Source organism: Enterococcus sp. AZ171, assembly GCF_051714005.1.
GTDB classification, from domain to species: Bacteria; Bacillota; Bacilli; order Lactobacillales; family Enterococcaceae; genus Enterococcus_B; species Enterococcus_B pernyi.
In genome coordinates, this window is sequence record NZ_JBIORA010000001.1 from 535,172 (window position 1) to 725,000 (window position 189,829).

Sequence of the window (189,829 nt, forward strand, 5' to 3'; positions counted from 1 at the left end):
GGTTCCTCTCCTTATGATGCGCCAGCGGTTTTAAATATGATGAGTTACATGCAGCATGAGCAAGGAATTTGGTATGTTCCGGGCGGGATGCATAAAATTGCTGAAGGAATCGTCAATCTTGGGAAAGAGCTCGGCGTAGCGTTCCATACTGGCTGTCAGGTTGAAAAACTAAATGTAGTGGATGAACAGATCCGTTCGGCACGACTAGCGGATGGGACGGTGATCGAAGCAGATTATTTTGTTTCGAATATGGAAGTCATCCCAGCTTATGAACAATTATTAGATGAAAAACCAGCGTTTACAGAGAAATTAGAAAAGAAATTTGAACCCGCAAGTTCTGGTTTTGTCTTGCATCTAGGTGTTAATAAAGAATACCCACAATTAGCCCATCATAATTTTTTCTTTTCGAATGCTTCTAAAGAAAACTTTGATCAAAACTTCCATCAGCATCAGTTGCCAGACGACCCAACGATCTATCTTGTGAATGTCAATAAGACTGATCCTTCTCAAACCATCGAAGGACATGAGAACATCAAGATTTTACCGCACATCCCTTATTTACAAGATCAACCATTTACAGAGGCAGAATACGATGCCTTTCGGGAGCGTATCTTGATCAAATTAGAAACGATGGGATTAACGGATTTGAGAAAACATATTGTCTATGAAAATCGTTGGACCCCGGAAGATATCCAAAAAAATTATTTATCCCATCGTGGAGCAATCTATGGGACTGTCTCTGATCGTAAGAAAAATCATGGGTTCAAACATGCAAAACATAGTGAGCGCTATGACAACTTATACTTTGTAGGTGGGACAGTCAATCCAGGTGCAGGTATGCCAATGGTCACTTTGAGTGGGCAACAAGTGAGTGACAAGATTGCTCGAAGAGAAGCGGATGTATAGGAAGGAAGGCTTATTTTGTTACTAATAATGATCGTCCTTTTTGTTGCTTGGCTTTCAGGTTGGTGTATCTTTTATCGACTGCCATTCATCACAAACCTAACCTCTGCAAAACGTTTTGACACAAATGTTTCAATCATTATTCCTGTACGTAACGAAGCAAATACGCTCCCCAAATTGCTACAATCGATCCAAAGGCAAACGATCCAACCACGAGAAATCATCGTCGTGGATGATGATTCCACTGACGGTACAGCAGAAATCGCCAAGAACTTAGATGCAACAGTTTTCTCAAATGATCGTGAGCAGCATGGCAAGGCGGCTGCCTGTTGGTTAGGTGCAACAAAGGCCCAAAGTGAGCATTTCTTATTTTTAGATGCAGATACATTTTTTCAGACAGACAATAGTTTGGAAAGACTGTTGAATGAATACGAAAAAAGAGGGAATAGTGGCTTGCTGTCGCTTCAACCGTTTCATCAAACTGTTCGCTTTTATGAACAGCTCTCGTTTGTTTTCAATGTGGTCATTCTAGTAGGGTTGAATACTTTTTCTGTGCTAGGTGAAAAATTAAAAGCAGCGGGGGCGTTTGGGCCGTGTATCTTATGCTCGAAAACCGATTATTTCCAAGTCGATGGGCATAAAGATATGCCTCGTGGGATCTTAGATGATATGGCTTTAGCCAATCGTTTTCAAAAGGCAGGATTTCCCATCCATTTATATGGTGGGAAAGAGTTGATTGCTTTTCGCATGTATCCTGAAGGTTTCAAGCAATTGATCCAAGGATGGACAAAGGATTTTGCCACAGCTTCTAGAGCAACCAATCCCTTTATTTTGTTAGGAGTCATCCTCTGGATAAGTGATGGTGTTGGCTCAGTGTTGGCTTTTGGTATGGAACAATGGCCGCTCGCACTGGTCATTTATTGCCTGTATGTGCTTCAATGTATTGTATTTGCCAAACGTGTAGGAAATTTCAAGCCGATTTTCTTGTTCGTTTTTCCGTTCTTTTTTATCTTCTTTCTTTTCTTGTTTTTGTGGTCATTGATCCAAACCTATCTTTTGAAATCAGTGACTTGGAAAGGAAGAAAAATCAAACTTTAGGAGGTTTTTATGCCACTGATCCATTTGACCACTGGAGTATTAGTGATGCTCGACATTCTTGCCTGGTTTATTTTTCATTTGGGTATATCCTTTGGTGTACGTCAAATTTCTGACTCTTTTTTTAAAAGAAAGCGTCGTTGGTTTCGTTCTTTTTCTTTTGAAAAGCAAGGAGTTATTTGGGAGAAAAAATTTCGAATCAAAAAATGGAAAGACAAGCTGCCAGATGGTACTGTGATTGCCAAGAGTGGATTCGATAAATCAAGACTTGGTAAGACTGATTCTGCCGCACTGAAGAAATTCATCATTGAAACACAAAGAGCAGAGCTGACACATTGGCTATTGATTGCGCCAGCGTTCCTTTTCTTTTTGTGGAATCCCAAATGGGCGGGGTGGGTCATGGTTTTTTATGCGCTTCTTGTCAATATCCCATTTATTATGATCCAACGCTATAATCGGCCACGATTGGAACGAGCGTTCATTAGAAGAATGAGGAATAAGTAGGTTCTTAAAACGGATTTATGTTTCTTTTATGTTGTTTATATGTTGAAAAATAGCAGAGGTGATGACATGGAAACGACAAAAAAGAAACCAATCCATATCTCAATTGATGAGGATTTGAAAAAGGATGCTGAGCAATTATTTGCTGAGTTGGGTATGAATATGATAACCGCAATTACAGTTTTTTAAAAACAGTCTGTAATTAAACTGGTACTTCCTTTTAAAATTGAAAGGGAAAATTCGGCTACTTTGCAAGCGAGAAAAGATGCTAAAGATGGCAATATTCATGGTGGATTCAGCTCTGTTGATGAGTTGCTGGAGGACTTAGATGCTTGATATTTTTTATACCTCACAATTCAAGCGAGACTATAAAAAAGCAGGGGAAAGATTTAGCCAAATTAAAAAAGGTGCTATCTCTTTTGCAATGCCAACATAAATTGCCCAAAGTGTATCGTGATCATCATTTGACCGGCAATTATGTGGGATTTAGAGAATGTCATATCAGTCCTGATTGGCTATTAGTATATAAGATTGATAATGATCAATTAATATTGATACTTGCTAGGCTGGGATCTCACAGTGAATTCTTTTAAAGAAGTTGTGAAATAAATGGACAACTCAGAAAAATAAACGAGAAAATCTAAAACTTGTTTTAAAAGTGTTTGGATTCTCTCGTTTATTTTGTTCTAGGAGTTACTAGAGAAAAAGTGTAATCGTTTTTTTAGGAAGAAAAAACAAATTTTAGGAGCTTTTTATGCTACTGATTCATTTGATCACTGGAGTGTTAGTGATGCTTGATATTCTTGCCTGGTTTATTTTCCACTTGGGTCTATCCTTTGGAGTACGTCAAATCGCTGACTCTTTTTTTTAAAGATATCATCGTTGGTTTCGTGCCTTTTGAAAAGTGAGGAGTTATTTGGGAGAAAAAATTTCGGATAAAAAATGGAAAGATAAGCTGCCAGATGGTACTGTGATTGCTAAAAACGAATAAATGGTTTTCTAGAAGTGAATACTACATAAACAAGCACCAAAATCCATCGATGAATAATTGTGGGGATTTGGTGCTTTTTAGCGGAGCTTAACACTTTTATCAGAATCTCACAAACTGTCTTTTGTGCAAAGTTAGTGATTCAAAATAAAGTTGATTTTTTTGAAACTTTTCTTAGAAAACGATCGTCTAATTAAGTATAAAAAAAGAAAGCGGAGTGAGCGTATGAAACATGAAAAAAACTATTCATTTTTAACGATAGAACTAATTTTCCTAGTCTTATTGTTCCTGTTTACCAGCCTTTTTTTATGGATGTATTCAATGGATACATTTTCGATCATAGAAGAAAAGCCACAAGAGATAGGGACAAGCGAGTCGACTAGAACGAAAGATACACAACCACGTAAGGAAGCAAACAAGGATTTTATGCGAGAACTGGGTGAAATTTATTATTTGAGATAGGGAGGGATCTAATATTTTTAATCGGATAGCAAAAAAGCAGCGAGTCAGACATTATGAATCTCAGTTAGAACAGCTGATTGAGACACAATATCAAAAAATGTATCGAATCGCTTATAGTTATACACACTGTTCGGAAGATGCACTAGATGTTATCCAAGATAGCTTTCAAAAAGCGCTGATGGATTTCTCAAAGGTAAAGAAGATCGATCATTTTCAAGCTTGGTTTTATAAAATCTTAGTCCGCACAGCAATTGATTATTGGCGCAAGAATAAACGAATGCCTTTGAATTTTGAATTGGAAGACTGTCCAGGACTTGAATTCATCGATTGTCAAAATGATGTTTCTTACATGGAATTACGTGAATTATTGAGCCAAACGCCTAGCCCAGAACGCGAGATTATTATCTTGAAATTTTTTGAAGGATTTACATTGAAAGAAATTGCTCAGATTTTAAATTTAAATGAGAATACAGTGAAAACAAAAATGTATCGCTCACTAGATAATTACAAAGAAATTTTAAAATAAAGGAGAGTGGATAGCGAAATGGGAGGAACAAAGAAAAAAATAAGTATGATGAATCAGGCGTATCGAGCGGGGGAAATTCCTGAACAGCTAGAAGATGAGCTATTCAAGCGTTTTACGATTGCCAAGAAAAAAGTGAAGGTGAAACGACAAGTAAAACATGCTGTTCATATCGGTTTGGGGATCGTCTGCTCTGTACTTATTTTGTTCGCAGGTGTTCAAAATAGAGACTTTCGCGTATGGGCGACAGAAATCCCTGTTCTCGGAGAATTGGTTTCGATCATTACTGGGAAAACCTATTCATTCCAAGAAGAGGAATCGGGTATCAGGATTGCTGTTCCAAAAATAATTGGAAAAGAAGAAATCCATGACCAGTTGAATCGAAAATATCTCGCAGAGGGACAACAAGCTTATGAGGAAGGAGTGAAAGAAATCAAGAAAAACGGGCAACAGATTGATACAACAGGTGGATATCGCATATTGGTCAATGATGAGCGATTTTTAGTGATTGATCGTTCAATCGAACAGACAATTGCAAGTACGCAAACGAACAATCAATTTGACACGTTAGATAAACAAAATGAGGTACTTGTGTCTTTGCCTTTATTATTTAAAAATGATGATTATCTCATTGCTCTTTCAAAGGAAATTGAAGAACAGATGAAAAATCGTATGGAAAAAAATCCAGAATCAACTTATTTTGCTCTAGAGGATAATGGCTCATTTTTATTAAAAAAAGATCCTAGTTTTTATATCAATAAAGAACACCAGCTGGTTATCTTCTTTGATAAATACGAGGTAGCACCTGGTGCTATGGGGACACAAGAATTCGTTATTGATACAAATAAAATCCAATCTTTATTGGCTGACCCAAACTATTTGAACTAAAGCTTTCAGACTTTACGAATAGAATCGTTCTTTGCTGAGAATAGTAGCATCAACCGGTAGAATCTTTTTTACATGTTTACCGGTTGATGCTTTTTAGGTTGAGAGAAATAGCATTCAATAATGGCCGAAGAATCCAATGCTTATCTGAATTACTAAATCGCTTGCTTGACGATTTCTTGCCAAAAATGAAAATATTCCTCTTCTAAATCGATCGAATCAAGTTCATCCCAAGCAATAAAGCCCTCGTTTACATAAAAGCCATCTTCTGTCATCTTTTTTTGAATCTTTCCTCTATAGTTTTCTCCCTTTTTTGTTTGGATCGTAATTTCTTGTTTGGCAATATAAGCAGTGATTATGACAGTTTCGAAATGATTCTTTACCATTGTCATCGGCAACGCCTCCCTTTTAGTCATTTTCCTCTTCAAAAGCTTGATAAAATTCATCTTTGATCAATTGCAACTCAGCTTGTTGGTTTGGCTTGTTCCAATCGATTGATCGGGAAACTTGTTCGTCATATGTCTTGTTGGTACTAAACTCAAACCATTTCATTTCTTGTTTCAAACCAACGTGACGAATGTTCTCCCAGAGAATCTGGTACTGGTCAATCGTCAGATATTCTTCATCACATTCGCCTAAGAAAACGCCCTCGATATTTTCTCTATATCGACCAAATTCATCTTTTGTGTTTAATTGGATGGTCACTTTTTGTCGGTAGAGAAAGGACTGTAATAGTACTTGGTCGATTTCCTCTCTCGTCATTTGCAATTGGGGAGGGAGGTCTTTTAAGGCGACTGCTGCATTTTCTTCGATCCCTTTAACTAGCTCATCCATGGCAAAAGCGGTTCCCCATTTCAAGCCAAAGGGGCGATCACGGTATTCATTGTAATCGAGAAATTCTTTTTTCGTGCGTCGCATGTCCCTCACCTTCAATACCAGCCATTCCGCCAGCATGACCGCCTACAAGCGAACTGCGGGCGATTGCTCGACCACCTTCTAGTAAACTATGTGCATGGACGATTGCTTTAAATCCATATTTTTGTCGAATCTTATCCACGACAAAGTCAATCTTTGCCGCATTGACTTGCTCTTTAGGATCATCGAATAGATTCAATTGCAAGCCAGTCGCATAAACTAAGCGAGAACAGTTGACGCCGATACTTCGGATATCTTGCCATTGATAATGTCGATCAAAAATCATCAATAGTGCTTCTGCTAAAACATGACTGGCATTGGTCGGCTCGATTTTCATCTGTTGGTGAAACCCAGTTTTTCCTGAAACATCTGTGTAGCCCAAAGAAAAGCCGACCCACAGACTAACTACTTGTGCTTTTGCTTCTTCTCGACGTAAGCGTGTGCCTACTTGATCTGCCATTTCCTTGATCACGATTTCAATCTCTTCTCGGCGGGTATAGTCCTTATTGAGGATTTGACTATTTCCGATGCTTTTTGATTTAGGGGTGTAGACTTCACCAAGAAAGCTCCGATCGATTCCCCAGGCATGGGCATAAAGTTGTGTACCAATTACCCCCATTGCACTTTTTAAACGATAGTAATCCGCATGTGCAAGCTCATAGATGCTATGGATGTTCATTTTATTTAAACGAATCGCTGTTTTTCGACCGATCCCCCAAAAATCTGTCAGCTGAGGAATCCGCCAAAGTTTTTCAGGGACGTCTTCATAACGCCATTCGGCGATCATGTCTCGGGTATCCTTCGCTTCATTATCCAGAGCTAATTTTGCCAATAGTGGATTATCACCGATACCGATCGTGGTATAGATCCCTGTCTGGTCATAAACGTCTTGACGAATTTTTTTTGCAAGTGTCCGGGCATCAGGAGCATCGAACAAATTCAAACTATTTGTGATATCCAAAAAACTTTCGTCGACCGAATAGACATGATGGTTACTCTCGTCTGCATAGGTTTTATAAATCGCATTGATTTCTTTGTTCTTCTCCATATAATAAGCCATTCGTGGTGGGGCAATATATAGATCACTGGGATAAGGAAAGGGCAAATCACGCGCACGACTGATATTCGTGATCCCGTAGGCTTTTTTTGCAGCTGGACTAGAGGCAAGGATCAACCCGCTACCACGTTCTTCCCATGAATTTCCGGGGTACGACATAACAACTAGTTTGGTTGTTAAAGGGTCTAAACCAAGTGAGACACATTCAACAGAAGCATAGAACGACTTACAATCAATACATAAAATATCTCTAGAAGGTTCTTTATGATAGTCAAATACAGGATTTTGATTTTTAAACATAACAGTCACCTCTTCTACATGATTAGAACACACGTTCGCGTTTTTTGTCAACGAAAAAATCAATAGGAACTTTAAAAAAACATCGGTCTTCTAAAGGATCATTAGCATAAAGAGAAAAAGATTTGAAAAAGTAGTTGACTTATTTCAGAAAGAAATCTATACTTAAACCAATCTTAAATCAGTTTGGAGCGATTTCTTATGAAAATCACATTGAATTCACAACTGAATACGTATTACTTTAGCTATTTTAGATAGGTTTGTATTCATGACATTCATGGGTGCAAACACAACGTTTGTATCTATGATGGCTAAGGATGTTTGAGATGACTTGTCCGCCACATAGATGAAAATCTATAGTGGCTTTTTTGTTAGAATTGGTGAAGGCCCACTGTAGATTTGTCTACGGCGGGCTTTTTTTATACCTAACGAAAGGAGAACCACATCAGTTCATTTTCCAACGAGTTATTTTAAGTAAACAATGAACGATTTTCCATTGTCGATCAAGTGTTCAAACAGTGATAAAAAAATAAAAATAAAAAAGGATGTTATCTTATGATTTTAATTATTAAACCAGGAATTGAAGTAAACCAACTAGAACCAGTACTTTCACGTATCAAGGAAGAGGGCTTGGACGTTCAGATCAACCATGGCAAAGATCGTCTTGTTTTAGGATTGATCGGTGATCCAAAAATTATCCAAGGTGTACCATTTGAAAGATACGACACGGTGGAGCGTGCAGTAAAAATCTCTAATACGTACAAACTGACTTCTCGAGAATTTCATCCGCAAGATACAGTCGTTGATGTGGATGGTTTGAAAATCGGTGATGGTAGTTTTGTGACGATGGCTGGTCCTTGTTCAGTAGAAGGCGAAGAACAAATCATGGAAACTGCTCGTATGGCAAAAGCTGGTGGGGCAACAGTCCTACGTGGAGGAGCCTACAAACCTAGAACGTCACCCTACGCTTTCCAAGGATTAGGAGAAGAAGGACTGAAAATGATGCGTAAAGCAGCGGATCATTACGGCTTAAAAGTCATTACCGAAGTCATGGATGAAGCCCATATCGATGTCGTTTGCGAATACACAGATATCATTCAGATCGGCGCCAGAAATATGCAAAACTTTCGTCTATTAGAAGCTGTTGGGAAAACAGGAAAACCAATTGGCTTGAAACGCGGGATTTCAGGAACGATCGAAGAATGGTTGAACGCGGCGGAATACATTGCGGTACAAAACAATCCAAACATCATCTTTATCGAACGTGGTATTCGTACTTACGAAACAGCGACACGCAATACCTTCGATCTAAGTGCTGTACCGATCATTAAAAAATTAAGTCATTTCCCGATCATCGTTGATCCAAGTCATGGTACAGGGGTTTGGGATCTCGTATCACCAATGGCAAGAGCCGGTGTTGCTAGTGGCGCAGATGGGATGATCGTAGAGATCCACCCTGATCCAATCCACGCATGGTCAGATGGACAGCAATCATTGAATGAAAAGAACTACCTACGAATGATGGAAGAAGTCGAGATTTTAGTTGAAGCAATGAATAAAATCAAAGCCTTATAGAAAAGAGGAGCATCATGTTAGAAGTTGTCTTACCAGAAAAAAGCTATGAGATCATCATTGAACGAAATGCACTCGATCATGTGTCTGAGTGGATCGAAGGAATCTGGAAAAATAAAAAAATCGCGATTATCAGTGATACGAATGTTTTTCCGATATACGGCGAAAAAATTTGTCAACAGTTGCGGGCAAGCTACGAAGTCGTCCATTATGTTGTTTCAGCTGGGGAGAGCAGCAAATCATTCGACATGGCAGCTCACCTCTATGCGTTTTTAGCAGAAGAACAATTTACGCGTAGTGATGCGGTGATTGCGCTTGGAGGGGGAGTGATCGGCGATTTAGCCAGCTTCGTTGCTTCCACCTATATGCGAGGGATTTCATTTGTCCAGATCCCGACTTCCCTACTGGCACAGGTCGATTCAAGCATTGGAGGAAAAACAGCAATCAATGCACCCATGGCGAAAAATATGATTGGGACATTTGCACAACCAGACGGGGTATTGATCGATCCAGAGACGTTAATGACGTTATCAGAGCGTAGAATCCAAGAAGGGATCGCTGAGATCATCAAGTGTGGCGCAATCAGTGATGAAACGCTATGGCAAGATTTGGCAAAATTAACAGGAGTTGCTGACTTACTGGCTAATAGTGAAAAAATCATTGAAAAGGCGTTGCGTGTGAAGAAACAAGTTGTTGAAGAAGATCAATTCGATAACGGGCATCGTTTGTTACTGAACTTTGGCCATACGATCGGACATGCCATCGAAAATACTGCTGGTTATGGTCAGATCAGTCATGGTGAAGCCGTAGCGATCGGTATGGTGCAAATCACCAAACAAGCCGAAAAGCTGGGACAATCACCAGTGGGTATCACTGCGCAATTGATCCACATGATCGAAAAGTATCAGTTACCGATCAAGTACCAACCTTGGGAGGAGCAATCCCTTTATGATGCGATCACCCACGATAAAAAGGCACGTGGAAAGACATTGAAAATTATTTTATTAGATAAAATCGGACAAGCAAGAATCCAAGAAATCCCGCTTGAGTCCGTGAAAGACTATTTAAAGGAGGGGAACTAAATGCGTTTTTTAACAGCAGGAGAATCTCATGGTCCACAGTTAACTGCCATTATTGAAGGTATCCCGGCAGGTTTAGAAGTTTCACTTGAAAAAATCAATGAAGATCTTGCGAGGCGACAAGGGGGTTACGGTCGTGGTGGCAGAATGAAGATCGAGAAAGATCGTGTCCAAATCACCTCAGGTATTCGACATGGTAAAACGCTTGGTTCGCCAATCACAATGATCGTGGAGAATAAAGACTGGAAGAATTGGCAGACGGTGATGTCAGTCGAGCCAATCGAAGAAAAACATGTCACACGTCGTCGAGTAGCCAAACCTCGTCCAGGACATGCGGATCTAGTTGGTGGAATGAAATACCAACATCAAGATCTTAGGAATGTGTTAGAACGGTCTTCAGCTAGAGAAACGACCATGCGTGTAGCAATCGGCTCTTTAGCAAAACAGATCCTAGCAGCACTAGATATTGAAATTGCCAGTCACGTAGCAGTTCTTGGAGGGGTCAAAGCAACGATTCCTGAAGTGCTACCTGTGGCGGTGATCAAGGAAAAAACAACGATCTCCGAAGTCAATATGGTAGACCTTGAGATCGAAGAACAAGTCAAAACATTGATCGATGAGACGAAAAAAGCAGGTGATACCTTAGGTGGTGTCGTCGAAGTCCGGGTTGAAAATGTACCGGCTGGTTTGGGTAGTTATGTCCAATGGGATAAAAAATTAGATGGAAAATTAGCACAAGCCATGCTGAGTATCAATGCCTTCAAAGGGGTAGAATTTGGGATCGGTTTTGATGCAGCGACTTTACCAGGTTCTAAAGTTATGGATGAAATCACCTGGGATCAAGAACAAGGCTACCGCCGGACAACCAATCATTTAGGTGGATTTGAAGGTGGGATGACAAATGGGGAACAAATCATCGTTCGTGGTGTGATGAAACCGATCCCTACACTTTACAAGCCGTTGATGAGTGTGGATATCGACACGAAAGAAGTCTATAAAGCAAGTGTCGAACGTTCCGACAGTACCGCTGTACCAGCAGCTTCTGTGGTGGCTGAACACGTCATTGCAACAGCACTTGCCGTGGAGATCCTTGAACATTTCCCAGCGGATAACATGAGTGAGCTGAAAAAATCTGTTGCCAGTCATCGGCAGATGATCCAAGACTTTTAGTGAGGAGACTGATATGAAGAAAAAGGTATTTGTCTTAGGTTTAGGTCTGATTGGTGCTTCGCTTTGCCGAGCCATCAAAGGATCGAATGTGACTCTTTATGGATGGGATCATTCAGCAGAAACAAGAAAAATTGCAGAAGAAGTCCAATTAGTGGATCATCTGGTGTCTGGGATCGAAGAAGCAAGTCAAATGGATGTTATTTTATTAGCGGTTCCTGTACAAGTTAGTTTGGACTATTTGCAACAATTAGCGACACTTCCGCTAAAGGAAACTGTATTGGTCAGTGATACTGGCAGTACGAAAGCAGCAATCATGACAGCGGCTAAGGAATTACCTTTTACTTTTATTGGTGGACACCCAATGGCAGGCTCGCATAAATCTGGAGTAAAAGCCGGCAATCCCAATTTGTTCGAGGAAGCTTATTATATATTGACCAATGATCATGAGAGTGATCGTGTAGCTGAACTGATGGAACTATTAGAACCGACTCGAGCAAAATTTGTATTGATGGAAGCCAAAAATCATGACGAGATCGTCGGCGTTTTAAGCCATTTGCCTCATATCGTGGCTGCTGGTTTAGTGCAAACCAGTGATGAACTCAATCAAAAACATCCAAGAGCCTCCCAACTTGCAGCCGGAGGGTTTCGAGATATTACGCGTATTGCTTCTTCTGATCCAAAAATGTGGACAGATATCTTATTAACGAATCAAGAAATCATGCTGTCTTTACTAGAGGAATGGCAATCCTCCATGGAAACATTGAAAACACAACTTGCGAGAAATGATGAAGAGGCCATTTATCGATTTTTTGCACAAGCGAAGCAAACAAGGGATCAGTTGCCGAAGAAACGACAAGGAACGATTCCAGCGTTCTATGATCTATACGTTGATATTCCGGATATTTCCGGTGCAGTTGCTAAGGTGACAACGGCTTTGAGCCAAGCAGATATTTCAATCATCAATCTAAAAATACAAGAAACTAGAGAAGATATTTTCGGAGTCCTTGAATTGTCCTTCAAAAATCAAACCGATTTAGAAAAAGGACAAGCATTGATTCAAGCGGAAAATTTTCACTGTTGGATCAGGAGTTGAGACAATGAAATTACTTAATGCTACACATGGGATCAAAGGTGAGCTAACGGTTCCAGCAGATAAGTCGATTTCTCATCGCAGCATCATGTTTGGTGCAATCAGTCATGGAAAAACGACGATAACGAACTTTTTAAAAGCAGAAGATTGCTTGAGTACGATGTCCATATTTAGACAATTAGGTGTGAGAATAGAAGAGGAAGAAGAGAAAATCCATGTTTATGGTCATGGCGTAGAGGGATTACAAACACCAACAGAACGTTTAGATGCAGGTAATTCTGGTACAACGATCCGTTTACTTTTAGGGGTTTTAGCTGGAAGTAAGATTTCGGCAGAAGTGTCTGGAGATGACTCGTTGAATCGTCGCCCGATGGGGAGAGTGATGAATCCTTTACGTGAAATGGGTGCGGATCTTAAAGGGATCGAACATCCAGATCTACCACCTTTACGAGTGACTGGTGGGCCTTTGAAACCAATCGAATATGAGATGCCGATTGCCAGTGCGCAAGTCAAATCAGCGATTTTATTCGCGGCACTTCAAGCAGATGGTGAGACAACGATCATCGAAAAAGAACGCTCACGGAATCATACAGAAGAAATGATCAAACAATTTGGTGGAGAAATCAGAGTAGAAGATAAAGTGATCACACTTGCTGGCGGACAACGGTTAGTTGGACAAAACGTGGCGGTACCTGGGGATATTTCGTCAGCAGCCTTTTATCTAGTCGCAGCAAGTATTTTGCCAGATAGTGAAGTCTTATTGAAACAAGTAGGAATCAATCCAACACGAACAGGGATTTTAGATGTATTGATCGAAATGGGGGCTTCGATCCAAGAAATGCAAATCGATCAACAAAATCAAGCGGCTGACTTAATGGTACGTTCTGCCAACTTGCAGGCATGTACGATCGAAGGAGAAATCATTCCTCGCTTGATCGATGAATTACCGATTTTGGCATTAGCTGCAACACAAGCACAAGGCACGACGATCATTCGGGACGCACAAGAATTAAAAGTGAAAGAAACAAATCGCATCGATGCGACAGCGGAAGAATTGATAAAAATGGGCGCAAACATCGAAACAACAGATGATGGGCTGATCATTCATGGTCCGACACCTTTGCATGGGGCAATTGTTGACAGTCATGGGGATCATCGCATTGGCATGATGTTACAGATTGCCGCATTATTGACCGATGAGCCAGTTGAATTGAACCATCCAGAAGCGGTAAATATTTCTTATCCTGACTTCTTCACCGATCTAGCTGGTCTGATCAAGGAGAAAAACTAATGGCTGCAATTGTGCTGATTGGTTTTATGGGCGCCGGTAAAACAACGATCAGTCGCAAGCTTTCTATGCAGTTAAAGAAACCATTGATCGATATGGATACAAAACTAGTCGAGGAGTTTGGCTGTTCGATCAGTCAGTATTTTGAATTACATGGCGAAGCTGCCTTTCGACAGAAAGAAACGAAGCTACTGAAAAACTCATTGCAAGAAGAAGCGATCATTGCGACAGGTGGGGGAGTTATCCTACAAGAAGAAAATCAACGACTGCTGACAGATCATCTGGTGGTTTACTTAAAAGCTGATCCCGATCTTTTGATCAAACGTATCCGCCAAGATCACAAACAAGCCCGTCCGTTGGCACTCGATAAAGATGATACAGAGTTAAAAGAATTATTTTTTTCGCGGAAAAAACACTATGAAACATTAGCAGATCTTACGATAGAAACAACTGGTAAATCACCAGCAGAAGTTGTCTCAGAAATCATAAAGCAGGTGATGGATCGATGAAAATTGGTTATCTAGGCCCAAAAGGTTCCTTCACATATAGTGCAGTAAAGAATTATTTCAACGAAGGCGATTGGTCTCCATATCAAGCTTTAACAAATTTGATTGATGCCCAGATCAACGATGCGATCGATTATGCGATGGTACCGATCGAGAATTCCATCGAAGGTTCTGTATTGCCCACATTAGACCATGTCTATGAAACCTTACCAACGATCCAAGGAGAAATCGTTTTACCAATCAAGCAACAATTGATGGTACATCCTAAGCATCAACAGATGTGGCAAGAGGTAACAAAAATCTGTAGTCATCCGCAAGCGTTGGCACAATCGCAAGTATTTTTGAAGCAACAGTTCCCTGACGTGGAAATCGAGCAAATGGGTTCGACTGCCCAAGGTGCCCAACAAGTTGCCGAGCATCCTGAACAAAAAATCGCGGCAATCGGACCTAAAGAAGCTGCGGAACAGTTTGGTTTGACCATCGTTCAGCAAGATATCCAATCGATCCGCAACAATGAAACCCGTTTTTGGCTACTAGGTTCCTCACCGATGTCATCTCAATTACCAGTCAGTACTTACAAAGCAACGCTATTTGTAGACTTGCCAGAAAATCGCCCAGGTGCGTTATATCAAGTACTTGCGGTGTTTGCAGAACAAAAACTTAATTTGACCAAAATCGAGTCTAGACCGCAAAAAACCTCGTTAGGTGAATACTTTTTCGTGATCGAAGTAGAGATTGAACAAGCAGATACAAAATTGAACGAAGCAATCAAACTACTGGAACAGCGAGCATTTCCGGTCCAATTGATTGGAGAATATCCAGTGTACCGTAGCCGTGAGGATAAAAAAGCGACATACAGAAAATAAATCAAAGCAGCTGAACCTAGATAGCTGCCTTGGTTTTTTTTGAATAATTTTTCTATATTTGCTTTTACACGTATAGCACGTGTTTTTTATTTTTTTCACGTGTTACACGTGTTAGTATAGATATGTCAGGAGGTATTGTAACAATGCCAATGACATAACAGGAAATGGTCAAACTCTTGATTTCCATAAGTGGGTTAAAAGTGGAAAAGGTTCTCATATAAAAGTGAAACTACCAGGAGTAAATCGACCAATTATTGTTCCTTCCAAGCTACCTAAAGGGACAGAACATGCGATACTGAGGCAGGGTTAAAATAGCTTTGTTCCTGCTTCTTGAGAGAGGAGGAGGATCATGCTTATTTCATATCCGGCATTATTCTATTCAGAAACAAGTGAAGGCTATGACTCGGGATTTTCTGTTTTCTTTCCAGATTTTCCGGAGATGGCTGGTACAAGCGGATCTGACATTCCTGAAGCGCTCGAAAATGCCTCTGATTACTTAGGTATTCTTTTGGCGGCTGAGATAGAAGAAGACCGAACATTACCTGAACCATCTCTTATCAGTTCATTGTCACTTATAGAAAATAACCCTTTTAAAAGTGACTCTGAGTTCATATTAGAATATGATGCTGAAAAATCATTTATTTCAATGGTCTCTGTAGATCTAACAGAATATTTAGGCACAGAGGAACCTGTAAAAAAGACGTTAACGATCCCAAAATGGGCAGATAAGTTAGGTAAAGAAATGCATCTAAATTTTTCAAAGACATTGACTGAAGCCATTGTTCGTGAAAAACTAGGTGCTTAACTTTAAAAGAGAAACTATCATTTTTCTTTTAAATAAAATAGGTTATAAATCATAAACAGATGATTTGCACACTTTTCTGAAATCCTTTAGGCTAGAATCAAGCGATAAGAAAGGAAGAGGAAAAATGGCAAAAAAAATTGCAGCAATCGTAACTGATTTAGTCGAAGATATTGAGTTGACTTCACCAAAAGAAGCATTGGAAAATGCGGGGAATGAAGTGACAACGATTGGTTTTGAAGCAAACCAAACGATCAAAGGCAAAAAAGGTGGCGAGTTCACGATCGATCGCAGCATTGATGAAGTTTCTCCTGAAGATTTCGATGCGCTCTTGATCCCTGGAGGATTCTCACCGGATCAATTACGTAAGGATCAACGTTTTGTTGATTTCGTTACTTACTTCTTGAAAAATGACCAACCGTTATTTGCTATCTGTCATGGCCCACAATTGTTTATCCAAACCGGTCTAACAGAAGGTAGAACAATGACTGCTTACGATACTGTTCGTCCAGATGTGGCTTACGCTGGCGCCAATGTCAAAGATGAAGCAGTGGTGATCGATAATCAATTAGTTACTAGCCGTACACCAGATGACTTGCCTGAATTCAACAAAGCAATTGTTGAGATCTTGGGTTAAACGACTGAACACTTTGTAGCGTTGCAAGTCAAAATAGTGATACGAGGAATAAAGAATTTTAGAATGATTTGGGACAGAAAGAATGCAAATACATTCTTTCTGTCTTTTTAACTGAAAAAGAAATTTATAATTAAAATAAGATGCAACTAATCAACAGCTGATTTTTAAATTTTTTCAAAATTATTTAACCTAGATTCAAAATCATGATTCAATAAAATATGCGCCTGAGTTTGGTTGTTTGCCAAGCCCAGACGCATGTTTCTGTTTTTAACTAAATTTTCGTCGTACCGCTTCCGATATGTGCTACATAAAATTCTGGCTCATATCCTACAACCTCTAAATAACGTGCATGGACATTTTCTTTAAAGGCGGGGATTTCCTCTTCTTTGACTAGAGCGATGGCACAGCCACCAAATCCTGCGCCTGTCATTCGTGCGCCTAATACACCAGGTTGCGCTTGTGCGGCATCTACAAGTGTATCTAATTCGATGCCTGTGACTTCGTAATCATGACGGAGTGAGTAATGAGAATCATTCAATAATAGACCGAAAGCTTCTAAGTTTCCTTGCTCTAATTCAGCTTTTGCTTTTAATGTTCGTTGATTTTCAGTGACGGCGTGACGTGCGCGACGGATCAAGGTATCATCGCCAATCAAGTCCGTATTCGCTTCGAAAGTCGCTTCATCTAATTCGCCTAAAGCTTTGATGTCCAGCTTCGTTTGTAGACGTTTCAAGGCTTCTTCACATTCGCTGCGACGTTCATTATATTTTGATTCCGCTAATTCACGTCGTTTATTCGTGTTCATGATAACCACGGCGTAGCCATCTAATTTAACTGGGACCATTTCATAGTGTAATGTATTCGTATCTAGCAAGATGGCATGGTCGATTTCTCCAAAACCGATCGCAAATTGATCCATGATCCCTGAATTGACACCAATGAATTCATTTTCTACTTTTTTTCCAGTTTGAACGAGTGTCAAGCGATCGATCGCTAAATCAAACAAATCTTCCAGAACAACCCCCACTAATAATTCTAACGAAGCACTGCTAGAAAGTCCGGCACCATTAGGGATCGTTCCTTCAATCACCAATTCAAAACCGCTCTCGATGGTATAGCCAGCTTCTTTTAGTTTCAAGATCATTCCTTTGACATAATTTGCCCAGTTGTCTTTTTTATCAAATGTCAGGTCATCAAGCGTGAATTTGATCACGCCGATTTCCTCAAAGTTTGTTGAGTAAACTAATACTTTGTTGTCTTCTCGACGTGCAGCAACGCCGTAAGTGCCATAAGTGATCGATGCAGGAAAAACGTGTCCACCGTTGTAGTCCGTGTGTTCACCGATCAAGTTGATTCGCCCAGGTGAAAAATAGTTTGTTGTTGGTTTTTCACCAAATAATTCATTGAATTTCGTTGTTAAATGTGCTGTTTTATTCATCTGTCTTGTTCCTCTCTTGCTTCAAGTTTGAATTCTGTAATCGTCTCAAATGGTGTTTCCGGTACCAAAGATATGTCGCCGAAAGAAGGGTAACGTTCTGCTCCTGGAGCGATTTGTGTTTCAAAAGTGATGCCGCCATGGTTCGCTAAACGTTGCCCGCGCATTTCAGGTGTATCTTCCCCAAAGTTGGCAGTGAAAATGACGATACTCGATGCATCCGTCCTGACACTGACTTTGATTGTTTCATCTGGACTTAAAAGAGAAGCGGCCGTTTTATCTAAGCCTGTGTCCTTTAAGAAGAACGGATGATCGATTCCATCAAATAATTCTTTTTGTGGAAAGTCACTGGTGAAAACAGTCGTTAGTTTTGTTGGTGTTTGAAAATCAAACGGTGTTCCAGTCACTTCTATTTGTTCACCTGTCGGAATGCTATCTGGTCGTAAAGCAGCAAAGGCTTGACTGTTGACCCACAAAGTATGGTCATCGATTGGTTGCGTCACATCACCACTCAAGTTGAAATAAACATGATTAGTTGGGTTGAATAGTGTCAATTGATCACTGACTGCTTTCGTTGTGACACGCCAAATATTATCTTCTGTAAGAGTATAGCGAACTTCTACGGATAAATTCCCTGGAAAACCACGCTCTTTGTCGGGACTAGTCGTGGTAAAGACCACAGTGGCTTCTTGTTCGCCATCAATGATTTCGTATTGCCAGATTTTTTCTTCAAAACTTGGCGTACTGCCATGTAAGGAGTGACCAGTTGCAGGATCGACAGGTAGTTGATACGTCTGGCCGTCGAGGGTGAATTTGCCTGCATCGATCCGCCCAGCAGTTCGTCCGATCGTTGCTCCGATAAAGGCATCTTTTTCGAGATACTCTTCTGCTGAATCAAAACCTAGAATCAACTCTCTACCCATGAATGTCAAACTGACGATCCGTGCGCCTAAATCGGTAACAGCGAGGGTCGTACCCTGTTGATTGGTTAAAGTAATCAAATGTGCAGATTGTCCAAATGTTTTTTTAGTAATGTCCATTTAAGTAGTCCTTTCTTGGTGCTGGATTAGTAGTTGGTGTAGGCGCAGTTTACGCCTAATCAAATTAACTATACCATTAAATGAAGCGTTTACAATGGGGCGTTTACTGTTTTTACCATTCAATCATATCAAAGAAGAGCACTTGCTTGAATGTATTTCTGTGAGCAGTATTTAACTTTTTGTTGCATCTATAGTAGAATAAAGAAAATACGAAAGAGGGTACGTCAATGGAAAAAGCGATTTTTTTGAAAAAAGAACATCAATCCATCTCACAAGAACTATACTTTGACTTTTGCGGTTTTTCTAAAACATTGCCCTTTCATTCATTTGGACCAGCTATTCGTCAAGATTATATTTTGCATATCGTGATGGAAGGAAAAGGAGTCTATCGCGTAAAAGATCAGCAATATCAATTAAAAAAAGGTGATCTTTTTTTGATTAGACCGGGTGATTCTACTTTTTATTTGGCGGATGGTGAAGATCCTTGGGTCTACTGTTGGATTTCCTTCGGTGGGGCAGTAGCCGATAAAATCATTCAACATTCTTTATTCAAAGATGATCAATACACGATGGTTTCTTCAGAAATTGCTAGATATGTGGAGATTATCTTGGCATGTATGAATTACTCGACAAAAAATCTAGTCGATGAGCTGCAATTAAATGCGTTGACGTATCAATTGCTCGCGCTCTTATTAGAAGATGGTGGCTATGTTCATTTAGGAGAACAAAAAAGTTATTCAGCCCTCGCTGTTGATGCGGTACAGTATATCGAAGAACATTACAGCGAGCGTTTGACTGTTGAGGAGATCGCAAAAAAATTATCCGTTAACCGAAGTCATCTCTCTCGTGTGTTCAAAAATCATATGGGGATCAGTATCAAAGAATATATGATTGGTGTTCGCATCAATCGGGCAGCGTTTCTCTTATCTCTGACGGAAGAATCCGTTGAAGCAATCGCTTATCAAGTCGGCTTCAATAGTTTGGTCGTATTTAGCCGCATGTTCAAGAAATTCACTGGTGAGACGGCGACAAACTATCGTAGACGAATGAATAACGAAAAGATCAAAGGAGTTTCCGCAGAACAATTAAAAAAGCAATTAGAAGAACAAGCCATCATTTCTTGGGCGACCTAAGACATAAAGGCATTGTTGACTGGGTTTTTCTTGGGATATGCTAGACTAGAAAACGGGAGGAAAAAGCTATGAAAACATTGATTATTGTCAGCCATCCGATAATTGACACATCGTTGAACCAACAGTTTTTTAAAGAAGCATCCAGCCAGCTATCGACTACTTGGCATCATCTAGAAGCTTGTTATCCAGATGGGGAAATTGATCTTCAAGCAGAACTTGCTTTATTGAAAGAGCATGACCGGATCATCTTCCAATTTCCTTTCTATTGGTATAGCGCGCCAGCCCATTTGAAAATGTGGCAAGACCAAGTGTTAGAAGCGGCAACAGCAGTCTTATCAGGTAAAGAATTAGGGATCGTCTTAACAACCGGCGTGAGTGAAAAAGAATACCAAGCAGGTGGGAAAGAAGAGTATACGATCTCGGAGTATTTGCGTCCGTATCAACGAATTGCCCATAAATTCCAGATGACCTTTTTGCCTCCGTTTGTTTTAGCACAGTTCATGTACTTAACTCAAGAACAACGGTTTGAACGCCTGATCAGTTATCAGCAATATCTCACATTAGTCGAAAAACCTTCACTGATCAATCGGATCGATTGGTTTATCGAACGATTTGCACAAAATGAACGCATCAAGGAAAAAGCACCGATGAAGCAGCAGATGATCGAAACGATGTTAGAAGAAGCCAAAGAAAATATTGAAGATCTGACATTTATACTACAAGAGATGAAAGGAAAGACCTTATAATGGATCAATGGTTGACAGAACAATTAGCCGAATTGAGTACGCAAGCGGATTATGAGGGCAAAGCCTTACTTCATGAAATGTCACGCTTATTTGTCGAAATCAATGAACGGATCGAGCAGTTGCAAGGAGAAATCGATGGAGAATCTTGGAATCATCAAAAATGGTGATTTTTCTTCAGTAATAACATAATAAAAAATGTTCATAACGCTTATTATTTGCTACAATGGAACTACAAGAAAGTTGGTAACGCTATTTTTTTACAGAAATAACAGGTGGTGAATGAAATGAATGAAGAAAATGAACAGCGTGGCAATGTTCGATCAGCTCGAAGACAACAACAGAAACAAGCATCACGCATGCGTATGATGAAAATCGGTGCCGCTGTTGCAGTAGTCTTACTACTGGTTGGTGCAGGTACTGGATTATATCTCCATAGTAGAAACAATGCCAGTGAAAACTCGGTAGCAAAGACGAGTGAAACGACGCAATCGTCCACAGCTTCAACTACTGCTTCATCTGAAACTGAAGCAACACAAGAAAGCAGCGAAGCAACAGAACCTTCAGGAGCTATTTCTGAACAACTACAAGCAGTCGTTGCAGATTATTCGAAGAAAATCGAAGATAAAACCCCAGTGTTGATCGAAGAATACCAAGCAGAGATCCAAAACAATCAAGACGGTGTCAATGGTCTTTCGGTCATTGCCAACCGAAAAGCAAGAGAACTTCAAGCCTTGTCGGATGAAGGAATCAGTAAATTAAGAGGGATGTACCAAGATGCTTCCAACAAGGAGGATATCGACCTAGATACCATGATCAATCAGCTATCTGCAAGTTATACGGCGCAGGTCGCTCGGATCTCCGACATTTATCTGCGAACAAGTGCGGAACTTCAAGCAGCGACACCTAGTAGCGAATCTTCTTCGGAAGAGACGACACCTTCGACGGAAGCGACACCAGAAACAACAGAAACGTCGGAGTCACAAGCCGATCAGTACACGGCACAGTCCACAGAAGATACGAGCAATCAAGCCAATCAAGCAGCTACAACCGTTGTACGTGAAGGCGAAGGTCCAAATCAAATTGCGCAACGGACGGGTGTGCCAGTTGAGACGATCTTGTCCTTGAATGGCATGACGATGGATGATTTCTTCTTTAACCCTGGTCAAGAATTACGTTTGAATTAGGAAGATCAAGAAGAAAGATTCAACTTCAATTGATTAGATGAAGTCACAAAAATGGTTCTTTTTGCCAATTTTTGTGGCTTTTTTGTTCTAAATACGTTTCGTTCTCCACTGGCTCATCATGAGTGGGTTGTGATTGGTTGTTTTTTTGTTAAGATAAAGAAGTGAATGTAACCCGTAAAGGAGAAGATCATGAAAAAACGAGAATTCATCGTCCAAGATTTATTGAGTAAGATCTATCAAGAAGAATTTAAAGATGGAAAATTACCGAATCAACGAAAACTAGCGGAAATCTATCATGTTTCTCGCTTTACGATCCAACAAGCGATCAAAAACCTGGAAGAAATCGGTATTGTCCGTGTCGTTCAAGGATCAGGTATCTTTATCCATGAAAAATGGGTCAAAAATCCCTTGATCTTCAATTCTTTGACACGTACCCCTTATGATCGGATCCATTCAAAAATGATCAGTTTAAACAAAGCACCAGCAACGGCGGATGAGCAAAAAATCTTTCAACTTGATGACGGCGCCGAAGTTTGGACATTTGAACGTATTCGAATCGTTGATTATAAAATCGAGCAGTTAGAAATGTCAAAAATGCCGGTAGCAATGTTTCCCGACTTATCCCAAGAAGTCATCGAACATTCCATCCAAAAGTACGTGGAACAAAAAGGCTATCGAATTTCTCACTATATCACGAGTTATGACCCAATCACGACTTCCAAAGAACAATCAAAAATATTGCTATGTAAACGCGGTACACCAGCCATGCAAATCACGAACCGAGCTATATTAGAAGATGGACAAGTCTATGAATACAGCAGTATCATTGCCATCGACTACTCTGTGACTTACATCCGCCCCTTTGACCGTGAGATCCATCGTTCGAGGATTGATTGAGGATTTGAGTAGTCTCAAAATAGCTTAAGGAAAAAACTTCTGTAAAAATGTAGCTTTTTTGAAAGTTAAGGAAGAAAACATTAAAGCGAATTAGTTGATAGTGATTGTGAAGGAAGCACTGATGAAGCGTAAAACGCAATCATCAGTGCTTTCTTACAAATGCTTGATAAGTGAAGTAAGTTATATTATTTATAATAGAAAATATAAAACACAAAAAAATAACTTACAATAAGTATGAACCAAATAAGTCTTTCAACTATTTGAGCTATTGTTGATTGATTGTATGTAAAAATGATACCAAATTTATAGTTCCTGTTACTGCGTATAAAAATACTCTGTAAACCTAGAGAGAGCATGATAAGTAACTTCATGATCAGATTCGATAGCTGATAGGATTGATCGTTAGTTGTTAGGAAAAAAGTATACAAAGTTAAAAGTTGTAACAACCAAATAACTTGAACAAGTTTTCTCGCAGCTTGGGTTTTATTCGACATAGATGTTTATCCTCCTTAAAATTATTATTGTGATTTAAGTTGATTATATGCCTTTTTTAAGTCAATATTCAATAAGTGTTTAATGAGAATGTGGCATTAAATAAAAGATTAAGAAGGTCTGAGAAACTCTATTGATTTATTTTTGTATTAGTATCTTTTACGTTATAAAATTAAATTTTACATAATAAAATTTGCTGTGTGAGGAGTGATAAATGATGATTAATGTAAAAGCTCGTAAAGTAGGGAATTCTATCTCTATTTCAATTCCTAAACAGTATCAGGTTAAAGCTGGATCAAAATATGTCGTATATAAATCTAAGAATGGAGGATTAATATTCACACCAAAAATAGAAAATCCATTTTTATTGGATGAACCATTTCAAAAGGATGAAGATGAGGGATGGCAAACAATAGCAAAAGAGGAGATTGGGAAAAATGTATGAACCTCAACAAGGTGATTTGATCTGACTTAATTCTACGCCTTCTTTTAGCAGGGAAATAAGAGGGAAGCAGCCAGCTTTAGTTGTTTCCTCAAATGCTTACAATAAAAAAACGAACTATATTATTGTCTGTCCGGTAATGACTGGGGGAACAACTTTTCTGGGTATGTTTCTTTGAATGATTACAAGATACGTGGAAGAGTGAACGCTACACAAATTCATAGTTTTGATACTGACCGGATTATTAGTAAAGAATTTATTGATCGTCTAAGAGGAGACGATTTTCTTCAAGTCAAACAGATTTTAGATTATTCTTTAGAAACTGATTTTTGAAAACTATGTTTTACATAAAAAGCTACTAAGGTTTACACGTGTATTCATTATTATAATAATAGGAATACAGCGGAACCAAAAAAAGCTATCCTTACATATTTCGTGTAAGGATAGCTTTTTTTTGGAATTACGGTGTCACGATCGTGCCGTCTGGTGTACGGCTTTGTGTCCATTCGTGTGGACGATAGACAACTGGAAATTCTGCCGCCTGTTCTTCATTGAATGTGACACCGATCCCACTTTGTTCGATCGGATAGAAAAAGCCTTTTTTTGGTGTGGGGATATTTCCGAAAAGTTGTTTCGTATTTTCAGGAACATCGATGTTTTCTTGGATCGCCGCATTGTGTAAATGGATGTTCAAATGCGTATTCACTGCTAAGCCGATCGGTGTGATATCAGATGGCGTATGCCAAGCGATTCGTATCCCCATCGCTTCGCAAAAGTGTGCCAATTTCAAGGCAGGCGTGATCCCGCCGATTTGTGAGACATGGGCACGCATATAGTCGATTTGACGATTGCGAACTAATTCTTTCCATTCCATTGGATTATTGAACAATTCTCCAGTAGCAATCGGGGTCGTTGATTGACTTCGCAATTGAGCCAACCATTCATTTTGGTTTGGCGGTAGAATATCTTCTAAAAAGAAAAGATTGTACTTTTCTGTTTTTTTTGCAAAACGGATCGCTTGGTTAGGATGCAAGCGTTCGTGAACATCGTGTAACATTTGGAAACGATCGCCATATTTGTTTTGGATATGTTCAAACATGGATAGCGTAGTGGACATGTATTCTTCTTGATCGAAATAAGAGCCAGCAAGTGGTTGTTCAGGTGTTGCTAAATTCGTTGGATTTCCCCCATAAAAACCTAATTGACAACGAATATAACGATACCCTTGTGCGAGAAATGTTTCGATTTCACGATCGAGGTCCTCTAGATTAGCTGCGACAGCATGCGTATACGCAGGAATTGCTGTTCGAGCTTTTCCGCCGAATAACTGATACAATGGCATATCAGCGATTTTCCCTTTGATATCCCAGAGCGCCATATCGACACCTGAAATGGCGTTATTTGTGATTGGCCCATTCCGCCAGTAAGAATTGACATTCATGACTTGCCAAAGGTCTTCGATTTGATTCGCATCGCGTCCAATCAGTAAAGGTTTTAAGTATTCTTCAACTACGGTCTGGACAGCCAAAGGACGAAATTGGAAAGTGCCGCAACCGAAGCCGGTCACGCCTTTATCTGTTTCAACTTTTACGACTAACAAGTTGTGACGATCTGGTTTGATTGCGTAACTTTTTATATTTGTAATGATCGTTGGTGTCATTTTTTTCACTCCAATATACATAAATATGAATCATGTGCATCCTCATTGAAACATGGGGAAGAACATCCTGTCAATTTGGTCTAATAAAAACATCTAAACCGACTAAAAATCAGTCCAATTTTACGTTAGTATTTTTATAAACGTTGATATTAAAGCTTTTTCGTTGGTTATTTACTAAAAAGGACTGGTTTTACAAGTGGCGTTCCACATGCTACTATTTGGGTGAAAGCGGAAACAAGAATCATTGTTTGATGAGAATAAGGGGGAGAACATGTGAAGCATGAAGAAATAGCAAAACAAATCATACAACATGTGGGTGGAGCAAGTAATATCAACAACGCTTGGCATTGTATGACAAGATTACGGTTTGATTTAAAAGATGAGAAAAAAGTGGATTATGCTGCGTTGGAAAAAACACCGAAAGTGGTGGGGACAAAATATCAAAGTGAACAACTGCAAGTCGTGATCGGTACAGAAGTCGCTGACTATTTTGCACCAATTGCGAAAGAATTAGGGTTAGATGAAACAAGTGAACGAAGTGAAGGAGAGAAAAAAGGCGTCGTATCCTTATTTATGGATACTGTTTCCGGTGTATTTGGTCCGATCGTACCAGCAATTGCTGGGGCAGGAATGATCAAGGGTTTGATGGCCGGTTTAGTGGCATTGAATGTCATTTCGAACCAGACGGATACGTATTTGATCATTGATATGATTGCGAGTGGCGTATTTACTTTCTTGCCATTTTTCGTTGCTGCTTCTGCCGCTCGGATCTTCAAAACGAATCCATATTTAGCGATTGCGATCGCTGCAACTTTACAATTTCCCACCATGACGACAGCGGTTGCTGAAGGTTCGATCTCTGCTTTCCAACTGTTTGGTCTCATTCCAGTTCCTGTCTTTAATTATGCAGGAACAGTTATCCCGATCATTTTTGCGGTATTGGCACTCAGCTACATTTATCGTTGGGTGGATAAGTTGTTGCCACAAGTGTTACGAACGGTTTTCACACCAACCATTTCCCTGTTTGTTGCAGGATTGTTGACACTCACAGTGATCGGCCCGATCAGTATTCATTTAGGTAACCTCTTAGCAGCTGGTGTGGCATGGTTATTCTCAATCTCACCAGTGTTAGCTGGTATCGTGGTCGGTGCGATCCGTCCAATTGCAATCTTTACTGGGTTGCACCATGCGATGACCCCAATTGCCTTACAAAATTTTGCGAATCAAGGCTATGACATGTTGATGCCGATGATGTTCATGGCGAACATGGCGATCACTGGTGCGACAGCGGCAATTTATCTCAAGGTAAAATCAAAAGAAGAAAAGTCATTGGTACTATCTTCTGCTGTTTCTGGTCTATTAGGAATCACTGAACCAGCGCTATTTGGGATCTTATCAAAATACAAGAAGGCGTTTATGGCGGCTACAATCGGTAGCTCGATCGCTTCAGCGTTTATCAGTTTCTTCGGTGTTCGGATCTACGGCTATATTTTATCAAGTATTTTTAGCTTACCAGCTTATATCGGTCAGTATTTTGTTTTTGCGGTACTTGGGATAGTGATCGCTTTGGTTTCCTCATTCGCCATCACTTATTTCTTAGTACCAAACGAACAAGCTGAAGATACTGAGTACACGAACGAAGTGAATCTACACGCTGTAGCTAAAGGAGAATATATTCCTTTAGAAGATGTGCCTGATGAAGTTTTTTCAACGAAAATGATGGGGGATGGTTTTGCAATCGAGTCAATCGATGGCGCCATCTTTGCACCGGTCAGCGGAAAAGTCACTACGATTTTCCCTTCCAAACATGCGTTAGGAATTAAAACTAGTAATGGCGTCGAAGTATTAGTCCATATGGGAATTGATACTGTCAACTTGAATGGGGCAGGATTCGATGTACTTGTAAAGGTCGGTGATCAGGTAACCGTTGACACTAAAATTGCTCAAATGGATTTGCCTTATATCCATAGTCAAGGGAAAAAGAGCATGGTCATCGTTGTGATCACGAACATGGATCGTGTGTCGAAATTCTCCGGGGAACGAAACCTAGAAGGGCAGCACCAAGCTGGAGCGCTCTTGGAACGTGCCTTGTTGAATGGGTAAAATGAAAATAGCATGATCAAGAGAACATACGCCATCTTCAAAGATTGGCGTATGTTTTTTTGTTGGTAACCTTATTTTTTTGTTTATTTAGTTATCTATATTTTTGTTTAAAGTTATTTAATTTATCGAGTGAAACATGAATAGATTTTATGCGATTCCATGATTTGCTAGGTGTTAGGGGACTTTGATAATACTGGTTTATCAGCTGGTTTTCATTGTTTTATGAGGGCTAGTGGTTTTTAATGCAGTGGGGAATGGTATGGTGGATAGGCGAAAGAGGGGAAATATAAAAAAGATTCATTCAGTGTGTGGAATTCTTCGGGTTGTTTTATTTGATGTTTTTTTTAAAAATAAATTATCCTTATTTTAAGAAGCGGTAAGCGCTTTCGATGTAAGCTTAGTAGGCGATAGATATGACTGATTTAGCTGGAGGAATCACTATTCCAGACGCACCAACGATTACTGATGAACACAAGAAGCTGGTAGAAGAAGCACGCAAAACGTTAGATGACAGTAGTGAGGCTATACCATTTGCGCTATTAGGAACACAAGTAGTTGCTGGGACAAACTATTGGATCTTGTGCAAAGTCAACATGTTTGGCCCCACACAGAGCAAAAAATTAGTGACTTACAAAATCAACAAAAATCCACAAGATGAAGTGACGCTTTTGGAAGCGGAAACATTCGAGTTTTTGATTGACCCAACTTTTTAAAATACTTCCCCACTTTCCCATACGGTCGATAAGAGAAGATGTTCATTCTACTATCAACTATATGGGATTTTTATTATCTCAAGAACTGTCTTTACTGTGATAGAAAAACCATCTTTCCATCATTTACAGAATCAATCCGCTATATCCGTTGAAAGATCAGCAACGACTTCATAATAATGATCGCCCCAATCGCAGATATGTTGGACGATCGTTGAGAGTTCGCGCCCGATCTCGGTCAATTGATACTCTACTTTTGGCGGGACTACGGGATAGACTTTACGTGTGAGTAAATGATCGCTTTCTAATTCTCTTAATTGGAGAATCAACATTCGCTGGTTGATGTCTGGTAACATTTTTTCAATCTCACTTAATCGTAAAATCGGTTGTTGTAAAAAACATCAAATCAAGACGATCTTGTATTTTCCACTCAGGACGTGCATGGCTAAATCTTTCGTATTGGTAAACTCTTTTTCATGGTATTGATACATAAAGAACCTCACTTTGATTTATTTATTCGACAGCAATAGTTGCTATTATACAAATCTTACCAATGGAAGTAAAGAAATTGAGGATACTGACAAGTTTGTCAGTTTTGTTTCTCAACACAGCCTATGATACGATGAAGTGGAAAGATTGCGGATTCGCTCGCTAACTAAGAACCAGACGAGCGGAATAAGAAAGAAGGAAGAAAAATGAAAAGTAGAGCTGCCGTAGCATTTGAACCAGGAAAACCGTTAGAAATCGTTGAAATCGATGTTGCTGATCCGAAACCGACGGAAGTCATGGTAAAAATTTTGTACACTTCTGTCTGTCATACAGATGCGTTTACCTTATCAGGGGAAGATCCAGAAGGAGTTTTTCCTGCGGTCTTAGGTCATGAAGGCGCCGGTATCGTTGTCAAAGTTGGTGATGACGTGTCATCTGTTGAAGTGGGGGACCATGTGATTCCGTTGTATACCCCAGAATGTGGGAAGTGTGAGTTTTGCTTGTCAGGAAAAACCAATCTATGCTCTGCTGTCCGTGAAACGCAGGGAAAAGGTCTAATGCCAGATGGTACGACACGTTTTTCTTACAAAGGCGAGCCGATTTATCACTATATGGGTACGAGTACGTTTAGTGAGTATACTGTCGTCAATGAAATCAATTTGGTGAAAATCACAGAGGATGCTCCTCTAGATACCGTTCCACTATTAGGGTGTGGCGTAACGACAGGGTTAGGTGCTGTTGAAAACACGGCAAAAGTTGAAGAAGGTGCTGCCACAGCTGTTTTTGGACTAGGAGCGATTGGTTTAGCAGTAATCCAAGGCTTGAAAAAAGCTAATGCTAAACGAATCATTGCAATCGATATGAACCCTGAAAAATGGCCGTTAGCTAAAAAAATGGGCGCAACGGATTTTGTTGATCCTAAAACACACGATCGTCCAATCCAAGAAGTCATCGTAGAAATGACCCAAGGTGGCGTAGATTATAGTTTTGAGTGTATTGGCAATGTGGAAGTGATGCGTTCCGCGCTTGAAGCATGTCACAAAGGCTGGGGCGAAAGCATCATTATCGGTGTAGCCGGAGCTGGAAAAGAAATCCACACGCGTCCGTTCCAACTAGTGACTGGTCGTGTCTGGCGTGGTTCGGCTTTTGGCGGTGTCAAAGGGCGAAGCCAATTGCCATGTATGGTGGAAGATTACTTGAACGGTGGAATTGATTTAGATTCATTCATCACCCATCGTTTAGATTTTACACAAATCAATGAATCACTTGAGCTGTTGCATCGTGGAGAATCCATTCGTACTATGCTCACTTATGGAGGTGATACTGATGGAACTACAGAAAATTGAAACACATCGGTCGTTTGGCGGGCAACAAATCAAATATCGTCACCTGTCAGAAACGCTACATTGTGAGATGACATTCAGCGTGTATCTACCAGAAACCACTGTTGAAAATCAAGAAATCCCACTCATTTGGTGGTTAGCTGGTTTAACAAGTACAGATGATAATTTTAGTATCAAAGGTGGATTCCAACGCTATGCAGCAGAACAGCAAATCGCCTTCGTCATGCCGGACACATCGCCTCGGGGGGATGTTGCTGACAGTGAAGATTGGGATCTCGGTCAAGGGGCTGGCTTTTACTTGAATGCAACACAAGAACCTTGGAAGAAAGACTTCCAAATGTACGACTATCTTACGAAAGAGCTGACTGAGATCATCTACTCCTTGATCCCAAATCTTTCTGGAAAAGAAAGTATCATGGGTCATTCCATGGGTGGGCATGGTTCGTTAGTGATCGGTCTGAAAAATCCAGCACGCTTTGCTTCGATCTCTGCTTTTGCACCAATTTCGAACCCCTCAAACGTACCATGGGGACAAAAAGCATTCACCGCTTATCTAGGTCCTGACCAAGCGACATGGAGTGAATGGGATGCCACTGAGCTGATCAAAAAAGAAACAACCAGTCAACCGCCTATCCTGATCACACAAGGGACGGCTGATCTATTCTACGAAGTCCAGCTCACTGAAGAAGCTTTTTTATCAGCAGCAGAATCAGTGAAACACGAAGTTTTCTACCGAAAAGAAGAAGGCTATGATCATAGCTACTTCACCATTGCTACATTTGTAGAACAACATATTGCTTTTCATGCGAGCTATTTGAAACAGTGAAAAGACCATTGTAAGAGATGGAATGTGAGTCAGACAAACGAGCAACTAACTGGAAAATCAGAAGAAGACAGAACGATGCAACTATAAGTAATAAGCAGTGAAACCTGAAATTTTTTTTGAGAGATACCTCTTTAGTTTGACTAGATCATGCACAGAGCCACGAAAGCCAATTAGTGAAAGGAGTTCTGCCGGATACTAGTTTCAATTGTTTATAGCGGTGTAATTCTGTGAGTCAAAATTAAAAAATAAAATTAACAGGTTTACTTTTTAGAATAGATGTGTTAACTTAATTAAAGTTTCGGAGGATCCAAAGGGATTAGATAAGAATATTCTTATCTAATCCCTTTTTGTGTTCTTGCATTAAAAAATATTAGGAGGCGCATATGAAAAATCTATTCAAATATTTAACGATTACTTTGGGGCTGTGGATACTATCAATTAGTATCAATATGTTTTTTGGCCCACATTATATTGCTGCTGGAGGAACGAGTGGTCTAGGAATATTACTTGAATACCTTGTTCAAGTAAATCGTTCACTCGTCGTGCTAGCATTAAATTCAGTTATGTTGCTATTAGCAATCATTTATTTAGGTAAACAAGTATTTATGAAAGTTTTATATGGCAGCTTAGTTCTACCGTTATTGTTAACTTATGTACCTAAAATAATGTTTACTGAAAATAAAATTTTATCGATCGTTTTGGGGAGTCTAATTTTTTCTGTAGGTATGTCCATTGTTTATTCACAAAATTCTTCTAGTGGAGGAACGTCCATTCCACCGATAATTTTAAAAAAATATTTCAATATAAAACTCTCTACAGGCTTGTTTTTCATAGATGGTATAGTCATACTGCTAAATTGGAGTATTTTTGGTTTTGACCAATTTTTACTTGCCTTGACTTCAAATATTCTAGTTTTTCTAACGATGAACCTATTCTCTAAGATATCCTATAAATCTATTGAGAATAGACAAACTTCTTAGAGGTGAATAATTTAGTTATTATTGGAGTTTAGGAGATACTGTAACGCTCTTTGATAATTTCTAGTGGATCACCGAAGCGTTCAGCGATTTCCGGAAGGCTCAATCCTTGCGCATATAGACGATTGAAGACACCTTGAATGCTTTCTGAAACTTCAACGATATGTTTATCGTAGTCGTAAAAACGAAACACTTTTTGTCCCCAGTCATAGGTCAATGTATCGTGGATCACTTCGATTTCTGAATCAGAAGTTGTAAGTAAAAAGCCTTTCCACTTGATTTTATTCATGATTTCATCTCCCTGAACTTGATCGAGCAACTATAGCATGAGAATTTTAGACTGTATTGTAAATACACGACATCTCACTTTGCTCACGACGTATCATCTAATCCAAAGGTTGTGCTTTGAACTCTTTACAAAGCTGGACAAATTCGAGTGGTGTAAAGCCGATATGTTTTTTTTAATCTTTGATCAAGTGAGACTGATCGTAGTAATGCAACGCAATTAACTTTTTTCACTAGCGTGAGGATCGGTTAGTATTTTCAAGCAGTACTGAAAACGCAATGTAAGCAACATCAGTTGCGGTGAAATGCCATAATACTTCTTAAATAACTGTTGGCATTGCCGTGTGCCTACAACTAAATCCTGACACAAATCTTGAATTGTAGAAGCAGGGATTTGGCTAAATCGATCAATCAATTTGATAAACTGGTTTGGTGTATGTCCTTCAATCAATTGATGGAGGTAATCAATAAAATATTCTTTTTGTTGAGAATAGGATAGGGAGAAGAAATAGTCGAGGTTGAAAGGCATCTTAAACTCACTAATTGCTATAGAAATCATACTCTGTTTTACTGATACCTGAAAATTCGATGATTGCTTTTTGAAATCAATGAAAAGATCGATACACCCATCTGGAATGATCAAATCATTCACTTCGTAGGAATCCTGAGTCAAGGATTGGTGTTCCCATAGACAAATCACAAAGTCTTGTAATGAGGGAATGACAATTGCTGGATACTTGAAATATTTCTGATAGATTGGGTTGACGATATAGGGTACTTGAATTGGAGAATACATGGATCACCTACTTGTTTATGGTTCTGTTCCTTTCTATCAATTATAGCATGTTGATGAGATGTATCTGTCTATATCACTAAAGTAAGTACGCAATTGGGATTGTCGGTGATAGTGTCAGCGTATCTAGGCGAAATGAAAAAAGGCGTTGGATTGCTATTTGTCGCTAAATAGGATGCTGGTGTGAAAAAATCAAAGAGATAAGCAGAGATCTGTTAATTGGTAGAGGGGTAAATGAGTGGATTGGCTAAGGGAAAAAATATGTATGCTCAAGCTAGACAGTAAAAACCTAGGATAGATACCACAGTGATCGCTGGTTCTTATCCTAGGTTTTTGACTATTCTGACTGGTTATAAGGTTACGCATTTACCGTTCTGATTTCTCATCTTCTATTCCATAGGTAAGTGATTGTTAAAGTGAATAAAATAGTCGTTGTTAATGTTAACAGTATTGGTGAAAGAGAAAACTCTCCACGTTGATCCCAATAAATTATTTAATTGGATATGAACAAAATATTCAACATGTATTTCTTCTACGTATTATCTGACGAAGGAGAAAGACATGTTTTTTTATTTATTGGATTTGTTTTGTAGGATACTAGAGCAAGGAAGACAAAAAACGATAATAGCAAATGGATTTTAAGGGAGATCAAGAACTTGAGTTTATGGATAATAAGCAAGAATACATGAACAAATTGTTATAAATAAGTTGGTTCTATGTAAGGTGTATCAGCTTTTTTTGATCATACATGGTTAATAACTAATAAGAGTGGTCAGTTAGCAAAAATAGTCCTTTTTATTTAAAGAATGACTTTGTTGGTAATGCTGTTTATAACAGTAGGATTCATTTGGAATCCTGAAAAAAATATAAAAATGGGTACAAATGATCATTTAGAAAGCGTTGTGTAACTATTGAATAAATCATAACTACCATAAGGTTAAGAAGCAAAATAGAACGTTAAAATCTGTCACTTTTACGTTCGTTTTTTCTTTCAAGGAGAAACAATATAGTTTATCATTCCGATTGGTTGTGTTATTTATATGTAAGTATAAAGAAAAGTGTTCATTTAAAAAATGAGGTGGAAAATTGAAAGACTTACAATTGGCATTTATCAGTAATCGAACGACGAGTCGTTTGTTTCGAATATTGAGTATGATTGAACGAAGACGATTGTTTACGATTGGAGAATTGGCCGAAAAACTGCAAGTGACAGAACGAACGATTGCCAATGATATCAAGTACATCAAAGACTATTTTGATGATTGTATCAGTTTAGATTCAGGAAATAGTGGAATCTTTTTTGAAGAAAAAAAAGCTTCGATGTATCAAGAAAAAAAGCAGAAATTACTTGAGAATGAGTGTCTATTTGAAATCATCGGGAATATTTTTTTAGGAGAATTATCAACAATCGATGAACTTGCCCATCACTATCATTTTTCAGAGAGTACCTTTCGCCGGCTATTGAATCGAACAACCACAGTATTGAAGAGCTATGGACTGCAGTGGGCATCCAACCCGTTGTCGATTGAAGGAAGAGAAGCTAATTTGCGAAAATTCTTCAAAGATTTTTATTATGAAGGAGTAGAAACGCCCTATACGCTTGTTCCTGATATTGAATTACATGAATTGGTTTTAAAAAAATTAAGCAATAAATTGGGCCAAGATGAGGTTGGATCTGGAACTACGCCAGCAGCCTTTTATTATACTTTTTATATCGCAATCAAACGTGCAGGACTGGGTTTTTCTATAGAGATTCCAAGAAAATTAGCGAAATTAGCATACAAAGCAAAGAATTTTTCTCTCCTTCATTCTTTGAAAGATGACATCAAGAAACTTTATAAGGTCGAATTATCAAAAGAAGAATTCGCTTGGATTTATTTAGTCACTGTCTGTAAACGTACCCTAGATCATGAAGAATCAGAGAAAAAGTTTTATAAAGATTTTCATGAAGGCACAGAAATTTCTCAACTCACGAATCAATATTTAAAGGAATTTGATTTCCCTAAAAATATTGATCAAAAAATCACAACATTCTTACGCTCGTTTTTTCTATCTAGAAAAATAAATGATTTGTTATCACCTGTGTTAAATAAAGAGGCGATAGAGATAAAAAAAGCAGTCATACGCTCAGATAATGAGAATTATCAGCGGAATTTAGGTTTTTTAAAAAAAGAAAGGAAAAGCTACTCTATTTCTTCAAAATACATGGAAGATATAAGTGTGAGTTTAACGATTTATAGTAATTTGATTTTCGATTTTTATTTACCAAGTAAAACAATTTACTTTCTTCTGGAAGGGGATCATTTTGTTTGTCAACAAATTATAACTCGTGTACGTCAACAATTTGGGAGTAAACATACATTAGTTTTTTTGCCACTTTATTATCTAGCAGAAGAAGTATTGAACGCCGCACATATTGATTTAATTGTGACAAACTACAATCGCTATCTTTTAGATTACATCATTGAGACCGATTTTCTTTTGTTAAAAGCTGTTCCAGATGAACATGATTGGAAACGATTAGAAAGAAAAATAAATCCTTATCGTAAAACTTATAATTAATATTTTTCCACAGTTGCTAATAAAAATAGCGACTGTTTTTTTTCATCTATTTCAGACGTTAATGAAATAGATGATTTTATTTCATTAAAAAATCAATGTAATCTTAGTGAAGTAATAAACATGCAAATTGACTTACAGAATTTTTGAAAAAAGAGTTATCTTCGAGCCCACAAAAAATGACAGTTGATAAAAAGAATGTCTAAACTTTGTTCGCTATAAGTTTCTAATAAGAATAATACAGTAGGTCAAATACTAGGAGGAGTGGTATGAACATAAATAAAATTAGCCGAATCATTGGAAAGTTATTGTTGATCATGATTTTGCTTTTACCCCAGCTCCCATTTCAACTAACCTATGCACATGATTATTCAAGCTCTTCTGATAATCATGAAGTAGCAGCAATTACGGAATATCCAGAAAAGCAAGAAGAATCGGGAAAAAAAGAAAGTGAAGAGGTAAGTAATCGTGCTACTGAATATCGTTTAGAATTAGTTGCAAGCCCTCCCGCTGGAGGCAATCCTGGACGAACTGATTCAGGATCGAGTGTGGTATGGCTTCCGGTAGGAGGAAATTTAGGGAATATGAGGGCATTCCCTAACCCAGGATACCGATTTTTACATTGGGAAGTCGTTTCAGGTCCGATATTTATATTTGATTCAAATAGCGAAGATCTTAGTGTAAACCAAAGGGAAGCTGGAAACTCTGTGATTCGTGCAGTTTTTGAACCAGTTCAAGGTGGAAATATTACTGTAAAGCATGAAGATGAGGAAGGAAATCAATTAGCTAATCCTAGCGTGCTGACTGGATTAGTTGATCAAACCTACACAACCGAAGCGTTAAGCATTAGTGGTTGGCAATTGAGTAAGACTCCCGAAAATGCCTCTGGGACTTTTAGAGTAGAAGAACAAACGGTTGTCTATACTTATGAGCCTGAACAGAATCTATGGGGAACGGTCCCTTGGTCGTATGAGGAAGGAACGGAAACAATCACATTATATGGTGGGGAAGCTGGCGAAGTAGCAGACGCTCCGTGGAAAGTATACTCTTCTGTAAAAGAGATTATAGTTGAAGAAACGGTTGTCTTACCTGAAATATCAACTAGGTTATTTAGCGGATTGACAAATTTAGAAGTGATAGAAAATGCTGGAAATTTGGACGTTTCAAATGTAACAATGATGGAGCAAATGTTTTCATACGCAAGCTCTTTAAAATCAGTAGATGTCAGTCAATGGGATACTTCTCAAGTAACGAGTATGGGTTGGATGTTTAATCAAACATACTCGTTACAGGCCTTAGATGTCAGTCAATGGGATACTTCTCAAGTAACGTCTATGCGCACTATGTTTCAAAATTCACATGAACTTAAAGAACTAGATGTCAGCAACTGGAACACTTCCAAGGTTACGAATATGAGTTTTATGTTTAATCAAACATACTCATTACAGTCCTTAGATGTTAGTCAATGGGATACTTCTCAAGTAACGAGTATGAATGGTGTGTTTCAAAATTCACGTGAACTTAAAGAACTAGACGTCAGTAACTGGAATACTTCCAAGGTTACGAGTATGAGTTGGATGTTTAATCAAACACACTCGTTACAGGTGTTAGATGTCAGTCAATGGGATACTTCTCAAGTAACGTCTATGCGCACTATGTTTCAAAATTCACGTGAACTTAAAGAACTAGACGTCAGCAACTGGGATACTTCCAAGGTCACGGATATGGGTTGGATGTTTAATCAAACACACTCGTTACAGGCCTTAGATGTTAGTCAATGGAATACTTCTCGAGTAACAAAAATGAACCATATGTTTTTTGGGACAAATAATTTGAAGAGGATTAGCCTAGGTGAAAAATCAATTTTTGATTCTTCAGTAAATTTGCCAAATAGACAACAAGATAACCTATACACGAGCAGATGGGTCTTAGAAGAAAGTTTGACTAGTGGATCTGGGGTTATAGCATTTGAGAATTCAACAGACTTTATGACTAATTATGACGGCTCCAATCCAGGTACGTATATCTGGGAGCCAGTTCCTCCTGAACAACTCATTGCCAAATTTGACCCTGTGAGTGACCAATCTGTAGCGATTCATGGTCATGCCACAGAATCAGTTGACCATTTGACGATTACCTATAAAAACACAGAAGGAAGTACAGTAGTTCTTGAAAAAGATTCTCCTCGCATCGTCTGGGGAGAGTATCAAGATACCCAGGAGAAGGTTCGCTCGTTCCAAATCAATTTGACAGAAAATGAACGGCTTGAAACGGGGTCAACGGTCGAAATCAAACTGTCCAAACCTTCAGGAGACACAACTGGTGATGTAGCAGAAGAGCAAACAGTCATCAAAGGGATTGATTATCGGAGCAATAACTTTACGTTAGATCGTTCTAAGCTCAATGAGTTAGCTACTGTCGAAGCATTACATGCGCTTATTCTTCAAGAAAGTCGTGCACAAGCAAAAAATATCTTATCTGAAGAAGACATGACCAATGATTTTCGCATCGTTGAGACCGATCTTTCGTTAGATAGCGAAGAAGACGGAAGTTACTACGCGATTCTTGAAGTCGGCAATAAAGCGTATCAGATGACGATCGGTATCGATCTGACCTCAAAAGTTGAACATTTGCGGGTAACGATTCCTGTCAAAATGATTTTTGAATCATTGTATGACGAAAAAGAATCAAACCGCCAGTTTGAGAGCCAAACCTATGAGATCCACAACCAATCTTCGGTAGCTATTGATACGTATATCAACCAAGTTGCTATTGATGATTCTGCTGGAATCGTTCTTTTAAAAAAAGGGGAAGATCCACTGGATTATGCAGAAAGTGCAGTGGAAGATCCTAGTTATGAGGATATTACGAAGCCGTTGTTGCGCTTGCATCTCCAAACGCAAGAGACTAAAAAACAGTTATACGCAACGATGTCAGAGCAACATTTGATTCGTTTATCTGAAGGAGATCGTACCCCCCTTTCCTTATCGGGAGAATTTTATGGGAATTATCCACGGTGGGTTGATAACCCTGATATTGAGCAAGGAGGCTATTACGAGCACATGCTCGTGCCTAATTATCGAATCGTGTTACGATTCGTCCCACGAACTTAAAGAAAAAAATAGTTAACAAGGAGGTGAAGCCATTGGAGGAAACGAACCAAGCACAAAATAAAAATAAGCGTAAATGGCTCTTGTGGTTTTTGCTATTTTCTTTGATTGCCGGTGGTCTCGCCTATTATTTCAATCAACCAAAAGATCACGTTCCATTGGTCAGTGCGGATCTTTTACCAGCGGTCAGCGATGCCTCTGATCAACAATTGGCGGATCGAGCGCAAGAAGTAGCCGATGCCAATTATTTTACATTACAAATCAATCCAGAAGCCGTCTTTGAGAACGGACAGAGTGAAGGATCGATCGAGATTGTCAATCCTGGAACGAATGTTTATCCGATCGCAGTAGATATTTCTTTAATGTCTAGTGACGAGCTGATTTATTCTTCTGGTGCCATCTATCCGAACCAATTCGTAGAAAATGTAAAATTGGAAAAACAACTAGCTAAAGGGGAGTATCCCGCTAAAGCCACCGTTAATATTTATGACCCTGAAACAAAAGAAAAACAAGGGGTCACTGAGGCGGAAGTAATGATTATCGTTAAAAACTAAAAAAAAAGAAAATGAGGGAATTTAGATGAAAAAAATAGTAGCAGCACTTCTAAGTACAGCAACAATCGCAGGGATTATGGCAACTGGGACAATCGCTAGAGCGGAGCAAGTGATTGACGGGCGTGAAGGAGAGACGTCAGGAGACGTTCTTGTACGGGGGATCATCGGTGAATTCGATAATACGACACCTGGACCAAATCCTGAGGATTTGGATCAATGGATCAATGTGACGATTCCAACAACCGCCTTATTTTACACAACAAAAGCCTCAAATCATACCACAATTACGTCACCTGAACACACGATTACGAATAATTCTGCTGTTGGCGTGATTGCTTCCGTTTCTGGCGTAGATACACCAACGAATATGGCTGAAGTAGACTCATTGAAAGTGAATACGATTGATTTGTTTGAAGATGGCAAGCCAACAGAAACGGTAGCTGAACTTTTCAGACTCCAAGGAAATCAAGGGACGAATGAAGGAAAATTTACTTTCACTGGTAAAGTCACGCCGGTCAATGCCTCAGCAGAGTTAAACCCAACATTTAAATTAGTTTTGAGTTTCTCTCCTAATGTAGCGTAAAAAAGAATCACTTAAATCCCAAAAAGAATGGATCAATCGTATGCAAAGAAGAATGAAGTTGTTCTATATCACGGGACTATTCTTTATTATCGCTAATGGATTGCTTACTGAGGTAGTTGGTGCAGATACGACAACGGGACAAATCACTGTCACTGGACGAATTGGAGAAGACACTAGCACAGAAAAAAGTGGAACGATCAATGGATCACATGGAAACGAGGACAAGAAGCACACCCTTGTCGCTGATATTTCCGAACTAAAACAAGGGAAGCTACCAAAAACAAACGCTTTGAGCGGTCAGTGTTTCTTGTGGCTTGGCTATTTACTCGTTACCGCCTGGCTTGTTATTTCGACTAGAAAGAATCATCGCTCAGGTAACAAACGTCCGAAAAAGAATAGTTACTAAAAACAAAATAATAAAGAAGAAACAAACCAATAGGTCTCCGTCATTGAAAGGGGCTTATTGGTTTGTTCGTTTCATGGTGGATGTATATGCCGAATGAGCACAACTTCTAGTTGTAAAAACAGAAAAATTCTTGCTTTGCAGAAAAAACATTTTTGATATTCCATTTTGCTTTCAGGTATGATCGCTTTATAAAAGGAAGGCGTGTTAGATATGAAAAAAATTATGCAGCTCAATTTGGTATTTTTTTTAGGAGGAATAATAGGCTTACTCTTTGTACGTTCAACAACAAGTGGAGCGACAATGCATGATTTCCAAACAAATCTTGGAATCGGAGTGAAAGAATCGGTCAATGGGATTTTGCTGGAAGATGGTGAATCATTAGCCGATAACGTCCATCATTTTATCAGTGAAGATGGGGCGTACTATGTCGTAAACAAGGAAAATCGTAAAACAGTGGAGGTAAGAACGTGGTACCAATTTCGAAATGCTATCAATGATCAAAATGTCAGCGTTATCAATGTGTCAGCTAGCTTCAATACGACCTTTCATTCGTTGGATACGATTGATCGCCCATTGACGATCAATTTTATCAATGCTGCTCGTATAGATTTAGAAAATAATCATGCACTCAAGCTGGCAAAGCATTCTACTTTAGAAATCAAAGCGAACGCCAAGTCGCCCATATTTGTTAGTCAAAATCAATTAAAGCAACCATTTATCCAAAGTTCTTATGGGAGTACGATTCGTCTAGAAGGTGAGGTGGTCATCGGAGATGGTTCAACTGAACTGAGAGAGCAACCTTTTATTCGAACAGAAGGATTGATCGAGGTTCCGTCTGGCTCCAATGTAAGGATACATGAAGCAATCGAAGCAAATGATTTATTTGTGATCAACTATGGTCGTTTAGAATTACGCGCACATGAAATCACCCCCATAAAAATGGGGATCAATGGGACGATTAGAGTCGGTGAATTTTCTTCGTTAAAAGTGACGCATGGGGGGAGTCATTCAGTGATCAAAATGACTGGCGGGGAGATTTTTTTTGATAATCCGTACAGTATACATTTAAAACAGACTGGCTTCGGCGGGCTTGTCGCTCCATTGATCGATTCTTCTGCCGTACTCATGGAAATCAATGCCGTGAGAAACGCTTTTTGGGAGAATTATAATATGAGTTTTCGTCCCACCCATGTTTGGAATAGTCAATTACAGACACGACTGGGTGGCCCCCATGGTTCGCAAGTTCTTCGTTCAAATTCAGTTAGTTTTGAAAATCATTTTTTAGGATTTGATTCTTATCGAGAATATACTGCTGGAATGGAGATGTCATTATTTCCTGATACATTCCCGGAGTAACATGATTGAAGTAGAAATCACAACAGCTTTTGAAGAACCTTGAAAGAATCAATTAAAAAATTTCGTATAGTCACGAAAAAACACTTTTGATTCAATGTGAGTTCTTCGTTAATCTTAAATTATCAAATGAATGGAGGAAAGAAAATGAAACGAATGACTCTGATGAGTACCTTATTATTAAGTGGTATGCTCCTTGCTGGCCCAATTTCAGTAACGAATGTCGCTGCAAGTGAAATCGTACCAGAAGCACAATTATTGACAGAAGGCGAAACTGCTGGTGGTGTTTTTCTGAAAGATGGGGAAACATTATCAATGTATGGGGAAACATTTACAAATGATGAGGACGTGGAATTTTTTGTAGATGATCAAAATCGCACAACTGCATCCGTAAGAACATGGTCTGGATTTAGAAGTGCCATCAATAATTCAAATGTGTCAGTAATCAATGTCACTTCAAGTTTCAATAGCGCTTTAACTAGTCTAAACACAGTCAATCGAGCGGTGACAATCAATTTCCTCAATAATTCGACTATCAATATGAATAATAATCATTCCCTACATGTAGGGTTTGGTGGACATGTTCATTTTAACTCTAGCTCGAATCGACCAATTGTTACAAACGGAAACCAAGTCAGACAACCATTTATACAAGGTGTCTCTGGTTCAACAGTAAGTTTTTCTGGGAATACGTTGGTTGTTGGGAATGAACAAACAAGACAGAGACAACAACCATTTATCCGAACAGATGGTCTAGTGCAAATCGACTCTGGCTCCCAAGTGATCATGAATGAAGCCATCGTGGCGAATCAATTGAATGTGATCAACAACGGTAGTTTGACTGTCAATTCGAATATTTTATCACCTGTACAAATTTCAACAAATGGTCGGATGTATGTGGGGGAATTCTCAACATTTAAAGCAGATCATACTGGTGGAGAGCCAGTAGTAAAAGTCCTTGGATCTGGACATTTAACAATTGATAATCCTTACCAAATCCATTTAAGACAAACGGGTTCTGCCGCTTATTCTAGTCCATTGATCCATACGTTAGGAACAAATATCCAGATCAATGCCGTTCGAAATGCTTTCTGGGCGAATAATAATTTTGGACCAACACCGACTCATGCTTGGACAGCTCATCTACAAACACAGTTAAGTGGTGCAAATGGGAGTCAAGTGGTTTCTTCGAACATCAATAGCTTTACACAGAATTTCTTAGGGTTCAATGGTTATCGAGAGTATACTGCTGGAAGTGCTAGTCAGCTGTACCCAGATACATTTCCCTCAACTGAATCAATGAACGACTAACGTTATCACGTTTTTACTCCCTCAAAGATTATTTCAATTTGAGGGAGTTTTTTTGTCTTAAAAATCGTTACATATTTGCAAATCTAAACAACAAGCATTTCATGATACAGGTGCTGATAAAATAATCGTAAGCCAAGGTTAGGAGTAATCGTAGACATAGTTAAAATCTGCTTAGCAAAGACCCATTCGAAAGGCCATTGGAGTATGGTGGATTTATCATTCGCATATGGATGAGGGAAAGCTCGTTTTGTCAGCTAAAAAATATTGATTGATGATTTTCGGATTGATTTTTTCGAGCAAGCGATTCCAATCAGAAGCAGAAGGAATAGACCGAAAAAGAATACATTCTGTTACTTCTTGGAATTCTTCTACATGTTCAGGATGATTAGTGATCAAAAAATCAATCTTGTTTTTAAGAAGATAGTTCTTGTTTACTTCACTAGCGTTTGGATAGAACACACATTGATATTCCATAAAATATTTATTCGATATGGCTTCAATGAACTGTATGACATGATTATTGCCTTCAAAAAGAAAGGCAATATTTTTTTTGTTTTTCCAGTAGCGTTCTCGAATGGTTTCAACGTAGATCACTAGGCTAGAAGCGAAATCTACTAAAAAGTCATGAGAGTATAGCGAATGATAAGCCGAGCTGTTTTCTAGAAAATATTGGTACTTACGACACTCATTCGGGAAGATTTTTTTAATAAATCGATTGATATCTTGCGTATTTCGATTAGCAGAAATGCACAAATATTCTTTCAGTTTCGCGGTTGTAAAAAAAGATTCTAAAAAGATCAGATTGACGAGCTTATTTTCATCGCTACAGTCTAATATCTCTAGAAACTCTTTTGCAAGTCGTTTGCTTTCTGGCCACTGATTGTATGTTGAACAAAATTGTTTTTCAACAATGATATCACTCATTTTTCTCTGTGTAATAATGCTACAGAATAAGAAAATCAGTTCATCTTCAGGCAAACGGATGCCGTAATATTTTTCAATTACGTCATTTATTTTTTCGGCATGTACTTGTTGCATCCGATCAGTCAGGACACAGCGTAAGTGGTTATTTATGTTCACAGTATTTCCCTGCATGAATCGCTCAACCGAGATATAAAGTAAGTAAGTGTATAAGAAAAATGAGGTATTTCGATAGAAGTCATTCTTATACAGACAACTGATTTCATTCACCGCTTGCTGAGCGGAAACAGAAGGGAAGATGGTGTGCGGAGTGATTTCAGATTCATAAAAGAACGTGCAAAAAAAATGTCGTATATCTGCTTCTTGACCAATGATATTTACGGGATCATGCGTGATATCCAAATCAAAATGAACTAACTGTGATTGGATTTTTTTGAGGTATTTCAAGAGGGTCGTTTTAGAGAGATGTAACTGATCGGACCAATCGTCAAGGGTATATAATTCAGCAAAAAAAATTTTCTCAAGAATTAAAAAAAGTGGCTCGTTCTCAAGTAAAGCAGTTTTTTTCTCTTCGTAAGTAACTAATTTTAATTGTTTGAATACATACCCCTGATGGGTAGATTCAATCGTGATCGAATCTTCAAAATAATCTCGGATCTGACAGATATCTTTACCAATTGTTCTAGAAGTGCTCTCAGTAAGTATTGCTAAGTCATTCGCGTTGCAACAAGCATTCTTTTCAAATTCATTGAGGATTTGAAGCCATCGTATCAGTGGTTTATTGGTAATGAAATTCAGTTGGAATGTTTTCAATGTACCCACCTCTCATAGATCAGTTTAGTTTAGGGTAGTTGATTCTTTGTTTTAGGTGTAGCTAATTTTAAGTAAATTATATCTATTAAGTATAATTAGTAAATAGTAATAATTTCAGAGTATGGTGAAAAACGCTAATTGCGAAAGAATGCGTGTGTTGTTTAAAGTATATAATGTACTCTTCTAAAAAACAAACTTGAGTCATAAAAATGTTATTTAGAAGAAAATAAATGTAGTTACCTAGAATAGGAGGAATGAAATAAATGTGAAAAAGAAGCCTTGGTATTTGTTATGGACCATTTTATTGTTTCTTGGGATGCTTCATCAACCAGTTCAAGTCTTTGCGGCAGAAGGCTCCTCTGTAGAAACGAATAAGAATGTAGGGTTTTACGGAGAAATCGATTATGAAGGGGACCCTAAACCACAACCACCTTCTGAAGAGCAGGCGCAACCCTCAGATAGAGACGAATATGTACAGGTAAATGGACAATTACCAAAATTAAATCAAGTGATACCAAGTTACGGGTTGCTGGGTCTACTAATTCTTTTATGGGTCATTCGAACTTGGTTAAAACGAAGAGATAAGAAAATAAACGAGCAAGTCGCACTATCAAGTAGATGTTTTACAAAAAAATAAAACAAATAGGGAGAACGAATAAATGAAAGCATTAAAACTAGTATCAATGTCAGTGTTATTAGCAAGTCTAGCAACAGGAAGTATGGTTGTTCATGCAGACAATACAGATCAGGATGGAACACTAAAAACGAATGGACAGATTCAATATCGTGAAGCGGATGAGGACAACGGTGAAACAATTGATCCAAACCCGGGACCAGAAGAAGTCATCGTACCTCCTACTCAAGATGGTGCTTTTGCAATTGCATATGTTGGTGATTATGATTTTGGTTTACGTCAAAATTCAGCATTAGATCAATCTTATCCAGCTGCCGCTTGGTGGTTTGACATCAATGAAGAATCAACTGATTTTCCTAATCCTGATATGAATAGCCCATGGGTCAATGAAGCGACAAAACAAGCTGCACGTGCACAATTTGCTCAAGTACGTGACTTACGTGAAGACCTAACAGGTTGGAACCTGGCATTGAAACAAGAAGCACAATTTACGAATGGGGAAAGAAGCTTAAATGGTGCTCAAGTCAAGTTTGCGAATGGGACAGCTCAAAATACAAGTGACGAATTACCAACGATAAATTCAGGTTTCACGTTGATTCCGGAAAATAGCCGCGTGATCATGACTGCCGGAAGCAACATAGGCTATGGACTAAGTACTGCCATGTGGGGAGATAAAACCAACTTAGTGCAAGACAGTGAAGTAGATGGAGGATTGGCTAATCCTTCTGTACAATTAAGTGTACCTGGCACAACACGTACAGATGCTAATTCCAAATATACGACTAATTTATTATGGACATTGTCTGCAACACCGGCAAATATCAATTAACTAGCTAGAGATTTGAAAGGTTGATAAAAAACAACGATGCAGTCAGCATCGTTGTTTTTTAGAAAGGAGATAACTATGCCTTTATTTAACAAGTTTACAGCATCTTTTCTGGTTATGCTTTATGTAATGATCGGGTTTGTTGGTTTTTCTCAAGAGGTATTTGCCAATGGTGAACTAAATTTTAGTGTTCGCACAATTACGCCTGAAAGTCAATTTGGGGATGATAAAGGCTACTTTGATGTGGAATTGCAACCAGGAGAAACAGAAGAACTCACGTTAGTGGTGAAAAATGTTAGAAATATCCCGATCGATCTCTCGATCACAGCTCATACTGCCTACACAAATATCAATGGTGTGGTTGAATATGGCGGAGAAACTGACCAGCCCGATCCTACATTAAAAGTGGAAATGAAGGACTTACTGGATGTCGAAGATGAACCCATTCGTTTAGAAGCAGGAGAGGAAAAACGGATCGTTACAACCCTCACTATGCCTCAGGATGAGGTAGAAGGATTATTAGCCGGTGGCTTACAACTAAGCGAAGTGACACAAGAAGAAGAGGAAGAGGATTCTGAGGATAAAGGAATGCAGATCATCAATTCTTTTTCTTATGTAATTGGTGTCGTAGCGAGTAATGATCGTACACAAACGATTGTTCCAGAATTGGCGCTTTTAGATGTATTTGCGGATCAAATAAATTATAGAAACGCCTTTAGTGCGACGATTCAGAATTTCTTACCTACTTTTGTGAATGAACTAAGTGTGGAAGCCTCGATACGTAGAGAAGGATCTGATACGATTTTATATCGAGCATCAGAGGAGATGATGCAAATGGCACCTAACTCCAATTTTAATTTTCCAATCTCACTCAATGGCGAATGTTTTAGAAGCGGGACATATGTGCTGAATATGACGGCTCGCTCTGGCGAACATGAATGGACTTGGGAAGAAACTTTTGATGTGACAGCAGACGAAGCAAGACGCTTGAACCAATCAGATGTTTCCGTTAAAGATACCAACTGGTGGTTGATTGCAGCAATCGTTCTAATCGTAATCATTATTAGTGTACTCGCCTATACGACATACAAAAATAAGAAAAAAGCAAAACTAATGCAAGAAAAATACATGGATACACTTTCAGAAAATAAAACAGATGACTAGAGGAGGAGGACCAATGCGTCAAAAAGTATGTAAAATGATGACTAAAATAAGTATTTCAATCTTTGCACTATATACTTTGGGTATACCTTTCCTCGCTGTTGCGGAGACAATCGATCAAGGGAGTCAACCTATAAACACGCCGAACAGTAATAGTCAATCAACAGAATCAGCTGAAGTGAAGGATACCCAGTCACTGGCACCCGCTTTTTCTTTGGAGCAAGCGGTAATAAAGGGAACTGAAAAGACGGTAACTGCCCTTTCGTTTATAAGTACAGAAGAAGTGGATAACGTGGCAATCAAACTTCCGTCAACTGCTGAGATCATTGAAGATGAATTGTCATCAGGGATGAGTAGCAGTTATGATGAAACGTTCGACCAGTGGCTCTTATCATCAGAAACTCCGAAAAAGGAATTTACCGTACCTGTGATGTTTGCAGAAGCAGGAACCTATTCAGTAACTGTAGGAGAAGTGGCAACTGTTAAAGTAGAAATCACGAAGGCTGAGCCGAACCATTCTTCAGGAGAAGAAAAGTCAGAAAACGACGAACCAAAGGAAGAAAGAAATCGCTCGGAAGAGAAACAGGACGAAGAAATTCAAGGAGCAACGGTACCGGTTTCGACTCGTGCAGAATTTTTAAGTGCACTCGCCAATCCAGAGGTTTCTATTATCAATTTGGAACGTTCGATCGATATAGGCTCAGTTATCAGTCCAGAAAACTTGGACATTGATCGTTCACTAAAAATCAATGGGCAAATGAATACTTTGAATATCGGCACCGGACAAGTGCGTTTATTGACGACTACTGAGAGCAAAACTTTAAGAATTGAAAATACTTTTCTTAATAAAACAGATACCAATCCCTTTGTTATCGGGCAATCGTCTGGTGAAAATTGGACCCTTCAAATGGAAGATGTTTCAAGAGACAGCTCATCGATCAATTATTTTAGAGTAGCTGATATCTCAAGCGCAGTGGTACGAATAACTGGCGGTGGGTTAACCATAGATAATAGGATCAATCTACCAGGCGCGCTTTTTACGACAAAAGAATTTATCGTAGAAAATCAGGCAGTCGTGAAGCTAGGGAATACTCAAAATTCTGCGTTGGCATTTACGAGTACGAATGCAAAACTGACCGTCGCAGATGGAGCAGAACTGTTTATTACGAACAGTGGAACAACCGCTTTGCAAAATTCCGTCTATTTTACGGGAAGCAATGCGACAGTTTCTGTGAAAAACAACGGTAACTTACAAATACAAGCGGATGGTGCAGCATCTACTTCGACAGACGCTACAAGTAGGAATGCGCTCTCGATGACAGGGAATCAATCGAGCATTGAGCTGGAAAATGGAAGGTTAAATGCGACAACTACAGGTGGACAGGCAATTATCATGACAGGTGAAAACCCAACAATCGATGTGGCATCAGGTAGTCAATGGCAAAGTCAATCGAATACAGCGCATTCCATCAACCTTACAGGTGCAAATGGCGCATTCAACATAGCTAAATCAACGGCAGTAATCCAATCGACTACAGGAAATAGTCTAGTCATGTCTGGAAACGATGCAACTTTTGAAGTAAGTGACGCAAGTAATGTAACAATCAACTCTAGTACAGGCAATCGGCTGACAATGACTGGTATAACGCCGACAATGACGATTAATGACAGTGATTTGAAGATGACTGCGACAACCGGGGCAGGTATTCGATTGTTGAATCAAGAAGCGATGTTAACTGTTGATAATAGTGCTGTTGCTATTACAAATACAGGGAACCGAACCGAGGATATCAATCAACTCGGCACCACCACATTAGGTAAAAATTCTACGTTACGTATGCAAAATGGTGCAACGCTAGACGTGCAAGGTGCGTTAGTATCTACCGCAGGTGCGAATAGTTTGATTGGACTTTACGGGGAAGAGTCAAAAGCGACTCTTTCAGAAAATGCTCAACTGAATCTGACAGTCAACAGTGGAACAGGCAATGGCATATATTTACAAGGAAAGAAAGCGGGTATTACATTTGCAGATTCTAAGGCTGACATACAGACCGTGACAGGAAGAGCAGTGGAACTATCTGGGGCTGAGCCATCTGTCCATTTAGATAGAAGTGACTTGACAACGAAATCAACAAGTACCGGTGGAGCTGTTCTTCTGACGGGTGAAACTAGTTTATTTACCCTAGATAACCAAAGTAATATGAGTGTAGAAAATGAAGGCGGAGCAATTGCTAATGTCTCTCTTCAAGGAAATCAAGCAAAAATGGTTGTTGACAACCAATCACAACTATCTGTCGCAGTTCCAAGTACTAATTCTGCTGACACCGTCATAACGAATAATAGTATCTATTTAAAAGGAAATGCTCCTACTATGGAAATTACTCGAGGAGCTAGCGTGGATGTATTGGTCCGCTCGGGTACGAAGAGAGGGATTCGCTTAGACGGTGCGAATGCTGTTTTATCACTTAATCAAGGCGGAAAGTTAACTGCGGAAACGCAAGCAGCGACAGCGATACAATTGAATGGTGATTATGTCAAACTCCTCGCAGAGAATAAAGAGACAAGTATCAATGCGAAAAGTAACTATATCGCAACAACTGTAAATGGTGTATCCACTGTGAAGTTAGGCGAAGAAGAAACAGAAAAAATTGGGCGTGAGCCAATTGTAGGAGCATCCGATTCAGCAAATATCACACTTTGGGCGAACTCATCCTCTGCATTAGTCTTGCAAGGCATCAATGGACAGTTCAATGTAAATAGCAAGGCGACATTAAAGTTAGATTCAGGTCCTTCTGGACAACTTGAAGCAAATAATGCGAATGCTACTTTAAGATTCTTACGTTCCGGTCCAAATAATACAGGAACGACGCACGGTGGCTATCAATTTAATATCAATGGTGGGGATATGACCGTGACTAAGAGAAAAGGTAACGCAGGGGGGGCGGCGCAAATGGCGCCAGCAATCCGGATGTGGGGCAGTAATAATCAAGTGACTGTTAGTAATGCGGGGCGATTGTTAGTAGTCAATGAGGGGACTGGTATTGCTCATAATGGGAATACAGGTGGTGGAAACCAAGGAATCCATTATACTGCTGGATCAAATAATGGGTTTTCTGTCAATGATCCGGGTTCAGAAGTAAGAATCTATGCGAATGATGGTCCCGCATTGGATATGAGTGATGCGACAGTAGCCGGTGGAAATACAGCCGGTGGAAATGGTGAGATCAGAGTGAGTAATTTAGGTTATTTTGAAGCTTCCGGTCGTACGGCAAGCGCAAATGCAGGTATTTTTCGTGGTCGTTCAACTACTGTGAATTTCGATAATCCGCTATTTATGGACTATCGGAATAATCGTGTAGGTGGCGGGAATATTTTTAGTAATATTGCGAGCTCCACTTTAACTGCTACTGCAAGTGATTTTGCTGTTTGGAAAGATGGTACAGACTTAGATGCCGATCCGTATCTTCACTCGAACAATATGGATTATACATTCTCTGGCACTAACTTTTCTACGCTCACTTCAATGGAACCAGCAGAACGTTTCGATTTTGAAGCATTTGGCTCAGCGGGCTTGACTTCTTATTCTCGACTCAGCTCAAACAATGCACGTTGGGCAATCGTGAATGAATTGAGAGTACCGACAAATGCGGATAAAAAAATCCACGGGTTGATCCGTATGCCAGTTGGTCTCCATGACAGCCGCCCCGCGTGGCAAGATGAAGTGAAGGTAACTGTGGAAATCGAAAGAGATGGGGCAGTGATTCAGACATACGAAACCTTGACACATGGTCACACAGCGGAAAAACCAGGTATTAGTATCTATGATGAAGAGCCACAAGGCGGCGTTTTTGAAATCGAACTTGACGAATATTTACAAGCAGGCGATCTTGTACGTATAACAGATGTTGAGGTTTTAGCAGGTGAAATGGAAGGCGATTTTCAAAATGTGTATGAAGTGGAAGATGTCACCGTATTTCCTATCATACCACCTTCACCTGCGACTTTCTCCAATCATTTAGTTCCGGCAAATGCGCGGGTTATTTCAGGTCATTCCGACGATCCTGAGGTAGGGGTTACGGCGACTCATAATGGAGAAACAATCGATCCTACACTCATTACCATAGATGATAAAGGGGATATCAGGATTGCTGTTGAGAAGTTAAATTTAGCAGTAGATGATGTCATCCAAGTCTTCTTAAGAGATCACCAAGGTTCTGCTAGTGAAGCTGGTGTCATGAATCCACCAGAGACGAATAATCACGTAGGAAACATCAATCCGAAAACGCCATTAGCATTTCGGGATGCAACGTTTGTTCCTGCTACCACATTGATTGTCGGTGGTATGGTCGATGGAGAGCTAACGATCGATCAAGCAAGTAATTGGGACTTTGGGACCCAACCGCTTACGACTAAAACACAAACGTACCATGCATTACCGAGTCAGGTAGGCGGTACGGCGCAAGGAACTTCCAGACCGAATTTTGTTCAGGTGACAGATGAGCGACCGGTATCAGAAATAAGTGGCTGGAGTTTGTTCATCAAACAAGAAGAACAATTTTCTAATCAAAAAACAGGTGAATTGAAAGGTGCCCAACTTAGTTGGAAAAATGGACAAGCCATTTCAAGCACTGGAGAAATCGGCAATGAAGATAATTTAGGTATCATCCGCACGAGTGGGATCTTGATTCCTAATAATAATAGTATTCAATTGATCGATGCAAATCTATTCATAGAGAAGCAGACATGGTTTTATAATTTTGGGGATGATTCGAATAAAGAGAGCAGTATCTTTCTAAATGTGCCGAATACAGCAAATGCAAAAGCAACAAACTATACGACGCACATCAATTACTCGTTTCAAGCCACTCCTAAAAATCGAATAGAATGAACCAGTCAGTGGTGATTAAAATTGACTGGAAATGAAAAAATAAAAAGGAATTCAATTGATCGGTACATTAAGGTCAATTGAATTCCTTTTTTAGATGTAAGATGTAGCAAGTGATGATTATAAGTATAAATTCACTGAAAGAGTCGTCCGAAGACCATCTACTCCGAATCGGTGGAGTTGTATTTACTTGTTTGGATCACTACATTATGCAGTAGAAAAAATGAATAACTGTAAGTTTTACTAATGTTGCGTTCTAAATTTTTGTAATAATTGAGGATCAATTTTATTTAGTAATTTTTTCCAATCTGAGGCATCAGGTACTGTTTTTAATAAAAGACATTCAAGACCTAACGAAGAAAATGTCAAGTATTCATTGTAATTCGTGACTAAGAGATCGATCTCATGATTTTCAATATAAGAGGCGCATAGCTCATTTGGACGAAGAAAGTAGATATTTTGAAATCCCCCTAAATATTTTCGAACTAAGGCTTCGAGATGTTGACTGATATACTCATTTCCTTCAAAAATAAATGCGATATTCGTAGGGTTTTTCCAATATTTTTCTTTGATTGACTCAGTGAATATCGTTAAACTAGCACAGATATCATCCAAATGATCATCAGAGAACAAATGATGGAAGGAGGGATTTTTTTCTAAAAAAGCTCGATTTTTTTTATATTCATTGCTAAACAAGGTTTTGGCATACTCATTTGTATCTTGGATATTTTTATTTCCGCTTTTAGACAATAGACTACGTAGCTTGATGGACGTGAAAAAAGATTCTAATAAGATTAACTCGTGTGCTTGTGTGTGCGTATTTCTCTTGATCATTTGATAATAGCTACTTGTAAGCGCTATTATTAGTGGCCATCGATTATACCTTTCACAAAAATATTTTTCCTGTTTCGGATTTTCGATACCTCTACGGCATAAAACAGAACTAAAAATAAAAATGGCTTCTTCTTGTGTTAGGTCAATATTAAAATAATCCTTCACAATCGAATATGCAGGTGAAAGTCGGTGAAACTCTGGATCATTAAGGACAATATCTTTTAATTCAGGGTCGAGTTCCACCATACAACCACATAATATCCGTTCAATAGAGAGGTATAATAAATAACTAAAATAACCAAATGAAGAAACTTTTTGATTAGGACGCTCCAATAGGTTAACAATTTTAATCACTACTTCTTGCGTCGCAATTGATGGAAAAACCGTGTGGGGTGTAATATCTGATTCGTAATAGAAAGCAAAATAAAAATTTCGAATATCGGCTTCTGATCCGATCAAATTGACGGGATTTAGCTCAAGGGTGATATTGAATTCTTTTACTTGATCTGCAATTTTTTTAACGTACGTGATCATCGTGCTCTCAGAGATATGAAAATAATCTGCCCAATCATAAATAGACTGAAGTTCGTTGAAAAAAATTTGTTCAAGAATAATAAAGAGTGGTTCATCTTCGAGAATCGCTCTTTTTTTTTCTGGGTAGGTTTCTGAAGAATGGATGTTTAAAGAATAACCTTGTTTCGAGGATTGGATATCCGCGACGTTCTCGAAATATTCTCTCAAATAATTGATGTCGTTGACTAATGTCCTGGCTGTACTGTTTGTCATGCCAATCAGTTGGGCTGTCGTACAGATTCTAGTAGACTCTAACTCTTTCAAGATTTGGAACCAACGTAATTTTACTTTATCTGTTATAAAATTTAATTGAAAATTTTTCAATAGAACTTTTACCTCCTATCTAAATCTTTCTAGGGAATAGAAAATAGAGCATAGGCTTGCATCCATTGCGAAAGTTAAAGATATATTTTTGGAATTTTCCAATTTCTTATTTGTTAACAAGTGAGATAGAAATTCAAAAAAAGCTAGAATATTTTCAGATGTATATTTTTAATAAAAGAGTAAAGGAGAATTGCTTTTATCATAGTATTCATTTAGTTAGGAGCTCATTAGATCTAAGTTTCTTATATGTTGAATATGAGAGTAATGTTCAAATTGAGTAGTGGACATTCATATGAATTAAAAGTAACTTATGTTATCTTTTGAGTGAAAGGTTAACGTTTTTTATTTGCTTATTGGAGCGTTCGATTTTACATGGTTATTTTAATCAGTATCAAATGAGTTGGTTTTACTTCTATGATCAGTTTTTGATAGTGGTTCAAAGTGTTCAGTAGATAAACGAGCTACTAATACCATTAATTACCGGATATTCGTCCTTTCTATTTTTTTTTTAGCAATCCACTTTTGCACTAGCGTAAGGTTAAAAAACAAATCGCTTTCAGATTGATAATTAATATTACCTAATAACTATATTAAAATAACTTAATGACAACAATCTATAAATTTCAGAAAACTATGAAATTATTCAATTGAAGTATTATTTGAATACTGTAAAATTGCATGAAGAAGTTAGAAATTAGGAGTGTTATTAGTTCAATTTATTTGTTAATTATTGCGACGAAAGAGGCTTGTTCTTAAGGTAGTCTCACATAAACAATTTTAAGTAATGGGAAAAACTGATTTGGATCTAGTAAGATGTTCTCTGCATTAAATGTTATTATGAAACACATCAAATATAGAATCTGTTACTTTCATTAATGAGTAAATATAAAAATAATCTGTGAAGAAAGATATATTTTTTTGTAATTATTTTCTTGAGTGAAGTATCAAAATGTAAGCGTAATTAAATTTAGTGAATCTGACAAATAAATCTTAAAAGAAACATTAATGTGGTTTTTAATGTTTTAAGGAGGGAGCGAATGGAAACGAAAAGAATTGAAACGCCTGAAGAATACTTGGCCTATTATGATCAGAGAGTAATCAATCATTCTTTTATCAGTAAACATCCAGAAATGTTTGAATTTTATCTTGATTTACGAACAAAATTCCTAATGACTTATCAGCAAACAGATGCCACTCTTTTTCTGAAATTAGCAATATTATTAGATATTGATGCACAGCTACAGATCCTATTAGAATTGATCAAAAGTACAAACAAAAGTTTATGTGAAGAATTAGGGATGACAGAATCAGAAATCATTTCAATGATCGCCAAAGATAAAAAATGTTTTTACAGAGAACTAACAGGTCTTGACATGAATCACTCAGTACCATGGCAGTTGATTTATCTTAGTGAATCTTGAGGAAGCTTGATTGCTCTCATTAAGGTAGAAAAAATTCAACGAACTAGTCGCAGGTAAAAAAACAAAGGTCGGGACAAGAGAAGTTATCTCTATCCCGACCTCATATACATATAAAAATTAATAGATTATTTCCGTGTCTTGATCATATCAAAAACGTCATAAGCAACAAATCCCATTGCAAGCAAATAAAGCGCCCAAGTAAAGATCGAATTTGTGATGAATTGGTAGTATAGATTTAAACTGCAAAGGGTGTATAATGCTAAGCGTAGGAATGTGAATGGTTTGGAATGATAATTAGTCAAAATAAAAGCCTCCTGAAAGATACATATCCTATTTAAACAATAAAATACTAGTTACTTATAGTGTACGGTGAAAGCTGTTTCATTGTCAAATATCGACAGGGGATAAAGCCGATTAGCTTGCAATAAGATATGAGTAAAAGCAAGTTTATCTATATGAGATAAATCACGTTATCTTATCTTTATTCTGTTATGATAAGGGAAGTAAAACAAATAGAGAGAAAGGAGCTGAATGTATGGCAAAGAAAATTGCTTCTCCAGAGCTGCCCGAATTAGTTGAGGGAAACTTTTATTTAGAGGATGAAACAATCTTTTCAGGTATTTTTTCTGAAGGGGAAGATCAAAGTTATCTTAGTTCTCGCAATATCGTGTTGAAGAGTAGCCATATCAAAAAATTAGCGATGCAAAAATCTCGTTTAGAGCGGTTTGAATGTAGCGATGTCATTTTTGAGAAGTGTGATTTCTCAAATTTAGAATGGTTTGGCGCAAGCTTTCATCGTGTGCATTTCAAGCAATGCAAATTGACCGGAACCAATTTCTCAGACAGCTTCTTGCGTGATTGTGTTTTCGAAGAGTGTGTAGCAAATCTCTCTTCTTTTAGCTATACGAATATGAAGTTCGTCAGATTTAGCGACAATCAATTGAAAAATACTGATTTTTTCGATAGCAATTGGAAAGATCTAGTAGTAGAAAACAATGACCTTTCAGGCTCTAATTGGGTCAATACGCCACTGAAAGGTTTAGACTTTACAACAAATACATTTTCTCAAATCAATCTATCTATGGAATTACTTCGTGGACTGATCGTCAATCAGGAACAAGCGATCATTATTTCGGCTGGGTTGGGATTGGTAATTGAATAGATAAAACAGAACGAACAATGTTAAGAAATTAGTCAATCTGATCGAATACATCCTAGAATCAACCTAGAGCATAGTTGAATTATTTCATGACCACTTAATTTAGTTTATTGGCAGAAAGGAGAACTTACCAATGGATTTGACAGAAAAACTTGTCGATTTTGCTACTACCTTGGAAGCCGTCCAAATGGATCATCCTTTTGGAAAATTTCCAGATTATATCGTGTTTCGACATCAATCGACAGGTAAATGGTTTGGTTTGATCGTATCTGTTGAAAAAGACAAATTAGGCATAGAAGGCGAAGGTCAAGTCCCCCTCGTCAATGTCAAAGCAGATCCAGAGATCATCTCCATCCTGAAAAAGAGTAAAGGCTATTATCCTGCTTATTATATGAATAAACAACATTGGATCAGTGTAGCTTTGAATGGTGCAGTCACAGAAAAGCAACTCTTTTATATACTGAAAGAGAGTTATGATTTAACGTAATTAGGCAGAAGTCGCCCATCCTCTCTAGGTGGGTGATGAATGTCGTTCGGTATGAGGATTGCCGTTGGCAACTCGAAACCCGACAGGTTATTATGTTCGACGTTATTATCAATCTATAGGAGAAATGAGTGGATAGAACAATGGCATTCGACACGAATCACCATTCAGAATTTCTCCTCTATTCTCACCTTGTGTTGGTAACTAAATACCGTAGACAAGTGATTGACGCTGAACGATCTGAATTTGCTAAAACCACTTTTGTACGAATGGCAGAATCTTATCCCTTTAGTTGAGTGGCATCATGAGAAAGATCATGTGCAAAACCCATCTAAAACAGAACTGACAATATTCATCACTGCTTATCAACGTGATTTCCCACGAATCAAACAGTTTCTTTGAAAAGAAATGGTTTCGTCTAAAAATTTTTGACTACTGGTGACGTATCTATTAGTGACATCAAGAAATAGAGTCAAAGCCAAGGAAACAATCACAAGGAGTAGATGAAGCTGATGGAACGACTGAAAGCATATAAATTTAGAATTTATCCAACAGAAGAACAAGAAATTTTCTTTGCCAAATCTTTTGGTTGTGTCCGTAAGGTCTACAATCTAATGCTTGATGACCGAAAAAAAGCCTATCAAGAAGTAAAAAATGATCCTTCTAAAAAAATGAATTTTCCAACACCCGCTAAATACAAGGAAGAATTTCCGTTTTTGAAAGAAGTAGATAGCCTTGCTTTAGCGAATGCACAACTCAATCTAGACAAGGCGTACAAGAACTTCTTTCGTGATAAATCCGTTGGATTTCCTCGTTTCAAAAGCAAAAAAAATCCAGTTCAAAGTTACACCACCAACAATCAAAATGGAACAGTTAGTTTGATTGATCATAAATTCGTCAAAGTTCCTAAATTGAAGTCATTAATTAAAATCAAGCTTCATAGAAGACCGAAAGGAATGATCAAATCAGCGACCATTTCGCGTCATTCAAGTGGTAAATACTATATTTCATTGTTGTGTAAAGAAGAAATTAGCGAACTACCTCAAACGAATTCCGCTATTGGGATTGACCTTGGGATCACTGATTTTGCCATTTTTTCAACTGTTCAAAAGATTGATAACAATAAATTTACCTCAAAAATGGCAAAGAAACTTAAACATGAACAACCTAAATTGTCAAGACGTGCGTTATTAGCTAAACAGAGAGGGTTCAATCTGTTTGAAGCGAAGAATTATCAAAAACAAAAACGGTTAGTCGCTCGATTACACGAAAAAGTAATGAACCAACGGAATGATTTTCTAAATCAATTGAGTACAGAAATGATCAAAAATCACGATATTATCTGTATTGAAGACTTGAATACCAAAGGTATGTTGCGTAACCATAAATTAGCAAAAAGCATTTCTGATGTGTCTTGGTCTAGCTTTGTGAAAAAACTACAGTACAAAGCTGACTGGTACGGTCGGAAAATGATCAAGGTGGATCAATGGTTTCCATCTAGTCAAATCTGTTCGAAATGTGGACAGAAAGACGGCAAGAAATCCCTCGAAATTCGAGAATGGACGTGCCCTCTTTGTCACGCGCATCATGATCGAGATATCAATGCTAGTATCAATATTCTGACCGAAGGACTACGCATAAAATCGCTGACTGAGATAACATAAAGAACCGTAGGAACTACGGAGATCGCTTGGTAAACAAGAGAAACCGCTGTGAGTAAAGAAATACACTTACAGGTATGCTCTATTCCCAAGAAGCTCCCACTTCAAGTGTTAAGAACCGTTAGGTTTAGCAAAGTGGTGAGTAGTTCACCGAATGAGTGCTAAAAATAATAGTGGAAGATTTCACTTTCATCAAAACAATCCAACGATCACTTGGGTTGTTTTTTTTTTGTGTGAAATTTAAGCGCTATCTTTTTGTTCAAAAAAAATTACCAAAAAAATTACACAAAAAACAGATTAGCTTTAGAAAGAGAATAGGTCTGTTATGTATGATAGTAAATATAACAAGAGAAACATAACTAAAACAAATAGAAGAGGATGGTTTTTTATGATGAAAGAAGGAACAAAGTATAAAGGTTATCTGGTATTAGTATGTTCTATCGGTCTTTTAGCAGCATGCAGTTCAGAGACCAAAGATACAAGTGAATCAGATATGCCAAAAGTAAAAAGTGAACGAAAAATAACCGTGGATGGGAAAGAAGGAACAGAAAAAGTTTTAGATAATGGAATGGTTGTTCAAGAGTTTGAGGAAGAAGTCTCGGAAAAAGAAGAGGAATGAGCTTTGGATAGAATTATATAAGCGCTTTTCTAATGACTGATCTGAATGAAGGAGTAGGTACATGAAGCCTAAAAAAATAAAAAAATTCAACCGAAAATGGTATTATTTAGTAGCAGTCATCACTGTTTTACTAGTAGTTGGTGCAATCAGTATAGTTGTTTCTAGTGGGAAAACAAAAGAAGAAAATGCAGGAACAAATATTGAAGCACGGTCTGTCAAATCCCTCATTGATGAGGTGAAAGCGGCGAATTTGATTTTAGCAGGAAAAGTCATGCCAAATAATAGCAACAAAATCAAAATTGATCCAGAACGAGGAACAGTGAAAGATATTCTGGTAAATGAAGGCGATGTCGTAGAAAAAGGGCAACCTTTGTTTACATACCAAACGGATCAACAGAGAAAAGTTGTGGAAGCTGAAATGGACGTAGAAATCAAAGTGAGAGCAGTAGAACAAGCACGAGTGACTGCAAATCAAAAATGGACAGCACATAACCAAAAAGTAGCAGAGCTTGGAAAAGCAAGACAAGATTATGCGAAGGAAAAATCCGAAGAGTTACAAAGTACGATCAAAGCATCAGAAGGAGAAATCACCAGTCTACATGCAGAAGCTATTGCTGGTGACAATGAAGTGAAGAATATAGAAACAGACTTGCGAAAAGCCCAACTACTTCACGAAAACGAAAAAGAACGGCTGAATGAAGACACAGTGACAGCCGATAACTCAGGAAGAATCAAATCATTGAATCGTGACTTAGTCAATCAATCAAAAGAACGTCAAAAAGAAGAAAACTTTATGGAGATCCTTGATGATTCGAACTTGTACGTGGATGGCCAAGTCACTGAATTTGATCGTGAAAAAGTTGCTGTCGATCAGCGAGTAGAAATTATGGATCGTAAAGACCAAGAGAATACTTGGCAAGGAACCATTGTGCAGGTGGCAAATTTAACAAGTGATGCAAAACAAGACGATCAAAAAGAAGAGAATCCAAATTTATCTAAGTTTCCTTACAAAGTTAAGATTGATCCAAAAGAAGAAATGCCACTGATTGGTTCCAATGTGTATGTCAATGTTTTACCGAAAGATTTTGTGTCAGGAAAAGTAATCATCAACCAAAGATACCTCATGGAAAAAGATGGAAAATATTATGTATGGAAAGTAGAAAATGATCGGATCAAAGAGCATGAAGTCAAGGTAAATCCGATGGATAATGAACTCGCAGAAATAGTCGAAGGATTGACTGTTGAAGATCAACTTGCTTTGCCTCAAACAGGAATGGTCGAGGGAATGGAGGTTGGTGCAAGTGTTGACGCTTAACAACATTCAGAAGTCATATTGGCAAGGCGGGAAAGAACTAAAAGTCCTTAAAGATATCTCTTTGCAAATCAATGAAGGAGAACTGGTCGCAATCATGGGGCCATCGGGGTCAGGAAAGTCGACGTTGATGAATATCATTGGTTGTCTGGATACAGCTACATCAGGGGATTACATCGTTGAAGGAACGAATGTCAAAACGTTAGCGGACAATTCATTAGCCGATTTTCGTAACGCAAAAATCGGCTTTGTTTTCCAGAATTTCAATCTCATGCCAAAATTAACTGTTTCGCAAAATGTGGAAATGCCATTAACGTATAAAAAAGTCAATAAAAAAGAGCGGCGTAAGCGTGCCTTGGATATGTTGCAACTCGTAGGGTTAGAGGATCGAAGTGACTTCAAACCAATGGAATTATCAGGAGGACAAAAGCAACGTGTCGCAATTGCGAGAGCTTTAGTGACTAACCCTAGTTTTGTTTTAGGGGATGAGCCGACAGGGGCACTTGATACAAAAACCAGTAGCCAAATCATGGACCTTTTTAAGGAATTCCACCAAGCAGGAAAAACAATTATTCTAATTACCCATGAGCCAGAAATTGCAGCGTTATGTCAGCGCACGATCACTTTACGAGATGGTCAAATAATCAGTGATGAACAAAATAAAGTGAGGTGATCAAGAATGGAAGAAATCAGATTTGCCTTACAATCGATTTTTGCTCATAAGATGCGTTCAGTGTTGACTATGTTAGGTGTCATTATTGGGATTGCTGCCATTATTTCGATTTTCAGCATCATCGGTGGAAATACCGAAAAAATGAAACGAGAAATGATTGGTGGTAACAATAATACGATGAACATCCAATACGATAAAAAAAGTTCATTCCAAAGTGGAAACCTATTTGGGGGAGGCCTATCAGAAAAGGAAGAAAAAAAACCGTTATACCTTCCGTTTTTACGTGAAGATGTATTAAATAAAATTAATGAGATACCAGAGGTCTTAGCAAGTGGCTTGTCATATCAAAAAGATGGGAAAATCTATAGGAAAGCAAAAGGGGCTGACGCCAAAGTTTCTGCTGTCACTTCTTCTGTTGAGGATTTGGAGCAATTAAACTTCATCAAAGGGGAAGGTTTTGTTTCTCAAGCCTTCAAGGAGCAACAACAAGCCATTTTTCTGGAAGATTCCTTGTATGACGAATTATTTCCCAATGAAGAAGGGATCGGACAGTTTGTCGAAGTGAATGGCGTGCCATTCAAAGTTCAAGGTGTATTTCAGTTAGATCCCAATAGTAGTAATCTATTTAGCTTTGAGAAAAGAGCTTATGTTCCTTTACAGCAAGCACATAAACTATCTGATGAGTTAGATATTGTGCCACTTGTCACGATCCAAACAAATAATACCGATCAATTACAAGGCGCTGCAGAAAAAGCAGCAGAGATTCTTAATCAACAGATCCCACCATCCGATTATGAATATGGGGTAATGAATCTGAAAGACTTTGCCAGAGAATTGGAACGAATGAACCAGTCAAGTTTTATTCTCTTGTCCGGTATAGCAAGTATCTCGTTATTAGTAGGGGGGATCGGTGTGATGAATATCATGTTAGTCTCTGTCACGGAAAGAACGAAAGAAATCGGGATAAAGAAAGCACTCGGCGCAAGAAGAAAAATTATTTTAAAACAATTTTTAGTAGAAGCGGTAGTCTTGACATTGATTGGTGGGATACTGGGGATACTTATAGGCTTACTAAGTGGCTATGTTATCACACAGTCGCTTGATTATCCTTATATTGTGTCTGTACTGTCTATTATCGTTAGCTTAGTTTTTTGTTCCCTAATGGGTGTGATATTTGGCTTATTACCAGCGATGAAAGCATCCAAATTAAACCCTATTGAGGCACTACGCTTTGAATAAGGAGAGAGTGATATGGAAAGAATTTTAGTGGTTGAAGATGAATATATGATCAATCAAATCGTGACGGAATTTTTAAAAGAGCGTAAATATGAAGTTTATTCAGTAAGGAGTGGCGAACAAGCATTGGAAGTTTTTGCTGAAGAAACATTTGACTTGATCCTATTGGACATTATGTTGCCTGGGATAAGGGGGACGGATGTTTTAAAGAAAATTCGGGAAACGTCGGATGTGCCGATCATCATGCTAACTGCCTTGGATGATGAATATACGCAGTTGCTCAGTTTTTCCCATTTGATCAGTGACTATGTCGTCAAACCTTTTTCCCCACTTATTTTGATCAAACGGATCGAAAATGTGTTTCGGATGAATCAAGGAAATCCCCACATCACTATCGGGGAGTACGCCATTGATCTCGATGGTGGTCTTGTAAAATACCAAGAGGAAGAAATCCATTTAACAAGAAAAGAGTACGATATTTTAGTGATTCTAATAAGAAACAAAGGGAAAATCATCACGCGAGAACAATTAGTGTATCAAGTTTGGTCGTATGAATATCATTTGGAAAATCGAATATTAGATAATCATATAAAAAATATCCGAAAGAAAATGCCACTTTTATCAATAAAAACGATCAAAAATAGAGGCTACCAGCTTGAGGACACCCCATGAGTATCATGCTGAAAAATTTTCTATTTTCTGGAATCATCATTTTTCTAGTTTCGATTCTTTCATTGATTGTCTTATATTTTACGATGCCAGTCTACTATGAACGAATGAAGCTGAACGAAATAAACAAGGAATTCAATCAAGTGGCAAAGAGTATAGAGCACAAAGATTTAGCTACCATGCAAAACGCTGTTGATCAATACTGGCTTGAAAGAGAACAAAATCTTGATATCATGCTGTTGGATAATAATGGCCTAGTTCTTGGTCCTTTCTTTGACGGGAATCTTGACTATTCAGGCATCAGTCTTCTATCTGATGAAAAGAGAATTTTTCAAGAGATTACTGACAAACAAGGTAACACTTATTATTTATTTGGCATATACTCGATGCAACCAGTCGCAGAAGCAAGTCAAGTGTTACTTCATTTATATCCATTTATCATCATTGTCTCACTAATCATTGGGGGCATCGGCGCTTACTACTATAGTATTTATTCGACAAAAAAAATCAAAGAGATATCCAAAGTAACAGAAAAAATGATCGAATTAGATGCGGATATTCGTTGTGATGTCAAAGGTACGGATGAAATCTCACTTTTAGCGCAAGATATCAACCATCTATATGTTTCTTTGATCCAAACAATTGAAGTGTTAGAGCTTGAAGTAGCTAAAACGAAAGAATTGGAACAAGCAAAGTCAGAGTTTATGCAAATCGCTTCTCATGAATTGAAAACACCTGTTGCTTCATTGATGGGGTTGATTGATGGCATGATCTATAATGTCGGAAAATTTAAAGACAGAGAGCGATATTTAGAAGTTTGCAAAAATATTTTGCAAGAACAAACAGAAATGATCAATAATATCCTCTTTGCCTCAAGAAACAATTTGCCTTCAGATGATGTGGTCTATGAAGAAGTCTCAATCAAAGAAATGATCGAACATAAATTGACTTCTTTCCGGATACTTGCGGAAGCAGAACAGAAAAAACTAGTCGTTAATCTAAAAGGGGAGAAAATCATCGGTAATAAAAATGATATTGATAAAATTTTAGATAATCTACTAAGTAATGCCTTCAAATATACGAAGCATGAGGGAGAAATCAGTCTGTTTTTTGATGGTAAACAATTAGTGATTGAAAATGAAGTGAATCAGATACTTACGGAGGAGGAATTAAGTAAGATTTTCCAACCTTTTTATAGACCAGATTTTAGCAGAAGTCGAGATACTGGAGGTTCTGGTTTAGGATTGTTTATCGTACAACAACTTTTTGAAAAATATGGCTGGGAGTATTCATTCAAGTCAACTGCTAATTCCAGGATGTGCTTTTCTGTCATTTTTAGTGGAAGAAGCCTAAATTGATCGATGGTATTCCTAAAGGACAAACGGTCTGTCGCCACAAGATTTATTGGATATTTTTGTGATGGTAGCGAAGCTAATAGCCAAATTGCACAACTGCTATTTGCCAGGGACTTTGATTTTTTATTTTTACACACTCAACTGGAATGTACAAAACCACACTATACCATACCACTAAATAGTAAGAACAAAATGATCAAAAAACTCACAACGTACTAGAAACTCTTGTAGAAAATTTAGTCCCTGGTAAGTAGCAGTTGTGCAATCAGGTTGTGATAGATTAAAAGAAGTCAGGACTACGTTCGCGCAGTCCTGACTTCTTTTTGTATACTTTCTTATACTATTCCTTGATTTTTCTTTCGCGTACAAAATAGTAACCCGCCATATAGATCAAGAAAATCAAACCAATCATCAATGAGATCCTTGTTTCGGGATTGATGAACATAAAGACTAATACCACTGCCAAAAAGGCCAATGACAGGTAATTGGTATATGGGGATAAGGGCATTTTAAATGGATGTTCAAGCATTTCTATCGGATGTTTTTTTCTGAATTTGATTTGACTGATCAAAATAACGATCCAAGGTACCATCCCTGGTAAGATACTGGAACTATAGACAAAAACAAATAAATCCTGTGATTGGGAGTAGACGAAGGGCAACAAATAATTCAAAATCAACCCAATCAAAATACCAAATGAGATGGCTACTACTGGGTAAAATGGCACTCCATGACGTGTAAGTTTCAAAAACTTTTTAGACATTTTGCCGTTGATGGCTAATGTGTAGACCATGCGACTGGCGCTGAAAATACCGGAATTACAACCAGATAAAGCAGCAGTGATGACAACAAAATTGATCAAACCAGCAGCAAACGTGATCCCGATTTTAGAAAAAGTTTGAACAAACGGTGATCCTAGTTCGCTCAATTGATTCCAAGGATAGATGCTGACAATGATGAAGATCGCCCCAATATAAAAAATCAAGATCCGCCCGATCGTTGATTGGACAGCGTCTACAATCGTTTTTTGGGGATCTTTCGCTTCACCTGCAGTCATCCCAATCAACTCGATTCCTTGGTAAGAGGCAACGACGATCGATAGAGCAAAAAAGAATCCTTTCACGCCACCAGTAAAGAAACCACCATTTTTCCATAAGTTTGAAATCCCGATTGCTTCTCCATGGTTACCGAATCCAAATAAAATGATGCCTAAACCGGCGATGATCATCAAAATAATTGTCACTACTTTAATAGTAGAAAACCAAAATTCTAATTCACCGAATGCTTTGACAGAAACAAGGTTGGCGAACATCAAGAAAAGGATCACAACGATTCCTGGAATGATCTGGGGCAAGTCTGGCCACCAATAGTTCATATATTCCCCTACAGCAATGACTTCACTGATACCGACCACGATAAACTGAAAAATATTGCTCCAAGCCGTCAAATAACCTGCGACGGGATGGATGTATTCACTTGCATAATTAGCGAAAGAACCGGTAGAAGGATCTAAATACAACATCTCGCCCAATGCACGCATGATCAGGTACAAAAAGAAGCCTGCTACAGCATATGCAACCATTACAGAAGGTCCTGTCCAACGGATGGTGGATGAAGCACCCATGAACAGACCGACACCGATCGTTCCTCCTAGCGCAATCATTTGAATATGACGTGCACTGAGACTACGAGTTAATTTTTCTTCTTCCATACAAAAACTCCTTTTTTAAGTTGAGTGATAAAGTAAAAAATAAGTTTATTCTATAACTAGCAAACAAAATAACGACCATTACTTTATAGCTCTTGTTTGTGATTTTACAGAAAATTTTCAAAAATTGCGAGAAAAATCTAAAAAATCAAAAAAATTAGCTATAACACTTGTAAATGATTTTGATATTAGTTAAACTAAGTTTGAATAAAAAGTTAGGTACACCGAAAAGGAGTGGTAAGAGGTGTCTAAAAATGAAATATCCGTTAAAGATTTGACGGTTGCTTATCAAGGAAAGACAGTATTAAATCATGTATCAACAGTTATCCAATCACAAAAATTTACAGGGATCATTGGACCGAATGGCGCTGGGAAATCTACTTTTATGAAAGCTTTATTAGAATTAGTTCCTAAAATTTCCGGAGAAATCACTTTCGACGGTCGCTCCATAAAAACGATTCGTAAAAAAATTGCCTATGTCGAACAGCGTAGTGAGCTGGATCTTTCTTTTCCGATCGATGTATTAGGGGTAGTTTTGTTAGGAACCTATCCATCCTTGCGCTTGGGGCAACGTCCTGGGAAAAAAGAAAAGGAACGAGCAAAACAAGCCTTAGCGAAAGTGGACATGACAGATTATGAAAATCGACAAATCAGTGAATTATCTGGAGGACAATTACAGCGGATATTTATTGCTAGAGCCTTGGCTCAAGGCGCAGAATGGATTTTTTTAGATGAACCATTTGTTGGGATCGATGCGGTCAGTGAAAGAAAAATCTTTGCTATTTTGGATGAACTGAAAAATGAAGGGAAAACTATTGTGATCGTCCATCATGATCTGCACAAAGTCGAAGCCTATTTTGATGAAGTAATTTTATTGAATAAAGAATTGATTGCAGCTGGATCAGTTGACGAAGTATTTACTTCAGAAAATCTACAGTTGGCTTATGGGGAGATCATTGGGCAATTAGTTAAAGGGGTAATGGAAAAATGATTCAATCGTTTATTGAGGGGTTAATGGATTATCAATTTCTGCAATATGCATTGATTACATCTATGTTAGTTGGATTGGCTTCAGGGGTGATTGGCTCTTTTATTATTTTGAGAGGGATGTCTTTGATGGGGGATGCGATTTCTCACGCAGTACTGCCTGGAGTCGCGATTTCGTATATGTTTGGTTTTAGTTACATTCTAGGAGCCACTGCATTTGGGATGTTGACAGCTGGCATAATCGGATTTGTCACACAGCGTAGCCGTTTGAAAAATGATACAGCTATTGGGATCGTTTTTAGTTCATTCTTTGCATTAGGTGTCATCTTGATTTCTTTTGCTCAAAGTGCAACTAATCTGTACCATATCTTATTTGGAAATGTTTTAGCAGTTAGAGAAAGTGATATGTTGATGACTGCCATAGTGAGTGGGATCGTCTTATTGTTTGTATTTATTTTTTATAAAGAACTGAAAATCACTTCTTTTGATCCGATGATGGCAAAAGCTTATGGGTTGAATACGACACTTGTTCACTATTTGTTGATGTTCTTCTTAACACTGGTTGCCGTTGTGAGTTTACAGACAGTAGGAACGATTTTGGTCATCTCGATGTTGATCACACCAGCAGCAACTGCATACCTATTGACCGATCGATTGGCAAAAATGATTTTTATTTCGGCAACAGTCGGCGTGTTAAGTGCGATCATCGGTGTGTTTTATAGTTATAGTTATAATTGGCCTTCTGGGGCGACCATCGTGTTGACCAGTGCAGTATTCTTTACGTTGGCCTTTTTATTTTCACCGACTAAAGGGATTATTTTTTCAAGAAACAAAACGAAAAAAATGCCGAGTCGTAAAAAATCTAACGAATAGAAATGGAGTATGTACATGAAAAATAAACTGAATATCTTATGGTTAATGGGAGCTGTCTTATTTATTTTTGCAGGTTGTGGCAGTTCCGCAGCAGAAGAGAAAGAAGAAAACCTGACCGTCGTAGCAACAAATTCGATCATCGCCGACATGGCGAAAGAAGTTGGAAAAGAACATGTCGATGTGCATAGTATCGTCCCTGTTGGAACTGACCCACATGAATACGAGGTATTGCCAGAAGATATCAAAAAAGCAAGTGATGCTGATGTCATCTTATACAATGGGTTAAATTTGGAAACAGGGGATGCTTGGTTTGAAAACTTGATGGATACGGCAAATAAAAAAGAAGATGAAGACTATTTTGCAGTAAGTAAAGAAGTTGAACCACTTTATTTGACCGGTGGAGAATCAGAGACAGAAGCAGATCCACATGCGTGGTTGGATCTTTCAAACGGAATCAAATATGTACAAGAAATCGCACGCATCTTTGCCGAAAAAGACCCAGACCATGCTCCGCAATATGAAGAAAATGCAGATGCATATATCGAAAAATTGAAAGAATTAGATAAACAAGCGAAAGAGAGTTTCGGATCGATCCCAGACAATAAAAAACTATTAGTAACAAGTGAAGGAGCTTTTAGATACTTCTCACAAGCATACGATCTACCAGCAGGGTATATTTGGGAAATCAACACAGAAAGCCAAGGTACACCTGAACAAATGCAGTCGATCATCAGCCAAGTTCGTACTTCGGATGTTCCAGTCTTATTTGTGGAAACAAGTGTTGATCCGAGAAGCATGGAACGTGTCGCAAGTGAAACAGGCCTTGAAATCTATGATGAGCTATTCACTGATTCCATTGCAAAAGAAGGAGAAACTGGTGATTCTTATTATGGAATGATGAAATGGAACATCGAAACGATCCACGATGGTCTATCTCAAGAAAAGAAATAATCACTAATCGATTTAATAATCTAAAAAGAGGCAAAAGTGTGTAGCCTCGATAAATAAGGCGTCATCCACGAAAATTGTTCTTTAAATTTTTGTGGATGGCGCTTTGTTTTTGAAGAGAGTCCTTCTATTCCTTCCGTTTGCTCAGTTTTGGAGACGTGAGGACTAATGCTTCCGCAATTTATACAAATAAAAATTCGTTCGTTTATTGTTTTAAAGATACCAATTTTAGTGAAATTCCGTTATAGTTAAAAGAGAGGAAAGGAAGGTGAAGCTATGAATTTTACTAGCAAAGACAAACAATTGATTGCAAAAGAAATAACAAAAAAAATCAACCAACTAGAAAATAAGGAGAAAGATCAAGATCTCCTATTTCTTGAAGCAGAAATGGCGAAAGCGTTCATAGCAAGCCCAGAAGAATTGGAAACAGAGGAATACCCTGGAAAATGGTTATTTGATGATTTTCAGCCATTAGATGAAGAAACAGGCATTGGCTACTTTGTCTTTCTTTCATCCGTCGGTTTTACTCCTGGCGTATTAGTCAAACAAAAGAACGAACTAAAGGTTCAAGCATGGCCCGCGTTGTTTTCTTTGATAGGGACAGAGGGTGTGATTCCAAAAATCCAATCCGCATTTTTCAAGAGTGCATTTATTGCAAATAGCAAACTAATGAATACGTATTATAATCGTTTAGTAGAAATTGCTCGTCCAGGAGAAATTCCACAAACGTTCACTTATGGGCAACAAAAAAATCTATACGAAGATGTTGTTTATTCACGGGATCTATCTGAGTTCTCAGCAAGAGAACAACTACGTTTACATGAACTACTCCACACCAAACCTGTTTCGTTGAACTTTTTCAATGCATTAGACCAACGTCGAAAATGGGTATCCGTGAATTTCTGGGAAGTATTTGCTGCTAGAAATCGTTGGATGGAAGAAAGAAAAATCCCAGATCAACAGATCCAATTCGTTCAATTGAAAAAAGAACGATTATATTACGGATTATATAGTCGTGTCTGATCGAGGGTGGTAATGATGGCACTAACATTAAAGGAAGAAATCATTCAAGAAAGTAAGCGAATCGGGATTGATAAAATCGGGTTTACTACAGCAGAGCCATTTGATCATTTGAAAGAATCGTTGGTAGAACAAAAAGCTGCTGGACATACTTCTGGATTTGAACACCCTAATATCGATGAACGTTTATATCCGGAAATGACGTTTGATCGGCCGAAATCAATTATTGCAATTGCTTTAGCGTATCCGACAAAGATCCATGAAAAGATGCCTAGAGATGAAAAGCGTGGACAGTTTGCTCGTGCTTCTTGGGGCATCGATTATCATGATGTCTTACGGGATCGTCTGCAACAATTGATTTCATTTATTGAGTCACGAGCGACACATTGGCAAAAGGAAGAAGAATGGCGCTTGGCGCCGCAAGTAGATACAGGTGAGTTGATCGACGTAGCTGTGGCGCAACGTGCTGGATTAGGGTTTATCGGTCGAAACGGATTATTGATCACAGAGGAATTTGGCTCGTTTGTCTATTTAGGTGAGATCGTGACCAATATCGACCTAGAACCAGATACTCCTGGTGTCTTTGGGTGTGGCGAATGTACGCGTTGTGTGACGGCTTGCCCAACGGATGCACTTTTAGGTGATGGGCGAATGAATGCTAAACGCTGTTTGTCTTATCAAACGCAGACAAAAGGCATGATGCCAGAGGAGTATCGAAAGAAGATGAGCAACGTCATTTATGGTTGTGATATCTGTCAGTTGGTTTGTCCTTATAATAGAGGGAAAGATTTTCACTTTCATCCAGAAATGGAACCAAAAGTAGACGAAGTCTATCCGAAACTCACGCCTATGTTAACGATCTCTAATAAAGAATTTAAACAGCAATACGGTCATTTGGCTGGCTCATGGCGTGGAAGGAAACCTCTTCAACGAAATGCGCTGATTGCCTTAGCCAATTTAGGAGAACGTGCCGCTTTGCCTCATATTGAAGAGTGTCTAAGTGATGTTCGTCCAGTGATTCGCGGGACAGCAGCGTGGGCAATCGGTAAGTTAGGAATCAAAGATCCTGAAAAATGGCAAGAAGTATTAAGTTGCGCACTGGAAAAAGAAACAGACGAAGAAGCAATCCATGAAATGAACCAAGCAATCCAATTGTTACAAAAGAAAAAAACTCCTAAAAAATGACTTTTTTACTCGAATACGTCATTTTTCCCAGTAATTGTTGTAACAATTACTGGTTTTTTTGTGTTTATTGCATCAATTTTTGGGAAAATGAGAAGAATTTCGCAGAAAAATACAATAAATTGAAAAAAATTTATTCTAAATATTACAGAATGTAAGTTTTTTTAAAGTTTCTGTGAAAGGGTTGAAAAACGATTCCAACGTTGATTTATAAAGCTTCTACGACTTTAGTCCTAGTTTTTCGGAAAATCAAATATTACAAATATTAAAAATGTGACGATTTTGTCATTAAATGTCATAATTCTTTCACCTATGAAATATTTCTAGATGATAAAGTTAGTGACGTTGAAACAAATCAAAGAGAAAAAAAGGAGCTTACTATGAATTCAATTAAAAAGATCGTTTTGGGGACAACTGTTGCCGCTGGAGCAACTGCAATGTTTGTAGGGACTACTGCTCATGCAGATGAAGTCTATACAGTAAAAGCTGGAGATTCATTATCTAAAATCTCACAAAAATTTGCAGGTGACAATTCACTGATCAAAGCTATTGCAGAGCAAAATTCGATTGACGATATCAACCGCATTTTCGTTGGTGAAGAATTAACAATTCCAACTGACGCTTCATCAGTAAAAACAACAGAAGTAGCACCAACAACTGAAAAAGTAGAAACTCCTGTAGTAACAGAAACACCAGCGCAAGAATATACATACGTTGCGCCTGTTGAAACAGTTGAAGTAGCACCAGCTACAACTACTGTAACAACAAACAGCAACTCTGCGAAAGAATGGATTGCACAAAAAGAATCAGGTGGTTCTTACACTGCAACAAACGGCCGTTACATCGGACGTTACCAATTAGATTCAGCATATTTGAACGGTGACTACTCACCAGCGAACCAAGAACGTGTTGTAGAAGAATACGTTGCTGGACGCTATGGTTCATGGGATGCTGCAAAAGCATTCTGGTTAGCAAACGGTTGGTACTAAGATAACCATCAATCATGAATCCAAAAAAGAGGGCTACGCAAGTAGGCCTCTTTTTTACTTCTTTTATAATCTTGAAAGGTACGTATCGATTGATTTTTGATAATGGTCGCCTCGCCAAATGCCTGTGTTGAGATACTCTGCAATCAAATAGCCGATATAAGGGCCAGTAGTCAAACCAGAGGAGCCTAAGCCACTTGCGGCGATCAAGCTTGGTTCATCTGGAACAGGTGCAAAGAACGGCGCAAAATCGGAGGTGTACGCCCGTGTGCCTACTCGCATGGTGTGTTTCCATGTAGCAAGTTGATCGGGTTCAGCTAAAAATGGTACTGTACTTTTTATCAATTGCTGATAAGCAGATTCGGTAGGAACCAAATCCCAACCCGCATCATTTTCATGGGTTGCGCCAACTAGTATAGTCCCATCGTTGAATGGGATAAAATCGGCTTCCCCTTCTAACATGGCAACAGGCCATTCTTGGCTGTTCGCATAAGGTGTTTGAAAAACGATCAGCTGTCCTTTTTGTGGACGAATATCAGCATGAAAGCCAATCTGCTCCAGTAACGGCTTCAATGAAGGGCCAGGCGCTAGAATGACTCGGTCAAAGTCAAGTTGTCCAAAAGTACCAGAGATGACCCAGTGTGCGGTTTCTTTGCGTAACTGGACACGTTCAGAGATTACTTTGACCATTTGTTTCTCCAAGCGTGTGGCAAGGTGAGATAGATAGGCATGACCGTCTAAACGTCCCCCTCCAGTCACAAATAAAGCAGGTGTTGGTTTTAGCAATGGGAGAACTTTGGCTGTTTCTTCAGCTTGTAACAGCGAAATATCGCCGATTTCAGGTGCGTCTTTCTTTCGTTGTTCGGCAAGTGCAGCAAGATCTTCCAAAGCTTCTTTTTGGCGAAAAATCAGTGTGCCGGATTGTTTATAGATGGAATCATCAAGTGATAGATCCTGGATTAGTTTTGGGAAAAAAGCCGCACCATCTTTTGCTAACTGATACCACTGTTTATTTCGTCTTTTTGAAAGCCAAGGCGAGATGATGCCTGCACTAGCGCGAGTAGCTTGTCCTTCTTTTGCATCAAATAAGGTCACCTCAAATTTAGAGGTGTCTAAATAGTTGGCTAATGTCATACCGATGATGCCACCACCGATAATAGCAATTTTTTCCATAGAAAAACCTCCTTTACTTATCTACCATCTCATAGAATCATTAGAGATACAATATTTTATCCAAGGATTTTTTTCTATTTCATCCGAACGATTGTATGGTGAAAACTGATTATTGATAAAGTTAGAGACAAAAAAAACAAGGAGGAGTGAGCTTCATTCTCTCACACCTCCTTATCTATTAATTTTGTATTTGCTTAGGTTTTTGCACCATATAGCGGATAAATAGGATCAAACTAATGATCAACAAGCCAAGTAGGACACTTAAAGCAACTTTTGATCCTAACGTTGTTGCTGCTTCATAACTATCTGAACGATGATCTTGGAAAAAGTTGATGATCACAGCCACCAACGTAGTAGCGACAGCGCCAGAAAATTGTTGCAACGTATTGAATACGGCGTTGCCATCACCTTGTAATTCCATCGATAAAGCATTCATTCCAGTAGTCATCATATTGCTATAAGACAAACCAATACCGATCATATAGAAGAAATGACAGGCAATCAAAAAACCTAATGATGCATGACCTAAGATCAGGACAAGGGTAGTCCAGCCAACAAGTGAAAACAAGAGACCGATGAAAATTGGTTTTTTAGGTCCATGTTGGTCGAGTAGCTTTCCTGAAAAAGGTGATAACAGGGCACCAATCGTTGCACCTGGAAGCATAGCTAAACCTGCGACAAAGGCATTGTTCCCTTGGACGATTTGGACAAAGTTCGGTAGGACAAAAGAAACACCAAGTAATAAAAATTGATAAACTAAAAAGCTAAATAAGAATAAGCGAAACGTATGGTTTTTAAAAATTTCAAGTCGGATCAACGGATGATCGGCTTTTTTTGTTCGTTGATAGAAAAGGATGAATCCTAAAATGGCGATGACTAAGGATGCCCAGCCAATCCAGTCTCTGAACATGCTTAGAAAAGTTAAGCTTCCACTGAACATCAGACTAATACCAAGGACGCTGAGTAAATCTAAGCGACCAGATTTTTCCACCTTAAATTTAGGAATCGCGTATAAGCCAATCCCAAGTGAAAGGAGTAACACTGGCAATAGAAAGATAAAAATATGACTCCATGAGAAATTAGCAGTTAAGATCCCACCATACGTAGGACCAATCGCTGGTGCAATGGCGGTTGTTAAAGTACCAAGACCCATCATCGTTCCTCTTTTTCCCATAGGAGCAAAAGTCAAGATGATGTGAAACATCAATGGCAAGGCTATCCCTGTCGCAGCACCTTGGAGTACCCGTCCTAAAAGCAGTAACAAGAAGGTAGGGGAAAAGTAATCGACCAATAAACCAGCAATAAATAGTAAATTGGAACTCAAGAAAAGAGTACGCAGGCTAAAGTTTTTTGTCAGATAAGTTGAAAGTGGCACAATGATCGCAATCATTAATAAGTAAATGGTTGTTACCCATTGTACTTGGGAGGTACTGATTTGAAATTCCTGAATCAGCGTTGGGAAGGTCACGTTCATTGCGGTTTCGATCAAAACACCTGCAAATGACATGATCCCTGTGGCAAGTACAGCAGGAATTAATTGTAGTTGTTTTTGTTTTTGCATGTTTTTCACCTCTAAATTATTTCGTAAAAAAAGAGAGAGATTTCTATTCGAAAATAGAAACCGCCTCTCTCTCGACACGCTAGGCGTGTTATCTGTACGATTTATCGTTCGGCTTATTCTAGCACAAGTCTAAAAATAGTGTCAACCAGATTAGCCAATCCAATGTAAAAGAGTTATGATAGTAGTGAAGAAGAAAACAAGGAGGGCCTATGGAAAAAATCGAATGGAGAAAAACCGACCCTAGTTATCGTATGTCAAAGAAACCGCAATTGATCACACTCCCTGCTCAAAATTTTTTTTGTATCAACGGAATAGGTGATCCAAATGGAGAAGAATTTAAGCGTCGTGTAGGTAGTTTGTATGCTGTTAGCTATACGATCCGAATGGCACCTAAAAATGATTGGCTGATCCCTGATTACTCCCCCTATACTGTGTATCCTTTAGAAGGTCAGTGGGGACTGCAAGAAAAATTTTTGAACGAACCAGTGATGTTAAAAGAGCATTTTTCTTATCAGTTGATGATCAAGCAACCGGATTTTGTGACTCCTCAAGTTGCTGCAGAGGCGTTAGTACGAGCCAAAACCAAAATTCCAGAAGACCTAGCGAGTCAGCTCGTTTTTAAGACGATTGAAGAAGGCCTTGTGGCACAGATCTTACACATTGGTTCCTACGACGATGAACCAGAAACATTTGAAAAGTTGGCTTTATTTCTCAAGGAAAAAGGCTATCGCCGAACTTCAAAAGAGCATAAAGAAATCTATAGGAGTGATCCCAGAAGGACGGCACCAGAAAAATTAAAGACGATTTTGCGAGTAACCGTTGAACAAGACAAATCAGTCGAAGTGTCAGACATCAACTAAAAGAGAGAAAGATTCCCTGTTTTTTTGCTATAATAGATACGAAGAGGTGTTTTTTGTATGAAAAAAAATCAACGACAATCATTGATTCGCCAATTGATTACTGAGCATGCCATCGGTACGCAAGAGGAATTATTGAATCATTTGCAGATGAATGGGGTCAATGCAACGCAAGCAACGATCTCACGAGATATACGTGAGTTGAAACTTGTGAAAATCCAAGATGAGAATAAACAAATACGCTATGCGTTATTCAATCAACAAGCGGATTCTTTGATGGAAGATCGCTTGCGAAGTGCGGTCAAACGAGAAGTATTACGAATTCAACGGATTCAATTCATGATCGTTGTCTTAACAGAAAAAGATGGTGCGGATGTGGTAACAAACTGGTTAGATGAAGTTGATTATCCAGAAGTGGCTGCGACGATTGCCGGCGTTGATACGTTCATTATTATTTGTCGCACAGAAGAAGAAGCCCAGGCTTTCGCTGAAAAATTAGAGCAAATGAGAGAATAGCTCACGTTTAGTCTAATGATCAATGGAAGCGCTAAACATATTGACGTTGTGTAAATCGTACTAAATTCCATGGATACTGGACTTGCAAGAATGGTACGTAATGATTGGAAGGGTGTCTTTACAATCTGGATCATTCTAAAGCTCCAATCAATTTGAACAAGTATACAGTGAAAGAGGGGCGAGCAGTCCAGTGATGACAAACATGATCATTTTTCTGACGATTTTAGTTTACGGCGTCAATTTTTTGGCATTTATGTACATTAAAATAAAAGAAATCAAAAATTACCTAGAAAAAATTGCGATCTATTTTGGTGTGAACATGACATTGTTGTTCACCAGTAGTATTTTCCTATTTTTTGGTAAGATCGTCGAAGACGGAATATTGTTGATAGAATAATAGAAAAAACTGATGCCCATTAATATAGGGCATCAGTTTTTAATTTTCATTTATTTTTTTTTGGGAGGGGTACCGTACATTTTAGGTGTTACCGGTTTTAATTTAGGTGCTTTGCCTTCGATCTTAGGTTCTTCCAACCATTGATACTCCCCTTCACCATCTAAAGCTTTACCTTTTGCCCAAGAACCTTCGCTACTTTCGTCACCTTCTGAAAAGTTATAGAAATCATAAGCAATATCTTTACGTTCTTCTTCTCTTGGGAAAGTCGTAGGAACAAGAATACCGCCTTCTGTTTCTTCTAATTCTTTGACAGCCGCTGCCCAAAGGTTTTGATGATAACTGTCTCTAGCCAATAAAACTGATAGTAGGTCTTTTACGCCACGATCATCGATCATTTCGTAAATACGTGCCACTTGTAGTCTTCCTTGAGATTCTGCGTTTAAGTTTGCACGAAAATCAGCAAGTAAATTTCCACTAGCAACAATATAACCACCACTCCAAGGATTACCAACGCTATCCGCAGGACGAGGTCCTAAGCCAGCTACAATAGCGTGTTGAGGATTCATGCCGGAAATGATCGCACCAATCGTTGGGTCTTTTTTCATTGCTTCTTCTTGATCTTCAACAGGTGCATCTTCAAGTAAGCGAGCAACCATTGTCGCTAACATTTCAACGTGTCCAAGTTCTTCTGTTGCAATGTCCATCAGCATATCTTTATATTTTTCTTCTCCACGACAGCTCCAACCTTGAAAAAGATATTGCATCGCTACACTCATTTCACCATACTGTCCGCCAATCAATTCTTGTAAATATTTTGCGATTAATGGATTCGGACGATCTGGTTTTGCCTCAAACTGTAATTCTTTTTGGTGTCTAAACATCAAATCTCCTTCTAATCATTTTTTAATACATTGCTATTGTTATATGTAATGGAAAAAAATTAAAAGAAAACGCTCTAGATATTATAGTTATTTTATAAACGTTGATTTATCAATGTTTTATTCTGTGAGAATGACTTCGTTAAAAGAAAATATTAGGAATAGCTCAATGAAATATTTTTGTTTATAAATGATAACTATTGATAATTTCCAATTGTATTCTCATTTTTGTTAACAGAAAGTAAGTAACGAGAAAGAAGAGCTGGTCACATCAAAGAACGATTGTTTTTAAGTCTCAGGTCAAAACGCTTCTTTCACGACCTATTGTTACTTGTAGAATGTTTGCTTCTTTGATATGGTTAGTACAAGAAAAACATCGGAGGTATATCATGGCTAAAATTATGGTAGTGGAAGATGAAGAGATCATTCGTCAGCTGATTATGGAAGAGTTGGAGAAATGGCAATTTGAAACCTATGGAACGTCAGATTTCAATCAGGTTTTTGCTGATTTTGAGAAAGAAGAACCACAACTTGTTCTTTTAGATATCAATTTACCAGTGTTTGATGGTTATTATTGGTGCCAGAAAATACGAGAAATTTCCAAAGTCCCAATCATTTTTATTTCAAGTCGTAATACGAATATGGACATGATCATGGCGATGAACATGGGGGCAGACGATTTTGTGACGAAGCCGTTTCAAATCGATGTCTTGATTGCTAAAATCAATGCTTTGTTGCGTCGTTCATATAATTATGGTGAGTTGTCGAGTGAAATGATGACCCATAATGGAATCACGTTGAACGTCGATAATGGCAGTATGGAGATTAATGGTGAAATGATCGATTTGAGTAAGAATGAGTATCGCTTGTTGTTTATTTTAATGAAGCAACACGGGAAAATTTTGACTCGTGAAAAATTGTTGCGTGCGTTGTGGGATGATGAACGGTTTGTCGATGACAATACACTGACGGTCAACATCAATCGCTTACGTCGTAAAATCGAACAGGCAGGGATCACCGATTATATCGAAACAAAAGTCGGCCAGGGGTATATTGTTCCCTGAAAGGATGAAATACAACTATGAACTTTTTTAAGTATTTGAAAGATCAATGGTCGCTGATCGTCGGTTGGATATTTTTTATTTTATTGACGATTTTTGTGATGTGGTTAGCCCCTAATATAACGGTCGATTGGGCCACGATTGCTTACTTAACATTGATCGAAGGTGTTTTCTTAATCTTTTTTTTACTTGTCTGTTACTTGAGTAAACGTCGGTGGTGGGCAAAATTGGCAAATCTACAAAAAAATTCTCCCTTGCAAAATTATTTAGATGGTGGACATACAGAGGAAGAGAAGTTGATAGAAGACTATATCAATCAACTGATACGTGAACATCAGGAAGTGATGCAAGAAGCCATCACGAACCAGCAAGATCAAAAAGATTATATCGACTCATGGGTCCATGAAATCAAAGTACCCGTAGCGGCTTCAGAATTATTAGTACGATCGATCGAGTTTGATATCGATGATCAAAAATATACATTGTTAGAAAATGAGTTGTCTAAAATCGATGAGTATGTGGAACAAGTATTGTATTATGCGCGCTTGGATAGTTTTTCAAGAGACTACTTGATCCAAGAATACAGTATCAAGAGTATCATCCAACCCGTCATTCGTAGCCAAGCAAATTATTTTATCCAAAAGAAAATACGTTATGAAGTGATAGGTGAAGATCAAACGATTTTGACTGATTCCAAATGGGTGGCTTTTATTTTCAAACAGATTCTTAGTAATGCCATTAAGTATACGCCGGATGAAGGCGAGATCAAACTATTGATCGAGAAGACGACAAAAGGCGTAAAATTTTCTGTCAAAGATTCAGGCATCGGTATACCGAAAGAAGATGTTGGACGGATTTTTGACAAAGGCTTTACAGGGGCGAATGGCCGTCTGAGCAAAACCCACTCTACTGGTCTAGGATTATACCTCGCTAAAAATCTTGCGGAAAAATTAGGGATTTCTCTCACTGTTGACTCGATCGAAGGAGAAGGGACGACTATGTCTTTGTTTTTCCCTATCTTGAGTTTTTACCAAGAAGAACGCTAAAAAAATGGGATTGCGACATGTTCACGCGTATTTCTGAAGGAACTACCGGTTGAACATGGTCTAATTTGGTTGTGATAGAAGTGTGTTGACCTTAGATGATGATTGGAAAAGTTTTAATATAGTTATACATCAGCTGTTGCCCCGAAAGTAGAAGAATTTTCGAGGTAACGGTTGATTTTGTTTATGATTTATTAGTGACTGATTGAACTTCATAGAATCGTCAAGGAAGTTAAGTTAGAAAAAAGTGAGAAATAAAAAATAACTCTTGTGTTGTTAACGTTTTCGTTGATATGTTCTATAACATGTGACATTTAAAAGAAGGAGAATGTTTATGGAATTATTAATCGCATTAGTCCCAATGGTCGCGTGGGGAAGTATTGGTTTAGTCAGTGGAAAGATCGGTGGCGATGCCAATCAACAAACATTAGGAATGACGATCGGTGCATTTCTTTTTTCACTCGTTGCTTTTTTCATCGTTAATCCAACGATCACGCCATGGATCACATTGATTGGATTTTTATCTGGTCTAGCGTGGAGTGTCGGACAAAATGGGCAGTTTCATGGGATGAAATTCATGGGAGTATCTGTAGGATTGCCGTTATCCACTGGTTTTCAATTAATTTTGAATACGATTGCGGGCGCTGTCTTTTTCCATGAATGGACACAAACAAAAGATTACGTTTATGGTATTTTAGCGCTGATTCTTCTTGTAAGCGGTGCGTATTTGACTGCTCGACAAGATGATGAAGGAAAAGTCGATACAGATAATAAAATGCTTGATTTTGGTAAAGGATTCAGAGCATTGATCTATTCTACTTTAGGTTATGGTGTCTATACGATCATCGTCAACTGGGCGAATTTAGATGCGATGTCGATTATTTTACCGCAAAGTATCGGTATGATCTTAGGGGCAAGTTTCTTTGCTTTCCGAAAAGTAAAAGTTGATCAATATGTTTGGAAAAATATGGCGAGTGGATTGCTATGGGGAATCGGTAACGTATGTATGCTATTGACCGTTAAGTCATTAGGACTAGCAGTCGGTTTCTCTCTTTCTCAAATGGGGATCATCATTTCAACTCTAGGTGGTATTTTTATCTTAGGGGAGAAAAAGACAAAAAAAGAGCTTATATTTGTAATTGTAGGTTGCCTTTTAGTTATTTTTGGTGGTATCCTTTTAGGGTATATGAAAACAGCGTAAAGCTGTTTTTTTATATACTCAAAAATCAGGGGGAGGGAATTTAATGGATTTGTTTCGTAAGAAAGAAATCAGTCTCAATCATACGAGTGAGATGAAGAAAGAACTAAAAATATCCGATTTGATCATGCTTGGCATTGGCGCGATCATCGGTACAGGTATATTTGTCGTAACAGGAGTGGCAGCAAACCAAAATGCAGGTCCGGCACTATCATTATCGTTTGTTTTAGCAGCGATCGTTGTGATTTTATCTGGTCTAAGCTTTGCAGAATTTGCTTCGCGGGTACCAGTGATTGGCGGACCATATGCGTATCTATACGTCGTATTCGGTGAATTTGCCGCTTGGTTGACTGGATGGTTATTGATCGGTGAGTTCTTATTGGCCGTTTCATCCGTTGCATCAGGTTGGTCCGGTTATGTACAAGGGTTTATTGAAAGTCTTGGTTTTGGCTTACCAACGGCGCTAACAGGTGGATATAATCCAGCCAATGGTACATACATCGACTTAATTGCGGTGCTTGTTGTGATTTTCGTCACATACATTGTTTCTTTGGAAGCGAAGAAAGCGTTACGATTGAACAACATGATGGTTTATGTGAAATTTGGAATCATTGCATTATTTATTATTGTAGGAATCTTTTTTGTTAAACCAGAGAATTGGCAACCATTCACACCATTTGGCTTTGAAGGTGTCCTAGATGGCGCAGCATTAGTTTTCTTCGCATTCTTAGGATTCGATGCGGTAGCGATGGCTGCGGAGGAAGTAAAAAATCCTCAAAAAGATGTACCACGTGGAATCATTGGCTCGATCTTGATCGCAACCGTGTTGTACATCATCGTGACATTGATTTTAACAGGGATCGTGCCTTATACAGAATTAGGTGTGAATGATCCTGTGGCATTCGCGATGCGTTATGTAGGACATGGTACAGTAGGAGCGATCATCGCCGTTGGCGCGATCTTGACCTTATTGACTGTGACGATCTCCATGATGTATTCATTAGCTAGGTTATTATTTGCAGTAAGTAAAGATGGCTTGTTACCACAGTTCATGACAGAAATCGACAAGAAACATCGCACACCGAAGAAAGCGACGTATGCAGCAGGTATCGCCGCATTATTCTTCGCAGGATTCTTCCCATTGAATATCTTGGCAGAGTTGACGAACATCATGGCATTGGCTTATCTAATGTTAGTTAGTCTAGGCTTACTGAAATTACGTAAAATGTTTGGCAAACCAAAAGCAGGCGAGTTCAAAGTACCATTGGTACCAATTTTACCAATCATTTCGATCTTATCTTGTCTAGTCTTGATGTCACGTTTACAAGCGGTGACCTGGTTAGTCTTTGGGATTACGATGGTGATCGGCCTAGTGATTTACTTTGGCTATGGTTACAAACACAGTAAGATGAATACCGAAAAATAAAAAGATAAACAAAAAACCTTGTATCAAGCAGCATTGCTGATACAAGGTTTTTTCATTCTATTTGTTATTGCGTTAAATCGAGTAATTTTTGTTTCAAGTCTTCTTCCATATGGCCAAGTTCGACTTCTGCATGACGACGTTTTTCTTTTCCTTCTTGTTGGATACGAAGTGTTTCTTGGATCGTTTCGATCAAATCATTTTGTGTGGTTTGCAATGTTTCGATATCCACGATGCCACGTTCATTTTCTTTAGCAGTTTCGATGGCAGAGATTTTCAACATTTCTGAGTTTTTCTTCAATAAATCATTGGTTGTTTCAGAAACTTGTCGTTGTGCTGTAACTGCATCTTTTTGTCGAAGCAAGGTCAATGCGATAACCACTTGGTTTTTCCATAATGGGATGGCTGTAGCAATCGATGCTTGGATCTTTTCTGCCAATGCTTGGTTTGTATTTTGGATCAAACGGATCTGTGGCGCTTGTTGGATCGTGATCTGTCTGGCTAAGCGTAGATCATGAGTGCGCTTGTCTAGGCGATCAAGAAACTGTGTATAATCATTGGCGATCTGTACATCCATTTGATCCCCTGTTTCTTCTGCTTTTCGCATGGCTTCTGGAATGATCTTTGTCTGTAATTCTTCCATTTTTAATTCGCCAGCAGCGATATAAATGTTCAACGCATCAAAATAATCTTTATTTTTTTGATAAAGTTGTTCTAACATCAGATTGTCTTTTAATAGGCCATCTTTTTCTTTGTCTAATTTGACTGAGATCTTGTCGATTTGCGCACCGATTTTTTGGTATTTGGCAGTGACTTCATAAATCGATTGTTTGACTTTACCGAATACGCGTTGGAAAATATTTCCTTCTTCTGCACGTAATTCATCTGGATTTGCTTCTTGAAGGCGGTACATCAGTTCAGTCAATGAATCACCGACTGGTCCGATATCTTGTGCTTGCACGTGATTCAACATCGACTGTGAGAACTCACCTAATTTTGTTTGAGCAGCTGAACCGTAGCTGATGACCGATTGAGAATCAGTGACATCGATTTTTTCAGCCAATTGTTTGGCTTGTTCTTGTCTTTCAGCAGGTAATTTATCAATCAGCCGAGCAGCAGTTTGCTGTTCTTGAAGTGCATTGATTTCATTTTGTTGTGTTTGAGTCAATTTATCGACGGGTGTCGAAAAAGGATTATTCAATAAATCTTCTAAAGTATCATTTACAGGGGTTACTTCGTGTTTTGGTTCATGTGGATTATTTTCCATTAAAATTCCTCCTTATCGATTAAGCTAGAAAAAGTACCCGAAACAATCAGACGATGTCTAAGTGTTCCGAGTCCAAGAAATAAACGTGCTTATTCTTCTGGTACATCTTTATTATCACGCTTTAAGCTTTGTTTCGCAACAGATATCTCTACATCGATATCTTCCAAATCTTCCGAAACGAAATCTTGATAGTCTTTCGCGACTAATGAAGCAAGTTGATCAATGATCTGGGTACTTTCTTCCAGTTTTTGATAGGTCTGTTTGTTTTTGATCTCGTGTTCATTGATCTCAATATATTTGTTTGTCAAATCCACTAGGTTTGGCAAGTGGGTGTAAAGGAACTGACTCGCATCGTGCAATCGAGTGGGTTCTTTTACGAGTTCTTTGAACAAACCTTTTGCTGCTTTTACCGGTTCGTGACGAAGATCGATCGCTTTAAGCTTTGCCGTTTCGTACATATTTTTTTCTAGTTGTTCGATTTCATTTTTTGTTTGATTCATCGTTTCTCTAAAAAAAGAGATTTCACTCGGTGTCATGCCGTTTTCGCTATAATGGGTCGCTAATTTGTCAGATAGATTTGGTAAAGCTGTTTTGTCCTTAGGTTTTTTACGAAAACCAAAAAGCCCCCAAATCAGCAAAACTGCGCCAATTAACAAGATCATTGATATGATCGATACATCATTATAACTGAAGAACAGTATCACTAAGAGTAAACCTACGATCCATTTCCAATTCTTTTTAATCATCCTAAAAACCTCCGTGTATATTCATTGTCCACTCTGCTCATCTACTTCTTTATTTTAGCACAACCTTCTTAATAATTAGTATCGGACTAAAGGTGGATTTTATGAGTTTATAGAATTTCTAAGGTTTGGATATGGTAAACTAAGTAAGAAATCAAAAAGAAAATTGAAAAAAACAAAAAAAGTAGTTATTATAGGACAAAAGAAAGCAGGGGAAAAGATGCTTGAATATGAACAGTTTGAAGAGAAAACGATCCAACGAAAAGAAATTTATCATGGAGCGATCATTGATGTCGCTGTGGATGATGTTCGCTTACCAGATGGAAATATCGGGAAGCGTGAATTAGTCTTTCACCCCGGTGGTGTAGGAATCATTGCTTTTGATGAAAAGGATCGTCTACTATTAGTCAAACAATTCCGCAAACCTTTAGAGAAAGTGATCCTCGAAATACCAGCTGGTAAAATTGATCCAGGAGAAAAACAAGCGCCTGAGATCACTGCTGCTAGAGAATTAGAAGAAGAAACTGGATACCGCGCAGAGCGTTTGGATCATTTGACTTCTATGTATTTGTCACCAGGATTTGCGAATGAACTCCTGCGTATCTATCATGCAGTAAATATCGAAAAAGTGGAACAGCCTCTCGCACAAGATGAGGACGAAGTATTGGAACTTTATGCGTTGACTTTAGCAGAAGCAAAACAAGCGATGTCAGATCAAGTCATTTGCGATGCAAAAACGATTTATGCGATTCAATACTGGGAATCAATGAACAAAGGAAAGTAGAGGGATCGATTGATGGTCAAAGGACCGCTAGTCACACGTAGCGAAATCCGTAAACGACAGCAAGAACAAGCACAAGAATCATTAAAAAAACAAAGAAAAGCGGAAGCTACGTACAAACAAGAAGAAAAAAAGATCGCGAGTTTTTATCGTAAAGAACAAAAGAAAAATAAGCCAATCATGAAAACAAGAGCAGGCGAACGAGAAAAAACACGTAAATGGAATGCTGTTTTGATGAAAGGCTTGGTTATAGTCATTTTATTGTTAGCCATCGTTTTTCTGGCAGTTGCATTTATATAGAAAGAAGGAACAACTAAATGAAAATTGGAATCATCGGAGCAATGGAAGAAGAAGTAAAAATTTTAAGAGAGCAACTAGGACAACCCTTATCATGGGAAAGAGCAGGCGCTCTGTTTATCTCAGGTTCATTAGGCAACCATGAAGTCATCGTTGTACGTTCAGGTATCGGGAAAGTCTTAGCATCGATCACAACAAGCTTATTGATCCAACAATATGGTGTAAACATGGTCATCAATACAGGATCAGCTGGTGGCATTGGTGAAGGTCTACGTGTAGGGGATGTAGTGATCTCTGACAAAGTTGCCTATTTTGATGCAGATGTTACAGGGTTCGGTTACAAGCCAGGACAATTACCAGGTATGCCTCTTTATTATGAAGCAAGCACGTATTTACGTTCAGAAATGAAAAGAGCCGCAGAAGCAACCAACTTGAATGTAAAAGAAGGCTTGATCGTCACAGGAGATACATTTGTTAATTCGCCAGTCAAAGTCCAAGAGATCTTAGGAAATTTCCCTGAAGCACTTGCTTGTGAGATGGAAGGGGCTGCAGTCGGTCAAACGGCACAACAATTCAATATTCCTTTCTTGATCGTGCGAGCAATGAGTGATACTGCGGACCATTCAGCGACACAAAGCTTTGACGAATTCATCGAAGAAGCAGGGAAACGTTCAGCTGAAATGGTGATTGAATTTGTCAAACATCTTGTATAAGGAGTGAACCGAATGAAAGCATTGATTTCGATTGATTACACCTATGATTTTGTGGCAGACGATGGGAAATTGACGACTGGAAAGAGCGGTCAGGCAATTGAACCAGCTTTAACGAAGTATACAAAAAAGTTTATTGATGAGAAAGAATTTGTCGTATTTGCGATCGATGCACATGATCCCGAAGATGCTTTTCATCCGGAAAACCAATTGTTTCCACCACATAATGTAGTCGGAACGAGTGGCCGCGATCTGTATGGTTCATTGCAAGAGATTTATGCGGAACATCAAACACAAGCCAATGTTTATTGGATCGATAAACGTCACTATTCTGCATTCAGTGGAACAGATCTTGACATTCGTTTACGGGAACGTGGGATTACAGAGATTTATTTGACAGGTGTTTGTACAGATATCTGTGTCTTGCATACAGCAGTCGATGCCTATACCCTAGGCTATCAATTATTTATTTACGAAGATGCAGTTGCCAGCTTTGATCCAATCGGACATGACTGGGCATTGAAACATTTTCAAACAGCCCTTGGTGCGGAGATCATTAAGGGATAAAAAGAGTGAATAAAGTGGATAAAGGCGTTTATATCGTACTTTATCCACTATTTCTATTGGTCATTAACTGAAACAAAGAGAAATAGATACATACAAATTGATCAATGTGGTGTGCATAAAGTCGTTTCTACGTGAAGGGAAGGAATCGGTATGAGAAAAGGGAAAGCAAATTTGGGTTTTTTAGGTTTACTGGGAATTTTAGGGTTTTTAGGATATTTACCAAATCTCTCAGGGTTATTTTCGCTCTTTGCATTATTTTCTTTGTTTGGCTTTTTTTTGGATAACAAAAAATGGGGAAGGTTTGAAAGATTTTTTTACGAAAGAAAGAGTTTTAACCAGAAGTATCTTACTGAAAATTATAATTTTTTCACTGTTATTAGCATATATTCTAACTATAAAACTGGGAGAGTTACAAGCGTTCGTCACTATATTTATTAGTATGTTTTTTTCTCTGTTAATTGTTTTAAATTCATATCTGAGCAGAGACTAGTAGGAGTAGTGTCTGCTGATCGGTGAAGAAAGTGTAAAATCATACATAAATTCAAATTAAAAATATCAAAAAGAAATATGAAATAAGCTGAAAAAGGCTCTTCGACAAGTAGTGTTTCTATTTCTACCATTAAGGGGAGTAGAAATGAATCTGGCGACTGAACCCGTCAGCAGTACTTGCAAGTTTGGTAGTAGGTTGTGATTAAGAATATTCCTTTGAATACCATAAGTTAAATAATTGTTATTTGCGAAACTTTTAGAGTATTAATGATAATAAAAGCCAGCTTTGAAATATACTAATCTTGTAGTAGAAATAGATTTGTTTGCATTCTTTACTGCTCTCTCATTTGGGGAAGTAGTTTCTTTTTGAGGTATTTTTGGAATAACTACAAAAGGTTTTAGTACTGAAGATGCTATTGCTAGAGGATTGGACACAAGTGGAAATGGTTGGATTGGATGATAGGTTGGTGAACCAAGCAATGTTTCACAGACTGTTTATTACGTAAGGTACATGAAATAAAACAATGTAAGTAAGGTGAAATAATGAAAAAACTGGATTCCCGATATATCGTGGGTGTATTTCTTTTATTGTTTGTTTTAAGAGGAATCTTAGAATTTATTTGGAAAGGAAATTATTCATTTACTCTCGATGAAATTTATTTTAGAGTCCCGATTGTTGTTGGTGTTGTGATTGGATTGGATTGGATTGGTACCAATTCATAAAGGCTGGGGTACATTTAAATCTCTTTTTTTCATCTTTTTGAGTGATTATTTACTGAAAAAATCATTTGATCTTTTAGGATTAGAAAAAATAACTTTTACACTAGTACCTTATCTTATTATCTTAGGAGTCCTTTTAATTATTTTTTTTTGCTAGATTGATTATAAAAAACAAAAAAGGGGTTTCCCTACACTAAAAGAAGATCAGATAAAAAGGGGTTGTGACAGAAGTGTTCAGCCTTATTTTCGAAGAGGTTAATTCTGTTCCTACCCTTAGGTGGTGGAAGGGTACTAATGTATCACTCCTTTTTTGGTGTTTATTTATTAATGAGGAATGGAAGAATATAACAAATAAGAAGAATCGGTAATTTTCCATTATTTTCAGATTCAGACTTCTGTTTGTGGTTGATAGGAGAAGTGAGTGCAAGTTTCTAAGCTCACTTCAGCTGATTAAGTAGGAGATTATCTATAAAAATGAGCTAAATATAACAGAGCTTTTTTCGATTGGAGAAATGCACAAACTTTTGAAAATAGAGGTGGGTGGAAAAAACCAGGAAACCCACCTGAAAAACTGAACACCGCTGAAAGTCAGTTAAGTCAAATTGTGGGAGTAACCACCACTCGAGAATCAGAGTCAAAGATTGGTATAGAGATAAAATGAAAAAAGACTGTTTATCGAAGAAATCACTGTAAATAATATGATATAATTTTGAGGTAGAGAAGTGAAAAGATGGTGGCTAATCTCTTGAAAAAGGGGTGATGCCTATGGTTCATAGCTTTATCCCTAGAAGGGGGTAGGCAAGTGTCAAGTTTTGAAGCAATGCAACTGATGATCGCTTTTGCGACGTTAGTTTTGCTGATTATTGACCATAAAGACCAAAAAAAGTAACCATCTAATCCACTTTGGCGAGTAATTAGATGGTTAGAATATCAAACTAATAAAAGCTGCCGTCTTTTTAACGGTTCTACAAATGAGCTATGTTAGCGCATAGCTCATTTTGTTAATCATAGTATAGCAAAATAATTTTACCCCTGCAAATATGAAATAGACAAGTGTCGATTTTTTGAAGCAATGCAATTGATGATCGCTTTCGCAATGTTAGTTTTGCTGATTATTAACTATAAGACGTTAATACAATGAAATATAACTTTAAAAATAAGAGTATAAAGCAAACATTTTGGTGTGTCTGCTCTATACTCTTTTGACTTGTTATTTAACTAAGGTTAGCTTTTGGAACATCGTTTATTTGAATTTAAATCAGAAACAAAAATGAATTTGCAAATGAATTTATTTTTTTGCCCCATACGCCTAGTTTGTTAGGGAATTATTTACCAAATATGCACACGTTCTTCAGGTGCTAGATACATTGGATCTTCTTCAGTGATCGCAAATGTTTCATAAAACTCTGCTAAGTTTTGTGGCTGGATATTCGCCCGAAGTTTCGCAGGTGCATGAACATCGATTTGTAAAAGTAATTGTTGGTATTCTTTTTTCGCTTTTGTACGCCAGATTGTCGCCCAATTCATGAAGAAATCGGCTGCTGAATAATCGTCTTCTGTCATTGCAGCTTCTAGTGCGCAACTTAATCCGCCAGCATCTGCAATATTTTCAGAAACGGTTAGTTTTCCATTGACTGTGCCATCAGCAAAAGGTACACCGTCAAACTGTTCGATCATGGCTTGCGCTTTTTCTTGGAAATGAGCGAAGTCTTCTTCTGTCCACCAGTTATTCAAGTTACCGAACTCATCAAATTTCGCCCCGTTGTTGTCAAACGCATGGGAAATCTCATGGGCAATGACTGCACCGATTCCGCCGAAGTTTGCCGAGCTAGATTGTTCCAAACTATAAAATGGTGCTTGTAAAATCGCAGCTGGGAAAACGATCACGTTTCGGAATGGATGATAGTACGCATTGACTGTATCCGCGCTCATTTCCCATTCATCACGATCAACAGGCTTGTTCCATTTACTGAAACGGTCTTTTAGGGTTAGATGACTAAAGTTCAACGCATTTGAAAGCAAGGTTCCACCTTCATTTGCGGGAACTGTTTGGAACGCATCGAACAAGGCAGGGATTTTATCAGGGTAACCGACTTGGATGCCTAATTTGTTCAATTTCACAATTGCTTTTTCTCGTGTCGCATCACTTAACCATTCATTCGTTTCGAGTCGTTTTTGGTAAACATTGATCATTTTCTTGACCATTTTTTCGACATCTTTTTTCGCTGCTTCGCCAAAATACTTGTTACCGTAGTAATCGCCCAACACATGATCAAACTGTCCAGAAGCAAGGTAGTAAGCTGCTTTCTTTTGTGGCATTGCTTCATCGGTTCCTGATAAAGTCCGAGAGAAGATCCCACTGACTTGACGGAAATCTTCAGATAGATAACTGCTTAGTGAACGCACCGTTTTTACGATCATCCAGCTTTTAAGTAGTCGGAAATGTGGTGTCGTCAAAAGTTCAGCTAAATGTTCAAAGTAGACAGGGTCAGTAACGATCACTTGGTCTGGACGTGTGCCGATCAAGCCAGTAGTCAAGGTAGTTAAGTCAAGAGCATCGGTATATGCCGTAAATTCATTAAAGGCACGTGGATTGTACATTTGGCTATAATCTGCATTTTCTTCCGCGCTTTTAACATGGGGCGCAATCAATTTATCGAATTGGATCGCTTGTTCGACGATTGCTTCTGCCTGACTTCTTTCTCTGCCTGTCATTTCTAAAAGTTGGACCATCATATCAAAAAAGACGGACAATAATTGAGCACCATTTGGATGTTCTGCTTCATAATAAGTTTTATCTGGTAAAAATAAAGAGGGTGGTGAAGCGAAAAAGGCATTGACTTGCGCATTTTTCATATCTGCATCCACATCTAAGACAACAGGCAACGGTAAGCTGTCCAATGTCCATTCGGGAAATTGCTGATTTAATTCGTCAAAGGAAGTGAGTTGCTCGATCCTTTCGAGGATTGGTTGTAAAGGTGTAGCACCTAATTGATCTCTATATTCATAATCATTTGCTAGTTGATAATATGCAAGGAAGTGACGCATTTTATCAGATGTAACTTTTGTTGGATCAGCTAACATCTCATCTGTATCTCGCATCATTAGTTGATCAATGCCATCAACTAAATCCTGAAACCCACCAGTTGCTGGCTTATCGGCAGGAATTGTTGCTGTTTTTAACCATTCTTCATTTACTGCTTCAAAAAAATCTTGTTTCAAACGTTCTTGGTTCATTGAATCATCGCTCCTTTTTAGTTCCGTGTGCCCATTATCTAACAAAAAAGCAGAATAAACAAATGGAATGTAAAATCTATTTCAAAGCGACAAATTTTGTAATCGGTTTCTTTTGTAAGCAAGCTCTAAAAATCATTTTACATACGAATCAGGAAAAATGTTCAAAACGCGCAATCAACCATTAGTCGATCTGATTTATTTTTTTAGGACTATCCCTTATAATGTAGGTGGAGGTGATTGATTCTGAGTAAAGTAAGTGGGAAATGGCAAGAAATCACGCTCGATGGCAAAACAGAGCGAATCAGTGAGTTTCGTCTGCTAAAGAGAAGACGGGAGAACGAATACTATTTAGCAGTGATTTTTGAAAATGAGAGTTATTTGATCGTTGATCCTCATGGAAAACCAGTCGAATTTATTACAGCGGTAAACGCCTATTCAACAAGCATTGCAACATCCACTATGTGGCAAGAAGCCAGTATAAATGCAGAAGGAATTGACGATGAGCTGATCGATAAACTTCTGGCAAAGTGGGCGCAACAAGCGCCAACGACTTATTTAGTTGATTGTTGGGTAGGCTTGCCAGAGCAACGTTTCTTGACTTATAAAAAGTGGCGAACAACGTCTGGTTATCTTTGTGGCACTTATGCGGCAGCAGTGTTACTTGCCTACTATCAAGATTATCGTATGCCGAATCTGATTCCTTCAGATATTCGCCGAAAAGATTCCCGCGATGCGAAAGAATTGATCCAAAAACTGCGTAAAACGATCCAACCTTTAGGCTTGCCCACTGTACCTATCCAAGTAAGTACAGGGATCTCAGCCTTTTTTAGAACACAACAACAACCGATTTATGCCAGAAGTACAGTAGTCGGTTCTTGGCAACGAGCAACAAAGCGGATTCGCGAAGGAAAACCTGTGATGATCGGTATTTTAAGATTGCTAGGCAGTACCTACGGCAATCATTGGGTCACTGCTTATGCTTACTATGAATCAGCTTCTGGTGAGCGTTATTATAAAGTCCATGATAATTGGGGAAACACAAATAAAGTGATTCCTGCAAGTTGGGGAAATGGAACAGTCTCACTTCCTTGATTATTTTCAGAAAATACCAGAAATACGGAACGAAATATGTTAAACTATCGAAGAATAGAGAAGTTTGGGAGGATGTCATGAGTAAAAAGTATCAGGACGACACGTTGAAAATCTTTAGTTTGAATGGGAATCGACCGTTAGCAGAAAAAATCGCCAAAGTATTTGGAACAGAGTTAGGGAAAAGTGTAGTCAAACAATTTAGTGATGGAGAAATTTCAATCAACATTGAAGAAAGTATCCGTGGCGACCATGTCTACATCGTTCAATCGACGAATGCACCAGTCAATGATTACTACATGGAATTATTGATCATGATCGATGCGATGAAACGTGCAAGTGCCAAAACGATCAATGTGGTGTTGCCTTATTATGGTTATGCGAGACAAGACCGTACAGCGAAGCCCCATGAACCAATTACAGCAAAATTGATTGCGAACATGCTTGAAGAAGCAGGAGCGACTCGTGTATTGACCTTAGATCTGCATACGGTGCAAGTACAAGGATTCTTTGATATTCCAGTAGATAACTTATTTACAATGCCATTATTTGCGCATTATTACCGTGAACTTGGTCTGGTCGGCGATGACATTGTCGTTGTTTCACCAAAGAACAGTGGTGTCCAACGCGCGCGTAGCTTATCAGAGTACTTGAATAGTACGTTAGCGATCGTTGATCATGCGGACGAAGAAGTCGAAGGGACAGCAGCAAGTTACGTGATCGGGAATGTTCAAGGAAAAACGTGTATCCTGGTTGATGATATTTTAAATACTGGATTGACATTCGCTCGAGCAGCCAAAGTCTTGAAAGAAAATGGCGCCAAAGATATCTATGTTTGTGCTTCCCACGGCTTGTTGTCAGAGCCTGCAAAAGAGATCTTGGACGAAGCACCAATCAAAGATATCTGTATCACTGATTCTGTGTATACACCAGAAGACCGTCACCCAGAAAAATTGACGATCGTCACTTGTTCAAACTTGATGGGTGAAGCCGTCAAGCGTATCCATGAAAACACGCCAATGAGCCCACTGTTCCGTTTGGAAGAGAAGAGCTTTAGATAAAAATGAAACACCATAAAATGACAGAATTTAGGTCATTTTATGGTGTTTTTTGCTAGGAACTTGGACATATCTACTAAAAAATCCTCTTTTTGCCTAAGTTTATTTTTGGTAACTGGCTATTTCTATGCTAGAATGTGCCTAGTTCTATTTGAAAGGGATGAATACATTGGGCAATATTTATTTAGATCATGCAGCGACGACGCCGATGCATCCGTTGGTAATCAAAGAAATGATGGATATCATGGAAGGGACATTTGGCAATCCTTCGAGCATTCATGGATTTGGTCGGATGGCTCATGAAAAATTAGAAAATGCTAGACAAATCGTGGCAGATAGTTTGCACGCCCGCCCGCATGAGATTATTTTTAACAGTGGCGGAACGGAAGGTGATAATACTGCGATTCTTGAAACAGCATTCTCACGTCAAAATGAAGGGAAACATCTAATCACTACAGTTATTGAACATCCAGCAGTCTTGAATACGATGAAGTATCTTGAAAACAAGGGTTTTGAGGTTACATATCTACCAGTTGACCAAAAAGGAAATATCTCGATCGCTGACTTCCGCTCGGCTTTAAGAGAAGACACGATTCTAGTCTCGATCATGTACGGGAACAATGAAATCGGTAATTTATTACCAATCAAAGAAATCGGTGAAATTTTACGAGAACATCCAGCCTATTTCCATACGGATGCTGTTCAAGCTTATGGTAATCAAACGATTCATCCTCAAGAGTTAGGAATCGATCTTTTGAGCATATCTGGTCATAAAATCAATGGACCGAAAGGAATCGGTTTTTTATATAAAAGAGATGGCGTAAATATCCCACCTTTGCTTTTAGGGGGAGAACAAGAAGAAAAACGCCGTGCCGGTACAGAAAACTTAGCGGGGATCTGTGGATTAGCGAAAGCGGTAGAAATATTAACACTTGAAGAAAGAGAAGCACGTAATAAAAAATACTTGGACTTCCAACAACTGATTTTAGATAAATTGACAGAAAATGAGATTGAATATGCAATCAATGGGGATTTGACGAATAAATTACCTCATGTACTGAATTTACGTATTCCAGGGATCGTCAACGATCTATTGTTGATGAAATTGGATCTACAAGGCTTTGCGATCTCGATCGGTTCGGCATGTACTGCTGGAAATATCGAACCTTCTCATGTACTAGAAGCCATGTATGGAAAAGGAACACCATTCTTGAAAGAATCCATCCGCATCAGTTTTGGCTATGGGAATACAGAAGAAGAAGTCCAACGATTTGCTGATGGTTTAGTCAAAGCAATCTAAGCGCTAAAAAACCTAGTAAAACGAGTTAGAAACTTTTATAATAAAGAGGAAACTAAACTTACTGAGGTGAAAAAGATGGCATTTGAACAAACAGCGTCCGTACTCGGTTCTCCAGTTAGCTACCGTTTACATCCAGATGCAAAAAGATACACATTACGCGACAATGGCTTTACAGAAACAAATGGCGGGAACTATCAATTGATACGTCCGCTTGATGCAACACCACAAAGCAAAGAGGGTTTTAAATTAAAAATCACGGTTGCAAAAGACATCAAGACAATGAAGATGTCGATCACGACAGCCAATGGCTTGCGTGCAGTCGATATTTTTAAAGATCCAAAGCAAAAAATGAGTCAAGATAAGTTTTATTTCTTGATGGATAGCATGATCAGTCGTGGACTATTTGAAAAAGTAGAAGGCTAAGTACTCATGTGAAACAATAAAGAAAAACAAAAAAGTACCTAAACACTAGAAAAACAAGTGCATGTATCGTCTTCATGTGACAGCGAGCATGCGTAACTGTCCTTCCTAGCGCTTGGGTACTTTTTTATTTATCGGTCAATGATCATTCAACTTTTGACCATTCATCTAATGTTTTTCCTTGGGCATCTTTTAGTTCTAACCAACTATTTGTTCCGCCATAATACAGTAATAGGCTAGCTTCATTCACACTTTTGACGATGATGTCCTCCACAACTTTCCCATCTTTGATCTGCTCTTGGTAGTCAGCCCGCATCTTATCTCCATATTTCGCGGCATAACTAACCGAACCATCTTTATTCAAAGGGGCATCAAGTAATAACGTAGCGCCAGCTTTGATCAACATCTCATTGCGACTGATCCAGTAAAGTGTTGCCTTGCTACCACGAAATTCCACAGTAAAAGGAATCTCGCTGATTTGTTTCGTCCACCGATGACGCGCTTTGGCAGGTTTCTTTTTCGTTGCAGCAAGCGGAGCAAATCCGTAGCCAAACGTTGATAACACAGTCATTACTTTTTCGATCGTCGGGGCTAATTTTTTGGTTGCTTCAACTGGGATTTTTTTTTTGAAATCTTTGTCTTATTCTAATGTTAGACCAGCTTCGGTGGCTTGATTATTCATTAGATACATAAAATAATCTGCTTCAAGATCCCATGGTAAATGGATAGTGATGACTTGGTCAAAGGATTTTGGGCGGATCTTTGTACCAATTGCCAGACACTTTTTGTCTAAGTAATAAAGATAAAAGGAATTTTCTATTTCTTTTACTGGCTTTGAACAAATAGAGAGTTGGATTTGTTCTTCCTCTAATTGGATCTGTGTTTCAGAAGCAGTGATCGTTGTGTGAAAACTAACCTTAGTCATAGGTGTATCCTCCCGTTTTTTTCTACAGTGTACCATGTTTTTCAAGCAATAATAAAATAATCATAATTATAAAAAAATATAAGACAAATGAATGGTAAAATACAGAAAGAATACAAAATTAGGAGGCGTTATGCAGAAATACTAGAAAAAGAATATTAATTTATTTTTGATGGGACAATTTTTATCAGGAATCACAAGTATGGTTGTTCAATATGCTATTATTTGGTATTTGACGCAAGAAACAGGTTCTGCGACTATTTTAAGTTTTGCCACATTATTAGGAATGCTGCCGATGGTTCTATTAAGTCCATTTGTTGGGCCACTGATCGATCGCTGGGATAAGAAAAAATTATTGATTTATACGGATATCATTGTTGCGATCTTTGCACTTATTTTATCCATTGTAGGAACAGTGATGTCGACCTTTCCGCTCTGGTTAGTGTTTGTCTCTTTATTTATTCGTTCGGTCGCACAGACATTCCAAATGCCGACGATCCAATCAATTTTACCAACAATGGTTCCAGAAGAAGAATTAACAAGGATCAATGGGCGATTGGGTATGGTGCAATCAGCGAATTATATCGTTGCTCCTGGATTAGGTGCTTTTTTATTTGCTGCGGTACCAATGAATGCTTTGATTCTTTTGGATGTATTAGGTGCCATTCTTGGTGTAGGATTGTTGATTCTTGTGGTAATTCCCAAGATGGACATCCAAGGAGAAACGGTTCATTTGTTAGCGGATACTAAATTTGGAGTAAAGAAACTATATGAGAAGCGAGGGTTATGGCATATCATGCTCAATGGGGCAGTTTTCATGCTGTTGTTCATGCCTGCCGCAAGCTTATATCCACTGATGACCATGGGTTATTTTAATGGCACAGTTGGACAAGCGGGATTGATCGAAGTCATTTACGCCGTTGGGATGTTAGTCGGAGGCGCAGTCATTGGTTTTTCTGGTCATTTTAAGAATCGAATGCAGCTAGTGATCATCTCTTATATCGTTTTAGGGGTATCCGTCACAGCAAGTGGTTTATTGCCAGCAACCTCACAAGGATTTATTTACTTTGTTCTGTTGAATGCCATTGCCGGTTTGGCTACGCCTTACTACAATACATTAGTCATGGCGATGATCCAACAAAGTTTTGAGCCAAGCATTTTAGGAAGGGTGTTGGGTGTGTTCAATTCACTGATGTCTCTGTCTGGTCCAATCGGTTTGATCTTTGCTGGACCACTAGCAGATGCTCTTGGCGTGGAGAAATTGTTTGTGATTGCTGGTGTCGGTACATTACTTTGCGCAATTGCACTGTACCTGGTTCCTTCAGCCAGAAACTACGATTTAGAATTACAAAGTAAACATAGCTAAGACAAAGCAATAAATTTCTTTTTTAAAGATAGGCATTGATTGCCTATTTTTTTGTTTTCACATACGATATTTATAAAGGAGAGTGAGCTTAGATGAATTATTTTATCAGTGATATGCATTTTTTCCATGAACGGTTGCTCGGTAATAGTGATTTTTCGCCACGACCATTTAAAAATATTGCCCACATGCACCATCAATTAATCACTAGTTGGAATGCAGTCGTAAAGGAATCCGACCATGTTTATCATCTAGGGGACCTCGCGATGCACCCTAAGTATGAAAAAGGTAGCGCAGAAATTCTTTCCTTAGTCAAAGAACTGAATGGCACGATCCACTTTATCAAAGGGAATCATGACAGTAGGGCCTTTTTCAACTACTTGGAACGACATGATCCGTGGAAAAAGGAAGGAAAGCAAAAGTTTCACTTTTATGATGTAGGTGTCATCATAAAATTCAATCACCAACAATACTATCTGACCCATTATCCATTGTTGCTCGGAGGCAATGATAAAATACGCAATCTTCATGGACATATCCATCACTACAGCGTACCCATCGGCAACGACGTCAATGTAGGCGTAGATGCGCCAGAGCGAGAATTATTAAAAGCAAAACGCCCGTTTGGCACGCCACTTTCGGAAGCAGAGATTGAAGAAATCTATGAAGCCAAGTTTCAAGAGCTACAAAAAATCCAACGCTAAACATCGCTCGATAATTTTAAACCGTTAGTTATTTTTAAATTATTCTTAATTAAAGAATAGTTTAGATAATAAGCGGTTTTTGTTTGCATTTAAATCCATTTTTTGTCTAAATTTTAAGTTATTATAAATCCATATCAAATAGAGAGGTGATGACATATGATCAAAAAATTGAGTGTAAGTTTAGCTTCAGTTGGCCTATTCAGTGCATTTGCTTTTGGTGCTGTTTCTACCTTTGCTGACACATCGCAAGGAACAGAACAAGTCGGTGAAGAAGTAGAAACAAAAGAAGAACTATTAAAAATGTTGCAAGAAGAATACGGCACAGAAGACAGATTTTATCTTGAATTTGAGGATGATGAATACAAAGAAGAAATCAATCCAGTAACTGGAATGGCTAGAACCACTAATAAAAAAACAGGGGAAACGGAAGAATATGAAGCATTCGGGGAATTTGAATTATTTACAAAAGAAGAATTTCTAAAATCACTACAAGAAGAATACGGGACAGAGGACAAATTCTTTTTAGAGTATGAAGATGATCAAACGAAAGAAGAAATCAATCCGATTACTGGAATGGCTCGAATAGCAGATAAGGAAAAGGGGACGATTGAAGAGTACGATGCGTTCAAAGCACTTGAAACAGTCACAAATGACAAACTGCTTCAAACATTGCAAGAAGAATATGGTACAGAAAATCGGTTTTATCTAGTCTATGAAGATGAAGAGATCAAAGAAGAGATTAATCCTGTAACAGGAATGAGTCGACTGACTGATAAAGAATCCGGTGAAGTCGATGAACTCTCCCTCATCGAAGAGACAGAAGTTGCTGGATCAAAAGAATAACCATTAGGAAAAGTAGGTGAGAAGAAGGTGGGGGATGGATTACCTCAAGAAATAAGGCGACAGCTACAAAAATTGTTTTCAAATTTTTGTAGCTGTCGCCTTATTTCTTGAGGTTACCTATGTTTCCAACGCATATGCGGTTTTAAGGTGTGAGACAAAAGGAAATGTTACTTTTGTCTCACACCTGTTTTATTTTCGACATTCATCTAGATACTAGGTGGAAAAAGTGTAGAGTTCATTTGTTCAATCCTTGTTAACAACTTTATAGATTCATCAGACATAAAATCCAAGGAGCTATTGAAAGTTTAAATAATACAATTGACGAGTTTTCCTTGATTATTCAATCCTTTACCAACAGTGGCTGTCCCATCATTCAAACGTTTAAGATCATTCGTGATATTTGTTGAGTAGACGATAAGGACCTCTTCTTTTGTATATTGATTCAACCAGTCGATCGCGTAATCCACAGATTGGTTGACGCCGATATGATAGTAATAATTTTGGTAAATCGTTTTGGCTTCATCGGTCATTGTAAAATCATGGTTCAGTCCATACCCGTTTCTCTGAGAAGCAGGCGTAGTGAAAGAGCCATGGAATCGTAGATAAGTAGCGGAACGATAGGTACCATTTTCTAGCTTGATCAAGGCATGGAAGTTATTAAAGAAGTAATACCAAGTCGGACGGTTCTTCGTGTAGGATACATCATAATTCAATGGATTCGGATAGGCCAGATCATAATTTTCATAGACACTTAAATTCTCCGTGTAATCAAATTTTCTTTGAGTAAATGCTGGAGGAGTATGTACTACTTGACTAACTAAATAGCCATATGAAGGATGTGCTTTTTGATCGATTTTTGAATAAGTCGGATTATAGCGTAAGTGATTACTATCCGTCGTGATATCTTTTGAGTAAACAATATCAAAGCTACACTGAGTATAGCGATTGATCCAATTCATCACGTAATTTGGGATATCCGCAAGTTCAATACCATTAGGTACAACAGGGATATTTTTATCTGCGTATTTTTGCTTCGCTTCATCAGTCAAAGCGAAATTGGTGAATAAATCTAATTGTGCAACAACATTTCCACTGGCGTTCCGACCGAGTGTAAGTGATTTGTTGGTGTAGGGACGTTGGTTGTTTTGGTCGATGGCTAAGAAATGATAGTCGTTTTCAAGGTAATAAAGGTTAGAGTTTCTACTGAATATAAAGTCTTCACCTTCCATTGGGGAACCTCCCCCCGCCCAAGTGATATTCTTTGTATAATCATTGTATTCAGGAAACGAAGGACTGATTTTTTCCAGTTTATCGGAGCGCCAGATATCGTTAGGTGTAATCGTTGGCGATTCGAATAGGTCATCCTTTTGACTCGATGTCGATTCCTTGGAAATTTGGGTCATCTCCAGGCGTCAGGTCATCAATGTTGCCATCAGGTGTAGCGTTCATGTAAGCAGCCCATACAAGCATGGAACAGTACCAACTTTGTCTGCTAAAAGTACGATCCCGATGTCCGATTATATCTAATGCAGAATATTTTTTTCCTAATTGACTTTTCATAAATAAAACAGCAGCTTGTTTTTGTAAAACAGTTGCTTCAGGGACTCTTAAGATAGAGGCATTGGTATAATCAAAACGCTCGTCATCTAATACGCCGTAGACAACGCCATCACTTTTGGCGCCGAAGTTTCCTTTTGTCGCTTCAATTGTTCGAATATATGTAAAGGTTTCTTCTTTTCCGTTGATCATATGAGTTTCTTCAACAATATCATCGACAATCATGACATGATGCAGATATCTGATGACCATATCAGCTCTGTTTACCTCAAAAATAACATCTCCAGGCTGGACCGTATTTAACAAGTCATAAGTACCATATTCCGGCTTCTTTTCAAAAGTAATATTATCTAAAGAATTGCCAATATTGAAAGACCATAGTGGTGGGATTTTCGCTAACCGTTCTGCTTCCTCGGTTAAATACGTGTCATTGACGGAATGTGCATATTCTTTTAATTGATCCTCATCTAAATAAGGTGTCTGGTTGTAGTAACCAGCTGAAAATTCCTCAAATGTCCGCTCGAAGGAAGCGTATTCATTTTTGAAAAATTCATAATAATCCTCTAAAGACTGATAAGAGTCCGCTTCGGCATGTACCTGCATATTTGAGAATTGAAGTGAAACGATTAATAAAAAAGTTGTGAAAAAAAGTTTGAGCTTCATGATATTTCCTCCTTAATTTTATGATAAAATAATAACATACAAATATTTATAAAAGCACCTATTTTTTTTGATTTTATATGTTTTTTTATATGAATTTATGGAAAAGCTTTTATCTAATTATGTTTATCATTAAAAGTTAATGTGAAGAATTTTCCATTATTTCTCTGCAAGTTAATTGATTTATTTTAAAGTTATTTTAACTTTTATTTTAAATAACGATTTATTGGTTTTTGATTGTTAGATGTATAATTTTTCTATTAATTCAAAAATAGCTTTGATTATTTTAAATGAAGCGAAGAAAGGAGTAGCTTATGAATGGGTACAAAATCGGCTTGTGTACGTCAATGTCCTTATCTATTCTGTGTATTATTGGTTCGCTAATTGATGGACGTGGACTAATTGGATTGTTGTTAGTTTTTTTAACAATTATTCCAGGATTTTTTGGGATCTATTTTACAACTAAAATCACTATGGATAAGCTTCTGAAATCTTTTTTGTTCATCGTAAATTATTTATTCGCAACGCATCTTCATATCAGATATTTCATCCAGTTTTTAACGAGGGTTCTATAGGTTGTAAGAGATCAACGAATAAAAATCAGCTGAATCAGCGAATAGCGTTACCTAAAATTTTTAGAAGAAAGGAAGATTAGATGAACGGTTATAAAATCGGGTTAATTGTTTCTATGATTTTATCGATCTTATGTTTAGTGGGAATAATCATAGATTATAGAGGGTATGTTGGTTTTATTTTGTCATTTGTAGTCATAATTCCTGGCTTTTTGGGAATTTATTTTACTACAAAAACTACCATGAAAAAGTACTTAGAGTGGACTCTGTTAGTCGTGAATTATTTATTTGCGACTACGCTCATCGGATGGGACGTTGTCCATGTTTTCTTACGATTTTTTTATAAATAAAAAGGACCAGACGTATCAATAAAGATATTGAAAGCAGGAGAAAAAAATGATTCAAAATAAAAAATACTGGATTTTGTCGTTTGTATTATTGATACTTTCATGTCTACTTGCTAGACATTATTTTTTATCCTATAGACTATATCCACTTGTATATCAAAGGATTATTGTCTACGGTTGATGGATACTAAGCGGATTTAGTTTATTTTTTTGTCGGGCGATCAGTAATAAATTTCTGAAACGTATTGTCATTAGCATCAACATTTTCTGTATTTATGGTTGGTGGTTTATATATGATTTTTGAAAATACAGATATTCATAAATTTAAAAGGAGAATAAGATGACGAATAACCAATTCAGATTATCTATAGCAATGTTTTTTTCGATGAGTTGCTTTGTTGGAGGAATCATTTCCGGAGAGAGTGCTCTACGGATTATTTTGTTTTTCATGATGACTTTTCCAAGTCTGCTAGGACTTTATTTTTCCACTAAAGCGGAACTTCGACAGTATAAATGGTTGCTTATTTCTTTGAATTACTTTTTTGCTACGTATATTGTTATTGGGCAATTCATTGAATGGTTTATTAGAAAGTTTATCCAAATGAGTTAAGACTATTTACGAGGAGGAATAGGAATGTTAACCAAGAAAAATTATTTAGAATTTATTCTTTCAATTGTTTTATTGGCAATCTCTATTCTTTTATTTTTATTCTATGCCTATCCGTATTCTAAATTGCAATATGAAATCAGAATATTCATCATGACGGTTTGTTGGTTATGTAGCACTGCAAGTTTGTTTTTTTCAACGAAAATCACTTATCCATATTTGAAAAGAGGAATCATATTAGTGAATTTTTGTTGTATCTATGGTTGGTTATTTTATTTTGGTTAGTCTATGTGTGCTTGTAAAATAGTAAAAAGGAGCGTATAAATGTCTTTTCCAAAAAAATAAGTCTCGTACAAAAAAATCAGTAGTTCTATTGGTATTATCAATTTTTCTTGTATTTATTACGTGTGTCTTTGCTAGTCCCATCTTGTTTGACTCATTTAAGTATCAACCGCATCTATTTATAGTCACAATTTCGATTTGTTGGGTCATCAATGGAGGGAGTATCGTTTTTGCGTTAGGAATCGCAGACAGATACCTGAAAAGGACGTTGATTACGTTGAATTTTGTGTTTAGCTATGTCTTTTTATCTACGATTTTTCATTTTTCTTTGAATTTTTGAAGCTATTTCTGTTTTTAGTGAGAAATATTGATGTTGATAAGGAGGAGAAAGAAGTATGAAACGTGCATTGAATCTAGTCGTTTTATTTTTGTCAATGCTTGCATGTGTCAGTGGTCTGTTTTATATACATATTTATTTAAGTGGAGAAATTGAGGGGATTCTTTTTGCATTAGGTTTAGGTTTTCCGGGTTTGATTGGTTTTTATTGTTCGACAAAAATAAAAAAGACGAAGTTGAAATGGCTACTGCTAGGGCTGAATTACCTTTTCGCTACTTACAGTACCGTCTTGATTATCGTAATTTATTGGTTACAAGTCTTCGGGATAGAGTTTTTTACAAGTTAGTACATTTTATTTTATGTATCAATTGAACAATTTAAAAATTAATAGAAATTATATCTAGTTGTGAGTGGATTTAAGAAAGAAGGAGTCACATATGATTATAAAACAGAATAACAAGTACTGGATTTTATCGATCATCTTTTTGTTCGCTTCTTGTTTATTTAGTAGCAGTTATTTTTCATCTTATAGAACTTTGCCTCTTGTATATCAAGGAATCATCGTTATCAGTTGTTGGTTATTGAGTGGATGTAGTTTATTTTTTTCTACAGGAATCAACAATAAATTTATTAAGTGTATTGTTGTAGGAGCGAATATTTTTTGTATTTATGGTTGGTGGTTTATATTTTGATTTTTGAAACTACAGATATTCATAAATTTAAAAGGAGAATAAGATGACGAATAATCAATTCAGATTATTAATTGCGATGTTTTTTCGATTTGTTGTTTTGTTGGAGAAATCGTTTATGGAGATAGTCCTCAGAGTGTCTTATTGTTTTTCATTATGACATTTCCTGGATTAGCTGGGTTTTATTATTCGATGAAAGCGAATCTTGGACGATACAAATGGATGATTGTTTCTCTGAATTATTTTTTTGCTACATTTATTATTATTGGACAATTCATTCAATTAATTGTTTTAACTTTGAACAATTAATAGAGTTAAATATTACTTGAAAGGGAGATTGAAATGAAAAGTACATACAAAAGATATTGTTCATTGATTATTTTACTCTTATCGATCAGTGTGATTACGTTCAGTATGGTTCAAGGAGGTCGCTATAGTATTGAATGGCGAGTAATATTGACATCGATTTGTTGGCTACTTAGCAGTATAAGTTTATTTTTTTCAAGGTTCATTGAAAGTAAAGCCTTAAAAAACTTAGTCATTTTTTTTGAACTTTAGTTGTATCTATGGTTGGCTGTTTTCCTTTAGTTAAGACTCTATTTACTGGTGAAATGAACAGTAACTGTACATAGAAAAAAGCACCATAACGCCACAATAAATAAAAGATGAATAGGAGATCACCATGAAATTCTATAAAATAGGATTGGGTCTTTCGATGCTGTTGTCTATCTTATTTATGATAGGGAGCTTTCTATATCGAGAAGAGCCACTTTCAAGTTTTGCATTTATCCTGTACATGGTAATTCCTGGACTTATGGGGATTTATTTTACGAACTGTCTTACGATGAGTAACTATCAGAAAGGATTTCTCTTAGTCGTAAATTATGGATTTGCGACCGCTATGAGTTTGATGCGTGTGATTGAGTTTATTTCTAGTAAGCTATGATCGGTAATCGTTGAAAAAAGGAGTGAGATGAATGATTTCGATTGAACCTAAAAGATTTAAGTTTTTTCCCTACTATTTATGTGCTTATCAGTTTTTTTGCGATTTTTTATTTTTTACCATATTTACCATATACTGGCGAGACTAAATTGATGATTTCCACGATTTGCTGGTTCTTGAGTGGGATTAGTTTATTTTTTTCGACAGGAATAAAATTCGGTTGGGTAAAAGTATTGATCATTTTGGTTAACTGGTTCTGTATCTTTGGCTGGTGGTTTTCTACTAGATAAGTATGTTTTAAAAGGAGTGAGTGGAATGTTTGTAAAAAAAAGTATGCCGAATAAATATATTTCGTTCTATCTATTGGCGCTTTGTTTTCTATTAGGAAGTTTAGTTTTTGTTTTCAAATTTTATTGGTTATTTGCAACAGTCCAATATTCTTGGTGGATCATCAGTGGAATCAGTTTGTTTTACTCAACTAGAATCCCCTCAGCATTCTTAAAAAGAGTGCTCATTGGCATTCATCTTGTTTTGATGTACGGTATTGTACTAGGAACTTTATTAGGTTTTGTCAGCTTTGGTTAAGGTGGAGTATTTATTGTTCCCTGTTGCGTACGTATTAATTGTGGGCGCGCTTCATGAGTTAGAGAAAAAGAAAGCATTCTTTATCATGGGATTGATCATCCCGATGTCTATTTCTACACTCGCATTTATTTATGCTCATTATTTGATTATTTTTCAAAGTCATTCATTCGAAAGTTATTATTTGATTCCTTTACTGCTGTTGATGGTGATCTCTGGCTTGATTGGATTATACGCCGCAACAAAGCTTGAAACTAGCCGGCGAAAATTTTACTTATTGTTTATCAACTATTTGTTTTCTACATATTTCAATGTTGTGCTGTTACTTTTGTTTTTGGTGAATGTAGTAAGAAACTGAATCACGAACAAAACGCCTCTCATAGCAAAGTTTTGGTATCTGAAAAGTACAGAATAGGCCAACTAAAAAACGTCATTTTTTTAAATTGATTATTTAGGGGTGAAATTTTCAGAAAGATGACGTATAATGTAAAATACTGAAAAGTTGCGACCTTCAACTCGTAGATGTTTCAGAATCTAATTGAAATGATGGTGATACCATGACAGACAACAGCAAAACACGCGTTGTCGTTGGGATGAGTGGCGGTGTTGACTCATCTGTAACAGCACTTTTGTTAAAGGAACAAGGCTATGATGTAATCGGGATCTTTATGAAAAACTGGGATGATACCGATGAAAATGGCGTCTGTACGGCGACGGAAGATTATAAGGATGTAGCGAAAGTCGCTGCCCAAATCGGGATTCCTTATTACTCGGTCAATTTTGAAAAAGAATATTGGGACCGTGTGTTTGAATATTTCTTAGCAGAATATCGTGCAGGACGTACCCCGAACCCAGATGTAATGTGCAATAAGGAAATCAAATTTAAAGCATTCTTAGACTATGCAATGGACTTAGGAGCGGAATATGTTGCTACTGGTCACTATGCGCAAGTCACACGTGATGAAAATGGCGTGTCACATATGTTGCGTGGGGTCGATAATAACAAAGACCAAACGTATTTCCTTAGCCAATTGTCACAAGAACAGTTAGCAAAAACGATGTTTCCGTTAGGCGGTATGGAAAAATCAGAAGTACGTGCGATTGCGGAACGTGCCGGTCTAGCAACGGCGAAGAAAAAAGACTCCACTGGTATCTGTTTTATCGGCGAAAAGAACTTCAAACAATTCTTAAGTAACTATTTACCAGCTAAACAAGGCAATATGGTGACCCTTGATGGTGAAGTGAAAGGTGAACACGCTGGTTTGATGTACTACACGATCGGACAACGTCAAGGCTTAGGTATCGGCGGCGGTGGCGATTCACAAGAACCTTGGTTCGTGGTGGGGAAAGATCTTGCGACGAATACATTATATGTTGGACAAGGCTTCCACCACCCTGCATTGTATGCAACCAGTTTGGATGCAAGCGAAATCCATTTTACAACGAATGAACCAATGCCAAAAGAATTCAAATGTACAGCGAAATTCCGTTACCGTCAGCAAGATGTACCGGTAACCGTGCGCTTATTAGAAAATAATCGGGCAGAAGTCATCTTCGACGAACCCGTACGCGCAATCACACCAGGACAAGCCGTTGTTTTTTATGACGGAATGGAATGTCTAGGTGGCGGATTGATCGATCATGCGTATCAAGAAACGAAAGTTTTGCAATACGTCTAAGATAGTCTAAAAAAGCCACAGGATTTTTTACGAATCCTGTGGCTTTTTTGCTATTTATTGACAAAAGCATGACCATTGCTTGTTTCTTCCTGCTTATGAATCTCCTTCGTATTATGGTGGACCAGCACAAAGTTTGCAAGTACAAGTAAGGATGTGGATAAAAAGACACCACGATAACCGAAGATACTTGAAACGCTTGAACCGATCAAGGGGCCAACGACATTTCCAGTGGCTTGGAAGGATTGGTTGTAACTAAAGATTCTTCCGGCAGCTTGTGGGGGAGAGTATTTAGTGATCAATGCTTGCACGGCTGGAAGGAGGCAAGCGTCTGAGATCCCGATCAAAAATCGTAGTCCTGCAAGTTGCCATACATTCGTTACGAAAGCCATTGGGATATAGACGATCAAGGCGAAGCCTAATCCGATGGCTAAGATTCGTTCACTCCCGATCTTATCACCTAAGCGGCCGAAACGAGGAGCGGCTATCAGGGTGGCAATCCCAGGAATAGAAGCAATGATCCCGCTGACCAACGTGACGTTGCCATGTCCATGTAATAATTGCCGGATATATAAACTAATGATCGGACTGATCGAATTATTTGATGCTTGAATGATCATTGTGGTAATAAACATGCCGATGACGACATGTGGGTATTTCAGGTCACGGAAAATTTGTTTAGCAGAAACCAACTCGCTTTTTTCTACTGGCACAAATTGTTCATGGACAAAAAATAAGCTAAGTAAGAAAACGAAGAACAAAATTGTCCCGGTAATAAAGAAGGTAGGGCGATACCCAAAAGCAGAAGCAGAAAATCCGCCAAGTAAAGGACCAAGTAATGTTCCGGTCACAGAGCCGGTCGCCAAAGTGCCAAGTACTTGTCCACTTTTTTCTCTTGGGGTACCAGTGGCGACTAAAGCTGTAGCGTTACTGATATAGCCGGAAAAAATTCCCTGCAACAGACGTAATGCGACTAATTGATACACGCTGGTTACTAGACCCATCAAGGAAATCACTACCGCCATCCCTAGAGAAGCGCGCAACAACATCATCTTTCGGCCTTTTTGATCGGCAAGTCGTCCCCACCATGGAGAAATCAAAGTAGTAACAAGGAATGTAGAGGAGAAGGTCAAGCCACTCCAAAAGTTCAATTGTGACGTACTGTAATTTCCTAACGTATCTATGTAAAGCGACATAAAAGGCATCACTAGACTAAACCCAATCCCTGCCATAAATGTACCAAACCACAAAACAACTAGGTTTTTCTCCCATGTTTCTCTTTTTCTGAATACTGTCTCTTTTACTCTTGACACCACAATTAAAGCCTTCTTTCTGAAAATTTTCATCTACAATCATTTATTATAAACTACAACGTGTAGTTTATCAACAACAAGTCTTTTTTCTCTTCGTCTTTCATGGTAAACTTAAAGGGATTGAGTTTATTCCATAAGAGGGGAAATCAAATGAAAAAACGAACGCTGTCACAAGAGAAAATCATCGACTGCTTTCGAGAATTGGCAGAAGAGATGGCTGTACAGCAAATCACTTTCCAACATTTAGCTAAGGCATTGAATATCAAATCACCGTCGCTTTATAACCACTTTAAGAATATTCGAGAAGTGAAAACGGCGTTGACTGCGAAACTTTTAACGGAGTTGAATGATCAATTACGTCGAGTGTTAGTTGGGAAAAGTAAGGGAGAAGCGATCCAAGCGTACGCGCAAACCTATCAGTCATTTGCGTTTCAAAATCAGGCAGTCTATGAACTGCTGATCAGTGTACCGCATACAAATGAAGAAATTCTATTAGAGGGAATACACGAAACGAACCAAATCATTTTACAAATATTTGACGCTTTTTCTTTGTCGAAAGAAGAAAAGGTCCATCGAAGTCGAGAACTGCGAAGTATGATCCATGGGTACCTTTCGTTACGTTTTTTAGGGTACTTTACCAATGAACCGAATGTTTCTCCAGAAGAAAGTTATGTCTGGATGATCGACGACTTTATTGCAACTTTACCAATAAAATAAAAGGCATCATTTAAATTAATTTTCTGAACATTCATAAAAAGCCCCTTTTAAGCAAAATTTCTTGCAACTTTCTTGGAAAGTGACTAATATGTTTTTAAGATGACCTGAGAAAAGGAGCGCATGTATGTATCAAGTAATTACAATGTTCGGTGATAATGAGCCTTGGTGGTTCTTTGAAGATTGGCAAGAAGATATTCAAATGGAGGAAACTTTCTCCTCTTTTGAAGAAGCGCAACAAAACTATGAAGAAAAATGGCTGGCCATTAAAGACAACTATGAGTATATCCATGCCAAAAATAATTTTCTTAGCGCTTTTTGGAATGATGGCGATGAGCGCTGGTGTGAAGAATGCGATGATGATTTGCAGCAATACAAAGGACTGGCTTTGCTGAAAGATTATCAACCGATCACTTTGGAAAGCAGAAAGGATTTTTATGAAACAACTAATTCTAGCGGAAAAGCCAAGCGTTGCGAAAGACCTAAGCAAGGTGCTTGGTGCTAATCAAAAACACAAAAACTATTACGAAGGACCCAAGGTGATCGTGACTTGGGCCCTTGGTCATTTATTAGGTCTAAAGATGCCAGAGGATCTGAATAAGGAATGGCAAAGCTGGCAGATGGAGACCTTGCCGATGATCCCTAAAAAACTAGGGATCAAACCCTTACCAAAAACTGGTCATCAATTGAAAGCCATCAAGCAATTGGCTAGTCGTAAAGATGTCTCAGAAGCAGTGATCGCCACAGATGCCGGACGTGAAGGAGAACTCGTTGCACGTTGGATCTTGGAATACGTTCACTTCAATAAGCCGGTGAAACGTTTGTGGATCTCCTCTCAAACGGACAAAGCGATCAAGACAGGTTTCAGCCAATTGAAACCAGCTAAAAGCTATGATGCGCTGTATGAGTCTGCTTTGGCCAGGGCAAAAGCAGATTGGTTGGTCGGGTTGAATGTGACACGTGCACTGACAGTAAAATATCAAGACAACTTATCAGCGGGTCGGGTACAAACCCCAACCTTAGCTTTGGTGCGTAATCAGGAAAAGAAAATCGAATCATTCCGACCACAAACGTATTTTACGATTTCATTGACAGTCGGCAATGAACAAGCAAAAATGGTCCAAAAAAACCAGTTTGCTTTGAAATCCCATGAAGAAGCCCAAGCGTTTGTTAAAACCCTTAGTCAGAGTAAGGGAACAGTAGTCAACATTGAAGAAAAAACAAAGACAGAAAAAGCTCCTCTGCCTTATGATCTCACGGAGATCCAACGAGAAGCCAACCAACGTTATGGTTATTCTGCAAAGAAAACGTTAGGACTTGTTCAAAGTTTATACGAAACGCACAAGATCGTCACCTATCCACGAACAGATAGTAAATATTTGACGAATGATATGAAAAGTACCATGAAAGAAAGACTTCAAGCCATCAGCGATTTTGCACCAGAAGTGAAAACTTATTTGAAGAATGGGGCAGTGGTTCGTCAAACGAGTGTCTTCCAAGATAGTAAAGTAACAGATCACCATGCTTTGTTACCGACGGAAAATCGTCCACGCTATGAAAAATTAAGTAACGAAGAACAAAAAATCTACCAAATGATCGTGACACGATTCTTAGGGTTATTTGCAGAACCACATAAAATCAGTCAAACGAAAATCACTGTCGTATTTGGGAACGAACAATTTGTTTTCCGCCAAAACCGGGTGTTGGAAGCTGGTTGGAAAACGTCTGCTGAAAGTCATGTGGATTCGTTTGACTGGAAAAAAGACATGCGCATCCAACCTGATTTTACGATCAAAAAGGAATTGTCGGCACCGCCAAAACCTTTGACAGAAGCAAGTCTGTTAGGTTTGATGGAAAAACACAGTTTAGGCACGCCCGCGACTCGTGCGGAGATCATTGAAAAGTTGATCAAATCCGAATTAATGGAACGCACACCGCAAGGCTTACAAGTCTCACCGAAGGGCAAGCAGTTGTTAGAACTGGTCAATCCATCACTTGTGACACCAGATTTGACTGAAAGTTGGGAAAGAGATCTAGAAGCGATCGCGCTTGGAAAAAAACAAGCCAACGTCTTTTTACAATCCATCGAAAAAGAAACGAAGCGACTTGTCCAAGAAATCAAAACAAGTAAGCAAGAATACCAAGATTTTTCGATTACCCAAAAGAAATGTCCGGATTGTGGCTCGAATCTTCGTGAGAAGAACACAAAAGATGGCAAAATCTATGTGTGTACGAATCAAGATTGTAGCTATCGTCGTCGGAAAGATCCGAAAGTCTCTAACCATCGTTGTCCACAATGTCACCGCAAAATGGAGATCATTGAAGGCAAAAATGGCGCTTACTTCCGTTGTAAATTTGACGGGACGACAGAGAAGATGCTAGAAAAAAAAGAGCAGAAGAAAAAAATGACAAAACATGAAGAACGTCGCTTGATGAAGAAATATTCTCAAGCAGAAGAACCGGAAGAAAGCCCATTAGCAGCAGCCTTAAAAGCTGCGATGAAGGATAGTTAAGTTACAAGACTTCATACCTTGGCAGATGATCCACATGAGCGAGTAGTCGTTCAAAATCTGCAAAGGGAAAAATGATGGTACTGGTGTTGCTGTTTGGATGAAAGCCCACGGTATCTTTGCGATCGATCGAGGAATCAATGACGACTTGGATCTCGTTTTCTAAATCGTTGACTAAGGCAAATGGATTGACGGTACCTGGCGGAACATGTAACAACTGTTTGACTTGGTCTCCTGACACAAACGATAATCGTTTTTCATTCAACTGTTCTGCCAATAACTTCAAGTCGGCTTGTTTTTCATCAGGTAAGACGACAAAATATATTTGTTTGCCTTTCTTTGATTTGACCAAAAGATTTTTAACTTGTGGACCTGGTAAAGTAAAAGTTAGATTTTTGACAGAAGTAATGGCTGGATGATTCACTTCTTGGTAATTGATTGCCAATAGATCAAGCAATTCATAGGCCTCTTGTTTCGTGGCATGACACATAAAAAACAATCCTCCATTCATTTTTTATTTATTTTAGCACAAAAAAGATTGACAAATAAAAATGAATCAGGTAAATTACTCATTAAGTTAAATAAAAGACATCGAAAAGAAGAGTAGCAATTAAGTGTTTGAAGAGAGTCTCTGGTTGGTGAGAAGAGGCAATAACTGATTGTGAAACACATCTTGGAGTCGATTTTCTGAACAGCCAGTAAGAAAATCCGGGAAGCCCGTTATAGCTGCGGTCGTTGTTAGACGACCAGATAAGGTTAGTTTTGCGAGAAACTAATAAAAAAAGGTGGAACCACGTATTTTGCGTCCTTTGATCTTCGGATCAAAGGACTTTTTTTGTTTTTCATGTGGTTGGAAGGGACAGCTAACAATGTACCCCTTTAAAGAAAAGAGGAGGAAAAGAAAATGAATGATTTATTAGAAGTGATGCCACAGTTGTTAGTAGGGGCGCTGACAACCTTGAAATTATTTGCCTTTACCTTGATTGGTTCTTTGCCATTAGGAATTATTTTAGCCTTAGGGTTGTCGTTACATTTTAAACCGATCCGTTATTTCCTACAAACGTATGTCTGGATCATGCGAGGAACACCGCTATTATTACAATTGATCTTCGTGTTTTACGGTTTACCAACGATCGGGATCGTGTTTGATCGTTTCGAAGCTGCTTTGATCGCATTCGTTTTAAATTATGCTGCCTATTTTGCTGAGATTTTCCGTGGTGGTATTCAGTCTATCCCTAAAGGGCAGTATGAAGCAGCTCAAGTCTTACAGTTGAGTCCTTTCCAAACAGTGACAAGAATCATTATTCCGCAAGTAACAAAAATCGTGTTACCTTCTGTCGGCAATGAAGTCATCAATCTAGTGAAAGATTCTTCGTTGATCTACATCTTAGGTTTAGGTGATGTGATGCGAGCGGGTAAGATCGCGATGGAGAGAGATGCAAGTTTACTTCCATTGCTTGGCGTGGCACTGATCTATCTCGCACTAACAGGAGTGCTGACGATCGTGTTGAAGCAAATTGAAGAAAAATTAAATTATTACCGCTAAGAAACGAGGAGGGAACAGCGATGATTGAATTAAAAAAGATTAGTAAATCATTTGGTGACAAACAAGTGATCAAAGATTTTGATTTAGTAATACCGGAAGGACAAACATTAGCGATCGGCGGACCGTCAGGAGGCGGTAAAACAACGATGTTACGGATTTTAGCCGGTTTAGAAAAAGCTGACAGTGGTGAGTTTTACCTGGATGGCACGAAATTTGACCCTTTTGAATTGAAAACAGAAGAACAAGTGGTAGGCGTCGTGTTTCAAGATTTCCAGCTTTTCCCACACTTGAGTATTTTTGACAATATTACTTTGGCACCTAAAATGGTGTTGAAACAAAGTAAAGAAGAATACACGAAAAAGGCGGAGGAATTAGCGGACTCATTAGGGATTCGTGATTTATTAGGAAATTATCCTTATCAATTATCTGGAGGACAAAAACAACGTGTGGCCATTGCTCGTGCGTTAGCGATGAACCCACGAGTGTTAGCTTATGATGAACCGACGAGTGCATTAGATCCAGAGTTACGCCAACAAGTAGAGAAGTTGATTCTTTCATTAAAAGAAGAAGGCGTGACACAAATCATCGTGACCCACGATTTAGTCTTTGCTGAAAACGTTGGGGATCAATTGATCAAAGTTATGCCAAGTAAGTAGGAAAGCGGTGGGGAGAAAATGAAAAAATTCAGCTTTTTGATTTTATCTTTGATTGGTTTTTTCTTTTTAACTGGCTGCACGAATGAGCGGACAGCGACAGAAAGCTGGTCAAGAATCAATGAAGAAAAAAAGATTATCGTAGGACTAGACGACAGCTTTGTACCAATGGGTTTTCGTGATAAAGATGGTAAACTGACAGGATTTGATATTGAGTTAGCGAAAGCTGTCTTTGATGAATATGGCATTACTGTTGAGTTCCAACCAATTGACTGGTCAATGAAGGAGTTCGAATTAAACAACGGAACAATTGATTTGATCTGGAACGGGTATTCAAAAACGCCAGAACGTGAAGAAAAAGTCTTGTTTACAAAACCATATATGAAAAATGATCAAGTGTTGATCACACCAAAAACTTCTGGTATTACAAGCTTTGAACAAATGCAAGACAAAATCTTAGGCGCACAAAACGGTTCTTCTGGTTATGATATGTTTGTCAGACATCCAGAAATACTCAAAGACTATGTGAAAAATCAAGAGGCAGTTTTGTATGCAAGCTTTAATGAAGCATTGATCGATTTGAAAAGTGGCCGTACAGATGGTGTGTTGATCGACAAAGTCTATGCCGAGTATTTTTTGAACATACGAGACGAATTAGACAATTTCAATGTGATCAAAGGGGACTTTGATGGAGAAGATTTTGCTGTCGGTGCGCGAAAAAATGACGAAATACTTGTGGAAAAAGTCAATGATGGCATAGCCGAATTGGTTGAAAACGGAAAATTTAAAAAGATCTCAGAGAAGTGGTTTGGTGAAGATGTCACACCAGAATAGGTGACAGGATGACATGAAGGATCGAATCATAGGGGAAGTCAAAATAGTGGAACAGCATCTGCTGCTCCGCTTTTTTTGTTTGTTTTGGACTTATTTTTCAAATGACTAGACTTTTATTTGGAAATGTCAAAAATCTACTTGGTAATGAAAAGGGTTTCGTGTTATTCTAAAGAGGTAAAGATTGAACTAGGAAAGGAAGATGTTCATGGAACACCAAAAATTAACGGCATTTCCTGATGATTTTCTTTGGGGATCTGCTTCAGCTGCCTATCAAGTAGAAGGTGCATGGCAAGAAGGCGGAAAAGGTGAGTCTGTATGGGATCGCTTTGTTCGTATTCCAGGTAAGACATTTAAAGGAACAAATGGTGACCTAGCAGTAGATCACTACCATCGTTATAAAGAAGACATTGCCTTGATGAAAGAACAAGGTTTGAAAACGTATCGCTTCTCTGTAGCTTGGACACGTATTTTTCCAAATGGCCGCGGCGAGATCAATCAAGAAGGCTTAGCTTTCTATATGGATTTGATTGATGAATTGATCAAACACGACATTGAACCAATGTTGACTTTGTATCATTGGGATCTGCCACAAGCATTGCAAGATGAATACCAAGGATGGGAATCTCGTCAGATCATCGAAGATTTTACGAACTATGCAAAAACATTATTCGAAGCATTTCGTGGCAAAGTCCACTATTGGGTTAGTTTGAACGAACAAAATATTTTTACTTCACTCGGTTATTTATTAGCGGTACATCCTCCAGGAGTGACTGATCCAAAACGAATGTACCAAGTGAACCACATTGCCAACTTAGCTAATGCAGCAGTGATCAATGCGTTCCATGAAATGGATATGCCTGGGAAAATCGGACCAAGTTTTGCGTATACGCCAAACTATCCGATCGACAGTGATCCAAAGAACATTTTGGCTGCTGAAAATGCGGAAGATTTGATGGCACATTATTGGATGGATGTTTATATGTGGGGCAAATATCCAATCGCTGCGATGAAATTCTTGGAAGAACAAGGGTGGGCGCCAACGATTGAAGAAGGCGATGAGGAGCTACTAGCATCTGCGAAACCTGACTTTTTAGGCATCAACTACTACCAAACAGCAACGAATGCCTTTAATCCATTAGATGGTGTCGGCGCTGGTAAGATGAATACTACAGGTAAAAAAGGCTCATCAGAAGAAACAGGCGTGCCTGGCATGTACAAAAAAGTAGAAAATCCATTTGTCGAACGTACAAATTGGGATTGGGAAATCGATCCAGAAGGTTTACGTATTGCTTTGCGACGAATCACGAGTCGCTACCGTATCCCTGTGTTGATCACGGAAAACGGTTTAGGTGAATATGACAAATTGACAGAAGATAAAAAAATCCATGATGACTACCGTATCAACTACTTGAAAAGTCATGTCAAAGCCATCAAAGAAGCTATTTCAGATGGTGCAGAAGTCTTGGGCTATTGCACATGGTCTTACACAGACTTGCTGAGCTGGTTAAATGGCTACCAAAAACGCTATGGCTTCGTTTATGTAGATCAGGATGAAACACAAGAAGGATCACTTGATCGCTACAAAAAAGATAGCTATTACTGGTACCAACAAGTAATTCGTGAGAATGGCGCGAATATTGGGAACCAATAAATATTGCACGAATAATACGTACTAAAGTGGATGGCACAATTTAAAAAAAAGGAACAAAAGAGGAGATACTGCTCATCTTTTGTTCCTTTTTTTGTTTGTCTTTTAGCTTTTACATCACCTAGAATTTCTGTTGATCACGAGTCTAACATAAATTGTTGAAGCACCGTTACACCAAAATCAGGTGCAGTCAATAATGTTGCGCCGATTGCGGCATCCGTCAATTTCCCACTATACGAATTTAGTGTGAGTAGTTTTCCGCTTCGAACGTTTCTGAACTTGTACAAAGGAATGGTTCCATAGGCATTTCCTGCGCTTACTACTCGCCATTGTGCCCGTTTATCTGAAGCATTTAAAACCCCAGTGCGTACAATAGAGAAGCCATTCCATTTACTATCTGATTCATACATTGAAAAATTATTTGCTCGATTATGGATGACAAAGGAATTGTTAGCCTCATAGAATACAAATCTCCATTGTTGGTTCGTATTCCTATGTTCATTAAAATAGATGACATCATCACTACTTGCTGAATCATCTAGCGCTCTACTATTATTAAGAGAATTAATGATGTGATAAGAATTACCTACCCTATTAGCCAATTCTTTTTGCTGTTGGTAGTCTCTGTCATCATTCACAGCAGTGAGTCCTTTCGAATTTATAGCAATTGTATCAATGAGTTGTTTCTTTTCCCAAACATTCCCAATCACTCGATAGATTTTCATCTCATTTTTTGAATGATCGACTTCTGCAGTTAAGTAAGTTTTTTGAGAAGCACTGCCAGAAGAATAAACTGGGACTTTGCCAAAATACTGTGGGTAAGAAACTTTACCGATTGTTTTGTGATAATGCCCTGCAAAAACGGCTCGCAACGTTCCATTATCATAATATTTTTCTACCATTGCCTTGAATCTTCCTTGGGGATCACTTCCCAATTTCCAATCATTTGGTTTATGTATATAAAGAATAGCCGGTTGGTTTGCACTTCTTGCTTCTTCTAACTGTCTCTCGATATAGTCCATCCCAGGTGTTAACCAATAAGTAGGACCAGGCCCTTCAGAGCAAGAAAGATGCATCGTGGGATAATTGTTGGCTGTGATCATTCTAAAATCCGCGATTTTTTGTGAATAGTTTAGGCTACCAACATGCTTAGATTCAAAAAAGTAATCTTCTTTCCAAGTATCTTTTGAAATCCAATTATGAGGTCTATAGGTATGCATTCTGTTAAAGGTTATCCGCCAAGCTTGATTGAGGAAAGTATCCTCGAAATTATTTTCAATATCATGGTTTCCTAGGCCATAAGAATAAGGCATTTTTAGTCTACTGAATAATTACTCCACTGAGAGCCTTGACCGTAAGCAGTGACATCCCCATTGACATAGGTATGTATTACTTTATTGCCGATGCTTGTTGAATAATCATTGATACTGTCATACTGATTTAAAATTAACGCAGCGGACTCCGCTCTGAGATCGCTATCTGATTGATAAATACCATCATCTGTTTTTGCTGTCCATGGAAATTGAGGATCAGAGGTAACTACAAACGAATAGTCGATGTCTGCGAATGCCGTAGTGCCAACCATAATTGTACCTACTAGAATACTCGCACTTAAAGTAATGCTTTTGATCATTTTATTTATTAATATTTTAGTACGCTTTTCAAATTTCATTTCTACTCCATTCTCTTATATTAATTTATTTTTTAAAGTTTGTCTCACTTTTATTTTGAAATTCTACACTCGAAGGCTTTTTTGATTCTTGTGAGTGTTATGACAAAACAAAAAGTGGTGTGATTTCCTATATTGTCGTAACCTCCTTTAAAGTTGATTGTTTTAAAAAAAGTATATCTTCCTATAATAGGTACTGTTCATAGTGTGTGGTGTTGCAACAAATAATTCTTCTTACAAAGACATAAAAGAATTTCTATCCTCACCTCAACGAAAGAGCGAAGACCATGGAGGCAAAAGGGGTGGCGAGGATCGTAGGAAGAGTTTTGAAGAATCAGATAAAAAGAAAATCAGCAATCGGGCAAACAAAACTTTTGTTCGCTTGCTTTTTTTTGTATAATGGAACTTGATGAAAAGAGGGATATATCATGGCAAAGAAAAAACGTCCTGCTAAGAAGAAGAGAAAAACTAAAAAACAAAAACAGCAGCAGGAGCAAATGATTGCGATCGGTGTTGGCTTTGCTTTTATACTATTTGCCGTCTTTGGGTTTTTGAAATTAGGCTTTTTAGGTATTTTAGTGGCGAATGGCTTTCGCATAGTCGCTGGAAATACGTATCAGATCCTCTGTGTATTATTAGCAGTTTTAGGATTTTGGATCATGGTCAAAAATAGAGAATTCACGATGGGTAAGAGTCGTCGTTGGCTGGGAGTCGGTCTGTTTTATTTAGGTATCTTACTCTTTTTACATGCCAATCTTTTTGGAAAATTGAACAGCGGAGAACCCAATATCATTGGAACGACTTGGGATCTACTATCGGGAGATATTCGTCAAAGCCAAATCACCACGAATGTCGGTGGCGGTATGTTAGGTGCATTTATTTATAATCTGACATTCTTTTTGATTGCTCAACCGGGAAGTTATTTCGTAGCTGTTTTATTGATTATTGGCGGAGCAGTATTATTCAGTAATGTTGAGGGTCATCAATTATTGAATGCCTTACAAGTCATGGGAGATAGATTCCAAGAACTGTTAGAAGGCGATCCAGAAAAGCAGGCACGTAAACAAGCTGCGAAAGAAGAGCGGCAAAAGCAACGAGCAGAAGCGAAGGAAGCAAAACGTCTTGCTGCGAAAGAAGCAGCAGAAGCTGAAGCTGCGGAAATAGAACAAAAGCGAGCCACTCGTCAAAAGAATCAGGTACAAAAGGAAACTTCTCCTATTTATGAAGAAAGTGAACCTGAACAATTAAGTTTTGTGCCGATTGACAGTTTTCAAGGAAATGTCCAACCTCCTGTTATGGAACGTCCTAAACAGGATGAGATGAGCCAAGTACAAGAGTCTTCCGAAGATGAGTTATTTGAAGATGATGGCACTGCATTAGAATTTGAGATCGAAGCAGAAGAAGAAAATCAAGCATACGAGCTACCTTCAATCGATTTATTAGACTCAGCGCAAACCGTGGATCAAAGTGATGAGTACAAGAAAATTGAAAAGAACATTGGCGTGTTAGAACAAACTTTCCAAAGTTTTGGTGTCGATGCGAAAGTCGTCAAAGCAAGTTTAGGCCCATCTGTGACGAAGTTTGAGATCCAACCAGCTGTCGGAGTAAAAGTAAGTAAAATCGTTAGTTTGACTGATGATATTGCCTTAGCTTTAGCCGCAAAAGATGTTCGTATGGAAGCACCGATCCCTGGGAAATCACTGATTGGGATCGAAGTGCCGAATAGCAAGATCAGTATGGTTTCGTTTAGAGAGATCATCGAAGCCCAACCGGATCATCCAGACAAGCTATTGGAAGTACCTCTAGGACGAGATGTTTCGGGTCGTGTCCAAACGGCCGATTTATCGAAAATGCCTCACTTGCTCGTTGCCGGATCGACTGGTAGTGGGAAGTCAGTAGCGATCAACGGCATCATCACAAGTATCTTGATGCGAGCAAAACCTCATGAAGTCAAACTGATGATGATCGACCCGAAAATGGTTGAGTTGAATATGTATAATGGTATCCCGCATTTGTTGACGCCAGTTGTGACCAATCCTAGAAAAGCAGCACAAGCATTGCAAAAAGTCGTTCAGGAAATGGAAGAACGTTATGAGAAGTTTGCTGCAACTGGTGTGAGAAATATCTCTGGGTATAATGAATTTGTCCAACAAAAAAATCTAGAGAATGGAACCAAACATCCGACCTTACCATTTATCGTTGTCATTGTTGATGAATTAGCGGATCTGATGATGGTTGCAAGCAACGAAGTCGAAGATGCGATCATCCGTTTAGCGCAAATGGCTCGTGCCGCAGGTATCCATATGATCTTAGCGACACAACGCCCAAGTGTGGATGTTATCACCGGGATCATCAAAGCCAATGTACCTTCACGAATGGCGTTTGCTGTTTCCAGCGGAACAGACTCACGAACGATCATTGATTCTAATGGGGCGGAAAAGCTCTTAGGACGAGGGGACATGCTCTTCTTACCAATGGGAGAGAACAAACCGATCCGTGTTCAAGGCGCCTTCATTTCAGACCATGAAGTGGAACGTGTGGTTAACTTTGTCACCGATCAACAAGAAGCCAATTACGAAGAAAAAATGATGCCAACGGATGAAGTTGAATCAGCTGGTTCAGCTGAACAACCTCAAGATGAACTATTTGAAGAGGCAAAAGCATTAGTTATCGAAATGCAAACCGCTAGTATTTCTCTGTTGCAACGTCGTTTTAGAATCGGCTACAATCGGGCAGCTCGTTTAGTCGATGAATTAGAAGCTCACGGCGTCGTAGGCCCTTCAGAAGGCAGTAAGCCTCGAAAAGTTTTTATTGAACAAGTGGAAGAGTCAATGGAGCAACCATTATCTGAAAATCAGGACATATAAAATGAAAGCAAGAAATCTTTTCTTATCGAATTGATTTTTTGCTTTTATTTTGCGTTTAGTCCATAAAAATATTTTTTGTGAAAAAAAACAGGTAGTAACAACACGACTATTATAAAATCATTCATGTTAAAAAATGATAAGCGTAAAGTCACAATAGTTTTTTTAGATGAAAGGAGATTCACTGAATGAACGATGAGACAATGAAAAAGATTGATCAAGTAACGAATGAAGTTTCCGAAAAAATCACGAATGAACAATTAACAGAAACAAGGGATGAAGCGACTGGAAAACCAGTCAACGAACAACCTAAAGAACGAGCCAAAGAACCAATCGAAGAACCAGTCAAAGAACTGGATGCGGATGCCGGTGTAGATGCAACCGAAGAACCAATCGAAAAACCGATCGAAGAACCGATCGAAGAACCGATACAACCAACGAGTCACACAAAAAAAGCAACGCGTGATGAACCCCGAGTCGGCTTGGCAAATTCTGAGTTTCAAAGGGGCAATCAGGAAGTACCGGAAGAAATCAAAAAATGGAATTGGGGCGCCTTCTCTCTTAACATCATCTGGGGAATTGGGAACAAAACGTATCTTCCATTACTGTGTCTGATTCCACTATTCAATTTTGTTTGGGTGTTTATTTGCGGATTCAAAGGCAATGAAGGGGCATGGAGAGATGGAAACTATACGGATGTTGAAACATTCAAACAAGTCCAAAAAACTTGGAGTAGAGCTGGCATAGCGATGTTTATTATTCAAATTGTGATTATCCTCTTATATCTTGTTTTCGTCGTATTCATTCTTTCTAGCTTATGGTATATTCGTGATTCTTTTATCCGGGATTCTTATAACTATGATCCTTACATTTATGATGGTTATTACTACTAGAAAGGAGAAAACTATATGCATCAAAAAATGATCAAAACTATTTTTATATTGAATATCGTTCAAACAGTGATTTATCTTTTTGGTTTCTTTAACCGAGTAGCAGAGCAGTCAGGTCTGGTTCCTCTCGTCTATGTGACACGTCTATGGGGGAATTTTTATGGAATTATTTTTTGGTCGATCCTAAGTATGATTTGCGTGATCGGCTTCACTTTGAGCTTATATTTATTGCTTTCAAAAGCAGTAGATTCTAAAAAAACAGTCGGGTTGATCATTTCTGCTATTGGTTATGGTTCTCCACTACTATTCAGTTTTTTCTTGATCATTCCAGCAACCTTGTTGATTTTAGGGCTTATCTTTATTAAATGGATGATTATAGATCCAGAAAAATCAGTAGAAGAATACGATGAGTGGCATGATACCCATGCATGACCTAAATAAGATTTAGTACAAGTTTTTAACGATTATTTAGTTTCTTTTGTGAACTATTGCATTAATAAAGGGAATCAGTTATAGTATGTAGCGATACTTTGAAAAAAAGAGGGAATAATCGTGGAAAAACAATCCATTTATGGTTTAACAAATAAAGAATTGACTGCTTGGTTTTTAGAACATGGTGAAAAGAAATTCCGTGCCTCACAAGTATGGGAATGGCTCTATCAAAAGCGTGTCACAAGCTTTGAAGAAATGACGAATCTTTCAAAAAGTTTGATTGAAAAACTATCAGAAAATTTTGAGATCAATCCATTGAAACAAGTGATCGTGCAAGAGGCAAGTGATGGGACAGTCAAATACTTGTTTGAGTTGCCAGATAAAAATATGATCGAAACGGTGTTGATGAGACAAGAATATGGCTTATCTGTGTGTGTAACTACACAAGTCGGATGTAATATTGGCTGTACTTTTTGTGCCAGTGGTTTATTAACGAAAAACCGAGACTTAACTGCGGGTGAGATCGTGGCTCAGATCATGATGGTCCAACATTACTTTGATGAACGTCAACTGGGGGAACGAGTATCCCATGTCGTGGTGATGGGGATCGGTGAACCGTTCGACAATTACGACAATGTCATGGATTTCTTGCATATCATCAATGATGCCAAAGGTTTAGCAATCGGTGCTCGTCACATCACAGTGTCAACTAGTGGGTTGGCAAATAAAATCAAAGAGTTTGCTGAAAATGGATTACAAGTCAACTTAGCAATTTCATTACATGCACCAAATAATGAAGTCCGTACGTCCATGATGCGCATTAATCGCCGTTTTCCAATCGAAAAATTGATGGAAGCAGTGGATGAGTACTTGGAGAAAACTAATCGCCGGATCACGTTTGAGTACATCATGCTGAATCAAGTAAATGATCGGCCAGAACATGCGCAACAACTTGCTGATCTGTTGAAAGACAAGAAAAAATTAACTTATGTCAATTTGATTCCTTACAACCCAGTAAGTGAACATGATCAATATTCAAGAAGTCCAAAAGCGGATGTATTGAAATTTTATGATGTGTTGAAAAAGAACGGCATCAATTGTGTGATTCGCAAAGAGCATGGGACAGATATTGATGCAGCTTGTGGGCAATTGCGTAGCAAACAAATGAAAAAAGAAAAAACTGTAGCAAAATAAATATTCTTAAAGTTAAGTTTTCTTTCCTTCTCTTTTTCCCGTTTGGCTGATAGAATAGGCTGAAATTGGAATGGAGGGGAATAGGATGATCATCAGTGAATTTGATCGTAGAAATATCGGTTTGAAGGATCAGCTAGCTGACCTTTTGCGATTGACTTGGCCGAAGGATTACGGTGAACAACCAATGAAAGAAGTCGAGCAACTGCTGGCGACGGATCGAATCGCTGTCTCAGCGGTGGAACAAGATCGTTTGGTTGGTTTTATCGGTGCGACTCCGCAGTATGGAATGACTGGTTGGGAAATTCACCCTCTAGTAGTAGAAACTTCTTATCGAAAGCAGTATATCGGTAGCCGCTTAGTTGCTTATGTGGAGAAAGAAATCGCTTCTAAAGGTGGTGTGATGGTTTATTTAGGAACAGATGATACGGATGGGGACACCAGTCTTAGTCATACGGATCTTTTTGATCATCCGTTAGATAAACTGAAATCAATCGAAACTTTCAACAAGCATCCTTATACATTTTATGAAAAAATGGGCTATCAAGTCGTTGGAGCGATTCCTGATGCAAATGGGATCAATCAACCAGATATCCTTCTGGCAAAACGACTTGGAGAAATAAATCAATGAATGAAGCACCAAAAAAATTTTTTAAAATCGAATAAAACATGCGAGCCTCCCCTAGTGTGGAGGCTCTTTTTTGTAGCAAAAACCGAACATTCATATCAAACGTTCTTATAACGACCATTTTTTTATGATTATTTTATTCGAAAGAGGATTAGATAAAAATCCTTGATTTATCTCATTTTTTCAGAAAAAAATAATAAAACGTTCATGGAAAAGTCATTATTTTTTAGAAAAAGCGAAAAAAACTGTTGCAATTTTAATAATTATTCATTAAACTCATAAACAACTCAGAAAATACTAATTATTCTGAAAATTTCGATAAAGGGGTACGGAAGATGAAAAAGAATTTAACTTTTGGTGTTGTGGCCTTATGTGGGCTTGTACTTGCTGGTTGTTATGGTGGCAGCAGTGCAGATACAAGTGGTAGTGGTTCTTCAAGCAGTGGATCAGCAGATGGAGGAGGCGTCTTCAACTTAGTAGTACCTCAAGAAATGCCATCAGTCGACTTATCGGTTGCAACAGATACAATCAGTTTTACTGCACTAAATAATGTGTATGAAGGAATCTATCGTTTAGATGAGGATAGTAAACCTCAACCAGCCGGTGCCAGTGAATTGGCTGAAGTGAGTGAAGATGGATTGACTTATAAAGTCAAATTGCGTGAAGACGCAAAATGGTCAAATGGAGAGCCTGTCACAGCAGCTGATTATGTATACGGTTGGCAACGTACGGTAGATCCAGCGACGGCATCAGAATATGCGTATCTTTTTGCACCAGTTGAAAATGCTGAAGCAATCACAGCAGGCGACAAAGACAAATCAGAATTAGGCATCAAAGCAGTTGGTGATTATGAATTGGAAATCAAATTAGCCAAACAAACACCATACTTCCAATACTTACTTGCTTTCCCTTCATTCTTCCCACAAAGTCAAGCAGTGGTTGAAGAACATGGAGATGCGTACGCATCATCAAGTGACAACGCAGTATACAACGGACCATTTACTTTAGCGGATTTTGATGGACCAGGTACTGATACAGAATGGACGTACAAGAAAAACGAAGAGTACTGGGATAAAGATGCAGTTAAATTATCAGAAATCAAAGTCAGTGTCGTAAAAGAATCTTCTACTGCATTGAATCTGTTCAAAGATGGACAAGCAGATGATGTCATCTTATCAGGTGAGTTAGCACAACAAAATGCGAATGATCCAGCTTATACGTCAGTTAAAGAAGCACGTACAAGTTATATCGAGTTCAATCAAAGAGAAGATGATTCACCATTCAAAAATGTGAACTTAAGAAAAGCCATTTCTTATTCAATCAACCGTGAAGCATTAGTGAAACAAGTTATGGGTGATGGTTCAGTGGTTTCAACAGGCTTGATTCCTGCAGACATGAATAAGAACCCTGAAACAAATGAAGATTTCGCAGCAGAAGCCGGCGAATTAGTATCATATGATCAAGACAAAGCAAAAGAATATTGGGAAAAAGCGAAGAGTGAATTAGGAATCGACTCATTAGAATTTGAATTGATGGCATCAGATGACGACTCAACGAAAAAAGTGATCGAATATATCCAAAACTCTATCCAAGAAAACCTTGACGGTGTGAAAGTAAAACCTACACCAGTACCATTCTCTGTTCGTTTGGATCGTTCATCTTCTGGTGATTTTGACACAGTATTAGGTGGCTGGGGCGCAGACTATGCTGATCCAAGTAGTTTCACTGACTTGTTTGTAACAGGTAACTCTTACAACCGTGGTCAATGGTCAAATGCAGACTATGACAAAGCCGTTGAAGCATCTGCTTCTAAAGATGCTGGTGACGAACAAGCGCGTTGGGCTGACTTACAAGAAGCGAATAAAATCATCGCTGAAGATATGGGTGTCGCTCCAATTTACCAAAAAGCTGAAGGTCATTTAGTTAATCCAAAAGTCAAAGGTATCGTTCATCATGCTGCTGGCGCATCATGGGATTACAAATGGACATATATTGAAGAATAAACTGTCCTAAAAAGAAAAAAGAGTGTCTGGGATGTATTACAAATCCCAGACCTCTCAATTTTCTGATCCTAGTTATTCTTTTGGCCGTTCATTTAGACAAGTGAGATGAGCGCAAAGACAATCGAAAACACAAGCAAAATTCCAGCGATGATCAGCCAAAAGGTATACATACCGTAGCTGACCGAAGATAGGGAAGTAAATTCTGGTTTTTCCTTCCGGTTTCTCGTTCGTGCTAAGTGAAACGAACGTTGAAAGTGATCAAAGAAACCTGAGGAGAACACCCATAAAAATCCGCCGATAATCAAAAACGGCAACGCACATAAAAATAAATCATTGGATAATTGAAGAAGGGTCAACTGATCAGTCAAAGCATTTTTAAGTAACACGAGGACGATCACTAAACCGGCAAACAAATAAGGACGATATTTTTTTTTCATTTTTTTGCTCCTTTATCATTGGTTCATTAAATAATGTAGCGAAACATTGATCAGAAGTCAAAAGCTAGGGGGAAACATTCGTGAATAGTTATATAAAATATGTATTAAAACGTGTCTTCTTTATGGTCATCACACTTTGGTTGATTGCAACCATCACATTCTTTTTGATGCAATTATTGCCTGGTACACCTTACACAAACCAGGAACGTTTAAGTCCTGAAACAATTGAGATGTTGAACAAACAAGTTGGTTTGGATAAACCAGTCATCGTTCAATATGGGATCTATCTTTCTAATTTGATCCAAGGAGATTTTGGTATCTCTTTCCAATTCAAAAACCAACCAGTTGCTAACTTATTAGCAGGACGAGTAGGACCTTCATTACAGCTTGGTCTACAAGCAATCATTTTCGGAACTTTCTTTGGAACGATCCTAGGAACAATCTCAGCAATGAAACAAAATACATGGGTCGATACGTCTTCTACATTAGTCGCGATCTTAGGACGTTCTATCCCTAACTTTGTTTTTGCTGTATTGTTACAATACATTTTTGCCATCCAATTTCGTGTATTACCGATCGCAAAATGGGATGGGTTCATGTATACGATCTTACCAACGATTGCACTAGCCATGTCGCCATTAGCCGACTCTGCCAGATTCATCCGAACAGAAATGGTCGAAGTCTTGCATAGTGATTATGTTGAATTGGCTCGAGCAAAAGGCTTGAGTCGTTGGGAAATTGCCTTCAAACATGGTCTACGTAATAGTTTGATCCCGTTGATGACCTTGTTAGGCCCATTAGCAGTCGCTTTGATGACTGGTTCATTAGTTGTTGAAAATATCTTTGCTATTCCGGGGATCGGTGAGCAATTCGTTAAGTCGATCACAACAAATGACTATCCAACGATCATGGCTGTCACGATCTTGTATTCATTTATGTTGATCTTAGTTATTTTAGTCGTGGATCTATTGTACGGACTAGTTGATCCGAGAATCCGAGTTTCTGAAGGGAGTCGAAGCTAGATGGAACTGATACCAAAACGCTACGAAACAATTGCAGAAATTCCTGCAGATGAATTTTTACCGTTACAAAAAAACACAGAAGAAGAACGTGAAAAAATCGAAGCTCCTTCACTGAATTTTATCCAGGATTCTTGGCGTCGATTGAAGAAAAACAAAGCGGCAGTTATTTCTATGGGATTACTGATCGTGATCATCTTTATCTCGATCATCACGATTTTCGTTTCACCCCATGATCCAACCGCTCAAAATGTCGATTACATCAACTTACCACCACGTATTCCTGGTATCAATATCGCCGGACTAAACGGAAAAGCAATGGTTGCTGGTGAGTTAGTCGATAAATATGCGCAAGCAAATGTTCCCGCAGACGTGAACTACTTTTTAGGAACAGATGGTCTAGGTCGTGATGTGTTAAGTCGTTTGTTCATGGGAACACGTATCTCTCTACTGATTGCCTTCATTGCTGCGTTACTAGATGTAACGATCGGTGTTGCCTATGGTTTGATCTCTGGTTTGTTAGGTGGTCGTGTGGACAATGCGATGCAACGTTTCTTAGAGGTCTTATCTGGTATTCCTAACTTAGTCGTGATGATTTTGATGTTGGTCGTCTTTGAACCAGGGATCTTCTCGATCGTGGCGGCGATGGCGATCACGAACTGGATTCCGATGGCTCGGATCGTCAGGGCGCAAACCTTGAAATTAAAAGACCAAGAGTATGTGTTAGCAGGAATGACATTAGGTGAATCCAAATGGAAGATCGCCTTCAAGCATATCTTGCCAAACATTTCGAGTGTGATCATCATCCAAATGATGTTCAGTATCCCATCAGCGATTTTCTTCGAAGCTTTCTTAAGTTTCATCGGCCTAGGCTTGACACCACCTTCTGCTTCATTGGGAACGATGTTGAGTGATGGATACAAAACATTCTTATACTTGCCGTACCTATTATGGATACCGGCAGCAACCTTATCGGTGATCATGATTGGTTTCAACTTATTAGCAGATGGCTTACGTGATGCCTTTGATCCTAAAATGAAAGAGTGAGTACGATGACGAAAATTCTTGAAGTAAAGAACTTACAAATCTCCTTTGATACCTATGCTGGAAAAGTCCAAGCAATCCGAGGCGTCGATTTTCATTTGAACAAAGGTGAAACATTGGCAATCGTTGGCGAATCCGGTAGTGGGAAATCTGTAACGACTAGAAGTATCATGCGTTTACTGTCAAGTAACGCATCGATCGATTCTGGTGAGATTTTATTCAAAGGACAAAACATTGTTGATAAAACAGAAAAAGAAATGCAAAAGATTCGTGGGAAAGAAATTGCGATGATCTTCCAAGATCCGATGACTTCATTAGATCCAACGATGACGATTGGTAAACAAGTAGCAGAATCTTTACGTAAGCATAATAAAGTATCGAAAAAAGAGGGGCAAAAAGCCGCTTTAGAATTATTGAATCTTGTAGGAATCCCGGAAGCTGAGAAACGCATCCATAGCTATCCTCATCAATTTTCAGGGGGACAACGGCAACGGATCGTGATCGCGATCGCGTTGATTTGTTACCCAGAAATCTTGATTGCAGATGAACCAACGACAGCCTTAGATGTGACGATCCAAGCACAGATTTTAGAGTTGTTGAAAAAAATCCAATCAAAAATCGACACGTCGATCATTTTTATCACCCATGATCTTGGTGTCGTAGCGAATGTCGCTGATCGAGTAGCAGTGATGTACGGTGGAAAAATCATTGAAGTGGGGACATCTGAAGAGATTTTTTACAATCCACAGCATCCGTATACATGGGGCTTACTTGGCTCTATGCCTACATTGGAAAGTGGCAATGACCGCTTATATGCAATCCCAGGTTCTCCACCGGATTTATTGAATCCGCCAAAAGGTGATGCCTTCTATCCACGAAATGAATTTGCATTGAAAATCGATGCGGAACAAGCACCACCGTTTTTCGAACTATCACCAACACACCAAGCAGCTACTTGGCTATTAGCCCCACAAGCTCCAAAAGTGACACCGCCAGAAGAGATTCAACGGCGCTGGGCGATTTTTCAAGAAAAGCAAAAAGCACATGGCCAAGGGGGATTGAACAATGAACAAAAAACTGCTCGAGGTTAAAGGCTTAAAACAGTATTTTAATGTAGGAAAGAAAAATGAAGTCCATGCGGTGAATGATATCAGTTTTCACATCTATGAAGGAGAAACATTCGGCTTAGTTGGCGAATCTGGTAGTGGAAAGTCAACCACAGGTCGAACGATCATCCGTTTGAATGAACCAACGGGTGGCGAGATCTTATTTGATGGGCAAGATGTGACGAAATTAAAAGGCAAACAAGCCATGACAAAGTTTCGTCATGAAGTCCAAATGATTTTCCAAGATCCATATGCTTCATTAAATCCAAGAATGAAAGTACGAGATATCATTGCAGAAGGAATCGATGTCAACGGACTAGCTAAATCACCCGAAGAACGTGCAGAAAAAGTCAACGAGTTACTAAAAACAGTTGGCTTAAATCCCAGCCATGGCACACGCTATCCTCATGAATTTTCAGGGGGACAACGCCAACGGATCGGGATTGCACGAGCATTAGCAGTCAATCCGAAGTTTATCATTTGTGATGAACCAATCTCTGCTTTAGACGTATCGATCCAAGCCCAAGTGGTCAATCTTTTACAAGATTTACAAAAAGAGCAAGGATTGACTTACTTGTTTATCGCGCACGATCTATCCATGGTGAAACATATCAGTGACCGTATTGGTGTGATGCACAATGGCTTGTTGCTTGAGATGGGAACCAGTGAAGAAATCTATAATCATGGAGTGCACCCATATACGGAAAGCTTACTATCAGCGATCCCATTGCCTGACCCTGATCATGAACGCCAACGTCGCCGGATCAAGTATCAACCTGAACCAGATGATGGACAAATCCGCACGTTAAGAGAAATTGCTCCTGAACATTTTGTATATGCAACAGAACAAGAAGTTGCTTATTATGCGAAAAAATTAAAACGGCAGAAAGAAGCCTTGCTAGTCGCAAACTAGGGGGAGAAGCCGATGCTAAAAGCCTTTAAATTTCGAATCTATCCCACTGATTCACAAAAACAGTGGTTGATCCAAACATTTGGTTGTGTGCGTTTCACTTACAATCATTTATTAAAAGCCAGACAGGCGTATTATTTAGAAACACAAGCGATCGATTATACGCTGACACCAGCTTCTTTAAAAAAGCAATATCCGTTTTTAAAAGAAGTCGATAGTTTAGCCTTAGCGAATACCCAATTAAATTTGGATCGTGCATTTCGTAATTATTTTAAAGGACGCGCAAGCTTCCCCAAACTAAAAAATAAAAAAAGTATTTGGCAGTCGTATACGACGAATAATCAAAAAGGAACAATCTATTTAGAAGAAACATACCTCAAATTGCCAAAGCTAAAAGAGAAAATTCGCATCCATGCCCATCGTCCGATTGAAGGAACGATTCGTTCAGCAACGATCTCATCTCGATACAACGAGATCTTTTATGTCTCCTTGCTCTGTGAAGTTCCCCAAAAGACGATGAAAGCGTCAAATAAATGGATCGGGATAGCCTATGATCCAGATCGTCTAGTGGAGATGTCCACACCACTTGACATCACGATTCCTAAATTCAAACAAGTTGATCAACAACTTCTGCGGGCAAAGAGAAAGCTTGTGATCAAAGGACGATCAGCACAGCATCGACGCACACACGTTGAAAGAGTAAAAAATTATCAAAAGCAAAAAAGGAAAATCAAAGACCTTTATTTAAAACAAAAATTTCAACGAGAAGACTATTTAGAACAAATTTCAGGAACAGTGATCCGTCATTATGATTATTTGTTTGTCGAATCGATTTCAGCAGATTGTCCGGAAGGTGATTTTTCTATCCAAGACTGGCATAAGCTATTAGCAAAGCTCCAATATAAATCGCAATGGTATAGCAAAAAGTTAGTATTGATCGATATGAAAGAACAAACAGCTCCTTCCACAAATAAAAAGAGTCTGGAATTAGTTGAAATCGGGAAACAAGTCCTTTTTGAATAAAAAAACTGGTAGGGGCGCCAGGGTTCGCCTTGCTAATAAAAAACATCTACTGTTTTTGTTTCTAGGAATTTCTTTCAGAGAAGCTCACTAATTATGACAAACCAAAAAAGAGGAGAAGAGCATGAATGCTCTTCTCCTTTCAGACTGTAGACAAAAGCATCAGTTTCCTCTTTACTAAGAGTGTAGACTAATACTTTTGTCTATTTTTGTATAATAAAAGATATGGGCTCTTTGTCAATAAGGACTGATGAGTTGCGAAAAACTAAATCTGGGTCAGAACAAACCTCATTCTGACTCAGATTTTGTGTTATCTAACTTTGATTAATTGATTGGTCAAAAAGATTCTAATTTTCATATTCTCAAATGATTTAAATCCGTAGAATACTCGTTTCATTGTTTTTATGTGGGTATTCTTTGCTTCTATTTTTCCATTGGAGTAAGGATAAATCATCGCATTGCCGATGCCTTCTTCGTAGATCAGAAGGTTTTGAAGTTTCTCACGAAATCCTTCATCTAATGTTTCGGGAAGTTCTGCCAATAAGGAGAAAAGCAAGTCAGGATCTTTGTCTCGAAAAGCTTCAACTAATTCATGGAAAATGGGATATGCCTCCTTTTGATGTGCACCCCAAAAGTTAGACTAGAAATCTAATTAAAAGGGGTGCTTTTTTTGCGGAAATATACATTTGATTTTAAGAAAAAAGTAGTTTCAGACTATTTAAATAACGAAGGCGGCTACAAATATCTTGCACATAAATATCAAATAAATCGTACACTGGTTAGACATTGGGTAAGGATTTATAACTATCATGGTTGGGAAGGCTTGGTTGGAGGTGGCAAAAGCTACACTACAAAATTTAAACTTGATGTTATAGAATATATGGAAACAAATGGTCTTTCTATCCAAGAAACTGCTAAAAAATTTAATATCGGTTCAAATAGAACTCTAAGTAAATGGATAGAGCAATATGAAGAAGACGGTTCTTCTTCACTTGAGAGCCAAAAAAGGGGCAGAAAAATTAGTATGAATTCCAAGCTAAACATTCCTAAAAAACTTAAAGATGAGTCTCTTGAAGAAGAAGTTATTCGTTTAAGAGCAGAGAACGCATATTTAAAAAAGTTAGAAACCTTGATTCAAGAACAAGATTTGAGCAAGAAGAAATCAAGGTTAAAACAATCCTTCAGCTCAAAAAAGAATTTAAATTGAATCTATTACTTTCAATTGCACAATTAGCGAAGTCAACTTATTATTACTGGGTAAAAAAATTAGATAAGCCAGATAAATATAGCAAGATTAAGCAAGAAATTACAGCGATTGTAAAAGAATCAAGAAACTCTTATGGTTATCGTAGAGTCACTTTAGCGTTAAAGATGAAAGGATATACAATCAATCATAAAACAGTTAGAAAATTAATGTCCCAAATGGGACTTACCTGTCAAATCCGAATAAAGCGATATAAATCTTATAAAGGAACAGTAGGAAAAATTGCCAAGAATGTGTTAAAACGAAATTTTTCAGTAGATACACCCAATAAAAAATGGGTGACAGACGTCACTGAATTCAAGATAAAAGGAAGAAAAATCTATCTATCTCCTATACTTGATTTATTTAACGGAGAAATAATTAGTTATAGTATATCAACTAGTCCAACATATAAACTGATTGAAGAAATGCTTCAACAAGCAATTAAAAAAAAGGGAACTGAGGGTTCACTGATTCTACATTCAGATCAAGGATGGCAGTATCAGATGCCACAATATCAAAAAAAATTAAAAGAGAATAACATTATTCAAAGCATGTCTAGAAAAGGAAATTGCTTAGATAATTCTGTAATAGAAAATTTTTTTGGTGTGCTTAAATCAGAGTTTTTTTATCGAGAAAAATTCCGATTAATTGAGACATTTCAAAGTAAATTAAATGAGTATATTAGATGGTATAATAACAAAAGAATAAAACTAAAGTTAAATGGACTATCTCCAGTAGAATATCGGAAACAGTCCATTAAATAGTTCAACTTTTGGGGTTCAGTTCATTTAAGGGGCTAGCGAGTGGTGAGCCCTTCTAGAGCTGTTAAAAAGCCACCCGTTTTCACGGGTGGATATTTACTCTGTATGTCCACGTTTTAATTGATAGATCTTTGAGGGACGTCCGATACCGACAGGACGTTCACCGATTTCATCGAAGTATTGTAACATAGCTTTTTTGAAATTGGAATGATCGATCATTTTAAAATCGATCCCTAAGAATTTAGCGAATACTTTGCGTGCTTCAGTGATCGTGAAGTCTTTTCCTAGCACTTGAAGCACTTGGGGTTCATGTTCCATTTTGTTGACGACACGGTTGAAGGCTTTGACAATGATCTCGCTATGGTCAAAAGCTAATGTGTCTTTGCCAGAAGACTCGCTCGTCGTCAAGTCTAGAGTGATTGCTACATCCCCACTCGATAAATGCAGTTTGTTTGCATTGCGTTCAAGTGAAAACCACTGCACTTCTTTGGCATCGTCTCCAGCGATCAAAGGTTCTTCACCGATAAAGGCGAGATAGCTGACTGTCACGACCCAGCCACGAGGATCACGATTCGGTGTACTGAAGGTATGCAGTTGTTCAATATTTTCTTCGGATATGATGACGCCTGTTTCTTCTTTTGTTTCTCGCAATACGCTGGCACCAGTCGATTCATTTTTTTGGACGAATCCTCCGGGAAGTGCCCAAGAATTTCGGTAAGGATGGCTTTTACGTTGGATAAGTAAAACTTTTAATTGATCTTCTTCTTTGTTGTAGCAGAGTAAAACGATATCGACGGTCAAGGAAGGTTTTTCATATTCAGGACGTTCTTGGTCTTGGTACCAAGATAAGAAATCAGTTTCAGAGGCCTCTTGTTCATAATATGTTTTTTCTTCTTCTTTTGAATGAAAATGTTCCACTTTCTCACCTCCTATTATGTTAAGGTACTTTTTACTTTATTGTAGCAGAATCTCTCTGAAAACCAAAGATTTCTAGACAAATAAATCCAACTCAGAGTTGAAAAAGAAACGGTAAGAGTAGATTAAATAGGAAGAAAAGCAAATAAAAAGGGAGAAGCTTCTGTTTTTCTTCTCGAATGGCGAAAAAGCCACAGAGGACGATATACCCTGCTAGGATCACTCGAAGGATCAAAGTGAGCAAAAGAAAAGTATTTAATTGCCCATGTAGATTGAAATAACCATACAGATGTAAATAGTAAAAACTAAATAGTAGATGGATGAGAGAAAGTAAAGCAATGCTGATAATCATTCGTTTGTGTTTTTTTGTCATTAGTCTCAAAACCTTTTCTTATATGATATTGCTTATTATAGCATGTTTGTAAAGTAAAAATGAGAGAGTAGACGATCCTGAAGAAAAAGGAGCGAGAGTGTGGATAGAGAAGGAAGTGGTTCATCACGATAACGTAGGTTCTTTATAGATGTTTTCTTGAAGGGAAAGGACATCTTTACATTTCGGGAGTTATCAAAAAAAGCTAACAGCGCATTCATTTTATGGTATACTAGCAAGGAAACGAATTCGCACCATGCGATAAAGGAGGAAGTACCCCATGGCAGAAAAGGAAACTTTTTATATCACTACGCCCATCTATTATCCAAGTGGCAAACTGCACATTGGCAATTCTTATACAACGATTGCATGTGATGCTGTTGCACGTTATAAACGTTTGATGGGCTTTGATGTGTTTTATCTAACTGGGGTAGATGAACACGGACAGAAAATCGAGAAAAAAGCAGAAGAATTAGGCGTAGAGCCACAGGAATATGTAGACAAAATGGCTGCAGATGTCAAAAAACTATGGAAAACATTAGATATCAGCTACGATAAATTCATTCGCACAACTGATGATTATCATAAAGCAGCAGTTCAAAAAATCTTTGATCGTTTGCTTGAACAAGGCGATATTTACTTAGGTGAATATGAAGGTTGGTATTCTGTCTCTGATGAGGAATTCTTTACAGAAACTCAACTTGCAGAAGTATACAAAGATGAAGACGGCAAAGTGATCGGCGGGAAAGCGCCAAGTGGTCATGAAGTTGAGCTAGTCAAGGAAGAGTCTTATTTCTTCCGTATGAGTAAGTATGCAGATCGCTTGTTAGAGTACTACGAAGAACACCCAGAGTTTATCCAACCTGAATCACGTAAAAATGAGATGATCAATAACTTCATCAAACCAGGTTTAGAAGATCTAGCAGTTTCACGGACGACATTCAGCTGGGGAATCAATGTTAAAAATGATCCGAAACATGTAGTGTATGTCTGGATCGATGCGTTGTCGAACTACATCACCGCACTGGGCTACGGTTCAGAAGACGATCAATTATTCCAGAAATATTGGCCCGCAGATGTCCATATGGTTGGAAAAGAAATCGTTCGGTTCCATACGATCTATTGGCCGATCATGTTGATGGCATTAGATATCCCATTGCCAAAGAAAGTCTTTGGACATGGCTGGTTGTTGATGAAAGACGGCAAGATGTCTAAATCGAAAGGCAATGTCGTTTATCCAGAAATGCTCGTAGAACGCTATGGCTTAGATGCTTTGCGTTATTACTTATTGCGTGCAGTACCATTTGGTTCAGATGGCGTATTTACACCAGAAGACTTTGTGTCACGTGTGAACTACGATTTGGCGAATGACTTAGGGAATCTTTTGAATCGAACGATTGCAATGATCAATAAATATTGTGATGGCATGGTTCCTGACTATGCGTCATTAGTGACACCGTTTGACAGTGAGTTATCAACAACTGCTGCGAATGTGGTTGGTCGTTATCATGACGCAATGGAAAAAATGGAATTCAACACTGCTTTAGCCGAAATCTGGGTATTGATTTCTCGTGCCAACAAATATATCGATGAAACAGAACCTTGGGTCTTAGCAAAAGACGAAGAGAAGAAAAAAGAGTTAGAGAGCGTGATGATCCACTTAGCTGAATCGTTACGTATCACTGCGATCCTCTTACAACCGATCATGACAGAAACACCAACTAAAATCTTCAATCAATTAGGGTTGGATGCCGAGACGATGAACCTTGAAGGATTACACTTCGGTGAATTCCCATCTGGGACAAAAGTCGTTGCAAAAGGTACACCGATTTTCCCACGCTTAGAGCTGGAAGAAGAAATTGCGTATATCCAAGCAAAAATGTCAGAAGGTACTCAAACAAATGAGGACTCTGTCAAATGGGACCCAGAAGAAACAGAGCTTGTTTCGACTAAAGAAAAACAAATCAAATTCGATGTATTTGAAAAAGTCGAATTAAAAGTAGCAGAAGTCATCAATTGCCAAAAAGTCGAAGGGGCAGATAAATTATTGCAATTCCGTCTAGATGCAGGAGATGACCAAGACCGTCAAATCTTATCCGGTATTGCCGAATTTTATCCTGATCCAAGTGAATTGATCGGCAAAAAATTAGTGATCGTTGCTAACTTGAAACCACGCAAAATGCGCGGGCTGATCAGTCAAGGAATGATTCTTTCAGCAGAAGCAGCTGATGGTTCATTACAAGTGATCGAAGCACCAAAAGGTATGCCAAACGGTTCTGAAGTTGGCTAATCAATGACTGTTAAGAACTATTCTAAGCAAATAAGCTTAGAATAGTTCTTTTTTGATAACCTTACTTTTCATGGCTCTATAAAAATAAAACTAACGAGGTTGTGCGAACACCGTTTATTTGTTTTTAGGGGGTACGAAAGGACGAATCTCCTCGGCTTTTTTATAACTTTGATTGAGTGACAAATTTTTTGGAACTGCAGTATTAAACCATTCATTCATGTTACAATAAGAAAGAAAAGTGAGTAAGTAAACGATCCAAGCCGAATGAGCAGGTCATTGGCTTAGTTAGCGCTTGATAAGAAATAGGATAACTATGCTATCTATTGGAAGGAGACGAAAGATGAATGTGGCTGAGTTAGATTTAGTTACCCGATTTGTACTGGAAAAAAAAGCAAATCTGCATGGCGGAATTTACCATTTGACTCAAGTAGAAATGGCGTATAACTCCAATCGAATCGAAGGGTCGAGAATTTCTGAGAAGCAAACCGCCTTAATATTTGAAAATAATATTCTCCCTCCTGCTGAAAGTGGCGAGGCAACGAAACTAGATGATATCAAAGAAACAGAAAATCATTTCAAAGGTTTCGATTACGTGATCGATCATATCGAAGAACCGTTATCGAATGATTTTATCAAAGAACTACATCGAATTTTGAAACGAGGAACAACTGATGAAAACAATCCGCTAACACCTGTCGGAGAATTTAAACTTGTTCAAAATATGATTGGTTTTGGTTATGATGAGGTTGAAACCATAGCATCCGAGGAAGTAACTGAAAAAATGACGGAATTACTTGCTCACTATGAGAACTCAAAAAAACAAAGCTTAGTTGAAATTGCAGATTTTCATGTGAAATATGAACGCATCCACCCATTTGCAGATGGCAACGGACGTATGGGACGTTTGATGATGTTCAAAGAATGCTTGAGGCCCAATATCATGCCTTTCGTGATCAAAGTTGTCCATCGTGAGTTCTACTACAGAGGTTTAAGTAATTGGGGAACCGAGAATGGTTATTTACTTGATACTTTAGGTATGAGTCAAGATATGTATGAACAGTTTTAAAAAAAAATGAAATTCACAGGATCGGTTCATCAATAAAATAGCTTTATAGATATATTGAAAAAGTCGAGCGATGATAATCATCGTCCGACTTTTTTTAGTTTTAGCCGTTGTTTGACTTTCGTTGGCAATAATGCTGCGACGATTGAAAATGGAATACATAGAATATACCAAGCAATCAGGCGGCTATTGCCGTAACGTACATAAATCTTGGTCAATAGCGAGTGAAGGATCACCAGCCCTAGGAGCAAGCTGATCGCAAAGAACCATCTTGTATCCCAATCAGTCAAGTGGCGCAAGGCGTTCATGGTTAAAGGATAGCCGTAGAAAAAAATCCCGACCATCGTGACGCGCCAATTTTTGACGATCGTTTGAACATTCAATAGTAAAAAGATGACCGATAGTAAAAAAGCAATGGGCGGAAACAAGCCGACGAGAAAGGAATAGACGATTCCCCACAACAACATCCCAGGCCCTTTGATCAAGGCGGCAATGAGAAGAAAACTAGCCATCAATAGCAATTGCTGTGTCAATGTCGCAATTGTTAGCCAGCCAAATAAAATCAACAATAACCAATGTAGCTTGGATTGTTTTTGTTCTTTTTGTGGAAAGAAAGTAGTACCTTTATCTTTTAGATAAGATGCTAGTTTTGGATCGATCGATTGAAAATCCATAGGGTACCTCCTGACATTTCAAGTAGCTTCATTCTATAAGAAGTAAGACAAGAATACATCCGTCTTTAGAGGGATATTTTCACTACAAATTTCTGAAAAGAATGGTAAAATGAAAAGTTCTCGGTTATACTGAAAAAAATAAAAAAGAAATACGAAATGAGGAAGAGGATGAAGGGGAAATTAAAACGCGAGATCAATTTGTTTGGTGCATTATCCACAGTAATGGGAACTGTGATCGGCGCCGGCGTCTTTTTTAAAACAGCAGCGGTAGTGGCAAGTACACAATCAACAAGTTTGACGTTACTCGCGTGGTTGTTAGGGGGATTCTTAACGATCTGTGCGGGGCTAACAGTCGCTGAATTAGCCACTGCCATTCCTGAAACAGGTGGAGCTGTCAAGTATATTGAAGCAGCTTACGGTAAGTTACCAAGTTTTTTGTTAGGCTGGGCACAAAGTTTGATTTACTTTCCAGCCAACATTGCGGCATTATCGATCATCTTTGCAACACAGCTGATCAATCTCTTACAGCTATCTCCTGATTATTTATTGGTGATTGCTATTATTACAGCACTTTCTATCACTGGATTGAATCTGTTAGGGACCAAAGTTGGTGCGTACGTTCAATCGATTACATTGGTAGTCAAGTTGATCCCAATTGCAGTGATCATTATTTGGGGGCTTCTGACACCCGGACAGGGTACTGTTCAATTATTTCCAGTAGAAGCCGGACAAGGTGTTTCATGGGCAGAAGGACTTAGTGGTGCTTTGTTGGCGACACTATTCGCTTACGATGGCTGGTTAGGTGTCGGAGCCATGGCTGGAGAAATGAAACGTCCAGAAAAGGATCTACCAAAAGCGATTATTTTAGGATTGAGTTTTGTGACATTCGTTTATCTATTGATCAACTTCGTCTTTTTAAAAACATTACCGATTGATCAAATTGCTGGAAACTTGAATGCTTCATCTGATGCGTCAGCGGTCATCTTCGGTGAACTAGGAGGAAAAATCGTTACGATCGGTATTTTGATCTCTGTCTACGGCGCACTGAATGGTTATACGTTGACTGGGATTCGTGTTCCATATGCAATGGCATTAGAAAATGAGTTGCCGTTCAGTAACCAGTTGACAAAGCTCTCAAAAAAATTCACCGTTCCTTATGTCCCTGCGTTGTTCCAACTAGCGATTGCATGTATCATGATGAGCTTGGGTTCATTTGATTTTCTGACAGATATGTTGATTTTTGTCATGTGGCTATTTAGCTTATTGATTTTTATTGGCGTATTTATTTTAAGAAAGAAAGCCCCAGAGATGCCTCGTCCATACAAAGTACCCCTTTATCCAGTGATACCGATCATTGCGATTTTAGGAGCCATCTTTATTTTAGGGATGACACTGATCACACAAACGAATTTGGCATTGATCGGAATCTTAGTCACATTGTTAGGTGTACCTGTGTTTTACTACAAAAAAAGACAAACTGAAAGTAACTAACTGATAATGAAAAGACAAGAAGTGAATCAAGTCATTTCTTGTCTTTCTTTGTACGATATCTCATGTTTTTTAGTCTTTGAGACTTCTTTAACGCCTGCTTATATGCTAAAGTAATGAATGAAAAGGAGAGATAAAGATGATATTTGATTCTCATACTCATTTGAACGCGGAACAATTCAATGATGATATTCCTGAAACGATCCAGCGTGCAGAAGAACTAGGTGTGACTAAAATGGCCGTTGTAGGCTTTGATACACCAACGATCGAAAAGTCCTTGATGCTTAGTCAAGATTACCCAAACATTTATAGCATCATCGGCTGGCATCCTACAGAAGCTGGTAGCTATACGAAAGAAATCGAAAACAAACTACAAGAACAACTGACTTTACCAAAAGTGGTTGCTTTAGGTGAAATCGGACTGGATTATTATTGGATGGAAGATCCCAAAGAAGTCCAAGATAAAATCTTTAGAAGACAGATCGCCATCGCAAAAGAAATGCGTCTACCGATCAGTATCCATACGAGAGATGCCTTGGAAGACACTTATAAGGTGTTAAAAGAAGAAGACATTCGTGATATTGGCGGAATCATGCATAGCTTTAGTGGTGATTATGAATGGGCACAACGTTTCCTTGATTTAGGGATGCACATTTCTTTTAGTGGTGTCGTGACATTCAAAAAGGCGTTAGATGTGCAAGAAGCAGCGACAAACGTCCCAATGGATCGTCTATTAGTGGAAACGGATGCTCCTTATTTAGCGCCAGTGCCCTATCGAGGAAAAAGAAATGAACCAGGGTATACTCGTTACACAGTCGAAAAGATCGCTGAACTTCGTCAACTACCAATGGAAGAAGTTGCGGCACAAACATGGAAAAACGCCCATCATTTATTTGGATTATCAGAGCATGACTAAGTTAAAGATCCAAGAAATCATTGTTGTCGAAGGGAAAGACGATACGAGAAGGCTACAAGAAGTGGTTGAAGCCGATACGATAGAAACGATTGGTTCAGCGATCAATGAAGAAATCTTGATGCAGATCGAACATGCACAGGAAACTAGGGGAATCATTATTTTTACGGACCCAGATTTCTCAGGTGAGAAGATCCGTAAAACGATCATGGAAGTGGTACCACAAGCAAAACATGCATTTTTGCCAAGGAACCAAGCCGTACCGAAAAAAAAGGGAAGCTTAGGGGTCGAACATGCGAGTGATGAAGCGATATTAGAAGCGTTGAAAAAGGTCGTTACGCCAGTCGATGATGAGACCCAAGTACCGGAGATCACTAGACAAATGCTGGTTGCATATGGATTGATTGCCGGAGCACATGCAAAAGAAAAACGTGAGATGCTAGGTGATGAATTACGCATCGGCTATACGAACGGAAAACAATTGGAAAAACGATTGAACATGTTCCGAATTACGTTAACTGAGTTTAAGCAGGCAATGAAAAAAGTGGAGGATCATTATGAGTGAATATCGGGATATTGCAACACCCACTAGAACAAAAGAAATTTTATTGAAGCACGGCTTCTCTTTTAAGAAGAGCTTAGGACAAAACTTTTTGACAGAGCCGAATATCCTTCGGAAAATCATTGAAACTGGTCAAATCGATCAGCAGACTAATGTGATCGAAGTAGGGCCAGGAATTGGTGCATTAACAGAGCAAATCGCGCGTCATGCCAAACAAGTAGTCGCATTTGAAATCGACGATCGATTGATTCCTGTCTTGGCAGATACCCTTTCACCTTATCCGAATGTCACAGTCATCCACCAAGATATTTTGAAAACTGATTTAGCAGAGGCAGTCAATACTCAATTCAATGAGCGGTTACCATTGAAAGTGGTGGCTAATTTGCCTTATTATATTACGACACCGATCATGATGCACTTTCTTGAATCAGACGTAGTGGTTGACGAAATGATCGTGATGATGCAAAAAGAAGTCGCTGATCGCATCTCAGCAAAACCGGGAACAAAAGCATATGGTTCTTTATCGATCGCTGTGCAATACTATATGGAAGCAAGTTTGGCGTTTATTGTGCCAAAAACAGTATTTGTGCCACAACCAAACGTGGATTCAGCAATCTTGAAATTGACAAGACGCGCAATACCAGCAGTTTCCGTAACGGATGAAAAAGCCTTTTTCCGTCTGACAAAGGCTGCGTTTCAACAGCGTAGAAAAACTTTATGGAATAATTTGCAACATGCCTATGGGAAAGACGAAGAAACTAAAAGTTGGTTAACCGCAAGTCTAACAGAGGCAGGAATCGATCCGAAAAGACGAGGAGAAACACTTTCTTTAGAAGAATTTGCTGCTTTGAGCAATGCTATGGAACATCTAAAAAAATAAAATGAGGAATAGAAGGCTGAAAAAGTCTTTTCGCTCTAAGTCTGAAGGCATCACTTGAGAAAACCATTTTGGGTATTCTTCAAGTGATGCCTGACTATTTTAGGAAACAAGATCCCAAATCAAATTCTTGGATTTTAAAGAGGGTGGTATTTCAGGCGCCTTGTTCCTCTTGATGTGTCTTGACACATTAGAAAGTTAGCGGTAGAATAGGTCAAAACAAATGTGTCAAGACACATCAAGGGAGTAAAAAAATGAAAACAAATTCTGTAAGAAAATTGACAATTTCCGCTTTATTGATCGGGATGGGCGTTCTTATTCCGATGATCATGCCTAAGATCGTAATTCCGCCTGCTTCATTTACACTAGCTTCACATGTGCCATTATTTATCGCAATGTTTTTTTCACCCGGTGTAGCTGTGGCAGTGGCGCTAGGTACAACATTTGGTTTCTTCTTGACGACACCTGTGATTATTGCGCTTCGTGCATTGTCTCATTTGGTATTCGCTCTAATCGGTGCATGGTATTTACAAAAAAAACCAGGGATCGTCTTAAAAGACGGGCAATTCACATTAATGAACTGGCGTTTTCAAGGGTTTAACTTATTGATCGGCGTGATCCACTCGATCATCGAAATGCTAGTGGTGAGTGTGTTCTTCTTCATTGGGAATATGCCGGAAACATACTATGCAGAAGGCTACTTCTATACCGTATTCATCTTGATGGGGATCGGTGGCTTGATCCATAGTTTGGTGGATTACAATATCGCTTACTTCATTGCCGGAACATTGAGTAAATTCTTTGATGTCCCAGTTTTCACTGCTGCCAAGAAACAGCAAAAGAAAGAGAGCGTGCAAGGAACGATCAAAAAAGTCGTTTAGCAATGCCACAGATAAAGACTGAAAAATAACTAAAAAAAGACCCAAGATCGAACGATCGTTGGGTCTTTTACGTATCATCAAGTTCTGTTTCGTTTATGGGATCGTGATGACATCTTCTGTATCTTTATCAAAGAAATGGCCTTTATTGATATTGAAGGCAAGGTCGATCATTTCTCCTGGTTTATGGAAGTCACGCGCGTCAACTTTTGAAATGAACTCAGTTGTTCCAGTGCGAGTATAAAGCATGGTTTCTGCGCCTAGTAATTCTGAAACAACGACTTCTGAATTGACAACAGTTTCTGGTGAGGCATCCAAGACAACTTGTTCACTGTGGATATCTTCAGGACGAATACCAAAGACAAGTTCTTTGCCTTCATAACCTTTTTCAACTAGTACTTTATTTTTACCTTCAGGGATTCTCAATTTTAGTCCATGACCATCTGAGATAACGCCTTGGCTTAATTTTACGTTGAAAAAGTTCATGGCAGGCGAACCAATGAAACCAGCAACGAACATGTTGACTGGTGTGTCATAAACTTCTTTCGGTGAACCGATTTGTTGGATAAATCCATCTTTCATGATGACGATACGGTCTGCCATCGTCATCGCTTCTGTTTGGTCATGGGTAACGTAAATGGTTGTTGTTTCTAAGCGTTGATGCAACTTCGCGATCTCGGCACGCATGGCTACACGTAGTTTGGCATCCAAGTTTGACAATGGCTCATCCATCAAGAAGACTTTCGCATCACGTACGATGGCACGACCTAAAGCCACACGCTGACGTTGCCCCCCAGAAAGAGCAGCAGGTTTACGTTTTAAGTATTCAGTCAAACCAAGGATCTCTGCAGCATTTTCTACACGTTGTTGGATGTCTGCTTTATCGTATTTACGCAATTTCAAACCAAACGCCATGTTGTCAAATACCGTCATGTGAGGGTATAAGGCATAGTTTTGGAATACCATCGCGATATCACGGTCTTTAGGAGCAACATCGTTCATTACTTTGCCTCCGATATTCAATTCTCCTTCGGAAATATCTTCAAGACCAGCGATCATTCGTAGAGTTGTTGATTTCCCACAACCGGAAGGACCAACGAATACGATAAATTCGCGATCTTTGATTGCCAAGTTAAAGTCAGTAACAGAATAGTTTTCTGCATTATCATATTTCTTGTATACATTTTTCAGAGCCATTTCTACCATCGTACAAACCACGCTTTCTTTTTTCTTTTATTTGATGTGTTTAGTATAGTTAAAAGCGCTATCTATATTCAATGTCACAATGAACAAGAATTCGTAGGAACTTTCGTCAATGTGTACAAAATAATTGGAAAGTGCGTGAGATTACTAAATCTGCCACCTATAAAATAGAATAAATGATGTTCATGAAACAGATCCTTCAACAATGAGAGCAAACTCCAGCAATATGGCAATTTATTTTTTTGTTTTTACTGCTCGAGTTATCAAAGATTTACCGTGTATTCACTATCTTAGAGCGTATAATACTTTGTAGATATTAAGAGATATAAAAAAGGAGGCAACCAAGAAAACAAAATTTGATTTTCATGTTAAATTAAGTTAAACTCGATTTAACATAAGCTGGGAGATGATAATAATGGAAACGACTGTTAGAAAGATTGGAAATTCTGTAGGAGCGATTTTTCCCAAAGATATTTCTCCAGAAGTTGGAAAAATATATACGATTATTAAAATAGGTGAAACATATGTATTAAAGCCCAAAAAAGAAGATATTTTTAAGACTCCAGAGGCATGGGCAGGCTTTAGAGATTCAATCACCCAAGAAGATAAAGAGTGGGATGAGATGAACCTTGAGGGGGAGGAACTATAAATGGATTATCCAAAGCAAAAAGATATTGTATGGCTGGATTTTGATCCAGCTAGAGGAAAGGAAATAAAGAAGCGAAGACCAGGTTTGGTAGTAAGTAAGAATAACTTCAACCAATACACTGGTTTTTGTTTGATTTGCCCAATCACATCAACTGAAAGAAAATTTGATACATATATTAAGATCAAAGAACCACAAATCATTTCTGGACAAGTTGTTACACATCAATTGCGTTCAATTGACTACACCGCTAGAAACATAATAAAAATTGAACAATGTGATATTCTCACATGGGTGGATGTACTAGAAGTCCTTGATATGTTTTTATAGAAATTTGAAAAATATCAAACCACAAAGAAATTTGGTACACTGGTAAAAAAGGAGTGAGGACGGATGAAGATAGCATTGATTGCACATGATCGCAAAAAAGAATTGATGATAAAATTTACCACTGCTTACAAAACGATACTGGAACAACATGAACTATTCGCGACAGGGACGACCGGACAAAAGATTGCAGAAGCCACAGGATTATTGGTCCATCGGTTCAATTCAGGACCTTTAGGCGGTGACCAACAAATTGGCGCGATGATCTCAGAAGATGAATTGGATCTAGTGATTTTCCTGCGTGATCCTTTAGCAGCTCAACCTCATGAACCTGATGTCACTGCGTTGATCCGCTTGGCTGATGTATATGATATTCCTTTAGCAACGAATATCGGTACCGCAGAAGTTTTATTACGAGGGCTTGAAGCCGGATTTTTGGAGTTCCGACAAGTGATCCATGAAGAAGGAAGTAAGATCCCTTTTCCTAATAAGATTTAAAATTCGGATTTTATGAGGATAGAGACAGCTGATCAAGGCGAATGTCTGCCATGTTACGAACTTAGGAATCGTTTTCGTTTAGAACATTAGGTTTTTTTATTTACAGTTCTTCCTTTTCTATGCTATAGTTTGTCTGGGATAAGTTCCCACTATTAACAGAGTAGAAAATAAAGCGTTAAGTGCTTAGAGGATGGGATGTTGCCTCTAGGACGAAGGACGTAAGTTCGCGGTTTTATTTTCGCATTCGCTGCATGAAACATGTAGCAGCTCTTAAAGGAGATGCTAGAAATGAAGAAAAATCGTTTAGATGCTCGTATGATTACGATCATGGGACTGCTGATCGCATTGATGGTCACGTTGTCTCGCTTAGTTTCATTTGAAACACCATTACTCAAAATCAGTGTAACGTTCATTCCCCAAGTAATCATGGGTATTTTATTTGGCCCATTTTGGACAGGGGTCGGTTCTGTGTTAGCTGATGTGGTGGGTATGGCATTATTTCCTAAATCTGTCTTTTTCATTGGCTTCACGTTGAATGCTTTTATTGAAGGAGCGATTTATGGGTTCTTTTTCCATCGCAAAGAGATCACTTGGAAAAATGCAATCTTAGCCACGCTCAGTGTGACAGTGTTCGTTAGCTTGATCCTGACACCATTATGGTTGGTCATCATGTATCAAGTACCGATGAACTGGGTATTCTGGGGACCACGTTTATTAAAAGCCATTATCTGGTTGCCGATCCAATCGACGATGATCTACGTGATTGGGCGCGCCATGCCATATAAAAGAATTTTGCGGAGTTTAACGACGCATACAAAATAAAAAACAAGCAGTCTTCCCATCCCAGAAGACTGCTTGTTTTTTGCATAGATCAGAAAAATCATCTGATTCGATGTTCACTATTTTTCAACCGATCCAGTAAATTGCGCTTGATAAAGTTGACGATAGCTACCATCTTCGATTTTCAATAATTCATCATGTGTTCCTATCTCAACGATTGCCCCTTGATCCATCACGAGGATCTGATCGGCATTTTTGATCGTGGACAAGCGATGGGCAATCACAAAACTAGTTTTTCCTTCCATCATTTTTAGGAAGGCATTTTGGATTTTCTTCTCTGTCAATGTATCCACTGAACTTGTTGCTTCATCAAGTATCAACATGGGTGGATTACTGATCATCGTACGAGCGATCGTCAGTAATTGACGCTGCCCATCGGAGATTTTTAATCCCTGTCCACCAATGCGTGTATCTAGTTTTTGTGGCAAGCGTTGGACAAATTCATACATATAGGCTGATTTTAGGGCCTCATTGATTTCTTCATCACTGGCATCTGGCTTCCCGTAACGTAAGTTTTCTCGTAGCGTACTGTCGAATAACCAAGTATCTTGTAAAACCATCCCAAAGCTTTTACGTAAGGAATCACGGGCGATTTGGGTAATATCATAATCGTCGATCGTGATCGTCCCAGAATTGACATCGTAAAACCGCATCAATAAATTCACTAATGTGGATTTACCAGCTCCTGTTTTACCAACGATTGCCACTGTTTGACCTGGTTTGGCAACAAAGCTGAAATTCTCGATCAACCGTTGTTGTGGCTCATAAGAGAAAGAAACATGTTTAAAAGCGACCTCGCCTTTGATCGTTTGAGGCTCAAGTTGATACGCAAAAGGTTCATCTGGCGTTTCTTCCGGTTGGTCGATCAATTCAAATGCTCGTTCTAAACCAGAAAATGCTGTTTGGATCTGTGTCGTGATCCCTGATAATTCAATAAAAGGTTTTGAAAACTGACTTGAATAGATCGTAAAGCTTGAAATGATCCCGACAGTAATCGTTGAATCACTTCGTAAGGCAAGTAAACCACCAATCAAACCAATGGAGAGATAGGCTAAGTGATCGACAAAACGAGAAGATGGGTTCGTTAATGAAGAAGAGAATTGCGCGCGCTGCCCTTTCTCATATAAGTCAGCATTCAATGCGCTGAATTGCTGTTGATTGACTTCTTCTTGTTGGAACGCTTTGATGATTTTTTGATTACCGATACGTTCCGTAACGAATCCTGAAATGTTCCCAATGATTTTTTGTTGGTTATCAAAATCATTTTGAGAAGCCCGTGCGACTAACCAGCTGACTAAGAAAATGATTGGTGTCGAACAAATGACGACAAGTGTCAATAACGGACTCAAGTTGAGCATGAAGATCAGTGAGAGGATAATGATCGCTACCCCAGAAAATAATTGATTGAACGCCGCTGATATTGCGATGGAGATATTGTCCATGTCATTTGTGAAACGGCTGACGATATTCCCATGTGAATTTTGATCATAGTATCTTAAAGGTAAAAGATTCAAACGAGCAAAGGCATCTTTTCGTAGATTCGCAACGGAGAGGTAAGCCAATCGGTTACTTAATACTTGGATCAGCCATTGACTGATGACATTAAGTAAAACGATCCCGCCAAACATCACCAGAAGTTGGACTAATCGAGTAAAGTTGACTTGTCCCACACCAACCATTTGATCGATACTTTGACCGATTTGTAAGGTCATTACGACGGTAGCAACACCATTGACGATTCCCAACAAGACAGCTAACCAAATTTCACGTGGATGGGCCGTCAGATAAGGAACAAAACGTTTGAGCGTTTGCCAAGATAGTTTTTTTGTTTTCATTTTATTCCTCCTCCTGTGATGCCACGATTTCACGATACTCAGAAGATTGACTAAGCAATGTATCGTGCGTACCCTGGGCTACGATTTTTCCTTGATCCATGACGAGGATATGCTCTGCTTGTTGAATCGAACGGATGCGTTGAGAAATAATGATGACCGTTGTGTTGAGGGAAGTTTGTAGTGCTTGGCGTAAGTTTAGATCCGTTTGATAATCAAGGGCACTCAAGGAGTCATCTAAGATCAATAAGGCGGGTTTGGCGATCAATGCACGAGCAATCGTCAACCGTTGTTTTTGTCCTCCGGAAAAGTTTTTCCCATTCTCCATGACTCTTGTGTCTAAACCTTTGGGTAATTGGCGAACAAAATCCTCCGCTTGGGCAATTGCCAAAGCTTCCCAACACTCTGCGTCTGTCGCGTCAGGTTTTCCCCACTGAAGATTTTCCCGAATGGTACCGGTGAATAAGACAGCCGTTTGTGGTACTTGCGAAATCTGACTTCGTAATGTATCTAAGGGCCAGTCACGAACGTCTTGTTCATCAAATAGCACAGAGCCTTCACTAACATCATAAAAACGTGGGATCAATTGTGTCAATGTCGTCTTCCCACTTCCGGTCGGACCAATGATCCCTAAGACAGTTTGGCGTTTCAAAGTGAAATTGATTCCTTGTAATGACAGACCAGATTCTGGCGTATAACGAAAATCTACGTTTTTAAATTGTAGAATTGTTTCAGAATCCATGACTGGTTCACTAGGAGTCTCAGCATCTGTAATGGTATTTTCGGTATCTAAGACTTCTTTGACCCGCCGAGCAGAAGCTTCTGCACGAGTAAAAATCACGACAAGATTGGAAACGACGATCAAGGCTAATAACATTTGGTTCATGTAATTGATCAATGCTAAAACTTGTCCTTGTTGTAAGGAACCGATATTTACCTTGACCCCGCCGACAGTCAATAGACAAATGATTCCGACATTCATGATCAATGTCGTTGCCGGAGAGAGCAAAGCGGAGATATTGGAAACACGTAAATAATTTTTTGCTAAGACATCTGTGTTTTCATCAAATGTTTCGATTTCTTTATTGGTACGTGAAAATGCTCGGATCACACGAACCCCGCTTAAGTTTTGGCTAACAGTCTCGTTTAGACCATCCAACTTTTCTTGGACTTTTTGATAGAGGGGGATCGTCTTACGGATAATAAAGTATAAAATGATTGAAAAAATTGGTAATAAAGCTAAGAAGAATAGCCCGACTTGCCAGTCGATCACAAACGCCATCACTACTGATCCAATACTTAAAAAAGGTGCTCGGATCAATAAACGGATAACCATTGCGAGTGCAAGTTGTAGCTGATTGATATCATTGGTCATCCGCGTGATCAATGTATCCGTCCCAAAATGATTTAATTCACTATGGGAGAAAGAGTTGATTTTTTTGATGAGTTGATTTCTAAGTTCTGTTCCAAACCCTTGAGAGGCAATGGATGAATAATATTGACAAATAATGGCACAGATCAATCCGATCACCGACATCGCGATCATCCAGATACCCATATTGATGATCACTTCACGATTGTTCATTTTTAGCCCATTATCGATCAGCGAAGCCATCAGTAAAGGTAAAATCAATTCAAAGACTGCTTCTAAAAATTTAAATACAGGACCTAGGATGATTTGTTTTCGATAGTCTTTCGCATAGCGCAATAACTGAATCATAAAAATTTCCTCCTAAAAACAAGTTACCCAATATTGTTCGAACGTCTATCGGCAAAAAACAACCGATTTATGATAAATAGATATCCTTAAAGCAACAAAAATATCTTGCAGCGAGAAATCTAACGATGATATAACTAGGTACTCTCATATTGTAGCTTATGAAATTTAGAATGAAAAGAGAACAAGCCTTTTCATAATCCGCACATTTTAGTAAAACTTAAGAAATCACACCATAACGCTTAACGCGTTGTCGCTCTTGCAACGCCTATAATTGAATAAACCATAGAAAAAAATAATTACAAAAAAGCACCATCTACAAAAAATTGACGAACAACTCTCGTAGATGGTGACTTATTTCCGTGGCTAAAGATTCCTGCCTCGGTCTCTTTCGGTCATTAATAATTTTTTTTTTGTAAGTCAGCTAAAACTGTTTCACCTTTAACATCGACATCAATGACATTATAGAACCCATTTTTAGTATCAGCGACATCCCAAACAGCTAAGATCACATGATAACCTAATCGGTCATTGGGAATGTTGATCGAATGTGTCGGATTAGTAGAAGCTAGTTGTCCATCATTGCCTACTTCACCAATGAATTCCAAGTCGTCTCTTGTCAACGCATCATTTTGATCCCAACCGGCTTTCGTCATGTAGTAATGCCATTTCGTTGTTGCATGGTTGGCAGTGAATGTCCAAGTAAAATCATTTGCACCAGCTGTCAGTTGTTGTTTTGTCCACAATGAGGCTGTTTGTTGATCCAATAAGAAATCACCTACCGTACCATTTGCAGAAGCGATTTGACCATCTTCAGGTCCTGCAGCTGGGAATCCTTTTGGTGCTTCAAGGGATTGTGGCTCATTGATAACAGCTCCGTATTTTTTGAATGCAGCATTCCAGTTTGTATTTTTGTCAAGGCTTCCTTGGTAGCCACGACTTGCTGGTTCAGAAACATAACCATGAGCAGCAACATCAACAGAAGTAAGCGTGCTTGCTCCGATACCTGCCAAAATGAATCCTAAACCAATTAATGTACTCTTTTTCATAATAATTCCTCCGATATTTTTACTTTGTGTAATGTACGATTGTTATCATAACTGATATATTTTTAATCTGAAAATTATGTATGTTATTGCAACAAAAAAATTTCGTTCATCGCGAGTGTTATTAGAAATTATACTATTTAGTCATTTTTTAGGTGAAACGCAAATGTTCGCTGGAGAAAGAACTGCCACTGAAGGAGTCGCGTTTGCACAGTATAGAAAGGGGAGACATGGGGATAAAACAAGTAACAAAAGAATTTATTGAGAGGAAATGTAGAGAACGAATCAGAAAATGAAGGAAGCAACGTTATGCACCTACACAGGCAGTAGGCTGGTGCGCCCTTGTAGGTGGTCCATATGACTGGCCAGGATTTGTTGACTTTAGTAATCGGTGCCCCTGAAAGGAATACACGAAGACGCATTTCTTCAATGCGTTGCATTTCTGATAGTTCTTTGATCGATAATCGTCTGACTACGAAATGTGCAATGAACTGTTTAGAAACTCTCGTATCAAGCACGCCATTCCAGTGGAACCTATCGAATCAATCGAGAATAAACAGAGAGACTTAAAAACCGTGTATCTTCTCATTGGGAGTGAGGAGATACGCGGTTATTTTAGGCAGTATTCACTTGGCGTTGTGGAGAGAGGCGATCGCACGTACTTTTGACAACGACTTTTGTGTGATGATCATTGTTCGGAAAATCACATACTTCAGCGCAAAATTTTTCTTTTAGATTGATCATGTAGTCTTTACTCGTAGAAAGATCTAACCATTCAAAAAACGCAATACCCGTTTCCACTTCTTTTAAAGCTGTTTTTTGTCCATCAGCTAGTTTATCTAAAGCAGTAAACACTTTGTAATGTGCAAGATCGAGTGTTTGTTTGTGTGTCGTCGCGATTTTTTTTAATTGGGCTAGAAATAATTTGCGTAATGTGGTTGATTCACGGTTAAAAGAAAGACGTATGCCGTTCAAAATAAAGTTAGAAAGAAGCTCCGAATAATAGGTATTATCTATGTAGGCTTTCATCTTTGTGACACTATTTTGGAACGAATAGGCAATGTATTCATCATCAAAAATAAATAAACAATTCGAAAAAATAGTCAATTCAAAGTGCCCCCATGTATCAATCTTTTCAAGATACTTCTTTATAACACTGATTTCTTCTTTCATTGATGCGGTAAAAGAGCTACTATACAGATAATTTGAAATCAATTTTCTTTGGGCGTAGATCAAACGATAATAAATGTTTCCTGTTTTTTCAAATTCGTTGAGCAATTCTTGTTCTTGAGCAGATGTAATGGTTTTTGAAGTGATTAAATAATTCGTTAATTTTTGTTTATTAGACAACGAATTACTATTCAATAAAAATTGATATTCTTCAAGTGTGATATTCATCCGATCAAGGTAGTTTACTATTAGTTCAAAGCCGATTTTTGTTCCACGTGATTCAAAAGCTGCTAAGGTTCCTCTTTGTGAGATACCTGAAGTTAGTTGTTCTTGTGTCAATCCACGATCTTTTCTTAATTTTCGAATTAGAGCAGCATGTTCTGTCATGTTCATTTCCTCCAGAAGCTGTTTTTTTGTACATGGTTATAATAGCATAATATAGTTATGTGGATGTTATGTTTTCATATGTGCGCCCTTTTGTTAAAAAAGTGCGATTTTTTTGTTTGGAAAGTTATTTTGTTGCAATACCAAACAAAAAAAATTTTGAAGGATAAAATATGTTTTAATCTCTTCTGTAATACAAATTTAGGAGGGAAAAAAATGAATAAGAAAAGTTTATTATTCTCAGTTGGTCTTTTAGGTTGTTTGTTTGGAGGCGGAACAGATGTGTTTGCAGCAGATGCAGCAGATACGATGCCAGATATCTCAAATCGCCAAGTTTCAGTAGGTTATTATCATAATTGGGTGCCTGAACAAGGTGCTGGTTACCAAGGTGGCCGTCCGGCAGATACTGATTTGGCAAAAGTAAATCCTTTTTATAATGTGATTGCTGTGTCATTCATGAAAGGAGAAGGTATCCCAACATTCAAACCTTACAATATGTCAGATACTGAATTTAGACAAAAAGTAGCCACTTTGAATGCTGAAAATCGTGTGGTCATTATTTCACTTGGTGGTGCAGATTCACATATTGAATTACATAAAGGGGAAGAACAAGCCTTTGCCGATGAAATTATCCGTTTGGTTGAAGTTTATGGATTTGATGGCTTAGATATCGATTTAGAACAAACCGCAGTAGATGCAGGCGACAATAAAACAGTAATTCCAGATGCTTTGAAGATTGTCCGTGCGCATTTTGAGAAAGAACAAAAACATTTCATTATCTCCATGGCGCCAGAGTTTCCATATTTAAGAACACAAGGTAAATATGTACCATACATTACTGCTTTAGAACAAGAATATGATTTTATTGCACCACAGTTATACAACCAAGCAGGTGACGGTATAAGTGTTGGAACTGAATGGATCGCTCAAAATAATGACAGCAAAAAATTTGAATTCTTATATGGAATTTCAAAAGCTTTCAACGAAGGAAGCGGTGGGTTTATCCAAATCCCAGCGAATCGCTTAGCTTTAGGTATTCCAGCAAACGTAGATGCAGCAGCAAATGGTTTTGTAAAAGAACCATCAAAAGTTTACGATGTATTCGAACAAATGGAAAAAGATCAAACACCATTAAAAGGTTTGATGACTTGGAGTATCAACTGGGATGAAGGAAGAAACTCAGCTGGTGTCGAGTACAATGAATCATTTGCGAAGTCTTATCAGGATCTATTCCAAGAAAAAACACCTGATACAGAAAAACCATCACAACCAACAAATCTAGCAGGCACAGCAACACATTCAACTGTTGCTTTATCATGGACAAAATCAACAGATGATCGTGGCGTAGCAGGTTATTACATTTATCGTGATGGCGAACAAATTGGTAGAGCAACAAACAATGCTTATACAGACACAAAATTGACTGCCAGCACAGAATACACTTATACAGTGAAAGCATTTGATGTAGCTGGTAACGTTTCAGAAGAAAGTAAAGCATTAGTGATCTCTACATTAGAAGAGCCACCAGCAGACTTAGAAGCTCCATCAGTACCATTGAACATTACGGCTTCATCAATTAGTGACAAGAGTGTTTCTTTATCATGGACACAATCAACAGATAACGTGGGTGTAGTAGGTTACTATGTTTACCGTGATGGTGAGCAAGTAGGAGAAACAGAAACAAATACATTTAGTGACGCAGGATTAACAGCTAATACGGAGTATTCTTATACAGTAAAAGCATTTGACGAAGCGGGCAACATTTCAGAAGAAAGCAAAGCATTAGTTGTGACAACGGCGGATGCACCATCAGCAGAAGCATGGGATGCAGATACAATTTATGATTTAGGTGATATCGTGACACACAAAGGAAACACATATCGTGCAAAATGGTGGACACGAGGCAATGAGCCTGGAACTGAACAATGGGGACCTTGGGAATTGATTGGCTAATCGATCCATACCCGTTTTTATTAATGAAGCAATCGTTGATGCTGAATCAATCAACGAATAAGTGATTTGCTCAGTATTGTTAAGATTTTCGTGCATGTATAACGAGAATCTTAGCAATTGGGCAAACGCATGATAAAAATTCAATTATTTATTTATGTTTGTATAACAGAACATGAAAAAAACATATATTATAACAACTATTATAAAAATTCCAAGTCCTCTTTTTAGAGGGCTTTTTTTATTTTTTAAGAAACATAATTGTTTGGTTATGATATTGCTATGTATAAAAAAATCATCGAGAAAGAATTACGATAAATAGAAGAGATGGATAGAGACAGCTGATTTTTAGAAAAATAAATAAAAAAACGAAAATCGCTTGTTAAACGACGATTTTCGTTTTTTATTCTTGAGGATTTTGTCTATTCTTGAAACTTGCACTTACATTGGTGGAGTAACTGACCACATAAGATGCACCTCCTTTAGTTCGACTGTTGATAAATAGACTATATCATTGGAATAGACCAAAAAACATCTTGTATGGTATTGCAACATTATAATTTCTATTTAAGGTAGATCAAGAAATAAAATGGCTGAATAAAATGTTTCTGGGGCATTTGACCTCTCACACCATCTAAAAAGTAGCCACTTCGAAACACTTATATCTCGACCTCTTCTTAAACAAAAGCTAAAAACAATGAAAATAAGTCCAGTATTTTGTTAATCTATACTATAATAGAAACTAACTATGAATTTTGGAGGAATTTCCATGAAACAAAAAATTGCAGTATTAGGCCCTGGCTCTTGGGGAACTGCTTTAGCTCAAACCTTAGCAGAAAATGGACATGACGTCCGTATCTGGGGGAATGTTCCAGAACAAATCACAGAAATCAATACGTATCATACGAATAAACACTATTTACCTGAGTTACATTTACCAGAATCAATCATCGGTTACACAGAATTGGCTGAAGCTGTCAAAGAGGTAGATGCAGTATTATTTGTCGTACCGACGAAAGCAATCCGTGCTGTAGCACAAGAATTGCTACAACATTTAACGACAAAACCAGTGATCATCCATGCAAGTAAAGGATTAGAACAAGACACGCATAAGCGGATCTCAGAAGTGATTGCTGAAGAAATCCCAGAAGAAAAACGTCAATCCATCGTTGTTTTGTCGGGACCTAGTCATGCAGAGGAAGTGGCAGTCCACGATATCACAACGATTACTGCTGCAAGTGTTGATCAAAAAGCAGCTACTTATGTGCAAGAATTATTTATGAATGATTATTTCCGAATCTATACAAATAATGATGTGATCGGTGTGGAAACAGGTGCAGCATTGAAGAATATCATTGCAATCGGTGCCGGCGCGATCCACGGTCTTGGTTTTGGTGACAATGCGAAAGCGGCGATCATGACAAGAGGATTAGCTGAAATCAGTCGTCTCGGTGTAGCAATGGGCGCGAACCCTTTGACCTTTATTGGATTGAGCGGTGTTGGTGATCTGATCGTCACTTGTACCAGTGTCCATTCACGAAATTGGCGCGCGGGTCATATGTTAGGTGAAGGACAGAAATTAGACCAAATCCTAGAGAATATGGGAATGATCGTGGAGGGTGTATCGACAACAAAAGCGGCGGTTGAACTTGCTGATCAACTAGGTGTAGAAATGCCCATCACTCAAACAATCTATCAGGTCCTTTATCAAGGGAAGGATATCAAACAAGCAGCAAAAGAAATCATGTTGCGTGATGGCAAGATGGAAAACGAATTTCAGTAAATCAACAGAATGGAGTATATAAATACGCATATGGAGAATAAAATCGTAAGAAAAGCAGTCATTCCTGCAGCAGGTCTAGGTACACGTTTTTTACCTGCTACAAAGGCAATGGCAAAAGAAATGTTGCCGATCGTTGATAAACCAACGATCCAATTTATCGTAGAGGAAGCTTTAGCTTCGGGGATCGAAGATATTTTGATCGTTACCGGAAAAGAAAAACGACCGATTGAAGACCATTTTGATTCGAATATCGAATTAGAATTGAATCTACAAGAAAAAAATAAAATCGACTTGCTAAAATTAGTCGAAGAAACAACGAATGTCAATCTCCACTTTATCCGTCAGTCCCATCCTTTAGGACTAGGTCATGCGGTATTACAAGCGAAAACTTTTGTTGGAGATGAACCATTCATCGTTATGCTTGGGGACGATTTGATGGAAGATGAGATTCCACTGACAAAACAATTGATCTTAGATTACGAGAAAACAAAAGGTTCGACTGTAGCAGTCATGAAAGTTCCTCATGAAGACACGTCAAAATATGGGATCATCGATCCAGAAACAAAAGAATCTGAAGGCTTGTATGAAGTGAAACGATTCGTCGAAAAACCAACACCTGAACAAGCTCCGAGTGATTTAGCGATTATTGGACGCTACTTATTGACACCAGAAATTTTTGAATTATTAGAAACACAAAAACCTGGAGCTGGAAATGAGGTTCAATTGACGGATGCAATTGATGAATTAAATAAAAAGCAACCCGTATATGCGAGAGTATTCAAAGGCTCTAGATATGATGTCGGTGATAAATTTGGTTATCTAAAAACAAGTATCGAATACGGTTTAGGTCATCCTGAAATCAGCGAGCAGCTGAAACAATACCTCATTGATCTAAGTCATTCTCTGGACTAAAAACTTAACAATTAGAGAAATAAAATCTTGAGAAAAGAATAGTAAATGAGGTGTATTGCTTACATGGGGATTCTAATCAACATTGCACAAACGTTTCTTGATGGATTGAAATGGTTGATGGAGGGAAATAATTGGCTGTTTTTACTGCCAGTATTATTTATTAGTTTGTTTACGATGTTTTATATGGTCAGAATAAAAGAAACCTTTTTGATTTTTATTTGGTACTTAGCAACAGTGGCGATCGGTAGTTTGATCATCGTTCTTTTGTGGGGAGATCAACAGGCATTTCTTTTTGCGGCAGCTTTTCTTTTGCTGTACCTTTTTGCCTATATCCCGTATCTACTTAAAAGATTTCATGTCGTCAAAAAAGGCAAACATGCGGCTTCTCCGAACCGCTCAAAGGATGTCTCAGAAAGACGGACAAGATCTGACCGCTGATATTTTGATACTTGCACTTGTTTCGCACTTTCCTTACAATAGATGCAGATAGAAATAACTAAAAAAAGGCTCCTTGATAGTTAGCGGCAACTAACTATCAAGGAATGACCAGTCACACGTATACACCCTGACCGATCATTTTGCCATAGTCGATGCAGCGCACCGACCGCATTTATTGTACCTGATTTAAGGAAGATTTTCTACCTTATGAATCTAAAAAGCGGAGGAAGCGGGGCAGTTTATTTACTATGTCAAAACAGATGTATATTCAAGCGAGAAGTTTGTTTAATCCGTTTTAAAGACTTGCTTTTAGCGATACATCGTTCCTATCTTTTACACTGAAGCTGAAGAACATCAAGATGCTGCTACATCAGATCTTTTGCTTGATTGTAATGAATAAGTGGTTAAGGTAAAGATGAGACTGAGCAATTGCTTCGTCTCATCTTTTTGTATTTTTCTTTTTGATAGTTATCTCTATTCTGAAATAGCAGAAGAAGAGGAGAAAAGAATGAGCTTACCCTATTTTGATTATTGTCAAAAACTTGAACAAAAATTAAGGATCGAGGAACCCTTGATGGAACAAGCGGGTCGTTGGATCGCTACACAGATTCATCGAGGAGGATGTTTACATATTTTTGCTAGCCGTACCTTACAAGGCACTGCCTATGAATTTTGGCAACAATGTCCAAAAATCTTGCCAACTCAGTTGATTGAACATCCCGCAGCGGGGATTTATGAGTCGCTGGAAGGAACTGGCCAAGCAATCATTGAACAAATCAATGCGCAACCCGAAGATATTTTTCTTTTCTTATCAAATGAAGGTAGAAATCCTGCAATCATTGAACTGGCGGAATGGGTCAAAGAACAAGGGTATCTATTGATCGTGATCACCGGATTTGACTTATCCCGAAGTATCAAGTCAAGACATAGTAGTGGTTTGCGCTTATATGAATATGCAGATCTAGTATTAGATAACTATGCAACGATAGATGATGCCGTCCTTACGGTTCCTAAATTTGAGCCAGCTATATGTGGTGCAGCTTCCTTAGCAACCTTAATCCTATTACAGCAGATCGTTTATTTTTCAGTGTATTATTTGTTGGAGAGTCACTAAAGCGAGAAGGTTAAGAGTCCGAAAAAGAGACAAGAAAGAATCATGAAGATTCTTTCTTGTCTCTTTATACACGTTGATGAAAGAGTCTTCCCCAAAACTCTTTACACTCCAATTATAGTACATTTGTTATGAATATTGCAATGAAGATACCTAATGAAAATAAAAAGAGAGGAAGAGAGAGGCAGAAATTCAATCAAAAACATCGATTCAAATAGGAAAGGAGCGAGGAAGAAAATGTATAAATATTTGTTAATCGCTAAAAAATCTTTGTTTATACGTAATTAGAAATGAAAATAAATAGTCGGAAATAGCGACATTGTAAAAATAAAAAAAGAATTTTAATCCATTTTTATAGGTACTATGGCTTTGAAACCAGCGTTTTTATTAAAATGTGTCTTGATGATAACTAAAATCAATAGATTATTTTAATTGTTTATTCATGTGGTATAGAACATTTTACTGTATAATCTATTTGCTTATTCATTATTGACAAAAACGTAGCAAGAAAGGAAGAACGAGTTTTGAAGAGAAAAAATTCTTCAGTAAAGAAAAAACGAGACTTTACCAAAATGACGACACCGCATACGTATGTCATTATTTTTGGTGTAGTTGTACTTGCCTGGTTATTAACATTTATCGTACCAGCTGGGAGATTCAGTACGCAAGATATAGAATACAAAGATGCAAATGGAGAAACCAGTACCAGAACAGTATTACGCCAAGATTCGTTTCGTTATGCTTATGAATTAGATAAGGCTTTTGTATTTGATCAACTGGAAGAATTACAAAATGATCCAAAGGAAAGAGAAAAGCTAGCTGTTCCTGAAGAAGGATTAGAAGAAGTCTTGGCAGCTGGTGAGAAAAACTTGACCCAGGAGAAACTAGATGAAATCTCACTGACAGATGATGTTTTATACGATGAATATGGTGAAGACATCTATGACACCTCAAAGAAATTGCATAAAACAGCAAAACTATGGGGGACCGATGATTTCGGTGGTTTCGGCTTTTTAAACTTCGTTTTTGAAGGTCTAGTATCAGGTGATAAATATGGTTCAGCAGTCGGGATTGCTGCACTTATTTTAGTCGTGGGTGGTGCATTCGGGATCATTATGCGAACGGGTGCCATCGATGCAGGTATTTATGCTTTTATCAATAAGACACGTGGTCTAGAACGTTTAGCTTTACCGCTCTTATTCTTTGCTTTTTCATTTGGAGGCGCAACGTTCGGTATGGCTGAAGAAGTCATTCCATTCTCAATGGTCATGGTACCTTTTGTGATTGCCTTAGGCTATGATTCAATCGTCGCCGTCACAGTCACCTATGTGGCGTCACAAGTCGGGAATGCCACGTCATGGATGAGTCCGTTCAGTGTCGCCGTTGCTCAAGGGATTGCAGGTATTCCAGTCTTATCAGGCGCCACCTTCCGATTGATCATGTGGGTCGTCGTGACTGCGTTATCGGCTGGTTACTTAATGATCTATGGCGAAAAAGTTCGGAAGAATCCGGAAAGTTCATTAACGTATAAATCTGATGAATACTTCCGTAACCACTTGAAGAAAACATCCGATGAACAAAAACCATTTACACTAGGCCATAAATTGATTTTAGGCGAAATGTTGATCGTTTTAGTTTGGATCGTTTGGGGAGTCACACAAAAAGGCTATTATATCCCAGAAATCGCCTCTCAATTTTTTGTTATGGGACTCGTTGCAGGGATCATTGCTGTTTTATTCAAATTGGACGGTATGACGGTCAATGATATTGCCTCTTCTTTCCAATCTGGAGCAGCAGATCTAGCTGGAACAGCGATCGTTGTTGGGATGGCAAAAGGAATCTTACTTGTATTAGGTGGATCAGATGCTTCTGTACCTTCTGCGCTTAATACGATCTTACATGGTATTGGAACAGCACTGACTGGTGTGCCGGCAGTTATCGGGGCATGGGCGATGTACGTATTCCAAAGTTTGTTCAACTTAGTCGTCACTTCAAATTCTGGACAAGCGGCATTGACGATGCCAATCATGGCACCGTTGGCTGATTTAGTAGGTGTCTCTCGTCAAGTGGCTGTATTAGCTTATCAATTAGGTTCAGGATTCATGGATGCGTTCACGCCGGTTTCTGCTAGCTTGATTGGTGTCTTAGGTGTGGCACGGATCGAATGGGCAAAATGGGCACGATTCCAAATCAAAATGCAAGGATTCTTCTTTGTTTTAGGAACGATCTTCATTATGATTGCAATCGCGATCGGACTTCAATAAAACAAATAAGAACTGATTTATAGCAATCAAAGAAGTTATGCTAACCGATACGTAACTCTGAGACAATAAGCGAGAAAACCCGAAAGTATCTTCATATTTTTGGATTTTCTCGCTTATTTCCGAAAGAGCGATGGATTGCTTATTAAACAACCTTTTGAGTGTTCTAAAAGGTAAAGACTATTTTATAAAGGAGAAGATCAGATATGAAACTCATTCGACAAATCGATGTCTATGCACCAGAATATCTTGGTAAGAAGGACGTATTAGTGGCAGGAAATAAGATTGTTGCCTTGGAAGATCAACTATCCGGCGGTTACGAAGAATTGATCGTGGAAGAAATTTCAGGAGAAGGAAAACTCTTGACCCCAGGTTTTATTGATGCCCATTTCCATATTTTAGGTGGCGGCGGCGAAGGAGGCTATCATAATCGCACGCCAGAAGTCACACTTAGTCAATTAACGACAGCAGGAGTGACAACAGTCGTAGGTTGTATCGGGACAGATGGCGAGGGTCGAGATATGACTGCTTTGATCAGTAAAGCAAGAGGGTTAGAGGCAGAAGGATTGACTACGTATGTTTATGTTGGTTCTTATCGGTTGCCGGTCAAAACGGTGACTGATTCATTGATCAAAGATTTTCTTACCATTGATAAGATCATTGGGATCGGAGAAATCGCTGTCTCTGATCATCGCTCTTCTCAGCCAACATTCGATGAGTTTGCTCGGTCAGTGGCGGATGCTCGTGTTGGGGGCATGTTATCAGGTAAAGCAGGGATCGTGAATGTCCATTTAGGTGGCGGAAGTCGAAAATTGGAACTATTGAATCGTGTGGTTGAAGAAACAGAAATCCCTATTACTCAGTTTTATCCGACGCATGCGAATCGGACAACTGAATTATTAGCTGCATGTATCGAATTTGCGAAAAAAGGTGGAACGATCGATTTCACTGCAAGTGAAGATCCTGATTTTTGGGAAAAGACCGATGGTGAAGTTCGTTTCAGTAAAGCATTGAAGCAGTTATTGGAAGCACAAGTCTCTCTTGATAACTTCACCTTGACCTCCGATGGACAAGGTAGTCTCCCATATTTTGACCAAGAGAACCATTTTATCGGTATGGGCGTCGGTAGTGCGAAATCCTTACTGGTGGGCATCAAAGAAGCCGTTCAAAAAGAAGACATTCCTTTAGAGATTGCCTTACGAGCTGTGACGTCCAATTCTGCAAGAGTCCTTAAACTGGACCAAAAGGGAAGAATCGCTGTTGGTAAAGATGCAGATCTTTGTCTACTTGATAAAGAAACCTTAGAAATCGATACGGTGATCGCTAATGGCACCATCATGGTCCAAGAAAAACAAGTGAAAGTTTGGGGAACATTTGAGCAAATTCTTAACAACTAAATAACACAATAAGCATTCTGTTTGTTTGTTTTTATAATTGGTGTTACTCTAAAAGTAGTTACAAAGACAAATTTTAGAGGAGGAAATATTATGGCAGATTTAGAAGGACGCTCTAAAGATTTGAAAGACAAAGTTGCAGGTGAAGGCAAAGAAGCCTATGGAAAAGCAACAGGCGATAGAAGTAAAGAAACAGAAGGTAAAGCCCAATCTGTAGGTGCGGATATCAAGAGTAAAGCTCGTAATATCGGCGATGAAATCAAAGAAGGCTTTGAAGATGTAAAAGAAAAATTTTCAAAAAAAGACCATAAATAGTCTACTTGTAAATTCTTAAAAAAAAGCGTCCTACCAATAAGGTGGACGCTTTTTTTTAGCGGTTATCCAATGGCAATGGACGCGAATGTTTTATTTTTTAATTCAAAAACTTCATCACATTTTTTAGCCACTTCTAGTTCGTGTGTCACAATGATGATACAGCGATCTTGCTCATGGGCGATTTCTTGGAAGAGTTGAACGATTTCTTGTGAAGTCGTTTCATCAAGGTTTCCTGTTGGTTCATCCGCAATGATCAACTGATGTTCGCAACAAATCGCTCGGACGATCGCTACGCGTTGTTGTTGTCCCCCAGATAATTTAGTGACTTGTTGTTTTGCAAGTGTTTCATTTATCCCAACGCGTGCCAAGCGATCAAGTGCTACTTGGCGATACTCTTTTTGAGGAGTATTTGAAATTTCCATGGCGGTAATGACGTTATCAAGAGCGGAAAGGTAAGGCAATAAGTTGTACGCTTGAAAAATAATGGATACATCATTTTTGCGATAATTCCGTAGGCCTATTTTAGCTAAAGCTCGCTCTTCATAATAAACAGTCCCTTCTTTTGGTGTATCAAGTCCTGAAATCAACGAAAGAAAGGTCGTCTTTCCTGAACCACTAGCCCCTAATATGGCGTACATTTTTCCTTTTTCAAAGGATAGATTCACATCTTTATAAAGTGCTTCTGTTGGATTCTGATACCAGAAGCCCAAGTTTTCTGTACGTAACATCCAATTCCTCCTTTAGTTTAATAAAATTTTTCGTGGATTTAATCGTAGTATGCCGATGGAGGCTAGAAAAACTGAGAGTAAGCTGATCCCAAATGCAACAGCTGCTAGTAGGCCAAGTTGAGCTGGTTGAACAGTGATTTCAAGGTCGCTTACTTGCTCCGAAACGGTAAGTGGATTACTAGTTCCACCTGGTTGTCCGCCAGGTCCACGATTGCCACCACCAGGCATCTGCTCTCCTTGTTGCTCGGCAGGTGAGTCGGTTGACGTTTCAGTTTGTTGATCAAGCAACTGTTGACCGACAGCATTTGCAACGACATTTCCACTGAATGAAGCCACACCTAACGCGACGATCATACATATGGCCACTTCTGCAAACAATTGAAGGACGATTTTGCTTCTGGATTCACCTAATGAAAGCAATACCCCTAGTTCATGGCGACGCTCACGAATCGTGATCATGATGATCAAAGTCAAAATAATGATTCCAGCAACCGCAACGAGTAAAACGACATTTTGTGAAAAACTGGCCACGTTGTTAAGTGGTTCAAGCATTGCTTGGAACATGGTATCGTTTGATTGAAGACTGAACGTTGAAGTATCGATCAGGTTTTCTGCTTCATTGATAAAGTCTGTAATTTTATTAGGATCGGTCAGCGTATAAACCGCAGAATCGATTGTGTCATCTTCTGTCGAGCCATTCAATGTATTGGCAAACGTATAATAAGTATACAAAGTGTTCGCTGGATTCATGAAATTGAAATTCATTCCCATGCTACTACTTGTTTCACTTGACTCATAGATTCCTTTGATCGTCATTTCATAAGTTGTTTCTTCGTCTTCCGTGCTAGTAATTATGAAAGTATCTCCTACGGATAAGTCATTCGCACTAGCTAAAGTAGAGTCGATCACAACATTGTTCGTATCTTTGTCGCTATCAGTGATTCCTTCTCCTTCGATGATTTTAGCTGTGCCATCTGTAAAGCCACTGGTTTGGGCTGTATTGGATACCCCGCTGATTTGAAAATCTGCTTGGATCATTTGGGGTTTGCCACCTCCCATAGCTCCACCCATGTTTTCACCGTTTGGTGCAGCATCAGTTGCAGTATCAGTTTCTTCGGATGTTTCTGAGGTATCAGAGCTTGAAATGGCAGTGATCCCGCTATTGGCTAAAGCTGATGCAGAGCTTTCGAAGGAAAAACTTGCTACATTATCTAGTACTGCGATCTTTTCTGCATCGCTGACTGAAACAGGTGTGAGGGAGAAACTTCCAGGATCTGGTCGTCCACCGGATTCAGTATCAGTTTCCTCTGTTTGTTTTTGAAAAGCCGCTTCACGATTTGCACTTAAAGTGACCGTCGCACCGATATCTTTTTGAGCTTGCTCTGCTGCTTCTTGTGCCGCACTACGTATGGTTAGTCCAGCAAGAACGAAGACAAGGATTGCTGTAAAAACTGCTAATAATAGTAAAGAACGCCCCCATTTTACTTTTGTACTTTTTAATGCTCGTTTGAAAAAATTCATTGGTTCGATCTCCTTTCGAAATGAGTACAAAAAATAGAATAAAGGGAGTAGCTTAAGCCTACCTTAAAAAGCGGCCACGAATACAAACAGTTGAAAGCTAAAAACAGATCAAATGGAGCAGGAAATGAAAAACATTCTATAGTTATTGAGTAATTTATGTTAAAATAGACGAAGTATCTTCTAAAACAAAAGAAGAAAAAATGGTCTGGGAAAAACATGAAGACAGAAACAATCGTACATGCTAGCGATTTGTTTGATTTGTTGTATAATGATGTGGAGCAGTTGATCGAGCAACTGAAGCAATCCCGATTTTTTTGTGTCAAAAAAAGATCCTAAACGCCTGTAATATTAAGATAGATTTGATTATCTAATGAAATCATCCGAAAACGAGGCACTCAGAAATTGGATCGTTTTAAATAAAATAGAGAATCGACATCGTCAAAATGAAGATGTCATAAGAAGAGGTGAAATTTGTGAGTACCATTAAGATTATCCCTTTAGGCGGTGTACGCGAAAACGGAAAAAATTTGTACATTGCAGAAGTAGGGGAAGCTATTTTTGTTTTAGACTGTGGTCTGAAATATCCTGAAAACGAATTATTAGGGATTGACGTTGTGATTCCTGATTTTACGTATTTAGAAGATAATGTCGATCGTGTAGCAGGTGTCTTTCTGACACATGGTCACGCAGATGCGATTGGGGCGTTGCCTTATTTATTGTCAAAGATTTCTGTACCTGTGTTCGGAACCGAATTGACGATCGAATTGGCAAAGTTGAATGTCAATCGCAATGATGCTGCAAAAGGATTCAAAGATTTTCATGTGGTAGATGAGCATACAGAGATCGATTTCGGTGAAACGATCGTTAGCTTCTTCCGCACCACCCATACGATTCCAGATTCAGTTGGGATCAATTTAAAAACCCAAGAAGGAAATATCGTTTATACGGGTGATTTCAAATTTGACCAAATGGCGATCCCAATGTACCAAACGGATTACGCTCGTTTAGCAGAGATTGGGAAAGAAGGCGTGTTAGCTTTACTAAGTGAGTCAGCAAATGCAGAAAACGCGACCCCTGTTGCTTCTGAGTTCCAAATTGCTGATGAAGTATTTGATACGATCAAATATTGGGAAGGACGGATCATCGTTGCTTGTGTTGCAAGTAATCTTCAACGCGTCCAACAAATCTTAGACGCCGCTGCTAAAGCAGGACGTAAGGTTGTGTTGACTGGGCAAGACTTTGAACGGATCATCCGAACAGCTATGCGCTTAGAAAAACTTCAATTACCAAGTGAAGACCTATTGGTCACATTAAAAGATATGAAAAACTATGAGCCTGAAGAACTGATCATTTTGGAAACAGGCCGGATGGGTGAACCAATCAAGTCTTTACAAAAAATGGCGAATGGCGCGCATCGCCATATCAAGATCAAAGAAGGCGATCTTGTTTATATCACAACGACACCAAGTATTGCGATGGAAACAATGGTTGCTAAGACAGAAGACATCATTTACCGAGCAGGTGGAATAGTCAAACAAATCTCTGACAACCTGCGGGTTTCCGGTCATGCAAATCCAAATGACTTACAATTGATGTTGAACTTCATGAAACCTAAATATTTCATCCCAGTTCAAGGAGAATACCGTGAACTAGCTGCCCATGCAGACTTAGCCCATGCAGTAGGTATCCCCTATAAAAATATCTATATCACAGGACGTGGGGATATTTTAGAATATAAAAACAAGCGGATGAGTGTGGCAGGTACGACAAGTGCTGAAAATGTCATGATCGACGGACTAGGTGTTGGCGATATTGGAAACATCGTCTTACGCGATCGTAAAATCTTATCTGAAGACGGTATTTTTGTTGCAGTAGTGACAATTAGTCGTCGCGAAAAGAAAATTGTCTCAAAACCGCAAATCACTTCACGAGGATTTGTTTATGTCAAAGCAAGTCGTGATTTGATCAATGAAAGTAGCAACATGATCGAAACCATTGTAGGCAAACATTTAGAAAGCGATGATTTCGAGTGGAGCAAGCTGAAACAAGAAATACGTGATCAATTAGGTCGCTATTTGTTTGAACAAACCAAACGCCGCCCAGTGATTTTACCAGTCATCATGGAAGCGACACAACGTCGCGGCAAAAGATAAAAAATGAAAAGCTGTATCAAAAGATGTTCAGATAATGAATATGTTTGGTATAGCTTTTATTTTATAGCAGTAAGAGCATTGGATATATTATGGAAAGGTGGAAGTGTCTGTAATGGAAAAGGAACTTGTTTTGGAAAATAATCAAATGAAAGAGAAACAGATCATCGTTTTTGGCGTAACTTCAATGAGTACAGATAGTACCCTTTATACCAATTTGTTAATAACAAAGATGAACAACCTAGCAAAAAAACAACATTTACTTGTGCATGTTGACATGCATAGCATTTCTAAGTTAGATCAGTATGCAGAGGCTACCGATGTTATTCTATTATCTCCAGAGCTTTCTTCTATGCGAGAAAGTATCGTAAAAGATTATCCTACAAAGGTTATTGAAGTGATAGAAATGAAAGATTATGGTCTGCTAAATGCCGAGAATATCTTAAAAAAATTTCTCCATCACTAAACTGGAAAAGAAGAAATTATCAAAATAGTTAGCAAACTTCGTTTTTTTTTATCACTCCTCTATCTAAAAAAGTGTTGCGGATTTATTCAATCTTGTAAGCCTTATAAGGCATCTAAACTGTAATAAAAATACCTATAGTAGAAACTGGCGTCTTAGTTTCTACTATGGGTATTTTTTATTTTGAGTATTATTACAGATTCGTAGTCATTCTAGATTTATTCACAGAAATCAAACACTAAACAGAAACTGTCAATTATAGACGAAACATTCTTTTATCTGGGGATTCAGTCGTAAGTACACGCTCACTTGATACTTGGTACAACCTGTATTATCTGTTACAATTGAATAGGATATACTGTACTACTAATTGTGTAAATGTTCGAAACGAAAACGAAAGAGTCAGTGACCAAAATGTTGAGGAGTGAGAAGATGAAGATTACTTATCATGGACATTCTTGTATTTCTCTTGAAATGCAAAATGGCCAGCAAGTGCTGATAGATCCATTTATTACTGGGAATCCTATGACTGATTTAAAAGTGGATGAAGTCCAGACGGACTGGATATTGATCACCCATGGACATGCTGATCATATTGGAGACATGTTGCCGATTGCGAAGAACAATGAGGCGACCATCATCAGTATTGTCGAAATCGCTGATTATGCACAACAGCAAGGAGCAAACTCTTTTGGGATGAATATCGGTGGCAAAAGGGAGTTTCCTTTTGGCACAGTCAAATTTGTCCATGCACAGCATAGTTCAAGTATTGAAATCGATGGTGTTTCGCGTTATATGGGAGAGCCTAGTGGTATTCTGATCCAAGCAGATGGGAAGACGATTTATCATGCGGGTGATACCGCAGATTTTAGCGACTTAGCGCTCTTAGGTGAACAGTTTATGATCGATGTAGCCTTTTTACCGATTGGCGACAATTATACAATGGGACCTGAGGATGCGGCTCGTGCGGCGAAGCGAATCAAAGCGAAGAAAGTCGTGCCGATCCATTACAATACCTTTCCTGTCATTGAACAAGATCCGCAAGTATTCATCGATTTATTAGCAGATACCGAAGGAAAAATAATGAGCGTTTCGGAAACGCTGGAAGTGTAGGGGAAAGAGATGGCGACAAAACATGATTTGATTTTAGAATATATCGAAAGCCTACCAGTGGGGAATCGAATATCTGTCCGTAGTATAGCCAAAGAATTGAATGTCAGTGAGGGAACGGCCTATCGAGCAATTAAAGATGCTGAAAACGTAGGGTTAGTGTCAACGATCCAACGAGTAGGAACGATACGGATCGAACGTAAGTTGAAGAAAAATATCGAACGATTGACGTTTGGCGAAGTCGTGCGGATCATTGAAGGCGATGTCTTAGGCGGGGCAGTCGGTCTAGATAAAGTTTTGAATAAATTTGTCATAGGTGCGATGACCAAGCACGCAATGGAACGCTATATCACTCCAGGTTCATTGATGATCGTCGGTAACCGTACAGAAGTGCAAAAGTTAGCACTTGAGGATGGCGCAGCAGTGTTGATCACGGGTGGTTTTGATACGACGCCTGAGATTGCCAAATTAGCCGATGAATTAGCTATGCCGATTTTACGTACGACTTATGATACCTTTACTGTAGCAACGATGATCAACCGAGCGCTTAGTGACCAACTGATCAAAAAAGATATCATGCTCGTCGGTGATATTTATCTGTCTGCCCAGAAAACACATTATTTGTTACAGTCGGATACGGTGGCTGATTATCAACGGATTTCAGAAGAAACCCAACATTCTCGTTTCCCAGTGGTGAATCATCACATGCGTTTGATGGGGATCATTACGGCAAAAGATGTCGTAGGTAAAGCACCGACACAAGTCATTGATCGGGTCATGACCAAAGATCCAATCAGTGTCAAGAAATCGATGAGCGTCGCTTCTGTCGGACATCAAATGATTTGGGATGGTTTAGAAGTCATGCCAGTCGTTTCCGATGATTTGACGTTAGAAGGATTGATCACACGGCAAGATGTCATGAAGGCGATGCAATTGGTGCAACGTCAACCGCAAATTGCTGATACGATTTCTGATCAGATTTCAGGAGCCATCCAAACGATCGATACAGATCGTGAAGGCAATCGATTGACGACGCCTAAGTTCAAATTTGAGGTTTCACCACAAATGGTAACAGGTGTTGGAACGATTTCTTTTGGGGTGTTAAGTGAAATCATTTCAGATGTTGCGCAAAAAACAATGATCATGAATCAACGAAGAAATATCTTGTTGGAGCAAATGAATCTACATTACCTTCGTCTGATCCAGATCGAAAGTGAGTTAGATATTCGTCCAAGAGTTTTAGAAATCGGTAGAAGGTCCGCTAAACTTGATGTAGAAGTATTTATAGAAAACACGATCGTGGCTAAAGCCATTGTCGTCTGCCAAGTGATGGAACGTTCGTAGAGAGTAGGAAAGAAAATGACCATACAAGAAGAGATTTTGAATGAAATCAAAAAATATCAAAAAATCGTGATCCACCGACATCAAAGGCCAGATCCGGATGCTTTAGGTTCACAAGTAGGATTAGCCGAGTTATTACGTAATAGTTTTTCAGAAAAAGAAATTCGTCAAGTTGGAAAAGACGTTGAAGGCTTACGTTATTTAACAGAAATGCAAGAAATCGACGATGCTTTCTATCAAGGAGCATTAGTCATCGTGACAGACACAGCGAATGCGCCGCGTATTGATGATAATCGCTATTCCTTAGGGGATCAAGTGATCAAAATCGATCATCATCCGAATGATGAACCATATGGCGATTTACTTTGGGTGGATACGAAAGCTAGCAGCTGTAGTGAAATGATCGCTGAGTTTGCTTTGATGTTCCCTAATGAGCTGAAAATGAACAGCGATTCTGCTCGCTTATTGTATGCGGGAATCGTTGGAGATACTGGTAGGTTCTTGTATCCTTCAACAACAGGTCGTACGTTAGAACTAGCAGCAGAGTTAAGAAAGTATTCTTTCGATGCAAGCCAATTGAATCGTGAAATTGAACAAATCACCATGAAAGTAGCGAAATTATCCGGTTGTGTCTATCAAACGATCGTAGTTGACGAAAAAGGTGCTGGAAAAGTAATTTTGTCACAAGAATTGTTAGGCAAGTATGGCATCGTCGATTCAGAGACCGCAGCTGTCGTCTCTTTACCTGGTGTGATTGACGAAGTGTTAGCTTGGGCGATTTTTGTCGAACAACCAGAGGGCTATTATCGTGTACGTTTACGTTCAAAAGGACCAGTCATCAACGAGATCGCCAAACGACATCATGGTGGCGGCCATCCCTTGGCAAGTGGCGCAAATGCAAAAGACCTGCAAGAAGTAGCAGAGATCTACAAAGAAATACAAGAAGCTTGCACCAATTATGCACGTTAAAAGTGTACTCCAAGTAGTCAATCGAGAATTTTAAGCAAACGTTACATGCTCTTTTATCTATTCCCTTTGGCACGAATAAATGGTGGGGGCAGAAGTGACCTCTTCGGCAATCAGGTTACTTCTGCCTTGACCTTTTACTCATCGAAGTTGATTGTCTTTTTATCAGATGTATGTGCAATCAAGGTCAGTGAGATTGAATCAGCGTAGGCAGTTTAGGATCTCCGATAAGAAGTTGCTCTTTTCAAACTGTTATTTTTCCGTTATAATATTGCTCAATAACGAACAAAAAGGAGAAACAACATGACAGTACCAAATTGCCCAGTATGTGGTTCAGAATATGCTTATGAAGATCGGGGATTATTGATTTGTCCTGAATGTGGAAACGAATGGACACCATCTGAAGAAACAGAAGCAGAAGGCCTAGTAGTAACTGATGCAAACGGCAATCGTTTAACAGATGGCGACAGTGTGACCGTTATCAAGGATTTAAAAGTTAAAGGAGCTCCCTCACCTATCAAACAAGGAACAAAGGTGAAGAATATCCGTTTAGTTGAAGGAGACCACAATATCGATTGTAAAATCGAAGGGTTTGGTCCGATGAAGCTGAAATCAGAATTTGTCAAAAAGAATTAAAATATTCAATCTCTTTTCACAATTATTCTACTCGAACAATGGTAAAATAAAAGAATGAGGAAAGGGTGAAACGATTATGTATGGATATGGTTTTTATGGCTTAGATCCAACGTTTCTTTTAGTTATTGCTGGATTAGCTATTTCCGGAATCGCTTCTGCTTACGTCAATAGTACTTTTCGTAAATACGACAAAATCAGAAGCAAAAATAATGTGACTGGTACACAAGCCGCCCAGTTCATTTTACAAAGTCAGAAAATCAATAACGTTGGCGTCCAACAAATCGCCGGTGATTTGACGGACAATTATAATTCAGGGAACAAGATGTTGAGTTTATCGCAAGCTACAGCACAATCTACATCAGTCGCTGCAATTGGGGTAGCTGCCCATGAATGCGGACACGCAGTGCAAGATGCCGTTGGTTATGCGCCGTTGAAAATCAGAGCTTCATTAGTGCCTGTCGCTAATTTTGGCTCGATGATTTCGTTTCCGTTGATCATGGTAGGTGTATTATTTAGTTGGAATACGACGTTGATCAATATTGGTATCTTCGCTTTTTCATTGGCACTATTGTTTCAACTTGTTACGCTACCAGTAGAATTCAATGCGTCAAGACGAGCGATCCAAATTTTAAGTGAAGGTGGCTTACTGACAGAAGAAGAGGTACCAATGGCGAAACATGTGCTATTTGCGGCGGCTTTGACCTATGTTGCTGCAGCGCTATCTACTTTCTTACAATTGCTACGTTTGATTTTGATTTTTGGCGGTAACCGTCGAGACTAGAACAAACCAATAAAAAGTGAGGGACAGTCGATTGGACTGATCCACTCACTTTTTATTTTGGAAAAATTAGTATTAATTTAAAAGTTCAGACGGAGACCGCTTGCTTCTCCTATCTTTTCTTTAAATCAAATCATTTTATTGACATAGAGTTGTTGAATTTTTGTGACTAAGTCTACCCATAAATCTTTTTCTTTACTAGGATCAAGGTAAAAAATTTTACTCGTTTGATGAAATTTATCAAACCAATCGGTGACGATCAAATCTGCTTGTTCTGGATTTTCTGTCAAGCGAATCATTTTTTCGTCAAATACTTGTCGTAATCGATTTTGGATATGATAATTTCCTGTCAGCGTTTTATTCATTTGTACATAGATCAATAATTTTTCATTTGTTTCCGACTGCAAGAGGTTATAAATCAAGTTACTCAAATAATAAATAATCAATGTTTTTTTTGGGTGGTCATGAAAAACTTCAGAGATAATTTGTTGGATTTGTTGTATTTGTTCATTCGATTCATCAATCTCAAGTGCTGGTTTAGGAAAATGCAACGAGTAGAAAAAGGGAGTTGTATTTCCCAACATCAAAATAGAAATTAAAGAAAGCATAAGATAGTAATTGTAGAAAAACCTTTTTTCAGATGATGCGATCACTGGAAAGGTTTGAGCTAACTCTTTTGTTAGTGAGGTGATTTTCATACATAGATGATTACGTTTATTCGTCAAAGTATAACCAATCAAACTCTTCTGCTGGCTTGAAATGAGATTAGGAAAAAAGCAATAAATCAAAAAATTGAAATGCAATAGTTCATCAATGGCGATTTCATGTGGTAAAAGATGAAACAAATGATGTTTAAAACTACCGGAGACATCTTGTACCTGTTGTAGCAATTCTAAAATAGCATAGACCTCACTAGATTCAGAGGTGATCAATGATGATTGTTGTGTACGAAGCGTAAAGATAGCAATCAGCAAATACAGGTTTTCTTGATATTTCAATGAATGCTTTGAAACGAGCAATTTTTTGGATAATCGCCGCTCTCTTTTTAGTTGGCTCAATTTGAATTTGTCAAAAGGCCATTCCAACCCTTGAAAAGCATCAGATAGAATAAAAAACAAATAGAGTCGGATAAATAATTCGTTTCCTTTGAACAAATAACAGCCCTGAGATGAAACAATCTCGATTTCAAAATCTTGAAGTGTTTCATTCAATTGGTGTGTTAATTTTTCTAAGTAAGAGTGGGATATGTATAATTGCTCCAATAAATATTTTTTCGGAACATACGCTTTGGGATAATTGACCATAAGTAATAAGTAGTTGAAACGATTGGATTCTCTTAAATAAAAAAGTTTGAGTTTGTGATAAATCATCATTTTTATTTCTTGGTGTTCATCGGATATAGTTATTTCTCCTTTGTGTGTAGAGAAAATAAAAGTAGAAATGCTCAATTGCTGTTCAATCGTAGTGTTCAACTTTCGAATCAATTCTTTGATTGTCCGTTTAGGTATAGTCAGTTCATCCGCAAGTTCTTTTAACGTACATTGACTTTTTTGAGCGATCGTATAGAGGACTAATAACTCTTTCTTTTTTGCATCGATTAACATGATGGACTCCTTTCTGACAATTAGTGTACTAGTGGTGACATAAAATGTGAGTGGAAAGTGTTTTCAATGTATGATATTCTCACATAGTAATAGAATTTGATTATATAACTTGTTATTTTAAGAAATGATAATCAGTTATCTATTCTATTGTTTATTTCTTTGCTTATTTCTTTGCTTATTTTGTCAAGTTGGAATCATTTAAATAATCTTGGATAAGGGAATACAATGTTATTTAATTGATGATATCGTTATTTTTTAAATCTTATTTTTGGCGAAGCATTAGATAAATCAAGCTTCTATTACAAAGAGACATATTTTAACCCCCGAAATATGTTATTATCGTTTTTTTTTATCAAAACTTGTTTCTTCATGGTTTACATAAGTTTTTCCTACTAGCGAATGCGCTGGATCGTCATGGGAAATTAAAAAAAGAATCATTGCCGGATATGAATAAGATAATCGGAAAGGATGGATGGTTTCGTGGGAAGAGTGACGAATTTTAGTAAAGAATATTTACTATTTAAGAGTATGGTATATGCTGAAGAAAATGGGTTATCGACAATCACAGCGAGAAGTTTAGCTTCTTTTTGTGGCTGTTCTACTTACCCGATTTATGCACATTTTAAATCAATCCGTATACTAAAAGAAAAAATTATCGAAGAGATCACGATATGTTTTGATCGATATTTAGCTGAATACGTTATTGACGATTTTTTCAGTGTCGTTCATTTATTGAAGGAGTTTTTCTCGATTCATGAGAGTATTAGAGGAGTAGTTATCAAATCCGAATTAGACATGGCCTCGTTGTTCAAACGAACGTTCTCAGAATTTGTCAGAGAACATACGGGAATCAAAGAAGCATATTTATTAGAACTTCTTTGGCTGAACGCACTAGGAAGTTTAAATTCAGATAAATCATCAAAGGAATTTTTTGAGACAATGACATTGATTTGGAATAAGTTAGCAGAATTAGAAGATGATTTGCCTGAAATGCTAACAAATATCCAATACGTTCCGGTTAATTGATCTTACATTTCTTAGTATGGATGATTTACTTTAGTTGTTCGTATGAAGCATCTCCAAAAAGGAGGTGCTTTTTTTAACGCATCAAACTAAGGTTGCTTGAAACCGAAAATGCCAAATGAGGCGTCGTACAAAAGTAAATAATAAAACAAGACAGTATGTGCTTTTTGTAAATTTTTTTGCTATTCATCGGGCAGGGCTCATAGCAATTAGTTCGCTTATCTATTTGACTGTGATATGATTGTAGTAGATAAAAAGGAGCTGATAATTATGAAAACATCAACAAAAGTAACGATTGGATTAAGTGTCGTAGCAGCAGCAAGTGTGGCAACAGCTGTAGTTGTTTCTGGCAAAGTGATCGAAAAAATCCATCATCTAAGTAACCGCACAAAAGTAAAAAAATTCGTGTATGACAAATTTGATGGGAATGAAAAGTTATTAGATGTCGTCGACCATTTATCAGATAGCGATTTAGATTCATTGATGGGCATGCTAGCAAAGATTAAATCTGGCAAAAAGAAAATTTCTGTCTACGGTGACTCTATCAAAGACTCAACAGAAGATGCAAAAGGTCGTCTGATGTCACTTGTTGAGAAAATGATCTAAAAACGATTCTCTTTGAATTGATCGAAAAAAGGAACAAGCAAGGCGATGTTTATTGCTGCTTGTTCCTTTTTTATATGTGTAACAAAAGGAGATAACAAAAGAGTAAGTCATCTGCTTTTTTTAAATTGAAGCCTGTTTGTTCGTCAAACTTTTCGATCCGATATTGGAGAGTGTTTCGATGCATGAAAAGTTGTTTAGCCGCTGAACTGATATTCCCGAAATTTTTCCACAGTTCGATAATGATGTCTTCCATTTTAAAACTACGGATTATTTCTTGATATTCATTTGTTAGCTGACTGGATGTAACTAATTCTTTTGTATAATAATATAAGGCAATTTCTTGTATGGAAGTCGTTTGGTCGGCTACTTGTATGTGTGTTCGTTTATTCAGGAAAATTTTTCGTTCTTCATTGAACATAGCGGTTAGATTTTGTCCAGCTGAATGGAATGAACCGACAAAGGCTTGTGTCGTCATATCAAAATCGACATCAAGAGATAAAAAGATGCCTTTAAGATCTGCCGTACTCAAATAATTGGCATGCTTTCTTTCGATGATCAACGCATCTGTCTCTGTGTAAAGAAAAAAATCAAGAGCTTCGGGAAATAATCCGGAAATTGTTTCTCGCCATTCTTTTTGTAAGAAATCTGATCTCTTTTCAAAATGTAACTGAATGATTCGGCAGCTTTCTTCACATACATATACCTTTTCCTCAAATAAATATTGATACCAAGGATGGCTGTCTAAGGTGTTTGTTTTCTGGAATAACGCTTTCAAAAGTTTTTCTTCTTGAACGGACAAGGAACTTTTATCGATCCACAAGAAGTAATCTTCTACAACCAGTGAAAGAATTCGATCATCAGAAGAAGGAGAATTCTTTTTTTGTGCATTTGGGTATAATCCAAGTAACTTTTCTGTGTTCATTTACTTCACCTCATCCCCTAGTTTACCATAGGACATGGCGATAAGGAAAAACTCTTTGTACTTCATTAAAAAGCCAGTTATACTATGTTTGATAGAGAAGATAAGTAAATCTAAAAAAGGTAGGAGTACAAGTGGAAGAAACAGAACAACAGCGAATAAAAGAAGAATGGATGCGTGTGGCTATTGAAGAAGCCAAAAAAGCAGAAGCGTTAGTAGAAGTACCAATCGGCGCCATCGTGGTTCACCAAGGACAGATTATTGGGCGTGGACACAATTTGAGGGAAACAACACAAAATGCAACAACACATGCTGAGATGATTGCGATCCAAGAAGCATGCAAGGCCATCGGAAGTTGGCGTTTAGAAGAAACACAATTATATGTCACGTTAGAACCGTGTCCAATGTGTAGCGGTGCCATGATTCTTTCTCGCGTAAAAGAAGTTTACTTTGGTGCCTATGATCCAAAAGGAGGAACCGCAGGGACATTGATGAATTTACTTGAGGATGAACGTTTCAACCATCAGGCCGAGGTGGAGGGCGGGATATTAGAAGAAGAATGTGGTGAACTTTTATCTGTGTTTTTTAGAAATTTGCGAGCAAAGAAAAAGAAATTAAAAAAGGACTAGCCAAGGATAACAAAATGCGGTATACTATTCCTTGCCGAAAGGCTAGGACAATGGTGGGCTTGTGAAGCGTGTCAGATCCGGAAGGAAGCAGCACTAAGCAGGTGCCGCCATGTGTCTGATTGATTGGATTTATTAAGCCTAAAGGGCTTTTTTTATTAGAGGCAAGTTTAAGGTATTTAGATTTTGTAAAAAAGTCTAAGTACCTTTTTTTGTGCAAAAACTTTCCATGTGAACAAAGGGGAACCCTATGGTATGATGAAAAAAAGTGAGGTGGAACTAACAGTGGAAGAAATCGTTCTTTTACACACGAATGACTTACATTCTCATCTTGAAAACTGGCCACGGATCAGAAGATTCCTTGAGCAAAAAAAGCGTGAAAATGAGAAAAAAAATAATACGACAACTCTCACGGTCGATCTTGGGGATTTCGTTGATCGTTGGCATCCTTTGTCAGAAGCAACGAATGGCCATGCCAATGTTGAACTAATGAATCAAATCGGCTATGATGCAGCAACTATAGGGAATAATGAAGGTGTAGGTAATTCCAAGAATGAGTTGAATCATTTATATGATCACGCGAATTTTGATGTGCTACTGAGCAACTTATTCGATAAAAATACTTTGCAACCACCAGTATGGACAAAGCCATATAAAATCATCGAAACAAAGCAACGAACAAAAGTTGGGTTAATTGCTTTTACTGCACCATTTCCTTTGACGTATAATCCAAATGGCTGGGATATCCGTCAGCCTTATGATCTGTTGCCAGAGTTAGTTGAGCAATTACGTCCACAGGTAGACGTAATTGTTTTAATGAGTCATTTAGGCATTCAAGATGATTTACAGATTGCAAAAGAAATCCCTGCAATCGATGTGATTTTAGGATCACATACCCATCATCTTTTTATTGATGGGAAAGTCGTGAATGAGGTACAATTAGCCGCTGCCGGAAAATTTGGGCAATATGTAGGGGAAGTACATCTTTCATTGGAAAATAAAAAAATCGTCGGACACTACGCTAAAGCGATTCCGACAGATACAATGACTGCATTCGTAGAGGATGAGAAAGAAATCGCCGGTTATCTTGAACAAGGACATCGTCTTTTAGCTCAAAAGAAAGTGGCAGATCTACCATTTGACTTATCACTTGATTTATTTGATGAACATTCCTTTATCCAGATCGCTTTAGAAGCGGTAAAAGAAAGAGGGAACACAGAAGCATCGTTTCTGAATAGTGGTCTTTTTTTGAATAGCGTACCTAAGGGGCTGGTTGACCAAGATCAACTCCATAGTGCACTGCCACATCCGATGCATTTGATCAACGTCACGCTGAAAGGGTCAGATATGATTCGCTTAGTGTTGGAAATCGAAAAAAGTCGCCTTTTTTTACGGAATTTTCCTATCAGGGGAATGGGGTTTCGTGGTCAGATATTCGGTGAGATTTTCTATAGTGGGATCACGTATGATGCGGTCAATCGAGAAGTTTTGTGGCAAAAACAACCAATCGAAGAGGAAAAGAATTATACCGTTACTACGGTCGACCATCTGATGTTTGTTCCTTTTTTCCCAACCATCGAAATTGTTGGACAGGTCGATTTTTTATTTCCCGAATTTATTCGTACAGTAGTGGGAGACTACTTAAATGCTCACTACCCAACCAATGAAAAAGAAGGTATAATAGAGAAATAGGTGGTGAAAGCATGTCGACGAAACAAAATAAACAACACAACAGTGACAAAAAAGAGAGTCAAGAAACGGTCGATCGCTCACAAGAACAAACAGTGACCGAAGAAGTGACGGCAGTTTTAGAAGAAATAATCGAGGAAACGAAGCCAGAGAAAGTCAAAGGAGAAATCGTCACATTGACAGATGAAACGAATCTTTTGATTGGTGATAGACCTTATCGTATCGTAACGGATTACCGGGAAGGTTTCAATGCTGAGAAGCTTGGTGAGAGATATAGCGAAGTGCTTTCCAGATACGATTACATCGTAGGTGACTGGGGTTACGAACAGCTACGTTTGAAAGGCTTTTTTGATGCCACGAATCGACGTGCTCACCCAGATCAGCGAATTGATGCATTAGAAGACTATTTATACGAATATTGTAATTTTGGCTGTGCATATTTTGTCATTGAACGCATTGGTGGAAAAAAAGAAAAAAATACCCAACGACGTAAAAAGAAAAAAAATCCGAATCGCAACAATCAAGCGCATATCGATGAAAAAAAAGCGCCCGTTGAATCGGTACGCAAACAACCTGTGATCAAAAATCGTAAACCAGCAACTACTAAGGCAACACCAAAGGGAACTGAAAAAACATCAGAACGCCCAACAAAATCAACTTCTAAAAAGAATTTTACTATTAGACAAAGGGAAGAATGATCCTATGAATTATAAAGGCTATTTGATCGATTTAGACGGAACGATCTATCGTGGAACGGAGCCGATACCGGCAGGAAAACGATTCGTCGAACAGTTACAGGAAAATGGGACGCCCTTTTTATTTGTAACCAACAATACGACAAAAACACCGGGAACAGTGGCACAACGTTTAGCCACTGAGTTTGATATCCATGTCTCACCAGAAACGATCTATACAGCATCTCTAGCGACCATTGATTTCATGAAATCAGACGCTAAAGGAAATAAAGTGTATGTGATCGGTGAAGCTGGCTTGACAGATTTGATCTTGGAGGCAGGGTTTGTATGGGAAGAAGAACATCCTGATTATGTCGTAGTAGGTTTAGATAATCACTTGACTTACGAAAAAGTGGTGACCGCAACCTTAGCAATCCAAAAGGGAGCAACGTTCATCGGTACAAATCCTGATAAAAATATCCCTACAGAAAGAGGATTATTACCTGGAGCTGGCTCGGTTGTTTCTTTTGTAGAGACAGCGACACAAACTACACCAGTCTATATTGGTAAGCCAGAAGCAATCATTATGGATAAAGCAGTGGAACTTTTAGGATTGAACAAAGAAGAAGTCATCATGGTAGGGGACAATTATGAAACTGACATCCAAGCAGGGATTCGTAATGGTATCGACACACTGCTTGTGTTATCAGGTTTTACCAAAGAAGAAGACATTCCAGATCTACCAACACCATCTACCTTCGTTTTGCAATCGTTAGATGAATGGAGTTTCTAAAACAATGAAAAATAAACGATGGCAATGGGTGGAATATGCGGGGATGGTTAGTTCGTTCCTGACGTTGCTCACTTTAGCAATTGCAATAACGATCAATTTCCGCCCACTATATGTGTTTGATATCGGGCATCTAGGTATCTTGGATTACACTACCGTAGATCAGCCAACATTACTCCAAAATTATGATCAACTGATGAGGTATCTGAATAATCCTTTTGAGCAAGTGTTGGCACTTCCCGACTTTCCAATGTCAGCGAGTGGCTTACATCATTTTTATGAAGTCAAGTTATTATTCATGCTCAATTATGCGGTGTTGTTACTTACATTGATCCCAAGTGGCTTGTTCCTTCGCCAGTTGAAAAGAAATCAGCGTTTGTGGCGGCTAATCCGCCCATTCCAAATCGGCATGATCCTACCATTTGTTTTTGGCTTTTTTATGTTGATTGGTTTTGATCATTTTTTTATTCTTTTTCACGAAACATTTTTCAATAATGATGACTGGTTGTTTGATCCTCAAACTGATCCAATCATCAATGTGTTACCTGAGCAATACTTCATGCATTGTTTCATTCTGTTTTTTGTGCTTATCGAATTATTTTTCGCTTTGATGGTTCTTGTTGGCAAAAGAGAATTGAAAAAGGGGAACAATTAAACAATCACTTTCGTGTAGCGCGTTGATTGCTTTTTCGGATATAGCAAAAAATCATCCATAAAAATCCTTTTGCGATTTTTATGGATGATTTTTTATTTTTATTTGATTATTGTGTCAAACGGCTCCGTTTTTCCGGTTCTTGGTGGGCCAAGCGGCTTGCGGCAGAGGCAGCAATTGCTCCCACGATATCATCTAAAAATGTATGGACATTTTTGCCATCGTGACTATTTAACTTTTTCAAGATCCCAGGTTTTACTTTATCGATATAGCCATAATTGGTAAAACCAATCGTTCCATAAACATTGACGATCGACAAGGCTAAAATTTCATCTATTCCGTATAATCCTTCATCATCTTCAATGATATGCTGAAGAGGGCTCATCAATTGTTTTTGTTCTGCCAAGATATCTAATTGGATGCCAGTAATGATCGCGTTATGGACTTCACGCTTTGTCAAGACTGCGTTAATACTTTCCGCACAATCCTCCAAGCTTAAATCTGAGATATAGTCTTTTTGTAAAAACATGACTAATTCAGCGATATCCTCAATTGTTACGCCACGTTCTTTTAGGAGATCTCGCGCTTTTTCTTCTAAGGTTTCTGTTTTTATGACCATTTTTGATTCCTCCGTCTCTTCTTTCTATCTATAATGGTAACGTAGTACGTACAAAAAGCAAGAATCATTTCTTTTATAAAAAAGCAGCTAAGTTATTTTGGTCCAAATGTTTTATCGTAAAGGCTTGTACTATGACCAGGCTGCGTACGTTCTTTTGGATTGATGAAATGTAACGCGTTATTGACAGCAGTCGGTGCCTCTCCAAATCCCGTGGCAATCAATTTCACTTTTCCTTCATAGCTACAAATGTCGCCAGCAGCATACACACCAGGAATTGAAGTTGACATATCAGAGTGGACGGTGATCGCATTTCTGGAACTTTCAAGTCCCCAAGAAGATAAATGCTCTAAATTAGAAGTGAACCCATAATTGACGATCAATGAGTCAACCATGAGATCAATCGTTTCATCCGTCTTAGCTTTTTTTAGACGAATGTCTGACAACTCTCCATTTAAACCAGATAAACGCTCAATCAAATAAGGTGTTAATACATTTACAGAGGATTGATTCAACTGATTGACGCTATGTTCATGAGCCCTAAATGCCTCTCGACGATGAATCAAATAAACTTCACTCGCAATAGGTTCAAGCATCAGTGCCCAGTCGATTGCTGAATCCCCACCACCAGCAATGGCAACTTTCTTTCCTGCATATTTCATCAAGTCGTTCACGAAATAATCTAACCCATGGTTTTCGTATCGGTCAGCATGTTCTAAATTCAGCTTTCTTGGTTGGAAAGAACCACTTCCTAGCGTCAGGATCACAGCTTTTGAATAATGGATACCTTTCGTAGTAGTGATCTCGATGATCTCATCTTCTCTGGAAAGTGAGAGAACTTCTTCATTTAAATGAAATGTATGATTAAAAGTGGTCAATTGTTTCTTTAAATTATTAACAAGATCAACCGCTTTGATTGCTGGATAACCAGGAATGTCATAAATATATTTTTCAGGGTATAAGGTAGTTAACTGTCCACCAAGTTGAGGCAAACTATCAATAATATTGGTTTTCGCTTGGCGCATACCAGCATAAAAAGCTGCAAACATGCCAACCGGCCCTGCACCAATAATTGTAATATCGTAAATTTCCATTTGAAATTCCTCCCTTGGTGACACTATAACAGAATTTAATTGAGAATTCTTCTCAAATAGTTTAATTATGGAACGAGCAGTCACTAAAATATAAGGAGTGATCTAACATATAGTTTATTTACTTTCAATATTAGCTAAAAAGAGTTATTTTACTAGTACGAAGTGTTTGAATCTAAGAGGTAGAATTTTATGATTAAAAGAATAACAAGCAATGCAAAAGAAGACGGAGTATTGACGCTGTCTTTTCTTTTAGCAATAGGTACCATGTTCATCATCCCGCCAAACTTCAATTATTTTTCTTATATCGATTTTCACACATTGATTCTTCTTTTTTGTTTGATGTTGATTGTAGAAGGGATACGGCAACAACAGTTTTTCGATTATCTAGGCAATTATTTGATCACCCAGACAAAAAATACGAGAGGGATTATTTTGATTTTAGTGTTTCTCACGTTTATCAGTAGTATGCTGATTACGAATGATGTGGCACTGATCATTTTTGTACCATTTGGTCTATTGATAGTAGAAAGAATCGGCATGCGAACATTGATTCCTCTCGTCATAACTTTGATGACGATTGCGAGTAATCTAGGAAGTATGTTCACTCCGATCGGTAATCCACAAAATCTTTATTTATTCGCACAATCACACTTACAACTGTTCGAATTTTTACAGTTGATGCTTCCCTATACACTGGCTGCTGCCATATTATTGGTGGTGTTGATCTATGGGAGAATCAAGAATAATACCATCGATTTGGCGAATACAGAAGAGATAATGTTAAAGCGAAAACAACTCATTTTTTATTTTGGTCTATTTTTAATATGTCTTCTAGCTGTAAGTGGCATCATCCCTCATTATGTCGTATTAGTCTTAGTGAGTGTCAGTATCCTAGGCAATGATCGCCGACTCTTTAAACATATCGATTACTCCTTATTATTTACGTTTGTTTTTCTTTTTATATTCATCGGGAATATCAAACAAGTAGATGTTGTCCGAGCCTTTTTTGAAAAAAGTGTGGCGCATCATGAAGTCAGTGCAAGCATTTTTGCAAGTCAATTGATTAGTAATGTTCCTGCGGCGCTCCTGTTATCAAGTTATACAGAAAATATCAAGGGTTTGATCATTGGGACGAACTTGGGAGGATTAGGGACATTGATTGCTTCAATGGCAAGTTTGATCTCTTACAAATTAGTCATCAAGCAATATCCGGAATGGAGAAAAAAGTATTTATTCGTCTTTGCATTCTACAACATCGTTTTTTTGATTTTCTTGTGGCTCATCTTTACCGTATATCAATAGAATATGTTATGATTACACAGGAAGACAGAATTTTTTAGGAGGAAGAAAAAATGGCATTTCCACAACTTGATCTTATGAATGAGAAGGGGCCTAAAGCTCTTATAAAAACGAACCGCGGAGATATTACAGTAAAACTATTTCCTGAGTTAGCACCTAAAACAGTCCAAAACTTTGTTGAATTAGCAAAAAAAGGGTACTATGATGGCGTGATTTTTCATCGTGTGATCCCTGATTTCATGATTCAAGGAGGCGACCCAACCGGTACAGGTATGGGAGGCGAAAGCATTTACGGCGAAAGTTTTGAAGATGAGTTCAGCCGCGAATTGTTCAATCTACGTGGCGCACTATCAATGGCTAACTCTGGTCCAAATACAAATGGTAGCCAATTCTTTATCGTCAACAACACAAATGTGCCAGAAAACATGCTTAGTCAATTAGAAGGAGCAGGATTCCCTAAAGAAATCATTGAAGCGTATAAAAATGGGGGAACACCATGGCTTGATTTCCGTCATACAGTGTTTGGCCATGTACTTGAAGGAATGGATACAGTCGATGATATCGCAAATGCGCAACGTGGACCACAAGATCGTCCAGTACATGATGTAGTGATCGAAACGATTGAGATTTCTGAATAAAGTAAAATTTTAAACATACCAAGCTCTTAAAAAACGCCGAACAGCAAAAGCAGAAAATACTTTTGCTGTTCGGTGCTTTTTTGGTTGGGGTGGTAACAAAGTAGGGAAGACTAACATTTTTTGTCCAATGACTTCTTTCGTTTTCTAACTTAAAGCACGTTGGATACGTAAAAGCCCTTCTTTTAATACTGATCTTGGACAAGCGACATTCAAACGCATATGGCAATGACCACTTGGTCCAAAACTGATCCCAGGATTCAAGACGACTCTGCCTTTTTCAATCAACTTCTTTTCAAGTAGTCGGTCATCGTCCGTATAGGCAGAAAAATCAAGCCATATAAGGTACGTTCCTTCTGGCTTCATCACTTTGACATCAGGGAGATGCTTAGTAAAGAAGGTAATGACTTCTTGGACATTTTCTTCCAGATAAACTAATAACTCATTTAACCATTCCTCACCAGTTTCGTAAGCGGCTTGAGTGCCTAAAAGTCCGAAAGTATTGATTCCTTGATGTTGATTTTTTTCTAATTGTTTCGTAAAGCGACTTTTTAAATCATGATCTTTGATGAAAACCATTGAATTTTTTATTGCAGCTAGATTAAATGTCTTAGTTGCTGAAGTGAATGTGATCAATAATCGAGAAAGGGCAGGATCAATTGTTTGAATCGAGGTGAATCCATGTCCGGAAAAGACGATATCTTGATGGATCTCATCACTAAATAAGAAGACGTCGTATGTTAAGCAGAGTTCACTTAACTGTTTGAGCTCTTTTTTAGTCCAAACACGACCACCTGGATTATGCGGTTTACATAGAATCATTGCTTTTATCTTGTTTGAGACGATTTTTTCTTCCATATCTTGAAAGTCCATTTCAAAATGATCGGCTGCTTTATTTAAAGGACTGCGAATCAATTGACGCTCATTATTTTCAACAATTGCACCAAATGGCGGATAAACTGGATCATGAATCAACACTGCATCACCTGGAGCTGTAAATGCTTGAATCGCCAAGGAGAGACTAGCTAAGACTCCACTAGTGAAAAGAATGTGGTCTTTAGTTAGAGTCACATGATGGCGCCTTTCTTCCCAATCAATCACTGATCGGTAGAGACCGTCCGGTACGATCGAATAACCAAAAATGCCTTTTTGCAGATAGTTTTGAAAAGCGGTTGTTACTCCTTGAGGGGCAAGAAAATCCATATCCGCTACCCATAAAGGTAAAAGATCATTCCTATGATAAGTTTGTGAGATGGCATCCCATTTTACGCTATCTGTGTTTAGTCTTGAAACTATTTCATCAAATTGTTCCATCTATAAGACCTCCATATCTAGATGCAAGAACAGAACTTCTTTTTTTTTAATATTTACAGTATAATGATAAATGCGAAGAGAGGGAAGTATATGACTTATAGAATAGGCGAAATAATCAAAGGGAAAATTACTGGAATACAACCATATGGAGCGTTCGTTTCATTAGATGAAGAGACACAAGGGTTGATCCACGTATCAGAAGTGCAATCTGGTTATACGAAGAGTATTCATACATTATTGAAGGTGGGGCAACCGGTGACTGTACAAATCATTGATATTGATGAGTATTCGAATAAAATCAGTCTGTCGTTACGTACCTTAGAAAAGAAAGTACCATCGATCCCATACCGAAGAAAACGATACTTCACTAATAAAAATAAAAAAATCGGGTTTGCAACGATTGAAAAACAGTTACCTATATGGATCAAGGAAGCATTGATCCAATTAGATAAAAAAGAATCAAGGAAATAAAAGTGTATTTTTTCTGAAAATATGCTAAAATTCTCTTGTAAGCCATAAACAAGTTGATCGAGGTGGAAATTTTGGCAAACAAAAGAGTCGCTGGTACAATTATGTTGCATTTGGAGGATGGATCTAAAAAATTTTTAGTTCATTCAAGAGAGAATAAATTAGAGTTCGCATGCGCAGACCACTCAAATGATAAGACTGGTTTAGCAAACATACTTAGTTTCTTAAAAGAAAACGTTCATATTGATGTGAGTAAAATCAACTTGATGGAGTTGACGAATACCCATATCAATCAAGAAAATGTTCCACTTTTTGTTTTTGAAACGGAACAAAAAAATCAACAAGAACAGTTAGGCGAAGGTTATCATTGGGAAGATCCAGGACAAATGCGTACGGTACTAGGGATTTATGAAGTAGATGGTGTACCGATTTTTTAAATTGATTCAAGTACCTCTACCAAAGAGAAATGAATACCGTTCGCAGGTGTATCGTTGACTACTTGAGAATCAACGAATAAAATAGGAGATCATTTTTTGGAACCAAGCAGGACTTTCAGAGAAGTTTGAATATCTTTCAAACTTCTTTTTTTTGTCTATTTTAAAAGAAAAGTAGAAGAGAATGTTCAGGATTCAATTGATTTTTTACCTGTTTTAAAAAAAAAGCACTTAAATACATGTATAATCCGAATGATCATAAAATAATTGGAAACCTTGTCTTTTTTTTTTACTTAAAAATAAGTATTGACGCTAGGTGTGTAGCATGGTAAATTAGAAAACGTTGATTCGAAAAAAAGTTCTTTTGAAAATATTCAGAAAAATATCGAAAAAACTATTGACCGCTGGATAAAACCATGTTAACATAACGAAGTTGAATTATTTCAGCGCTTTGTGAGACGCTTGTATGTAAGAATTTAAAGCCAAATAAAGTGTTGACAAATAACATACGACAAGTTATGATAAGTGAGTTACTAAAACGACCTCGTGAAAAACGAGTTCAAAAAACTTTTAAAAAATAGTTGACAATCATTCGAGAGTTTGCTAAGATATAAAAGTTGCTACGGCAATGACAAACGATAAGTTGAGGCAGTTGTGTTTCAATTGTCACGTAGACCTTTGAAAACTGAACAAAGTAAGACAAACCAAATGTGTAGGGCGTCTTGATTCAATTCAAGACAACGAACATTTTTAACAAGCAAGCAATATGCTAGCAAACAAATTGAGCTTAACAATCGCAAGATTGTTCTAACTTTTATTATGAGAGTTTGATCCTGGCTCAGGACGAACGCTGGCGGCGTGCCTAATACATGCAAGTCGAACGCTTCTTTTCCCACCGGAGCTTGCTCCACCGGGAAAAGAGGAGTGGCGAACGGGTGAGTAACACGTGGGTAACCTGCCCATCAGAAGGGGATAACACTTGGAAACAGGTGCTAATACCGTATAACAATCGAAACCGCATGGTTTCGTTTTGAAAGGCACTTTACGGTGCCGCTGATGGATGGACCCGCGGTGCATTAGCTAGTTGGTGAGGTAACGGCTCACCAAGGCCACGATGCATAGCCGACCTGAGAGGGTGATCGGCCACATTGGGACTGAGACACGGCCCAAACTCCTACGGGAGGCAGCAGTAGGGAATCTTCGGCAATGGACGAAAGTCTGACCGAGCAACGCCGCGTGAGTGAAGAAGGTTTTCGGATCGTAAAACTCTGTTGTTAGAGAAGAACAAGGGTGAGAGTAACTGTTCACCCCCTGACGGTATCTAACCAGAAAGCCACGGCTAACTACGTGCCAGCAGCCGCGGTAATACGTAGGTGGCAAGCGTTGTCCGGATTTATTGGGCGTAAAGCGAGCGCAGGCGGTTTCTTAAGTCTGATGTGAAAGCCCCCGGCTCAACCGGGGAGGGTCATTGGAAACTGGGAGACTTGAGTGCAGAAGAGGAGAGTGGAATTCCATGTGTAGCGGTGAAATGCGTAGATATATGGAGGAACACCAGTGGCGAAGGCGGCTCTCTGGTCTGTAACTGACGCTGAGGCTCGAAAGCGTGGGGAGCAAACAGGATTAGATACCCTGGTAGTCCACGCCGTAAACGATGAGTGCTAAGTGTTGGAAGGTTTCCGCCCTTCAGTGCTGCAGCTAACGCATTAAGCACTCCGCCTGGGGAGTACGACCGCAAGGTTGAAACTCAAAGGAATTGACGGGGGCCCGCACAAGCGGTGGAGCATGTGGTTTAATTCGAAGCAACGCGAAGAACCTTACCAGGTCTTGACATCCTTTGACCACTCTAGAGATAGAGCTTCCCCTTCGGGGGCAAAGTGACAGGTGGTGCATGGTTGTCGTCAGCTCGTGTCGTGAGATGTTGGGTTAAGTCCCGCAACGAGCGCAACCCTTATTGTTAGTTGCCATCATTTAGTTGGGCACTCTAGCAAGACTGCCGGTGACAAACCGGAGGAAGGTGGGGATGACGTCAAATCATCATGCCCCTTATGACCTGGGCTACACACGTGCTACAATGGGAAGTACAACGAGTCGCGAAGTCGCGAGGCTAAGCTAATCTCTTAAAGCTTCTCTCAGTTCGGATTGTAGGCTGCAACTCGCCTACATGAAGCCGGAATCGCTAGTAATCGCGGATCAGCACG

176 protein-coding genes, 1 rRNA gene, 1 other RNA gene, 6 pseudogenes, 1 riboswitch and 1 other annotated feature (2 of these 186 cut by a window edge) are annotated in these 189,829 nt (G+C 38.4%); of the genes and pseudogenes, 141 read left to right on the top strand and 43 right to left on the bottom strand.

The window, feature by feature from the left end; genetic code table 11:
- The 8 genes and pseudogenes from IGJ49_RS02495 to IGJ49_RS02530 form a co-directional block, all read left to right on the top strand.
- A protein-coding gene (locus IGJ49_RS02495; RefSeq protein ID WP_438722281.1) for a phytoene desaturase family protein crosses the window boundary here: on the top strand, positions 1 to 906 show its 3' portion. 591 nt of this gene lie to the left of the window's left edge; the window shows 906 of its 1,497 coding nt (coding positions 592-1,497); the start codon falls outside the window, past its left edge; it ends in the stop codon at positions 904 to 906.
- A gap of 15 nt (positions 907 to 921) precedes the next feature.
- Positions 922 to 2,001: a glycosyltransferase gene (locus IGJ49_RS02500; protein ID WP_438722283.1), complete on the top strand. Its 1,080-nt coding sequence runs from the start codon at positions 922 to 924 to the stop codon at positions 1,999 to 2,001.
- A gap of 9 nt (positions 2,002 to 2,010) precedes the next feature.
- On the top strand, positions 2,011 to 2,502 hold the full coding sequence (locus IGJ49_RS02505) for a glycosyl-4,4'-diaponeurosporenoate acyltransferase (RefSeq protein WP_349520846.1): 492 nt from the start codon (positions 2,011 to 2,013) through the stop codon (positions 2,500 to 2,502).
- Positions 2,503 to 2,568: 66 nt separating this feature from the next.
- A pseudogene (locus IGJ49_RS02510) lies at positions 2,569 to 2,835 on the top strand (type II toxin-antitoxin system RelB/DinJ family antitoxin).
- Positions 2,828 to 3,092 (top strand): annotated as a pseudogene (locus tag IGJ49_RS02515) (type II toxin-antitoxin system YafQ family toxin). The pseudogenes IGJ49_RS02510 and IGJ49_RS02515 overlap by 8 nt, the downstream one beginning before the upstream one ends.
- A gap of 620 nt (positions 3,093 to 3,712) precedes the next feature.
- Positions 3,713 to 3,949 (top strand): hypothetical protein, encoded by a 237-nt coding sequence (locus tag IGJ49_RS02520; RefSeq protein WP_041684171.1) that lies wholly within the window; start codon positions 3,713 to 3,715, stop codon positions 3,947 to 3,949.
- Between the two features lie 97 nt (positions 3,950 to 4,046).
- Positions 4,047 to 4,475 (top strand): RNA polymerase sigma factor, encoded by a 429-nt coding sequence (locus tag IGJ49_RS02525; protein ID WP_023519128.1) that lies wholly within the window; start codon positions 4,047 to 4,049, stop codon positions 4,473 to 4,475.
- Positions 4,476 to 4,493: 18 nt separating this feature from the next.
- Complete coding sequence (locus tag IGJ49_RS02530; protein ID WP_023519129.1) at positions 4,494 to 5,360, top strand: RsiV family protein; 867 nt, start codon at positions 4,494 to 4,496, stop codon at positions 5,358 to 5,360.
- A gap of 152 nt (positions 5,361 to 5,512) precedes the next feature.
- Here the strand turns inward: IGJ49_RS02530 and IGJ49_RS02535 are convergent, their stop codons facing one another.
- From IGJ49_RS02535 to IGJ49_RS02545, 3 genes are read right to left on the bottom strand one after another with little or no spacing between them, the layout of a single operon-like run.
- Entirely contained in the window at positions 5,513 to 5,749 is a 237-nt protein-coding gene (locus IGJ49_RS02535) for a hypothetical protein (protein ID WP_438722286.1), read from the bottom strand.
- Between the two features lie 16 nt (positions 5,750 to 5,765).
- Positions 5,766 to 6,275, bottom strand: a complete 510-nt coding sequence (locus tag IGJ49_RS02540) for a hypothetical protein (RefSeq protein WP_023519130.1) — start codon at positions 6,273 to 6,275, stop codon at positions 5,766 to 5,768.
- On the bottom strand, positions 6,238 to 7,629 hold the full coding sequence (locus IGJ49_RS02545) for a Y-family DNA polymerase (protein ID WP_438722288.1): 1,392 nt from the start codon (positions 7,627 to 7,629) through the stop codon (positions 6,238 to 6,240). The genes IGJ49_RS02540 and IGJ49_RS02545 overlap by 38 nt, the downstream gene beginning before the upstream one ends.
- Before the next feature lie 552 nt (positions 7,630 to 8,181).
- On the opposite strand from IGJ49_RS02545, the gene aroF reads away from it, so the two are divergent.
- The 9 genes from aroF to IGJ49_RS02590 all read left to right on the top strand — a co-directional run bounded on the left by aroF (position 8,182) and on the right by IGJ49_RS02590 (position 16,636).
- On the top strand, positions 8,182 to 9,201 hold the full coding sequence (aroF, locus tag IGJ49_RS02550) for a 3-deoxy-7-phosphoheptulonate synthase (RefSeq protein WP_019722398.1): 1,020 nt from the start codon (positions 8,182 to 8,184) through the stop codon (positions 9,199 to 9,201).
- A gap of 14 nt (positions 9,202 to 9,215) precedes the next feature.
- The gene (aroB, locus tag IGJ49_RS02555) at positions 9,216 to 10,280 is read left to right on the top strand and encodes a 3-dehydroquinate synthase (protein ID WP_349520843.1); all 1,065 of its coding nucleotides are present in this window, start codon (positions 9,216 to 9,218) and stop codon (positions 10,278 to 10,280) included.
- Positions 10,281 to 11,447, top strand: coding sequence for a chorismate synthase (gene aroC / locus IGJ49_RS02560; RefSeq protein ID WP_438722291.1), 1,167 nt, complete (start codon positions 10,281 to 10,283; stop codon positions 11,445 to 11,447).
- Between the two features lie 13 nt (positions 11,448 to 11,460).
- Positions 11,461 to 12,540, top strand: coding sequence for a prephenate dehydrogenase (locus IGJ49_RS02565; protein WP_023519136.1), 1,080 nt, complete (start codon positions 11,461 to 11,463; stop codon positions 12,538 to 12,540).
- Positions 12,541 to 12,544: 4 nt separating this feature from the next.
- On the top strand, positions 12,545 to 13,828 hold the full coding sequence (gene aroA / locus IGJ49_RS02570; RefSeq protein ID WP_438722293.1) for a 3-phosphoshikimate 1-carboxyvinyltransferase: 1,284 nt from the start codon (positions 12,545 to 12,547) through the stop codon (positions 13,826 to 13,828).
- The gene (locus IGJ49_RS02575; RefSeq protein ID WP_438722295.1) at positions 13,828 to 14,334 is read left to right on the top strand and encodes a shikimate kinase; all 507 of its coding nucleotides are present in this window, start codon (positions 13,828 to 13,830) and stop codon (positions 14,332 to 14,334) included. Before aroA ends, IGJ49_RS02575 begins: the two co-directional genes overlap by 1 nt.
- Positions 14,331 to 15,197 (top strand): prephenate dehydratase, encoded by an 867-nt coding sequence (pheA, locus tag IGJ49_RS02580; protein WP_023519138.1) that lies wholly within the window; start codon positions 14,331 to 14,333, stop codon positions 15,195 to 15,197. Before IGJ49_RS02575 ends, pheA begins: the two co-directional genes overlap by 4 nt.
- A 349-nt stretch (positions 15,198 to 15,546) precedes the next feature.
- Entirely contained in the window at positions 15,547 to 16,002 is a 456-nt protein-coding gene (locus tag IGJ49_RS02585; protein WP_010736265.1) for a type II toxin-antitoxin system HicB family antitoxin, read from the top strand.
- Positions 16,003 to 16,126: 124 nt separating this feature from the next.
- Positions 16,127 to 16,636, top strand: a complete 510-nt coding sequence (locus IGJ49_RS02590; RefSeq protein WP_010736264.1) for a type 1 glutamine amidotransferase domain-containing protein — start codon at positions 16,127 to 16,129, stop codon at positions 16,634 to 16,636.
- 271 nt (positions 16,637 to 16,907) lie between these two features.
- On the opposite strand, the gene IGJ49_RS02595 is transcribed toward IGJ49_RS02590, so the two are convergent.
- Positions 16,908 to 18,074, bottom strand: a complete 1,167-nt coding sequence (locus tag IGJ49_RS02595) for a galactokinase (protein WP_224434531.1) — start codon at positions 18,072 to 18,074, stop codon at positions 16,908 to 16,910.
- Entirely contained in the window at positions 18,071 to 19,111 is a 1,041-nt protein-coding gene (locus IGJ49_RS02600) for an aldose epimerase family protein (protein ID WP_224434532.1), read from the bottom strand. The genes IGJ49_RS02595 and IGJ49_RS02600 overlap by 4 nt, the downstream gene beginning before the upstream one ends.
- 227 nt (positions 19,112 to 19,338) lie before the next feature.
- Here IGJ49_RS02600 and IGJ49_RS02605 point away from each other — a divergent pair, with 227 nt between their 5' ends.
- The 7 genes and pseudogenes from IGJ49_RS02605 to IGJ49_RS02635 all read left to right on the top strand — a co-directional run.
- Positions 19,339 to 20,244: an AraC family transcriptional regulator gene (locus IGJ49_RS02605; RefSeq protein WP_010736261.1), complete on the top strand. Its 906-nt coding sequence runs from the start codon at positions 19,339 to 19,341 to the stop codon at positions 20,242 to 20,244.
- Between the two features lie 68 nt (positions 20,245 to 20,312).
- Positions 20,313 to 20,990 carry an NAD(P)H-dependent oxidoreductase gene (locus tag IGJ49_RS02610; RefSeq protein WP_224434533.1) on the top strand — a complete coding sequence of 226 codons (678 nt, stop codon included), beginning with the start codon at positions 20,313 to 20,315 and terminating at the stop codon, positions 20,988 to 20,990.
- Positions 20,990 to 21,157, top strand: a complete 168-nt coding sequence (locus tag IGJ49_RS02615; protein ID WP_010736259.1) for a hypothetical protein — start codon at positions 20,990 to 20,992, stop codon at positions 21,155 to 21,157. The genes IGJ49_RS02610 and IGJ49_RS02615 overlap by 1 nt, the downstream gene beginning before the upstream one ends.
- A gap of 117 nt (positions 21,158 to 21,274) precedes the next feature.
- Positions 21,275 to 22,174, top strand: a complete 900-nt coding sequence (locus tag IGJ49_RS02620; protein WP_071866708.1) for a LysM peptidoglycan-binding domain-containing protein — start codon at positions 21,275 to 21,277, stop codon at positions 22,172 to 22,174.
- Positions 22,175 to 22,363: 189 nt separating this feature from the next.
- The gene (locus tag IGJ49_RS02625; protein ID WP_010736257.1) at positions 22,364 to 23,071 is read left to right on the top strand and encodes a GntR family transcriptional regulator; all 708 of its coding nucleotides are present in this window, start codon (positions 22,364 to 22,366) and stop codon (positions 23,069 to 23,071) included.
- Between the two features lie 706 nt (positions 23,072 to 23,777).
- On the top strand, positions 23,778 to 24,008 hold the full coding sequence (mazE, locus tag IGJ49_RS02630; RefSeq protein WP_010736255.1) for a type II toxin-antitoxin system PemI/MazE family antitoxin: 231 nt from the start codon (positions 23,778 to 23,780) through the stop codon (positions 24,006 to 24,008).
- A 49-nt stretch (positions 24,009 to 24,057) separates the two neighbouring features.
- Positions 24,058 to 24,183: pseudogene (locus IGJ49_RS02635) on the top strand (type II toxin-antitoxin system PemK/MazF family toxin); the annotation flags it as partial.
- 282 nt (positions 24,184 to 24,465) lie between these two features.
- Here the strand turns inward: IGJ49_RS02635 and IGJ49_RS02640 are convergent.
- On the bottom strand, positions 24,466 to 25,665 hold the full coding sequence (locus tag IGJ49_RS02640; RefSeq protein ID WP_023519144.1) for an enolase C-terminal domain-like protein: 1,200 nt from the start codon (positions 25,663 to 25,665) through the stop codon (positions 24,466 to 24,468).
- A 273-nt stretch (positions 25,666 to 25,938) separates the two neighbouring features.
- Here IGJ49_RS02640 and IGJ49_RS02645 point away from each other — a divergent pair, with 273 nt between their 5' ends.
- Positions 25,939 to 27,768: a glucose PTS transporter subunit IIA gene (locus IGJ49_RS02645; RefSeq protein ID WP_010736253.1), complete on the top strand. Its 1,830-nt coding sequence runs from the start codon at positions 25,939 to 25,941 to the stop codon at positions 27,766 to 27,768.
- Between the two features lie 413 nt (positions 27,769 to 28,181).
- The gene (locus IGJ49_RS02650) at positions 28,182 to 28,481 is read left to right on the top strand and encodes a hypothetical protein (protein ID WP_023519146.1); all 300 of its coding nucleotides are present in this window, start codon (positions 28,182 to 28,184) and stop codon (positions 28,479 to 28,481) included.
- 131 nt (positions 28,482 to 28,612) lie between these two features.
- On the opposite strand, the gene IGJ49_RS02655 is transcribed toward IGJ49_RS02650, so the two are convergent.
- A complete protein-coding gene (locus IGJ49_RS02655; protein WP_231867632.1) occupies positions 28,613 to 28,861 on the bottom strand; it encodes a winged helix-turn-helix transcriptional regulator in 249 nt (82 codons plus the stop codon).
- Between the two features lie 312 nt (positions 28,862 to 29,173).
- On the opposite strand from IGJ49_RS02655, the gene IGJ49_RS02660 reads away from it, so the two are divergent.
- From IGJ49_RS02660 to IGJ49_RS02670, 3 genes are all read left to right on the top strand, one after another.
- Positions 29,174 to 30,313 carry an S-(hydroxymethyl)glutathione dehydrogenase/class III alcohol dehydrogenase gene (locus IGJ49_RS02660; RefSeq protein ID WP_375152085.1) on the top strand — a complete coding sequence of 380 codons (1,140 nt, stop codon included), beginning with the start codon at positions 29,174 to 29,176 and terminating at the stop codon, positions 30,311 to 30,313.
- Positions 30,294 to 31,136 carry an S-formylglutathione hydrolase gene (gene fghA / locus IGJ49_RS02665; protein ID WP_438722303.1) on the top strand — a complete coding sequence of 281 codons (843 nt, stop codon included), beginning with the start codon at positions 30,294 to 30,296 and terminating at the stop codon, positions 31,134 to 31,136. The genes IGJ49_RS02660 and fghA overlap by 20 nt, the downstream gene beginning before the upstream one ends.
- Positions 31,137 to 31,519: 383 nt before the next feature.
- A complete protein-coding gene (locus tag IGJ49_RS02670) occupies positions 31,520 to 32,116 on the top strand; it encodes a YitT family protein (protein ID WP_023519150.1) in 597 nt (198 codons plus the stop codon).
- Between the two features lie 28 nt (positions 32,117 to 32,144).
- Here IGJ49_RS02670 and IGJ49_RS02675 read toward each other — a convergent pair whose 3' ends face one another.
- Together IGJ49_RS02675 and IGJ49_RS02680 are read right to left on the bottom strand one after the other, a co-directional pair.
- On the bottom strand, positions 32,145 to 32,402 hold the full coding sequence (locus tag IGJ49_RS02675) for a hypothetical protein (protein ID WP_375152086.1): 258 nt from the start codon (positions 32,400 to 32,402) through the stop codon (positions 32,145 to 32,147).
- A 216-nt stretch (positions 32,403 to 32,618) separates the two neighbouring features.
- On the bottom strand, positions 32,619 to 33,194 hold the full coding sequence (locus tag IGJ49_RS02680; RefSeq protein ID WP_438722306.1) for a hypothetical protein: 576 nt from the start codon (positions 33,192 to 33,194) through the stop codon (positions 32,619 to 32,621).
- A gap of 1,083 nt (positions 33,195 to 34,277) precedes the next feature.
- On the opposite strand from IGJ49_RS02680, the gene IGJ49_RS02685 reads away from it, so the two are divergent.
- From IGJ49_RS02685 to IGJ49_RS02715, 7 genes are all read left to right on the top strand, one after another.
- The gene (locus IGJ49_RS02685) at positions 34,278 to 35,753 is read left to right on the top strand and encodes a helix-turn-helix domain-containing protein (protein ID WP_438722308.1); all 1,476 of its coding nucleotides are present in this window, start codon (positions 34,278 to 34,280) and stop codon (positions 35,751 to 35,753) included.
- A 266-nt stretch (positions 35,754 to 36,019) separates the two neighbouring features.
- Positions 36,020 to 38,863, top strand: coding sequence for a BspA family leucine-rich repeat surface protein (locus tag IGJ49_RS02690; protein ID WP_438722310.1), 2,844 nt, complete (start codon positions 36,020 to 36,022; stop codon positions 38,861 to 38,863).
- Between the two features lie 32 nt (positions 38,864 to 38,895).
- Positions 38,896 to 39,414 carry a hypothetical protein gene (locus tag IGJ49_RS02695; RefSeq protein ID WP_194179904.1) on the top strand — a complete coding sequence of 173 codons (519 nt, stop codon included), beginning with the start codon at positions 38,896 to 38,898 and terminating at the stop codon, positions 39,412 to 39,414.
- A gap of 25 nt (positions 39,415 to 39,439) precedes the next feature.
- On the top strand, positions 39,440 to 39,997 hold the full coding sequence (locus IGJ49_RS02700) for a hypothetical protein (RefSeq protein ID WP_194179903.1): 558 nt from the start codon (positions 39,440 to 39,442) through the stop codon (positions 39,995 to 39,997).
- Positions 39,998 to 40,037: 40 nt separating this feature from the next.
- The gene (locus IGJ49_RS02705) at positions 40,038 to 40,403 is read left to right on the top strand and encodes a hypothetical protein (RefSeq protein ID WP_194179902.1); all 366 of its coding nucleotides are present in this window, start codon (positions 40,038 to 40,040) and stop codon (positions 40,401 to 40,403) included.
- A 210-nt stretch (positions 40,404 to 40,613) separates the two neighbouring features.
- Complete coding sequence (locus IGJ49_RS02710; RefSeq protein ID WP_349520826.1) at positions 40,614 to 41,759, top strand: pectate lyase-like adhesive domain-containing protein; 1,146 nt, start codon at positions 40,614 to 40,616, stop codon at positions 41,757 to 41,759.
- A 144-nt stretch (positions 41,760 to 41,903) separates the two neighbouring features.
- Entirely contained in the window at positions 41,904 to 43,067 is a 1,164-nt protein-coding gene (locus IGJ49_RS02715) for a hypothetical protein (protein ID WP_023519158.1), read from the top strand.
- A 216-nt stretch (positions 43,068 to 43,283) separates the two neighbouring features.
- On the opposite strand, the gene IGJ49_RS02720 is transcribed toward IGJ49_RS02715, so the two are convergent.
- The gene (locus IGJ49_RS02720) at positions 43,284 to 44,801 is read right to left on the bottom strand and encodes a helix-turn-helix domain-containing protein (RefSeq protein WP_438722313.1); all 1,518 of its coding nucleotides are present in this window, start codon (positions 44,799 to 44,801) and stop codon (positions 43,284 to 43,286) included.
- Positions 44,802 to 45,066: 265 nt separating this feature from the next.
- On the opposite strand from IGJ49_RS02720, the gene IGJ49_RS02725 reads away from it, so the two are divergent.
- From IGJ49_RS02725 to IGJ49_RS02740, 4 genes are all read left to right on the top strand, one after another.
- Positions 45,067 to 45,438 carry a hypothetical protein gene (locus IGJ49_RS02725; RefSeq protein ID WP_023519160.1) on the top strand — a complete coding sequence of 124 codons (372 nt, stop codon included), beginning with the start codon at positions 45,067 to 45,069 and terminating at the stop codon, positions 45,436 to 45,438.
- Between the two features lie 22 nt (positions 45,439 to 45,460).
- A complete protein-coding gene (locus IGJ49_RS02730) occupies positions 45,461 to 46,264 on the top strand; it encodes a WxL domain-containing protein (protein WP_438722316.1) in 804 nt (267 codons plus the stop codon).
- A 75-nt stretch (positions 46,265 to 46,339) separates the two neighbouring features.
- The gene (locus tag IGJ49_RS02735; protein WP_438722318.1) at positions 46,340 to 47,425 is read left to right on the top strand and encodes a DUF916 and DUF3324 domain-containing protein; all 1,086 of its coding nucleotides are present in this window, start codon (positions 46,340 to 46,342) and stop codon (positions 47,423 to 47,425) included.
- Positions 47,426 to 47,438: 13 nt separating this feature from the next.
- Positions 47,439 to 52,310 (top strand): WxL domain-containing protein, encoded by a 4,872-nt coding sequence (locus IGJ49_RS02740; protein WP_438722320.1) that lies wholly within the window; start codon positions 47,439 to 47,441, stop codon positions 52,308 to 52,310.
- Between the two features lie 240 nt (positions 52,311 to 52,550).
- Here the strand turns inward: IGJ49_RS02740 and IGJ49_RS02745 are convergent, their stop codons facing one another.
- The gene (locus IGJ49_RS02745; RefSeq protein ID WP_438722322.1) at positions 52,551 to 54,038 is read right to left on the bottom strand and encodes a helix-turn-helix domain-containing protein; all 1,488 of its coding nucleotides are present in this window, start codon (positions 54,036 to 54,038) and stop codon (positions 52,551 to 52,553) included.
- Positions 54,039 to 55,075: 1,037 nt separating this feature from the next.
- Between IGJ49_RS02745 and IGJ49_RS02750 the strand changes: the two genes are divergently transcribed.
- Positions 55,076 to 55,459 (top strand): DUF7006 family protein, encoded by a 384-nt coding sequence (locus IGJ49_RS02750; protein WP_019724361.1) that lies wholly within the window; start codon positions 55,076 to 55,078, stop codon positions 55,457 to 55,459.
- Between the two features lie 125 nt (positions 55,460 to 55,584).
- Here IGJ49_RS02750 and IGJ49_RS02755 read toward each other — a convergent pair whose 3' ends face one another.
- Positions 55,585 to 55,761 carry a hypothetical protein gene (locus IGJ49_RS02755; protein ID WP_019724362.1) on the bottom strand — a complete coding sequence of 59 codons (177 nt, stop codon included), beginning with the start codon at positions 55,759 to 55,761 and terminating at the stop codon, positions 55,585 to 55,587.
- 233 nt (positions 55,762 to 55,994) lie between these two features.
- Between IGJ49_RS02755 and IGJ49_RS02760 the strand changes: the two genes are divergently transcribed.
- The 10 genes and pseudogenes from IGJ49_RS02760 (at position 55,995) to IGJ49_RS02805 (ending at position 64,630) form a co-directional block, all read left to right on the top strand.
- Positions 55,995 to 56,621, top strand: coding sequence for a pentapeptide repeat-containing protein (locus IGJ49_RS02760; RefSeq protein ID WP_375152098.1), 627 nt, complete (start codon positions 55,995 to 55,997; stop codon positions 56,619 to 56,621).
- A gap of 130 nt (positions 56,622 to 56,751) precedes the next feature.
- A complete protein-coding gene (locus IGJ49_RS02765) occupies positions 56,752 to 57,105 on the top strand; it encodes an MmcQ/YjbR family DNA-binding protein (protein WP_023519166.1) in 354 nt (117 codons plus the stop codon).
- A gap of 140 nt (positions 57,106 to 57,245) precedes the next feature.
- A pseudogene (locus tag IGJ49_RS02770) lies at positions 57,246 to 57,572 on the top strand (transposase).
- Between the two features lie 42 nt (positions 57,573 to 57,614).
- The gene (tnpB, locus tag IGJ49_RS02775; protein WP_153830454.1) at positions 57,615 to 58,766 is read left to right on the top strand and encodes an IS200/IS605 family element RNA-guided endonuclease TnpB; all 1,152 of its coding nucleotides are present in this window, start codon (positions 57,615 to 57,617) and stop codon (positions 58,764 to 58,766) included.
- 385 nt (positions 58,767 to 59,151) lie between these two features.
- Positions 59,152 to 59,382: a hypothetical protein gene (locus tag IGJ49_RS02780; RefSeq protein ID WP_023519169.1), complete on the top strand. Its 231-nt coding sequence runs from the start codon at positions 59,152 to 59,154 to the stop codon at positions 59,380 to 59,382.
- Between the two features lie 61 nt (positions 59,383 to 59,443).
- Complete coding sequence (locus IGJ49_RS02785) at positions 59,444 to 60,697, top strand: HlyD family efflux transporter periplasmic adaptor subunit (RefSeq protein WP_438722326.1); 1,254 nt, start codon at positions 59,444 to 59,446, stop codon at positions 60,695 to 60,697.
- Positions 60,684 to 61,367, top strand: a complete 684-nt coding sequence (locus IGJ49_RS02790) for an ABC transporter ATP-binding protein (protein WP_137072014.1) — start codon at positions 60,684 to 60,686, stop codon at positions 61,365 to 61,367. Before IGJ49_RS02785 ends, IGJ49_RS02790 begins: the two co-directional genes overlap by 14 nt.
- A 6-nt stretch (positions 61,368 to 61,373) precedes the next feature.
- Positions 61,374 to 62,606, top strand: a complete 1,233-nt coding sequence (locus IGJ49_RS02795; protein WP_438722329.1) for an ABC transporter permease — start codon at positions 61,374 to 61,376, stop codon at positions 62,604 to 62,606.
- A gap of 12 nt (positions 62,607 to 62,618) precedes the next feature.
- A complete protein-coding gene (locus IGJ49_RS02800) occupies positions 62,619 to 63,275 on the top strand; it encodes a response regulator transcription factor (protein ID WP_019723143.1) in 657 nt (218 codons plus the stop codon).
- Positions 63,272 to 64,630, top strand: a complete 1,359-nt coding sequence (locus IGJ49_RS02805; RefSeq protein ID WP_077151558.1) for a HAMP domain-containing sensor histidine kinase — start codon at positions 63,272 to 63,274, stop codon at positions 64,628 to 64,630. The genes IGJ49_RS02800 and IGJ49_RS02805 overlap by 4 nt, the downstream gene beginning before the upstream one ends.
- Before the next feature lie 337 nt (positions 64,631 to 64,967).
- On the opposite strand, the gene IGJ49_RS02810 is transcribed toward IGJ49_RS02805, so the two are convergent.
- The gene (locus tag IGJ49_RS02810; RefSeq protein WP_023519175.1) at positions 64,968 to 66,338 is read right to left on the bottom strand and encodes an amino acid permease; all 1,371 of its coding nucleotides are present in this window, start codon (positions 66,336 to 66,338) and stop codon (positions 64,968 to 64,970) included.
- Positions 66,339 to 66,579: 241 nt separating this feature from the next.
- Between IGJ49_RS02810 and IGJ49_RS02815 the strand changes: the two genes are divergently transcribed.
- The 6 genes from IGJ49_RS02815 (at position 66,580) to IGJ49_RS02840 (ending at position 72,334) form a co-directional block, all read left to right on the top strand.
- Entirely contained in the window at positions 66,580 to 67,326 is a 747-nt protein-coding gene (locus IGJ49_RS02815; RefSeq protein WP_023519176.1) for a metal ABC transporter ATP-binding protein, read from the top strand.
- A complete protein-coding gene (locus IGJ49_RS02820) occupies positions 67,323 to 68,195 on the top strand; it encodes a metal ABC transporter permease (protein ID WP_153830459.1) in 873 nt (290 codons plus the stop codon). The genes IGJ49_RS02815 and IGJ49_RS02820 overlap by 4 nt, the downstream gene beginning before the upstream one ends.
- A gap of 15 nt (positions 68,196 to 68,210) precedes the next feature.
- Positions 68,211 to 69,146 carry a metal ABC transporter substrate-binding protein gene (locus IGJ49_RS02825; RefSeq protein WP_023519178.1) on the top strand — a complete coding sequence of 312 codons (936 nt, stop codon included), beginning with the start codon at positions 68,211 to 68,213 and terminating at the stop codon, positions 69,144 to 69,146.
- Between the two features lie 273 nt (positions 69,147 to 69,419).
- A complete protein-coding gene (locus IGJ49_RS02830) occupies positions 69,420 to 70,166 on the top strand; it encodes a hypothetical protein (RefSeq protein ID WP_010736215.1) in 747 nt (248 codons plus the stop codon).
- Positions 70,167 to 70,181: 15 nt separating this feature from the next.
- Positions 70,182 to 71,348, top strand: a complete 1,167-nt coding sequence (gene queG / locus IGJ49_RS02835) for a tRNA epoxyqueuosine(34) reductase QueG (RefSeq protein ID WP_153830461.1) — start codon at positions 70,182 to 70,184, stop codon at positions 71,346 to 71,348.
- 377 nt (positions 71,349 to 71,725) lie between these two features.
- Positions 71,726 to 72,334 (top strand): LysM peptidoglycan-binding domain-containing protein, encoded by a 609-nt coding sequence (locus tag IGJ49_RS02840; RefSeq protein WP_023519180.1) that lies wholly within the window; start codon positions 71,726 to 71,728, stop codon positions 72,332 to 72,334.
- Positions 72,335 to 72,397: 63 nt separating this feature from the next.
- Here IGJ49_RS02840 and IGJ49_RS02845 read toward each other — a convergent pair whose 3' ends face one another.
- Together IGJ49_RS02845 and IGJ49_RS02850 are read right to left on the bottom strand one after the other, a co-directional pair.
- The gene (locus IGJ49_RS02845) at positions 72,398 to 73,504 is read right to left on the bottom strand and encodes an NAD(P)/FAD-dependent oxidoreductase (RefSeq protein WP_023519181.1); all 1,107 of its coding nucleotides are present in this window, start codon (positions 73,502 to 73,504) and stop codon (positions 72,398 to 72,400) included.
- A 178-nt stretch (positions 73,505 to 73,682) separates the two neighbouring features.
- Entirely contained in the window at positions 73,683 to 75,065 is a 1,383-nt protein-coding gene (locus tag IGJ49_RS02850) for an MFS transporter (RefSeq protein WP_010736211.1), read from the bottom strand.
- A 209-nt stretch (positions 75,066 to 75,274) separates the two neighbouring features.
- Here IGJ49_RS02850 and IGJ49_RS02855 point away from each other — a divergent pair, with 209 nt between their 5' ends.
- The 3 genes from IGJ49_RS02855 (at position 75,275) to IGJ49_RS02865 (ending at position 76,835) form a co-directional block, all read left to right on the top strand.
- A complete protein-coding gene (locus tag IGJ49_RS02855; protein ID WP_224434543.1) occupies positions 75,275 to 75,925 on the top strand; it encodes a GyrI-like domain-containing protein in 651 nt (216 codons plus the stop codon).
- Positions 75,926 to 75,982: 57 nt separating this feature from the next.
- The gene (locus IGJ49_RS02860) at positions 75,983 to 76,438 is read left to right on the top strand and encodes an arginine repressor (RefSeq protein WP_010736209.1); all 456 of its coding nucleotides are present in this window, start codon (positions 75,983 to 75,985) and stop codon (positions 76,436 to 76,438) included.
- Between the two features lie 190 nt (positions 76,439 to 76,628).
- Positions 76,629 to 76,835 carry a hypothetical protein gene (locus IGJ49_RS02865; RefSeq protein WP_023519183.1) on the top strand — a complete coding sequence of 69 codons (207 nt, stop codon included), beginning with the start codon at positions 76,629 to 76,631 and terminating at the stop codon, positions 76,833 to 76,835.
- A 50-nt stretch (positions 76,836 to 76,885) separates the two neighbouring features.
- On the opposite strand, the gene IGJ49_RS02870 is transcribed toward IGJ49_RS02865, so the two are convergent.
- Positions 76,886 to 77,716, bottom strand: a complete 831-nt coding sequence (locus IGJ49_RS02870) for a manganese catalase family protein (protein WP_010736207.1) — start codon at positions 77,714 to 77,716, stop codon at positions 76,886 to 76,888.
- 386 nt (positions 77,717 to 78,102) lie between these two features.
- On the opposite strand from IGJ49_RS02870, the gene sapR reads away from it, so the two are divergent.
- The 4 genes from sapR (at position 78,103) to IGJ49_RS02890 (ending at position 82,441) form a co-directional block, all read left to right on the top strand.
- Positions 78,103 to 78,777 (top strand): two-component system response regulator SapR, encoded by a 675-nt coding sequence (sapR, locus tag IGJ49_RS02875; protein ID WP_010736206.1) that lies wholly within the window; start codon positions 78,103 to 78,105, stop codon positions 78,775 to 78,777.
- Positions 78,778 to 78,794: 17 nt separating this feature from the next.
- Complete coding sequence (gene sapS / locus IGJ49_RS02880; RefSeq protein WP_010736205.1) at positions 78,795 to 79,820, top strand: two-component system sensor histidine kinase SapS; 1,026 nt, start codon at positions 78,795 to 78,797, stop codon at positions 79,818 to 79,820.
- Positions 79,821 to 80,151: 331 nt separating this feature from the next.
- Positions 80,152 to 81,018, top strand: a complete 867-nt coding sequence (locus IGJ49_RS02885; RefSeq protein WP_019724165.1) for a GRP family sugar transporter — start codon at positions 80,152 to 80,154, stop codon at positions 81,016 to 81,018.
- 43 nt (positions 81,019 to 81,061) lie between these two features.
- Positions 81,062 to 82,441 carry an APC family permease gene (locus tag IGJ49_RS02890; RefSeq protein ID WP_438722338.1) on the top strand — a complete coding sequence of 460 codons (1,380 nt, stop codon included), beginning with the start codon at positions 81,062 to 81,064 and terminating at the stop codon, positions 82,439 to 82,441.
- A gap of 64 nt (positions 82,442 to 82,505) precedes the next feature.
- On the opposite strand, the gene IGJ49_RS02895 is transcribed toward IGJ49_RS02890, so the two are convergent.
- Positions 82,506 to 83,705, bottom strand: a complete 1,200-nt coding sequence (locus IGJ49_RS02895; protein WP_438722340.1) for a toxic anion resistance protein — start codon at positions 83,703 to 83,705, stop codon at positions 82,506 to 82,508.
- An 89-nt stretch (positions 83,706 to 83,794) separates the two neighbouring features.
- Positions 83,795 to 84,451: a 5-bromo-4-chloroindolyl phosphate hydrolysis family protein gene (locus tag IGJ49_RS02900; protein WP_023519185.1), complete on the bottom strand. Its 657-nt coding sequence runs from the start codon at positions 84,449 to 84,451 to the stop codon at positions 83,795 to 83,797.
- Between the two features lie 217 nt (positions 84,452 to 84,668).
- On the opposite strand from IGJ49_RS02900, the gene IGJ49_RS02905 reads away from it, so the two are divergent.
- From IGJ49_RS02905 to IGJ49_RS02935, 7 genes are all read left to right on the top strand, one after another.
- The gene (locus tag IGJ49_RS02905) at positions 84,669 to 85,232 is read left to right on the top strand and encodes an NUDIX hydrolase (RefSeq protein ID WP_438722342.1); all 564 of its coding nucleotides are present in this window, start codon (positions 84,669 to 84,671) and stop codon (positions 85,230 to 85,232) included.
- Between the two features lie 12 nt (positions 85,233 to 85,244).
- Complete coding sequence (gene macP / locus IGJ49_RS02910) at positions 85,245 to 85,529, top strand: cell wall synthase accessory phosphoprotein MacP (protein WP_438722344.1); 285 nt, start codon at positions 85,245 to 85,247, stop codon at positions 85,527 to 85,529.
- A gap of 17 nt (positions 85,530 to 85,546) precedes the next feature.
- Complete coding sequence (locus tag IGJ49_RS02915) at positions 85,547 to 86,239, top strand: 5'-methylthioadenosine/adenosylhomocysteine nucleosidase (protein ID WP_438722346.1); 693 nt, start codon at positions 85,547 to 85,549, stop codon at positions 86,237 to 86,239.
- A gap of 12 nt (positions 86,240 to 86,251) precedes the next feature.
- Positions 86,252 to 86,803: a cysteine hydrolase family protein gene (locus IGJ49_RS02920; protein ID WP_438722348.1), complete on the top strand. Its 552-nt coding sequence runs from the start codon at positions 86,252 to 86,254 to the stop codon at positions 86,801 to 86,803.
- Positions 86,804 to 86,953: 150 nt separating this feature from the next.
- The gene (locus IGJ49_RS02925; protein WP_010736195.1) at positions 86,954 to 87,241 is read left to right on the top strand and encodes a hypothetical protein; all 288 of its coding nucleotides are present in this window, start codon (positions 86,954 to 86,956) and stop codon (positions 87,239 to 87,241) included.
- A gap of 1,573 nt (positions 87,242 to 88,814) precedes the next feature.
- Positions 88,815 to 88,901: a putative holin-like toxin gene (locus IGJ49_RS02930; protein WP_410779225.1), complete on the top strand. Its 87-nt coding sequence runs from the start codon at positions 88,815 to 88,817 to the stop codon at positions 88,899 to 88,901.
- A gap of 156 nt (positions 88,902 to 89,057) precedes the next feature.
- Positions 89,058 to 89,153 (top strand): putative holin-like toxin, encoded by a 96-nt coding sequence (locus IGJ49_RS02935; RefSeq protein ID WP_353629272.1) that lies wholly within the window; start codon positions 89,058 to 89,060, stop codon positions 89,151 to 89,153.
- 188 nt (positions 89,154 to 89,341) lie between these two features.
- Here IGJ49_RS02935 and IGJ49_RS02940 read toward each other — a convergent pair whose 3' ends face one another.
- Positions 89,342 to 91,249 carry a M13 family metallopeptidase gene (locus IGJ49_RS02940; protein ID WP_010736193.1) on the bottom strand — a complete coding sequence of 636 codons (1,908 nt, stop codon included), beginning with the start codon at positions 91,247 to 91,249 and terminating at the stop codon, positions 89,342 to 89,344.
- 237 nt (positions 91,250 to 91,486) lie between these two features.
- Here IGJ49_RS02940 and IGJ49_RS02945 point away from each other — a divergent pair, with 237 nt between their 5' ends.
- The 4 genes from IGJ49_RS02945 to IGJ49_RS02960 all read left to right on the top strand — a co-directional run bounded on the left by IGJ49_RS02945 (position 91,487) and on the right by IGJ49_RS02960 (position 95,119).
- Positions 91,487 to 92,341, top strand: coding sequence for a dihydrolipoamide dehydrogenase (locus IGJ49_RS02945; protein WP_153830468.1), 855 nt, complete (start codon positions 91,487 to 91,489; stop codon positions 92,339 to 92,341).
- Positions 92,342 to 92,418: 77 nt separating this feature from the next.
- Positions 92,419 to 93,399, top strand: coding sequence for a ribose-phosphate diphosphokinase (locus tag IGJ49_RS02950; protein WP_010736191.1), 981 nt, complete (start codon positions 92,419 to 92,421; stop codon positions 93,397 to 93,399).
- A 166-nt stretch (positions 93,400 to 93,565) separates the two neighbouring features.
- A complete protein-coding gene (locus IGJ49_RS02955; protein ID WP_023519192.1) occupies positions 93,566 to 94,696 on the top strand; it encodes a cysteine desulfurase family protein in 1,131 nt (376 codons plus the stop codon).
- A gap of 75 nt (positions 94,697 to 94,771) precedes the next feature.
- Positions 94,772 to 95,119 (top strand): DUF1831 domain-containing protein, encoded by a 348-nt coding sequence (locus IGJ49_RS02960; protein WP_010736189.1) that lies wholly within the window; start codon positions 94,772 to 94,774, stop codon positions 95,117 to 95,119.
- A gap of 142 nt (positions 95,120 to 95,261) precedes the next feature.
- Here the strand turns inward: IGJ49_RS02960 and IGJ49_RS02965 are convergent.
- Positions 95,262 to 96,041, bottom strand: a pseudogene (locus IGJ49_RS02965) (hypothetical protein).
- 169 nt (positions 96,042 to 96,210) lie between these two features.
- Here IGJ49_RS02965 and IGJ49_RS02970 point away from each other — a divergent pair.
- The 3 genes from IGJ49_RS02970 to IGJ49_RS02980 all read left to right on the top strand — a co-directional run bounded on the left by IGJ49_RS02970 (position 96,211) and on the right by IGJ49_RS02980 (position 98,948).
- Entirely contained in the window at positions 96,211 to 97,404 is a 1,194-nt protein-coding gene (locus IGJ49_RS02970; RefSeq protein ID WP_438722352.1) for an MFS transporter, read from the top strand.
- 92 nt (positions 97,405 to 97,496) lie between these two features.
- Positions 97,497 to 98,105, top strand: coding sequence for a metallophosphoesterase (locus IGJ49_RS02975; RefSeq protein WP_065096115.1), 609 nt, complete (start codon positions 97,497 to 97,499; stop codon positions 98,103 to 98,105).
- 156 nt (positions 98,106 to 98,261) lie between these two features.
- The gene (locus IGJ49_RS02980; RefSeq protein ID WP_438722354.1) at positions 98,262 to 98,948 is read left to right on the top strand and encodes a hypothetical protein; all 687 of its coding nucleotides are present in this window, start codon (positions 98,262 to 98,264) and stop codon (positions 98,946 to 98,948) included.
- 305 nt (positions 98,949 to 99,253) lie between these two features.
- Here IGJ49_RS02980 and IGJ49_RS02985 read toward each other — a convergent pair whose 3' ends face one another.
- Both IGJ49_RS02985 and IGJ49_RS02990 read right to left on the bottom strand, forming a co-directional pair.
- Entirely contained in the window at positions 99,254 to 100,177 is a 924-nt protein-coding gene (locus tag IGJ49_RS02985; RefSeq protein ID WP_244063176.1) for a hypothetical protein, read from the bottom strand.
- A gap of 130 nt (positions 100,178 to 100,307) precedes the next feature.
- A complete protein-coding gene (locus IGJ49_RS02990; protein ID WP_438722357.1) occupies positions 100,308 to 101,168 on the bottom strand; it encodes a hypothetical protein in 861 nt (286 codons plus the stop codon).
- Positions 101,169 to 102,718: 1,550 nt separating this feature from the next.
- Between IGJ49_RS02990 and IGJ49_RS02995 the strand changes: the two genes are divergently transcribed.
- The 5 genes from IGJ49_RS02995 to mnmA all read left to right on the top strand — a co-directional run bounded on the left by IGJ49_RS02995 (position 102,719) and on the right by mnmA (position 107,203).
- Positions 102,719 to 102,976, top strand: coding sequence for a hypothetical protein (locus tag IGJ49_RS02995; RefSeq protein WP_023519199.1), 258 nt, complete (start codon positions 102,719 to 102,721; stop codon positions 102,974 to 102,976).
- A 392-nt stretch (positions 102,977 to 103,368) separates the two neighbouring features.
- Positions 103,369 to 103,656 (top strand): hypothetical protein, encoded by a 288-nt coding sequence (locus IGJ49_RS03000; protein ID WP_010736178.1) that lies wholly within the window; start codon positions 103,369 to 103,371, stop codon positions 103,654 to 103,656.
- Positions 103,657 to 105,257: 1,601 nt separating this feature from the next.
- Positions 105,258 to 105,527, top strand: a complete 270-nt coding sequence (locus tag IGJ49_RS03005) for a hypothetical protein (RefSeq protein WP_438722360.1) — start codon at positions 105,258 to 105,260, stop codon at positions 105,525 to 105,527.
- 13 nt (positions 105,528 to 105,540) lie between these two features.
- Positions 105,541 to 105,882: a hypothetical protein gene (locus IGJ49_RS03010; RefSeq protein WP_240481943.1), complete on the top strand. Its 342-nt coding sequence runs from the start codon at positions 105,541 to 105,543 to the stop codon at positions 105,880 to 105,882.
- A 199-nt stretch (positions 105,883 to 106,081) separates the two neighbouring features.
- Positions 106,082 to 107,203, top strand: a complete 1,122-nt coding sequence (gene mnmA / locus IGJ49_RS03015) for a tRNA 2-thiouridine(34) synthase MnmA (protein ID WP_438722362.1) — start codon at positions 106,082 to 106,084, stop codon at positions 107,201 to 107,203.
- Between the two features lie 50 nt (positions 107,204 to 107,253).
- Here mnmA and IGJ49_RS03020 read toward each other — a convergent pair whose 3' ends face one another.
- Positions 107,254 to 108,516, bottom strand: a complete 1,263-nt coding sequence (locus IGJ49_RS03020; RefSeq protein WP_438722364.1) for a multidrug efflux MFS transporter — start codon at positions 108,514 to 108,516, stop codon at positions 107,254 to 107,256.
- A gap of 147 nt (positions 108,517 to 108,663) precedes the next feature.
- Between IGJ49_RS03020 and IGJ49_RS03025 the strand changes: the two genes are divergently transcribed.
- The 3 genes from IGJ49_RS03025 (at position 108,664) to IGJ49_RS03035 (ending at position 111,740) form a co-directional block, all read left to right on the top strand.
- Positions 108,664 to 109,230, top strand: a complete 567-nt coding sequence (locus tag IGJ49_RS03025; RefSeq protein ID WP_010736170.1) for a TetR/AcrR family transcriptional regulator — start codon at positions 108,664 to 108,666, stop codon at positions 109,228 to 109,230.
- A gap of 124 nt (positions 109,231 to 109,354) precedes the next feature.
- Positions 109,355 to 109,732, top strand: coding sequence for a DUF1033 family protein (locus IGJ49_RS03030; protein ID WP_010736169.1), 378 nt, complete (start codon positions 109,355 to 109,357; stop codon positions 109,730 to 109,732).
- A complete protein-coding gene (locus IGJ49_RS03035) occupies positions 109,665 to 111,740 on the top strand; it encodes a DNA topoisomerase III (protein ID WP_080674304.1) in 2,076 nt (691 codons plus the stop codon). The genes IGJ49_RS03030 and IGJ49_RS03035 overlap by 68 nt, the downstream gene beginning before the upstream one ends.
- Before the next feature lies 1 nt (position 111,741).
- Here the strand turns inward: IGJ49_RS03035 and IGJ49_RS03040 are convergent, their stop codons facing one another.
- Complete coding sequence (locus IGJ49_RS03040) at positions 111,742 to 112,227, bottom strand: YbaK/EbsC family protein (RefSeq protein WP_023519207.1); 486 nt, start codon at positions 112,225 to 112,227, stop codon at positions 111,742 to 111,744.
- Positions 112,228 to 112,319: 92 nt separating this feature from the next.
- Positions 112,320 to 112,550: a binding site (T-box leader), on the top strand.
- A 91-nt stretch (positions 112,551 to 112,641) separates the two neighbouring features.
- Here IGJ49_RS03040 and IGJ49_RS03045 point away from each other — a divergent pair.
- From IGJ49_RS03045 to IGJ49_RS03060, 4 genes are all read left to right on the top strand, one after another.
- Entirely contained in the window at positions 112,642 to 113,283 is a 642-nt protein-coding gene (locus IGJ49_RS03045; RefSeq protein ID WP_010736166.1) for an amino acid ABC transporter permease, read from the top strand.
- 20 nt (positions 113,284 to 113,303) lie between these two features.
- A complete protein-coding gene (locus IGJ49_RS03050) occupies positions 113,304 to 113,939 on the top strand; it encodes an amino acid ABC transporter ATP-binding protein (RefSeq protein ID WP_010736165.1) in 636 nt (211 codons plus the stop codon).
- A gap of 18 nt (positions 113,940 to 113,957) precedes the next feature.
- The gene (locus IGJ49_RS03055; RefSeq protein WP_010736164.1) at positions 113,958 to 114,770 is read left to right on the top strand and encodes an amino acid ABC transporter substrate-binding protein; all 813 of its coding nucleotides are present in this window, start codon (positions 113,958 to 113,960) and stop codon (positions 114,768 to 114,770) included.
- Positions 114,771 to 114,975: 205 nt separating this feature from the next.
- A complete protein-coding gene (locus IGJ49_RS03060; protein ID WP_438722367.1) occupies positions 114,976 to 116,421 on the top strand; it encodes a glycoside hydrolase family 1 protein in 1,446 nt (481 codons plus the stop codon).
- A 134-nt stretch (positions 116,422 to 116,555) separates the two neighbouring features.
- On the opposite strand, the gene IGJ49_RS03065 is transcribed toward IGJ49_RS03060, so the two are convergent.
- Together IGJ49_RS03065 and IGJ49_RS03070 are read right to left on the bottom strand one after the other, a co-directional pair.
- Positions 116,556 to 117,638 carry a metallophosphoesterase gene (locus IGJ49_RS03065; RefSeq protein WP_438722368.1) on the bottom strand — a complete coding sequence of 361 codons (1,083 nt, stop codon included), beginning with the start codon at positions 117,636 to 117,638 and terminating at the stop codon, positions 116,556 to 116,558.
- Between the two features lie 95 nt (positions 117,639 to 117,733).
- Positions 117,734 to 118,003: a hypothetical protein gene (locus tag IGJ49_RS03070; RefSeq protein ID WP_438722370.1), complete on the bottom strand. Its 270-nt coding sequence runs from the start codon at positions 118,001 to 118,003 to the stop codon at positions 117,734 to 117,736.
- A 512-nt stretch (positions 118,004 to 118,515) separates the two neighbouring features.
- Here IGJ49_RS03070 and IGJ49_RS03075 point away from each other — a divergent pair.
- From IGJ49_RS03075 to IGJ49_RS03100, 6 genes are all read left to right on the top strand, one after another.
- A complete protein-coding gene (locus tag IGJ49_RS03075; RefSeq protein ID WP_153830480.1) occupies positions 118,516 to 120,954 on the top strand; it encodes a DNA translocase FtsK in 2,439 nt (812 codons plus the stop codon).
- Between the two features lie 479 nt (positions 120,955 to 121,433).
- Positions 121,434 to 121,844: a hypothetical protein gene (locus IGJ49_RS03080; RefSeq protein ID WP_051377631.1), complete on the top strand. Its 411-nt coding sequence runs from the start codon at positions 121,434 to 121,436 to the stop codon at positions 121,842 to 121,844.
- Between the two features lie 15 nt (positions 121,845 to 121,859).
- A complete protein-coding gene (locus tag IGJ49_RS03085; RefSeq protein ID WP_010736159.1) occupies positions 121,860 to 122,273 on the top strand; it encodes a hypothetical protein in 414 nt (137 codons plus the stop codon).
- Between the two features lie 120 nt (positions 122,274 to 122,393).
- Positions 122,394 to 123,467: a 23S rRNA (adenine(2503)-C(2))-methyltransferase RlmN gene (rlmN, locus tag IGJ49_RS03090; RefSeq protein ID WP_010736158.1), complete on the top strand. Its 1,074-nt coding sequence runs from the start codon at positions 122,394 to 122,396 to the stop codon at positions 123,465 to 123,467.
- Between the two features lie 85 nt (positions 123,468 to 123,552).
- Complete coding sequence (gene aac(6') / locus IGJ49_RS03095; protein ID WP_438722371.1) at positions 123,553 to 124,095, top strand: aminoglycoside N-acetyltransferase AAC(6')-Ii; 543 nt, start codon at positions 123,553 to 123,555, stop codon at positions 124,093 to 124,095.
- Between the two features lie 332 nt (positions 124,096 to 124,427).
- A complete protein-coding gene (locus IGJ49_RS03100) occupies positions 124,428 to 126,095 on the top strand; it encodes a peptide ABC transporter substrate-binding protein (RefSeq protein WP_438722373.1) in 1,668 nt (555 codons plus the stop codon).
- A 92-nt stretch (positions 126,096 to 126,187) separates the two neighbouring features.
- Here the strand turns inward: IGJ49_RS03100 and IGJ49_RS03105 are convergent, their stop codons facing one another.
- A complete protein-coding gene (locus tag IGJ49_RS03105; protein WP_010736155.1) occupies positions 126,188 to 126,532 on the bottom strand; it encodes a DUF3899 domain-containing protein in 345 nt (114 codons plus the stop codon).
- An 80-nt stretch (positions 126,533 to 126,612) separates the two neighbouring features.
- On the opposite strand from IGJ49_RS03105, the gene opp3b reads away from it, so the two are divergent.
- Genes opp3b through IGJ49_RS03130 form a run of 5 tightly spaced genes read left to right on the top strand, consistent with a single transcriptional unit; the run spans position 126,613 to position 131,634 of the window.
- Entirely contained in the window at positions 126,613 to 127,554 is a 942-nt protein-coding gene (gene opp3b, locus IGJ49_RS03110) for an oligopeptide ABC transporter permease (RefSeq protein WP_019722500.1), read from the top strand.
- On the top strand, positions 127,555 to 128,598 hold the full coding sequence (locus tag IGJ49_RS03115) for an ABC transporter permease (protein WP_438722375.1): 1,044 nt from the start codon (positions 127,555 to 127,557) through the stop codon (positions 128,596 to 128,598).
- Positions 128,599 to 128,603: 5 nt separating this feature from the next.
- Positions 128,604 to 129,686 carry an ABC transporter ATP-binding protein gene (locus tag IGJ49_RS03120; RefSeq protein ID WP_019722498.1) on the top strand — a complete coding sequence of 361 codons (1,083 nt, stop codon included), beginning with the start codon at positions 128,604 to 128,606 and terminating at the stop codon, positions 129,684 to 129,686.
- Entirely contained in the window at positions 129,661 to 130,614 is a 954-nt protein-coding gene (locus tag IGJ49_RS03125) for an ABC transporter ATP-binding protein (RefSeq protein WP_010736151.1), read from the top strand. Before IGJ49_RS03120 ends, IGJ49_RS03125 begins: the two co-directional genes overlap by 26 nt.
- Positions 130,615 to 130,626: 12 nt before the next feature.
- Positions 130,627 to 131,634, top strand: a complete 1,008-nt coding sequence (locus tag IGJ49_RS03130) for an RNA-guided endonuclease TnpB family protein (RefSeq protein WP_438722378.1) — start codon at positions 130,627 to 130,629, stop codon at positions 131,632 to 131,634.
- A gap of 307 nt (positions 131,635 to 131,941) precedes the next feature.
- On the opposite strand, the pseudogene IGJ49_RS03135 reads toward IGJ49_RS03130, so the two are convergent.
- Positions 131,942 to 132,247, bottom strand: a pseudogene (locus tag IGJ49_RS03135) (transposase); the annotation flags it as partial.
- A 54-nt stretch (positions 132,248 to 132,301) separates the two neighbouring features.
- Between IGJ49_RS03135 and IGJ49_RS03140 the strand changes: the two are divergent.
- Positions 132,302 to 133,641 (top strand): IS3-like element ISEnfa3 family transposase gene (locus IGJ49_RS03140; RefSeq protein ID WP_438722380.1). Its coding sequence is split into 2 segments (ribosomal slippage): positions 132,302 to 132,743 and positions 132,743 to 133,641, totalling 1,341 coding nucleotides; the frame shifts between segments, so codons are not numbered across the junction.
- Positions 133,642 to 133,734: 93 nt separating this feature from the next.
- Here the strand turns inward: IGJ49_RS03140 and IGJ49_RS03145 are convergent.
- Positions 133,735 to 134,556, bottom strand: a complete 822-nt coding sequence (locus tag IGJ49_RS03145) for an NUDIX hydrolase (RefSeq protein WP_349521297.1) — start codon at positions 134,554 to 134,556, stop codon at positions 133,735 to 133,737.
- Between the two features lie 91 nt (positions 134,557 to 134,647).
- On the bottom strand, positions 134,648 to 134,926 hold the full coding sequence (locus IGJ49_RS03150; RefSeq protein WP_010736143.1) for a hypothetical protein: 279 nt from the start codon (positions 134,924 to 134,926) through the stop codon (positions 134,648 to 134,650).
- Between the two features lie 277 nt (positions 134,927 to 135,203).
- Between IGJ49_RS03150 and metG the strand changes: the two genes are divergently transcribed.
- Together metG and IGJ49_RS03160 are read left to right on the top strand one after the other, a co-directional pair.
- Entirely contained in the window at positions 135,204 to 137,213 is a 2,010-nt protein-coding gene (gene metG, locus IGJ49_RS03155; RefSeq protein WP_010736142.1) for a methionine--tRNA ligase, read from the top strand.
- Between the two features lie 340 nt (positions 137,214 to 137,553).
- Complete coding sequence (locus tag IGJ49_RS03160; RefSeq protein WP_438722381.1) at positions 137,554 to 138,279, top strand: Fic family protein; 726 nt, start codon at positions 137,554 to 137,556, stop codon at positions 138,277 to 138,279.
- A gap of 77 nt (positions 138,280 to 138,356) precedes the next feature.
- Here the strand turns inward: IGJ49_RS03160 and IGJ49_RS03165 are convergent, their stop codons facing one another.
- A complete protein-coding gene (locus IGJ49_RS03165; protein WP_023519221.1) occupies positions 138,357 to 138,950 on the bottom strand; it encodes a hypothetical protein in 594 nt (197 codons plus the stop codon).
- Positions 138,951 to 139,118: 168 nt separating this feature from the next.
- Between IGJ49_RS03165 and IGJ49_RS03170 the strand changes: the two genes are divergently transcribed.
- From IGJ49_RS03170 to IGJ49_RS03190, 5 genes are all read left to right on the top strand, one after another.
- Positions 139,119 to 140,441, top strand: a complete 1,323-nt coding sequence (locus IGJ49_RS03170; protein WP_010736139.1) for an APC family permease — start codon at positions 139,119 to 139,121, stop codon at positions 140,439 to 140,441.
- A gap of 136 nt (positions 140,442 to 140,577) precedes the next feature.
- Positions 140,578 to 141,354, top strand: a complete 777-nt coding sequence (locus IGJ49_RS03175; protein ID WP_023519222.1) for a TatD family hydrolase — start codon at positions 140,578 to 140,580, stop codon at positions 141,352 to 141,354.
- Positions 141,347 to 141,916, top strand: a complete 570-nt coding sequence (gene rnmV, locus IGJ49_RS03180; protein WP_010736137.1) for a ribonuclease M5 — start codon at positions 141,347 to 141,349, stop codon at positions 141,914 to 141,916. The genes IGJ49_RS03175 and rnmV overlap by 8 nt, the downstream gene beginning before the upstream one ends.
- Positions 141,909 to 142,793, top strand: coding sequence for a 16S rRNA (adenine(1518)-N(6)/adenine(1519)-N(6))-dimethyltransferase RsmA (gene rsmA, locus IGJ49_RS03185; protein ID WP_010736136.1), 885 nt, complete (start codon positions 141,909 to 141,911; stop codon positions 142,791 to 142,793). Before rnmV ends, rsmA begins: the two co-directional genes overlap by 8 nt.
- A 251-nt stretch (positions 142,794 to 143,044) precedes the next feature.
- A complete protein-coding gene (locus IGJ49_RS03190) occupies positions 143,045 to 143,671 on the top strand; it encodes a hypothetical protein (protein WP_438722383.1) in 627 nt (208 codons plus the stop codon).
- A gap of 93 nt (positions 143,672 to 143,764) precedes the next feature.
- Here IGJ49_RS03190 and IGJ49_RS03195 read toward each other — a convergent pair whose 3' ends face one another.
- Complete coding sequence (locus IGJ49_RS03195) at positions 143,765 to 144,874, bottom strand: ABC transporter ATP-binding protein (protein WP_010736134.1); 1,110 nt, start codon at positions 144,872 to 144,874, stop codon at positions 143,765 to 143,767.
- A 412-nt stretch (positions 144,875 to 145,286) separates the two neighbouring features.
- On the opposite strand from IGJ49_RS03195, the gene IGJ49_RS03200 reads away from it, so the two are divergent.
- From IGJ49_RS03200 to IGJ49_RS03215, 4 genes are all read left to right on the top strand, one after another.
- Complete coding sequence (locus tag IGJ49_RS03200) at positions 145,287 to 145,520, top strand: AbrB/MazE/SpoVT family DNA-binding domain-containing protein (RefSeq protein WP_010736133.1); 234 nt, start codon at positions 145,287 to 145,289, stop codon at positions 145,518 to 145,520.
- The gene (locus IGJ49_RS03205) at positions 145,521 to 145,847 is read left to right on the top strand and encodes a type II toxin-antitoxin system PemK/MazF family toxin (protein WP_010736132.1); all 327 of its coding nucleotides are present in this window, start codon (positions 145,521 to 145,523) and stop codon (positions 145,845 to 145,847) included. It abuts the gene before it with no gap.
- A gap of 63 nt (positions 145,848 to 145,910) precedes the next feature.
- Positions 145,911 to 146,342: a methylglyoxal synthase gene (mgsA, locus tag IGJ49_RS03210; protein ID WP_023519225.1), complete on the top strand. Its 432-nt coding sequence runs from the start codon at positions 145,911 to 145,913 to the stop codon at positions 146,340 to 146,342.
- A gap of 154 nt (positions 146,343 to 146,496) precedes the next feature.
- Positions 146,497 to 146,594: riboswitch (THF riboswitch) on the top strand.
- A 36-nt stretch (positions 146,595 to 146,630) separates the two neighbouring features.
- Positions 146,631 to 147,164: a folate family ECF transporter S component gene (locus IGJ49_RS03215; RefSeq protein ID WP_375152120.1), complete on the top strand. Its 534-nt coding sequence runs from the start codon at positions 146,631 to 146,633 to the stop codon at positions 147,162 to 147,164.
- Positions 147,165 to 147,241: 77 nt separating this feature from the next.
- Here the strand turns inward: IGJ49_RS03215 and IGJ49_RS03220 are convergent, their stop codons facing one another.
- The 4 genes from IGJ49_RS03220 to IGJ49_RS03235 all read right to left on the bottom strand — a co-directional run bounded on the left by IGJ49_RS03220 (position 147,242) and on the right by IGJ49_RS03235 (position 153,334).
- Positions 147,242 to 149,017: an ABC transporter ATP-binding protein gene (locus IGJ49_RS03220; RefSeq protein WP_375152121.1), complete on the bottom strand. Its 1,776-nt coding sequence runs from the start codon at positions 149,015 to 149,017 to the stop codon at positions 147,242 to 147,244.
- 1 nt (position 149,018) lies between these two features.
- Positions 149,019 to 150,734: an ABC transporter ATP-binding protein gene (locus IGJ49_RS03225; RefSeq protein WP_375152122.1), complete on the bottom strand. Its 1,716-nt coding sequence runs from the start codon at positions 150,732 to 150,734 to the stop codon at positions 149,019 to 149,021.
- A 395-nt stretch (positions 150,735 to 151,129) separates the two neighbouring features.
- On the bottom strand, positions 151,130 to 151,780 hold the full coding sequence (locus IGJ49_RS03230; RefSeq protein WP_224434567.1) for a lytic polysaccharide monooxygenase auxiliary activity family 9 protein: 651 nt from the start codon (positions 151,778 to 151,780) through the stop codon (positions 151,130 to 151,132).
- Between the two features lie 612 nt (positions 151,781 to 152,392).
- A complete protein-coding gene (locus IGJ49_RS03235) occupies positions 152,393 to 153,334 on the bottom strand; it encodes a helix-turn-helix domain-containing protein (RefSeq protein ID WP_062805586.1) in 942 nt (313 codons plus the stop codon).
- A 213-nt stretch (positions 153,335 to 153,547) separates the two neighbouring features.
- On the opposite strand from IGJ49_RS03235, the gene IGJ49_RS03240 reads away from it, so the two are divergent.
- The 8 genes from IGJ49_RS03240 to IGJ49_RS03275 all read left to right on the top strand — a co-directional run bounded on the left by IGJ49_RS03240 (position 153,548) and on the right by IGJ49_RS03275 (position 163,495).
- Positions 153,548 to 155,284 (top strand): fibronectin type III domain-containing protein, encoded by a 1,737-nt coding sequence (locus IGJ49_RS03240; protein WP_438722388.1) that lies wholly within the window; start codon positions 153,548 to 153,550, stop codon positions 155,282 to 155,284.
- Positions 155,285 to 156,050: 766 nt separating this feature from the next.
- Positions 156,051 to 157,064: an NAD(P)H-dependent glycerol-3-phosphate dehydrogenase gene (locus IGJ49_RS03245; RefSeq protein ID WP_010736124.1), complete on the top strand. Its 1,014-nt coding sequence runs from the start codon at positions 156,051 to 156,053 to the stop codon at positions 157,062 to 157,064.
- A gap of 30 nt (positions 157,065 to 157,094) precedes the next feature.
- Complete coding sequence (gene galU, locus IGJ49_RS03250) at positions 157,095 to 157,976, top strand: UTP--glucose-1-phosphate uridylyltransferase GalU (protein WP_010736123.1); 882 nt, start codon at positions 157,095 to 157,097, stop codon at positions 157,974 to 157,976.
- Between the two features lie 63 nt (positions 157,977 to 158,039).
- A complete protein-coding gene (locus IGJ49_RS03255; protein WP_010736122.1) occupies positions 158,040 to 158,414 on the top strand; it encodes a hypothetical protein in 375 nt (124 codons plus the stop codon).
- A 508-nt stretch (positions 158,415 to 158,922) separates the two neighbouring features.
- A complete protein-coding gene (locus IGJ49_RS03260; protein WP_010736121.1) occupies positions 158,923 to 159,528 on the top strand; it encodes an SIS domain-containing protein in 606 nt (201 codons plus the stop codon).
- A gap of 521 nt (positions 159,529 to 160,049) precedes the next feature.
- Entirely contained in the window at positions 160,050 to 161,789 is a 1,740-nt protein-coding gene (gene yfcC / locus IGJ49_RS03265) for a putative basic amino acid antiporter YfcC (RefSeq protein WP_019722929.1), read from the top strand.
- Positions 161,790 to 161,992: 203 nt separating this feature from the next.
- Positions 161,993 to 163,183 carry a beta-aspartyl-peptidase gene (gene iadA / locus IGJ49_RS03270; protein WP_438722391.1) on the top strand — a complete coding sequence of 397 codons (1,191 nt, stop codon included), beginning with the start codon at positions 161,993 to 161,995 and terminating at the stop codon, positions 163,181 to 163,183.
- A gap of 90 nt (positions 163,184 to 163,273) precedes the next feature.
- Entirely contained in the window at positions 163,274 to 163,495 is a 222-nt protein-coding gene (locus IGJ49_RS03275; protein WP_010736118.1) for a CsbD family protein, read from the top strand.
- A 62-nt stretch (positions 163,496 to 163,557) separates the two neighbouring features.
- Here IGJ49_RS03275 and IGJ49_RS03280 read toward each other — a convergent pair whose 3' ends face one another.
- Both IGJ49_RS03280 and IGJ49_RS03285 read right to left on the bottom strand, forming a co-directional pair.
- Positions 163,558 to 164,223: an ABC transporter ATP-binding protein gene (locus tag IGJ49_RS03280; RefSeq protein WP_010736117.1), complete on the bottom strand. Its 666-nt coding sequence runs from the start codon at positions 164,221 to 164,223 to the stop codon at positions 163,558 to 163,560.
- Positions 164,224 to 164,235: 12 nt separating this feature from the next.
- Entirely contained in the window at positions 164,236 to 165,744 is a 1,509-nt protein-coding gene (locus tag IGJ49_RS03285) for an ABC transporter permease (protein ID WP_438722394.1), read from the bottom strand.
- 473 nt (positions 165,745 to 166,217) lie between these two features.
- Between IGJ49_RS03285 and IGJ49_RS03290 the strand changes: the two genes are divergently transcribed.
- The 7 genes from IGJ49_RS03290 (at position 166,218) to IGJ49_RS03320 (ending at position 173,191) form a co-directional block, all read left to right on the top strand.
- A complete protein-coding gene (locus IGJ49_RS03290) occupies positions 166,218 to 167,897 on the top strand; it encodes a ribonuclease J (RefSeq protein WP_010736115.1) in 1,680 nt (559 codons plus the stop codon).
- 112 nt (positions 167,898 to 168,009) lie between these two features.
- The gene (locus IGJ49_RS03295) at positions 168,010 to 168,360 is read left to right on the top strand and encodes a PTS sugar transporter subunit IIB (RefSeq protein WP_438722397.1); all 351 of its coding nucleotides are present in this window, start codon (positions 168,010 to 168,012) and stop codon (positions 168,358 to 168,360) included.
- A gap of 429 nt (positions 168,361 to 168,789) precedes the next feature.
- On the top strand, positions 168,790 to 169,470 hold the full coding sequence (locus IGJ49_RS03300; RefSeq protein ID WP_077151578.1) for a metal-dependent hydrolase: 681 nt from the start codon (positions 168,790 to 168,792) through the stop codon (positions 169,468 to 169,470).
- 9 nt (positions 169,471 to 169,479) lie between these two features.
- Complete coding sequence (locus tag IGJ49_RS03305; RefSeq protein ID WP_438722400.1) at positions 169,480 to 170,811, top strand: DRTGG domain-containing protein; 1,332 nt, start codon at positions 169,480 to 169,482, stop codon at positions 170,809 to 170,811.
- 15 nt (positions 170,812 to 170,826) lie between these two features.
- Entirely contained in the window at positions 170,827 to 171,777 is a 951-nt protein-coding gene (locus IGJ49_RS03310) for a DHH family phosphoesterase (RefSeq protein WP_010736111.1), read from the top strand.
- A 300-nt stretch (positions 171,778 to 172,077) separates the two neighbouring features.
- Entirely contained in the window at positions 172,078 to 172,410 is a 333-nt protein-coding gene (locus tag IGJ49_RS03315; protein ID WP_438722402.1) for a zinc ribbon domain-containing protein YjdM, read from the top strand.
- Positions 172,411 to 172,486: 76 nt separating this feature from the next.
- Positions 172,487 to 173,191: a zinc metallopeptidase gene (locus tag IGJ49_RS03320; protein ID WP_010736109.1), complete on the top strand. Its 705-nt coding sequence runs from the start codon at positions 172,487 to 172,489 to the stop codon at positions 173,189 to 173,191.
- Positions 173,192 to 173,316: 125 nt separating this feature from the next.
- Here the strand turns inward: IGJ49_RS03320 and IGJ49_RS03325 are convergent, their stop codons facing one another.
- Positions 173,317 to 174,792, bottom strand: coding sequence for a helix-turn-helix domain-containing protein (locus tag IGJ49_RS03325; protein WP_153830498.1), 1,476 nt, complete (start codon positions 174,790 to 174,792; stop codon positions 173,317 to 173,319).
- A gap of 480 nt (positions 174,793 to 175,272) precedes the next feature.
- Between IGJ49_RS03325 and IGJ49_RS03330 the strand changes: the two genes are divergently transcribed.
- The gene (locus IGJ49_RS03330) at positions 175,273 to 175,818 is read left to right on the top strand and encodes a hypothetical protein (RefSeq protein WP_019723190.1); all 546 of its coding nucleotides are present in this window, start codon (positions 175,273 to 175,275) and stop codon (positions 175,816 to 175,818) included.
- A gap of 267 nt (positions 175,819 to 176,085) precedes the next feature.
- Positions 176,086 to 176,421: a hypothetical protein gene (locus tag IGJ49_RS03335; RefSeq protein ID WP_010736106.1), complete on the top strand. Its 336-nt coding sequence runs from the start codon at positions 176,086 to 176,088 to the stop codon at positions 176,419 to 176,421.
- A gap of 70 nt (positions 176,422 to 176,491) precedes the next feature.
- Here IGJ49_RS03335 and IGJ49_RS03340 read toward each other — a convergent pair whose 3' ends face one another.
- Positions 176,492 to 177,343, bottom strand: a complete 852-nt coding sequence (locus IGJ49_RS03340) for a helix-turn-helix domain-containing protein (RefSeq protein ID WP_023519241.1) — start codon at positions 177,341 to 177,343, stop codon at positions 176,492 to 176,494.
- A 131-nt stretch (positions 177,344 to 177,474) separates the two neighbouring features.
- Here IGJ49_RS03340 and tadA point away from each other — a divergent pair, with 131 nt between their 5' ends.
- From tadA to IGJ49_RS03370, 6 genes are all read left to right on the top strand, one after another.
- Positions 177,475 to 177,969, top strand: a complete 495-nt coding sequence (gene tadA, locus IGJ49_RS03345) for a tRNA adenosine(34) deaminase TadA (RefSeq protein ID WP_023519242.1) — start codon at positions 177,475 to 177,477, stop codon at positions 177,967 to 177,969.
- A gap of 40 nt (positions 177,970 to 178,009) precedes the next feature.
- Positions 178,010 to 178,094, top strand: an RNA gene (gene ffs, locus IGJ49_RS03350) — signal recognition particle sRNA small type.
- Positions 178,095 to 178,251: 157 nt separating this feature from the next.
- Entirely contained in the window at positions 178,252 to 179,658 is a 1,407-nt protein-coding gene (locus IGJ49_RS03355) for a bifunctional metallophosphatase/5'-nucleotidase (protein WP_041684386.1), read from the top strand.
- A gap of 11 nt (positions 179,659 to 179,669) precedes the next feature.
- Positions 179,670 to 180,353 (top strand): YutD family protein, encoded by a 684-nt coding sequence (locus IGJ49_RS03360; protein ID WP_019723195.1) that lies wholly within the window; start codon positions 179,670 to 179,672, stop codon positions 180,351 to 180,353.
- Positions 180,354 to 180,357: 4 nt separating this feature from the next.
- Positions 180,358 to 181,122: a TIGR01457 family HAD-type hydrolase gene (locus IGJ49_RS03365; RefSeq protein WP_349521327.1), complete on the top strand. Its 765-nt coding sequence runs from the start codon at positions 180,358 to 180,360 to the stop codon at positions 181,120 to 181,122.
- Between the two features lie 4 nt (positions 181,123 to 181,126).
- Positions 181,127 to 181,774, top strand: a complete 648-nt coding sequence (locus IGJ49_RS03370) for a TIGR01906 family membrane protein (RefSeq protein ID WP_438722407.1) — start codon at positions 181,127 to 181,129, stop codon at positions 181,772 to 181,774.
- Between the two features lie 106 nt (positions 181,775 to 181,880).
- On the opposite strand, the gene IGJ49_RS03375 is transcribed toward IGJ49_RS03370, so the two are convergent.
- Both IGJ49_RS03375 and IGJ49_RS03380 read right to left on the bottom strand, forming a co-directional pair.
- Positions 181,881 to 182,390 (bottom strand): phosphatidylglycerophosphatase A family protein, encoded by a 510-nt coding sequence (locus IGJ49_RS03375; protein WP_010736099.1) that lies wholly within the window; start codon positions 182,388 to 182,390, stop codon positions 181,881 to 181,883.
- A gap of 92 nt (positions 182,391 to 182,482) precedes the next feature.
- On the bottom strand, positions 182,483 to 183,481 hold the full coding sequence (locus IGJ49_RS03380; RefSeq protein ID WP_023519245.1) for an NAD(P)/FAD-dependent oxidoreductase: 999 nt from the start codon (positions 183,479 to 183,481) through the stop codon (positions 182,483 to 182,485).
- A 189-nt stretch (positions 183,482 to 183,670) separates the two neighbouring features.
- Here IGJ49_RS03380 and IGJ49_RS03385 point away from each other — a divergent pair, with 189 nt between their 5' ends.
- Positions 183,671 to 184,783 carry an SLC13 family permease gene (locus IGJ49_RS03385; RefSeq protein ID WP_349521330.1) on the top strand — a complete coding sequence of 371 codons (1,113 nt, stop codon included), beginning with the start codon at positions 183,671 to 183,673 and terminating at the stop codon, positions 184,781 to 184,783.
- 50 nt (positions 184,784 to 184,833) lie between these two features.
- On the top strand, positions 184,834 to 185,418 hold the full coding sequence (locus IGJ49_RS03390) for a peptidylprolyl isomerase (protein WP_010736096.1): 585 nt from the start codon (positions 184,834 to 184,836) through the stop codon (positions 185,416 to 185,418).
- A 144-nt stretch (positions 185,419 to 185,562) separates the two neighbouring features.
- On the opposite strand, the gene IGJ49_RS03395 is transcribed toward IGJ49_RS03390, so the two are convergent.
- The gene (locus tag IGJ49_RS03395; protein ID WP_438722411.1) at positions 185,563 to 186,729 is read right to left on the bottom strand and encodes a MalY/PatB family protein; all 1,167 of its coding nucleotides are present in this window, start codon (positions 186,727 to 186,729) and stop codon (positions 185,563 to 185,565) included.
- A gap of 90 nt (positions 186,730 to 186,819) precedes the next feature.
- Here IGJ49_RS03395 and IGJ49_RS03400 point away from each other — a divergent pair, with 90 nt between their 5' ends.
- The 3 genes from IGJ49_RS03400 to IGJ49_RS03410 all read left to right on the top strand — a co-directional run.
- Positions 186,820 to 187,200: a CvfD/Ygs/GSP13 family RNA-binding post-transcriptional regulator gene (locus tag IGJ49_RS03400; protein ID WP_019724010.1), complete on the top strand. Its 381-nt coding sequence runs from the start codon at positions 186,820 to 186,822 to the stop codon at positions 187,198 to 187,200.
- Positions 187,201 to 187,271: 71 nt separating this feature from the next.
- A complete protein-coding gene (locus IGJ49_RS03405) occupies positions 187,272 to 187,634 on the top strand; it encodes a hypothetical protein (protein ID WP_010736093.1) in 363 nt (120 codons plus the stop codon).
- 812 nt (positions 187,635 to 188,446) lie between these two features.
- A 16S ribosomal RNA gene (locus tag IGJ49_RS03410) occupies positions 188,447 to 189,829 on the top strand (it continues 178 nt past the right edge of the window).

Coding starts and splice junctions, on each gene's coding strand:
- IGJ49_RS02505 (WP_349520846.1), top strand. CDS start 2,011: ATGCCACTGATCCATTTGACCACTGGAGTATTAGTGATGCTCGACATT.
- IGJ49_RS02520 (WP_041684171.1), top strand. CDS start 3,713: ATGAAACATGAAAAAAACTATTCATTTTTAACGATAGAACTAATTTTC.
- IGJ49_RS02525 (WP_023519128.1), top strand. CDS start 4,047: ATGTATCGAATCGCTTATAGTTATACACACTGTTCGGAAGATGCACTA.
- IGJ49_RS02530 (WP_023519129.1), top strand. CDS start 4,494: ATGGGAGGAACAAAGAAAAAAATAAGTATGATGAATCAGGCGTATCGA.
- IGJ49_RS02535 (WP_438722286.1), bottom strand. CDS start 5,749: ATGACAATGGTAAAGAATCATTTCGAAACTGTCATAATCACTGCTTAT.
- IGJ49_RS02540 (WP_023519130.1), bottom strand. CDS start 6,275: ATGCGACGCACGAAAAAAGAATTTCTCGATTACAATGAATACCGTGAT.
- IGJ49_RS02545 (WP_438722288.1), bottom strand. CDS start 7,629: ATGTTTAAAAATCAAAATCCTGTATTTGACTATCATAAAGAACCTTCT.
- aroF (WP_019722398.1), top strand. CDS start 8,182: ATGATTTTAATTATTAAACCAGGAATTGAAGTAAACCAACTAGAACCA.
- aroB (WP_349520843.1), top strand. CDS start 9,216: ATGTTAGAAGTTGTCTTACCAGAAAAAAGCTATGAGATCATCATTGAA.
- aroC (WP_438722291.1), top strand. CDS start 10,281: ATGCGTTTTTTAACAGCAGGAGAATCTCATGGTCCACAGTTAACTGCC.
- IGJ49_RS02565 (WP_023519136.1), top strand. CDS start 11,461: ATGAAGAAAAAGGTATTTGTCTTAGGTTTAGGTCTGATTGGTGCTTCG.
- aroA (WP_438722293.1), top strand. CDS start 12,545: ATGAAATTACTTAATGCTACACATGGGATCAAAGGTGAGCTAACGGTT.
- IGJ49_RS02575 (WP_438722295.1), top strand. CDS start 13,828: ATGGCTGCAATTGTGCTGATTGGTTTTATGGGCGCCGGTAAAACAACG.
- pheA (WP_023519138.1), top strand. CDS start 14,331: ATGAAAATTGGTTATCTAGGCCCAAAAGGTTCCTTCACATATAGTGCA.
- IGJ49_RS02585 (WP_010736265.1), top strand. CDS start 15,547: ATGCTTATTTCATATCCGGCATTATTCTATTCAGAAACAAGTGAAGGC.
- IGJ49_RS02590 (WP_010736264.1), top strand. CDS start 16,127: ATGGCAAAAAAAATTGCAGCAATCGTAACTGATTTAGTCGAAGATATT.
- IGJ49_RS02595 (WP_224434531.1), bottom strand. CDS start 18,074: ATGAATAAAACAGCACATTTAACAACGAAATTCAATGAATTATTTGGT.
- IGJ49_RS02600 (WP_224434532.1), bottom strand. CDS start 19,111: ATGGACATTACTAAAAAAACATTTGGACAATCTGCACATTTGATTACT.
- IGJ49_RS02605 (WP_010736261.1), top strand. CDS start 19,339: ATGGAAAAAGCGATTTTTTTGAAAAAAGAACATCAATCCATCTCACAA.
- IGJ49_RS02610 (WP_224434533.1), top strand. CDS start 20,313: ATGAAAACATTGATTATTGTCAGCCATCCGATAATTGACACATCGTTG.
- IGJ49_RS02615 (WP_010736259.1), top strand. CDS start 20,990: ATGGATCAATGGTTGACAGAACAATTAGCCGAATTGAGTACGCAAGCG.
- IGJ49_RS02620 (WP_071866708.1), top strand. CDS start 21,275: ATGAATGAAGAAAATGAACAGCGTGGCAATGTTCGATCAGCTCGAAGA.
- IGJ49_RS02625 (WP_010736257.1), top strand. CDS start 22,364: ATGAAAAAACGAGAATTCATCGTCCAAGATTTATTGAGTAAGATCTAT.
- mazE (WP_010736255.1), top strand. CDS start 23,778: ATGATGATTAATGTAAAAGCTCGTAAAGTAGGGAATTCTATCTCTATT.
- IGJ49_RS02640 (WP_023519144.1), bottom strand. CDS start 25,665: ATGACACCAACGATCATTACAAATATAAAAAGTTACGCAATCAAACCA.
- IGJ49_RS02650 (WP_023519146.1), top strand. CDS start 28,182: ATGACTGATTTAGCTGGAGGAATCACTATTCCAGACGCACCAACGATT.
- IGJ49_RS02660 (WP_375152085.1), top strand. CDS start 29,174: ATGAAAAGTAGAGCTGCCGTAGCATTTGAACCAGGAAAACCGTTAGAA.
- fghA (WP_438722303.1), top strand. CDS start 30,294: ATGGAACTACAGAAAATTGAAACACATCGGTCGTTTGGCGGGCAACAA.
- IGJ49_RS02670 (WP_023519150.1), top strand. CDS start 31,520: ATGAAAAATCTATTCAAATATTTAACGATTACTTTGGGGCTGTGGATA.
- IGJ49_RS02675 (WP_375152086.1), bottom strand. CDS start 32,402: ATGAATAAAATCAAGTGGAAAGGCTTTTTACTTACAACTTCTGATTCA.
- IGJ49_RS02680 (WP_438722306.1), bottom strand. CDS start 33,194: ATGTATTCTCCAATTCAAGTACCCTATATCGTCAACCCAATCTATCAG.
- IGJ49_RS02690 (WP_438722310.1), top strand. CDS start 36,020: ATGAACATAAATAAAATTAGCCGAATCATTGGAAAGTTATTGTTGATC.
- IGJ49_RS02700 (WP_194179903.1), top strand. CDS start 39,440: ATGAAAAAAATAGTAGCAGCACTTCTAAGTACAGCAACAATCGCAGGG.
- IGJ49_RS02705 (WP_194179902.1), top strand. CDS start 40,038: ATGCAAAGAAGAATGAAGTTGTTCTATATCACGGGACTATTCTTTATT.
- IGJ49_RS02710 (WP_349520826.1), top strand. CDS start 40,614: ATGAAAAAAATTATGCAGCTCAATTTGGTATTTTTTTTAGGAGGAATA.
- IGJ49_RS02715 (WP_023519158.1), top strand. CDS start 41,904: ATGAAACGAATGACTCTGATGAGTACCTTATTATTAAGTGGTATGCTC.
- IGJ49_RS02730 (WP_438722316.1), top strand. CDS start 45,461: ATGAAAGCATTAAAACTAGTATCAATGTCAGTGTTATTAGCAAGTCTA.
- IGJ49_RS02735 (WP_438722318.1), top strand. CDS start 46,340: ATGCCTTTATTTAACAAGTTTACAGCATCTTTTCTGGTTATGCTTTAT.
- IGJ49_RS02740 (WP_438722320.1), top strand. CDS start 47,439: ATGCGTCAAAAAGTATGTAAAATGATGACTAAAATAAGTATTTCAATC.
- IGJ49_RS02750 (WP_019724361.1), top strand. CDS start 55,076: ATGGAAACGAAAAGAATTGAAACGCCTGAAGAATACTTGGCCTATTAT.
- IGJ49_RS02760 (WP_375152098.1), top strand. CDS start 55,995: ATGGCAAAGAAAATTGCTTCTCCAGAGCTGCCCGAATTAGTTGAGGGA.
- IGJ49_RS02765 (WP_023519166.1), top strand. CDS start 56,752: ATGGATTTGACAGAAAAACTTGTCGATTTTGCTACTACCTTGGAAGCC.
- tnpB (WP_153830454.1), top strand. CDS start 57,615: ATGGAACGACTGAAAGCATATAAATTTAGAATTTATCCAACAGAAGAA.
- IGJ49_RS02780 (WP_023519169.1), top strand. CDS start 59,152: ATGATGAAAGAAGGAACAAAGTATAAAGGTTATCTGGTATTAGTATGT.
- IGJ49_RS02785 (WP_438722326.1), top strand. CDS start 59,444: ATGAAGCCTAAAAAAATAAAAAAATTCAACCGAAAATGGTATTATTTA.
- IGJ49_RS02795 (WP_438722329.1), top strand. CDS start 61,374: ATGGAAGAAATCAGATTTGCCTTACAATCGATTTTTGCTCATAAGATG.
- IGJ49_RS02800 (WP_019723143.1), top strand. CDS start 62,619: ATGGAAAGAATTTTAGTGGTTGAAGATGAATATATGATCAATCAAATC.
- IGJ49_RS02805 (WP_077151558.1), top strand. CDS start 63,272: ATGAGTATCATGCTGAAAAATTTTCTATTTTCTGGAATCATCATTTTT.
- IGJ49_RS02810 (WP_023519175.1), bottom strand. CDS start 66,338: ATGGAAGAAGAAAAATTAACTCGTAGTCTCAGTGCACGTCATATTCAA.
- IGJ49_RS02820 (WP_153830459.1), top strand. CDS start 67,323: ATGATTCAATCGTTTATTGAGGGGTTAATGGATTATCAATTTCTGCAA.
- IGJ49_RS02825 (WP_023519178.1), top strand. CDS start 68,211: ATGAAAAATAAACTGAATATCTTATGGTTAATGGGAGCTGTCTTATTT.
- IGJ49_RS02830 (WP_010736215.1), top strand. CDS start 69,420: ATGAATTTTACTAGCAAAGACAAACAATTGATTGCAAAAGAAATAACA.
- queG (WP_153830461.1), top strand. CDS start 70,182: ATGGCACTAACATTAAAGGAAGAAATCATTCAAGAAAGTAAGCGAATC.
- IGJ49_RS02840 (WP_023519180.1), top strand. CDS start 71,726: ATGAATTCAATTAAAAAGATCGTTTTGGGGACAACTGTTGCCGCTGGA.
- IGJ49_RS02845 (WP_023519181.1), bottom strand. CDS start 73,504: ATGGAAAAAATTGCTATTATCGGTGGTGGCATCATCGGTATGACATTA.
- IGJ49_RS02850 (WP_010736211.1), bottom strand. CDS start 75,065: ATGCAAAAACAAAAACAACTACAATTAATTCCTGCTGTACTTGCCACA.
- IGJ49_RS02855 (WP_224434543.1), top strand. CDS start 75,275: ATGGAAAAAATCGAATGGAGAAAAACCGACCCTAGTTATCGTATGTCA.
- IGJ49_RS02860 (WP_010736209.1), top strand. CDS start 75,983: ATGAAAAAAAATCAACGACAATCATTGATTCGCCAATTGATTACTGAG.
- IGJ49_RS02870 (WP_010736207.1), bottom strand. CDS start 77,716: ATGTTTAGACACCAAAAAGAATTACAGTTTGAGGCAAAACCAGATCGT.
- sapR (WP_010736206.1), top strand. CDS start 78,103: ATGGCTAAAATTATGGTAGTGGAAGATGAAGAGATCATTCGTCAGCTG.
- sapS (WP_010736205.1), top strand. CDS start 78,795: ATGAACTTTTTTAAGTATTTGAAAGATCAATGGTCGCTGATCGTCGGT.
- IGJ49_RS02885 (WP_019724165.1), top strand. CDS start 80,152: ATGGAATTATTAATCGCATTAGTCCCAATGGTCGCGTGGGGAAGTATT.
- IGJ49_RS02890 (WP_438722338.1), top strand. CDS start 81,062: ATGGATTTGTTTCGTAAGAAAGAAATCAGTCTCAATCATACGAGTGAG.
- IGJ49_RS02895 (WP_438722340.1), bottom strand. CDS start 83,705: ATGGAAAATAATCCACATGAACCAAAACACGAAGTAACCCCTGTAAAT.
- IGJ49_RS02900 (WP_023519185.1), bottom strand. CDS start 84,451: ATGATTAAAAAGAATTGGAAATGGATCGTAGGTTTACTCTTAGTGATA.
- IGJ49_RS02905 (WP_438722342.1), top strand. CDS start 84,669: ATGCTTGAATATGAACAGTTTGAAGAGAAAACGATCCAACGAAAAGAA.
- macP (WP_438722344.1), top strand. CDS start 85,245: ATGGTCAAAGGACCGCTAGTCACACGTAGCGAAATCCGTAAACGACAG.
- IGJ49_RS02915 (WP_438722346.1), top strand. CDS start 85,547: ATGAAAATTGGAATCATCGGAGCAATGGAAGAAGAAGTAAAAATTTTA.
- IGJ49_RS02920 (WP_438722348.1), top strand. CDS start 86,252: ATGAAAGCATTGATTTCGATTGATTACACCTATGATTTTGTGGCAGAC.
- IGJ49_RS02925 (WP_010736195.1), top strand. CDS start 86,954: ATGAGAAAAGGGAAAGCAAATTTGGGTTTTTTAGGTTTACTGGGAATT.
- IGJ49_RS02940 (WP_010736193.1), bottom strand. CDS start 91,249: ATGAACCAAGAACGTTTGAAACAAGATTTTTTTGAAGCAGTAAATGAA.
- IGJ49_RS02950 (WP_010736191.1), top strand. CDS start 92,419: ATGAGTAAAAAGTATCAGGACGACACGTTGAAAATCTTTAGTTTGAAT.
- IGJ49_RS02960 (WP_010736189.1), top strand. CDS start 94,772: ATGGCATTTGAACAAACAGCGTCCGTACTCGGTTCTCCAGTTAGCTAC.
- IGJ49_RS02970 (WP_438722352.1), top strand. CDS start 96,211: ATGGGACAATTTTTATCAGGAATCACAAGTATGGTTGTTCAATATGCT.
- IGJ49_RS02975 (WP_065096115.1), top strand. CDS start 97,497: ATGAATTATTTTATCAGTGATATGCATTTTTTCCATGAACGGTTGCTC.
- IGJ49_RS02980 (WP_438722354.1), top strand. CDS start 98,262: ATGATCAAAAAATTGAGTGTAAGTTTAGCTTCAGTTGGCCTATTCAGT.
- IGJ49_RS02985 (WP_244063176.1), bottom strand. CDS start 100,177: ATGGAAGGTGAAGACTTTATATTCAGTAGAAACTCTAACCTTTATTAC.
- IGJ49_RS02990 (WP_438722357.1), bottom strand. CDS start 101,168: ATGAAGCTCAAACTTTTTTTCACAACTTTTTTATTAATCGTTTCACTT.
- IGJ49_RS02995 (WP_023519199.1), top strand. CDS start 102,719: ATGTTAACCAAGAAAAATTATTTAGAATTTATTCTTTCAATTGTTTTA.
- IGJ49_RS03000 (WP_010736178.1), top strand. CDS start 103,369: ATGAAACGTGCATTGAATCTAGTCGTTTTATTTTTGTCAATGCTTGCA.
- IGJ49_RS03005 (WP_438722360.1), top strand. CDS start 105,258: ATGTTTGTAAAAAAAAGTATGCCGAATAAATATATTTCGTTCTATCTA.
- mnmA (WP_438722362.1), top strand. CDS start 106,082: ATGACAGACAACAGCAAAACACGCGTTGTCGTTGGGATGAGTGGCGGT.
- IGJ49_RS03025 (WP_010736170.1), top strand. CDS start 108,664: ATGAAAAAACGAACGCTGTCACAAGAGAAAATCATCGACTGCTTTCGA.
- IGJ49_RS03030 (WP_010736169.1), top strand. CDS start 109,355: ATGTATCAAGTAATTACAATGTTCGGTGATAATGAGCCTTGGTGGTTC.
- IGJ49_RS03035 (WP_080674304.1), top strand. CDS start 109,665: ATGAAACAACTAATTCTAGCGGAAAAGCCAAGCGTTGCGAAAGACCTA.
- IGJ49_RS03040 (WP_023519207.1), bottom strand. CDS start 112,227: ATGTGTCATGCCACGAAACAAGAGGCCTATGAATTGCTTGATCTATTG.
- IGJ49_RS03045 (WP_010736166.1), top strand. CDS start 112,642: ATGAATGATTTATTAGAAGTGATGCCACAGTTGTTAGTAGGGGCGCTG.
- IGJ49_RS03050 (WP_010736165.1), top strand. CDS start 113,304: ATGATTGAATTAAAAAAGATTAGTAAATCATTTGGTGACAAACAAGTG.
- IGJ49_RS03055 (WP_010736164.1), top strand. CDS start 113,958: ATGAAAAAATTCAGCTTTTTGATTTTATCTTTGATTGGTTTTTTCTTT.
- IGJ49_RS03060 (WP_438722367.1), top strand. CDS start 114,976: ATGGAACACCAAAAATTAACGGCATTTCCTGATGATTTTCTTTGGGGA.
- IGJ49_RS03065 (WP_438722368.1), bottom strand. CDS start 117,638: ATGCATACCTATAGACCTCATAATTGGATTTCAAAAGATACTTGGAAA.
- IGJ49_RS03070 (WP_438722370.1), bottom strand. CDS start 118,003: ATGGTTGGCACTACGGCATTCGCAGACATCGACTATTCGTTTGTAGTT.
- IGJ49_RS03075 (WP_153830480.1), top strand. CDS start 118,516: ATGGCAAAGAAAAAACGTCCTGCTAAGAAGAAGAGAAAAACTAAAAAA.
- IGJ49_RS03085 (WP_010736159.1), top strand. CDS start 121,860: ATGCATCAAAAAATGATCAAAACTATTTTTATATTGAATATCGTTCAA.
- IGJ49_RS03100 (WP_438722373.1), top strand. CDS start 124,428: ATGAAAAAGAATTTAACTTTTGGTGTTGTGGCCTTATGTGGGCTTGTA.
- IGJ49_RS03105 (WP_010736155.1), bottom strand. CDS start 126,532: ATGAAAAAAAAATATCGTCCTTATTTGTTTGCCGGTTTAGTGATCGTC.
- IGJ49_RS03115 (WP_438722375.1), top strand. CDS start 127,555: ATGGAACTGATACCAAAACGCTACGAAACAATTGCAGAAATTCCTGCA.
- IGJ49_RS03120 (WP_019722498.1), top strand. CDS start 128,604: ATGACGAAAATTCTTGAAGTAAAGAACTTACAAATCTCCTTTGATACC.
- IGJ49_RS03125 (WP_010736151.1), top strand. CDS start 129,661: ATGAACAAAAAACTGCTCGAGGTTAAAGGCTTAAAACAGTATTTTAAT.
- IGJ49_RS03130 (WP_438722378.1), top strand. CDS start 130,627: ATGCTAAAAGCCTTTAAATTTCGAATCTATCCCACTGATTCACAAAAA.
- IGJ49_RS03150 (WP_010736143.1), bottom strand. CDS start 134,926: ATGACAAAAAAACACAAACGAATGATTATCAGCATTGCTTTACTTTCT.
- metG (WP_010736142.1), top strand. CDS start 135,204: ATGGCAGAAAAGGAAACTTTTTATATCACTACGCCCATCTATTATCCA.
- IGJ49_RS03160 (WP_438722381.1), top strand. CDS start 137,554: ATGAATGTGGCTGAGTTAGATTTAGTTACCCGATTTGTACTGGAAAAA.
- IGJ49_RS03165 (WP_023519221.1), bottom strand. CDS start 138,950: ATGGATTTTCAATCGATCGATCCAAAACTAGCATCTTATCTAAAAGAT.
- IGJ49_RS03170 (WP_010736139.1), top strand. CDS start 139,119: ATGAAGGGGAAATTAAAACGCGAGATCAATTTGTTTGGTGCATTATCC.
- IGJ49_RS03175 (WP_023519222.1), top strand. CDS start 140,578: ATGATATTTGATTCTCATACTCATTTGAACGCGGAACAATTCAATGAT.
- rnmV (WP_010736137.1), top strand. CDS start 141,347: ATGACTAAGTTAAAGATCCAAGAAATCATTGTTGTCGAAGGGAAAGAC.
- rsmA (WP_010736136.1), top strand. CDS start 141,909: ATGAGTGAATATCGGGATATTGCAACACCCACTAGAACAAAAGAAATT.
- IGJ49_RS03190 (WP_438722383.1), top strand. CDS start 143,045: ATGAAAACAAATTCTGTAAGAAAATTGACAATTTCCGCTTTATTGATC.
- IGJ49_RS03195 (WP_010736134.1), bottom strand. CDS start 144,874: ATGGTAGAAATGGCTCTGAAAAATGTATACAAGAAATATGATAATGCA.
- IGJ49_RS03200 (WP_010736133.1), top strand. CDS start 145,287: ATGGAAACGACTGTTAGAAAGATTGGAAATTCTGTAGGAGCGATTTTT.
- IGJ49_RS03205 (WP_010736132.1), top strand. CDS start 145,521: ATGGATTATCCAAAGCAAAAAGATATTGTATGGCTGGATTTTGATCCA.
- mgsA (WP_023519225.1), top strand. CDS start 145,911: ATGAAGATAGCATTGATTGCACATGATCGCAAAAAAGAATTGATGATA.
- IGJ49_RS03215 (WP_375152120.1), top strand. CDS start 146,631: ATGAAGAAAAATCGTTTAGATGCTCGTATGATTACGATCATGGGACTG.
- IGJ49_RS03220 (WP_375152121.1), bottom strand. CDS start 149,017: ATGAAAACAAAAAAACTATCTTGGCAAACGCTCAAACGTTTTGTTCCT.
- IGJ49_RS03225 (WP_375152122.1), bottom strand. CDS start 150,734: ATGATTCAGTTATTGCGCTATGCGAAAGACTATCGAAAACAAATCATC.
- IGJ49_RS03230 (WP_224434567.1), bottom strand. CDS start 151,780: ATGAAAAAGAGTACATTAATTGGTTTAGGATTCATTTTGGCAGGTATC.
- IGJ49_RS03235 (WP_062805586.1), bottom strand. CDS start 153,334: ATGACAGAACATGCTGCTCTAATTCGAAAATTAAGAAAAGATCGTGGA.
- IGJ49_RS03240 (WP_438722388.1), top strand. CDS start 153,548: ATGAATAAGAAAAGTTTATTATTCTCAGTTGGTCTTTTAGGTTGTTTG.
- IGJ49_RS03245 (WP_010736124.1), top strand. CDS start 156,051: ATGAAACAAAAAATTGCAGTATTAGGCCCTGGCTCTTGGGGAACTGCT.
- galU (WP_010736123.1), top strand. CDS start 157,095: ATGGAGAATAAAATCGTAAGAAAAGCAGTCATTCCTGCAGCAGGTCTA.
- IGJ49_RS03255 (WP_010736122.1), top strand. CDS start 158,040: ATGGGGATTCTAATCAACATTGCACAAACGTTTCTTGATGGATTGAAA.
- IGJ49_RS03260 (WP_010736121.1), top strand. CDS start 158,923: ATGAGCTTACCCTATTTTGATTATTGTCAAAAACTTGAACAAAAATTA.
- iadA (WP_438722391.1), top strand. CDS start 161,993: ATGAAACTCATTCGACAAATCGATGTCTATGCACCAGAATATCTTGGT.
- IGJ49_RS03275 (WP_010736118.1), top strand. CDS start 163,274: ATGGCAGATTTAGAAGGACGCTCTAAAGATTTGAAAGACAAAGTTGCA.
- IGJ49_RS03280 (WP_010736117.1), bottom strand. CDS start 164,223: ATGTTACGTACAGAAAACTTGGGCTTCTGGTATCAGAATCCAACAGAA.
- IGJ49_RS03285 (WP_438722394.1), bottom strand. CDS start 165,744: ATGAATTTTTTCAAACGAGCATTAAAAAGTACAAAAGTAAAATGGGGG.
- IGJ49_RS03295 (WP_438722397.1), top strand. CDS start 168,010: ATGGAAAAGGAACTTGTTTTGGAAAATAATCAAATGAAAGAGAAACAG.
- IGJ49_RS03300 (WP_077151578.1), top strand. CDS start 168,790: ATGAAGATTACTTATCATGGACATTCTTGTATTTCTCTTGAAATGCAA.
- IGJ49_RS03305 (WP_438722400.1), top strand. CDS start 169,480: ATGGCGACAAAACATGATTTGATTTTAGAATATATCGAAAGCCTACCA.
- IGJ49_RS03310 (WP_010736111.1), top strand. CDS start 170,827: ATGACCATACAAGAAGAGATTTTGAATGAAATCAAAAAATATCAAAAA.
- IGJ49_RS03315 (WP_438722402.1), top strand. CDS start 172,078: ATGACAGTACCAAATTGCCCAGTATGTGGTTCAGAATATGCTTATGAA.
- IGJ49_RS03320 (WP_010736109.1), top strand. CDS start 172,487: ATGTATGGATATGGTTTTTATGGCTTAGATCCAACGTTTCTTTTAGTT.
- IGJ49_RS03325 (WP_153830498.1), bottom strand. CDS start 174,792: ATGTTAATCGATGCAAAAAAGAAAGAGTTATTAGTCCTCTATACGATC.
- IGJ49_RS03335 (WP_010736106.1), top strand. CDS start 176,086: ATGAAAACATCAACAAAAGTAACGATTGGATTAAGTGTCGTAGCAGCA.
- IGJ49_RS03340 (WP_023519241.1), bottom strand. CDS start 177,343: ATGAACACAGAAAAGTTACTTGGATTATACCCAAATGCACAAAAAAAG.
- IGJ49_RS03360 (WP_019723195.1), top strand. CDS start 179,670: ATGTCGACGAAACAAAATAAACAACACAACAGTGACAAAAAAGAGAGT.
- IGJ49_RS03365 (WP_349521327.1), top strand. CDS start 180,358: ATGAATTATAAAGGCTATTTGATCGATTTAGACGGAACGATCTATCGT.
- IGJ49_RS03370 (WP_438722407.1), top strand. CDS start 181,127: ATGAAAAATAAACGATGGCAATGGGTGGAATATGCGGGGATGGTTAGT.
- IGJ49_RS03375 (WP_010736099.1), bottom strand. CDS start 182,390: ATGGTCATAAAAACAGAAACCTTAGAAGAAAAAGCGCGAGATCTCCTA.
- IGJ49_RS03380 (WP_023519245.1), bottom strand. CDS start 183,481: ATGGAAATTTACGATATTACAATTATTGGTGCAGGGCCGGTTGGCATG.
- IGJ49_RS03385 (WP_349521330.1), top strand. CDS start 183,671: ATGATTAAAAGAATAACAAGCAATGCAAAAGAAGACGGAGTATTGACG.
- IGJ49_RS03390 (WP_010736096.1), top strand. CDS start 184,834: ATGGCATTTCCACAACTTGATCTTATGAATGAGAAGGGGCCTAAAGCT.
- IGJ49_RS03395 (WP_438722411.1), bottom strand. CDS start 186,729: ATGGAACAATTTGATGAAATAGTTTCAAGACTAAACACAGATAGCGTA.
- IGJ49_RS03400 (WP_019724010.1), top strand. CDS start 186,820: ATGACTTATAGAATAGGCGAAATAATCAAAGGGAAAATTACTGGAATA.